The sequence below is a fragment of the Nitrospirillum goiasense genome, assembly GCF_034427435.1.
In the GTDB taxonomy this organism is placed as follows: Bacteria; Pseudomonadota; Alphaproteobacteria; order Azospirillales; family Azospirillaceae; genus Nitrospirillum.
On the sequence record NZ_JAXQNP010000001.1, the window covers coordinates 169,705 to 400,390 of the forward strand.

Genomic DNA, 230,686 nt, shown 5'->3' on the forward strand with positions numbered 1-230,686 from the left:
TGGTTGAACAGGGCCACCAAGTTCAGTTCGCTGTCGTACTGATAGCGGAAGACGGAGCCGTCGGCGGCGATGCGCTCCACGGGGTAAGGCAGGCCGTCATAGCGCCAGCGGGTGACGCGGCCCAGCGGGTCGCGGTGCAGGGTGGCGTGGTCCTCGGCATCGTAGTCCAGCGTCACCGTGCCGCCGTCGGGGCGGTGCAGGGTGGTGACGTTGCCGTTGGCGTCACGCTCCAGCCGCAGGGGCGCGTCCTCGCCCCGCCGCATTTCCACCACCCGGCCCAGGGCGTCGTGGGTGTAGCGGCGGCGGTCAGCCTTGGCCGTGCCCTCGGCCAGCAGGTCGCCCTGGGGGGACCAGCTGTAACGCGCCAGCAGGCCCAACTGGTCCTGGATGGCCAGCGGCAGGCCGCGCGTGTCACGGGTATAGCGGGTGACCTGCCCCAGCGGGTCGGTATAGGTGATGAGGTTGCCGCGCCGGTCGTAACCGAAACGCTCCACCGCGCCATCGGCCCGCGTCACCTGGACGGGGCGGCCCAGGGTGGGGTGCGAGAGGTCGCGTTGGGCGCTGTCATCACCGTAGCTCAGCCGCGTGACGGCGCCGTCCGCCGCCACCCGCTCCACCAGGCGGCCCAGATCGTCATAGGTCAGGTGCAGCGTGCGGCCGTCCGGCCCCGTCAGGGCCAGCAGGTTGCCGGCGGGGTCGTAGCGGTGACGGGTGACGCCGCCCAGCGGGTTCACCTCCTCTTCCACCAGGCCCAGCTTGTTCCAGCGATAGCGGGTGACGGCGCCGCGGCCGGTGGTGACCACCGTGGTGTGGGCCTGGGTGTCGTAAACCATGCGGGCGCGGTACAGCCCGGTCTCGCCCGACAGATGCACGCCCCAGGTGTCGACGCAGCGGGCATCGCGGCCGCGCGTCACATCGTCCCAGACGAACTGGAAGCGCAGGCCGCCGCGCCGCGTCTCCTCCACCAACAGATGGTTGTCGTAGCGGTAACGCCAGGCGTTGCCGCGGGCGTCGCGCGCCTCCACCAGGTCGCCGGCCGCGTCATAGGCGTAGCTGACCAGGCGCAGCGGCTCGTCGCCGCCGGCGGGGTCGGGGCCATCGACGGCGGTGATGCGGCCGGCCTCATCCGTGGTGACGGCGAAGGCGCGGCCGGCGCTGTCCCGGATGCCGGTCAGGCGGCCGCCGGCCCCGCGGTGCAGGACGATGGCGTTGTCGTTGGGGTCGACGACGTGCGCCAGGTGACGCAGGCCGGTCTGGCCGTCCCGGTCGCCGAAGACGTAGGCGATGCCGGTGTAGGTCGCCAGCCAGTAGCGCCGGCCGTCGGTGTGCAGCACCAGCCGCTCCACCACGTTCAGGCTGGGGCGGCCGGGGGCCGGGTCGGTGAAAAAGGCCAGGCGTCCGTCGGCCAGGCGCGCGGCCCAGCCGCCCCCGTCGATCCAGCGGTATAGCGCCATGTCCAAGGGGTGGTGCCAGCCCGAGCCCAGCTCGCCCTTGTGGGTGGAACTGGACATCCACACGCGCGACCACACCAGCGGCAGGGGGCCCGCCACCTCGAAATCCATCGCCTCGGTGAACAGCTCGCCCGTGGCCACGTCCACGGGGTGGCCAGCAGTGTAGCGGCTGGCCAGCTTGCCGCCGGCGAAGCCGCCAGCGGCACCGCCCAGGGCTTCGCCGATGATGCGCCCGCGCTCTCCGCCCACCGCCTGGCCAATGGCGCCACCCACCTTGGAGCCGGCGTAGCCGCCCGCCATGCTGATGACCGTGGTCTCGCCGAAGGTCGCCAGGCCGCACAGCCCTTCCGCCATGAAGGCGCCGGCGGCACCGGCGCCCAGCGCCAAGAGGGAGCCGCCGATCATCAGGTATTCGGCCGCCGTGTTGGCCCAGTCCGGCACTTCGCCATGGATATCCATGTAGGTGCCGGGGTCGCGGCCGATGAAGACGTCGTGCGACCCGTCCATGATGGACCCGTCGCATTCCAGCTTGTCGCCGATACGGGCGGCCGGCTTGCCGTTAATGAAGACCGTCTTGCTGCCCTGGGCGATGTGCTGGTTGGGCGGCCCGTCGCGGGAGCAGGTGGCGGCGTCCTGGATGGCGCGGGCGGCCGGCTTGTCGTTGATCAGCACATTGCTGGAGCAATCGGGCGCGATTTCCCCGGTCTGATCGGTGAAGGTGCTGCCCAGCGCCTCGCCCAGCAGGGCGCCGCCGCCGGTGGCCGCCATGGCGCCGCCCACCGCCGCGATGACGCCCAGTGCCGCCCCGCCCGTTCCCACCACGGCGATGACCGCCAGCGCCGCACCCAAGCCAATGGCCGCCCCGGCGATGAAGCCGGAGAGCGCGCTGGTATGCTGGATGGGGTCCTCCAGCCGGGCCGCCCCGTATTGCGGCGCGCCGCCGTCCATCGTCAGGCCCCGGCGGCGCCGGCACCGGCGGGTGCCGGCCAGGCGAAGCTGTTCAGGATCTGCATGAACTGCGCATCCGCGTCCGCGAATTCGGTCAGGCGCGCGGTGTTGACGATGGTGATGCAGCGGCCGTCGGGCAACAGGCTGTAGACCTGCCGCTGCTTGATCGGGCCGGCGCCGCCATCCCACTGGAAGAGCAGTTCCACCGCCGGTCGGCCGGCCAGCATGACATCCTGGCGGGTGATCAATTGGAAGCTGCGTGCCCGGGCGATCAGATCCTTCAACTGCCGGTTCACGTAGGCGCCCAGGCCTTCCTCCGCCTGCGGCCGGTCATAGGCGACCATGATGTTGGGCACCACCGGGCCGCCGCTGGGCGGGGCCGACCAGGCGATCATGGAGCGGTCGATCCAACTATCCGGCAACTGGATGCTGAAGTCGGGGGTGCGGCAGGTCTGCGGCATGGCGGGTTTCCTTTAGATCTGGCCCAGGATGCGGGCGACCGCGATGGCGCTGTCGGCATCGGCATTGCCCGTGCTAGGCAGGGCGGACGCGGTCTGGCTGAGGCCCGGCGCTTGGCTGGGCAAGGGCGCCTGGGTGGGTAGGGTGGCTTGGCTGCCCGGCAGACTGCCGGCGGGCACGCTGCTCGCCTGCCCCCAGGTGCCCGCCTGCGGCACGCTGGAATATGAAGACGGCATCAAGGACGGCGCGGCGGGGGACGGGGGCACCACCGGGGCGGCGAGGGACGGCTGCGCCAGGGAAGGCTGCGCCAACGTGGGCGCCGACAAGGAGGGTGCCGCGACCGATGGGGCCTGGGGCAGGGTCGGCAAGCCAGTGTTCATGCCGCCGCTGGCGGCCAGATTGGACAGGCCGGGGGCGGTCGACGCGTCTGGAATGCTCGGCACGCCCACGTTGGGCACGCCCATACCGGATGCGCCCGGCAGCGACGGGTTGGTCAGCGAGGGTGCGGCCAAGCCACTGCCGCCCGACATGCCTTGCCCAAGCGCGGTTTGCGCCAGGCCACCACCGGCCATCCCCCCCGCCGACCCAACCGCCGGGGTTCCGCCGCCACCCAGCAACTGGGCCGCCTGCGCCGCCGAGCCCAGGGGGCTGCCAACGGAGGAGGGCAGGGCCGGTGCTGCGGCGTTGGCCAGCGCGCCCAGGTCGCTGGCCGAACCGAAACCGGCCGGCGCCGCCGACAGGGATATCGGCGTGTAGGGCTGGATGCCGAGGCTGGCGCCAATGGCGCCGGGCTGGATCAGGGCGGGTAGGTCGACCATCCGGAACTCTCCCGGGAAATGAAGCTGATGGGAACTAGGGTTGGGGCCGGTGGCGTCAACTGCTGCAATTCAGCCAGATTTTCTGGCCGTCCTGGCTGATGCCGTCCTTGTCCAGCACCACCGTGCTGCCGTTGCTGATGAGAACGATGTGGTCGGTGGTCATCTGCAGGGCGCTCTTGCCCACCTGCAGCACCACCATCTCCCCGGCCACGTTCACCATCGCCTTGCCGACGGTTTCGAACATGTTGTTCTGGACGACCATGGAGAGGTCTTTTTGGGAGTGGAAGGCGATCTCTTCTGAGCCCGCCTTGTCCTCCAGGGTGAAGAGGTTGAAGCCGCCGCCGCCGGGGCTGCTGGCGGTGCGGAAGGTGGTCTGGGTTTGCTGGGCGGGCAGGCCCAGGGGGGCGGTGGTTTCGGAGTTGGGGACGGAGCCGAGGATGACGGGGCGGTCTGGGTTGCCCTCCATGAAAGCGACGACGACCTCCATGCCAATGCGGGGGATGGTCTGGGCGCCGAAGCCGCGGCCGGCCCACCCCTGGGCGACGCGGACCCAGCAGGAACTGGCCTCGTTGGACTGGCCGCGGCGGTCCCAGAAGAACTGGACTTTCACGCGGCCGTACTTGTCGGTGTAGATCTCCTGGCCCTTGGGCCCGACGACGACGGCGGTCTGCATGCCGGGGATGGTGGGGCGCAGGGTGGTGTGCGGGGGGACGAAGGGGGTGGCGGCCGGCATGCAGGTGAAGTGGTTGGCGTAGCCGGAATGGCTGGCGCCGCCGCCCTCATAGCTCATGTCGCTGGCGCTATGGCTGACGCTGAGGACGACATAGGCGCCGTTCTCCGCCATGACGGGATGGTCGGTGAGCTGGAAGCGGCCGCAGGGGGCGAGGGATCGGCAGTCGCTGGCGCCCCGGATGGTCTCGCGCTCCACCTCCTCGGCCTGCATGGCCAGCTTGGCGCGGCGCTCGCCATCGCCGGCGGTGTCGTGCAGTCCGGGATAGTCGAAATGCTCGTGCTGGGGGTCCTGGGCGTAGGTTGAGACGGTGGGGATGGTTTGCTTCAGGTCCAGCTTGCTGGTCTGGAAGTTGTAGTCGGACATGGCCCAGGCGCTGGCCTGGTAGGCATGGTCGCGGTTCCAGGTGTTGATGTGGTTGGAGCGGGAGGAGGTGGCGCTGAAAGGGATGAGCGCCTCCTCGCCCGTCTGGTAGGCGGAGGTCTGGGAGCCCAGGACCAGGGTGTGCTTCCCCGCCTCGTGCCGGAAGAAGTAGTAGAGCCCATCCTCCTCCAGCAGGCGGGAGACGAAGGCCAGGTCGGTCTCGCGATACTGCACGCAGTACGCGCGGGGCGGCGGGGCGCTGACACCGGAGAAGTCGTAGTGGGTGACGCCGAGTTCCCCGAAGATGGTCTCCAGGATGTCGAGCGTGGTCTTGTTCTGGAAGATACGGCAGTCGCTGGTGCGGGTGAGGAACCACAGGCGGGGGACGACGCGCAGGGTGTAGTGGCGCTGCCCGCGCGAGGCGGCGTTGCCGCCGGTGAGGGCGGCGACGACGCCGTTAAAGACGCGATAGACGCCGTCGTCGACGCGCAGCTTCAGGTCCACGCTCTGCGCCAGCAGGGCGGCCGGGTCGATGTCGTCGTCCAGGGCGCGCACGGTCGCCCGGAACTCGAAGGGCATCGAGATGCCCTCCCGCCCTTCCAGCGCCTCCAGCAAAAGCTGGTCCGGACCCAAGGGGCTCTCTATCCCCAACAGCCGTTCCGCTTGCGTGTAACCGTCCATGGAAGCCTCACAAACTTTGGGCGCCGGCGGCGCGTGTCATTCGTATTTCGGTCGGGTTACTGGTCTTCATAAGAGCCCCTTCAGCAGGAACGGGCTGGCGATGATGTAGACCAGCCAAGCAAGCACGGTCAGCCCATCGGCGAATGAGACGGCCACTACAGCCTCCAGCCAGGGGGGCGGAGTACCGTTCCGCTTCGCCGCTTCAAGAATCCTTCTGCCATTGAGGTGGAAGACGGTGCGGAAGGTCAGAGCGGCGGCGCTGAACAAGAACAGCAGGACGGAGAGCGCCAGTATGCTCAACATGATGTACCGCCCGGTACCGAGCGCCGCGAATGCCCGTGGGTCGTTATCCGTGAGGGCGATGGTAAGCCCATAGGTCACCATCAGCAGCGCCATCGCCGCGATGACGGCCAGCAAGAAAGACCGGGTGCTCGGCAAAGGTGCCGCCGTTCCTAGGTTGGAAATGCTGGTGATGAGGGCGTTCATCGTGTGGCTTTTGTTGGATGTCTGGTGGCTGATGGCTCGTCAGTTGATCAACCCGTTGGGGACGAGGCGGTCAGCAGCTTGATGTAGGCGATTTCCAAAGCACGCTTGTTGATGGCTGTGACCAGATAAGGATCAGTCGCGGCGACAGGGCTGATCAGGGTGAATATGGCCCATCCTTTCGATGTGCCGAGCACCACCTGGCGGACCAACATTGATCGGTCATCGAGCTTAGCGAAGCTGTCGGACGTCCATAGTGAGACCACCGGGTCGCCAATCGGAACCTCTGCCAAGGTGCCGCCGGTAGGATCTATTCCCAACTTCCTCACCGCATCCGTCGCGTACAGCGCGATTTCTTGAGCGTTCTTGAAACGGTTCCGCGGGGCTGTGTAGACATTGATCATCCCAACCCGGTCGGTGCCTGAGCCGTTGGACAAGCCCCAAGACTCGCAAGCGGCATCGACACTCTCGTCCGGCTTCACCGTCCAGGACGACGGTATCTTGAAGCCGACCTGGAAGACCTTGTGCAGCGGGACATCCTGCAGTTCTTCGGCATATGGCTGCTGGGGTTTTGCAGCGGTCAGGTTGAAACTTGTGGCGGCCACCAGGAAGGCATCTTCGGCAGAGGCGTAGCGCGCCTCCTCAGCGAAGCTGTGGAGTAAATAGATAAACTTACCATTCTTGAATGTGCGCAGGCGGTAGAGATAAGGACGCCCCTCAATAGTCCGAGAGGCCAAAACATCCGCGTTTCGCCCTGCGTCCGATGCAACGGTGCGGCGTGCAATGATAGTGTAGTGATTGGCCTGCATCCATTGATCAAGCCAATCTTCCGGAGCCATTTCGCGGTCAATTTTCTGCGCATAAATCTCAATTATGGAGCTTTGTTCTTTATTTCCGTAGTGCGCCAACAATTGAAGGCGGCCATTCACCTTGTTGGGCTGCCCGTCTTTCTCAAACCAGATCCAATCTTTCGGAATCATTAGATCAAATGCGAAAGCAGGCGCCGGGCTTTGAAAAGCCTGCCGCAGATAGTCTCTCAACCTCGGCGCGAGAGGCATGGATGGTGGTGCCCAGGCTGGCCATTTTTCGCTCCTCCGCACCACCTGCGCGCGGGCTACCCACGGCCAACAGGATGCCTAGTGCCAGCCTGATCATTCCGGTTCGCGGCAATGGCGCGGCACGGCCAAGGGCCAAGCGCCGCGCGAAGTGCTGTCTCTTCGTTAAGGGCGTTGCCATTTCCAGGCCGTTGGTTCGGGTGAGGGCGTTCATGATTGTCGCTCCGCGGAGGTTCCCCGTTCCTTTAACCCATTGGCGTCAGGGCACTGTGAAGGCCAATCGTCCGGCGCCGGCCGGGTTCCGGTCTCAATGCTTGCCAGGGGGCGGCCATTTGCCTTCCTCCTTCAGCTTGCGCACCTGGGACGCGGGAGGAGGAGGCCAGGCGAGCCCGGCTGCCTTAATTTTCTCAATGACTTCCGGCAAAGCCTTTCCATCAGGGTTATTGGGCAGGATACGGGAGTCTGCGGCCAAGCCTGCAACGGTGGCTCCGCCGGCTTCCGCCCATGGGGAGGCCCCATGGTCCAGCAGGAAAGCGACCATCTGCCAGTGATCGGTAGCAGCCGCGGTCAATAGCGGAGTGTCCCCAACTTCGTCAGCCGCGTTGACGTCGCCACCTGCGTTCAGCAGACTTTGCGCCACCGGGATGTCCCCCATAAGGCCGGCGACATGCAGGGGCGTTTGCCCGTCCGCCGTGGCGTTGGGATCGGCACCCGCAGCCAGAAGCAACTTGACCATCGGGAGGTCAAAAATGGCTGCGGCCTTGTTGAGGGGGGCTAGGCCTTGTGCACCATTGGGATTTGCATGGGCCTTCAGCAAGGCGTTGACCATGGCCTGATCGTGGCGTTCCACCGCCATTATCAGGCCGGTGGCGCCATCCCGACCGACAGTGTTAACGCCGCCCGGCGCGTCAGCGGCAGCGGCCAAGGCGGCATCGACCTTGCCGGCGGCCACGGCCTCGGCGAAGCGACGGGCGGCAGGGTCGCTGAAGCGGTCAGGAAAGAAAACCAGGGGATTTGTCGCCATCGTTCCACCATGAGAGGGGCGCCAGAAGAAAAGAGCGCCACGGGCCGCAAAGGCCAATACCAGAATGCAGGCCACCAGACCTGGCCATGAAGATCGTTTCATTGGCACCCACATTCCTGTCGTTTCGCGTCTATGCCCCGAATGACATAGTCCATGCCGTGAGCCGCCTTTGGGTTGTTTCGCGAAAGGAAACCTGCACCGGGTGGCGGCACCTTTGGCAGCTCGTGCCGTACGCCGTAGGCGCGGGGAAGTACGGGCGTCCCCTGGGCCTCTTGTCCCAGTACATAGCTGGCTAGCGGGATGCCCGCCGCTGGCTCGGCCACGATTAGTCCGGACGTTATTCCACTTAAAGCCGTCTCACGGTTGTCCTGAATGCCGGACAATGGATCGCCGTCGTTGTAATAGGCGTTTACGGGCGCTGCTGGTGAAGGATAACCACCCACGGTATGGGCGTTCAGGCCAGCGGCATTGAAAGTGGTGGCAGGCTTGCCGGTCACGACCGAGGCGGCGGAGGCCATGCCGCCACCTAGGGAGTGGCCGGTAAAAGATACTTTACCATCAGACGTATTATTTACTTTCTTCGCCAAACTAATCGCCTGCTGATACTCCGCCGACTGTTTACCCAAGCCCTGCTGCAAGTTGTTCTTCCAATCCTCTCCCGTCTGGGTTCCGCGATAGGCCACGGTATAATGCGTGCCATCGGCCTCTTCTTTAGCGAAGACCTGGGCGCGAAACGTCGTGTTTTCGGGAGAAAGATCGGATTTACGCACACCCAACTTTGCAAGCTCCGCTTTGCCCTCCGGCGTATCGGGGTCCAACATGCGGTAGCCCGGCGGCAGAGTCGGGTCGGTGCCATAGGTGTGGTTGGCCAGCACGGCATTGTCGCGGGCATTGGCCAGGGCGGCGCAAGCCGCCATGCGGGCCGCCACCTCCGGGTTGGACACACCGGCATCGGTATTCGCCTGCTCCTTCATGTTCAGCCAGATCTTGCCGCCGTGATAGCGGATGCCGTCCTTGTCCAGCACGGCGGTGCTGCCGTTGCTGGACAGGATGATGCTGTCCGGCGTGAACTGGATGGAGCTGTTGCCGACCTTGAAGGCCAGCAATTCCTTCGCCTGGCGGACGGACGTCTTGGTCACCGTCTCGAAGGCATTGTTCTGGACGACCATGGAGAGGTCTTTTTGGGAGTGGAAGGCGATCTCTTCTGAGCCCGCCTTGTCCTCCAGGGTGAAGAGGTTGAAGCCGCCGCCGCCGGGGCTGCTGGCGGTGCGGAAGGTGGTCTGGGTTTGCTGGGCGGGCAGGCCCAGGGGGGCGGTGGTTTCGGAGTTGGGGACGGAGCCGAGGATGACGGGGCGGTCTGGGTTGCCCTCCATGAAAGCGACGACGACCTCCATGCCAATGCGGGGGATGGTCTGGGCGCCGAAGCCGCGGCCGGCCCACCCCTGGGCGACGCGGACCCAGCAGGAACTGGCCTCGTTGGACTGGCCGCGGCGGTCCCAGAAGAACTGGACTTTCACGCGGCCGTACTTGTCGGTGTAGATCTCCTGGCCCTTGGGCCCGACGACGACGGCGGTCTGCATGCCGGGGATGGTGGGGCGCAGGGTGGTGTGCGGGGGGACGAAGGGGGTGGCGGCCGGCATGCAGGTGAAGTGGTTGGCGTAGCCGGAATGGCTGGCGCCGCCGCCCTCATAGCTCATGTCGCTGGCGCTATGGCTGACGCTGAGGACGACATAGGCGCCGTTCTCCGCCATGACGGGATGGTCGGTGAGCTGGAAGCGGCCGCAGGGGGCGAGGGATCGGCAGTCGCTGGCGCCCCGGATGGTCTCGCGCTCCGCCTCCTCGGCCTGCATGGCCAGCTTGGCGCGGCGCTCGCCATCGCCGGCGGTGTCGTGCAGTCCGGGATAGTCGAAATGCTCGTGCTGGGGGTCCTGGGCGTAGGTTGAGACGGTGGGGATGGTTTGCTTCAGGTCCAGCTTGCTGGTCTGGAAGTTGTAGTCGGACATGGCCCAGGCGCTGGCCTGGTAGGCATGGTCGCGGTTCCAGGTGTTGATGTGGTTGGAGCGGGAGGAGGTGGCGCTGAAAGGGATGAGCGCCTCCTCGCCCGTCTGGTAGGCGGAGGTCTGGGAGCCCAGGACCAGGGTGTGCTTCCCCGCCTCGTGCCGGAAGAAGTAGTAGAGCCCATCCTCCTCCAGCAGGCGGGAGACGAAGGCCAGGTCGGTCTCGCGATACTGCACGCAGTACGCGCGGGGCGGCGGGGCGCTGACACCGGAGAAGTCGTAGTGGGTGACGCCGAGTTCCCCGAAGATGGTCTCCAGGATGTCGAGCGTGGTCTTGTTCTGGAAGATACGGCAGTCGCTGGTGCGGGTGAGGAACCACAGGCGGGGGACGACGCGCAGGGTGTAGTGGCGCTGCCCGCGCGAGGCGGCGTTGCCGCCGGTGAGGGCGGCGACGACGCCGTTAAAGACGCGATAGACGCCGTCGTCGACGCGCAGCTTCAGGTCCACGCTCTGCGCCAGCAGGGCGGCCGGGTCGATGTCGTCGTCCAGGGCGCGCACGGTCGCCCGGAACTCGAAGGGCATCGAGATGCCCTCCCGCCCTTCCAGCGCCTCCAGCAAAAGCTGGTCCGGACCCAAGGGGCTCTCTATCCCCAACAGCCGTTCCGCTTGCGTGTAACCGTCCATCCGTTCCTCATGTGCCCGGCGGACGGGGCCGCCGAACGCTTCAATCCCGGCCCATCCTTGCCCCGGTCTGGTTCCTGCCCGGTGGAGCCCTGCGGGCGGGGCGCCGCTTGCTACCCTTGCTGCCTGTTAATCGACGGTTCACACGTCGTACTTTTAAAACCCAACGGCAATTTCCGACGTGGTGCCGCGACAGAAAGCTATGGGCCGACAGCGGGACGTCAAGGGCCTGCCAAATGGGCCTTCGACCTATGCCGTCATGAATCCGGCAAGAAAGTGACGCATTTAATACTTTAATCGTGGATGAATGAGGTGGTCGGGCCGTGTGATACGGCTTGGGGAACCGGCTGTTATTGGAGAATTGGCCGTTTGATCTTCAGTGTCGCTTTAATATCAGAGGGGTCATATCCCCCGAATGATTATGTCCTTCCGGCTTATCAAAAATAACCGCGCCTGTGCTGATGGCGGAAGGCCTCGGGGGAAATGAAGCGTCGCCATCACGAAAAACCCAATAAAAACCTAGGATTTCCGCGCCTTTCCCGACATGTGGCACCTTTGTATTAACGCGTTATTGAACTGGACGAAAGGATGGGAAGCTGGTTCCAAAGGCCCCCGATATGGGGTCTGGGGCGGGTCATAGGCCGCCACCTTGCTGGTATATATGCCGTTCTACCCAGTCGTTATAGAACACCGTCACCTGCGGTTGGAATTTCCAATTTATTCAGGCGAATCCAGGGGTTGCTTCGAATAATATCGATTAAAATACCGTTCAAAATATACTTTGAAGCTATGCCCTATGATTGGGGTTTCTTACGAGCTGAGCCTATATCTACCTCTATATGCATAAGCCGCCGAGAGCCGTTTCTGGGGGCTCGACGGAACTATCTTCCGAATTATATCAGCGTGCATTGCTTGGTAAATTTATCGTTAAAAGATTGGACGCATTGTCGGCTTCTCGGTGGCGTCGACAACGTCGTCCTTGCTCAGCGAGGAACAGATGGCCCTTGTCTTACGGGTTATTATGGCTGGGGACTGCTCCGTTTCCGAAGGTGAGACGCGCGTCTGTGACGGCGGCAGTTTCACCATAGGGCGCGGGGCCGAGAACGACTGGGTGGTCAGCGACCCGCAGCGGCACCTGTCCAAACAGCACTGCCGCATAGAACTGCGGGGCCAGACCTATTTCGTCATCGATACCAGCACCAACGGCGTGTACGTCGGCGGGGCTTCCTCTCCCCTGGGCCGGGGTAACGCCCAGCCGGTGAATGACGGCGACGTCATCAACCTGGGGCCCTGCAGCCTGCGGCTGGAAATCGGTGAGCAGCAAGTGGCCACGCCCCTGGGGCATTCCCTTGGCGTGGCCGCCCATCCTGGCCTGCCCCAGGGTGGGCTATCCACGACCGATCCTGACATGGACTACGGCCTTGAGGGCCTGAACGGTGCCCGTACCGGCTACGTCCCCTCCCTGACCCAGGTCCTGGCCGGCGACCGCGTTGGCGAGATGCAGTTGACCGACATCCTGGGGGAAGGGGAGGCGGAGGTGGAGGCGCCGTTCGGCGGCGCGCTGGCCCCGTCGCTGGCGGCCCATTCCGGCACCGGCGCCTATTTCGAGGCGCCGGAGGTGAAGCACCCCGTCATCCCCATGGACTGGCAGGCGGAGGGCGCCGATGGCGCCGGCATGTCAGGTGAGCTGGAGGCCGTCGGCGCCCCCGTCATCGCGGAGGCGTTCGCCGGGACGCGCGGCGGTCAGGCCGCGGCGCGCATGCCGCTGTCGTCGCCGGTCAGCCCGGCGCCGGGCAATGCGATGCCGGTCGCCCCGGCCAACGGCGCCGGCGCCACTATCCTGCCGATCAATCCGTCGGTCCCGGCGCGGCCCCATGCGGCTGCGCCCGCCCCCATTCCCGCTGCCGCCCCGGCCGCGTCGGCGCCCGGCACCATGACGCCCGCCGCTTTGGCCACGCCTGTCACGCCGCCGCCGGCTCAAACCCATCTGGCCCCAACCCCGGCGCCGTCCGGCCCCGCGCCGCAGGCGTCGGCGTCACAGAGCCCCCAACAGATCCCCAACGACCTGTTCGAGGCCTTCCTCGCCGGCGTGGGCCTGCCTCTGGACGCCGTGGACGCGGCCGACGCCCCCGCGCTGATGCACAAGATGGGCCTGGCCCTGCGCGAGGCGGTCGCCGGTTTGCGTGAACTGCTGGAGCTGCGCGCCTTCCTGAAGTCCGAGTTCCGCATCGAGCACACGCTGCTGCGCGCCAAGGAGAACAACCCGCTCAAGTTCTCCGCTAACCTGGAAGGCACGCTGGCCGTCCTGATCGGCCGGCGGGTCATGGGCTTCATGGACGCGCCCGAGGCCATCCGCGAAAGCCTGCGCGACATCAAGGCCCACGAGGTCGCGCTGATCGCCGGGATGAAGACGGTGGTGGGCGATGTGCTGGAACAGCTGTCGCCCGACGCCATCAAGAACGACGTCAGCGCCTCCATGCTGCCCCAGGTGCACAAGGCCCGCTGCTGGGAACGGTATGAGCAGGCCCACCAGCGGATGATGGGGGAACAGTCCTCCGGCCCGCCGCTCGGCAGCAAGTTCTCTTCCGCCTACACCCAGCAGTTCAGAAGCCTCTGAACCGCGGCGCCTCTCTCAATTCCCCAAAAACAGCCCAGACCAACAGGGTTCCCCAGACGATGCCTCTCGCCCAGACCACCGCCCGCCGCCCCATCCACCGCGTGGCTCTCGCCGCCGTGCTCGCCGGCGCCGTCCTGCAAGTGGCGGCGTGTTCGCACGAGCCGCCCCCGCCCCCGCCGGCGCGGACCACGGTGCCCGTGTCGATCAATGTCGGCCCCGACGCCAACCCCGACACGCTGGGCCGGCCGTCGCCGATCGTGACCCGGGTCTATCAGTTGGCGTCCAAGGACAAGTTCACGATCGCCGCCCCCATCCAGCTGATCCAGCACGATGCCCAGGCCCTGGGTGCGGACCAGTTGGGCCGGGATGAGTTCGTGCTGCAGCCGGGTGAGAAGAAGCAGATGACCCTGCCGCAGAACGACAAGGTGCATTACGTGGGCATCGTTGCCGCCTACCGCGCCATCGACCAGGCGAACTGGCGCGAGGTCGTGGCCCTGCCGGACACCGGCCCGGTGACGCTGAACGTCACCGTGGGGGCCACCGGGCTGGCGGTGAAGCGCGACACGGCGGATGCCGTCCCGCCCCCCGGTGCCGCGCCCCAGCGCACCTCCGCCAAGTGAGGCCCCGGCCATGATGTCCGCTAACCGCGTGGTCTGGACCGAAGGGATGTTCCTCCGGGTCCAGCATTTCCAGCAGGCCGACCGCCATGTGGAACGCCTGCTGCACGCGCGCACCGAACCGCTGACGCCTTTCGCCTGGGGCTTGAGCGAACTGACCATCAACCGGGAACTGCTGGGCATCGGCAAGTTCGCCATCGTGTCCGCCAAGGGCATCCTGCCGGACGGCACGCCCTTCTCCATTCCCGACGACGCCGACCATCCGCCGCCGCTGGAATTGTTCGACACCACCAAGAACTGCCTGATCTACCTGACGCTGCCGGTGCGCCAGCCGGGTGGGGCCGAGGTCGGCCTGGCCAATTCCGAGGACGCCATCACCCGCTTCGTCCCCGCCCGGTATGAGGCGGAGGACGCGAACCTGGGCAGCGACCAGGCGGCCCCCATGGACGTGGCCCGCCTGCGCCTGCGCCTGGCGCCGGAAACCCAGCCCCTGGCCGGCTATGAGAAGGTGGCCATCGCCCGGGTGGTCGAGGTGCGGTCCGACCGCGCCATCATCCTGGATGAGCAATTCATCGCCCCGGTCACCTCGGTCGCGGCGCAGGCCCCCCTGGCCGCCTTCCTGACCGAGCTGCAGGCCCTGATCCAGCACCGGGCGGAGGCCCTGGCCGGGCGCCTGTCCGGCCCTTCGGCCAAGGGGGCGGCGGAGATCGCGGATTTCCTGCTGTTGCAGACGGTGAACCGGTACGAGCCGCTGCTGCGCCACTACGCCGCCACGGCCCCCATGCTGCATCCCGAGCGGTTCTATCGTTTGTGCGTGGAAATCGCGGGGGAACTGGCCACCTTCACCACCGAGGCCAAGCGCGCCGCCGTCTTCCCGGAATACCGGCACGAGGATCTGCAGAACACCTTCCGCCCGGTGTTCTCCGACTTGCGCGCCTCGCTGAGCGCGGTGCTGGAGCAGACCGCCGTCGCCATCCCGCTGCAGGCGCGCCGCCATGGCATCAAGGTCGGCGTCATCGTCGACCGGTCGCTGCTGTTCAACGCCACCTTCGTGCTGGCGGTGAACGCCGATATGCCGGTGGAGCATCTGCGTCGCGTCTTCCCCAACCAGGTGAAGATCGGCCCGGTGGAACAGATCGCGCAGCTGGTGAACGTGGCGCTGCCCGGCATCAACGTGCGGCCCCTGCCGGTGGCGCCGCGCCAGCTGCCCTATCGCAGCGGCCAAGTCTTCTTCGAGCTGGACCGCAGCAGCCAGCATTTCAAGCAGCTTCAGAAGTCCGGCGGCATCGCCCTGCACCTGGCGGGTGATTTCGCCCAGGTCGAAATGGAGCTGTGGGCCATCAAGGGGGGTGCGTGATGTCCTATCCCAGTTACGGCCAGACGGCGCACGAACCCACCATCATCAAGCCGACGCCCGGTGGCCGGCGTCCGGCCGCGGTGCAGGTGGCGGCCCCGCCCAGCGACTACGCGCCCGAGGACACGGTCGACCTGACGCTCGGCGGTTTGAACCCACTGGTGGCGGCTGCCGGCCCCATCCTGACCCTGGCCCGCCGCCTGCGCACCTCCGCCGCCCAGTCCAACATCGAGGAACTGCGCGAGCGCGTTTCCGATGAGATCAAGACCTTCGAGAAGCGCGCGCAGGGCACAGGCGTGACCAACGAGGCCGCGCGCGCCGCCCATTACGCGCTGTGCGCCACCCTCGATGACATCGTGCTGAACACCCCCTGGGGCGCCAGCAGCAGCTGGGCCCGGGCGGGCATGGTCATCACCTTCCACATCGACGTGACGGGCGGCGAGCGGTTCTACGACCTGCTGAACCACCTGCTGAAGGATCCGGCCGCCAATTTCCAGGTGCTGGAGCTGATGTACCTCTGCCTGTCGCTGGGGTTCGAGGGCCGTCTGCGCATCCTGCCGCAAGGCTCGCTGGAGCATGCCCGCATCCGCGACAATCTCTACCGCGTGCTGACTCAGCGGCGCGGCGAGGCGGAACGCGAATTGTCGGTGCATTGGCGCGGGGTGGAAGCGCCCTTCCGCCCGCTGCTGCCCAGCATCGAGTTCTGGACCGTCATGGCGGCCACGCTGATCATCATCACCGTGATGGCCACGGGCTTCAGCTTCGCCCTGAACGGCAGCTCCGACGCCACGCTGGAAAAGATGGCCACCCTGCCGCCGGTGGGCCAGCCCAGCGTCGCCCTGGCCCAGCCGACAGCCCCCGTCCAGCCGAAGTCAAGGGACATTGACCAGTTCCGCGCCTTCCTGGCGCCGGAGATCGCGCAGGGCCTGGTCACCGTGGTGCCCCAGGGCACCGACACGGTCGTCCGCATCCGCAACGCCGGGATGTTCGCGTCGGGCAGCAGCGAGGTGAATGACAGCTACATCGCCCTGCTGCATCGCATTGGCGAGGCCCTGAACACCCGGCCCGGCAATGTGCTGATCACGGGCCACACCGACAACATTCCCATCCGCACCATCCGGTTCCCCTCCAACTGGCATCTGTCGCAGGCCCGTGCCGACGCGGTCGCCGCCGTCATCGCCACCCACCTGACCGACAAGTCCCGCCTGAAGGCGCAGGGCATGGCCGACACCCAGCCCGTCGCCAGCAATGACCAGGAAGCCGGCCGGGAAGCCAACCGCCGCATCGACGTGATCCTGAGCTCCCCCCGGCCGCCGTTCCGGCGCCGTCGGCCGCCTCAGCGACCCCCGCCGCGACGCCTGTCCCGACCCCCAACCAGGGAACGGCCCAATGAACGTCCCCAGCAGCGTCTACTTCGCGCAACCCCTGATTTCCGCCCTGGCGCAGCCCTTCCGCGCCCGCTGGGCCTGGTCCCTGGTGTGGGCCATCGGTTTCGCCCTGGTCATCTGGTTCTTCGGCGCCCTGGTGGCGGTGGGCAGCCATCGGCCGCTGGAGGGCGACCTGGTGCGGATGATCGCCTGCGGCGCCGTCTTCGCCATCTGGGCGGCCTTCAACCTTCAGGTCAACCTCAAGGCCCGCCAGACCGACCGGCGCATGGTCCACGACCTTACCGACCCCAGCGAGGAGGAGAAGCGCCGCGGCGCCGATGCCGCCTCCGCCGAGGAACTGCGCCTGCTGCGCGACCGCCTGCAGGAGGCGCTGAGCCAGCTGCGCAAGAAGGCCGGCCGCAAGGGCATGGGCCGGGGCTATCTCTACCAGCTGCCCTGGTACATCATGATCGGGCCGCCGGGCTCGGGCAAAACCTCCGCCCTGCTGACCTCGGGCCTGAACTTCCCGCTGTCCACCACCATCGGCCGCGACCCCCTGAAGGGCATCGGCGGCACCCGCAACTGCGACTGGTGGTTCACGGACGAGGCCATCCTGCTGGACACGGCGGGCCGCTACACCACCCAGGACAGCGATCCGCATCAGGACCAGGCCGCCTGGCTGGGCTTCCTGGACCTGCTGAAGAGCTACCGTCCGCGCCAGCCGGTGAACGGCGCCATCGTGGTCATGAGCCTGGCCGACCTGATGGCCCCCGACCCGACGGAGCGCCTCAACCACGCCCGTGCCATCCGCCTGCGCCTGAACGAGCTGTATGACCGCTTCGGCCTGCGCTTCCCCGTCTATGTGCTGTTCACCAAGGTCGACCTGGTGCCGGGCTTCGTCGAGTTCTTCGACAACCTGGGCAAGTCCGAGCGCGAGCAGGTCTGGGGCACCACCTTCCCCCTGGATGACGGCGCCGCCGACAGCCCGGGTGTGGTCGACCAGTTCCCGCAGGAGCTGGAGGGCCTGGTCGTCCGCCTGAATGAGCGCCTGCTGGAACGGGTGCAGCAGGAGACGGACATCGAGCGCCGCGGCCTGGTGTTCAATTTCCCCAACCAGGTGGCCAGCCTCAGCGACGCGCTGCTGGAAATCCTGACGGAGATCTTCCGCGCCAGCCCATACGAGACGCGGCCCCTGCTGCGCGGCAGCTACTTCACCAGCAGCGTGCAGGTGGGCATGCCCATCGACCGCACCATGGCCACCATCGCCGCCACCTTCGGCCTGGACCCGGTGCGCATGCCAGCCAACAACCGGCAGGGCCGCAGCTACTTCCTGACCCGGCTGTTCAACGAGGTGATCTTCGCCGAGGCGGCCGTCGTCAGCCTGAACCCCAAGGTGGAACAGCGCCGCCGCCGCCTGCGCATCGCCACCTACGCCACCGCCGCCGTCATCCTGGGCGTCCTGGCCTATGCCTGGAGCACCGGTTACCAGGAGAACAAGCGCCAGGTGGCCCTGATCGACGACGGCCTGCAAGCCTATGACAAGGCGGCGGCCGGTATCCCCAGCCAAGGCGTGACGGACGAGGATCTGGTCCGCGCCGTGAAGCCGCTGAACATCCTGCGCAACCTGCCTACGGGCCTGGAGAACAATGAGGGCGTGGCCAGCAAATGGCTGACCTTCGGCCTCTACCAGGGCGACAAGCTGAAGACGGTGCATGCCGCCGTCTATCATCGGGCGCTGAACGGCCTGATGCTGCCCCGTCTGCTGGTCCGGTTACAGGAGCAGATCCAGGCGCATGAGGACGACGACGATTTCGTGGCCGGCGCGCTGAAGATCTACCTGATGCTGGGCAGCCGCGGCCCCCTGGACGCGAACGCCGTGCGCCAATGGATGACCGCCGACTGGGCGGCCACCTGGCCGGGCGAGGCCAACAAGGGCCTGCGTGAGGATTTGGCGCGCCACCTGGACAGCCTGCTGACCCTGGGCAGCCTGACCCCCATCCCCCTGGACGCCAACCTGATCAGCCAGTCGCGCCGCAGCCTGGAAAAGCTGTCGCCGGCGGAGCGGGTCTACGCCCTGGTGCGTCAGCATGAAGGCGTCAGCCAACTGCCCCAGTGGCGGCCCATCGACCATGCCGGCGCCACCGCGGACCATGTCTTCACCCGCATCTCCGGCAAGCCGCTGACCGAAGGCATCCCGGGCCTCTACACGCCCGAAGGCTACAAGGCCTTCCTGCCGACGCTGAACGCCGTCATCACCGAGGTGCAGGGGCAGAGCTGGGTCCTGGGCGACAAGCCTGCCGGGGCGAACGCCCCGTCGCAGGCGGCCCAGGCGGAGGACCTGCGCGAGCGTGTGACGCAGCTGTACTACGCCGACTATATCCAGCAGTGGGACACCATGCTGGGCGACCTGCGCGTCGTGCCCTTGGCCGACATGCAGCAGACCATCGCGGTGCTGAACCTGGTGTCCAGTCCCGACATGCCGATGCTGAAGCTGTTGAAGGACATCGCGGCGGAGACGCAGATCGTCCCCCTGCCGGGCGGTCCCAAGCCGGTGGCCGCCGGCGGTGGTGCCGCGGCCCCGGCGGCCCTGCCGGCGCCGGACGCCCCCTCGGGCGCCGTGGCCGTGGCCCAGCACTTCCAGCCCATCGCCGACTTCGTCACGCCCAACAACGGGGCGCCGGCGCGGGCGGAGGATCTGGTGCGGCTGCTGGGTGAGGCCTATCAAGAGCTGAGCAACGTCGCCAGCGGGCCGGGCAATGGCCGCATGGCCCTCTATGCCCGCACCTCCCACGGCGGCGCCGGCGGCCCCATCCAGATGCTGAACAGCCAGGCGCCGCAGATGCCGCGCCCGGTCAACGGCTGGATCGCCACCATCACCGGCAGCGCGTCGGAACAGTCGGTGGGCGGCGCCCGCGCCCAGTTGAGCAATCTGTGGGGCGCCGAGGTCGGCGGCTTCTGTACCCGCGCGGTGAACGGCCGCTACCCCTTCGCCAAGGACAGCGCCAAGGAAATCTCGGTGGGTGATTTCACCCGGCTGTTCGCCCCCAACGGCATGCTGGACAACTTCTTCAACAACCACCTGAAGACCCTGGTCGATACCTCGGGCGCCAAGTGGCGGTGGAGCAAGGTGGGCGACACGGGCCTGGGCATTCCCGACAGCGTCCTGGCCTCCTTCCAGTACGCCGCCCAGATCCGCGACGCCTTCTTCCCCGATGGCGGTCAGCAGCCCCGCGTGGCCCTGCAGGTGACCCCGGTCACCCTGGATCCGAAGACGACCGGCGTGCTGTTCGCCAGTGGCGGCCAGCAGATCGAATACCAGCATGGTCCGCAGTGGCCGGCCTCCCTCCAGTGGCCGGACAGCGACCCCAACGGCGTCAGCCGCGTGGTGTTCGAGGTGACCGACGGCCTGCCGCAGAGCGTGATGAAGACCGGCCCGTGGTCGCTGTTCCACCTGGTTGACCAGGGCACGGTGACCACCCTGGGCAGCGACAACTTCCGCGTCAACTTCACCTCGGGCAGCCACAACGCCGGCTTCGAGGTGAAGTCCAGCACCTCGCTCAATCCCTTCATCCTCAAAGAACTGAGGGCGTTCCGTTGTCCAGTCTCTTTCTGAATGGCGCCGTCTCGGCTCACGAGCCGGGTTTCTTCGGCAAGATCCCGGCCCGGGGCGACTTCGTCTCCCGGCGGCTGGATCCCACGGTCGTCCGCCCGCTGGACGAATGGCTGCAGGCATCCCTGTCGACCAGCCAGCGGCAGATGGGCGAGGCGTGGCTGCCGAGCTACCTGGACACGCCGGTCTGGCGCTTCGTCCTGGGGCCAGGGGTCTGCGGCGACGTGGCCATGGCCGGGGTGCTGATGCCCAGTGTCGACCGGGTGGGACGCTATTTCCCCCTAGTGCTGGCCACCCCGCTGCCCGGCTGTGTCGCCCCCATCCGGCTGATCGAAAGCGGCCGGTCCTGGTTCGACAAGCTGGAGGATCTGGCGCTCAGCTCCCTGGACGACGATTTCGACTTCGACAGCTTCGACCGGGCGGCCCGCGTCTTGGGCGCCCCGCCCTATGACACGACGCGCGGCCCGGCCGAAAGCAGCGCCTTCCGCGTCGGTCTCGCCAACAATGGCGGCGGCAACGGACGGGGTGCCCTGGGCACCGCCTATGCCGAACTGCTGGACCAGGTGCTGATCGGCTTCAACAACCGCTTCAGCCTGTGGTGGACCACGGGATCGGACAAGGTGGCGTCCTCGCTGCTCATCTCCCCCGGCCTGCCGGCGCCACAGAACTATGCGGCCTTCCTGGATGGCCGATGGGAACGCTGGGGCTGGGAGCGCCCCGCGGACTCCGCGCTGCACCTGGCGGACGAGGAATTGCCCATCCTGCTGTTGCGTCCGGTGGTGGCCTTGCCCAGTCATGGGCGCACCCATGCCGGCACCCGCCGCAGCATCAACCAGGACGCCCTTCTGGTGCGCCCCGACCTGGGGCTGTGGTGCGTGGCCGATGGCCTGGGCGGCCATTCGGCCGGCGAGGTCGCCAGCGCGCTGACCGTGAAGGCGCTGGACGCGGTGATGCCGCCGCTGTCCTACGGAGGCTTCGTGGACGAGGTGCGCGAGGCCCTGGTCGAGGCCAACGACAAGCTGCGGTCGCAGGCCGCCATGCTGGGCGACCAGGCCCTGATCGCCTCCACCGCCGTGGTGCTGTTGATTTACGCCAACCGCTTCAACTGCCTGTGGGTGGGTGACAGCCGCGTCTATATGCTGCGCGAGGGTCGGCTGCGCCAGTTGACCACCGACCATGTCGCCGCCGGCATCAACCAGCAGCATCGCGCCACCATGCTGGTCACCCGCGCCGTGGGTGCCGCCGACACCCTGGAAATCGACATGGTCCAGGATGTCGTCCAGCCCGGTGACCGCTTCCTGCTGTGCAGCGACGGCGTGACCAAGGTCCTGAACGAGACGGAGATCGCCAGCATCCTGCGCGGCATGCCGCCCCGGGAAACCGTCGACGCGTTGATCGAGAACATCCTGGTCAGCGGCGCGCCCGACAACCTGACGGCCGTCGTCGTCGACGTGCCGGAAAGCGACCATCCGGTGGCGCAGGCCGCGCTGCATGCCGGTGGCGGCGCGGTGTCGGCGCAGCCGTCGCCGACCCTGGACGCGGCGTCGCAAGGGGGTGCTGAATGACCCAGGCCGTCGCCAAGACCAGTGTGCCCGGCGCCGATGCGATAGCCGACGCACCCCAGCAGCCGGACGAGATGACCTCGCTGCTGGTGAGCCCGGAGGCGCCGGATGAGCTGACCCGTTTCGCCCCGGCCGAATTGACCGAAGTGATGGTCACCCCCGATGCCGCGCCGGTGGTGCCGACGCGGGAGGTGATGGAAAGCCGGGTGGCCGGCTTCATCGCCAGCGTCCGGGCGGAGGCGCACCGCGCTGGACTGGATGAGGTGGCGTCGCTGGATCTGTTGAGCGGCGCCCGCGCCGCGCTGGACCGTCATATCCAGGCGGTGCAGCGCCCGTGGGAGGATGACCCGGCGCCGGCGGCGGGGCAGGCGGTGAAGACCGACCCCACCGGCTGGTCGGTGGCGCCCGGCAGCACCATGCTGAACACCTTCATCGTCCGCACCCTGCTGGCCCGGGGCGGCATGGGCGAGATTTACCGGGTGCGCCACCGCGACCTGAAGACCGACCAGGCGATCAAGGTCATCATTCCGGAGTATCGGGACGACGCCAAGATCGTCGGCCTGTTCCATGAGGAAGGCCGCCTGCTGCAACGCATCCGCCACGACGCGGTGGTCAGTTGCGCCGGCCTGTACCGGGATGGCGACGGCCGGTCCATGCTGGTACTGGAGTACATCGACGGCCAGTCGCTGTCTTATTTCCTGCGCCGGGGGCCCTTGGGCCTGACCGGACTGGAAGCCCTGCTGCGCCGCCTGGCGGCGGGCCTGACGGCGGTGCATGCGGCCGGCATCGTCCACCGCGACGTGTCGCCCGACAACATCCTGCTGCCGGGTGACAATCCGGCGGGGGCCAAGCTGATCGACTTCGGTGTGGCGCGGGAAATGCGCAACGGCGCCACCCCGCGTGACGGCCTGGACTTCGCCGGCAAGTTCTCCTTCGCCTCGCCCGAGCAACTGGGCATGCATGGCGGCGCCATCGGCGTGGCGTCCGACATCTACAGCCTGGGCCTGGTCATCGTCGCCGCCGCGCGGGGTGAGAAGCTGCCCATGGGCCAGACGGTGGAGGAGGCGACGGCAGCCCGCCGCCAGGTCCCGGACATCAGCGCCGTGCCGGACCGCCTGCGCGGCGTGGTCGCCACCATGTTGCAGCCCGATCCCAAGCGCCGGCCCACGGACCTGGCCGCCCTGCTGCGCGCGCTGGACGCCAGCGCCGCCGCCGGGGGCAGGGGCGGGGGCTTCTGGGGCCGGCTGTGGCCGTCACGGAAAGGTGCATGATGGATAACGGCGCGATCGTGTCATCCAGCGTGCTGGATCTGGCGGCTCTGCTGGCCCCCATCCCGGGTGAGCAGCCTTGCGGGCCGGATCTGCGCGTCCACAACGGCGGCGACGCCGCCTATTTCCAGCTCAAGGACTTGCGGGCCACCGCCCGCGCCATTGAGCGCCGGGCGGACTCCGAGGATGAGGCCCAGTCGTCGCTGGGCGAATGGCAACGTATCCAGGATTTGGCCCGCGCCGTGCTGGCCGAGCGCAGCAAGGATATCGAGATCGCCGTCTGGCTGACGGAGGCCGCCGTGCGGCTGGACGGCTTCGCCGGCCTGGCCGATGGCTTCCGCCTGCTGGCCGGCCTGGTGGACCGCTATTGGGATGGCGTCCATCCCGAGCCGGACGAGGATGGTATCGCCGTGCGCCTGGCGCCCATCGGCGGACTGAACGGCCATGGCGCCGAAGGCACGCTGATCCAGCCCATCCGCAAGGTGCCGCTGCTGCGCGAAGACCAGCCCATCGCCTATTGGCACTACGCGCTGGCTCAGCGCGCCAGCCAGACGCCGGACACCCGCAATCGCCCGGGCCGCACCCCGCCGCCCACGCTGGACGCCCTGTCGCAGCGCATGGGCCAGGTGCCGGCGGCCCGCAACCGGGCGCTGCTGGCCGACATCCGGGCCTGCCGCCAGGCCTTTCGCGACCTGGACCGGCTGCTGACCGAACGGGCGGGCGCCGATGCCCCGCCCACCTCCACCATCACCCACATCCTGGAGGAGGTGGAGGACGCGGTGGTGTTCCTGACCGGCCTGTCGGCCAAGGAAGAGGTGGAGGAGGCCGCCGTGCCCGACGTCATCCTGCAATCCGCCAGCGGCGCCCCGGTGGTCGAGGCGGTATCGGCGCCGCAGCGGCCGGCCCAGGGCATCACCACCCGGGAGGAGGCGCTGAGCCTGCTGTCGGAGATCGGCCAGTATTTCCGCCGGACCGAGCCGCATTCGCCCCTGTCCTACACCATCGAGGATCTGGTCCGGCGCGGGCGCATGAGCCTGCCCGAGCTGCTGGCCGAACTGCTGGCGGATGCCGGGGCGCGCAACACCCTCTTGACCACGGCCGGCATAAGGCCGGTTTCGAATAATGGGCAATAACCCGCTGATTAAGAATGATTTTTACCCCGGGCAAATCCCGGATGGCATGAAGAAACCCCTGGGTAGGAGAAGGTAGATGGCCAGCGTTCATGACAAGCTAGAGCGGGTTCGCAAGCCGCGCGTGCATATTAAGTACGAGGTCGAAACGGATGGCGCGATGGTCGAGAAGGAGCTGCCCTTCGTGGTGGGCGTGCTCGGCGACTTCTCCGGCGACCCGACGGACGACCTGAAGCCGCTGAAGGACCGCAAGTTCATCCAGATCGACCGGGACAACTTCAACGAAATCCTGGCCCGCATGAAGCCGTCACTGTCGTTGCGTGTGCGCAACGAGCTGCAGGATGACGGCAGCGAGATGGCCGTGGACCTGAAGTTCTCCTCGCTGGAGGACATGGAGCCCGGCCAGATCGTCCGCCAAGTGCCGGCCCTGCGCAAGCTGCTGGAGACGCGCAACCAACTGCGCGATCTGCTGACCAAGGCTGACCGCTCGACCCAGCTGGAAGACCTGCTGGAATCCATTCTTCAGGATGACGCGCAACTGCGGAAGCTGTCGCAGCAGTTGGGTGTCGCCGCCGAGGAGGTGAAGTGATGTCCGATACCCTGACCGTATCCCGCGAGGACGCCGCGGCCGGCACCGTCGAGGGCCCCTCCCTGCTGGACCAGGCCATCGGCGCCACCAAGCAGACGGAGCCGGCCCGCGTGCAGGAACTGCTCCGCACCCTGACCGAAGAGGCGCTGGGCGGCACCGTCACCTACAGCCGCAACCTGACCCAGACCCTGAACGCCGCGGTGAAGGCCATCGACGCCAAGCTGTCCAAGCAGCTGGCGGCCATCATGCACCATCCGGAATTCCTGCGGTTGGAAGGCAGCTGGCGCGGCCTGCACCACCTGGTCATGAACACCGAGACCAGCGCCAACCTGAAGATCCGCGTGCTGAACGTGCGCAAGCGCGAGCTGATGAAGGATCTGTCTAAGGCGGTGGAGTTCGACCAGAGCGAGCTGTTCAAGAAGCTTTATGAGAACGAGTTCGGCACGCCGGGCGGTGAGCCCTACGGCATGCTGATCGGTGACTATGAGTTCACCAACCACCCCGAAGACGTGCAGATGCTGGCCGGTATCTCCGGCATCGCGGCGGCGGCCTTCGCCCCCTTCGTCTCCGCCGCCAGCCCCAAGCTGTTCGGCTTCCAGGATTACCAGGAGCTGGCCAAGCCCCGGGATCTGGAGAAGATCTTCGAGACGGCGGAATACGCGCAGTGGCGCAGCTTCCGCGACAGCGAGGACAGCCGCTTCACCACCCTGACCCTGCCGCGCGTGCTGGCCCGCCTTCCGTACGGCGCCGGCACGCTCAGCGTTGACGATTTCAATTTCGAGGAGGCGCCGCTGGACCCCTCGGGCAAGTCGCTGGCGCTGGAGCACAACGAATATTGCTGGATGAACGCGGCCTACGTCCTGGGCTCGCGCGCCACCGAGGCGTTCGCCAAGTACGGCTGGTGCACGGCCATCCGCGGCGCCGAGGGCGGCGGCAAGGTGGAAACCCTGCCCACCCATGTCTTCGTCAGCGATGACGGCGATCCCGACCAGAAGTGCCCGACGGAAATCGGCATCACCGACCGCCGCGACGCCGAGCTGGGCAAGCTGGGCTTCCTGCCGCTCTGCCATTACAAGAACACCGACTACGCCGTGTTCTTCGGTGCCCAGACGGTGCAGAAGCCCAAGAAGTACGATCGCCCGGACGCCACGGCCAACGCCGCCATCTCCGCGCGCCTGCCCTACATGATGGCCACGTCCCGTTTCGCCCATTACCTGAAGGTGATGGCGCGCGACAAGATCGGCTCCTTCCTGGAGGTCGAGGACTGCGAGGCCTGGCTGAACCGCTGGATCAACAACTACGTCAACGCCAACGAGGGCGCCGGCCAGGAAATGAAGGCCGCCTATCCCTTGCGCGAGGCCAAGATCACGGTGAAGGAAATCCCGGGCAAGCCGGGCTCCTATAACGCCATCGCCTGGTTGCGGCCCTGGTTGCAGATGGAGGAGCTGACGACCTCCCTGCGCATGGTGGCACGGATACCGAGCAAACTCTGATGCAACAGACCCTTGAGGCGGCAGCCCCGGGGGTGGAACGACGCATCGACGCGATGGAAGGCCGGCAACCCCGGCCCGACGCGCCCCCGGCTTGGCGGCTGGACCTCAGCCGCCATCCGGACAAGCGCCTGGTCATCGACCAGCTGATCGCGGCGATCGACGCTCTGCTCACGGCCCAGGTCAACGCGATCCTGCACAATCCGCGCTTCCAGCAACTGGAGGCGTCTTGGCGCGGGCTGCTTCAGCTCGTGGAGGCGTCAGCCTCCACCCGCGCCATCAAGATCCGTGTGCTGGACGTGTCCTGGCGCGAGCTGTGCCGGGATTTCGAGCGCGCCATCGAGTTCGACCAGAGCCAGTTGTTCACCAAGGTGTACAGCGATGAGTTCGGTACCCCCGGTGGCGAGCCGTTCGGCCTGCTGATCGGCGACTATGCCGTGCAGCACCAGCGTGACGCCGACCACCCCACCGACGACGTGGGCACGCTGAAGGCCATCGCCGCCGTGGCGGCCGCGGCCTTCTGCCCCTTCGTCACCAGCTGTTCGCCGGCGCTGTTCGGGCTGGACAGCTTCGGCGACATGGCCAGCGATGTGGACCTCGCCCGTTCCTTCGAGGGGCATGAGTTCATCCGCTGGCGGGCCCTGCGCGAGGCGGACGACTCCCGCTTCATCGGCATCGCCCTGCCGCGGGTGATGATGCGACCGCCCTACCGCCACGATCCCAACCGCATCGACGGCTTCCGCTTCGCGGAACGGACGGGGCGGCCTGGGGCGGGCGATTACCTGTGGGGCAATGCCGCCTTCGCCTTCGCCACCGTGGTCATGCGCGCCTTCCATCAATATGGCTGGTTCGCCGACATCCGGGGCACGCCGGATGATTTGAACGGCGGCGGCCTGGTGGACCAGTTCCCTGGCCACGCCTTCCCGGCACTGGGGGGCGCCACGGCGCCCGCGGCACCCTTGGACGTCTATCTGTCCGACCGGCAGGAAAAGCAGCTCAGCGACCTGGGCATCGTGCCCCTGTCGCGGGTCAACTATCTCGACGCCTGCGTCTTCTACAGCTGCCAGTCCCTGCACGCTCCCAAGATCTACGACCGGGCGACAGCCACGTCCAACGCCCGGCTGTCGGCCATGCTGCAGTACGTGCTCTGCGCCTCGCGCTTCGCGCACTACATCAAGATGATCGGCCGGGACAAGATCGGCTCCTTCGCCACCGCGCAGGATTTCGAGGACCATCTGCGTGATTGGCTGCGGGGCTACTGCCTGGCCAATGACGACGCCAGCACCTCCTTCAAGGCCCGCTACCCCTTGCGCGAGGCCGAGGTGCAGGTGCGCGACATCGCCGGCCGGCCGGGTGCCTTCGGCTGCGTCATCCACCTGAAACCGCATTTCCAGCTCGACGATGTCCAGACCAGCTTTCGGCTGGTCACGGAACTTGTCGGCCCGCAGGCCTGACCGGAGGAACCCATGAGCCAGACCGCGATCAACCACGCCATCGAGGCCGGCGACCTGTCGGGCGCCGTGTCCGCCGCCACGGCGCACGTGCAGAAGGCCCCCACCGATAGCGGCGCGCGCTATCTGCTGGCGGAGCTGCTGTGCGTCGCGGGCCAGTTGGAACGGGCTGACACGCAGCTGTCCGTGGTGCTGAACCAGGACCCGGGCAGCATGGTTCCCGTCTCGCTGCTGCGCCAGCTCATCCGGGCGGAGACGGCCCGCCAGGACTGGCACCGCGACGGCCGCCCGCCGGAATTCCTGACGGAGATTTCCGCCGCCGCTCGCCTGCATCTGGAGGCGGGGGTGAAGGCCCGCGCGGGCGACGGGCCGGCGGCAGCCGCCACGCTGGCGGAGGCGGAGGCCCTGCGCACTCCTCATGCCGGTCGGCACAAGGGCGCGGCCTTCGATGACTTCCGTGATCTGGACGACGCCTGTGGCGGCCTGCTGGAAATGCTGAGCGCCGATGGCACGTATTTCTGGGTTGGACTGGACGATGTGCTTGGCCTGGATTTTGCCCCGGCCAAGCGCCTGTCCGACCTGATCTGGCGGCCGGTGCGCCTGACCCTGCGCGACGGCACCGCTGGCAGCCTGTATATGCCCATGATTTATGCTGGCACCGGCACCGAGGGCCTGACCGACCAGCACCGCCTGGGCCGCCTGACCGATTGGGTGGAGCGGGACGGCAGCATCCTGGGCCGGGGCCAGCGGTGCTTCCTGGTGGGGGAGGAGGCCGTGGGCGCTGCCGATCTCAGCAGCCTGCGCTTCGACGAAGCCCAGGCCGGCGTGGAGGCGGCGTAAGCCATGCCCGCCCCCCAGCCCGCCACCATCGTCCCCTCCGTCCTTGACCGGCTGATCCAGCCGGTGGAAGGGCCGACGGTGCGCAGTCCCGGCTGGAATGCCGCCCTGTCGCAACTGAAGAACGCCATCCGCCGGGATCTGGAGGCCATGCTGAATACCCGGCGGCGGCCGGGAAAGCTGGGCCCGGATATCGCCGAGGTGCAGCGCTCCCCCCTGCAGTACGGCATTCCCGACTTCACGGCCATGAGCATGGCGGCCCCCGAACGCCAGGCCGCGTTCGGCCGCGCGTTGGAGATCGCCATCCGCGAGTTCGAGCCGCGCCTGTCGGCCGTGGCGGTCACCCTGCTGAACGGCGGCCGCAATCTGGACCGCACCCTGCGTTTCCGGGTGGAGGCGGTCATCCGCCTGGACCCGTCGCCCGAGCCCATCGTCTTTGAATCCGTGCTGGACCCCGTCAGCCAGACCTTCCTGATCAAGGGGGACCCCCATGCCTGACACCTTCCTGTCCCTTTACAACCAGGAACTGGCGGCCATCCGGCGGGCGGCGACGCGCTTCGCGGCGGAACACCCCAAGGTGGCGGGCAACCTGCGGATCAGCCCCACCACGGTGGATGATCCCCATGTCGGCCGCCTGATCGAATCCTTCGCCTACCTGACCGCCCGCGTGCGGCAGAAGCTGGACGACGATTTTCCCGAGCTGACCGACGCCCTGCTGGGCGTGCTCTATCCCCATTACGTGACGCCGCTGCCGTCCATGGCCATCGTGCAAATGAAGGCGGCGCCGGAGCTGACGGGCAGCTTCACCGTGCCCCGGGGCGCCCAGGTGGAGACGGAGGCGGTGCGGGGCGAGCCCTGCCGCTTCCAGACCACCATGCCCGCCGAGATCTGGCCGGTGGAGGTGACGGCGGCCAGCCTGGCGGCCTTGCCGGCCGCGGCCCCGCTGGTGGCGGCCACCCGCCAGGCGAAGTCGGTGCTGCGCCTGAAGATCAGCTCCACCGCCCAGGGCCTGGGCCTGACGGATCTGGGGGTGGACCGCCTGCGCCTGTTCCTCTCCGGCCCGCCGGAGGTGGCGTACACCCTGCATGAGCTGTTGCTGAACAACGTCGTCGGCATGGCCGTGGTGGAGGATGTCAACGACCCCGCGCCGGTGGAACTGGGCCCCGAGTATCTGACGCCTGTCGGGTTCGAGCCCGAGGACGGCATGGTGCCCTATGGTGCCCAGTCCTTCCTGGGTTATCGCCTGCTGAGCGAGCTGTTCGCCTTTCCGGAGAAGTTCCTGTTCGTGGACCTGGCGGGCCTCAGCGCCCGCGCCCTGCGGGGCGTGGGCCAGCATATGGAGGTCTACCTCTACCTCGACCGGGTGTGGACGGAGGGGGAGCGGCTGGTGCGGCCGCAGGTGTTCGCCCTGGGCTGCGCGCCGATGGTCAACCTGTTCCGCCAGTCGGCGGAACCCATCATCCTGGGCCATGACGCCACCGAGTATCTGGTGCAACCCGACGCCCGCCGGCCTGAAGCGCGGGAAATCTATGCCATCGAGCGGGTGCGCGCCTCCTCTCCCCGCGGGGAGAAGGCGGAATTCCTGCCGCTATACGGCAATCATCACGGCACGGATCCGGGCCGGCAGCAGCACTTCTGGCATGCCATGCGCCGGCCCCGGGGCGGGCGCGACGCCAGCAGCGAGATGTACCTGTCGCTGGTGGATTTGGGGCTGAACCCCAACGCCCCGCCCGACTGGACGGTGAGCGTGGAGACGCTGTGCTTCAACCGCGACCTGCCGGCGCAATTGCCGTTCGGCGGGGGCCATCCCCGCCTGCACCTGACCGAGGGTGGCCCCATCGCCAGCGTCACCTGCCTGACCCCGCCCACGGCGGTGGTGCGGCCGCAAATCGGCAACGGCGCCCGCTGGCGCCTGATCTCCCACCTCAACCTCAACCATCTGTCGCTGATGGATGGCCAGGGCGGGGCGGCGGCCCTGCGGGAATTGCTGAAGCTGTATGACCTGAAGGACACGCCGGAAACGCGGGCCATCGTCGAGAGCGTCACCGCCATCAGCTACCGCCGCGCCACGGCGCGGGCACCGCACGCCGATTTCGCGGCCCTGTGCCGGGGTGTCGACATCGACCTGGTGATGGACCCGGAACGGGCGGGCGCCATGGGCATCTACCTGCCGTCGGCGGTGCTGGAGCGATTTTTCGCCCTGTACACCTCCATCAACTCCTTCACCCGCCTGACCGTGCGGGCCAAGGGGCGGAAGGAGGCGCTGGTGCGCTGGGGGGCCCGCATCGGGGCCAAGGTGACGGCATGAACGCCATGGCGCCTGTGCCCCCCCTGTCAGGATCGCCCGCCCTGCTGGACATGCTGAGGTATGAGCCGTTCCGGTTCGACCTGTTCCGCGCCATCCAGCTCCTGGAACGGCAGTTTGGCGCGTCGGCGGAGGAGGATGAGCTGCCCATCCGCTTCGCCGCCCATCAGTCGCTGTGCTTCCCGGCACATGAGATCCAGCGACTGCACCTGCCGGCGCCGGCCGAGGGCGGGGAAGAAGGGGAAGCGGCGGAGCCCGCCCGGCTGGACCTGAACGTCATGACCCTGACGGGGCCGGTTTCCGCGTTGCCCCAGGCCTATACCGAGACGGCCATCCGCAGCCTGCGCGACCGCACGCCCGGCTTCGCCGCCTTCCTCGACCTGTTCAACGACCGCATCGCCACGCTGCTGTTCCGTGCCTGGCGCCGCTACCGCCTCCCCGCCCTGTTCGAGCATCGCGGGCTGGAGGGCGGGGATGCCGCCACGGCTGCCCTGTTCAGCGTCGCCGGCTTTGGCACCGCCCAGTTGCGCGGCCGCCTGTCCGTGCCGGACGGGGTTCCGGTCTATTACGCCGGCCTGTTCAGCCAGCAGCCGCGCGCCGCCATTTCGCTGGAGCGCATGCTGGCCGACGCCTGCGGCCTGCCGGTGAAGGTGCGGCAGTTCGCCGGCCGCTGGATCGCCATCCCGGCGGAGGAGCAGACCTGCCTGAGGCTGGGTGGCAAGGCCCCGGCCTACAACCGCCTGGGCGTGGATGCCGTGGCGGGATCCCGCATGTGGGACGTGCAGGGGCAATTCCGTATCGTCCTGGGCCCCCTGACGCGGCGCCAGTTCATGGATCATCTGCCGGGTCGCCCCGGCCTGACCCGCCTGGTGGAACTGGCGCGGCTCTATGCCGGGCCGGAACTGAGTTTCGACGTGCAGTTGGTCCTGCATCGCGAAGAGGTGCCGCCCTGCCAGTTGGATGGCCGGAATGGGGAAGGGCCGCGCCTGGGCTACGACAGTTGGCTGGCCTCCTTGCCTATGCTGGAAGATCCGGACGATGCAATCATAAGCATAGATGATATAGACTAATTTTACTTTAAGTATATGCCGCAAGTAAGGCGACTATATTAATGTAATGTTACGTAAACGGCAGGCTAACGGCCAAAAAAATAGACTCTATAACTATTGGATAAGTTCCAAACTTCTTCCGAGTTTTATTTTGCACTGTGCTGTCGGCTGGCCTGGGTCGGACGATGGGGTAGGGGAATACGTCAACAAAAAGCGCGGGTCTTGACATGGATTCGATGGATCTAAGGACACTGGTCGATGGGCTGGACCCCACGGCCCGCCGGGCGCTTGAAGCCGCCGCCGGCGGCGCCATGGCCAAGACCCACTATGAAATCGAGATCGAGCACTGGCTGCATGCCCTGCTCGACCGGCCGGACACGGGCCTGCGCGGGGCGCTGCCCAAGATCGGGCTGTCGCCGGAGGCGCTGGAACGGGCGCTGGATCGGGGCTTGGCCCGTTGCCGCACCGGCAGCAGCCGCGCCCCGGCCTTTTCGCCGCGCGTCGTGTCGCTGATGCGGGAGGCGTGGTTCTTGGCCACCCTGCGCTTCAAGGCGGGTGCCGTGTCGCCTCTGCACCTGCTGGCGGCTCTGGTCGCCGACGACAAGGGCGCCTTGGCTTTTGGTGACTTGGCGGCGGCCTTGGAGGCCATCGACCCGCCGGCGCTGGACGCCCTGATCGAGGCGGAGACGCCGGCGGCCGGTGCTCCTGGCGCCGCCCCGGCCGCGTCCGCCAAGCCCGGCGGACGCAGCCCCAACCTGGACGCCTACACCATCGACCTGACGGCGGAGGCGACCCAGGGCCGCATCGACCCCATCACCGGCCGTGACGCCGAGGTGCGGCAGGTCATCGACATCCTGACCCGCCGCCGGCAGAACAACCCCATCCTGGTGGGCGAGGCCGGCGTGGGCAAGACCGCCGTGGTGGAAAGCCTGGCCCTGCGCATCGCCGCGGGCGAGGTGCCGGCGGCCCTGCGCGAGGTCAGCATCCGCACGCTGGATCTGGGCCTGTTGCAGGCCGGTGCCGGCGTGAAAGGCGAGTTCGAGAACCGCCTGAAAGGCGTGATCGACGAGGTCAAGGGCTCGATCAAGCCCATCATCCTGTTCGTGGACGAGGCGCACACCCTGATCGGTGCCGGTGGCCAGGCGGGGCAAGGCGACGCCGCCAACCTGCTGAAGCCGGATCTGGCCCGTGGCGCCCTGCGCATGGTGGCCGCCACCACCTGGGCGGAATACAAGCGCTATATCGAGCGCGACGCTGCCCTGGTGCGCCGCTTCCAGCCGGTCAAGGTCGATGAGCCGGACGAGGACACCGCCATCGCCATGATGCGCGGCCTGGTGCCCACGCTGGAGAAGCACCACGGCGTGCGCATCCTGGACGCGGCGGTGCGGGCGGCGGTGCACCTGTCGCATCGCTACATCACCGGGCGCCAGCTTCCCGACAAGTGCGTCAGCGTCCTGGACACGGCGGCGGCCATGGTGGCCATGAGCCAGGCCGGCCGGCCCGAGGCCCTGGACGCCGTGGCGCGCGAGACCGAGGGGCTGGAGGCGGAAAAGGTTTCCCTGCTGCGGGAGATGGCGCTGGGCGCCGATCATGGGGAGGCCGTCGCGGCCCTGGATGAGCGGCTGGCCGATGCCCAGCGGCGCCAGGCCGCCCTGCACCAGCGCTGGACGGAGGAGCGCCGTCTGGTCGATGAGATCATCGGCGTGCGCGGCGCCCTGGAAACCAAGATCGCCCAGTCCGCGCAGGACGCCCCCGCCGGTGACACCGATGTGGCGGCCCTGCGCGGCCGCCATGCCCGCCTGCACCAGGACTTGACGGATTACCAGGGCGAGCAGCCGCTGATGCACCACGACGTCACGGCCCAGGCCGTGGCCGAGGTGGTGGCGCGGTGGACCGGCATTCCCGTCGGCCGCATGCTGTCCAGCGAGATCGAGACGGTGCTGGGCCTGGAGGGGCGCCTGGGCCAGCGGGTGGTGGGCCAGGACGACGCCCTGCACCTGATCGCCGACGTGCTGCACACCGCCCGCGCCGGCATCGCCGACCCGCGCAAACCGCCGGCCATCTTCCTGCTGGCCGGTCCCAGCGGCGTGGGCAAGACGGAAACGGCCCTGGCGCTCGCCGACATGATGTATGGCGGGGAACAGAGCCTGACCGTCATCAACATGTCGGAGTTCAAGGAGGAGCATAAGGTGTCCCTCCTCATGGGATCCCCGCCCGGCTATGTCGGCTATGGCGAGGGCGGCATCCTGACGGAGGCGGTGCGCCGCCGGCCCTACGGCGTGCTGCTGCTGGATGAGATGGAAAAGGCGCACCCCGGGGTCCAGGACATCTTCTACCAGGTGTTCGACAAGGGCGTGCTGCGGGATGGCGAAGGCCGCGACATCGACTTCCGCAACACCACCATCCTGATGGCGTCCAACGCCGGCTCGGATCTGCTGACCGCCCTGGCGGCGGACCGCGAGACGCTGCCCGACCTGGCGGGCCTGTCGGCGGCGCTGCACCCGGAACTGCTGAAGCACTACAAGGCCGCCTTCCTGGGCCGCGTCACGGTGGTGCCCTACCTGCCGCTGACGGCGGAGCGCCTGCGCGACATCGTCGGCCTGCAACTGGGCCGTCTGCGCCAGCGGGTGGAGCAGACCTACGGCGCCACCCTGACGGTGTCGCCCGCGGTGGTGGAGCGGCTGGTGGCGCGCTGCGGCGAAAGCGACGTCGGCGCCCGGGCCATCGACCACGTGCTGTCACGCAGCCTGATGCCGGCGCTGTCCAAGCGCCTTCTGGAAACCCTGGCCGCCCGGCGCACCGTCGCCGCCGCGACCGTGGATTGGGATGACGAGGCCGGGGATTTCCGGATCGACATCCAGACGGTGCCACTGGCCGAAAGGCCGATGGTGGAGTCCGCGGCGGAATAAGGGCCGCCAAGGCCCAGCCCGGACCCAAGCCGCTTGGGGTCACCCGGCGCACCGTACCTACCGCACCGGCCGCTGGCCGCCCGCCAGTCCGGTGCACCGACGCAAGACCGCGTTCAACCTGTCCATGAAGTGAGGAGAACTAAAGAATGCCCATTTACCTGCAGATCGACGGCATCTCCGGCGACGCCACCCAGCAGAACCATCAGCAGTGGACCGACATCAAGACCCTGCAGTGGGGTGTGACCCGGTCCATGAACACCCTGGCCGGCGCCACCGCCAACCGTGAAGGGTCCGAGCCGTCGGTGCGCGAAGTCGTCCTGACCAAGACCAGCGACAGCTCCTCCGTGAAGCTGTTTTCCCAGGCCTGCAGCGGCCGCACGGGCGTGACCGCCAAGATCCACATCGTCACCGCCGGCAACCCGGGTGACACCTACATCGAGTTCACCCTGACCAACACCCTGATCTCGTCCTACAACATTTCCGCGTCCAGCGACCGTCCGGAAGAGCAGATCGTGCTGAACTTCACCAAGGTGGAGATGAAGTACACCCCGTACGACAGCCAGCACAACCCGCAGTCCCCGATCATCGCCTCCTACGACCTGGCCACCACCAAGTCGGCTTGATCGATCAAAGGTGTCCGGGGGGATGGCGCCTGCTGTCCCTCCGGCTTCTTGTCCGTCGGCCATATCCTAGGGACTGCCGCCGTCGCTCTATACGATTACCGCCGTAATTGATGGGAGAAGCGCCATGACCATCGCCTTGGATAGCGATTGGGGGCCCTATAAAAACGCAAACGAGGCTTCCGCCTATCTTATCCCTTACATCAATCGGGTATGTGGACCGGACGTTGGGATTACGTGGGCTACGGGTGATGCTATTTACCCATTGCGTGCACCGACTTGGGATAGTGGCGGCTTCGGTGACAATGTTGTGTTTCAGTGGAACCATATTCCTGCTGCGTTTCCTAAACATCCGCCCCCCACGGATTTTTGGCATAAGGTGAAAGCTTTCATTGATCAATGCATGGAGGCGCAGGGGCAGGCCGCCATTGCGCAGGGGCAAGCGAATCTGGCGATGGCCCAGGCCATGGCTAATATATTCAACAGTATTCCCCACAAAGATGATGCCTTTGGCGTTACATTGGACATTATTTGTTTCGCAGCGACAATCGCGTTGCTGCCTACTGGCTTAGGTGAGCTGGGTGTTTTGGCTTTTATTGGCGGTTCCTTTCTTCTGGCTGCCGATAGCACCATTTATGGGATGGAACTAGCCGGTGATGAAGAGGGCGCAAATGCCGTGCGGGAACGGACGGAAAAAATGCGTATTGTTGCTACGGTGATGACCTTACCAGATCTTTTTAAAAATGGCTGGATCGCTCTGAAAGAAATACGAGAAGCGAGTCAGCTGATACGTGCTGATATGAATACTGCGCGTGCAGCTGAGTCTTTGGGTGCACGCACTACAAGCGTCGCCCGTGCTGAAAGATATGCGCAAGTTGCAGAGCGCGCCCACCTTAGATCACAGCTCCGGGCTCAACAAATTCGCGCAGGTGTTACGCTGGATATTATGCCGCGCATAGCGGGGGCGGGATCGGCGGTGATAATAGGTCGGGAGGAGATCGAAACGGAATCATCAGTTTTGCACCAAATTGCGCATCGTCTCAAAATGCATACCGTCGCGGTGAAGAAACAATGACACTGAACTCCCCAGGCTTGGAAGTCCGTCGACCATCACCTGGATATCTTCTTAACCTGTCCCTTGCATCTGCAGGTTTGGCCGGCTTGTCGGTCAGCCTTGGGGGTTCTCTGGCTATTATAAAACACGCCGATGCCATAGCCGTTTACGGAGATGTAACGCCTTATGTTTTTGTCTTCGCCTTATCGATAGGGTACCTGTATCGGCTTATATTTTATTCACGTGTTCAGCCGGCCATTCAAAATCTGGTTCGTTGCTTCTTAACAGCAATCTTTTCGATAGAGCTAATAGGTTTCTGCGCTGCCTTAGCTGCGTTCTATCTGCAATGGTCAACATTTCCGCCTCCGGATGTAGGCGATCGGATTCTAGTAACGACATTTACTGTTTTCACTGTTGTCTGCCAGATTGGCACGGTGCTTTGGCTGCTGCGCTACCGCAAGGAATAGCGCGGCGCCAACGCCGCACACGCAGACACGTCCTCAGGTCAGGAAGAATTGGCGCTGGAAAGCGAACATGTCCTTCAGGGTGCAGTATTCCGGCGCCCCCAGCAGGATCAGGGGGCTGGCGTCCCGCAGCCGGGCCTTCCACGCCCGCAGGGCAGCGCGGAAGTCCTGGTCCTCCGCCGCCGTCAGCCAATCGACCTGATAGGCGATGGTGATGTGGAAGCGATAGCGGTCATGGCCGGGCGCGCGGATGTCCAGGCAGGTGGACAGACGGTCCCGCAGTATGCGCAGCTTGCGATCCTCGGCCGCGTCAGCCGGCAGCAGGTGCATGGTCAGCGGGCCCTCGCCGGGGGCGGGTTCCGCTGGGTCCACTTTCATGCGCAGCGGCAGGTCGCAGTCCAGCGCGAAGGCGCGCAGCCGGTCCCCCAGCAGGTGGTCGCAGTCCACCATGGGGGCGTCCAGCGGGACGGTGCTGGGCCATAGCCCAGGCTTGCGTTCCACATCGTTGGCGCCGCCGAAAACGGTCATGTGATAGCTGGAGGGCGGCAGCAAGGTGATCTTGCGACTGAAGGCGTGGGCCGGCGCCTCACGATAGATGTCCAGCAGGGCACCGAAGGCCGCGGCGTTTTCCCCCTGCTGCGGCAGATGGCAGATGATGGTGTTGCCCAGGAAGGGCTTCACCCGGCCATCGGGCCAGAACTTGCGGCCCACATCGGGCGGACGGGCGGGGCGGGCCGGCCCGTCGCCGGCCGGTTGCGCCCGCGCCGGCGCAGCCAGCAGGCTGGTGCCCAGGACGCCCAGCAGAGCGCGGCGAACGGTATCGGGCTTGGACATCGATGGCCTTGGTTCTCTGAATTGATGAGGAGTGTCAGAAGCGCAGGGCCGCGCCCAGCATGACGGTGGGGGCGAAGCCGATATATTGCCGCCCCAGTTCCAGGTCGCGGCCGTCGTTTTCCCGCACGTTCTCGCCGGTCAGGTTCTGCACGGTGACGCTGACTGACAGCATGCGGCTGACGTCATAGGACAACTGCAGGTCCAAGCGATCCGCCGGCATGTAGTCGCGATTCTGGTAATAGACGGCCGCACCGGTGAGGTTGGAGTAGCGGTCGTCCCACATCCTGCCGGTATGGTTCCAGGCGATGCGGCCGTGCAGCTTTTCGCCCTCATAGTAGAGCGAGACGTTGAAGACGCGGTTGGCCTGCTGCGGCAGCTCATGCCGGTCCACCACCGTGCCGTCACCCAGGATGATGGGGAAGCTGGTCCACGAGATCATGCCATTGGCGGCGATGCCGAAACCGGAAAAGGGCTCCGGCAGGAAATCGAAGTCGTGGATGACATTGAACTCCAGGCCCTTGACGGTGGCGTCATGCGGGGAGTTGCGCGCCTCCGAGACATTCACCGGGGCGTTCACGCCGTTCACCGGCAGCGTTTCCGTCTGGGTGAAGGTGAAGATCTCATGATGGATGGTCTTGTAGTAGCCGCCCAGCGAGACCAACCCCCGGCCGTGGTCCAGATACCATTCCTCCGCGATATCGATGTTGTCCGACAGGCGGGGCTTCAGGTCCGGGTTGCCCTGGGACAGGGTGTAAATGGCGCTGGTGGTGGAGAGTGAGCCGCCGTGGGTGGCCTGGTCGGAATAGCGGGGCCGCCCCAGGGTCCGGCTATAGGCCAGGCGCAACTGGCTGTCATCGCTCGTATGGACCATCCCCGTGACCGAGGGCAGGGGGGTGGTGTAGCTCTTGTCCGACGTCGCCGGTCCAATGACGCCATTGGTCTTCACGTAGCCGTCGGAGGTGAAGCGCGTGCCCTCCACCCGGGCGCCCGCCTGCACCCGTCCCCAATCGGCGGTATAGGCCAGCAGCCCATAGCCGGCGTAAATATCCTCGCTCACCCGGTAATCGCCGCCCAGGGCCGAGGCGGTGTCGCTGGTCTGCGCGGCGGAGCCGGCATAGGCGGCGGCCACCTTGGCATAGCTGCGCCAGAAGGCTTGGTCCGCCAAGGCTTGGCTGATCAGGGGGATGCCGCCATCGTTGCAGGTATAGCCGCAGGTGTACTGGCCGGCGAAGGCGTCGGCCAGGGTATAGCCGCCGGCGTTGTAGGTGGTCTGCGTCAGGCTGTTGTCCTGCCGTGTGCCCATCCATTTCGCGCCCACCTTGAAGCCCAGGCCCCGGTCTTCCGGTCCGACGTGGCGGGATAGGCTGGCCTGGATGTCGAAGACGTTCTCGGCCAGTTGATAGTCCTGGAACTGGCGGTAGTTCTGGTTATAGAGCGCCCAGTTGTGGGCCTTGCCGCCGTCCACGGCGGTAAACAGCGGCGCGTCGCCGCTGGTGTCGTAGGTGAAGGCCAAATTGCTCTGCGTGAAGCGATCGAAGATCTGCGGGTTGTCCAGCAGGGCGCGGGACCAGCTGCCGCCCAGATCGGCGACCAGGTCGCCGGCGAAGGTGTAGCTGGCGCCGCTGTTCACGCCCCAAAGCTTACGCGTGAAGTTGAGGTTGGCCCTCTGGGCGTACTGGTTGACCGACGACAGAGTGCCGCTGGTTTCCGTCTGGCCGCTGTCGGTGGCGCCGGTGTTGACCGCGGCGTTCAGGTCGTTCCGCACCGCCGTCTCATGCTGGTAGTAATAGAAGGATGATAGGTGGGTGCTCAGTTGCGGGTTGGGCTTCCAATCCAGGCGGGCGCTGGTGCCCAGGCGCCGGCGGTCATCCTGGTAGTTGTACCAGAGGCGCCCGGCCGGTACGGCGATGCCATTGCCGCCATAGGCCGTCGTCGCCGGCTTGCCGTTGGCTTGGTACCAGTTGGTGGCTGCCGCCGTCTCCTCCTGGGGAACGAAGATATCCCGCTCCCAATAGCTGGCCGATACCAGCAGGCCGAACTGGTCATCGCGGCCGAACTGCCAGGAGGAGCGCACCTGCCCCTCGCCCGCCGGGGTACGCCCGCCAGCATCGTCGCGCTGCAGGTTGTAGCCGCCCTTGGCCGAAACCACCGTGGTGCCGTCGGGGAAGTCGAAGGCGCTGGGCGTCACCAGGTTGACGACGCCGCCGACCGCATGCCCATCCAGGTCGGGGGAGCCGGACTTGTACACCTCCATCCGTTGCGCCAGGTTGGACGGCAGGGTTTCCATGTAGACCTGCCGGCCGCCGCTGTCCGGGGTGGCGAAGGTGAAGCCGTCGATGGTCACGGTGTCGTAGTTGGCGTCGAACCCCCGGATGGTGACGAAGCGCGGCTCCCCCTGATAAATCAGCACGTTGATGCCGGCCACGCGCTTCAGGGCGTCGGCCACGTTGAAATCGGGCAGGGTCCCCGTCTCATCCGCCGAGACCGCGTCCAACACCTGCACCGCGTCGCGCTTGACCGCCGTGGCGCGCAGGTTGGACGTGCGCTGGCCGGTGACGGTGATCTCCTGCAAGTCGTCATCCCCGCCGGCCGTCTGGGCAAGCGCAGGCGCCGGGCGCAGCGCCACCAGGGCGCACCCGGTCAGCAAAGCAAGACGGCAGACGGTCGAAAAGCGGTGTGTGGTCATGATGGTGCTCCCCCGATGGCTCGGATGGATAAATAACTCACTGTGAGTTACTATTGCTCTGAGGATTTATGATGTTTTCATGACGTGCCTTCTGGCGCGGACCTCAAAAGAAGTGATGCAGGAACGGCAGGGTGGCGGCCCCCAGCGCCGCGCCGTCGCCTCCCGTGCGCGAGGCCACCAGGGTGGGAAAGCGGCGGTCCTGGTCCCGCACCGGCACGGAATAGAAGCGGGCGCGCTCGATCAGGCGTAGGGTCAAGGCGGCGGGAATGCGACCGCCGATAACGATGGCATCGGGATCAAGGACGGCGGCGGCGGCGGAAAGGATGGCGGACACACCCTCCCCGGTGCGGGCCAGCCACGTCTCCACGGCCGGCCATTCCAGATCGAAGGCCTGGACCAAGGCACCGACGGAGGGGAAGGGGCGGCCAGCACCCGGCTGGGCATTCACCAGGTCCAGCAGCAGACGCAGGGTAGGACGGTCGGGCCGGCTCGAGGGCGGCAGGGTGCCGGTGAATTCCCCGGCGTTGCCGTTGCGCCCCCGCCAGGGCCTGCCGTCCAGCACAATGCCGCCGCCCAGGCCGGAGGCGATGTGGATGTAGGCGAAGCTGCGGTGATGCTGGCCGGCGCCGTAGACGCTTTCGCCTGCGGCGGCGGCGCTGCCGTCATTCTCGATCCACACCGGCAGTCCCAGGGCCGCGCCCAGATGGGCCTCAAGGTCGGTCAGCGCCCAGTCGTTCATGACCAGGGGCGCGTTCACCGCCCCCCGGCTGTCGACGAAAAAGCCGGGAATGGCCACGCCCACGCCTACCAGCCGGGAGCGGTCGAACCCCCCGGCGCCGGACAGATCTTTCAGGATGCTGCCCAGATGGCTGGTGACGCGGCCGCGGTCGGTGGTGTCGAACAATTCCTCGTGCGTGGCCCTGACGCGGCCCGACAGGTCGATCACCACCGCGGACAGGGCGTCGTCCATGATGGAGACGCCGACGGAAAAGGCGGCGTCGCGGGCGATTTCTATGGGCAGGCTGGGCTGTCCTGGTCCCGATGGCACCTTGGGACCGCCCACCACCAGGTCGCGCTCCATCAGGGCCGCGACCAGCCGCACGATGGATTGCAGGGTAAGGCCGGTTTCCCGGGCCAGGTCGGCCCGGGAGATGGGCCCCTTTTCGCGGATGAGACGAAGCAGGCGCCGCTCATTGGCGGAACAGAAGCCCTCCGGGGCGCCGGTGGCGGGGGCGCCCCGTCCGGCGGCGGCCGGCGTCGACACATTATCCATGAAACTGCTCATTCACGCGGGGGTAACCTCGCGCTCTTATCTCAGGATGACGCGCAGGACGCACCCCTCTTTCAGCTAAAGGCCCCCCAAGCCGGATCGGACCGGCTGATGCCACCGGTTTCGATATGGCCGGCCAGGCGCCAGCGCAGTTCCCCTCCCGTCCCCGTGAGGCCCAGCGTGGCGTCGTACCAGCCATCGCTGGCGGCTGTGCGCCAGGACAGCGGGTGCCGTTCCCCCGCCGCCACCGTCGCCGTCACGCTGGTCGCGCCATAGGCGCCGTCGTCAAGGCGCAGACGCAAGACCTCGCCGCCCTGGTTTTCCACCGCCAAGGCCAAGGTCTGGTCCGCGCCTTCGGCCGTCGCCGACAGTGCCAGCCGGCCGATCAGGTCGGCGCTGGCCATCAGGTGGCGCAGGAAGCCGTTCGGCCCCAGCACCAGGACATCGCACCCCTGGATATCGTGTAGCGGTAGGGGTGCTGACAGGCTGGTGCCGGCGGCCAGGGTGTGGCGCGCCGGGTTGATGCCGGGCGCCAGCCGGTCGAATACATGGAAGACCGCGCCCGTCCGGCCGCGGTTGTGGAAGGCCAGGGCCGGCCGGCCATCCGCGCCCGTCACCAGGTCCACCGCCAGGTCATAGGGGGTGGGACGCGCTAGGCGCTGCCCGGGTTCCTGGGGCAGGGGGGCGTCATGACGCACGGGGGTGGGGTCCGGCTTGTGCGCCTGGGCCTCGACCATGGCGCGATAGCCGCGCGTGTCGGGCAGCGCCGTCACCGGGGCCTGGGGCGGCCGCGCGAAGTCGAAGGCGCTGGTCAGGTCACCGCAGACCGCCCGGCGCCACGGGCTGATGTTGGGCTCCGCCACCCCGAACCGCGCTTCCAAGAAGCGCAGGACGGAGGTGTGGTCGAACACCTCGGAACAGACGGCACCGCCGGTCGTCCAGGGCGAGACGACGATCATGGGTACGCGGGCGCCCAGGCCGAAGGGCTGTCCGTCGCCGGCGTTGATCGCGCCGGTCAAGTCCACGTTGGACAGGCCGCCGGCCGGCGCCGTCGGCGGGGCCGGTGGCAGCACATGGTCGAAAAAGCCGTCGTTCTCGTCATACAGAACGAACAGGGCGGTATGGCGCCAGGTCTCCGGATTGGCGGTCAGCGCCTCCAACACCGTGGCGATGTAGGCGGCGCCGTCCAGCGGGGCGTAGCGCGGATGTTCGGAATGGTTGTGTGGCGGCATCAGCCAGGAGACGGCGGGCAGGCGGCCCGCCTTGGCATCGGCGGCGAAGACGCTGGGCGGGCGGCGGGTCATCGCCTTGGCGTGCAGCGGCGACCCCACCGGGGCATGGGCGAACTGCGTGAAGAAACGCAGGGAATTGAAGCAACTGACACCATCATTCTCATCCACCGCCGGACGATGACGCGGCCGGATCATGTCCTGGACGTCGATGGTGAAGGGGCCGTCCGCGTCCACCCCCTGATAGACGCACCAGGAGATCCCGGCCTGTTCCAGGCGCTCCGGGTACGTGGTCCAGGAAAAGGCCGGGCCGTTCAACGGCTGGAAATCGGGCCCCTCCGCCGGCTGCTTCAGCACCGGGCCGCCCGCCAAGCCCAAGGGATCGGTGGTGCCGGTCATGAGGTGGATGCGGTTGGGATTGGTGGCGCTGGGGGTGGAGCAGAAGAAGGCGTCGCAGATGGTGAAGGCGTCGGCTAGCGCGCAGTGGAAGGGGATGTCGGCGCGGGTGTAATGCGCCATGGTCAACGCGCCCTTGGCTGGCACCCAATTGTCGTTGCGCCCGCCATTCCAGGCGGCGTGCCCGTCCACCCAGGAATGGGGCAGCGAGGCGATGTTCTGGGCAGCGGTTGACGCGCCGTCCAGGGGGAAGGGGCGCACATGGCCGCCCTTGCCGTCCGCCTGGCGCCAGATGTCGCCATTGCTGCCGGGCGCCGTCGCCCGGTCGTGAAAGCCGCGCACGCCGCGCAGCGTGCCGAAGTAATGGTCGAACGACCGGTTTTCCTGCATCAGGATGACGACATGGCGGATGTCCGCCAGGCTGCCGCTTCCAGCCGGTGGCGATAGGGCCAGGGCGCGGCGGATGGGGGCCAGCAGGGCGGCGGCGCCAGCGGCGGAGAGGAGTTGGCGTCGGGTGGGCCGCACGGGGAATCTCGCGTCGAAGAGGGAAAGAAGCCCCGGGGGTGGTCGCCCCCGGGGATGACGGACGGTCACAGGTCGGGCGTGAAACGCACCCCCACCCAGAACACCGTGGGGACGGAATAGCTGTCCTTCAGCAGGTTCTGGTTGGGGCCCACCAGGCTGGTCAGGCGGCTGTGGGTCAGGTTGCTGGCCTCGCCGAACACGGTGACGCTGTCGCGCACCTTGTAGCTGGCCTGCAAGTCCAACTGCTCACGCGGGGCCCAGTACAGGTCCTGCCAGGCGATGTCGGGCACGATGGAGCGCAGGGCCTTGCCCTGGCGGTTATAGGCCAGTCGGACCTCGAAATCGCTGTCGCTATAGAACACCTGGACGTTGCGCGTCTGGTTGGGCTGGCCCACCAGGCGGCTCAAGGTGCGGGTGGCGCCGCTGGACTGCACCACCGACAGCTCGCCTTGCATGAACGACCAGTTGCCGCTGACGCCGAAGTCGCGCAGCCACGGATGGATCCATTCCAGTGAGTTGACGATGGCGTTCAGCTCCACACCCCGGATGGAGGCGTTGCTGGCGTTCTGCGGGGTGGAGACCACGGCGTTGCTGTAGGTCACACCCTGATAGGTGTAGCCGATGGAGCTGGCCGTGAAAATCTCGTCCTTGATGTCCTTGTTGAACAAGGCCAGCGACAACAGGCCGCCGCCCTCGTTGGGCAGCTTGTAGTCGAAGGCCAGGTCGACGTTGGTGGACAGGCGCGGCTTGATGTTCGGATTGCCGATGGTGACGGACACGCCGGTGGCGTTGGGATTGCCCAGGTCCGAGGCGTTGGTGAAGCTGATCGAGGTGCGGGCGGCATAGCTGTCATAGCTGGGACGGCCGATGGTCTGGCTGGCGCCCACGCGGACGTCCATGTCACGGCTGATGTCGTAGCTGGCCAGGGCCGAGGGCAGCAGGTAGTCGTAGCTGGAGCTGGTCTTCAGATTCGTCCACGCGCCGGAAACCTTGGCCCGGCTGATGGTGTCCTGGTCGGTGCTGTCGTTATGCAGCCCCACCTGGGCATGGAAATCGTCCAGGGCGTAGGCGACGGTGGCATAGGCGCCCACCGTCTGTTCCGTGTGCTTGAAGTTGTCCTGGTTGTTGAAGGACGACTGGTCCGTCAGGTTGAACCAGGACGGGTTGGCGTTGAACGCGGCCCAGGCCTTGGTCGGGTCGATGGTCAGCAGGTTCAGGCCCTGGGAGTATTTCATGGGCGCGCCGGCCGGGCCGGCGGCGTTGATCAGCAGCAGGCTGCCGGCGGTGTTGTTCGGCTCCCAATCATTGCGCCAGACGTTGTAGTCGGGGCGGTCGTCGGTGAAGCTGGCGCCCACGGCGAAGCCCAGGCCCTGGTCCTTGGGGCCCATGTTGTAGCGATAGTCGGCCCGAGTGTTCTTGATGTCGTCATCGGCCGAGCGCTTGGCGTCGCGCCAGTACAGCCCGCTGTAGTTCGACAGGTTGTAGTAGGCGCTGGGCGCCATGGCGAACTGCTGGTTCAACTGGCTGGTGTCGTAGGTGAAGCCATAGGCGGGCTTGGCCGCGTTGGCGCTGATCGCCCCGGCGGAACCGGGGGCGGGATAGCTCAACCCCGTCATATACTTCACCATGTCGAACGGCTCGCGGTAGGTCGACCGCGAAATGTCGCCGCGCACCGACAGCACCTGGTTGTTGGCCGGCCGCCAATCCAGCCCCGCTTGCGCCAGGTTGGTGGTGGTGATGATGTTGGAATGCTCGAAGCCCACCTCGACATCGCCGCCGGGATAGCTGCCCGAGGTGGGGGTCTGGTTGTAGACGGTGCCGGTGTTGCGGGGATCGAGGATGACCTCGTTCCGCTCCATGGTGTCGACGAAGCGATAGTGGCCCAGCGTCAGGAAGCCATAAAGCGAGTCCGTGGGTTGTGCTTCCAGCTTGGTGGTCGCGCCCACGCGCTGGCGGCTGTCTTCCACGTACCAGTACTTGTCCTGCTGCGGTACGGCGATGCCGTTGCCCAGGTTGTTGTTTTTCTGCAGGACGCCGGCGCTGTTGTAGAAGTTGTAGTGGACGGTGTCCGTCGTCATGTGGGTGTCGGTGAAGCTGTCCAGCTTCTGGTAATTGGCCGACACCACCACGCCGAACATGTGGTCGGGGCCGAAGGTCATGCTGCCCGTGCCGCTGATGCGCCGACCCAGCGGGTCCTGGCTGCGTGGCTGGCCATGGTCGTTGGCCATGCCCAGCGCGCCCTCCGCCGTGAAGAAGGGGCGGCCGCCATTGTCGAAGGCGCTGCGCGTCTTCAGGTTGATGGCGCCGCCGACGGCGTTGGGGTCGAGATCGGCGGTGAAGGTCTTGGTGACCTGCAGTTCGCTGATCATGGAGGTGGGCAGGATGTCCAGGCGCACGCCGCGCCCCATGGAGCCCAGGTTGCCGTTGGGCGTGCCGGGGCTGGCGATGGGCACACCGTCGATGGTCACGTTGTTGTAGGCGGGGCCCAGGCCGCGGATGACGGGCGTCGCCGCCTCGTCGCGCGGGTGTTCGTTGTCGGTGGCCGGCAGGACGGACAGGCCGGGCACGCGGCGCAGCGCCTCGACGATGGTGCGGTCCGGCAGGGCCTGGGCATCGTCGGCGCTGATGACGTCGGTGACGCCGGGGGTGTTCAGCTTGGCGTCGATCGCCTTGGCGTTCGACCGCCGAACGCCGGTGACGATGATCTCCTCCATACCCCCGGCTTCGGTGTTAGCCGGCGCGGCGGTGGTTGAGTCGGCCGCCGTTGGCGCATCCGCCGGCTGCGCCCAGACCGTCACCGCCTGCAACAGCCCCCAGGACACCGCGGTACCCATCAAGGCGCGCTTACGCCGCCCCTCACAGAGCATGATCCCCAACTTCATTTTCTCCCCCGGCCTTTGCGGCCCTTGAACCGTGGAGGTGGCTAGCCACGGGCGCCCTTAGCGCAGTTGAATTATGCAACATGCATACTATACGGAACGTATGAAATCTATACGGAATGTATGACGCCTTGATGACGGGGGCCGCTTATGTCTCTATGGCGATGTCATCCCTTGCCGCTGGTTGTTTGTTTCCATGCAGACTTTGTCCGACCTTGATCCCGCCCTGCCCGTTGTCTCCGTCGCCCGCCCGGTCAGCGACGGCGGGCGGCGCCTGCTCGACCTCGTGTTCAAAAGCGGCGGGCTGAGCCAGGCGGAACTGACGCGATCGCTGGACTTGTCGCAGCCCACGGTGACGCGGCTGCTGCAGGGTTTTCACCAGGATGGCTTGGTGCGTCTGTCCGCCCGGCAGGCGGACCGGCCCGGTCATCCCAGCGTCCATGTCAGCCTGAATCCGGATTTCGCCTATGCCCTGGGCGTCTCCATGCTGGGCGACGCCCTGTCCATGACCCTCATGGACTTTGCCGGAACGGTACGGGGCCAGCGGCGGGCCGCCATGCCCACCATGACGCGGCCGGTGGTGCTGGAGAAACTGCGCACTTTCATGCGCGAGCTGACGGATGAGGCCGGCATCGATTCCCGGCGCGTGGTCGGCATGGGGGTGGGCATCTCCGGCTTCTATGTCGGGCAGGGCCAGCTGTTCAATCCGCCCGTCTATCTGGACGATTGGGCCTTGGTGGAGATCGAACCCATCCTGGAGGAGGCGCTGCGCCTGCCGGTGCGGGTGGACAACGACGGCACGGTGGCCGCCATAGGCGAGAACCTGTTCGGTGTCGGCCGCCGCTGCCGGAATTTCGCCTATCTGCACCTGACCAACGGTTTCGGCGGCGGCATCATCGCCGATGGCAAGCCCTTCCGCGGGCAACACGGCAACGCTGGCGAGTTCGGCGGCGTGTGGACCCTGGCGGGCGTCACCTACACCAATCTCGATCTGCTGCAGACCTGCCTGAGGGAGCATGGCCATGCCTTCGCCACGGTGGAGGACATGGTGCAGGCCATCGACATCAGTTGGCCCGGCGTTTCGCAATGGCTGGACCATGCCAAGCATTCCTTCGGCGTGCTGTGCGGCCTGCTGGCCTACAGCATCGATCCCGGCATGATCGTCATCGGCGGCCGGCTGCCGCCCTCCATCGCCCAGGCCCTGGTCGAGCAGATCGTCGTGCCGCAGCAGAACCACCGCCGCGACCGGCCGCCGCCCTCGCCCAAGGTGGTCGTGGCGGAGGCGCCCGGGGATCCGGTGGCCTTGGGGGCCGCCGTCACGCCGCTGCGCAACGCCTTTTTTGTGTAAGCAGCCCCCAGGCCACCGGCAGGGGCCCGACACATCCCTGTAACCTGGCGGGGATAGTGTGCCGGCGGAACGATGCTGGGGGCATGGCCGATGGCCAGCGGGGCGATAGCCTGGAACGGGGGATGGGCGGCGCTATGGCGGACGCCCCTGTGGCGGGCCTATGGCGTCGGCCATTACGGCAAAAGCCTGGTCTGGTACAGCAGCGAATTGCTGTTCGCCTACTTCCTGACCGAGGCGTGCGGCTTGCCGCCGCGCGCCATGGGCATGGTCCTGGCCGTGTCACTGGTGATCAACGGCGCCACCGACATGGCGATGGGCCACCTGCTGCGGCGGCTGGCGGGGACCATCTCCACCGCCGCCCGTCTGCATTTCATGGGCAGCGTCCTGGCGGGGGCGGCCCTGCTGCTGTTCCTGGCCACGGGCCTGGTGCCGGAGGCCTGGCGCCTGGGCTACGCCCTGGTGACGGGGCTGGTGTTCCGCCTGGCCTACGCGCTGTACGACGTGCCGCAGAACGCCGTCCTGGGCATGATCGCCAGCGACAGGGTCCGCACCACCGTTTCAGCCTTACGCTTCGTCGGTGCCGGCTTGGCCACCCTGTCCATCGCGGTCACCGCGCCTGTCCTTCTGACTGGCGGCGCGACGGACAAGGCGCGGGCCTTCACCCTCTACGCCTTGGTGTTGTGGAGCCTTGGCATGGTGAGCGCCGGCTGGTTCTGGCGCGCGGCGCGGGGGGGCACGGCGCCCGAGGGGACGCCCCGGTCCCCCGAGGGGGCGACGCGGCGCCCGTCATTGCCCCTGCGCCTGCCTATGGGTTTGATCAGTGTCCTGGCCGCCGAGTGCGGCCTGGCGGCCTGCGCCTCGGTGTTCACCCGGCTGGAGCCTTATTTCGCCGCCACCGTCCTGACCTCCTCCCTGGCGCGGGGAACGGTCATGGCCTGTGTCGCCCTGGGCGGCCTGGCGGGCCAGCCGCTCTGGACCACGGTGGTGGAGCGCACCACGCCGTCGGCGGCCTTCCGTGCCTCCGGCGCCATGGCCATCACCGGGGCCCTGACCTTCCTGCTGTTCGGCGCGCACAGCCTGGTCCTGACGGCCGCCGCCGCCCTTCTCCTGGGGGCGGGCCTGGGGGGCTTGAGCATGCTGCTCTGGGCCGCCGCCGGGGCCTGCGCCGCTGCCCCCACGATGTCCGGCCGGCATTTGGCGCCTACGCAGGTTTTCGGGCTGCTGACCTTGTGCATCAAGGCGGGATGCGCCGTCGCCATCCTGGTGGTCAGCGAGATCCTGGTGTGGCGGGCGGGTGACCGTCAGGCCGTCGTTTCCGCCCTGGGCCTGATCGTGCCGATGGCTGTCATGCCGTCGCTGGGGGCGGTCCTCTGCCTCATGCTGACGCCCCGCCTGCGGCTATCCTGATCCGGTCATCTGTGGAACGCAAATTCCAAAAACATAAAATATGGAATTGACGTTGCGAGGCTGGAGATCCCCCGTTAGCATCCCGTCCTGGCGGTGCTGAACACCGCTTGCGGAACGGTGGGGGAGGGGGCTTTGGCGGGACGGGGTGTCAGTCGGCGTCAAATGCTGAAGGCGGGCGCCGCCGCGGTCGTCTCCACGGTGACCCCTGTTCCTGTCATGGGGGCTGGCCTGTCACCGTTGCCGCGCCCTGGGGCGACAGCCCCGGCTTCTGCGCGCCAGGTGCTGCTGCTGGACCAGGGCTGGCGCTTTTTCGAGGGCGACATTCCGTTCCCGGACATCCTGGGCCAGGATGAGTCCTACGACAACGCCAAGGCGGGCAAGGCCTGGGGGGCGGCGGCCCCCGAGTTCGATGATTCCGACTGGGCCGCTGTCCAGGTGCCCCATGACTTCGTCAGCTTCCAGCCCATCCAGCCGGACGCCAACCGGGCCCAGGGCTACCGCCGGCGGGGCATCGCCTGGTACCGCACCGCCCTGCGCTTAGACCCGGCCGACCAGGGCCGCCATATCGAATTGCAGATCGACGGCATCGCCACCCACGCCACCCTCTGGTTCAACGGCACCGTGGTCGAGCGGAACTGGAGCGGTTACAACGGCATCACCATCGACCTGACGCCCTTCGCCACCTTCGGCGACGACCTGAACACCCTGGCCATCCGGGTGGACGCCCACGCCATGGAAGGGTGGTGGTATGAGGGCGGCGGCCTCTATCGCCCCGTCCGCATTGTAAAGCGCGACCCGGTCCACATCGTGACCGACGGCGTCTACGCCCACCCGGTGCCGCAGGGGGACGGCTGGGTGCTGCCGGTGGAGGTTACCGCCTACAACGCCGGCAAGACCGCCGCCGCCATGACCGTGGTCAGCACGCTGGAGGATGCGGAGGGCCGGGTGGTGGCCAGCGGCCAGGCGCCCGTGTCCGTGCCCGCCCTGGACCAGGGCGTCGCCCGCCTGGACTTGGCCGTGGCCAGCCCCCGGCTATGGAGCGTGGAGGCGCCCACCCTTTACCGCGTCCAGACCCGCCTGATGGCGGGGGACCGGTGCGTGGACGCGGTCACCACCCGGTGCGGGTTCCGCACCACGCGCTTCGACAAGGACAAAGGTTTCTTCCTCAACGGCCGGCCGCTGAAGATCAAGGGCGTGTGCGTACACCAGGACCATGCGGGCGTGGGCACCGCCATCCCGGATGGGGTGTGGGACTATCGCATCCGTCGGCTGAAGGATCTGGGCTGCAACGCCATCCGCTGCACCCACAACGCCCCCTCCGCCGTGGTGCTGGATCTGTGCGACCGGTACGGCCTGCTGGTGATGGATGAGAACCGGCAGTTCAACCCGTCGCCCGACACGCTGGCCCAACTGCAATGGATGGTGCGGCGGGATCGCAACCACCCATCGGTCATCCTGTGGTCGGTGTTCAATGAGGAGCCGATGCAGGGTTCCGCCGCCGGTTATGAGATGGTGCGGCGCATGGCCCACGCGGTGAAGGCGCTGGACGCCACCCGCCCGGTGACAGCGGCCATGAACGGCGGCCTGTTCACCCCCGTCAACGTGTCCCAGGCGGTGGACGTGGTAGGCTTCAACTACCAGCAGGACAAGTACGACGCCTTCCACGCCGCCCATCCCGACCTGGCGCTGATGTCCTCCGAAGACACCAGCGCGTTCAGCACCCGCGGCGCCTATGAGACGGACAAGGACAGCCGCACCATCGCCGCCTACGACGACCCGGTGACAGGCTGGAACACCCATCGCGCCGCCTGGAAGGCCATCGCGACACGCGACTTCATCGCCGGCGGCTTCGTCTGGACGGGCTTCGATTATCACGGGGAGCCATCGCCCTGGGGCTGGCCGTCCAACTCCTCCTTCTATGGCATCATGGACCTGTGCGGCTTCGCCAAGGCGGCCTTCCCCATCCACCAGGCCCAATGGGTGACGGACCGGCCCGTGCTGGCGCTGGTGCCCCACTGGACCTGGCCTGGGCGGGAGGGGCAGCCCATCAAGGTGATGGCCTGCGCCAACATGGCGGAGGTGGAGCTGTTCCTGAACGGCCGCTCCCTGGGCCGCCAAGCGGTCGATCCCTATGAGATGAACCACTGGATGGTCCCCTACGCCCCCGGCCGGCTCGAGGCGGTGGGCTATGCCGGGGGCACGGTCACGGCCCGGACCCAGGTGGAGACGACCGGGCCCGCCGTGGCCCTGCGGCTGACGCCGGACCGCGACCGGATGTGGGGCGATGGCCTGGACGCGCAGCCGTTCTCGGTCGAGGCCATCGACGCCCAGGGACGGCCGGTGCCCGTGGCCCAGGATCTCATCACCTTCGCGGTCGAGGGCGGCGACATCATCGGCCTGGGCAATGGTGATCCCAACAGCGCCGCACCGGAGAAGGGGAACCGCCGCGCCCTCTTCAACGGTCTGGCGCAGCTGATCGTGCAGGCGCGGACCGGTGCGCCCGCCCTGACGCTGACCGCCACGGCCGCCGGCCTGAAGCCCGCCCGCGCCCGTGTCGCGGTTGATGCCGCCCCTCCGCCGGCACGGCAGGCGACAACGGGGTCCGACCTGATCCTGGACACTTGGTATGCCGCACCCGTGGCGGCGACCCTGGACGCGGCGTTGGCGTATCGGCAGGCGGATCCCACGGCCTGGGACGATTTCGGCACGCGATGGGCCCACGACCCCCAGGCGACCGACGGCTACACCCTATGCTCCGTGCGCTTCACGCCCCACGCCAAGGTCGGGCGCCAGGGCGGGCGCGTGGTGTTTATCAGCCTGGTCGGCGTTTGCGACATTTACGAAGGCGGCCGCCTGCTGGGCCGCAAGACCACGCCCGCCCCGGGCCGGGTGGAGGTCGCGCTGACCCCCGGCGCCGGCCAGCGGCGCCTGGATGTCCTGTTCCAGACCCCCGCCGGTGCCGCGTTCGGCTTCGACCACAACGTCGTCGTGCGCCAGGCCTGAGCGACGTCGAGTTCGGATTTGTCGGCCGGTGGAGCCTGAGTTTTGCGTATATTGGGGTGACGACATAGACCGGGCAGAAATATGCGCCAAGCGGACGAACCGAGAACATCACGCCGCAACGGCCATAAGGGGCCCTTTGAGCAGGCGGAACCCATCGCCATCAAGCTGGGGTGTCTCAGTCCCGACGCATTGCCCCGGGTTGCTTAAAAAGTTCGCATTAGCGGCTAAAATGCGACCCTAAGGGTGAACCGGGCGGAGCGCGGCTCCACCGGGTGGAAGTGGATGTCATTGACCGGCGCCGCTTCCCCCGGCAGCTGCGAGGGGTAGTAGTAGTCAATCTGGTGGGCGTGACGGTCCAGCAGGTTGAACACGTCCACCTGCAGACTGACGGCGTCGGTCAGTTTGTAGCCCACGCGGGCGTTCACCAGGCTCGTGGCGGGCGACCAGACGCTGCCATCCTCCAGCAACGGCCGGGGTCCGAAATAGCGGAACTGCAACCCCGCCTCCAGACCCGAGGCCCACGGCCCCAGGGCCCCCAGGTCGGTGATGGTGACACCCACCGATGCGTTGATCTTGGAAGCGCCGGGGATGAAGTCGCCCGGGTGGCCATCGATCACGTCGGCCTCGCCCGTGTCGCGGCTGGTGAACCGTGCCCGCGACAGGGCGAAGTCGGCATCGATGATCAGCCAGGGGAATGGGGTGTAGAAGGTACCGATCTCCATCCCCTGCCGCCGGCTGGGCCGGCCGGCGGAGGTTTGGCCGGCGTCGCCGCTGAAGGTCAGCTCGGAATCGATGTCCAGCACGAACAGGCTGAGCGTGGCCTGGAGATGAGGTATCAGGCCGGTGCGCAGGCCCACCTCATACCCAGTGGCGGGGGTCATCAGCGGCGTCTTGTTCTGCGTGGTGATGGCGCCGGACAGGATGGTGCCCAGCGCGTCCACCTTGGTGACGGCCCCCCGCACGTCGTTGCTGTGAAAGCCCCGACCGATGCTGCCGTAGAACTCCGTTTCATCCCAGGGCCCCAGGATAACGTTCAGCTTGGGGCTCAGCAGCCCCTTGGACGCCGTGCCGGAGTTGGCCGTATCGCTGCTGCTGTCGTCGCCATAGAACACATCCTGCCGCAACCCGGCCACAGTGCGCAGCTTGTCCGCCCACTGGGTACGGTTCTCGAGGTAGAGGCCGCCGCTGGCCTCCACCACGTCATCGGCTCGCACCAGGAAGCGTTCCACCCGCTCCGTCGTGCGGGCCAGCACCAGGTTGATGTCGTCCACCCGGGTCTGGAAGCCCACCGTGTTCTGTCCATCCAGGCCGAACCAGTTGGCATAGCGGGTGTAGCCGACCTCCCCGCCATAGATGTGGCGGTGGTCCTTCTGTTCGAACTGGTCGTTGACGGGTGCGGGGAAGTCGATGGAATAGTCGAAGTCATTGAACAGCGTCATGTCATAGCCGATGACATAGGCGCTGGCCTTGATCTGCCGGTCGCCGTCAGTGTCGGCGTAGCGGCCGGATACGCTCCAGCGTGAGGAGCTGCCCCCATCGGTGGGGTCGATGGCGTCGTAGAGGCCGATCAGCCCCTCCTCCACGGCGCGTTCGGGGATCTGGTTGGTGGCGTGGAAATGGTCGCTCATGCCCATGGCGGTGACGGCCCAGCCGTTATCGGCGCTGCCCTGGCTGTAGCGCAGGACGCCGTTCACCTTGTGGAAGTTGTCGGGGATGGTCCACGGCCCATCGACATGGGTGTATTCCCCCGCCACCAGCAGGGTGCCGCCGGCCACCTGCCGGGATGCTGCGGCCATGGCGCGCTGGTCGCCCAGCGTGCCGGCACTGACGCTGGCCAGGTCATGGTCCAGACTGTCCAGATAGTCGATATGCACTGTACCGGCGGTGGCGAAGTCTCCGTCCGCCGCCGTGTAGGTGCCCTTGCCGTAGCGCAGGTCGGCCGCCAGCTCCGGGATGAAGAAATTGAGGTCGGCATAGCCCTGGCCGTGGGCGTGGGTGCGCATGTTGACCGGCATGCCATCCACGCTGATAGCGATGTCTGTGCCGTGGTCCAGGTTGAAGCCGCGCAGGAAGTATTGGTTGGCCTTCCCCTCGCCGCTGTGCTGGGTGACGATCAGGCTTGGCACCGTTTCCAGCAGTTCGCCCACGCGATAGGCGGGCCGCAGATCCAACTGTTCCTTCAGCACCGTGCCCTGGCTGGCTGTGTCGGCGCTGCCGATCAGGCCCTGGGGGCGCAGGCCGATGACGTCGATGACCGAGGTGCCGGCGTCCTGCGTGGGCACACCAGCCCCGGCCGCACCTGAAAAAAACAGTCCCGTCAGTGCCGTGCCGGCCAGCAGCCGGCGCCGCGCCCTTGCCCCATACCCCATTTGCCAATACCCCCCGTTCCCGCCATCATCCCGGCTGTAGCCGGCGGTTAGGCTTATGGACCCTAGCTTAGGCGTGTATGCTGTTTCTTGAGATACGTCATACATACACCAAAAGCTGGGTTGGCGCATGTTTGGGGGACTTCATGCAACGTGTGACGATCAGCGTTTCCGATGAGTTCGCGGCGGAACTGGAGGCTTTCATGGCCCGCTACGGTTATGACAACCGGTCGGAGGCGTTGCGCGACCTGGCACGGACAGGCCTGGGCCAGACAGCGGTGGCGGCCAGCGAGGACGCCAGCGGCCATTGCTATGCCACACTGGCCTATGTCTACGACCACCACACCCGTGATATCCCCCGGCGCCTGACAGAGACGTACCATGGCCGCCACGACCTGACGGTCGCCAACCTGCATGTGCACCTGGACCACGACCATTGCCTGGAGGTAGCCGTACTACGCGGTGCCACGGCGGAGGTCCGCGGCTTCGCCCAGGCCATCATCGCGGAACGCGGCGTGCGCCACGGCCACGTCACTTATGTGCCGGTAGATATCGGCAACGAAACTCACGTTCATGGCCTATCGGGCGCTCAACCGCATACGCATGTTCGCCCAAGAGGTTGAAGGCTTCTTGAAGAGGAGCCTCACCGCGTTTATGCAGAAACGAATTGCCTTTCAGTGTCATTCCGCAATACGATTTTGAATTATTTCCCAAGCGGGCCTGTGTTGTACGGCGGCCTTTCAAAAACGGTCGTTATGTAATCGAGGAGAACACCATGAACCTCGCGGTGGATGCGGACACGGAGCGTTTTGCCCTCCGGCTGGCCAGGCTGCGCGGGGTTTCGGTGGAGCAGGCGGTGGGCGCCGCGGTGCGAGCCGAGTTGGCCCGTGCCGAACGGGCGACCAACGATACGCTGACTTCGGAGCAACGGGCCAAGGTGGAACAGACGATGGCGATGGTCGCGGGTCTACCGCGTCTGTCGGACGCCGGTGAGGACCCGTCTTCATTCTTATATGATGAACACGGCTTGCCCCGCTGAGCCCCCGCCGAGCCATGGTCATCGACACCTCGGCGATTATCGCCATCCTGAATGCCGAGCCCGAAGCGCGGACCTTCGTCACCAAGATGGCGGCGGCGAGTGTCTGCCGGCTTTCCGCCGCCACCTTCATCGAAGCCGGCCTGATCACGCGCCGCGACCCTACCGGCGCGTGCCGGCGAGCACTGGACCAGTTGATCCTGGACTACGCGATCCGGATCGAGCCTGTCAGCGAACGACAGGCCCGGATGGCGCTTGAAGCCCTCGACCGGTTTGGCAAGGGAACCGGCCACCCCGCCAGCCTGAACTATGGCGACGGGTTTTCCTATGCCTTGGCGATGGATACCGGCGAACCTTTGCTGTTCAAGGGTGAGGACTTTCCCGCGACGGACGTGGTGCCGGCATGCTGATCGGCTACGCCCGGGTTTCCAAGGGCGACGACCAGGGCGACGCCCTGCAACTGCGGGCGCTCAAGGAAGCCGGCTGCGGCCGGATCTTCACCGAGGCGATATCCAGCGGCCGTTGGGACCGCCCTGAGCTTCACCGGCTCATCGACCAATTGCGTCCCGGCGATGTGGTGGTGGTGTGGAAACTCGACCGCCTATCCCGATCATTGAAGGACCTTTTGCACCTGATCGACCGGATCACCCGGGCCGACGCGGGATTCCGCAGCTTGACCGAGGCGATCGAGACGACCAGCCCCGCCGGCCGAATGCTGATGCGCATGGTCACCTCCTTCGCGGATTTCGAGCGCGCCATGATTCAGGAACGCACCAGCGCCGGTCTGGCCACGGCCCGGGCGGAAGGACGTGTTGGCGGCCGGCGTAAGAAGCTCGATGCCGCCAAGCGGCGTGAGATCGCCGAGAGCGTGCTATCCGGCCGGAAGACCGGCGCCGAGATGGCCAGGCTCCATCACGTCAGCCAGCCGACGGTGTCGCGCATCGTCGCGGAATACCAGACGGCGTTAACAGCGGGCGGGGCATAGCGGACCATTCCGGCCGCCTTCCGCGACCAGGTGAGATGGTGCCGCGAGAGGTTCTGGCCTTCGCCGCCGACCAACTCGACCTTTCGCCTGACGTCCGTGAGCCGGCCCCCCGGTTCCGATGGGGAACGCGGGGAGCCGGGGATGGACGCGGATCAGCAATGGATGCAGCGGTCCAGCAGCTCATGCAGCAGCGGATCCGACGGCTCCCACTCGCCGATGGCGGGGTGAATCAGGAAGGCCATGCGCGCCGTCAGCCTGTCGGTGTTCATGGCCGACCGGATGGCCGCGCGCTCATAGGACTTCACCGACTGCACCAGGCCGTGGACTTCGTCCGGCAGGGGTTCCAGCGGTTCGGGGATGATGGCGTCGCGGCTGATCTGGCAGGGCGTCTCGATGATATCCCCGTCCGGCAGGTTGGGGATGGCGCCGTCGTTGCGGGTGTTGACGATGATGCGCGCCGGCTTATCGCCGCACAGCGCCGTCATGACGTCCAGCGCGATGCGGTGATAGCCGCTGGCCACGCGGAAGGGATCCTCATCGAACGCCGCGTCCTTATCGAAGGCGGACCCCGCCGACGCCTCCAGCTTCATATAGGAACCGGAGCGGCGGTTGAGGTAGGCGGCATAGGCGGCGACCGCGCCCTCGCCGTCATCGGCGCCCAGCCGGTCCCTCAGGGTGGCGAACAGCTCGTGGTTCAACTGCTCCACCTCCGTGCCCCGGCTGCTGCCCTGGCGCTTCTGGTTTTCCAGCGCGCGGCGGCGGCTGTAGTAGAAGAACAGGTATTCCGTCGGGATCAGCCGCAGGGTGCGGATCATGGCGAAGTCGAACAGCGGGGCGGTGTAGAGCTGTGACAGGATGCTGTCGTCATCCAGAACCCTGTCGGTCACGTCCTCGCCGCGCAGCCGGATGCGGCGGACCCAGCCCAGATGGTTCAGGCCGACATAGTCGCACACCACCTCGTCATGCCGCGCGCCCAGCGCCAGGGTGATGCGGTGCAGCAGTTCGGTGGGCGTGTCGCAGATGCCCACCACCCGCGCGCTGGTGTGGGTGCTGATGGCCTGGGTGATCAGGCCGGCGGGGTTGGTGAAGTTGACGATCCAGCCGTTGGGCGCCAGCCGCTCCACCACCCGCGCCTGCTCCAGCGCCACGGGCACGGTGCGCAGCGCCATGGCGGCCCCAGCCGGTCCCGTCGTTTCCTGGCCGGGATAGCCGTGCTTGATGGCCGCCAGCTCATCCGCCGCGCGCGAAGCGATGCCGCCGACGCGCACGCTGTTCAGGATGAAGTCCGCGCCCTCCACCGCGTCCTCAATGGAGGCGGTCTCGCGGATCTTCAGGCTGCCGCCTTCCTTGGCGACGACGGCGCGGCCCAGGGCGGCGATGACCTTCAGCCGCTCCTGGTCCGGGTCGTACAGCACCATTTCGCGGGCGCCCAGCGCCTCCGCCGCCTCGTTGATGCCGAAGATGACCAGCGGCGTGCGCACGCCGCCGCCGCCGATCATCGCGATCTTACGATCGGTAGGTCTGCTCATAGGTGCTCCATAGTTCCGTTCGGTCGGGGATGCCCCCAGGGCGCCCGCCACACGCGTGGACAGGGCGCCGCAAATACAGGCGCGGCGCAGGCGTTCCAGCAGCGGCGCGCCATCCAGCAGCGCGTCGATGTAGCCCGCGTCAAAGGCGTCGCCGGCACCGGTGGTGTCAACCGTGTCCACGGGCGGCGGGGTCGCGGCGCACAGATCCTCCCCCGCCAAGCCCACGGCGCCCCGCTGCCCCAGCTTCAGCACCGGGTGGGGCAGGGCCAGGCGCTGGGCCAGCGTCAGATAGTCCACCGTCCCATCGCTGCCGGAAAACAGCGACGCCTCTTTTTCGTTCGGCAGGAAGTGGTCGATGGCCTGGCAGGTGGCATGGTTCGCCGGGTCCGGCAGCCAAACCGGCTGGAACCCCACGTCCAACGAGGTGGTGCAGCCGGCGGCCCGCAGGGCGGGCAGCAAGGCCTCGGCCACCGCGCGCTCCAGCGGCAGGGCGAAGTGGACATGGCGGGCGCGGGTCAGGTCCGCCACCGTCGCCGGATCCGCCAGCAGGGCGGCCAAGGCCTTGTTGACGCCGATGTGGGTGAAGAAGGACCGGTCCTCACGGGTGGAGACGCTGATGCTGATCCCGGTATGGCCGGCACCGATGCGCAGGCCATCAGTGCCCAGGCCATAGGGTGCCAGGCGTTGCCGGAACCAGTGGGCGTCCGCCTCACCGATGATGCCGACCAGCTGGACCCTGCGGCCCAGCCGCGCCAGGCCGCATGCGGTGTTGGCGGCACCCCCGCCCACCTCGCGGGTGTAGGCGTCGGTCACCACCTCCTCCCCCGGCTGGGGCCAGGTAGTGAAGCCGCTCAGCACATGGTCGATGTACAGTTCACCGACCACCGCCACGTCATGGGTCTTGGGCATGGTCATGGCGCCCGCCAGGCCGGCAGGCGGAAGGGCCAGGCCCCCTCCCGCCGGGATTGGGCCAGATAGACGGCGACACCCAGGGCCAGCATGGCCACGCCGATGGCGATGTGCCGGGGCTGGCTGGTGGCGACGATGTACAGCCACCCGGCGATGGTGACGATGACGGGCAGGGGGTACAGCGGCATGCGGAACTGCCCCGGCTGGGCCGGCCCCTGGCGGCGCAGCATGACCACCGCCACGCACTGGGCGGTGAATTGGAACAGCGTCTGGATGACGATCAGCACCGCGATCAGGTCGGCCAGGGAGAAGAAGCAGGCCACGGCCGAGGCCCCGCCCATGAACAGCAGCGACACGGTGGGGAACCGGCCCTTGGGATGCAGGCTGGCGAAGGGCTTGAAGAAGCGGCCATCCACCGCCGCCGTGTAGGGCACGCGGGAAAAGCCCAGCAGCACCACCAGGGCCGACCCCCAGCTGGCGATCAGGATCAGGATGGATACCAGGACGCCGCCCCAGCGGCCGTAGATCACCTGCATGAACTCCGCCACCACCGCGTCGGACTTCTGCGCCGTCTGCCAGGGCAGGGTGCCCAGGATGGACAGGTTCAGGCCCAGGTACAGCACCGCCACGATGGCGATGGACAGCAGCACGGCGCGGGGGATGGTGCGGCTGGGGTTCTTGATCTCCTCACCGATCATGCAGACGTTATTGTATCCGCCGTAATCGTAGACGGCGATCAGGGTGGCCGACCCCATGCCCATCCAGAAGGCGCCCGTGGGCTTGAACGCGCCCTCGGGAAAGTCGAAGGCCAGCTTGGCGTCGAAGTGCCAGGCGCCGCTGAGGACGATCCAGACGCAGGCGGCCACCACCACCACGGTGATGCCGATGGACAGGCGCTGGATGGACCGGATGTCGCGGTACAGCAGGGCGGTGTTCAGCAGGCAGACGGCCGCCGCCACCACCATCATGTGCCAGGGCTTCATGTCCGGGGCCAGGAAGCTGGCGTACTGCGCCAGGCCCACCGTGCCGGAGGCGATGGACAGCGGGCCGATGAGCAGCGACTGCCACAAGTAGAGGAAGCTGAACAGCCGGCCCAGACGGGCAGGGCCGAAGGCGTGCAGCAGATAGTGATACGGGCCGCCCGAGCGTGGGAAGGCCGACCCCAGCTCCGCCCACACCAGCCCGTCATAGGCGCACAGCACGGCCCCCACCAGCCAGCCCAGCATGGCCTGCGGGCCGCCCATGGCGGAAATGGCCAGGGGGATGGTGATGAAGGGGCCGATGCCCACCATGTTCAGGACGTTGGCGGCTAGGCCACCGCCCAGCCCGATGCCGCGAACCGGCTTCAACGCGGTGGGAGTGGCAGGCTCGGTGGCCGGGGTCATAGACGGACCGCCTGGCCAGTGGCGGCCGACCGGGCCGCGGCCTCGGCCAAGGCCAGGGCGGCGACGCCATCGGCATAGCCCACACCGGGCTTGGCCGTTCCGGCCAGGATATCGGCGAAGTGGGCGACCTCGCGCCGGTAGGCCTCCGCGTACCGGTCCAGGAAAAAGTTCTGGAAGGCGTCGCTGGCCATGCCGGGGTTGCCCCCAGCCCCGCCCCAGGTGGTGACGCTGCTTTCCAGGATGTTGTCGGCGCGCAGCAGGCCGCGCGATCCGAACGCCTCGATGCGCTGGTCATAGCCATAGCCGGAGCGGCGGCTGTTGCTGATGACGCACAGCTTGCCGGAAGCGGTGCGCAGGATGGTCTTGGCGGTGTCGACATCGCCGGCCGCGCCGATGGCGGGATCGACCAGGCAACTGGCGGCGGCATAGACCTCCACGACCGGCTCTGCCAGCAGCCAGCGCGCCATGTCGAAATCATGGATGGCCATATCCTTGAACAGGCCGCCTGACACCGTGATGTAGCTCACCGGCGGGGGCGCCGGGTCGTGGCTGGTGATCTGCAGGGTTTCCAAGGGGCCCACGGCGCCGGCGTCGAGTCGCGCCTTCAGGGTGGCGAAATGGGGATCGAAGCGGCGGTTGAAGCCCAGCAGCAGGGGGGCGTCGCCGCCCAGGGTGGGGGCGGCGGCCTGGGCGCGGGCCAGGTCCATGTCCAGAGGCTTCTCACACAGCACCACGGCACCGGCGGCGATGGCGCGGGCCGCCTGGTCCAGGTGAAGGTCGGTAGAACTGGCGATGATCACGCCCTTGACGGCGCCATCGGACAGGGCCGTGTCCATGTCGGCCACCGTCGCCCCGGTTTCGGCGGCCACGGCGTCGGCCGCGGCGGCGTTGGGGTCGGTGACGTACTTCAGGCGCAGGGCCGGATGGGCCGCGACGTTACGGGCATGAATACGGCCGATGCGGCCGGCGCCCAGGATGGCGATGTCGAACATGCAGGCTCCCTGTCAAGGCCTGGCCGCCCGGCGTGTCCGGAGGGTCGCCGTCCGGCGGGCGGTCATGATCATATTATGGAATGAAAATATCATACCATGGGGTATGATGGAATATCCATAACGCCGGGTGGCGTTGCCTTCGCCCGGTGACCGTTTATTCTTAGGGGCATGTCGAATTCTGGAGGGACGATGACGGAGAGTGCCACCGCGCCGCGCACGGCGGAAGAGCTGCGCGCGGCCATATTGGAACGCTACGACACCTTCAGCAAGCGGCTGCAGCAGATCGCGCGTTTTGTCCTGGACCATCCGGACGATCTGGCGCTGGAAACCCTGGCGGTGGTGGCGGAACGCTCGGGCGTCCAGCCGTCCGCCATCGTCCGCTTCGCCAAGGCGCTCGGCTATTCCGGCGCCATGCCCATGCAGCGCCTGCTGCGGGATGGCCTGCTGGCCAACCACACCGCCCTGGGCTATGGCGAGCGGGTGCGCCAGTTCAACGCCGCCTTGGACAGCCAGGCCGGCGCGGGCGACGACGGGGAATTGCTGGCCGAGTTCGTGGACCGGGACACGCTGGCGCTGGAAAACCTGCGCCAGACCATGACCAAGGCCGAACTGGCCCGCGCCGTCAAACTGATCGATCAGGCCCAGACCCTGTACATCATGGGCTTCCGGCGCGCGTTCCCGGTGGCCTCCTACTTGGCATATTCGTTCCAGCAGGTGGGCAAGCGCACGGTGTTCGTCGACGGCGTGGGCGGATTGACTCGTCAGCAGATCGGCGCCATCGGCGAGTCCGACCTGCTGATCGCCGTCAGCTACCACCCCTATGCCGAGGAAACCGTCCACGCGGTGGAGGGGGCGGTGTCGGCCGGTGCCAAGGTCCTGACCATCACCGACAGCCTGGTCAGCCCCATGGCCAAGATGGCGGCGCACGTCCTGCAGGTGCGCGAGTCCGAGGTGCGCGGCTTCCGCTCGCTGGCCGCGTCCCTCTGCCTGGCGCAAACCCTGGTCATCGGCCTGGCCTTCGAGCGGGAACGGGCGGGGGCCCGCACCACCCCGCGCGCCCGGCGGCGGCGATCATGAAATCCATTTCCGATATTTTATTTACAAAAACATAGAACGTGGAATATACGTTCCATTCTATCGGGTGCTGATCCGGCACCCCCAAGGCTGGAACCGGCATGGCGTCTTCTGCGCAATCCCCCGTCCAAACCCTTCCCAAGTCGCTGGATCTGATCGCCATCGGCCGGTCCAGCGTCGACCTCTACGGCCAGCAGGTGGGCGGCCGGCTGGAGGACATGGCCTCCTTCGCCAAGTACCTGGGCGGCAGCCCCACCAACACGGCGGCCGGCGGCGCGCGCCTGGGCCTGCGCACCGGGCTGGTCACCCGGGTGGGGGCCGACCACATGGGGCGCTTCATCCGGGAGGAACTGGAACGCGAGGGTGTGGACGTCACCGGCGTGGTGTCCGATCCGGACCGCCTGACCGCCCTGGTTGTCCTGGGCATCCGCGACCGGGACAATTTCCCCCTGATCTTCTATCGCGAGAACTGCGCCGACATGGCGCTGGACGCCACGGACCTCAATCCCGACTGGCTGCGCGGCACCGGCGCCGTCCTGATCAACGGCACCCACCTGTCGCAGCCGGGCGCCTTCGCCGCCAGCGTGGCGGCGGCCCGCCTGGTGAAGGAGACCGGCGGCCGCGTTGTGTTCGACATCGACTACCGGCCGGTGCTGTGGGGCCTAGCCGGCCGCGACCGGGGCGAGGACCGCTTCGTCGCCCACGCCGGGGTCACCGATCGCCTGCGCGAGGTGCTGCCCCTATGCGACCTGGTCGTCGGCACGGAGGAGGAAATCCACATCCTGGGCGGCGTGACCGATACGGTGGCGGCCCTGGCCGCCATCCGCGGCCTGACCAACGCCGTCATCGTCTGCAAGCGCGGGGCGGACGGCTGTGTGGCCTTCCCCGGGGCCATCCCGGCCGCCGTCACCGACGGGCTGGTGGTCCCCGGCTACCCGGTCGAGGTCTTCAACGTCCTGGGCGCGGGCGACGCCTTCATGGCGGGCTTCCTGCGCGGTTGGCTGCGCGATGAACCCTTGGAACGGTGCTGCGCCTGGGGCAACGCCTGCGGCGCCATCGTCGTGTCCCGCCACGGCTGCGCCCCGGCCATGCCGACCTGGCCGGAACTGGAATGGTTCCTGGCCCAGCCCAGCCTGCCCCGCCGACTGCGCGACAGCGCCGAGCTGGAGCACATCCACTGGGCCACCACCCGTCGGCATCGCTATGACGAACTGACCGTCCTGGCTGTGGACCACCGCAGCCAGTTCGAGGATCTGGCGCGGGAACTGGATGCCGATCCCGCCCGTATTCCTCAGTTCAAGGCCCTGGCCCTGAAAGCGGTGGAGCGGGTGGCCGGTGGTGATGACCGCTTCGGCCTGCTGCTGGACGGCCGGTACGGCTTCGACGCGCTGGCCAGCGCCGCCGACGCCCCTTATTGGATCGGTCGCCCCATCGAGGAACCGAAGTCCCGCCCGCTGGTGTTCGAAAGCTCCGCCGACGTGGCCACCGAATTGACGGAGTGGCCGTTGGCCCATGTCGTCAAATGCCTGGTCTTCTACCACCCGGATGATCCTGAGGATTTGCGGGAGCGGCAGGAGCGGCAGTTGCTGCGCCTGTTCGACGCCTGCCGCAAAACGCGGCATGAGATGCTGGCCGAGGTGATCATTCCGGCCGGGCTGCCGGTCGACGCCACGACGGTGGCCCGCGCCATCCGCCGCTTCTACGCCATCGGGGTCAAGCCCGACTGGTGGAAGCTGGAACCGGCGGCGGATCCCGTGGCCTGGCGCAACATCGAGGCCGCGGTGCTGGAGAACGACCCCTATTGCCGTGGCGTGGTCCTGCTGGGCCTGTCCGCGCCGGAGGAGGAGCTTCTGGCCTCCTTCCTGGCCGCCGCGCCCGCCGGCATCGTGAAGGGCTTCGCCGTCGGGCGCACCATCTTCTATGATGCGGCGCGCGGCTGGCTCGCCAACCGGCTGGATGATGACGAGGTGGTGGCCATGATGGCGGGCAAGCTGAAGACCCTGGTCGACGCATGGCGTCAGGCCCGCGCCGACGCCATGGGCGGGCGGGCGGCGTGACCGGCGCACGGCAGCGCCTGACGGCCGCCCAGGCGACCGTCCGCTATCTGGCGGCGCAGCAGGTGGAGGGGCCGGGCGGGCCGGTGCCCTATTTCGCCGGCTGCTGGGCCATCTTCGGCCACGGCAACGTCGCCGGCCTGGGAGAAGCGCTGCAGGCCAGCCAGGATGGGCTGCCCACCTACCGCGCCCATAATGAGCAGGGCATGGCCCATGCCGCCATCGCCTTCGCCAAGCAAGCGCGGCGGCGGCGCGCCATGGTCTGCACCACCTCCATCGGCCCCGGCGCCACCAACATGGTGACGGCGGCGGCCCTGGCACATGTCAACCGCTTGCCGGTGCTGTTCCTGCCCGGCGACGTCTATGCCAGCCGCCGGCCGGACCCGGTGCTGCAGCAGATCGAGGATTTCGGCGACGGCACCGTGTCGGCCAATGATTGCTTCCGGCCGGTGTCCCGCTATTTCGACCGGCTGACGCGGCCGGAACAGATCCTGGACGCGCTGCCCAAGGCCATGGCCGTGCTGACCGATCCAGCGGCCTGCGGCCCCGTCACCCTGGCCTTCTGCCAGGATGTCCAGGCGGAGGCCTGGGACTATCCCGAGGATTTCTTCGCCCCCCGCCTGTGGCGCATCCGCCGCGCGCCGGCCGATCCCTATGACTTGGCCGACCTGGTGGTGCGTATCCGCGCCGCGCGCCGGCCGCTGGTCATCGCCGGCGGCGGCGTGCTGTATGCCGGGGCCGAAACCCTGCTGGCCGGCCTGACGGCGGCCACCGGCATCCCGGTGGCGGAGACGCAGTCGGGCAAGGGCGCGCTGCCCTGGGACCATCCGTGCAACCTGGGCGCCATCGGCGTGACCGGCACCGGGGTGGCGAACGCGGCGGCGGCCGAGGCGGACCTGGTCATCGGCATCGGCACCCGCCTGCAGGATTTCACCACCGGGTCCCGCGCCTTGTTCCAGGGGGCGGCGCGCACCTTGGTCCAGGTCAATGTGTCGGCCCACGACGCGGCCAAGCAGGGGGCCGTGGGCGTGGTGGGCGACGCCGCCGCCGTGCTGGCCGGACTGGCGCCGCTGTTGGCCGGATGGCGGGTGCCGGCCGATTGGGCGCGCTCTCTGGCGGCGCCGGCCTTGGCCTGGGATGAGGCTTGGCAGGCGGCGACGGCGGCGCCCAAAGAGCGCGATACGGCCCTGCCCACGGATGCCCAGGTGCTGGGCGCGGTTTGGCGCCAGGCGGCGCCCGACGCGGTCGTGGTCTGTGCCGCCGGCGGCCTGCCCGGGGAACTGCACAAGCTGTGGCGGGTGCGGCGGCCCGGCGGCTATCACGTGGAATACGGCTATTCCTGCATGGGGTATGAGATCGCCGGCGGCCTGGGCGTCAAGCTGGCGGAGCCGGAGCGCGAGGTCCACGTCCTGGTGGGCGACGGCAGCTATCTCATGATGAATTCCGAGATCGCCACGGCGGTCATGCTGGGCCTGTCGCTGACCATCACCGTGCTGGACAACCGGGGCTTCGGCTGCATCAACCGGCTGCAACGCGCCACCGGCGGCGCGCCCTTCAACAACCTGCTGGCCGACACCCGCCACACGGCCCTGCCGGCCATCGACTTCGCCGCCCACGCCGCCAGCCTGGGCGCGCGGGCCACCAAGGTGGCGGACATCGCGGGGCTGGAGACGGCCCTGGCCCAAGCGCGGGCGGACGGGGGCGTGCACGTCATCGTCATCGACACCGACCCGGCCGTGTCCACCCCCGCCGGCGGCGCCTGGTGGGATGTGGCCGTGCCCGAAGTGTCCGACCGGCCGTCCGTGCGCGCGGCCCGCGCCGCCTATGACGAGAAAACAAAAGACCAACGCTAGGGAGAGCAGCCCCCATGTCCATCCGCCCCGGGTCCATCCGCTTCGGTGTCAGCCCCATCGCCTGGATCAACGACGACATGCCCGAACTGGGCGGGGCGACGCCGGTGGAAGCGGTGCTGGCCGATGCCCAAGCCATCGGGTTCAGCGGGATCGAGCTGGGGGGCAAGTTCCCCCGTGATCCCGGGGCGCTGAAGCCGTTGCTGACCCGCCATGGCCTGGATCTGGTGGGCGGTTGGTACAGCGGCGGCCTGCTGGCCCACGACGCCGATGCGGAGATCGCCGCCTTGCAGGGGCACTTGGCCCTGCTGAAGGCCATGGGCAGCACCGTCTTCGTCCATGCCGAGACCAGCAACGCCATCCATGGTGACCGTGCCCGGCCGCTGGCGCAGACGCCCCGGCTGGATGAGGCCGGGTGGGCCGCCTTCGGCCGGCGGCTGACCGATGTCGCCGATTACATCGCCGGACAGGGGCTGCGCTTCGCCTACCACCATCACCTGGGCACGGTGGTGGAGGGGCCGGGGGACCTGGCCCACTTCCTGGCCCACACGGGTTCATCTGTGGGCCTGACGGTGGACACCGGCCACGCCGCCCTGGGCGGCATCGACGCGGTGGAGGTCATCCGCACCCATTCGGCCCGCGTGGCCCATGTCCATTGCAAGGATGTGCGCCAGCCAGTGTTCCAGGCCCTGATGGATCGGGGCGGCAGCTTCCTGGACGGGGTGCTGGACGGCATGTTCACGGTGCCCGGCGACGGGCGCCTGGACTATGGCGCCGTCATGCGCGCCTTGGCCGATATCGGCTATGCCGGCTGGGTCATCATCGAGGCGGAGCAGGACCCGGCCAAGGCCGACCCGCGCCGCTATGGCGAGATGGGCTTGCGCCACTTGCGAGAGGCGGCGGCCGGTGCCGGCCTGGCGGTGGTGTCATGAGCGCGTCCCCCCTGCTGGTGCGGCCCCAGGCGCCGGGCGCCGATGGCCGTGTGCTGGAGGTGACGCCGCGGAGCGCCGGCTGGACCCACGTTGGCTTTCGCCTGCATCGGCTGGGCCCCGGCCAAGCCCTGGATGGGGCGGAGCCGGGGCGCGAGGCCTGCCTGGTGGTGCTGTCGGGAACCGCCCGGGTGGCGGCGGCGGGGCTGGATCTGGGCGCCGTTGGCGGCCGCGCCAGCGTGTTTGAGGATAGGGCGCCGGGTGCCGTGTATGTGCCGGCGGGCCAGCCCTACCGCGTCGTGGCGACCAACGCCGTGGAGTTGGCCGTCTGCACCGCGCCGGGGCGGGCCGGTGCCGAGGCGCGCCTAATCCCACCGGATGACATGCCGCGCGAGGTGCGCGGCCAGGGCACCAACACCCGGCACGTGCGCAACATCCTGCCGGAGGGCAAACCGGCGGACAGCCTGCTGGTGGTGGAGGTCATCACCCCCGGCGGCCACTGGTCCAGCTATCCCCCGCACAAGCACGACACGGCCGAGGCTGGGCATGAGACGGCGCTGGAGGAAACCTATTACCACCGCCTGAACCCGCCGCAGGGCTTCGCCTTCCAGCGCGTCTACACCGACGACCGCAGCCTGGATGAAACCATCTGCGTGCAGGACGGCGACCTGGTCATGGTGCCGCGCGGTTACCACCCCGTGGGCGCCCCACACGGCTATGACCTGTATTACCTCAACGTCATGGCGGGACCGGAGCGCCGGTGGATTTTCCGCAACGATCCGGCGCACGACTGGATCATGCGGCGGTAGCCCATCACCCTGCCGTCCTATCGGGTGTCACTGACGGGCATGCCGGGCCGATCTCGGACTATATCGATCCGCAAGCGGGATTCGAGGTTCCGGGAGAGCCCGTCTTCGGACCTTGCCGGAACGCTATGGTGGTTGCTAGAGCGGGCGGTAACCTATCCCTCTGCGTTCAACAACCGGTGTCCGATGCGCCTACGTTCCATCCGCCCACGCCGGGGCGGCCATTTCTGGAAAGTCAGCGATTCCAGGGCCTTCGCCAATGCTCTCGTACCATCGCCGACCTCCAATTCCAAAAGGACGCGGGACTGAAATAGAATTTTCAAATCAAAAATAGTTAAAATAGAAAAAATGAATTGACTTGAGCCCCCGCCGGGCGTTCCTTGGTGGCTAGAACGGTGCGCTGAATCCGTGTTCCCCGGGGCGGGTGCCCAGGGAGCCAGCCGCCGCTCCACAAAAATCGGGGAGCAAGACATGGGCCTGGGCAAATTCAGGGCTGGCCTTCTGGCGGGATCGACGCTGATGGCGTTCTCGCTGCCGGCCATGGCGGGTAGCATCACGGGCACGATCGTGGACCCGGCCACGGGCAAGCCCCTGCCGGCCACGGCCATCACCATTCCCGGCACCTCCTACACGACCGCCTCGGGTGAGGATGGGACCTTCACCTTGGCCAACGTGCCGGAAGGGACCTACATGGTGACGGCCGCGCGCGCCGGCCTGCACACCAGTTCGACCCGCGTGACCGTGCCCAAGGACGGGTCTGTCACGGTCAGTTTCGAGGCGTACACCGCCGCACTTGAGGAAATCGTGGTGGCGGCCAACCGCTACCAGGCCTCCAGCCTGCAGATGAACGCCAGCAACACGGTCGACGTCATGTCGGCGGCGGACCTGGAACACACGGCGGTGCACAACGTGGCGGAGGCCTTGGGCCTGCTGCCGGGTGTCAACGTCATGAACACGGGGCAGTCCTTCGTGGGCGGCATCGACGGCGCGTCGCGCGGCGAGGGCATGTTCACCTCCATCCGCGGCCTGAACGGCGAGTACAACGTCAACCTGATCAACGGCGTCAACGTGGCCCAGGGCATGCCCTACAGCCGCGAGGTGCAGTTGAGCCTGCTGCCCCCCTCGGGCCTGAGCACCATCGTCGTCAACAAGACCTCCAAGGCCGACATGGATGGCGACGCCATCGGCGGCACGGTGGATTTCCGCACGCCCACGGCCTTCGACTACAACCAGCCGCTGATGTTCAGCTTCACCGCCAGCGGTCGGCTGGAGACGCGGGCGCAGGACTACAACAAGAGCAGCCTGGGCTACGGCCTGGCGGGCGAGGCGGCGGGTAAGTTCGGCCGCGACAACCAGTTCGGCGTCTATGTCAGCGCCTATTACGACATCCGCCATTACGCCAACAGCGAAATGGGCGCGGTGATGGAGTCCACCTGCTGCGACAACGCCTGGGCCTTCGCCGTGGCCAACGCCGACGGCAGCAATCCCAGCAACCTGGACCCGTCCAAGAACCTGGAGACCACGGGCTTCAACGCCGGCGTCTCCTCCGGCTATACGGAGCGCTATGGCGGCAACGTCTCGCTGGACTGGCGGCCGGACGACACCACCAGCGCCTTCTTCCGCCTGGGTTACGCCGTGGCGCAGACGGAACAGAACAGCACGCTGAGCCAGCTGGTCGGCATGAACGTGACCTATGACCAGATCGGCAGCACCAGCCTGTACCGGCCCAACATCCAATACCTGTCCACCCGCCTGTGGTACGAGACCAACCCGGAATATTCCGACCTGGCGACGGCGCAGTTGGGTGGGGAGAAGAAGTGGGGCAACTGGACCATCAGCCCCAGCGCGTTCATCAGCTGGGGCGACAATGACCGCCCTAACCACATCGAAATCTCCACACGCTCCACCCAGAACAACGGCAACGGCTTCGCCTACGGCAACAGCACCCTGGCGACGTATGTGAACGATCTGCCCTATCCGCTGGTGGGGTCGGACATCATCGCGCAGTTGGGCAACGTGGCCAGCCTGCCGGCGCGCGACCGGGGCGAACTGACGGAGCAGTACAGCGGCCAGGTGCGCGGCGGCGGCAAGATGGACGTCCGGTACGACGTGAACGCCGGCCCGCTGGACTTCATCAAGTTCGGTGTGAAGTACCAGGACAGCGAACGCCAGGTGACCAACCGCGACTGGTACAACGGCAACTTCACCGACGGCCGCACCTTCGGCTCGCTGGGCATCATCAGCGGCAATTATTCATCGGTCTATCCGGGCCTCTACAACTGGTCCGTGCCGGTGATCGACCAGGCCGCCCTGTTCCGCCTGTACAACACCTATTCCAGCCCTGGCAACCTGGACAGCTGCAGCAGCCTGTACGTCAACAACTGGAACTGCAACACCCAGAAGGGGACGGAGGCGGTGTCCGCCGCCTATGTCCTGGCCAACCTGAAGTTCAATGACCTGGAGGTCATCCCCGGCTTCCGGTTCGAGCACACGGCCATCCACAACACCTTCTGGGTCACGCCGCATGACTCCGACGGCAACGAGCTGGCGGGGCACTGGGGCTACAACTCCACCCACTATAACGAGCCGCTGCCCAGCATCTTCGCCAACTACCGGCCCAACGACAACTCCGTCTACCGCGCGGCCATCTGGACCAGTTACACCCGCCCGCCCTTCGTGCAGTTGGGCGGCGGCTCACAGACCAGCATTTCCAACGGCGTCACCACCATCACCGAAGGCAACCCCAACCTGAAGGCCATCACCGCCGTCAACTATGACGTCTCCGGCCAGTGGGACACGGGCCACGGCGGCAACCTGATGGTGGCCGGCTATGCCAAACAGCTGTCGAACTACATCTACGATAACGGCAGCACCTATACGAACTCGGCAGTCACCAACAGCAGCTCTGTGATCTTCCACCACCCCACCAACGGCGGGGATGGTCAGGTCTATGGCATCGAACTGTCCGCCCGGCAGAAGTTCCAGGACATGCCGGCGCCCTTCGATGGCTTCGGCCTCGGCGCCAACCTCACGCGGCAGTGGACCTCGGTCAACACCAAGGCGGCGGGGCTGGATCCGAACGAGCGCATCCAGAACGCCCCGGAATGGATGGCCAACATCGAGGCCTTCTATGAGAAGGACGGCTTCACCCTGGACCTGATCTATCACTACACCGGTGCCTATGTGGCCCAGTACGATTACCTGGGCCTGGGCAGCAGCTGGGATGACCTGTGGGTCCGGTCGTCCCAGCGGGTGGATCTGCATGCCGGCTACGACTTCGGCTATGGCGTCCGGGCCGACCTCTCGGTGGCCAACCTGTTCGACGACGTGTCCTACTGGTCGCACATCGGCAAGTCCAGCCTGGCCATCTCCGACGTGGTGGAGACGGGCCGGACCATCCTGGTCAGCATGAAGTACAGCTACTGATCCGGCTTGAAACGAAAGGTCCCGGTGGTGATCACCGGGACCTTTTTCTATTCTGCGCGGGTGATAACGGAGGCCTTTCCCATGATGACACGGCGTGACCTGCTGGGCGGCGTCGCCGCGGCGGCCCTGGTGCCGCTGGCGGCCGGTGTGTCGGGCGCCGTCGCCGCCGCCAAGGCGGCCGGGGGCTTTTGCCGGCATGTCGACCCCTTCATCGGCACCGGTGGCCATGGCCACACCTTCCCCGGCGCCACCGTCCCCTTCGGCATGGTGCAACTGAGCCCCGACACCAACACCGCCGGCTGGGACGCCTGCTCCGGTTATCACATCCAGGACAGCACCATCCTGGGCTTCTCCCACACCCACCTCAGCGGCACGGGCGTGGGCGACATGATGGACGTGCTGGTGGTGCCCCGGGTGGGGCCGGTGCGCCTGGACCCGGGCACGCCCGACACGCCGGGTGAGGGCTATCGCGCGCCCTTCGACCATGCCGATGAACAGGCCTCGCCCGGCTATTACCGGGTGCGTCTGAAGGACAGCGGCATCGAGGCGGAGCTGACCGCCACGGCGCGGGCGGGCCTGCACCGCTATCGTTTTCCCCAGGGTAAGGCGGGCGCGCATCTGCTCATCGACCTGGCGCATGGTTTCCAGGACCCCGCCGGATCGGTCACCCGCATCACCGGCGCCACGCTGCGCCTGGTGGGCAACGACACGCTGGTCGGTGGCCGCCAGGTCCACCAGTGGGGGCAGGGGCGCGTCATCCACTTCGCCATGAAGCTGTCCCGGCCCTTCGCAGGGGCGCGGCTCTACACCAACGATCACGCCCTGCCCGAGGGCGCCCAGGAGGTGCAGGGCGCCGCGCTGAAATGCGTGCTGGACCTGCCCGACGCCGCGTCCGCGCCGCTGCTGGTCAAGGTGGGGCTGTCGGCCGTCGACGTGGACGGCGCCCTGCGCAACCTTGACGCTGAAATCCCCGGCTGGGATTTCGACGGCGTGCGCGCGGCGGCCGTCGCGGCGTGGGAGGCAGAGCTGGGCCGCCTGGCAATCACCAAGGGCGGCGACGCCGCCGACCTCAAGATCTTCTACACCGCCCTCTACCACGCCCTGCTGGCGCCCACCCTGTTCAGTGATGTGGACGGCCGCTACCGCGCCATGGACAGCACCGTGCGCCAGTTGCCGGCCGGGGCCAATAACTACTCCACCTATTCGCTGTGGGACACCTACCGCGCCCTGCATCCGCTGTTCACCCTGGCGCAGCCGCCCCGGCGGGTGGGCGACATCGTCGGCGGCCTGGTGCGCATGGCGGAGGAAAGCCCCGCCGGGCCGCCCGTCTGGCCGTTGCAGGGCACCGAGACGGGCTGCATGATCGGGTGGCATTCCGCCGTGGTGCTGGCCGAGGCGGCGGCAAAGGATATTCCCGGTGTCGATTACGCCCGCGCCTGGCCGGTCTTCCGCAAACAGGCGTTCCAGGGCCAGACCAGCGGCCTGCCGGAATACCGGCGCCTGGGCTACATCCCCAGCGACACGGTGGAGGAGGCGGTCAGCAAGACCCTGGAATACGCCTACGACGACTGGGCCATCGCCCGGCTGGCCGAGGCGGCGGGCGCGCCGGACGACGCCCGGATCTTGCGCCAGCGTTCCCTGAACTATCGCGCCCTGTTCGACCGCGACGTCACCTTCATGCGCCCGCGTTTCACCGACGGCAGCTGGGCGCAGCCCTTCGACCCGCGCGGCATGGGCCATAGCCGCAAGTGGCGCGATTTCACGGAGAGCAATGCCTGGCAGGCCACCTTCCTGAACCAGCATGACATCTATGGCTACATGGCGATGTTCGGTGGACCGGCGGCGTTCGAGGCCAAGCTGGATGAGCTGTTCACCACCAGTTCCGACCTGCCGGACGACGCGCCGCCCGACATCGCCGGTCTGGTGGGCCAGTACGCCCATGGCAACGAGCCCAGCCACCACATCGCCTACCTCTACGCCTACACCGGCGCGCACCATAAGACCCAGGCGCGGGTGCGCAGCCTGCTGAAGACCATGTACAGGGCGGATCCAGATGGGCTGGCCGGCAACGAGGATTGCGGCCAGATGAGCGCGTGGTACCTCATGAGCGCGCTGGGCCTGTACGCCGTGGACCCCGTCACGCCGATCTATGTCTTCGGCTCCCCCTTGTTCGACCAGGTGGAGGTGACGGTGGGGGAGGGGCGGACCTTGACCATCGAGGCCGCCGGCAACGGGCCCGACAGCCCCTATATCCAGTCCGTGACCTGGCAGGGGAAACCCTATGCCCGCAGCTGGATCCGGCATGCGGACCTGATGCAGGGCGGACGCCTGGTGTTCACCCTGGGGCCTAAGCCCAACCCCGCTTTCGGCGCCGGCAAGGACAACCAGCCGCCCTCCTTCACGGGCTCAAGCGCCTGAGACGCTTTTGCCGTTCCGTCAGCCCTCTGGACATGGCATGATTTATTTAATTCATTTTCATTAAAATAAGCCTGTCCAGGGGGCGTCCATGTCACGCAGTTTCTTGCCGTCACGCCGTGCCCTTCTGGCCAGCGGGGCGGCCACCGGCGTCCTGTCGCTGGCGGCGCCGGGCGCTTTGGCCGCGCAGCCGGTACCGGCGCCCCGGCCGTGGGGGACGGTGCCCACGGCGCGGCAACTGGCGTGGCATGAAATGGCGGCCTACGCCTTCGTCCATTTCAGCATCAACACCTTCACCGACCGGGAATGGGGCTATGGTGATGAGTCGCCGTCCCTGTTCAACCCCACCGACTTCAGCGCGGACCAGATCGTCGGTTCCGCCAAGGCCGCCGGCCTGACCGGACTGATCCTGACCGCCAAGCATCATGACGGCTTTTGCCTGTGGCCCAGCCGGTATACCGAGCACTGCATCCGCAACAGCCCCTATAAGGACGGGCGGGGCGACATCGTCGGTGAAATGGCGGCGGCCTGCCAGCGGGCGGGGCTGCGCTTCGGGCTCTACCTGTCGCCGTGGGACCGCAATCACGCGGAATACGGCCGGCCGGCCTACATCACCTATTACCGCAACCAGTTGCGTGAGTTGCTGACCAGCTACGGCCCCCTGTTCGAGATGTGGTTCGACGGCGCCAACGGCGGCGATGGCTATTACGGCGGCGCGCGGGAGAAGCGCTCCATCGACGCCGAAAGCTATTACGACTGGACCAACACCTGGGCCCTGGTGCGGCAGTACCAGCCCGATGCCGTCGTCTGGGGTAATTGGGGCCGGGATTCCCATGGCCCCTGGGGGGCCGACGCCCGCTGGGTGGGAAATGAGGAAGGCTACGCCGGCGATCCCTGCTGGGCGACCGTGGGCGATGCCCCCTACACCCAGGAGATAGGGGAGCATGGCGTGCGGGGCGGGGCGCACTGGCGCCCGGCCGAGGTCGACGTGTCCTTGCGCCCCGGCTGGTTCTGGCACGCGCGGGAGGATGCCGACGTGAAGTCGGTGGGGCGGCTCGTGCGCTTGTATTTCGAATCCGTGGGCCGGGGCGCCAACCTCATCCTGAACCTGCCGCCCGACCGGCGCGGCCGCATCCCCGACCATGACGCCGCGATGCTGAAGGGCTGGGGCGATACCCTGCGCGCCACCTTCGGCACGGATCTGGCCAAGGGGGCCGTGCCGAAGGCCAGCGCCACGCGCGGCCCCGGCTTCGGTCCGGACACCGTCCTGGATGGGCGGCCAGATACCTACTGGTGCCCACCCGACGCCACCACGGCCGCCGACTTGGTGCTGGAGTGGGCCACACCCCGCGCCTTCGACGTCATCCGCCTGCGCGAATACCTGCCGCTGGGTCAGCGGATCGGCACCTTCACCCTGGAGATCTGGGAGGGTAACCGGGCGGCCTGGGTCGAGGTCGCGCGCCACACCGCCATCGGCAGTCAGCGCCTGGTGCGCCTGGCGGCACCGGTGACCACGACGCGCCTGCGCCTGCGCATCCTGGACGCCGACGCCTGCCCGGCCATCCGCGAGGTCGGGCTGTTCCGCCTGCCCGACCTGGTGGAGGAACCCGCCATCCACCGGGACCGTCGCGGCATGGTCACGCTGTCCAGCGACCTGCCGGGCGCCGCCCTGCATTACACCACCGATGGCACCAGTCCGACCCTACGCTCCCCCCTGTACCAGGAGCCGTTTCCCTTGCCGGACGGCGGCATCGTCCAGGCCCTTTGCCAGTTGCCACGGACGGGGGCCAGCAGCGCCGTGGCCAGCCGGACCTTCGACGTGTCCAAGGCCGACTGGCGGATCGTGTCGGCCACAGCGCCCGGCGCCGATGCGATCATTGATGACGACTCTGGCAGCCTTTGGGTCACCAGCGGTGCCGCCTTGCCCCACGCCGTCGTCGTGGATTTGGGCGCGCGGCGCTCGTTGAAGGGCGTCACGCTGTTGCCGGCCGGCCAGCGGCCGCCGGGCGTGGGGGCGCCCGCCGGCTATCGCATCCAGGTCAGCGAGGATGGCAAGGCCTGGGGGCCTGCGGCGGTGGGCGAGTTCGCCAACATCGCGGCCAATGCCAGTGAGCAACGGGTGATGTTCCCGGAGGTGCGGCCGGGCCGTTTCGTCCGGCTGGAAATCACCCGCGCCGCCGGCGGCGAAGGCCAGGTGGCCTTCGCGGAGCTGGGCGTGGTGACGCGCTGAACGTCAGGGCCGGGGGATCAGCCAGGTTTCCGCCACCTGGTGTCCCCGGCCGCTGCCACCCATGCCGGGTGGACGTGTCCATTCCAGGTCCAGTGTCCCACCACGGGTCGCCGCCTGCGGAATGTCGAACTCCAGCGTCGACGGGTTGCGCGGGCGGGCCAGGGGCGGATGGACCTCGATATGGCCGTTAGCGACCAGGCGCATGGGCAGGGCGTAGTCCTCGCCCGCGTAGGTCACGCGCAAGGTGTAGTGGCGCGCGGGATCCAGATGCCCGTAGCGCAGATGGATCGGCCGTTCGTACAGCGTCTCTGCATAGGTGATCCAGGACAGGCGCCAGCCGTCGTCCGGGATCTTGTCGGCGATACCGTCAATGGCGCTGTCGTAGAGTTCCGGGTCCTGGGCATAGTCCTGCCCCCGCACCAGGTGCGGCTCGCGCTGGGGATCACCCAAATCGTCGTACAGGGTATCGGGCGTCGGCTGCGCCCAGGCGACGATCTCCGCCAGTTGCTTCCGCCGGGTGGCCTCGTCCGGCAGGTGGGCGATGTCCTCGAACCGCCGCGTCAGCCAAACGCGGTCGTTCAGGCTGGTATCCACCCGGTCCAGGTTGGCCCCGCGCTCGATTCCCGACGCGCCATAGCGGCTGACGCTCAGTTGCAGGCCGACATGGGCGTAGAGGCGCTCCGCCAGATCGAACAGCTTGTCGCGCAGGTGGCCGGTTTCCGCCGCGTCCGGCTGTGCCAGCGTGGCCGAGGCCGCCGCCATCGCGTCCATGCTGCCCCGGGCGGGCGCCTGGGCCAGCAGGGCCATGGCCTGCGCCTCGCGACTGCCTTCGGCCGTGGCACGGGCCCGGGCGTAGGCATCGTAATAGGCGCGATAGAGCAGGGACTCGAAGCGCCAATTATCCGTCAGCGCGGGCAGGCCCGCCAGGGCCTGGAAGCCCTGCAAGGTGGCGTCGATGCCGCCGTTGTCCTTGATGGGGCCCGCCCAGGCGCGTTCCAGCCCCTGGATCAGGGCGGCCAGCCGGTCGCCCGCGCCGGCATCGAGGAAATAGCGAGCATAGTCGCGCAGGATATCCTCGGGCCGGGTGGCCGGATCCCAGCCCAGACGGGTCCACAGCGCCTTGTTGACGTCGTCGTTCACCCCTTCCGAATAGGTGACGAAGCCGGCGGTAAGCCCGGCGAAGTGCCGGAAGATAAGGGTCTGGGCCTCCGGGCGCGGATTGATCGGCTCCCGCCCCTCCAGCAGGGCGAAGGCGGGATCCCACTGCGGCACCGGGAACTGGGCGTGCAGGGTGTGGCCGATGTCGGGATAGAATTGGATGGGGTAGGCGCGGGGCACCCGGGCGCGCTGCACCGGCAGGGAATCGCGCGATTGGGGGCCGAAGAAAACCCCGGTCAGCCAATCCGGGCGCTGGTCCAGAAGGCGATAGAAGTCCTCATAGTGCGCCTGGTCGAACCCCTGGGCCGACACCCACAGCTGGGCGCCCGGATGATAGCGCCGCAGGATGCGCGCCTCACGCTCCAGCAAGGGAAACAGCAGGGCGGGGGGCGTGTGCCCCGGATCACCGCCCGGCACGTACAGGGCATGGATGTGCGGAAAGCGCCGCACCAGATCCTCGAACGCGGCCAACTCCTGGTCCACCGTCGCCGGATCGGCATAGTTGTCGCGCATCTCCGGGTAATAGAGGTCGCAATCCAGGCCGTACTTGTCCAGCAGGCGGGCGATGCCCAGGGTCGTCTCCAGGGCCGGGGCGGGGAACAGGGGGCTGGTCGGCTCATCGTCCGAGGCCGGGGCGATCAACTGGATGGCGTTCGTGCCGAACACCGCCAGGTCGCGGATGTGCTGTTCGAATTGCGCCAGCGTCCAGGCATCGTAGGTGTTGTTCTTGAAGCGATAGCCGATCTGATGGCCGCGCACCGGCTGGGCTGGGCTGGTGGACAGGTTCAGCGGATGATCCAGGACGATGTGCCCCGGCGTCATGCTCAGCGTGCGCAAGACATGGCCAATGCCGTACAGAACGCCCCGGCTGTCATTGCCGGCGATCACCAGGGTGGTTTGCCGCCCCTGGCTTTCGGTCCGCAGGCTGTAGCCTTCGGGCTTGGTCGCGCCGGCGGCATGGGTGATGACGATGCGGACGGGGGCGTCACCTATCGGCCCCGATACCTGGGATGGCGCCAACCGGGACCAGGCGATGCCGGTGCGCTTGCGCACCTCATCCACCAGCATGTCAACGGCGGCGGCCTCCGGCCCCTGGACCTGCGGCGCCACGACAACGGCCGCCGACAGATCCAAGGGAGACGCGACCTGCGCGCTGACCGGAATGGGGTAGGACACGGCGGCGGCCGCAGCGGCCAGCACCACCGCGGCCCAGTGCCGAAGGGACAGCATTACAGCGTGCGTTCCCACAGGCGGGCGGCGCCGCGCACGCCGGAAGAATCACCCCAGCGGGCCGGCACCAGCTTCGCTTCCCAGACGTCGGTGAAGAGATAGGGCCGGATGGCGCCGGCCAGCCGGTCATAGATTTCGGTGACGTTGGACAGGCCGCCGCCGAAGACGAAGACGTCCGGATCGACGATGTTGCTGACCAGGGCCAAGCCGCGGCCCAGCCGGTCGATGAAGCGGTCGAAGGCCGCGACGGCGTCCGGCTCGTGGCGGCGCATGCTTTGGATGATGGTCTCGGCATCCATCTTGCGGCCGGTGACCGCCTTGAACTCCCGGCTCAAGCCGGTGCCCGACACCCAGGTCTCCAGGCACCCCTTGTTGCCGCACCAGCAGTCGGGCGCCGGCACTTCGTCGGCCTTGGGCCAGGGCAGGGAGACGTGGCCCAATTCACCGGCCAGACCGTTGGCGCCCTCGATCAGGCGGCCGTCGATCACCAGGCCGCTGCCGCACCCGGTGCCCAGGATGACGGCGAAGGCGATGCGGGCGCCGGCGGCGGCGCCATCGACCGCCTCGGACAGGGCCAGGCAGTTGGCGTCGTTGGCCACCCGGACCTCACGGCCCAGGGCGGCGGCCATGTCGCTGTGGAAGACGCGACCGTTCAGCCAAACCGAATTGGCGTTGCGCATGAGCCCGGTCTGCGGGGAAATCGACCCCGGAACGCCGATGCCCACGGTGCCCTGGGCGCCCGCCTCCGCCTCAACCCGGCTGACCAGGCGGCAGATGGTGGCGATGGCCGCGTCGTAGCTGCCGGGATTGGGCTCGCGCAGCCGCGACAGGAAACGGCCGTTGAGATCCAGGGCGGCGGCCTCGATCTTCGTGCCGCCAAAATCGACCCCGATTTGAATCATGCGTAAGCCCTCATGCAGGCTGCTGGGAAATGACAGAGGTGAGGCTGTGCCCGTTGGCCCTGTTCGGCGCCTTTGCTCCGGCCCCGTTGAAAGAACCATACCCATTAGAAAGGCAAAATTAAATAATTAATGCCGTCATTCGGTCGCCGTTTTCATAAGAGTTGTCCGACTGGGCAAAAGGCGGTCGTTGAAGGGCAGCAAGGCCGCCCCCACGGCGGGGGCGTCGGTGGCCGTGGCGGCCCGATGGACGGGAACGATGACGGGGATGACACCGGAATGCGCCCGCAACCGATCGTTGATCATCGCCGCCAGGCGGTCGATCAGGGGGGCCGGCAGGCGTCCGCCGAAAAACACCGCCTCCGGGTTCACCAGGCAACTGACGGCAACGATGGGCGTCGTCAGCAACTCGGCTGCCAAATCCAACCAGTCGGCCAGCAGCTGTTGGCCGACATCGTCCAATTCCAATAATTGTTCCGGCCGGCTGACGATGCTGCCCCGGGCGGCGAGGAAGGCGAACAGCGCCGACAGCGAAACCGCCTCTTCCAGGGTGCGGGCCTGGGTCCGGGGGGAGACGATGGGCAGAAAGCCCAATTCGCCGCTGCGCCCCTGGGCGCCCCGGAAGTAATGGCCATCGATGACCATGCCGCCACCCAGGCCCTGGTTGATCAGGACATAGAAAAAGCTGGGATCGCGCAGGCCATAGCCGAACTGCAACTCGCCCAAGGCGGCGGCGGCGGCATCGTTTTCCACGAAAACCGGCAGCGGCGTGACCGCTGTGAACAGGCCGGCGATGTCCGTCGTGCTCCAGGCCTCGAAACTCTTGGGCCGATTGGGCAGGTTCACCCGGCCCAAGTCATCGGGTAGGGCCACGCCAATGCCGATGATGCGGCTGAGGGGGAAAGCCTGGGTCCGCGTCAACGTCTCCATCTGCGCCCTGAAGAAGGCGCTGACCGCCTCCGGCAGGGGGAAGCACGCTTCCAGGACGGCCCGGTGGCGCACCTGGCCCAGCAGGTCCAGGACCACCAGGGTGACGTTGTCGCGGTCCACGTTCACGCCGATGGCGAAGCAGCCGTCCGGATTGATCGCCAGGCGCATGGCCGGCTGCCCCCGGGTGCCCTGCATGCGGCCCACTTCCAGGATCAGGCCGTCATTCAGCAACCGTCGGGTGATGTTCGCGATGGCCGGTGGGGTCAGCCCCGTCAGCCGGCCAAGGTCAGCCCGCGTGAGCGGCCCGCTGACGCGAATCGCCTGCAGCATCACCCTCTGGTTGTGGTCGCCGGCCCGTTCCAGATTCGTGCCGGAAAGGCTCGCGCCCAGGGTGGGGTGAAGGTCTGGAGATGGGGGGCTGAGGGGCGGCTGCATCCGGCCGTGTTCCCTTTTTCAAATTAATTGTTTATTCGTTCCTATGATGAGACACCGCTGTCATAGACACAATGACGCATTTGCGGGCGGGCAAAGAAAATTGGCCAGACAGTTGCATCAGGCCGAAGTCATGCCTCCATCGCGCTGGCCCGCCACCCAGGTGTCCAAGACCTGCTGGTCCGCGTCCAACAGCACCAGGTCGGCCTGGAAACCAGCGGCCAGCTGACCCAAGCGACCGTCCAGCCCAAGGAAGCGCGCCGGGTACAGCGAGGCCATGCGCAAGGCCTCTTCCAGATCCAGACCCAGCAGGCTCATGGCGTTGCGCACCGCCTGGGCCATGTCGATATCGGCCCCGGCCAGCACGCCGTCATCCGTGACCAGGCGGCCGTCGCGGCGGTGGATGCGGTCGCCGTACAGGGTGAAGCTGCTGGCGTCCGTGCCGGTCGGCGGCATGGCATCGGTGACCAGCATCATCTTGCCCCGCGGCTTGACGGCCAGGGCCAGGGCCAGCAGGTCGGGATGGACATGGATGCCATCGACGATCAGGCCGCACCAGGCGTCCTTGGCCGTCATCGCCGCCAGGGCGATGCCGGGCGACCGATTGTTGATGGGCGGCATGGCGTTGAACAGGTGCGTGAAGCCGCGCAGGCCGGCCCGCAGCGCCGCCTGCGTCCGCTCATGGCTGGCGGCCGAATGCCCGCCGGCCACCACCACGCCCGCCCGCACCAGGCGGGCGATGTCCGCATCCTCCACCTGTTCCGGCGCCAAGGTCAGCAGCACCCGGCCCAGGTCCCCGAATTGCCGGGGCAGGGCGCACAGCCGGTCCAGATCCACCCCGTTCGGGCGGCGGATATGGCTTTCCTTATGAACACCGCGCCGGGCCGCACTCAGGAAAGGACCTTCCAGGTGAACGCCGATGATGCCGCTACCGGGCACGGTGGCCGCTTCGGCGGCGGCCTCCGCGGCGGCCATCATGGTGTTGAGGTCGTCGGTGATGACGGTCGGCAGCAGCGCCGTGGTGCCAAAGCGCCGGTGCGCCGTGGCGATGGCCAGGGCGCCGGCGACGGTGGGCGTGTCATTGAACAGCACGCCGCCGCCGCCGTTGACCTGCGTGTCGATGAAGCCCGGGGCCAGCAGGCTGCCTTCCGGCAGGGTGACCCGGGCGGCCCCCGCCACGGTGGCGACGGCGGGCACGATGTCCAGGATGTCGGGGCCGTCCAGCAGCAGGGCGTGACCGTCCAGCAGCACGTCCCCGGTGAACAGGCGGGCCCCCGTCAGAAGTTGGCGCATGTCAGACGGTCTCCGTCACCTTGGCCAGATTGGGCGGCACATCGGGGTTTAGGCCGCGCCCGGTGGCGATGCGGTGGATGCCCATGTAGAAGCTCTGCACCGAGGCCAGCGGGGCCAGTTCCGCCGGGATGCCGGGCACCGTCGGCAGCGGCACCACGCCGGGAACGTCGGTGGCGGTCGAGAGCACGGTGGCGCCCAGGCCCACCATGCGGCGGATGGCGTCCAGCGTCGGCGGCAGGGTGGCGTCATCCTGCGTCAGCGCCAGCACCGGGAAGTCCGGCCCCACCAGGGCCAGGGGACCGTGGATGACCTCCGCAGCGCTGAACGCGTCAGCGTGCAGACGGCTGGTCTCCTTGCATTTCAGGGCCATTTCCTGGGCCGCCGCAGCGCCCAGGCCACGGCCGATGATGTACAGGCCGCGCACCGCCGCCAGGTGCGACAGCCCGGGATACCAGTCCAGCGCCGCCGCCTTTTCCATCCATTCGGGCGCGCTAGCCACCGCGGCCAGCAGGGCCGGATCCGCCTGCCAATGGGCCACCATCTGCAGGAAGGCGAACAGCGAGGTCAGATAGGACTTGGTGGCCGCGACGCTTTTTTCCGGACCCGCGCACAGCGGGATGGCCACGTCCGCCATCTGGAACAGCGGCGACGTCTCATCGTTCACGAAGGCGACCGTCAGCGCCCCGCCGGCTTTCGCCGTTTCGGTCAGGCGCAGCAGGTCGGGGCTGCGCCCCGACTGCGACACCGCGACGTACAGCGAGTCCTTCAGGTGCAGGGGGGTCTGGTACAGCGACACCACCGACGGACCGATGGAGGCGACGGGCAGACCCAGCCGGGTTTCGATCAGATATTTGCCATAGGTGGCGGCGTGATCGCTGCTGCCCCGCGCGCCGGTGACGACGAAGCGCGGCGCCAGGCGGCGCAGGCGGTCGCCCAGTTCCTGGAACAGGGGCGCGCAGCGCTCAATCTGACGGCGCATCGCATCGGGGGTTTCCGCGGCCTCACGGGCCATCAGGGGGGTGGTCGTGCTCATGGCAGGGCGCTCTTGGCGATTGGGCGTTGGGTTATGTCGCGGGGGGCGATTTGGCGGGCCATCAGCAGGGCGCCCTCCAACGCGTCGCCCTCCGGCTCGACCAGCAGGGACCGGGCCCAGGGGCTGAGCCACGGGGTGAGGGGGGCGGACAGCCCGCCCATCAGGCACAGATTGGGCGCACCCAGGGCGTGCAGGTGGCGGATGTAGGTCTCCAGCTCCTTGGCAGCACCCGAGATGATGGAGCAGGCGACGGCGTCGCCCTTGGCGGCATGGGCCAGGACGTCGGGCGCCAGGCGACCATAGTCGGCGGGGCCCGCGTCGTTCACCCAGCCCACGACGGCGGCCGGCGTGCCGCCCAGGCGGTCGCGGATTTGCCGGGTAAGGCCGGTTTCCGGTGCCAGATTGTCATGCGCCCGCAGGGCCAGGCGGATGGCCTCCCGCCCGATGCTGGCGCCGCTGCCCTCATCGGACACCTCGAAGCCCCAGCCACCGACGGCATGGCCGCGGCCGCCGATCAGGGCATAGCCGGCGCTGCCGGTGCCGGCGATCAGAATGGCGCCGTCCCGGCCGGAGAAGGCGCCCAAGCAGGCGGCATGGGCATCGGTCTCGGCGGCAAGGCTGGCGAACGCCGGGCCGGCGGTCCGGGTCCGGATGCTGTCCGTCGGCGTCACGATGCCGGCCAACCCCAGGCCGACATGCAGCCGGGGGAAGATGCTGGCGTTCAGCCCGGCCTGGGCCAGGGCCGCGTGTGTGGCCTCGAGGATGCTGGACCAGGCGCGGTCCAGCCCCAGCCGGATGTTCGCGGGGCCGCCCAGGCCCTCGCCCAGCAAGGTGCCGTCGGCGGCGCGCAGGCGGGCGCGGCACTTGGTGCCGCCGCCATCGACGCCTAGAAAGTAGCGATCGGGTGTCATGAGCATTTTCAGAAATGAGCGAGGGATCAGGCGAGGGAAGGGACCTCGGCGACGGCCTTGCGGCCGACGCGGTGGCCGTAAAGCGCGTAGAACAGGATGTAGAGGTAGGCCGGCGCCATCAGCGCCAGGAACACGGCCTGGAAGGGATAGTGCTGCTTCAGTTGCACGAACAGCTGGGGCAGGACGGCGCCGCCGGCGATACCCATGATCATCAAGGCCGACCCGACCTCGGTCCGCCCACCCAGGCCGCGGATGCCCAGGGGGAAGATGGCGGGCCACATCATGGCGTTGGCGAAGCCCAACGCCGCCACGCACCCGACCGAGACATACCCGCTGGTGGCGAAGGCGGCGACGGTCAGGATCACGCCCAGGATGGCCGACAGGGCCAGATAGCGCTCCTGCGACAGAACCTTGGGAATGAGCAGCAAGCCCCCCAGGTATCCCGCCAGCATGGCCGCCAGGGTGAAGGAGGTGAAGAACTTGGTCTCATCCAGCGGCAGGTCGAAGCCATGACCGTAGGTGCCGATGGCGTCACCGGCCATAACCTCGACGCCGACATAAAGGAAAAGGCAAAGAACACCCAGCCAGAGGTGCGGCGCGCGGGAGAGGGCGGGGGCGGCATCGCCGGCCGAGTCGTCGGCGCTGACATTGGCCTCCGCCGAAACCTCGGGCAGGGACGAGCGGATGACCCAGACCGCCAGCAGGGCCAGCAGCGCCGCCATGACCAAGTAGGGCATGTGTATCTTCGCGGCGAAGGCGGACAGCAGCACTTCCCGCGCTTCCGGCGTGGGCGCCGCCTTGACCTGCTGGTCCAGGGTGTCGATGCCGCTCAGCACCAGCGCGCCGATGACGATCGGCGCCAGCATGCCGGCGACCTTGTTGCAGATGCCCATGACGGCGATGCGCTGGGCGGCGCTGTCGATGGGGCCCAGGATGCTGATGTAGGGATTGGCGGCCGTCTGCAGCAGCGACAAGCCGGCGCCGATGACGAACAGCCCCGTCAACGCCCCCGGATAGACCCGAATCGTCGCGCACTCGCCAAAAATGACGGCGCCGATGGCCATGACGAACAAGCCGAAGCCCATGCCCTTCTTCATGCCCGTCCGCCGCAAGACCCAGGAGGAGGGCAGGGACAGGAAGAAGTAGGACAGATAGAACACCATGGGGATCAGGAAGGCGTTCACGTCATCCAGATTGAACGCCAGCTTCACAAAGGTGATCAGCGGTCCATTCAGCCAAGTGACGAAACCGAAAATGAAGAACAGGACGCCGATAACCACCATGGAGGCGCGATTCTGGTTCGGTGAGGGGGGCGGTTTCACAAAGGCCATGGGCGCCATCCTTAATCGGTGATCAGGGTCTGGGATCGTGAAGGAACATCTTGGGGCAGAGCCGCGGCGGAATTGGGTGGAAATGGCCATCCGCCAGCCCTGGGCAGGTTCAGCGGTCCCGTCCGCATCCTGCCGGATTTCCTCGCTTCCGCCATCACCCGTTGCCTTATAATCACGCCAAAAGGCGATTTATGAAAGCAAATTAAAAAAAAATTGACGACGGGGAGGCTGTGCGGCACTTTGGTTACGGTAACAACGCCTCCAGTATTGCCGATACGGAGCGAAGCGATATTCAAGAGATCGGCAGGATCTACAAGAATAAAGCACAGCAGGGGAAACCATATCATGGGAATTAAGAAATACGCCTTGGTGACCACCATGCTGATGAGCATGGGGACGGGATCGTTCATAGCAGCGCAGGCCTATGCGGCCGACGCCAATCCTGACGATGAGCTGCAAGAGATCGTCGTCACCAGTATTCGCAAGAGTCTTGAGCGCTCCATCGAGGTGAAGCGCCAGGCGAATGCTATCGTCGACGTCATCTCCGCTGAAGGCGTGGGCAAGTTCCCCGACACCAACGTCGCGGAATCGCTGTCCCACCTGCCCGGCATCAGTGTTGACCATCAGTTTGGCGAAGGTGAAAAGATCAGCATCCTGGGCACCGACCCGGCGCTGAACCGCATCCTGGTCGACGGCCAGACCATCGCTTCGGCCGACTGGGGTGGGAACCCCAACGACCCGAACAGCCGCACGTTCAACTACAGCCTGCTGTCGCCCGAAATCATCGACCAGGCCGAGGTGCATAAGTCGACGGAGGCCTACCTCGACGAAGGCAGCCTGGGCGGCACCGTCATCATCCGCACGCGCAAGCCGCTGGACCTGGATGCCAACACCCTGCGCGCCTCGGTTGGCTACTCGTACAACACGCGGTCTGAGCAGGGAAACCCGCGCGGTTCCCTGCTGTATAGCTGGAAGAACCCGGCCAATAACTTCGGTGTGATGGTCGCTGGCACGTACGACAAGGAAGACTTGTCGCGCGCCGGTATCGAATTCTTCGGCTACCAGAAAGGTAGCACCATCACCTCCAACCCGACGGTGACGGGCAACGGCAGCTTGGCCACCGCGACCTTCCCGGCCGGCATCAACGCAGCCTATTTCAAGCAGACCCGTGAACGCGAGGGCCTGCAGGGCGCGATCCAGTATCAGCCGACCGACACCATAGACCTGAACCTGTCGGGTCTGTTCATTCACGGCAACTATAACAACTTTAGTCAGTCACGGTTCATCTTCCCGGCGGCGAGCACCGGCCTGTTCCAGTCCGCCACGGTGAACAACAGCTTGATCACCAGCGCTACTCTGGGCAATGGCGCCTACACCGAGCTGGACACAAACTACCGTGAGACCTCGGTGCAGACAGCCCGTGTCAACTTGGCCGGCACCTGGACGCCGACCAAGGACTGGAAGGTTTATACCGACGTCGGCTACACTCGTGCCTTCGGTGGTAAGGACCCGGAATACCTGCTGTCGTTCTATTCGTCCACGCCGTACAGCTTCTCTTACGATGGTACGCACACCAGTGTGACCTCCGCGGACGGAACGGCGTCCATGGACAACATGGCGACCAAAGGAACTGGCCAGGTCGGCGGCATTGGCGCCCAGTTGAATGCCGACTCCGAGGCTTACGGCCAGATGGACGTGACCCACGACATCAACTGGGGCCCCATCACCACCGTCCAGGCTGGTGTCAAGTACACCGACCACATGAACACGGTCCGCGCCTACAGCAGCAAAACCTTCTCCAATGGCAGCACGACCTTGGCCCAGTTGGGTGGTTCCCAGGTCCCGAGCAACCTGTTTGATGGCCTGAACGCTTCCGGTGACTGGCTGCACTTCTACACCATTAGCCAGGACGCGGTGATCAAATACCTGGATGGGCTGAATACCGTCTACGCTCCGGACTATAGTTCCGAGTACAAGGTGACGGAAAAGAACAGTGCGGCCTATACGCAGGTTAATTTCGCTGGCGACAAGTATCGGGGCAATGTTGGTGTCCGTTACGTCCACACCGCTGACGACATCAAGTATTGGAACTCGCCCGATAACGGCGCCACATATGACGGTGTGACCCAGACCAGCCGGTATGGCCGGTTCCTGCCCAGCTTTAACTTCGCCTACGACGTGTCTGACGACGTCATCGTGCGCGCTGGTGCGGCCAAGGTGATCGCCCGTCCCCGCTATGCCGATATGGCCGGCGCCTTCTCCAAGGACGATACCCAGCATAACGCCAGTGGCGGCAACCCCAACCTGAAGCCCTACGAGTCCAATAACTACGACGTTTCGGCCGAGTGGTACTTCAACAAGGACTCGCTGGTTTCGGGTGAGTTCTTCTTCCGGCAGATTTCGTCCTACATCGTTAACACGGCGGTCGACATGGTGTTGCCGGACACCACTCATGGTGGCACGGCGGTTTACAGCGTCTCGACGCCAGTAAACTACTCCGATGCCAACGTGAAGGGCTTCTCGGCGATGTATCAGACGAACATCGCCTACGGCTTCGGCGTGCAGACCAACTACACCTACTCGATCGCCGACACCGGCACTGCCAACATCAACATGCCGTACCTGTCGCGGCACACCATCAACTTCATCCCGTACTACGAAGAGGGTCCGATCCAGGCTCGCGTCAGCCTGGGCTGGCGTTCGCCGTACTTCACCAGCATCGGCCGCCTGGACTCGCGCAACATGGTTGACTCCTACCTTCAGTTGGATTTCTCAACCACGTACAGCATCAATGAGCAGATGCAGGTCACCTTTAACGCCAGCAACCTGCTCGATGAGATGTACTACTCGTACAACAACACCAAGTCGGCGCCGATCGGCTACTACCGTAACGGCAGCGTTTACTCGATCAACATGTCCTACAAGATGTAAGCCTTCCTCCCCCTGGGCCGCCGCCCGTGCTTTGGTGGCGGCCCATTCTTTTTTAAATTAAAGAAAATACCTGGCAGAATAGCCTGTGGACGGTTGTCCACGACAGGCATGGGTCCGTCTCTATCCCCGCACTCTGGCGGGGCCAACGGCAGGGGAGCCTGAGGTCATGGGATTAGGAACAAGGGCTGGCATGACCGACGGCCGTCCATTCCCCTCCTTCCCCTTGATGGTCTACAGTGGCCCGGCGGCCGGGGCGCAAGGCCGGCGGCCGTGCACCCTGGACCGCGCCCGCCCCTGTGGCTGAGCGGCGTGCCGCTTTCATCCGACAAAATTCAAAACCGGAGGCAAAACATGACCCGCCCCTCTTCCCGACGCCTGATCCATACGCGGATCAGGGCCGGCCTGCTGGCGGCGGCGTTGGCCCTGCCACCGGTCACCGCGGCCCTCGCGGCGGCGCCGCAGCCGGCGACTGCCCCCACCGCCTCCCTGTCCCCGGCGCAGATCGACGCGCAGTGGGAAAAGCGCGGCGCCAAGCATGTGTCGGATATCGCCGCGGAACTGAAGCAGGTGGACGAGGGCGACGCGCAGGGGCCCTTCCGTCCCGACTGGGCCTCGCTGAAGGCCTATCAGGTGCCGCAATGGTATGCCGACGCCAAGTTCGGCATCTTCATCCATTGGGGGCTCTATTCCGTTCCCGCCTTTGGCAGCGAGTGGTATTCGCGCCTCATGTACACCAAGGGCACCAAGGAATACGAACACCACATCAAGACGTTCGGGCCCCAGGACAAGTTCGGCTACAAGGACTTCATCCCCCTGTTCAAGGCGGAGAAATACGATCCCCGCGCCTGGGCCAGCCTGTTCCGCGCGGCGGGTGCCCAATATGTGGTGCCGGTGGCGGAGCATCACGACGGCTTCGCCCTGTACGATACCAAGCTGTCGGACTGGTCGTCCGTGCGCATGGGACCCAAGCGCGACCTGATCGGCGAACTGGCGCGGGCGGTGCGGGCCCAGGGCCTGCACCTGGGCCTGTCGTCCCACCGGGCGGAGCATGACTGGTTCTTCGACGAGGGGCGCAAGATCCCGTCGGACGTCAACGATCCGCGCTACGCTGACTTCTACGGCCCGGCCCAACTGCGCGTGAAGGAGAAGGGCACGGACGATGCCGATGTGTTCGGTGACTTCACCCCGGTATCGCAGGCCTGGCTCAGCAATTGGCTGGCCCGATCGGCGGAGTTGGTGGACCTCTATCACCCCGACCTGATCTACTTCGACTGGTGGATCAGCCACCCGGCGTTCCGCAGCACATTGCCGAAATTCCTGGCCTATTACTACAACGCCCAGGCCAAGCTGGGCGGCTCCGCCATCGTCAATTACAAGATCGGCGCCTTCCCCGAGGGCGCCGGCGTGCTGGACATTGAGCGCGGGCAGTTGCCCGGCATCCAGCCGCGCGTGTGGCAGACCTGCACGTCCATCAGCAACGACAGCTGGGGCTATGTCGAGAACGACACCTACAAGTCGCCGCAGGCGCTGATCCACCTGCTGGCCGACGTCGTGTCCAAGAACGGCAACCTGCTGCTGAACATCGGGCCCCGGGCCGACGGCAGCATCCCCCAGGGGGCGCAGGACACGCTGATGGCCATGGGCGCCTGGCTGAAGGTGAACGGGGAGGCCATCTATGGCACCCGTCCGTGGCGCCAGTTCGGTGAAGGCCCCACCGAGGTGGCCAGCGGCTCTTTCCAGGAAACCAAGACCAAGCCCTACACGGCGCAGGACTTCCGCTTCACCACCAAGGGCGGGACGCTCTACGCCATCGAGCTGGGCTGGCCGGCGGAGGGCGAGGTGGTGATCCACAGCCTGAAGGCGGAGGACGCGGTGAAAGCCGTGACCCTGCTGGGCGCCCAGGGCGGCACCCCCGTGAACGTCCGCCAGGAGGCCGACGGCCTGCACCTGACGCTGCCCAAGCGCCCCGACGAGGGCGGGGAGGGCGCCGTCGCCGCCTACGTTTACCGCATCGAGATGCACTGAGCGGGTTCGGCCAAAGGCCGCCCTCAAGCCGATCAAGGAGATTTCATGAAACGTCTGTTGGGAACGCTGGCCGTCGGCCTATCCATGATGGCCATGGCCTGCACGTCTTCCGTCGCGCTCGCCGCCGGGGCCAAGGCGCCCACGGCGCTGTTCTATATGATGGAAACCCAGAAATCGATTAACTCGTTCGAGCAGCACATCGACAAGATCGACCTGCTGGTTCCCACCTGGTACGGCGTCGACCAGAACGGCCTGGTGTATGGCCAGCCCAACCCCTATGTGCTGAAGCTGGCGCACGAGAACAAGGTGCCGGTGATGCCCATCATTTCGCCGGTGGACAAGCAGAAGTTCCATGAGCTGATCACCAGCGAACCGGCCAAGAAGGCCATGATCGCCTCGCTGTTGCAGCAGGCCAAGGAACACGGCCTGATCGGCTATCAGTTCGACTTCGAGAATATCGCCTGGACCGACCGCGACGCCTTCACCCTGCTGATCAAGCAGACGGCGACCGCCCTGCACGGCGCCGGCCTGAAGCTGTCCATCGCCGTGGTGCCCAACGCGCCGGGCCACGCCGGCCGCGGCCCCTTCTCCAAGTGGATGTGGGAATTCTGGCGCGGCGCCTTCGACTACAAGGCCATCGGCGACGCCGTCGACCTGTTCTGCCTGATGACCTATGACGAGCACACCCGTTGGACCGTGCCCGGCCCGGTCGCCGGCATGCCCTGGGTGATGGAGCACCTGAAGTACGCCCTACAGTTCATTCCCAAGGAAAAACTGTCGCTGGGCATCCCGCTCTATGGCTACCGCTGGTACACCGACAATCCGGTGAAGCCGGACGGGACCGAGGCCTCCAACATCGCCGGTGCCTATTTCGATGCCGACGAGTCCATCCCGCAGGCCAAGCAGTACGGCGCGCAGATCCAGTGGGATCCGGTGGAGCACGAGGCGTTCTACTACTTCTACCGCGACCAGATGCGGGAATGGGTGTTCATGCCCGAAGCCCGCAGCTTCCACGATCGCTACGCCCTGGTGAAGGAATACGGCCTGGAAGGCTTCTGCTCCTGGGTCCTGGGGTCGGAAGATCCCAAGGTCTGGGACGAGTTGCCCAAGTCGCAGCGCTGACGCACGAAAGGGGATGGGTGTGAGGGGACTGGGGAAGCGGACCGCGACGGCGGTCCTGGCCATGGCCTTGGGTGTCGCTGTGGGCGCCCAAGGGCGCGCGCCCTTGGCGGCATCCGCCGCGGAGGCGGCACCGCCGCCCTTGATCCCCCTCGCGGCCCAGGTCACGCCGGGCCAGGGCATCTTCACCTTGTCGGCGGGAGCGGTCATCGCCGTGCCCACCGGCGACGCCCAGGCCCGGTTCGCTGCCACCCAACTGGCCGATCAGGTCCGCCGCGTCCGCGGGCTGGACCTTATGGTGCGCGAGGGCCGGCAGGGGGCCGCCATCACCCTGGCCCTTCAGGCCGACGCGCCGGTGCCCCAGGCGGAAGGTTACGCCCTGGAGGTGACGCCCGGCGGCGCCCATGTCGTCGCCCGGGATGAGGCCGGCCTCTATTACGGTGCCATGTCCCTGGCCCAACTGTTGACGCCGGAGGCCGCCCCGGGGTCGGACCAGGGGCCGGTGACCATACCGGCGCAGGAAATCCGCGACTGGCCGCGCTTTCCCTGGCGCGGCATGATGCTGGACGTGGCCCGCCACTTCCAGCCGCTGGACAGCGTCAAGGCCTTGGTCGACCAGATGGCGGCGCACAAGCTGAACCGCCTGCATCTCCATCTCACCGACGATCAGGGCTGGCGGCTGGAAATCAGGCATTACCCGGAACTGACCAAGGTCGGCGCCTGGCGCACTCCTCCTAGTGTCGTCCCAGGACCGGTGGCCGCCCCCTATGGCGGGTTCTATACCCAGGACCAGATCCGCGACCTGGTCGCCTACGCCGCCGCCCGGCACGTCACCATCGTGCCCGAGATCGATATGCCCGGCCACGCCCAGGCGGTGATGGCCTCCTACCCCAAGATCGGCGTCACCGGCGTCCGGCCCGCCGTCGCGGTGGACTGGGGGGTGAACCCCTACCTGTTCAACGTCGATGAGCCCAGCTTCACCTTCATCCAGACCGTGCTGGACGAGGTGATGGCCCTGTTCCCGTCCACCTACGTCCATGTCGGCGGCGATGAGGCGCTGAAGGATGAGTGGAAGGCATCGCCCAAGGTCCAGGCGCGCATGCGCGCCTTGGGCCTGAAGGATGAGAACGCCCTGCAGACCTGGTTCATCGAACGGGTCGGCCAATATCTGGCGGCCCACGGCCGGCGCATGATCGGCTGGGACGAGATCCTGGAGGGCGGCATCCCCCCCACGGCCACCATCATGTCGTGGCGGGGCATCAAGGGGGCGGTGGACGCCGCGCGCATGGACCACGACGTGATCCTGTCGCCGGCCCCCACGCTATACCTGGACAGCCTGCAAAGCCGCCGCGATGACGAACCGGCGGGGCGCCTGGCCATCGTCACCCTGGCCGACATCTACGCATACGACGCCATGCCGGCGGAACTGAGCGCCGAGCAGGCCCATCATGTGCTGGGCGGCCAGGCCAACGTCTGGACCGAATATATGATGTCGCCGTGGCATGTGACCCACGCCGTCTATCCCCGCATGGACGCCCTGGCCGAAGGCCTGTGGTCCCCGAAGGACAAGCGCGACTGGCGGGGTTTCCTGGACCGGCTGCCGGCGCAGCTCGCCCGCTATCGCCATCTGGGCGTGGACGCCGCCGACAGCGCCTTCGCCGTCGACTTCACCGTGGAGGGCGGCGCCAACGCGGCGCTCGCCGCCGGCACGGCCACGGTGGCCCTGTCCAACCAGGCGGGTGTGGGCACCATCCGCTACACCACGGACGGCAGCACGCCGACCAGCGCCTCGACGCGCTACGAGGCGCCGCTGCACCTGACGCTGCCGGCCACCCTGAACGCCATGGTGTTCAGCGAGGCCGGCCAAGTACTGGCCGCCCCCCGCCGCTATGAGCTGACGGCCGAGGCGCTGCGCACCCGGCAAAGCGGCGAGCTTCAGGCCTGCCCGCAGGGGGAAATGGGCCTGCGCGTTCCGTTGACGCCGGACGCCACCACCAAGGGCCCCGTGTTCAACGTCAACCTGTTCGACGCCTGCTGGGTCTATCCCAAGGCCCGCCTGGACGGTGTCACCACCCTGACGGTGAACGCCGCCCGCCTGGCGCGCAACTATGGCCTGGCCCACGACGCGGTAAAGGTGCGCAGCCATCCCGCCACCACCCCCAACGGGGAACTGGTGGTCCACATGGACGGCTGCGACGGACCGGCCGCCGCGACGGTGCCGCTGCCGTCCCCGGCGACGGCCCCGCAACAGTTCCCCCTGACCGCCCACCTTCCCGCCACCACGGGAGAGCGTGACCTATGCCTGATGTACACGGCCCCTATCCAAGGTCCGCTATATGCCATAGGAAGCGTCAGCCTGCGGGCCGCCCCATGATTAAGCTGATGCCGTATCAGAGGAAATTCCCCATGTCCCGCGCCCTTCACCGCCCGCAGTCCCTGGCATTGGTCCTGGCATTGGCCCTGGCGGCGCCCGGCCTGGCGTCAGCGGCGGTGGTGACGCGCGACCTGGACCAGGGCTGGACCTTCCGTCTGGCGCCCCAGGATCCGGCGGCCAAGGCGCATGGGGGAAAACGCAGTGGCGGGCCGCCACCGTGCCAGGCGCGGTGCAGACCGACCTGCTGGCCCTGGGCCGTATCGGCGACCCGTTTTATCGCGACGCCGAGGCCGGCCTGCAATGGATCGGCTTGGCCGACTGGGACTATCGCACCACCCTGTCGGTGGATGAGGCGACGCTGCGCCACGACCACGTGGATCTGGTGTTCGAAGGGCTGGACACCTTCGCCGACGTCAGCCTGAACGGCAAACCGCTGTTGTCGGCCGACAACATGTTCCGCCGCTGGCGCATCCCGGTGAAGCAAGCCCTGCAACCCGGCGCCAACACCCTGTCGGTGGCGCTGCATTCCCCCATCGCCAAGCTGCAACCCTGGCTGCTGAAGCAGCCCTACGCCCTGCCGGGTGAGTTCGACAGCGCCTTTGGCGATGAACCTGCGGGCAAGCAGACGTCGAATTACGTCCGCAAGGCCAATTACCAGTACGGCTGGGACTGGGGCCCGCGCTACGTCACCCTGGGCATCTGGCGGCCGGTGCGGCTGGAGGCCTGGAACGGCCCCCGCCTGGCGGACTTCCACATCGCCCAGCAGCGGGTGGACTCCAGCGCCGCCACGGTGCGGGCGGAGTTCGAGATCACCGCCGATCACGCCGGCAGCGTACGCATCACCGTGACGCCCACGGCACCCGATGGCACGGCCCTTGCCGCCGTCACGCAGGACGTGACGCTGGACGCCGGGACCAACCAGGTCAGCCTGCCGCTGCGCATCGACCACCCGCACCTGTGGTATCCCGTGGGCTACGGCGCGCCCGACCTCTACACTTTCAAGGCGACCATCAGCGATGGCGCGGAGGTGGTGGCGACCACGGCGCGCCGCACCGGCCTGCGCCAGGTGGAACTGCGCCGCACGCCGGACCAGTGGGGCAAGAGCTTCGAGTTCGTGGTGAACGGCATCCCCGTTTTCGCCAAGGGCGCCAACCTCATCCCCATGGACAGCTTCCCCAGCCGGGTGCCGACGGAAACCGCCCGTGCCTTGCTGCAATCCGCCCGCGACGCCAACATGAACATGCTGCGCATGTGGGGCGGCGGCCACTACCAGGACGACGCCTTCTACGACCTGGCGGACGAGATGGGCATCATGGTGTGGCAGGACTTCATGTTCGGCGGCGCCATCACCCCCTATGACGTGGCCTTCCGCGAAAGCAGCCGGGCCGAGGCCGTGGACCAGGTGAAGCGCCTGCGTGACCACCCCAGCATCGTCCTGTGGTGCGGCAACAACGAGGTGCAGACCGGCTGGGAATCCTGGCCCGACCGCCAGACCTTCAAGGACAGCATCGCGCCGGCGGAGCGGGAACGCATCGTCACCGGCATGACCGTGCTGTTCGGCGACGTGCTGCGCGGCGTGGTCACCAAATATGCTGGCGGCGTGCCCTATTGGGCCAGCACCCCCAGCACCGACTTCGACGGCCCCGCCGATGTCATGGACGACGGTGACAAGCATTACTGGAAGGTTTGGTCCGGTTCCGCCCCGCTGGAGGATTACCTGGACACCACGCCGCGCTTCCAGTCCGAGTACGGCCTGCAATCCTTCCCCGTGATGCAGACCGTCCGGGCCTTCGCCAATGCCGAGGATCTGGCCAGCCCGAACTCGCCGGTCATGCGGGCGCACCAGAAGTTCGCCAATGGCAACGGCAATGACCGCCTGCTGTTCTACATCCGCAAATATTATGGCGAGCCCAAGGACTTCGCCGCCTTCGTCTACCTCAGCCAGGTGATGCAGGCGGAGGGTATCCAGATGGCGGCGGAGCACCTGCGCGCCTCCCGCCCGCACAGCATGGGCTCCCTTTACTGGCAGTTGAACGACGTCTGGCCGGGCGCCTCCTGGTCCAGCATCGATTATTTCGGCCGTTGGAAGGCGCTGCAGTTCCATGCCCGCCGCTTCTACGCCCCGCTGCTGGCAGCGGCCCAGCGTCACAACGGCAAGACCGAGATCCACCTGGTGTCGGATCTGACCGCGCCGCTGGCGGCGCAGTGGCGCCTGCGGGTCATGGACCTGGACGGCACCGTGCGGCAGGAGCGGACCACGCCGGTCACCCTGGCGCCGCTGTCCAGCACGGACGCCGGCACCTTCGAGGATGCCGCGCTGCTGAAGGGGGCCGATCCCGCCCGTACCGTCGCGGTGGTGGAACTGCTGCAGGGTAGCCAGCCGGTGTCGCGCGAGATCGTCTATTTCGCCGACGCCATCGACCTGGCCCTGACGGATCCGGGGCTGACCGCCGACCTGCAGCCCGCCGCCGACGGCTATACCCTGACGATCAAGGCGCAGCGCCTGGCCCGTGGCGTCTGGGTGGAATTCGGCGACCGGGACGCCAGCCTGTCGGACAACGCCTTCGACCTGTTGCCGGGGCAGACGGTGACGCTGGCCGTGCGCAGCACCGCCGACATCGCGGCCCTGCGCCAGGCGCTGTCCGTGCGCTCGCTGGCCGGCGCCACCAAGGGCCCCCGGTCGTGAGGGCGCGGTTCGCGCGCGGCCGCGCGGCCGCGTGGGGGCTGTTGCTGGCCTTGGCCCTGCCCACCGGCGCCTGGTCCCAAACCGGGCCCGGCCCATCCGATGCCGACGCCCTGGTCAACCACATGACCCTGGCGGAGAAGATCGGCCAGATCCAAAGTGCCGCCCCCGCCATACCGCGCCTGGGCGTGCCCGCCTATGAATGGTGGAACGAGGGGCTGCATGGCGTCGCCCGCGCCGGCTACGCCACCGTCTTCCCCCAGGCCATCGGCCTGGCCGCCACCTGGGATACCGACCTGCTGCGCCGGGTGGGCGACACCGTCTCCACCGAGGCGCGGGCCAAGTACAACGCCGCCGGCGCCAAGGCGGACCACGACCGGTACCAGGGCCTGACCATCTGGTCGCCCAACATCAACATCTTCCGCGATCCGCGCTGGGGCCGGGGGCAGGAGACGTACGGCGAAGACCCCTACCTGACGGGGCGCCTGGGCGTCGCCTTCATCCAGGGCATCCAGGGCCCGGATCCGGCCCATCCCAAGGCCATCGCCACCGCCAAGCATTTCGTCGTACACAGCGGGCCGGAAGCGGGCCGGCATTCCTTCGACATCGACGTGGCGCCCCATGATTTGGAGGCGACCTACCTGCCGGCCTTCCGCGCCGCGGTGACGGAAGGGCAGGTGGGCTCCGTCATGTGCGCCTACAACGCCCTGCATGGCACCCCCGTCTGCGCGGATCCGGAATTGCTGAACGGCCGGCTGCGCCGGGACTGGGGCTTCAAGGGCTATGTCGTGTCGGACTGCGACGCCGTGGACGACATGACGCGCTTCCACCATTACCGCGCCGACAATGCCGCGTCGGCGGCCGCCGCCGTGCTGGCGGGTACCGATCTCAACTGCGGCGGCGGCGGGCGTTACGCCTATGCCGACCTGGGCGCCGCCGTCAGCCAGGGCCTGGTGACGGAAGGGACGGTGGACCAGGCGGCCCGCCGCGTCATCGCCGCCCGCGCCCGGCTGGGCGCCTTCGCCGCCACCGATCCTTACGCCGACATCGGGGCGGAGCGCATCGACGACGTCAACGCCCGCGCCCTGGCGCTGGAGGCGGCGCGCAAATCCATTGTGCTGCTGAAGAACCGCAACAACGCCCTGCCATTGGCCCCCGGGACCAACCTGGCCGTGGTGGGCCCCAACGCCGACGCGTTGGGCGTGCTGGAGGCCAACTACCACGGCACCGCGGTGCAGGCCTACACGCCCCTGGCGGCGCTGCGCATGGCGCCCGGCCTCGGCACCATCCGCTACGCCCAGGGTTCCGCCCTGGCGGAAGGCGTGCCCGTGCTGGTGCCGGAAACGGCGCTGCGCACCGGGGCGGGCAGCGGGGCGGAAGCCGGCCTGACCGGTGACTACTTCGACAGCCTGGACTTCAGCGGCGAACCGCAGGTGACCCGCACCGACCGCACCATCGACTTTGACTGGGACAAGGTGCCGCCGGTGCCGGGGATGGACGCGCGGCGCTACGCCGTGCGCTGGACCGGTCTTTTGGTGCCGCCGGGCCCCGGCGACTACACCCTGGCTGTGCGCGTTGATCGCTGCTTCGATTGCCGGGGGCATGATCCCATCCGCCTGTACCTGGACGGCCGGCTGGTGCTGGACGACCCCGGCACCGGCAAGGACAGCGATCTGATGGTGCCCCTGCACGTCGAGGGCACCAGCCCCCATCGCCTGCGCCTGGAACTGGTGCATAGCGGCCAGGACCAGGGCGTGCGCCTGATGTGGCTGGCCCCGGCGGAGGTGCAGCGGGCGGAAGCCGTGGCCGCGACCAAGGGCGCCGGCGCCATCATCGCCTTCGTCGGCCTGTCGCCGGACGTGGAGGGCGAGGAACTGGGCATCGCCGTGCCAGGCTTCGACGGCGGCGACCGCACCGATATCGGCCTGCCCCTGCCGCAGCGCCAGTTGCTGGAGGCCTTGGCCGCGACGGGCAAGCCCGTGGTCGTGGTGCTGATGTCGGGCAGCGCCGTGGCGCTGACCTGGGCGCAGGAGCACGCCGACGCCATCCTGGCCGCCTGGTATCCGGGGGAGCGGGGTGGCCGCGCCATCGCCGAGACGCTGACGGGCAGCAACAACCCCTCCGGCCGCCTGCCGGTGACCTTCTACCGCTCCGTCCGCGACCTGCCGGCGTTCGTGGATTACGCCATGACAGGCCGCACCTATCGCTATTTCGAGGGGACGCCGCTGTATCCCTTCGGCTTTGGCCTCAGCTATACCCGCTTCGCCTACGACGATCTGGCCCTGTCCACGGCCGAGCTGACCGCCGGGCAGCCCTTGGCGGCCAGTGCGACGGTCAGGAACGTGGGCGATCATCCAGGCGACGAGGTGGTGCAGCTCTACATCACCCCACCGGCCGGGGCCCTGGCGCCGCGCCGCATGCTGGCCGGCTTCCAGCGCATCCATCTGGAACCGGGGGAAAGCAAGCGGGTGACGTTCGCGGTGCAGCCGCGCGACCTGAGCGGCGTGGACGCCGCCGGCAACCGCGCGGTGGAGGCGGGCCGCTATCAGGTCTTCGTCGGTGGCGGCCAGCCCGACTTCACCACCGGGCTGGAGAAATCGGTCGACATCCAGGGCCGCCAAGCCCTGCCCCAATAACGGGGCCAAAATGAACCGGGCGGAAATGAGGGAAGCGCGATGATCAGCCGTCGTGACACGATGTTGGGCCTGGCCGGCGGGATGCTGGCCGGCGGGCTGGCGGCGAAGCCCGCCTGGGCGGAAAACCGGCCCAGCCGCCGCCCCCCGCCCGCCCAGCGCAAGGTGTCCAGCCCGGCGGTGGAGCGGGAGCTGGCGCGGGTGAAGGCGGCCATCGGCGACCCGGAACTGGCCTGGCTGTTCGAGAACTGCTTCCCCAACACCCTGGACACGACGGTGGAACTGGGGCGGCTGGACGGCAAGGCCGACAGCTTCGTCATCACCGGCGACATCGAATGCCTGTGGCTGCGCGACAGCTCCGCCCAGGTGTGGCCCTACCTGCCGCTGGCCAAGAACGACGCCGTGTTGCGCCAGGTGTTCCAGGGCCTGATCCATCGCCAGGCACGCTGCATCCTGATCGACCCCTACGCCAACGCCTTCCTGCCGGATCCCAAGGGCACCACCCCCAACAAATGGGCGGTGGACGACATGACGGAGATGAAGCCCGGCGTGGCGGAGCGGAAGTGGGAGATCGACAGCCTGTGCTATCCCATCCGCTTGGCCCACGGCTATTGGCGGGCCACCGGGGATGTGGCGCCGTTCGATGAGGAATGGCGGGCGGCGATGCGCCTGGTGGTGGCCACCTTCCGCCAGCAGCAGCGCAAGAACGGCCCCGGCCCCTATCGCTTCCAGCGCAAGGCGGAGACGCCGACCGAAACCTTGGCGCTGGACGGCTACGGCTTCCCCACGCGCAAGGTGGGCATGATCCACGCCATGTTCCGTCCCTCGGACGACGCCTGCCTCTACGCCTTCAACATCCCTGGCAACCTGTTCGCGGTCACCGCCCTCCGGCTTCTGGCGCCCCTGTGGCGGGCCGTGGGCGGGGAGGAGGCCTTGGCCCAGGACGCGCTGGCCCTGGCGGCGGAGGTGGCGACGGCGGTGCGGGCCCATGGCCGCATGACCGACGCGGCCGGCCAGGAAATCTGGGCCTACGAGGTCGACGGCTTCGGCAACCGCCTGTTCATGGACGATGCCAACGTGCCCAGCCTGCTGGGCCTGCCCTATCTCGGCTGCTGCGCTGCCGACGATCCCCTGTACCGCCGCACCCGGGCGCGGGTGTGGAGCGGCGACAACCCCTATTTCTTCCAGGGCACCGCCGGGGAAGGCGTGGGCGGCCCGCATGAGGGCCTGCGCATGATCTGGCCCATGGCCATCATCGTGCGCGCCCTGACCAGCGACGACGACGCCGAAATCCGCCAGTGCCTGGGCTGGCTGAAGACGACGCACGCCGGCACCGGCTTCATGCACGAGGCGTTCGACCAGGACGACCCCAGCCACTTCACCCGGTCCTGGTTCGCCTGGGCCAACACGCTGTTCGGCGAACTGATGATCGATCTGCTGGCCCGCAAGCCGGCGTTGCTCCGCGCGCCTGTGCGCTGAGCGGGCGGGACACATGCCGAAGCCTGACCCGGCCCCGCCCCAGGATCTCACGAACCGGCCCTCCATAAACGGGACTGCCATGATCCCCCGCAGAACCTTTCTGGCCGGCGCCGCCGGTCTCACCGCCGGCGCCATGGCGCCCTTCACCGCCGCGCGGGCGGGTACCAGCCGTTTCACCACCGATGGCGATCACTTCCTGCTGGACGGCCAGCCCCTGCAAATCCTGGCCGGCGAGCTGCACTACCCCCGCATCGCCCGCGCGGACTGGCGCGACCGCCTGCGCAAGCTGAAGAGCCTGGGGCTGAACACGCTCAGCGCCTATGTCTTCTGGAACGCCCATGAGAAGGCGCCGGGACGGTACGACTTCACCGGCAACCTGGATCTGTCCGCCTGGCTGGCCCTGGCGCAGGAGGAGGGGCTGCACGTCCTGCTGCGCGTCGGGCCCTACGCCTGCGCGGAATGGGACGGCGGCGCGCTGCCGGCCTGGGTTTTCGCGGACGAAAGCGTCAAGGCGCGATCGCTGGACCCCACCTACATGCAGCTTTCCGGCCGCTGGCTGAAGCGGCTGGGGCAAGAGGTCGCCCACCTGGAGATCGACAAGGGCGGACCGGTCCTGATGACCCAGGTGGAGAATGAATACGGCTCCTTCGGCCAGGACCACCGCTATATGGAGGCGGTGCGCGACCAGATCCGGTCGGCGGGCTTCGACGGCGCGCTATACACCGTGGACGGCGCGTCGGTCATAGAGAAGGGCGCCCTACCGTCGCTGATCAACGGCATCAATTTCGGCACCACGGACAAGGCGGAGGAAGAGTTCAAGCGCTACGCCGCGTTCAAGCCGTCCGGTCCACGCATCTGCACGGAACTCTGGGGCGGCTGGTTCGATCATTTCGGCGAGGTGCATTCCGCGATGCCGGCGCCGCCCTTGCTCGACAGCCTCAAATGGATGCTGGACCGCCAGATCTCGGTCAGCTTCTACATGGCGCATGGCGGCACCTCGTTCGGGTTCGATGCCGGCGCCAACTTCGACCGCAAGACCGAAACCTATCAGCCCGACATCTCCAGCTACGACTACGACGCCCTGTTCGATGAGGCCGGGCGCCCCACGCCGAAGTTCAGCGCGGTGCTGGAGGTGATGCAGCGCTACCTGCCGGCGGAGCGGTTCGCCCCCCTGCCGGCGCCGCAGAAGGCCCTGGAAATTCCCCGCTTCCGGCTGACCGAGACGGTGGCGGTCACGCCCCTGTTCGGCAAGCCGGTGGCGGCGCCGGCCCCCCGGACGCTGGAATCGCTGGGCCAAAGCCATGGCCTCATGCGCTATGGCCACCGCTTCACCAAGGCCGCCAAGGGCACGCTGCGCATTGGCGAGGTTCGCGATTATGCCGTGGTGTCGGTCAATGGGCGCCGCGTGGGCGTGCTGGACCGGCGCCTGAACGAACGGGAGATCGCCCTGTCCGTCCAGGCGGGGGATAGCCTGGAGATCCTGGTCGACACCATGGGGCACGTCAATTATGGCGAGCGCATCGGCCGGGACCAGAAGGGCCTCATCGGCGGGGTGACCCTGGACGGCCAGCCCTTGCAGGGCTGGACCCATGAGGGGCTGCCGCTGGATGACCTGGCCGGCCTAACGTTCCAGGCCGGCATCGCCGATGGCCCCGCGTTCCATCGGGGCACGTTCGAGCTCAAGGACGCCGGCTACACCTTCCTGGACATGCGCGGCTGGGGCAAAGGCTACGCCTGGGTGAACGGCCACAATCTCGGCCGCCACTGGTCGGTCGGGCCGCAGCGCACCCTGTTCGTGCCGGAAAGCTTCCTCAGGGTCGGGGTGAACGAGGTCATCGTTTTCGACCTGCATCCGGTCCTGGACACCAGCCTGGCCGGCGGACGGGCGCAGATTTGGGACCTGCCGGGTCAGGTCAAGGACTAGGTATCCACATAATCAGCCCGCCGGTTCCCGCGAGGGATGGCGGCACTGTGGGCGCCACGCCAGGAGGCGAGGACGCGATGGGAAGGAGAAGATCATGCTGACACGTCGGACGTTGCTGGGGGGCACCGCCGGCCTGGCCTTGCTGGGCGGAAGTGGGCTGCCGGTGGCGGCGGCCTGGGCCAGGGAAGGGGCGGGGGAGGGCGAGGACCTTACCCGCTGGGTCGATCCCTTCATCGGGACGGGCGGGCATGGCCACACCTACCCCGGCGCCACCGTGCCCTTCGGCATGGTGCAGTTGAGCCCGGACACGGACAATGGCCGCTGGGATTCCTGCTCCGGCTATCACCAGGACGACCGCACCCTGATGGGCTTTTCCCATACCCATCTCAGCGGCACCGGCGTGGGCGACATGCTGGACGTGCTGGTGGTGCCCCGGGTCGGCCCGGTGGTGCTGCAACCCGGCAGCCTTGAAGCGCCCGAGGGCGGCTATCGCGCCCGCTTCGACCATGCCGACGAACAGGCCACCCCCGGCTATTACCGCGTGCGGCTGAAGGACAGCGGTATCGCGGCCGAACTGACGGCCACGGCCCGCGCCGGCCTGCACCGCTACACCTTCCCGGCGGGGGCCACCGGCGACAGCGCGCATCTGCTGATCGACTTCCACCACGGCATGCAGGACAAGCACGGCGTGCCCACCCGGGTGACCGACGCCACCCTGCGGCTGGTGGGCAACGACACCCTGGTCGGCGGCCGGCGGGTGCATCAGTGGGCGGACGGGCGCCACATCTACTTCGCCTTGAAGCTGTCGCGCCCCTTCACCACGGCGCAGCTCTATTCCGACGACCAGCCGGTGGCGGGCGACCAGACCGCCGGCACCAACCTCAAGTGCGCGCTGCATCTTGCCGACGCCGCCAAGGGCCCCCTGCTGGTCAAGGTCGGTCTGTCGGCGGTGGATGTGGACGGCGCGCTGCGCAACCTGCAGGCCGATCTCCCCGGTTGGGACTTCGACCGCGTGCGCGGTGCCGCCCGTGACGCCTGGCAGGCGGAACTGTCCCGCATCCGCATCGATGCCGACAGCGATGTCGACCGCCGCATCTTCTATTCCGCCCTGTATCACGCCCTGCTGGCGCCCACCCTGTTCAGCGATGTGGACGGGCGCTATCGCGGCATGGATGACGCCGTGCATCAGATGCCGGCGGGGCGCCACACCTATTCCACCTATTCGCTGTGGGACACCTATCGAGCCCTGCACCCCCTGTTCACCCTGGTGCAGCCGGAGCGCGTGCCCGACCTGGTGGACGGGCTGGTGCGCATGGCGGTGGAAAGCCCGGCCGGCCCGCCCGTCTGGCCGCTGCAGGGGCGCGAGACGGGCTGCATGATCGGCTGGCACTCCGCCGTCGTGCTGGCGGAAGCGCAGGCCAAGGGCTTCAAGGGCATCGACTACAAGGCCGCCTGGCCGGTGTTCCGCAAGCGGGCCTTCGAGGATACGACCCTGGGCATGGGCGAGTATCGGCGCCTGGGCTACATCCCCAGCGACACGGTGGATGAGGCGGTCAGCCGCACGCTGGAATACGCCTATGACGACTGGGCCATGGCCCACCTGGCGGCGGGTGCCGGCGCCCGCGACGACGCCCGTGCGCTGGTCGACCGCTCCCGCAACTACCGTCATGTCTTCGACCCGGCGCTGACCTTCGTCCGCGCCCGCGACAGCGCCGGCAAGTGGATCGAACCCTTCGATCCCCGCGCCATGGGCCATATGAAGAAGTGGCGGGATTTCACGGAAAGCAACGCCTGGCAGGCCACCTTCCTGAACCAGCATGACCTTTACGGTTACATGGGCCTGTTCGGCGGGCCGGAGGCGTTCGAGCGCAAGCTGGATGAGCTGTTCACCACCAGTTCCGAGATGCCGGCAGACGCCCCGCCCGACATCGCCGGCCTGGTGGGCCAGTACGCCCACGGCAACGAGCCCAGCCACCACGTGGCCTATCTCTACGCCTATGCCGGCGCGCATCATAAGACCCAGGCGCGCGTCCGCATGCTGTTGCGCACCATGCACCAGGACCAGCCGGACGGCCTGGCCGGCAATGAGGACTGCGGCCAGATGAGCGCCTGGTACCTCATGAGTGCCTTGGGCCTGTACGCCGTCGATCCCGTCACCCCCATCTATGTCTTCGGCTCCCCCCTGTTCCGCCGGGCGGAGGTGGTGGTGGGGCCAGGGCGCCGGCTGGTGGTGGAGGCGCCGGGCAACGGCGCGGACAGTCCCTATATCCAGTCGGTCTCCTGGAACGGTGCTGCCTACACCAAGAGCTGGATCAGCCATGCCAGCCTGGCCGCCGGCGGGCGCCTGACCTTCCAGATGGGCCCCAAGCCCAACCCCCGGTTCGGCGCCGACCCCGCCGACCGGCCGCCGTCCTTCACGCCCGTGAAGCTGTGACCTCTTGCAGGGAAGACCGCGATGCGACGCCATGTCCTGATGCTGGATCTGAAGTCCGACCCGGCCTTGATCGAGCGCTATCGCCAATGGCACGCGCCGGGCAAGGTGCCGCCAGCGGTGGTGCGCTCCATACGCCAGGCGGGCATCCTGGACATGGAAATCCATCTCTGCGGCGACCGCCTGGCCATGATCGTGGAGGTATCGGACGACTATGACCCCGAGGCCAAGGCGGCGGCGGACGCCGCCGATCCGGACGTGCAGGCCTGGGAAACCCTGATGAACACCTTCCAGCGCCCCTTGCCCTGGGCGCGGCCCGGGGAGAAGTGGGTGCCGGCGGAGAAGATCTTCAGCCTGGGTGACCAGACGACGGGGGAGAAGGCCGGGCTCTGACGGCTCCGTTGGGGGCATCGCGCTGAATGTCCGTTTTCGTGGCATATATGACATTCAGGCCATGATGGCCGAGGGGTAAAAAGGGACCTGTCACGCCAACCGGCGCAAGGCGGGGCAGGCCCCGTCACCACCCCTCGGGAGTTTCCCATCATGCAGATGACCGGCAATACCATCTTCATCACCGGCGCCACCTCTGGCATCGGCCGCGGCTTGGCCGAGCGCTTCCACGCCCTGGGCAACACGGTGATCATCGCCGGGCGCCGGCAGGCCCTGCTGGACGCGGTCGTGGCGGCCAACCCGGGCATGGCGGCGATCCAGATGGACATCACCGACCCGGCCAGCATCGCCCAGGCCGCCGAAACCCTGATCCGCGATTATCCCGCCCTGAACGTCCTGGTGAACAACGCCGGCATCATGCCGTTCGACGACGCCAGCGGGGTGGTGGACGACACCGTCAGCCAGGCCATCCTGACCACCAACCTCTTGGGCCCGATCCGCATGACCTCGGCCCTGATCGAGCATCTGAAGCGCCAGCCGCAGGCCACCATCATCAACAACACGTCGGTCCTGGCCTATGTGCCGCTGGCGGTGACCGCCGTCTATTCCGCCAGCAAGGCGGCGCTGCATTCCTACACCCTGTCGCAGCGTTTCATGCTGCGCGAAACCTCCGTGCGGGTGCAGGAAATCGCGCCGCCCTGGGTCAACACAGACCTGATCAAGAAGAGCGACGACCCGCGCGCCATGCCGCTGGACGCCTTCATCGACCAGACCATGGCAGGCCTCGCGAGCGACGCGGAAGAGGTGGTGGTGGAGGCGGCCCGCGGCTTCCGCAACAACCCGGGCGCGGGTGAGCACAAGCTGGTGACCGATTTCAACGCTGCACTGATCGCCAATCCCATCCCGGTCTGACCCGCTCCTTGGGCGCGCGCCCTGGCGGGCCCGCGCCTTCAGGCCCCCACCTGCTGGACAGGGCGCCGCACCGCCTGCGGCCCATGGCCAAAGCGGCGCAGGAAAGCGCGGCGCATCCGTTCCCGGTCGGCGAAGCCCGTCTGATGGGCCACGTCGTCCAGGGTGCGCCGCCCGTCCGCCAGCAGGGCGCGGGCGGCATCCAGCCGCAGGCCTTCCACCGCCTTGCCGGGGGACAGGCCGGTTTCCCGATGGAACAGCCGGCTGAACTGCCGGGGGCTCAAGCGGGCGATGTCGGCCAAGGCCTCGACGGACAGCTCGCGGGCCAGGTTACCCCGGGCATAGGCCAGCACCCGCTGGATCCGGTCGGTGGTCGCGGGCAGATCCAGCAGGGCGGACAGTTGCGGCTGCCCGCCGGGCCGGCGGTGGTACAGGACCAGATGCCGCGCCACCGCCTGGCAAATGTCGGGCCCCAAGTCCTGTTCGATCAGGGCCAGGGCAAGGTCCACGGTGGCGCTCATGCCCGCCGAGGTCCAGATGTTGTCATCGCTGACGAAGATACGGTCGGCCTGCACCCGGACCTTGGGATAGCGGTGTTGCAGATCGGCGGCGTGGGCCCAATGGGTGGTCGCGCGCCGGCCATCCAGCACCCCGGCCTCCGCCAGCAGAAAGGCCCCGGTGCAGGGGGCCACCAGCCGCCGGGCGCCGGCGGCGGCCTGGCGCAGGAAGGATCGCATACCCCGCGACGGCGTGGGCGACGTGGCCGGGTGGACGAACGCCCCGATGGAAAAGATGGTGTCGAAGGACGGGTCGCCGATGGCGGCCGTGCGCACGGCCAGGCCGACGGAACTGGGGATCTCGCCCCCCGCCTCCGACAGGAAAGAGACGCTGTAGGCCGGCTTCGGCAACGCCGTGTTGGCCTGTTCGAAAGCGGCAGCGACCGCCAGGTTCATGACCTGGAAGCCGGGTGCCAGAATTAAGCCCACCGTGTGCATCAGGCGTCCATCCCGTTCCATGTGCCGCCGCGGTGTCTTCCGCAGCATGGAACCAGGGTGATCGCCGACCATCGCGTTTTAAATCCTACCGCCATCTTGGCAGCCCCATACCGAGGTATGAGGTCACGCACCGCGCCGGCTGGGGCATCTTGAGCGCCCTGCCTATTGGTTGATGCGCCGCCCATCGGTCGAGACGTGGAGTATCGTCACATGCCTCATGATTCCGACCCGGAAGATCCCCGGCATTCAAAGCCCCTGGTCGTGGTGATCGACGATGACGCGCTTTTGCGCGACGCCCTCGTCGACCTGTTCCTGTCGGTCGGCACCGATGTGACCAGCTACGATTCCGCCACCGCCTTTCTCAACGATGGCATTCCCGACCGTCCTTGCTGCCTGGTGTTGGATGTCCGCATGCCGGAGCAAAGCGGACTGGAGCTTCAGGCGCGGCTGAAGGCGGAAGACAGGCAAGCGCCCATCGTCTTCATCACCGCCCACGCCGACGTGCGCATGTCCGTCCGCGCGATGAAACAGGGGGCGGTCAATTTCCTGCCCAAGCCGTTCCGCGAACAGGATCTGCTGGACGCGGTGTGGGAGGCCATCCGGTGCGACCGGGAGCGATGGATACAGCGGCGGCATCTGGCGGATTTGCGGCGCCTGGCCCAGGACCTCACCCCCCGCGAGGTGGAGGTGCTGAAAGCCATGGGCCGTGGCCTTCTGAACAAGCAGATCGCCCATGAGCTGGGGATCGCCGAGATCACGGTGAAGATGCATCGCAGCAGCGCCTTCCGCAAATTGGGCGCGTCGACGTCCTCGGACTTCATCCAGAAGGTCAGCATGCTGGAACTGGGCTGACGCGCCTGACCGGAGGCATCAGCGGAACATCTGCCGGTCATACGGCAGAATGAAGCGGAAGATGGTCCCCAGTTTCTCGACACTCACCACGGACAGGTCGCCGCCGTGGCTGTTGATGATTGATTTGCAGATGACCAGGCCCAGCCCCATGCCATCCTCCTTGGTGGAGAAGAAGGGCTCAAAGATGCGGCCCAGGGTTTCCTGGGTCATACCCGGACCGTTGTCGCGGATTTGAACCTCCACCCCGCCGGACCGCTCCTTGTCGCACAGGGCCACGGTGATCACGCGCTCGGGCATCTGCGCCTGCGCCATAGCCTGCATGGCGTTGAGCGCCAGGTTGATGATCACCTGCTTTATCTCCACCTCGTCGACCCGCACGGCGGGAAGATCGGGTTCGATCAGCGTCCGGATGGTCACGTCATAGAGATGCGCTTCGCTATCGATCAGCGCCAGGGCGTCCTTGACCAGGGCGTCGGCACTGGTGGTCGTGCGTTTGGGCGCCTTGCGCAGGAAGGTCTTGATGCGGCCCACGACATCGCTGGCCCGCTGGGCGTCGCGGCGGATCTGGTACAGGGCGTTCAGCGCCCTGTCGGTCGAGGGCTCCGCCCGCAGCAACCACTGTTCCGCCGCGACGGCGGAGGCCGCGATGGCCGCGATGGGCTGCGCCACATCATGGGCGATGGAGGCGCTCAACTCGCCAACCGTGGAAACGCGTGCGGCATGCGCCAGGTCACCCCGCGCGTTCAGAACCATCTCCTGCGCGCGCTTCTGGTCGCTGACATCGAAGGCGTAGAACAGGATGCGCCGCGCATCGCCGGAGGATGGCAAGGTGGCGCGCCAAATGATCGGCACCACGCGGCCGTCGATGGTATGCAGCACCCGCTCCCCCTGGGCCGACACCTTGCCATCCAGCAAGGCCTGGTAGACACGGGTTGTGATCTCCTGGTTGGCGGGCAGCAATTGGGGCGCGATCTCCTGGAAATGGGCCTTGTCGCGCGCGCCCAGCAACCGCAGCATGGCGTCGTTGGCATCCACGAACCGATGGTGCCTGCGGTGGTCCCGCACCAGGTCGGGATGGGCCTGCAGGTGGGCAACGACATCGGTGACCCCCTTCGCCCTCAAGGCCGCCAGGAAGGGGCGCATGCCGGACCAATCCTCGATCAGCATGGGGATGGGCGCGTCATCGAAATAAGCCCGCCGGAAGGCCCGGTAGCGCTGGAAGCAGCTGACCAGCAGCCCGACGACTACGCAGAGCGACACCCCCGCTGCGAGGATAAGGGGCGGCAAATCCTGGATCATTGTCGTCGCGTCTGAGGGATGGCCGGATAGGGGGAAGCGACATCGCTTCATTCCGGCGAACCCCCTGGGCTGTCGCCGTCGTCTCAAGACGTAATTTATCGGTTTCAGGCGGACTTGGACCTTAAACCGGGGGAGGGTCGTTGGCGCCCCCACCCTAGACCACGGTATAGGGTATCACCTACCCGGTAGGGGTTGGCACCAGCATGCGTACGATTCCATAACTTCACCCACCAAATCACGATGCTCCCGCCTTGTTTGATGGGGAGTGGACGATGGACCAGTATGCGCAAGAACCCGCCGCGTACGCGGCGGAACAGATCGGTGCGAAGCATGGCGGGGCCGACGGCGGCCAGGCGGAACGGCTGATGTCCCTGGCGATCAACGCCAGGGATGCGCTGGATTTCGATCTATCAGCCGTTCGGGAGTATCTTGAGGAAATAACCAGCGTTCTTGGAATCATGGACCCCGGACGCGAGGGGGTGGAGCTGGTTTCCGTGACGCCTGTCGCCCGGGGATGTCCGGGCAAGGGAGGTCTGACACCGTGGCAGCTGAAGCAGGTCATGGACCATATCGAGAAGGGGCTGGCCCTGCCCATCCTGCTGAAGGAACTCGCGGAGGTCAGCCGCCTCAGCTATTCCTATTTCGCCCGCGCCTTCAAGGTGACGGTGGGGGAGACGCCCCGGGATTTCGTCGCCAAGAAGCGCATACGCCGGGCACAGATGCTGATGCTGTCTACCAACGACACCTTGAGCGAGGTCGCCTGCGCCTGCGGCTTCTGCGACCAGGCCCATTTCTCCCGTATCTTTCGCCGGCTGGTGGGCGAAACGCCGCTCCGGTGGCGCCGGACCTGGAAACGGAATTGGCATCCGGCGCCGCAGGACGCCCTCACCGCTCGGCTGGCCCAATGATACCTCTGGTCGCGGCAACGCACCCATGTCGGCTAAGGTCGCGCCCTGGCTCGCCAGCGTCTGTGCCCGGTGATAAAAACCTTCAGCGATTCATAGTAGTTTAAATGTCTTGGTTGTCTTTGGGTGCCGGGGTTTGCGATCGGACACGGCCAGGGCGACGCGTGGTCGGCGGTGGCGGGACCGGAACCAGGATGAGTGAAGGCGACCGGGATGACGTCTGAGAAGGCCGTTGCTGTGATTGACGATGACGCGTCCGTCCGGACAAGTCTGGAGGACTTGTTGCAGTCCTTCGGCTACGCCACCATGGCGTTCGCGTCAGCGGAAGAGTTCCTGGCGTCGAACCTGGGCCTGGTTGACTGTGTCATATCCGACATCCAGATGCCGGGAATGTCCGGCCTGGAAATCCAGCCGCTGCTGCGCAAGCGGGGCGTGATGTGCGCCGTCATTCTGCTGACGGCGTTTCCCAGCGAACAGGTCCGCACCCGCGCACGCAAACTGAACGTCCATGATTTCTTTGAAAAGCCCTGCAATCCCGAGGCGCTGATCGCCAGCGTCGAACGGGCCTTGGCGCCCACGGCCTGACCGTGCGGGCGCCCGACGTGACAACGGCCGGCAGCGGCAAAAACAAACAAAGCACCCCGCGTGTCGCCTGGTCGGTCAGTTGGTGAAATAAGTTACCGCCTTCTGCCATTATATCGAACGGGTGGATCACACTTCGTTACCTAGTCTGCCGGCATGTGCATTAGCAGACCTCAGGATATGTCTGAGTTTTTTGCGGTTGCGGACGACTTGTGTTACGGTGTTAGTCGATTTTTAAGGAACGGTCATGGCTGCGGGCCGCACACGCCCGTGTCATTCGCCCCCTATTTACCCTCGACGCGACGCACCACCCCCATGACCAAGACCGAGCTCGTTGAGGACGCCCCCTTCGTCTACGTCGTCGATGATGATGAAGATGTGCGTGGCGGCGTGACCGACCTGTTCCGGTCCGTCGGCCTCAATGTGAAAAACTATCCCTCAACCCGGGACTTTCTCGCCGACACCTTGCCGGACCGCCCCAGCTGCCTGGTCCTGGACGTGCGCTTGCCGGGGGAAAGCGGATTGGAATTCCAGAACCGCCTGAACGCGACCGGAACCCGGCTGCCCATCATCTTCATCTCCGGCCATGCCGACGTCCCCATGTCGGTGCAGGCCATGAAGTCGGGCGCCGTGGACTTCCTGCCCAAGCCATTCCGGGAACAGGAGCTGCTGGACGCCGTGTCCGGCGCCTTGCGCGTGGACGCCCAGCGGCGACGGGAAGAGCGGGACCTGGATGAGCTGCGCCAACTGGCAGCCCAACTCACCCCCCGTGAGGTGGAGGTGCTGAAGGCGGTGGATCGCGGCCTGCTCAACAAGCAGATCGCGTTTGAAATGGGCATCGCCGAAATCACCGTGAAAATGCACCGCAGCAGCGCCTTCCGCAAACTGAAGGCCCGCAGCGTCGCCGACATGATCCAAAAGGTGCGCCGCCTAGCCCTGCGGTAGGGGCCCGTCCGGGTTGGGGTGCGATCGCTTCAGGGGCACTCACCTGAAGCGATCGCACGACGGAACGCCCACGACCTGTGAGGAAGCAGGGTCAGTCCGCCCGCAGGCGGGCGACGTCCTGGGCGGTGATCCTCGACGCCTCGGCGCCGAACCGGCCGGTGACGTAATTGGCGACGGCGGCGATTTCCTCGTCCGAGTAGGCGCCGGCGAAGCCGGGCATGTAGGGGCGCCCCGCCACTTGCGGGCCGGAGCCTTTCAGGATCATGAGGGCGACGTTGGCGGCGCTGGGGTCATTCACCGCCCGCTTGGCCGTCAATTGCGCCTCGGCCGAATTGACGCCGGCACCGTTCCAGGCATGGCAGCTGGCGCAGGCCCCTTCGAACATGCGCTTGCCGTCGATGGCGCCCGCCACGGCGGTGGCATGGTCGCGCGGGGCGGGACCGGCCGGGGCCGGCAGGGCGGTATGGATCGCCGGCACACTTTGCAGGTAGGTCCGGATGGCCGCGATGTCGGACGGGACCAGCTTGGAGAAGCTCAGCTCGACCGCCTCGCGCATGGGGCCGGAGGCCACGCTGCGGCCCTTGGCATGGCCATGCGCCAGATAGGCCTCGATCTCCGGTGCCGACCACGTGCCGATGCCGCTGGTTGGGTCCGGGGTGATGTTATAGGCGTTCCAGCCCTCCGCCTGTCCGCCGGCGAACTTGCGCCGGGTATCCATCGCCTGGAACAGGGTACGGGGCGTGTGGCATTCGCCGCAGTGGGCGGCGCCCTCGACCAGATAGGCGCCACGGTTCCACTCGGGGCTGCGGTCAGCCACGGGCTCGAACCGCTGGCCGGGGTTGAAGAACGCCCCCCAGACCGCCATCAACCAACGCTGGTTGAAGGGGAAGGAGAAGGTGTCGGGCCGGTTCGCCTGACGCACCGGCGCCAGGGAGAAGAGATAGGCCTTGATGGCCAGCACGTCCTTATCCGTCATCAGGCTGTACGAGGCGTAGGGGAAGGCCGGATAAAGATGCCGTCCACCCGGCGCCAGGCCCTTATGCACCGCCGCCAGGAAGTCCGCGTCCGTCCAGCGGCCGATGCCGGTTTCGGCGTCCGGCGTGATGTTGGGGGTGTACAGCGTGCCAAAGGGCAGCTTGAACGGCCGGCCGCCGGCATAGGGCGTGCCGCCCTCCGCCGTATGGCAGGCCTGGCAGTCGGCCGCCGCCGTCAGGTAGGCGCCCCGTTCCAGCACGGCGGCGGTCGCCAGTTCCTGGGGCACACCGGTGGGCGAGGGGCCCTTGTAGTCCGCCAGGGAAACCCGCGTCCCCTTGGCGAAATCCAGGGGGCCGGGCAGGAAAACGGCATGGGCCAGCACGGCGGCGCCGGCGACGGCGATGATGCCGACGGCGACCAGCGCCCTTCTTTTCGTGGTTCCGCGCATCAGGTCCGCCCCACCTTGGCAAGCAACGTCTGGTCGATGGGCATGCGGGTCAGCTGCACCCCCGTCGCGGCATAGATGGCATTGGCCACGGCGGGCTGAACCGTCGTGGTTCCAGGCTCGCCGATACCGCCGGGTGCTTCGGTGGACGGGACCAGATGCACCTCGACCGCCGGCATCTCATCGATGCGGACGACGCGGTAGTCATGGAAATTGCTCTGCTGCACCCGGCCCTTCTCGAACGTGATGCGGCCGTGCAGCGCCGCCGACAGGCCGAAGACCAGCCCACCCTGGATTTGGGAAATCACGCCATCCGGGTTCACCACCATGCCGCAATCGACGGCGGTGACCAGGCGGCGCACCCGCACCGTGCCATCGTCATCCACCGCCACCTCGGCGATGGTGGAGAGGAAGCTGCCGAAGACCGTTTGCAGGCATATGCCCCGGCCCACCCGCTCGCCCGCCTTGGCGGCCAGGGGCGTGCCCCAGCCGGCCTGCGTCGCCGCCGTGTTCAGCACCTGCAGGGCCCGCGGGTTGGCCGTCAGCAGGGCGCGGCGGAAGTCCAGCGGGTCGCTCTTGGCTTCACGCGCCAGCCGGTCGATGAAGCTTTCGACGCTGAAGATATTGTTGTTGGGGCCCACGCCGCGCCAGAAGCAGGTGGGCACGCCTTGCGGCTCGTGGCGCACATAGTCGACATGAAAGCCGCCGACGGCGTAGGGCTGGTCGGCGGCGCCATCAATGGCGTCGATGTCGACGCCGCCGCTGAACGCCGGGGGCAGCCAGCGGGCGATGACGGCAGGCCCGACGACCTTGTGGCGCCAGGCGACGGGCTTACCGTTTTCCAGCCGGGCGGACAGCCAGCTCCCGTAGGTGGAGCGGTACATCGCCTTCTGGATGTCCTCTTCCCGCGTCCACACCACCTTGACCGGGCCATCGACATGGGCGGCGATGCGCACCGCCTTGTCCACCATGTCCACCTCCAGCCGGCGGCCGAAGCCGCCGCCCAGCAGGTGGTTGTGGATGATGATCTGGTCGGGCTTCAGGCCAGAGGCCTGGGCCGCCTTGGCCTGGGCCATGGTCATCACCTGCGTGCCGATCCAGATCTCGCAGGCGCCCGGCCGCAGGTGCACGGTGCAGTTCATCGGCTCCATGGGGGCGTGCGCCAGGAAGGGCAGCTCATAGCTGGCGCTGATCACCCCGGCGTCGCCTGGGCGGGCGTCCGCGCCCTCGCTTTTGACCGGCACGCCCGGCTGCTTCGCCGCCTCGTGCATCGCCGCACGCAGGCTTTCGGTCGACAGTGTGGCGTTGGGGCCCTCATCCCACTCGATGACCAGCTTGTCCAGGCCCTTCTTCGCGGCCCACGTGTGGTCCCCGACCACGGCCACCAGGTCCTCCAGCACCACCACCTGGCGCACCCCGGCCACGGCCCGCGCCTGGGTATCGTCAACGCGCCGGATCTTGCCACCGGGCACGGGGCAGCTGGACAGGGTGGCGACCTTCACGCCCGGCGGCATGGCGTCGATGCCATACTTGGCCGTGCCGTTGCCCTTGGCCTCGATATCCAGGCGCGTCTGGGTCTTGCCCAGCAGGCGGAAGGTCTTGGGATCCTTCAGCGGCGGATCCGAGGGCGGTGTCATGCGGGATGCCGCCGCCGCCAGCTCACCATAGGGCAGCGATCGGCCGCTGGCCGCGTGCCGGACCATGCCGTCCTGGGTTTCGCAGGCTGTGGAAGCCACCTGCCAGCGCTGGGCCGCCGCCTGCACCAGCATGGCCCGCGCCGCCGCCCCGGCCTTGCGCATGGGCGTCCAATAGGCGCGAACGGAGGTGGAGCCGCCGGTGGCCTGGACCTTGAAGATCGGATTGCCGTAGAGCGCGTCGCTGGGCGGCGCCGCCTCCAGCCGGACGGCGGCCAAGGGCAAATCCAGCTCCTCCGCGATCAGCATGGTCAGGGCGGTGTAGATACCCTGGCCCATTTCCACCTGGGGCATGATCAGGGTCGCGGCGCCGTCGCCGGCGATGCGGATGAAGGCGTCGGGCGCGAAAACGGCGGGGGCATCCTCACGCGCCACGGCCAAACGCCCCAGGGGCAGGTCAACGGCCAGCAGGAGGCCGCCATAGGCCAGGCCGCGCAGCAGGTCGCGGCGCGAGGCGCCAGAGGGCGAGGGGTGCGTATCCATCAACTCACCTCAGGCTTGAGAGGCGGCGCGCTTCACGCCATCACGGATGCGGACATAGGTGCCGCAGCGGCAAATGTTTCCCGCCATGGCGGCGTCGATGTCGGCGTCGGTGGGCGCCGGCGTCTGCGCCAGCAGGGCCGCGGCGGCCATGATCTGGCCCGACTGGCAGTAGCCGCACTGCGCCACCTGAAGGTCCATCCAGGCCTTCTGCACCTTGGCGCCGGCGGGGGTGGCGCCGATGCCTTCGATGGTGACGACGGGCATGTCGCCCACATCGCCCACGGCCAGCTGGCAGGACCGCACGGGCGTGCCGTCCACATGCACGGTGCAGGCGCCGCACTGGGCGACGCCGCAGCCGAACTTGGTGCCGGTCATGCCCAAGACATCCCGCAATACCCACAGCAGGGGCGTGTCCTGCTCCACCTCCACATCGTGGACGGTGCCGTTGATGGAAATCTTGATCATGGAATTCCCCGTTCTGGCGGCAGCCGATGCCGCTGCGCGCCTCGCATGGCGCACATCGCTTCACAGGCTCAACTGTTACCGTAGGCATTGAACTTGGGCATTCATACCGCGGTATGGGTGCCACCGGGGGTGCGATGTCGTTGCGTAAAAGGCGGCGCGTATCAGTCCGCCGCCACGGGCAAGCGGATTTGGAAACGCGCCCCGCCACCCGGCAGGTTGCTGGCCGACAACTGGCCGCCATGCCGCTGGACGATGGAGCGGCAGACGGAAAGGCCGATCCCCATGCCATAGCTCTTGGTGGAGCGGAAACTCTCGAACACGCGCTCCACGTCACCGGATGGTATGCCGGGTCCGTTGTCGTCGATGGTGGCGACGGCCCAGTCACCATCGGCCCTTAGGGTGACGGTGATGGCGCGTTCCTCGACATCGCTCTGGGCCAAGGCCTGTTGCGCGTTCAACAAGATATTGAACACCACCTGCTGCAACTGGACCCTGTCCCCCTCCACCACGCACGGGGCCTTGCCGGCATCGATGCACACGGTCACCCGGGCATGCTCCAGCTCATGGGAGAGGAAGGCCACGGTGTCCCGCGCCAGTTTGGCGATGTCGACCGGCTCGCTCTGGTAAGGGGCCCTCACGGCCATGTCACGGATGCGACTGACGATTGCCGTGGCCCGGTCCACGCTGTCCATGATCTTGGCGACCAGTTCCCGCACCACCGGAACGTCCACCACGTCGCGCGACAGCCAGCGCCGGACCGCCTCCCCCGGGAGGAGATGGCGCTAAGAGGCTGCGCCACCTCGTGGGCCAGCGACGCCGTCAGCTCCCCCAGGATAGCCACCCGTGCCGCATGGGCCAATTCCGCCTGCATGGCCTGCACCGCGGCGCGGGCCGCCTCCTGCCGCGAAATGTCGATCAGGCCGACATAGGCGATGTTCTGGCTGCGCAATTCTGGTGGCACGACATTGAACCAAAGGCAGGGCACCAGGCTGCCGTCCAGACGGCCGATCAGGTGCTCTCCCTGATAGGTGCAGTGGCCGCCAAAGCTGGCGGTCATGGACTCACGCAGGCCGCGCATATGATGCGGCGTGGTAACCCAGCGGATGGGGCCCAGCAACGCGTCCTTGGATGCGGCGCGCATCAGGGTCAGCGCGCTGGCGTTCGCGTCGACGCAAAGGATTTCCGCCTTGGCCTGTTCCAGGAAGTCGGGATTCTGGTCAATATAAGCGCCAAGATCGACGACGCCTTGCTCGCGCAAGGCCGCGTACGTGCGGTTTATGGCGGTGGTGTCGAAGCGGAAGAAGGCGACACCGCTCGCCTCGAACAAAGTCCGCAACCGGTTCTCGCTGCGCGCCAACTCGGCCAGCGCCTTCTTCTGATCATCAATGTCGATCACGCCGACGATGACCCGGCCCGAGGGGACCGTTTCGGACGGGAAGGCGGTGGTGAACAGGCACTCGAACGTGGTGCCGTCGGCACGGGCCAGCCTGACTTCGGCAACGTAGCTGGGGTCACGCCGCATGCCCCTGAGCAAGCCGGTGGTGAAATGAACCAGGCTGTCGTCCGGCCAATAGGGCCGGATGTCGGCGAAGTCACTTTGTTGCCTCCCGCCGAACAGCTCCATGGTGCGCTGGTTGACGGCGATCACCTTCACCTGCTGTTGCAGCCAGCGGACATAGTCCGGGTTCGCCGCGAAATAAGCGGCCATGTCGGTGACGCCCTCGGCCATCTTCTGGCGCACGGCCATGGCCGCCACGTGGAAGTCCATGTCCCAGAAGGAAACGGCCAGGGCGTGGAACAGGTTGGTGTTGCGGACGGTCAGGTCCTCCAAGGTCGCCTGCGTCGCCCGGGCCGCCGTGATGTCGCGGGCCGCGTCCATGAAGAGTCCGCCGTCCGGCGTGATGCGGCTGATGCTGACCTCAAGGGTCAGGATGGTGTCTCCGGCGCCGCGCCGGTGCAGTTCACCCCGCCACACACCGCCGCCGGCCAGGGCGCCGTCGATCTCCTGCCGCGCCGCCTCATCCTGCGGTCCCAGCACATCCGTGGCCATCCGGCCCTGGGCCGCCTCCGCCGCGATGCCGTAGAGCCGCTCCGCCACCGGGTTCAGGGCCAGCAACCGCCCCGCTTCATCGTACAGCACAACGGCGTCGTTCAGACCCTGCAGCAGGGAGGCGAGCAAGGGCGGGAGGGGCGTCGGGTCGGGCAAGGCGGCCAATCATGGGGCAGGGTCGGTATGCCCGCAGCCAATGCGCGACGGCCGTGATTGTCAAGCGCGCACCGTCCTTTCAACCACCGCCTGCCAGTTCCAGCACGGCCGCCGCAGGCGACACTCGGCGGCGGGGCAGCCGTTCCTCGATGCGCCGGAATGTGGCCAGCGCCTGGGCCACCACCTGGTCCATGTTGTAATAGCGGTATGTCGCCAGGCGGCCGACGAACCAGGTATCGGACGTCGCGTCGGCCATGGCCTCGTACCGTTTGTACAGCGCCTGGTTCTCCGGCCTGGGAACGGGATAGTAGGGGTCGCCGACATCGCTGGGGTACTCATAGGTCAGGGCCGTCTTGGGATGGTCCTGGCCGGTCAGGTGCTTGTACTCCGTCACCCGGGTATAGGCCTGGTCCTGGGGATGGTTCACCACCGCCACCGGCTGGTGCCAGGGCCGGTCCAGGGTCACGAGATCGAATCTCAGCGACCGATAGGGCAGGGGGCCGTGGCGATAGCCGAAGAACTCATCAACCTGCCCGGTGTAGATCAGGCGCTTGTGCGGGACCACGCCTTGGATGTCGGCGTAATCGGTCTGCAGCATGATCTTGATGTTGGGGTGACGCAGCATGCGTTCGAACAGGCGCGTGTATCCATCGCGCGGCATGGCCTGAAAGCTGTCGGTGAAATAGCGGTCGTCGGTATTGGTGCGGGTGGGCACACGGGCGGTGACGGATCTGTCCAGCTGGCTGGGTCCAGGCCCCATTGCTTGCGGGTGTAGCCGCGGAAGAACTTCTCATACAGTTCCCGACCCACGGCGCTGACCACAACATCCTCCGATGTCTGGATGGGCGCCACCGGTTCCGCCCGGGCGCGCAGGAAGGCGGCGGCCTCCTCATCGCTGGTAAGGGACAGGCCATAGAGGACGTTGAGGGTGGTGCGGTTGATGGGAATGGGCACCAGCTTGCCATCCACCGATGCCAGGACACGGTGGCTGTAGTCGCGCCAATCGGTGAAGGCGGAAAGGTAGTCGACGACCTGCGCGTTGTTGGTGTGGAAGATGTGTGGCCCATATTCGTGGATCAACAGGCCATCGGTGGTGTGGCGGTCATAGGCGTTGCCCGCGACATGCGGCCGCCGGTCGATCAACAGGACACGCTCATCGCGCTGGCTCGCCAGACGCTCAGCCAGCACGCTGCCGGCAAAGCCGGCGCCAACGATCAGCCAATCAAACATGGGCGGGCTCCGCCAAGGCGCTGATGGCCGCCTCGCGCCGCGACGGCTGGACGGGGGAGATAGCCCGGCCCCGTGCCTTGGCGGAGGCGATACCCTGGATCAAGCCGTGCATGCCGGCCCAGGTCTTGTCCCAGGATGACAAGGACAGTTGACGTTTCACCGCCGCCCGCCAGAGATCCCGGGGTTGCCTCAGCAATCCATCCAGGTGACGCGCCATGTCCTGGGCGTTATCCGCGATCTTGACCAAATCCTTGGCGCCGTAGGGCGTCACCACGTCGGTGATGGGCGTGGAAACCACCGGCACCCCGGCCGCCAGGAACTCCGGCGTCTTGGTCGGGCTGATGAAGCGTGTCGCCTCATTCAGGGCGAAGGGCATGAAGCCCGCATCCCAGCCGGCCAGATAATGGGGTAGCGCTTCATAGCTCTTCGGCCCCAGCCAGTGCAGGTTGGGCCGCCGGGGCAGGGCGGCCGGGTCGATCTTGACCACGGGCCCCAGGATGACGAACTGCCAGTCGGGGCGCTGGTCGGCCAATTGGGCCACCAGGTCGCGGTCCATGCGTTCATCGATCACGCCGAAAAAGCCGACGCGCGGATGGGGAATTTCCAACTGGTCGGCCGGCTCGGCCCCGTCATGGCTCAGCGCCTGGGCGAAGTGCGCCACATCGATGCTGGACGGGAAGGGATGAACGCTGTGATGGCGATGGCGCTTGGCGGCATATAGGCTCATGCCCCCCGTGAAGACCAGATCCGCCTTGGCGAACAGGGCGCTCTCCTGCGCCAGCAACCGGGGTGAAGCGCCCAGGAAGGCGGACAGCTCATCCATATTGTCGTAGACCGTGACAGCGGCCGGAAGATCGGCGCTGAAGTCCACGGCGGCCGGCGTGTAGTACCACAGCACGCGGGACGATGGGTCCCGGCCGGCCAGCAGCGCATAGATCAACTGGCTGAGATGGAAGCTGAGGGCATCGCCCTCCAAGCCCTGCGGCAGCAACGGCACCACCACCGAAACGCCGTCCGGCCGCAACGTGATGTCCAGCCGGGGCGAAGCGACCGCGTCGCCATCCGGCGCGACGAAAACTGGTTCCTCGATGAACAGCACCCGATACTGCTTGGCCGCCCGGCTCAGCAGGTGCTGCGGCCGCTGGCGCACGAAATCCCACCGCAAATGAGAAAAACAGACCAGGTCGGCCGGATGCGCCGGGTCAGGCATGATCGAGTCAAGGCGTGGGCCAAGTGCCCGTGCGTCTTGCATGGCATTACTCCTGCCGCCGGATGTCGGGGGCTGCGCTGGTGGGGAGGGTCGATCCGGGCGCGGGGGGCGCCATCGGGGGCTCTCGGTTGTAAGCACAGACGGGAACGAAAGTTCCGGGGCGCCCCACCGATACTCAGGCCCTCAAAAATGCCCTCTAGAAAATGCCGGCGGGCATCGAACTTAACGGCCCCTCGGGGATTACCCCGGCTCAACCGCGGCAACCTTGGGGCTGACATGGACGTGCTGGATGACGTGCAGGATGGGGATCTGTTCCGAAGTTTCTTTTGGGGCGGCTTCGAATGTTCGACCCATCGCCGCGCGGACGGGCGCCGCCTGGACCTGCTTTCCGCCACCGGCCACGACCGGCACGCCGACGCGGACTATCAATTGCTGGCCGCGGCCGGCATCCACACCGTGCGGGAAGGGGTGCGCTGGCATCGGATAGAAGCCATTCCCGGCCGGTTCGACTGGTCCAGCCTGCTGCCGCTAGTCCAGGCGGCGCGGGCGACCGACATGCAGGTGGTCTGGGACCTGTGCCACTACGGCTGGCCCGATGGGCTGGACATCTGGTCGCCGGAGTTTGTCGGCCGCTTCGCCCGCTTCGCCGCCGCCACCGCCCGTTTCATCGGCGCAGAAAGCGACACGGCGCCGGTCTTCTGCCCGATGAACGAGATCTCCTTCCTGGCGTGGGCCGGGGGGGACATGGGCTATATGAACCCGTTTGGCCATGGCGAGGGCGATCGCCTGAAGTGCCTGCTGGTGCGGGCCGCCATCGCGGCGGTGGATGCGGTGCGGACGGCCATCCCCCGGGCCCGGTTCGTCTACGCCGAACCGGCCATCAACGTCGCCGCGGGGGCGCCAGTGGCCGAGGAACAGGCGGCCGCGCGCAGCTATCACCTGTCGCAGTTCGAGGCGTACGATATGCTGAGCGGACGGCTGCGGCCGGAACTGGGCGGGGCCCCCGGTTATCTGGATATCGTCGGTGTGAACTTCTATCCCTATAACCAATGGCATCTGGGCGGCGCCACCATTCCCTTCGGCCGGCACGATTACCGCCCGTTGCATGAATTACTGGTCGAATTCCATGACCGCTACGGCCGGCCCATGGTGATCTCGGAGACCGGGGCGGAGGGCAGCGCCCGGGCGGCCTGGCTTCACTACGTGGCTGCGGAGGTACGCCAGGCACAGGCCCTGGGTGTTCCCGTTCACGGCGTCTGTCTTTATCCCGTGCTGGATTATCCGGGGTGGGACAACGACCGGCCCTGCGATGTGGGGCTGTTGACCGCGCGCGATGCCGACGGCCGCTGCGGCCTTCACCGTCCCCTGGTCGAGGAGCTTCTGGCGCAACGGGCGCGCCTGCCCCCGGCGAGGCCGAAGCCCCGGGTCTATGCCGCCACGGGAGTGGCCAAGGGGATCGCGAGCCATGGCTAAGCCGCCGGCCGAGACCGACGCCGATTTGCCACCGCACCTGACGGCGCCCTGGCGTTTCATCCGCCATTACCTGCGGGCGTGGGAGGGGCACTTCCTGGGCCTGGCCCTGCTGGTGACAGCCGCCGCGTCCTGTGCCGTGGCGGTGCAATACGCCATGAAGCTGTTGATCGACACGATGGCCGCCGGCCAGCCGGAGGGCGGCGGCGTCACGGTCGGTGTCTGGCGGTCCCTGGCCCTGTTCATTGGCCTGATCGGGGCCGAGAGCGTGCTGTGGCGCCTGACCGGCTGGCTGGGCTGCCGCACCACCATCGGGGTCGGCGTCCACATGCGCCTGGACCTGTTCGCCCATCTCAGCAGCCTGCCCATGCGCTATTTCACGGAAAACCTGGCGGGCTCGCTGGGTCAGCGCATCACCGCGACCGCCGGCAATTTCGGCGCGCTGTGCAACACCGTCATCTGGCGGGTGGCGCCGCCCTGCGTGGATTTCCTGGGCGCGGTGGTGGTGTTCTCCACCATCGACTGGCGCATGGCGGCGGCCTTGGCCCTGTTCGTCGTGGCCGTCACCACCGGCCTGATCCTGTTCGGACAGGGGGGCAGCCGCTACACCGCGCCTATGCCGCCCGTGCCGGCGAGGTGGCGGGCGCTTTGACCGACGTCATCTCCAACATGTGGGCGGTGAAGGCGTTTTCCGCCCGCCGACGGGAATATGATCGACTGGCTGCCAGTTTCCGGGACGAAGCGGGGATGCAGCGGGCCAGCTGGATGCACATGGAAAAGACCCGGCTGCTGTATGACGTGGTCTTATGGCTCATGGCCGGCGCCATGCTGTGCTGGGTGCTGTTCCGCTGGGGCCAGAAGGGCGTGACCACGGGCGACGTGGTGATCGTCAGCGCCCTGACCTTCCGCATCCTGCACGGCGCGCGCGATCTGGCCCTGGCCCTGGTCGACGTGGTCCAGCATGTCGGCCATATCGAGGATACCCTGCGCGTCATCGGTCTGCGGCCCACCGTCGCCGACGATCCCGCCAGCGCCGCCTTCGACCCCTGGGCCGATCCCGGTTCGGTGGAACTGCGCCGCGTCGGCTTCGCCTACGGCATCTCGCGGACGCCGTCGGAGGGGGACAGGGAGGGCGCGCCCCGGCCGCCCTTCCGGGCGGAGACGTTGCAGGACCTGACGGTGCGCATCCCGGCCGGGCAGAAGGTCGCGGTGGTGGGCCCATCGGGTGCGGGCAAGTCCACGCTCGTGGCCCTGTTGCAACGCCTCTACGACGTGCAGGACGGCGAACTGCTGATCAGCAACCACGCCGTGGCCGCCATCCGGCAGGACGACCTGCGCGCGGCACTCGCCGTGGTGCCGCAAGAAATCACGCTGTTCCATCGCACGATCCTGGAGAACATCCGCTTCGGCCGGCCCGACGCGACGGAGGAGGAGGTTCATACCGCCGCCCGCGCCGCCAACTGCCACGACTTCATCCTGTCCCTGCCGGAAGGGTACGGGACGCTGGTCGGCGAACGCGGCACCAAGCTGTCGGGCGGACAGCGCCAACGCATCGGCATCGCCCGCGCCTTTCTGAAGGACTCCCCCATCCTGATCCTGGATGAGGCGACATCGGCCCTGGACACGGAATCCGAATTGAAAATCCAGCGCTCCCTGGTGGAACGCATGGCGGACCGCACGGTCATCGCCGTGGCGCATCGCCTGTCCACCGTCGCCGCCTTCGACCGCATCCTGGTCATGCAGGACGGCCGCATCGTGGAGGATGGAACGGCGCCGGATCTGCGCCGCCAGGGCGGCCTGTTCGCGCGCATGTGGCGCCTGCAGGCTGAGGGGCTGTCCGCCGCCGAGTAGGGCCCGGCGGCGATCAAGATTGCGCGGGGGGCGTCATGGCCTCCTTGATGGCGCGGGTCAAATCCTCGATGCGGTAGGGCTTGGCGAGGATGGGGAAGCCCTGGCGCACGGCGGGTTCCTCGCTATAGCCGGTGGACAGGATCACCGGCAGGTCCGGATGACGCCGCCGAATTTCACGGGCCAATGTCAGGCCGTTCACCGCGCCCGGCATCACGATATCGCTGAACACCAGGTCGAAGGCGCCGCCGCGGTCGATCAGGTCCAGGGCCTCCTGCCCGCTGCCCACATGGGTGACGCGGTAGCCCAGCTCCTCCAGCGCCGTGGTGATCACGGGCCCCAGGACGGCGTCGTCTTCCGCCATCAGGATGCGCGCGCTGCCGCCTTGCGGTTCGGTTCGCGCCACCCCAGCGGATCGCTGCGGCGGCCGGGCGGTGCGGGGCAGCGACAACGATACCGTGGTGCCCCCGCCTGGACGGCTGTACAGTCGGGCATCCCCCCCGGATTGGCGGGCGAAGCCATAGACCTGCGAGAGGCCCAAACCCGTACCCTTGCCCAAAGGCTTCGTCGTGAAAAAGGGATCGAAGGCCCGGCTGGCCACCTCGGGCGCCATGCCGACGCCCGTGTCGCTCACCTCTATCTCCACCATATCCCGCTGACCGCCGGCATCCCGGACGTTGCGGGCGCCCAAGGTCAAGGTGCCGCCGTTCGGCATGGCGTCCCGGGCGTTGGCCGCCAGATTCAGCAACGCGACCTCCAACTGCACCGGATCGGTCTCCACGGGCCACAGCTCGGCGGGCAGCGTGGCCTTCACCTCGATATCGCCGCGCACCACCTGCCGGATCAGGTCGAGGCATCCGGGCAGGACGTCGCGCAGGTCGACCGCCTCCAGGTCCACGGGCCGCTGGCGGGAAAAGGTCATGAGTTGCTGGATCAGGGTGCGGCCCCGATCCACCGCCTGCAATCCCCCCTCCAGCAGGCGATGGCGCCGCGCCGGGTCCACCGGATTGCGGGCCAGCATTTCCAGGCAGCCGGATATGGCCTGAAGCAGGTTGTTGAAGTCATGGGCCAAGCCCCCGGTCAGTTGGCCGATGGCCTCCATCTTCTGGGAATGGCGCAGCCGTTCCTCCCATTGCCGGCGCTCGGTGATGTCGCGGGTGATCTTGGCGAACCCGATCAGCTTGCCCGCCGGGTCGCGGATGGGGTCGATGATGACATGGGCCCAGAAGCGGGATCCGTCCTTGCGTAGGCGCCATCCCTCGCGCTCAAAGCGGCCCTCCGCCTCGGCGATGGCCAGCGCGCGGCCGGGCAGGTTTTCGGCGCGGTCCTCCTCGGTATAAAAGCGCGAGAAGTGTTCGCCGATGATTTCCTCACGGCTGTAGCCCTTGATGCGCTGCGCGCCGGCGTTCCAACTGCTCACGAAGCCATTCGGGTCCAACATGTAGATGGCATAATCACTGATGCCATCCACGAGAAGCTGGAAGCGCCGCTCCGCGCCAACCAGGTTTCCGGGAACCGGATCTTGAGTACTCACCGATGTCCTCACAGTGCGAAAACATATGCCCCATCCTGCTCATCCTCATCGCCTGTCATGGTTTGGGCGAAGGGGCAGGGGTTCGTGGCACCCATTGGCAGGTGCGGGATGGCCCAAAGCCGGGGATAAGGGGCCGATTTATTGAACGCGCCGGCTCATAAAGATGCATTTAATATGCGTTAAATAAAATAAAACCCGGCACTTTGCTTTATTCCGGCATGCGTACCCCAAAAGGGGCGCCTGCCGGCTGGCGGCGGCCACGTCGCCAGCCCATGCGCCAGCCCATGCTCTTTCGTCGCTGGACGGCCGCCGCACACCCCGTGACCCGCGCGTGGGCGGTCGCGTTACCGTTTCCCGCCTTCCTCCAACACCTCGTCCCGCGCCAGGAACTTCTTGGTCAGGGCGGGCAGATGCTCCACCAGCCAGGCAGCCATGGCCTTTTCCTCCTGCAGGCTCTGGTCGCACAGGTCGCGGGTTTCGGTATCACCCACCGCCTCGGCGGCGGCGATGAGGATGGTGTAGGAGGCGATCTCCATATTCTCGAAGGCGTAGCTGGCCAACGCCCCCTTGACGATCTCGTCATCCACGAACATGCCGCTCAACCCCTGGCCGAAGGCGGTGGCCCGGCCAGCGAGGTCCTTGATGGCCGAGGTGTCGCCCCCGATGCGCTCCAGGCACCGCTCCAGGCGCTGGGCCTGGGTGCGGGTTTCGGCGATGTGCTGCTGCAATCTGTCCCGCACGGGCGGATAGTTCTCAATGCGCTCACACAGCGCGGTCATCATCGTTTCCGCCTGCTGCTCCATGGCATGGGCATCGCGCAGCCAGTCAACCAGATGTTCCTCGTTCGTGGCCATGGCCAGTGCTCCTTGCTTGAGGGTTGGCGCCCACCCCCGCTGAAAACCACTTCAGGGAAACCGCGTCGGGGTGCCGCGCGCAAACAAGCCGTCGCGTCTGCAACGGTTCCCTGAAAGCCCGCCAAAAATGCGGACATCTTAAATTTTATTTGTAATTCAACCGGGCTGCACAAGTCAAAGCGAGACTTAAGCTTCGCAGATGCTTCAAATACCTGGAACAATTCCAGATACACCCCCTTTATATTGGCAAGAGCGACAGGACGTTCATTTGGCGACACCATCAGGAGGACGACGATGTTCATGCATAACAAGCGCCTGCAATACACGGTCCGCGTGTCGGAGCCCAACCCCGTCCTGGCCAGCTTCATGCTGGAGCAGTTCGGCGGCCCGCAGGGTGAACTGGCTGCGGCCATGCGCTATTTCACCCAGGCGCTGAGCGAGACCGACCCGGGTCGCAAGGACATGCTGTTCGATATCGCGACCGAGGAACTGAGCCACCTGGAAATCATCGGCAGCATCGTCGCCATGCTCAACAAAGGCATCAAGGGCGACTTGGCTGAAGCCAGCATGGCGGAGGCGGATCTCTACACCGCCCTTAACCAGGGCGGTGACAGCCATACCCAATCGCTGCTCTATGGCGGCGGCCCGTCGCTGACCAATTCCTCCGGCGTTCCGTGGACGGCTGCCTATATCGACAGCATCGGCGATCCCACATGCGACCTGCGGTCCAACATCGCGGCGGAAAGCCGGGCCAAGATCGTCTATGAGCGCCTGATCAACATCACCGATGACCCCGGCATCAAGGACGCCCTGACCTTCCTGATGACCCGCGAGATCGCGCACCAGAAATCGTTTGAGAAGGCGCTGTACGCCATCGAGCCGAATTTTCCACCCGGCAAACTGCCCGGCAAGCCGGAGTTCGCGGACCTCTACGTCAACACCTCGCAAGGCGAGGGCGATGCGGAGGGCCCGTGGAACGCGGGCGGACGGTGGCAACGGCTGGATGACGTGGCCGGCAATCTTCCCCTGGATGGCGGCGCCGGACTTCCCTCCGTCACCCTGACCGAGGCGCAGCAGCAGGCGGCCGAGGCTCTGATGGCGCGGACCATGTCCAATCCGGAGAGCGATCCCATCACCGGCGCCGAGCTGGGCTCCGGCCAGGTCCTTGAGGATCTGGCAGACGCCTGATGTCGCTGGGGCGGGAACCCCGATGACACCCCTCCCGCCCACCTTTGCCACGCCGGCCTCCCGCGCCGGCGTGGTCTTTTTCGTCCCGATGGTGGGCCCGATGGTGGGAAAGACATGGTGGATACGACTGTTCTTGTCCTGGGTGGCGGCAACGCGCTGGGCGCGTACCACGGCGGAGTTTACGAAGCCCTGTGCGAGGCTGATATCCAGCCGGACTGGATCGTCGGCGCCTCCATCGGCGCCGTTACCGGCGCCCTGATCGCTGGGAACGCGCCGGAGGAGCGCCTGCCGCGGCTACGGCGTTATTGGGAACTGGCCTGCGACCGCGCCGATTGGCCCTTGGGTCCCCTGCCATGGCGGCGCGACCATGAAAACGAGGCGCACGCGATGCGCGCGCTGCTGGCCGGCAAGCCGGGCTTTTTCACGCCACGCTTTCCCGGCGTGCTGACCATGCTGCCCGGCCTGCCGGACGACATGGCCTTGCTGGACCACCGTCCCATGGCCGCGACGCTGCGGGATCTTGTGGAGATGGACCGGCTTAATGGGGCGATATCCGGCTGACGGTGGGGTGCCTGGACGTCACGACGGGGGAGGAGGTGTATGTCGACAGTGCCACGACGCCCCTGACCTGGGACCATTTGCTGGCCAGCACGGCGGCCATGCCCCTGTTCCCGCCCGTCGAGGTGGGCGGCCGTCTGCTGTGCGACCTTGTCCATCGCAACAACATGCCTTTGGACCGGCCCATGGTGGAGAAAGGGGAGGACGATGTGCTGTGCTTCGCCAGCGAGTTGTTCGCAATCGATGGCCCCCAGCCCTCGGACATGGCGGGGGCCCTGGCGCGGTGCCAGGACCTGCAATGCGCCAGCCATGCCCGGCGATCACTGGCCGGCCTGCGCCGTGAGTATGATTTGCGCGACCGAGCCGGTCTTCCCGGCAGCTTGGCCCTGGTCCACGTCGCCCACCGCGCGCCCGCCCACGAGAAAGCCGGCAAAAGCTTGAATTTCTCCGCGCGCTCCATCGCGGAACGCTGGCAAGCCGGCCGCGACGACATGCGCGCCGCGTTGGCGGGGTGGCGGGAGCGGCCGCCAACGGGGCGTTTCACTTACGTGACGGCGCCGGCGCCGCAGTAAACGGACATCCTTTCGACGATCGGCCGGCGGGGCGGATCAGGACCGGCAGGGCCTGGTCTCAGGGGCCCTCACGATGACCGGCAACACCAGAAGCGCGACCAGGGCGATGAGGGCACCGGGCACCAGTGGCCATCCGGTGCTGGCCAACAGGGCCTGGGCCAGGAACGGGGTGACCCCGCCGAAAAGGGCGGTGGCCCCGGTGGCCCCCAGCGCCAGGCCCGTCAGCCGCCCTTCGCCGGGAAACTGCTCCGCCGTCGCCACCGCGCCAACCGCGCTTACTCCCCCGGCGACCGCTGCCAGCAGCACCGCCCCGCATAAGGCTTGGACAGCGGAATTGCCCGCCATCAGCCAAAAAAGCGGCAGGGGCAGCAGGGCGCTGCCAATAGCGAGGGTGATCAGGACGGGTTTGCGCCCCACACGGTCTGACAACGCCCCGACCAAAGGCGTGACCGCGATTACCACCCCGGCCGCGATGGTGGACAGCCAGAGCGACGCGCCATCACTCAACGATCCCGCCGAGGTCAGGTAGACCGGCACATAGGTGATGCCGACGTAATAGGTGATGGAGCCCAGCGCCGAAATGGCGAAGGAGCGGAAAATCCCCGCCCGGTGATGCGCCAAGGCGTAGCGCAAGGGCTGGGCCGGCACGGCACCCGAGGCCAGTTGCCGCTCGAAATCAGGGGACTCCCGCATGGTGGAACGCGCGACCCAGACCAGTCCGGCCAAGGCCGCGCCGACAAGGAAGGGAATGCGCCAGCCCCAGGACGTCAACGCCGCCGGGGTAAGCCCCTGCACGGTCAAGGCGGAGACGCCCACCGCCAACAGTCCGCCAACCTCGCTGGCCGCCGAGGCGCAGGACGTGACCAGCCCCCGCCGACGCAGGTCGGCCCCCTCCATCAGATAGGCGACCACGCCGGTATATTCCCCGCCGACGGAAAAGCTCATGACGCAGCGGAGCAGCAACAGCAGCCCTCCCGCCGCGATGCCGATGCGGTCAAAGGTCGGCAACAGAGCGGTGGCCAGCATGGCGAGGCTCATCAGCGCCATGGACAGCAGCATCATGGGGCGGCGCCCGACGCGGTCCCCGACATGCCCGAAAACCACGGCACCCAGCGGCCGCAGCAGGTAAGCGACGGCAAACCCGGCCAGGGCGGTGATCAGCGATGCCGGCTGCCCCCCGAAAAAGAGGCGGGCCAACACCGGAGCGAAGTAAAGGTAAAGGGTGAAGTCATACCATTCCACCACCGTGGACAGCGCGGCGATCCCCATCGACCGGCGATAGGCGCCGGTGGGAACCGGAAGGGCGGACTGTCGAGGAACCACCAATGCTACTCCCACCGCCCACAACATCGGCACCACCCCATGCGGCACTGCCTCCAACAATGCGGAAGACCATCCGAAACGGGGAAGCTATTTAGCGCTAAGGGGCCGACATTCCGGCCGGCCTGGCATAAGCCGGAGACTAAAAAGCGCAAGGGAGTCGCACTTCGGGATTGAATTCACCCCCGGGACTTGAAAAAGACCGATAAGCATAATTATGGAAATAGATGTTTGGCTGTGCGATATCCTGCGGTTCCAGCATAGCCGACGTTGATGGGCTTGCGACAACTCAAGTCGGGAATCGCGGCGATTGCGCTATGTTGTGGAGGAATTGTTAATTCGAGTTAGTCGCAGACAACGGCAGAGGAAGGCATGGATCGACTCTTTTCCTATGGTCTCGACGCGCCGCCTGTGGTCCGCAATTTATTGCTAGGCTCGTTTTTCTGCGGGGCTCTTTTCGTGCTGGACCTCGTCGGGATTCTGCCGATCCACGTCAATGGCCTCATCTGGCCCACGTTGTCGATGGGCGCCGGCGCGATCGCCATGATCTGGTCGAGCGCCCGCGGCAAGATCCGGGAGCGTGAGATCATCCTCGACCGCATCGATTGGCGCGGTGACGAGCGGGTCATTGATATCGGCTGCGGACGCGGCCTGTTCACCGTCGCGGCGGCCCGCCGCGTGCCGCGGGGCCATGTGGTCGGTATCGATATCTGGCAGGCGGAGGATCTTTCCGGCAATGGCCCCGGCGCGGTCATCGCGAATGCCGCGCGCGAAGGCGTTTCCGGCCGCGTCGAATGCCGCAGCGCCGACATGCGGGAGATCCCCTTCCCGGACAACAGCTTCGATGTCGCGCTCTCATCAGCGGCCATCCACAATCTCTATGATGCTGCCGACCGCGCCCGCGCGATCCGCGAAATCGCCCGCGTTCTCGCGCCCGACGGCCGTCTGGTGATCAGCGATATCCGCCATTTGTCCGATTACGCACGGTGGGCGCGCGAAGCCGGTATCGCAACCGTGATTTCGCGCAGCATCGGGGATCAAATCTGGCGCCTCGGCAGCTTCGGCTTTCTGGCGCCGGGGCTCGTGTTAGGCCGTAAAGGACCCGAATGAGGCGGCCGCACCCGAAGCCGGCCCCATCACTCCCGGTATTGGATGCGGATGTCCGCCGACATCAGAAATCGGCGGACATCCACACGCTGATTCATCCCCTTGCTTGGGCCGCGTTCAGGCGGGCGATGGTTTCATCCGTGGTCCATAAGCCGCTGGCCAGCCACCGGAAGTTAGTCAGGGCCGCCAGATAGCCGTCGCCTTCCGGCACCTTGCTGGCGGCCGTCGCGTCCCGCACCACCACGACCTCGAAGCCATGCTCCACGAAGTCGCGCAAATGGGATTCCACGCAGAAGTTCGCGGCCATGCCCGCCAGGATGACTTGGTCCACCCGGTGCTTGCGTAACTGGAACAGCACGTCGTTGGTCTGCGGCCCGGCGATCTTGTGCGGGGAACAGACGATGGTCCGCCCATCCTCGATCAGGGCTTTGTATTCCGGCATCCAGTCGGCGCCGGAGCCAGCGAAGCCGTCCAGTGACAGGGGATCGCGCCGGTCGAACATGCGCATCTTGTGCATCAGCGCCTCGCCCGGTGCCGCGAAGTCCCAGTGGTGGTCGTGCGGGTAATAATAATGGGGAGAAATCACGACGGGCAGGTCCACCGCCTTGGCGGCGGCCATCAGTCGGCCCAGGTTGGGCACGGTGCCGATCTCGGTGATGTTCTGGCCGAAGGCGCCCCAGGCGGCACCGTGCGGGCTCAGGAAATCGATCTGCGGGTCGGTGACGACCAGCGCCGCCCGGCGCAGGTCCAAGGTCACCGGGGTGGACGGCAGAACCGGATTTTCCGGGTCGGCGTACAGCGGGTTCGGCTTGGGGCTGGTGGCGTCGGACATGTCTATGGCTCCGGATCGAAATGAGGTGGCCGCACTCTCCACCCGGTCCTGTCCCGCGGCTTGTTCCGGATGGCAGGATTTGCATGAAACGGCACATATATCGCCCGCGCGGGCGGGATGCGCTTGCCAAACGTCCGGTCCCACGGCTTCATCCTTGGCGCGCCGCTCAAGGTCGAGGGCGGCTTTTCCATCGAGGGGCAGGACGGTCGGCACAGCCAAATGAGTGATTTGACCGGGGCGCCATCTGTCCTCACCATATTGATGCTGTTCGCCGCCGTTGGCGCCGCGCTGCTGGTCAGCCGGCGGACGTTAAACGCCACCCGCGCGGCGCTGAGGGAAAGCGATCAGGAGCGGGAAAGCCTCCGCCAGTGCAATACCACGCTGGAACAGCGGCTGGACACCCAAGCCCGCGACTTGGCGCTCAGCGAAGCCCGATACCGTCGCCTGTTCGAAGTCAGCACTATCAGCTTCTGCGAACAGGACATCGGCGACGCCAAGACCTTGCTGGACGGCTTGAAGGCCCAGGGCATCACCGACTTCCGGGGCTATGTCGCCGCGCATCCCGAGTTTCTGGAGCGGTGCGTCAACGCCATCAGAACGGTCGAAGTTAACGATGCTCTGGCGCAGTTGCTGGGATATGAGGACAGGGCGGAGCTGGCCGCCAAGCCACCGAGACAGAACGCCGAAAACGCGCTGCAGGTGCTGACCCACCAGTTGGAAGCCGCCTTCAATGGCTGGAGGAACATCGCGGGCAGCACGGTGCTGATCGGCAAGGATGGCCGGCGCATCCCCGTGCTGTACCGCGTGCGCCTTGTATCGGAAACCGTGCAAGTATCCAGCCATGTCGATTTGACGGAGCGGGAGCGGATCGAGGCCATGCGCCTGGCGGCCCAGGCTGAACTCGCCAGGTCCAACCGCATCGCCACGGTGGATGCGCTATCCACCTCGCTGGCGCATGAACTGAACCAGCCCATCGCCGCCATCCTGACCGATGCCGGGACCGGGGTGCGCCGGTTGCAGGCCATCCCGCCCGATACCGACGCCGCGCTGCGCGTGTTGCAACGAATGCAGACCAATGGTCAGCGTCTGGCCGACATCGTACGGCGGACGCGCGACCAGCTGGTGAAAGGCAGACGGGAGATCGCACCGCTGCATTTGGCGAAGCTCGTGTCTGAAACCCGCACCCTGCTGGAACGCGACCTGATCTCTCATGAAACGCTCATGGCCATCACCTGCCCGCCGGACCTGCCACCGGTGGTCGCTGATCGCGTCGAACTACAGCAGGTTCTGGTGAACCTGGTCATGAACAGCCTGGACGCCATGGCCGACACAGCGCCACCGGCGAGAAGCGTCATGGTGACGGCGCAAGCGGCGGACGGGGGATTTGTCCGGGTATCGGTGGCCGATACGGGGCCCGGGATCGGCGACGAAACGCTGTCGAAAATATTCAAGCCCTTCTTTACCACCAAGGTGGGGGGCATGGGCATGGGATTGCAGATATGCCAGTCCGCCATCGAGGCCCTGGGCGGCACCCTCACAGCGCGCAACACGCCGCAAGGGGGCGCCATCTTCGAGTTCACCCTGCCCATCGCGGACCCTGCCCGTCACAGACATGGAAACGACGCGGGGACGGACCTGGGCCCCCTGCCCAAGTAAGGCGCCCCCAATAACCCCGCCCCGGCACCGGATCAGGCTCGGCTGAGGTCAGTGCAGCCAGCCCGCATCATGACCGTGGCGGATCTCGGCAGGACGGACGAGCGCGGCGGAAACCACCTGGACGCGATGGATGCGACCGTCCAGCCGGGTCTCCCAGAAATCGAGGAAGCGGCGCAGTTGGGGAAAGCGCGGGGCCATGTCCAGCTCTTGCCAAACATAGGCCTGCAACAGGCCCGGATGGTCGGGCATGCGATACACGATCTCGGCCGTGGTCAGCCGCCAGCCCAGAAGTTGCTTTTCCAAGTCAGTCATCATGGTGTCCTCCAACCCCTGTGATGAAGGAAGATAATTGTGACACCACACAACCGACACAGGTCAATATTTAAGTTATAAATCAAAACACTAGCAGCAGGTTGTCGAGACTGCTGCCAACCGTCACGCCGGTTCCATCCCCCGCCGTGGATCATACCCCGCCGGCTGCCAGCTCCGCAGGAAGGCCTCCAGCGCCGGATCAATCTTGGGAGGCAGGGTTAAACGCACGGTCACATGCTGATCCCCGCGACCGCCCCCGGCGGGAATCCCGCGTCCCTTCAGCCGCAGGCGGGTGCCATCGTTCGCCCCCTTGGGGATGGTCAATAAAACGGGACCGTCGATGGTGGGCACCCGCACCTTGGCACCGAAGACCGCTTCGTGCAAGGTAACGGGCAGATCGATGTGGACGTCATCCCCGTGGCGCCGGAACCAAGGGTGGGGCCTAACCGATACCGTCACCAGGGCATCCCCCGGCGGGCCACCGGCCATCCCGGCCAAGCCCTTGCCGCGCAGGCGGACCTTGGCGCCGTCCTCCAGGCCCGGCGGCAGGTCGACATCCAGCGCGGCCCCATCGGGCAAGGTGATGCGCCGGCGGCCCCCCAGCGCAGCCTCGGCGAAATCCAGCGTCACACGGGCCGCCACGTCCTGGCCTTTGCGTGGGGCGCCGCCGGGCCGGGAACCGGCACGGCCGGTGAACATGCCAGCGAAGAGATCCTCGAAACCATTCATGCCACCAAAGCCGTTGGGGCCGCCGAAACCGGCGGTGAACGAGAACGCCTCGCCCGGTGCCGCGGCATGGTCGCGATGCCGGCGGGCACGCGCCTGTTCCTGACCATCAGCATCGATTTCACCCCGATCATAGCGGGCGCGCTTGAGCGGATCGGATAACAGATCGTAGGCGGCATTCAATTCCTTGAACCGGCGCTCCGCCTCGGGCCGGTTCTGGTTCAGGTCGGGATGGTGGATTTTGGCGAGCGCCCGATACGCGCGGCGGATTTCATCCGCCGAAGCGCCGCGCGCAACGCCCAATGTCTGATAGGGATCCCGCATCGCGCACCCATGTCAGGAACAAGGAATGCCAGCCGGAGCGCCGGGCGTTCTCGTTGGATAAACGCCCGGCCCCCTTCCCTCCCACCGTCCTTCCGTCACGGTGCGGCCCGCACCGCTTCAGTCGTTCCAGCCGGAACCCACCGGCGCCAAAGACTGGACAGGCTCACACGCACACGACGGCGAAGCCTCCCGCCAGACCGTTGGATACGGCTGGCGAAGTGGACAAGATTGGCTTTGCGGCTCATGAAGCAACCTCCTGGCGCCAGGATCAGACGGGCATGCTGAGGGAATGAGCCGCCAACCCTGATGGGTGTCCCAGCGGGACCGGCGGCGGCTCCCTTCATCGTTCGCCTCAGGCGGCCTTCTTTTCCTTTTCATCGGCCGGCCGCTGCTCCAGGCGCGGCCCCGCACCGGCCGCGGCGATCTCGATGCGGCGCGGCTTCATGGCCTCCGGCAACTCGCGCTTCAGGTCGATGGTGAGCAGGCCGTTTTCCAGCGAAGCCCGGTCGACGAACACGAAATCCGCCAACTCGAACCGGCGCTCGAAAGAGCGGGATGACAAACCGTGGTGCAGGTAGTGTGCCGTTTCCTCCCCGGCCTTGCGGCCCTGCACGATCAGCAGGTTGGGATGGGCGGTCAGGGCCAGCTCCTCATTGGACCAGCCCGCCAGGGCGATGACGATGCGATAGGCGTTCTCGCCGGTCTTCAGGATGTCATAGGGCGGGTAGCTGTCCGCCGGGGTGGTGGTGGACAGATGCTCCAGCACCGTGGCCAGCCGGTCGAAGCCGACGCCGGAACGAAACAGGGGCGAAAAATCAAAAGCGCTCATAGCCATGTCCTCCAGTGAGCAACGAGGTACGAGCGGCCCCGGGACCCACCCGGGAGCCGGTTCAGGCCGGATCCGCCATCGGCATCCGGCACACAAACACTAGAATATAACCACAAATAAATCAAGGAAATATTTTGTCATGTCGTGGTATATTGAAGTATATATGGCAGTATTGAGCGACCACGGCGGACCAGTCCGCCGTGGCGCAATGGAAATCCCGCAGCTTTTATTAGACTCACGCAGCCCTTCAGTCGAAGTCAGCCGGGGACGGAGCGGTGGCGGGCTTCTTCTCCGGGATCTGCGCCACCATGGCCTCGGTGGTGATCAGCAGGCCGGCGACGGAGGCCGCGTCCTGCAGGGCGGTGCGGACCACCTTGGCGGGGTCGATGATGCCGGCCGCCACCAGATCGCGGTACTGACCCGCCTGGGCGTCGAAGCCCCAGGTGTAGTCGCCGTTCTCGGCGACCTTGCCGACAACGACCGAACCGTCATATCCGGCGTTGGCCGCGATCTGCCGCACCGGCGCCTGCAGCGCCTTGCGGATGATGTCCACGCCCATGCGCTGGTCGTCGTTGGCCGGCTTCAGGCCCTCCAGGGCTTTGGCCGCGCGGGCCAGGGCCACGCCGCCGCCGGGCAGGATCCCTTCCTCCACCGCGGCGCGGGTGGCGTGCATGGCGTCGTCGACGCGGTCCTTGCGTTCCTTCACGTCGACCTCGGTGGCGCCGCCCACGCGGATTACGGCGACGCCGCCCGCCAGCTTCGCCAGGCGCTCCTGCAGCTTCTCGCGGTCATAGTCCGAGGTGGTTTCCTCGATCTGCGCCCGGATCTGCGCGCACCGCGCCTGGATGGTGTCCTTGGCGCCCGCGCCTTCGACGATGGTGGTGTTGTCCTTGCCGATGACCACTTTCTTGGCCCGGCCCAGCATGTCGATAGTGACGGTGTCGAGCTTGATGCCCAGGTCTTCGGAGATGACCTGGCCGTTGGTGAGGATGGCGATGTCCTCCAGCATGGCTTTGCGGCGATCACCGAAGCCCGGCGCCTTCACAGCCGCCACCCGCAGGCCACCGCGCAGCTTGTTCACCACCAGCGTGGCCAGGGCCTCGCCCTCCACATCCTCGGAGATGATCAGCAGCGGCCGGCCGCTCTGCACCACGCGCTCCAGCACCGGCAGCAGGGCCTGCAGGCCGGACAGCTTCTTCTCGTGGATGAGGATGTAGGGATCCTCCAGTTCCACGGTCATCTTGTCGGCGTTGGTGACGAAATAGGGCGAGACATAGCCCCGGTCGAACTGCATGCCCTCGACGATGTCCAGTTCGGTGTCGAAGCTCTTCGCCTCCTCCACCGTGATCACGCCCTCGTGGCCCACCTTCTCCATGGCCTTGGCGATCATCTCGCCGATCTCGGCCTCGCCGTTGGCGGAAATGGTGCCGACCTGGGCGATCTCGGCATTGGTGGTGATCTTCTTGGCCTTGCCCTTCAGCTCCGTCACCACGGCGTCCACGGCCAGGTCGATGCCCCGCCGCAGATCCATGGGGTTCATGCCGGCCGCCACGGCCTTGGCGCCCTCGCGCACGATGGCCTGGGCCAACACCGTGGCGGTGGTGGTGCCATCACCGGCCAGATCGTTCTGCTTGGCCGCCACTTCGCGCAGCATCTGCGCGCCCATGTTCTCGAACTTGTCGGCCAGCTCGATTTCCTTGGCGACGGTCACGCCGTCCTTGGTGATGCGGGGCGCGCCGAAGCTCTTCTCGATGACGACGTTGCGACCCTTGGGACCCAGCGTGACCTTGACAGCGTCCGCCAGGATGTCGACGCCCCGCAGCAGGCGCGCGCGGGCATCGGCCGAGAACTTCACGTCCTTGGCTGCCATTTCCTTACTCCCGTGATGATATGCTGACTCAGGCGGCTTTCCGGGCCGCGCTGGTATCGATGACGCCGAGGATGTCGCTCTCCTTCATGATCAGGAGATCCTCGCCGTCGATCTTGATTTCGGTGCCGGACCATTTGCCGAACAGCACCCGGTCGCCGACCCGGACGTTCAGGTCGATGACATGACCCTTTTCATTGCGAGTGCCGGGACCAACCGCGAGCACCACGCCCTCCTGGGGCTTTTCCTTGGCGGTATCGGGAATGATGATGCCGCCGGCGGTCTTCTGCTCGCCGTCAACGCGGCGCACGACCACACGGTCGTGCAACGGGCGGAATCGCATGGGTGTCACTCCTCATTACAAGCGAATGCCATGGATCTGTATGCAGCGGTCCTCCCTTTGGGCCGAACCGCGGGGAAAAATTTATTCAGCGCGAAATCCCTGTCAAGAGGGGGCTGCACCGCCGTCGTTGCCGCCCGGCCGCAGCAGCGTCACACTGGCTGACAACCTGATACCGCGAAGAGAATCTCCCTGATGGACATGCCCGGCAACCTGCTGACCGCCCTGCCCCCGGCCCTGGACGCGGAATGCTTCACCGACATCCTACGCCAACCCGGCTGCCGCATTGAGCGTATCGTGTCCCAGGGGCAGGTGACGCCGATCGACCGGCCTTACGTTCAGGCGCATGACGAATGGGTGCTGGTCCTGGCCGGTGCCGCGCGGGTGGAGGTGGAGGGTGCGGAAACGGCCCTGGCGCCCGGCGACCACCTGTTCATCCCGGCCAACGCCAGCCACCGGGTGACCTTCACCGACCCGGACCAGCCCACCGTCTGGCTGGCCATCCATATCGGCGAGGCGGGGGCCTGAGCCTCACACCACCAATGAGGACAGGGCCGGTGGTTGCCCCAACAGGTCGGCCACGATGCGCAGGCTTTGCGCCAGCTCGGCCCGCGATGGCGACGCGCCAAGGCCGAGGCGCACGGCCTCCGGCGGGGTGCCCAGGGCGAAGGCGTCACTGGCCACCACACCGATGCCCACGGTACGCAAGCGGGCGGTGAACTCGCCCCGCGTCCAGGGCGGCGACAGGCGCAGCCAAAGATGGAAGCCTTCCGGATCGGCGCCGATGGCGTCACGCGGCAGGATCTCGGCGGCTAAGGCCTGGCGCGCCGCCGCCTCCTGCCGGATGGCCTCCAGCACCCGGTCGGCGATTCCGCTTTCGATCCACCGTGTGGCCAAGGCCGCGGTCAATGGCGACGCCATGGAGGCGGTGGCGCGCAACGCCCCCGCCAAGCGCACCGCCGCCCGCGCGTCCGGCGCCACCAGATAGGCGATGCGCAAGGCAGGCGCCAGGCACTTGGCCAAGCCGGCCACATGGTAGGTGACGTCGGGGGCCAGCGCGGCGAACGGCGGCACCGGCGCCCGCGGCAGGGCACCATAGGCGTCATCCTCCACGATGGCGACGCCATGGGCGCGGGCGATGTCGGCCAGGGCGGCGCGGCGCGCGGCCGGTATGGTCAGGGTGGTGGGGTTCTGGATGGTGGGGCTGGTGTAGAAGGCGCGCGGCCGGTGGGCGGCGCATAGGGCCTCGAACACATCGGGCAGCGGCCCCTGCGCGTCCCCCGGCACGGCCAAGGCCCGCAGGCGCAGGTGGGCGGCCAGCGACAGGAACCCCGGATAGCTCAGGGATTCCGCCAGCACCACCTCCCCCGGCGCCGCCAAAACCCCCAGGGTCGCCAGCAGGGCGCCCTGCGCCCCGGGGCAAACCAGGGTTCGGTCCAAGGCGGCGCCCGGCAAACGGGGCGACAGCCAAGCGACGCCCGCAGCCCGATCCCGCGCGCTGCCGCCCGGCTCCTGATAGCGCATCAGCAGGTCCAGCCCCCGCGCCTCATGGCCGAGTGCCTCTTGACCGTGTGTCTCCTCCAGCTCCGCCAGGGCCGACCACATGGCGGCGGCCAAGGCCGGATCATCGAAGCGGGGCGGCAGGTTCATGCTCATGTCCACCAGGCCGCCGGTGAGCGCGGAGCCTGCCGGACGCGCCGGCGCCGAGACTGGAACCGGCGCGGCCGTCGAACCACGGACATATGTCCCCTGGCCCACCCGCCCCTCCACCAGACCGCGGCGGCGCGCCTCGCTGTACGCGCGGCTGACGGTGGTGAAATCCAGGCCCAGCAGATCGGCCAGGGCGCGCTGCGGCGGCAGCCGCGTTCCCTCGGGCAATCGGCCGGCGGCGATGTCGGCGGCGATGGCATCGGCGATGGCCAGGTAAACCGGCCCGGCCGCCTTGCTGACAACAGGCCTCCACTGAGCGCTCGTCATGTCTCCATCCCTTGCAGGTCTCATTGTGTCCATATATATGGACATTGCATGTTTCTGCCGCCGGGCAGGCGCCCATATCCTCAGTTTATAGGGACGCCCGCCGAGAAATGGATGGAAAAATGGATCTGAACACCAGATTCCAGGCGCTGCTGGCCGATATGAAGCTGGAGGGCCGCTATCGCACCTTCATTGAGCTTGAGCGCATCGCCGGCGCCTTCCCCACCGCCCTTTGGCATGCGCCGGATGGCGGCAAGCGCCGCGTGACCGTGTGGTGCAGCAACGACTATCTGGGCATGGGGCAGAACCCCGACGTCCTGGCGGCCATGCACCAGAGCCTTGACCTGTCGGGCGCCGGCACCGGCGGCACCCGCAACATTTCCGGCACCAACCGCCAGCATGTGGCCCTGGAGGCGGCGCTGGCGGACCTGCATGACAAGGAATTGGCGCTGATCTTCACATCCGGCTGGATATCCAACCTGGCGGCGCTGGGCACGCTGGGCCGCGCCCTGCCCGGCTGCGCCATCTTTTCCGACGCGCTCAACCACAACTCCATGATCGAGGGCATCCGGCGTTCCGGTGCCGAGCGCTTCATCTTCCGTCACAACGACGTGGCGCATCTGGATGAATTAATGAGCCAAGTGGCGGCTGACCGCCCGAAGATCGTGGCCTTCGAAAGCGTCTACAGCATGGACGGCGACATCGCCCCCATCGCGGCGATCTGCGATGTCGCCGAAAAACACGGCGCCATCACCTACCTGGACGAGGTGCACGCCGTCGGACTGTACGGTGCCCGTGGCGGCGGCGTGGCGGAACGGGATGGCGTCGCCCACCGGGTGACCTTGATCGAAGGCACGCTGGCGAAGGCCTTCGGCGTCATGGGCGGCTATGTCGCCGGCCCGGCGCTGATGATGGATGTCATCCGCAGCATGGCCGACAGCTTCATCTTCACCACCTCGCTCTGCCCCCACCTCGCCGCCGGCGCGCTGGCCGCGGTGAACCATGTGGCCACCCACCCGGAGGAACGCGCGGCGCAGGCCCGCAACGTGGCAACGCTGCGCGCCATGCTGCACGCGGCGGGCATCCCGGTGCTGGACAGCGCCAGCCATATCCTGCCGGTGATGGTGGGCGACCCCCATCTGTGCAAGCGCACCAGCGACCTGCTGCTGTCCCAGCATGGGCTCTACGTCCAGCCCGTCAACTATCCCACGGTGCCCCGGGGGACGGAGCGGCTGCGCATCACCGCCACCCCGTTCCACACCCAGGCGCATATGCAGGCGCTGGTGGACGCCTTGAGCACCGTCGGACGCCAGTTGGGCTGGGTAAAAGCGCGCGCCGCCTGATCCTGCCGGGAAAGATAGGACGCTTTATACAAAATTGTATGGAATTTTCCATCTGCGGCGGCGGCGAAGTCGCGGCCGTTTGTGGCCAGCACGACGCTCCCGCCCTGGAATAGGAACGGAAACCCGGGGGATGATGGGCCGGACGTGTTTTCCATCAACACAGCCAACTGTTTTCGCGGCTTGCCAAGTCCGCCCACGGAGCCATACAAAACATACATACAAATACCGCCTTCCCGCCCCCCCCGTATGGGTGTATGGGCCGGAGATTGTATGGAGAGGATTGCGGTGTGCTAACGAATCAGATCAAGACCGCCGCGCGCCGCGCCGGCGGCATCGCGTCCCGGGCTTGGCACTGGCCGGCCCAGGCGCTCGCGCCTTTGGCCCTGCTGGCCCTGTCGGGTTGCGGCGATATCGAGCTGCTGAACCCCAAGGGCGCCATCGGTGAACAGGAAAAGACCCTGATCCTGCTGGCCCTGGGGCTGATGCTGCTGGTGGTCATCCCGGTGATGGTGCTGAGCGTGGTGTTCGCCTGGCGGTATCGCGAGACGAACACCAAGGCGACCTATGCGCCGAAATGGTCCCATTCCAACCGGATCGAGGTTGTGGTGTGGTCCATTCCCTGCTGCATCATCATCTTCCTGGCCCTGCTGATCTGGCGCACGACGCACGAGTTGGATCCCTACCGCCCGCTGGTGGCCAAAGCCGAACCGGTGCGGGTGGAGGTGGTCGCCCTGAACTGGAAGTGGCTGTTCATCTATCCCGACTTCGGCATCGCCTCGGTCAACCGGCTGGAACTGCCGGTGGACACGCCCGTCAACTTCACGCTGACAGCGCAGTCGATGATGAACTCCTTCTTCATCCCGCAGTTGGGTAGCCAGATCTACGCCATGGCCGGGATGCGCACCCAGTTGCACCTGATCGCCAACCAGCCGGGCACTTACGCCGGCCTGTCCTCGGCCTTCAGCGGCGAGGGTTTCTCCGACATGCATTTCGATGCCGTGGCCGTGGACCGCGCCGGCTTCGACGCCTGGGTCGCGGAGGCCAAGGCCGCCCCGGCCACCCTGGACGCCGACGTCTACAAGGCGCTGTCGGCCCCCAGCGTAAAGCATCCGGTGACCCTGTACGGCACCGTCGAATCCGGCCTGTTCGACCACATCGTCGACCAGTTCATGCCGGCCATGGCCTTCAACGACAAGCTGGCGCTGTGCACCGCCCCCCGGGCCCCAGCCCAGGCTCAGGCTCAGGCCCGGGCCCTGTCCACGCCCAAACCTGCATCCGTCACGGAGTAACGCCGCGATGTTCGGAAAACTGACCCTGGCGGCCATCCCCTGGGATGAGCCCATCATTATGGGAACGGGCGCCGTCGTCGCCCTGGGCGGCCTGGCCCTGCTGGGCCTGATCACCTATTTCGGCAAGTGGCGCTATCTGTGGGATGAGTGGATCACCAGCGTCGATCACAAGAAGATCGGCGCCATGTACTTCATCCTGGGCCTGGTCATGCTGCTGCGCGGCTTCGCCGACGCCATCATGATGCGGGCGCAGCAGGCCATCGCCAACAACGACGCGGCGGGCTACCTGCCGCCGCACCATTACGACCAGATCTTCACCGCCCACGGCGTGATCATGATCTTCTTCGTGGCGACACCCTTCATCCTGGGACTGATGAACGTGGTGGTGCCGCTGCAGCTGGGTGCCCGGGACGTCGCCTTCCCCTTCGTCAATTCGCTGGGCTTCTGGCTGTCGGTGGCCGGCGCGGTGCTGGTCATGCTGTCCATGTTCGTCGGCGACTTCGCCGCCACCGGCTGGGTGGCCTATCCGCCCCTGTCGGAACTGGGCTACAGCCCCTCCGTCGGGGTCGACTATTACATCTGGTCGCTACAGATCTCAGGGTTGGGCACCACGCTGGCGGGGGTGAACTTCATCGTCACCATCCTGCGCATGCGGGCACCCGGCATGAACCTGATGAAGATGCCCGTCTTCGTCTGGACCTCGCTGATCACCAATATCCTGATCGTCGCCGTCTTCCCCGTGCTGACCGCCACCCTGGCGCTGCTGACGGCCGACCGCTACCTCGGCATGCACTTCTTCACCAATGAGCTGGGCGGCAACGCGATGATGTACATCAACCTCATCTGGGTGTGGGGTCACCCGGAGGTGTACATCCTGATCCTGCCGGCCTTCGGCGCCTTTTCCGAAATCATCGCCACATTCTCGCGCAAGCCGCTGTTCGGCTACACATCGATGGTCTACGCCACGTCGTCCATCGGCATCCTGTCCTTCTTCGTCTGGCTGCATCACTTCTTCACCATGGGGTCGGGCGCCAACGTGAATGCCTTCTTCGGCATCATGACCTCCATCATCTCCATCCCCACGGGCGTGAAGCTGTTCAACTGGCTGTTCACCATGTATCGGGGGCGGGTGCGCTTTCATTCGGCCACGCTGTGGACCATCGGCTTCATGGTCACTTTCGCCGTGGGCGGCATGACCGGCGTGCTGCTGGCCGTGCCCGGCGCCGACTTCGTGCTGCACAACAGCCTGTTCCTGGTCGCCCACTTCCACAACGTCATCATCGGCGGCGTGGTCTTCGGCTGCCTGGCCGGCATGACCTTCTGGTTCCCCAAGGTCTTCGGCTTCACCCTGGATGAGTTTTGGGGGAAGGTCGCGTTCTGGTGCTGGCTCATCGGCTATTGGCTGGCCTTCACGCCCCTGTACATCCTGGGCTTCAAGGGCATGACCCGGCGCATGAACCACTATGACGTGCCCGGCTGGCACCCCTATCTGGTGGTGGCCCTGGTGGGGGCCTGCATCATCGGTGCCGGCATCCTGGCCCTGCTCATCCAACTGGTGGTCAGCATCCGCGACCGGGAGAAGAACCGCGACTTGACCGGCGACCCGTGGAACGCCCGCAGCCTGGAATGGTCCACCGCCTCGCCGGCGCCGTTCTACAACTTCGCCCATCTGCCCAACATCACCTCGCTGGAACAGCATTGGGAAGACAAGGAGCAGGGCCGGGCGGGCGTGCAGGTGACGGGGTATGAGGACATCCATATGCCGCGCAACACCGCCGCCGGCGCCGTCATCGCCGCCTTCGGGCTGGTGATGTCCTTCGCGCTCATCTGGCACATGTGGGGCATCGCGCTGTTCGGCCTGGCCGCCATGGTGGCGACCTTCATCCAGCGCAGCTACGACCGCGACATCGACTATTACGTCCCGGCATCCGAGGTCGCCCGCATCGAGAACGCGCGCTACGCGCTGCTGAAGCAATCGGAAAAGGTGGCTTGATCATGAGCACCGCCTTGGCAACCAACACCCATGCGGCCGCCCACGCGGCCCATGATCATAGCCACAGCCACGACGACGGCAGCAAGACCGTCCTGGGCTTCTGGCTGTACCTGATGAGCGATTGCCTCATCTTCTCCTGCCTGTTCGCCACCTTCGCCGTGCTGGCGGGCAACGTGGCCGACGCGCCCACGGGCAAGCAGCTGTTCGACCTGCCCTATGTGGCGGGGGAAACGGTGCTGCTGCTGGTCAGCAGCTTCACCTTCGGCTTGGCCATGCTCAACATGCATGCGGGCCGCCAGGCCCAGGTCATCGCCTGGCTGGGCGTCACCTTCCTGGTGGGCGCCGGTTTCATCGGCATGGAGGTGCATGAGTTCGCCGCCCTGATCGGCGAGGGCGCCGGCCCCGGGCGCAGCGCCTTCCTCTCCGCCTACTTCACCCTGGTCGGCACGCACGGTCTGCATGTCACCGCCGGCCTGCTCTGGCTGGCGGTCATGATGCACCAGACGGCCAAGTTCGGGCTGGACGGCATCGTGCGCCGCCGCCTGTCCTGCCTCAGCCTGTTCTGGCATTTCCTGGATCTGATCTGGATCTGCGTCTTCACCTTCGTCTATCTGCGGGGGGCCCTCTGATGTCCGCGACCACGCATACCAACACCGCCAGCGCAGCCCACGGCACGCTGGCCTCCTACGTCACCGGCTTCATCCTCTGCCTCATTCTCACGGGCCTGTCCTTCGGCGCCGTCATGGGCGGGGTGCTGCCGCCAGAGAAGATTCTGGGCGCCATCAGCGGCCTGGCGGTGGTGCAGTTGCTGGTGCAGTTGATCGTCTTCCTGCATCTGGGCCTGGCGCCGGAACAGCGCAACTACACCGTCATCGGTGCGTTGACCGTGCTGTTGATCGCCACCATCGTCATCGGATCGCTTTGGGTGATGCACAACGCCAACGTGAACATGATGCCGACCCAGATGTCCGTGGAACGGGCCCTGTCCAAGGACTGACCTTGTCGTTGGGGCGGTCGTTCACGGCCGCCCCAACCCCTGTTACGCTCCCCCTCTCCCCCGCCCCGCTGGAAAGGCCCCGTCCCATGGTCAATCCCATCGTGCGCGCTGCCGTGGTGCAGGCCGCCCCCGTGATGTTCGACACGCCCGCCACCATCGCCAAGCTGGTTGAACTGGCGGAGCATGCGGCGGCGCAAGGGGCGGAAATTGTCGTCTTCCCCGAGGCCTTCGTCGGCGGCTATCCCAAGGGCCTGAACTTCGGCGCCCACCTGGGCATGCGCAGCCCCGAGGGACGGGAGGATTTCCGCCGCTATTACGAATCCGCCATCACCATCCCGGGGCCGGAGTTCCAGGAAATCAGCGAGGTGGCGCGGCGCGACCGCCTGCACCTGGTGGTGGGCGTCATCGAGCGCGAGGGCGGCACCCTCTATTGCACCGCCCTGATGGTCGGCCCCGATGGCCGCCTGCTGGGCAAGCACCGCAAGCTGATGCCCACGGCGCTGGAACGCCTGGTGTGGGGCTTCGGCGACGGCTCCACCATCACGGTGGTGGACAGCGCCATCGGCCGCTTCGGCAGCGTCATCTGCTGGGAAAACTATATGCCCCTGTTGCGCATGGCCATGTATGCCAAGGGCATCGAGTTCTACTGCGCCCCCACCGTCGATGATCGTGAGACCTGGCTGCCCACCATGCGCACCATCGCGTTGGAGGGGCGCTGCTTCGTGCTGTCGTCCTGCCAGTACCTGACCCGGGCCGACTGCCCCGCCGACTATGCCGCCGTGCAGGGCGACGACCCGTCCACCGTGCTGATCCGCGGCGGGTCCTGCATCATTGACCCACTGGGCAACGTGCTGGTCCCGCCCTGTTTCGATGGCGAAATGACCCACCTTGCCGACCTGGATCGTCGCCTGATCGCCCGTGGCAAGTACGACCTGGACGTGGCCGGCCACTACGCCCGTCCCGACGTCTTCAGCCTGACGGTGGACGCGCGCCCCAAAAGCCCCGTCACCTTCATGACGCCCCCGCCGCCGGGTGTCGACCCCCTGGGCGTCGATCCGGCAGCGGGGGAGCAGATGGTGATCGGGGTGAGACGGGACTGAAGCGACGCTCAGTTCCCAGCCGGCCGGCAACCGGGGGCCAGTAGGGGGTTGCAACGCGCCGGGCCGCCGCCAGGCAGACGCACCACGTAGTCGGTGCCATAGGCGTTGCCGGGGTGTTCGAAGTCGGTGGAAACGATTTGGGCGCCGCTGGCGAAGGCCGCCTTGGCCCGCCCCAGGTCGTTCACCTTGGCCTCATAGGTCTCGATGTCGGACCGGGTGCGGATGATGTAGCCCTCCCGGACATAGCGCCGGATGTCCTCCCCGCGCACCAGGGCGTTGTCCATCAGCAGCACCGCGGCGTGGTCCTCCCCCGGCTGCGCCCGCAGGAAGGCGACGCGGCCTTTCAGCGACGGGTGGCCATCAAGATAGGCCAGCGTGCCGTCCGGCCCGGACGCCGTGATCATGAAGAACAGGATCTTGCCGCGCGCCGCCGCCAAGGTGGGCCAATTCCCCGCCTTCACCGCCTGGTTCAGGGTGGGATAAGCACCGCGCACGTCATCCGGCATGATCAGCCGCTCCCGCCCCAGCGCGGACAGGATTTCCGCGTCCAGGTCATCGAACAGCTTGGCGTCGAAGGGAACGGTGCGCGTGGGGTTCGGCAGGGGGGAGGCGTCGTCGACCTTGGCCTCCAGCATGATGAACAGCGGCACATGCCTTGGGTGGGCGTCGGACCAGTCGCGGATTTGCCGCAGGCACAGCGCCAGCGTGGGGCAATGGCTGCGGAAGTCGACATCCGGGATGTGCAGTACCTTATAGCCGGGCTTGTCCAGGTCGGTGCTGTCGAAGGGCAGCAGGTCCTTCACCCCCTGGGCCCGCAGCATGCGATAGGCCACCGGGTCGCTGAACGTGCCGCCCTTGGGATCCGGGTTGACGTCGATTTCCAGGCTGCGCACCCCGCTGTCGAGCTGGGTCTTGAGGTCGGGGTGGTCGTAGTTCAGCGCCTCCTGGATGTTGACGCCGTTGGGGTGCTCCTCCTCGAACAGCGCGCGGCGGGCCGGCGGCATCTGCTGGAGACGGCTCATCATCCGCTCGAAGCCGGGTGCTGCGAGCGCCAGGACCCGGGGATCGGCCGGCATGGCATAGCTGTTGTGGGTGCCCAGGACCTGAATCTGGTTGATCTTCAGGGTGTCGGGGACGCCCGCCATCTCATCGGCGGCAGGTGCCGCCTGGGCGGCCGCCATCATCGCCAGCCCGGCCAGGGCGGCGGCCATCACGGTGTGCTTCATCATCACGGCTCCGGTCGGCGGATCAGAAGGAGTATTGGGCGTAAACGCCGACGGTGCGGTAGGCGTCCAGCGAGGTGTAGTGCAGCAGCCCCAAGGCGCCGTACTGCTGCCAGCCGGTGGAGAAGTAGGTGTTGAACAGGTTCTTGGCATAGACGCCCAACTGCAGGGCGTCGCCATCCGTGCTGATCCCGGCCCGCAGGTTGACCAGGCCATAGCCCGGCGTGCGGGAGTATTCCGGCTCCCCCACCACGGTGAACATGGTGGAGCGGTAGCTGTAGCTGACCGTGCCGTGGAAGGTCACGTCATTGGCGATGGGCTGGTCATAAGCGGCGCTGAGCGTGGTCATCCAGCGCGGGGAGTTCGTCAGCTTCGTGCCCGTGTAGTCCGTGGTGACGTTGTAGACATAGTCGGTGAACGCCGCGTCCGTGTAGGTGACCGAACCGTTCAGCGTCAGGGCGTCGGTGGCGCGCCACGCCAGGTTCAGCTCCGCGCCCTTGCTGGTCAGGCCGCCGGCGTTGCCGATCACCACCTGCGACACGACGGCGCCGGGAACGGTGGTCAGGATGGACGCCTGGAAGTCGGTGAACTTCTCCTCGAACAGGTCGAAGTTGACGCGGACGCGGCGATCCAGCAACTCCGACTTCACGCCGACTTCGTAGCTTTGCACCGTCTCCGCCTTGTAGGGGTCGTAAAGACTGCCGACGAAGGCGACGCCGCCCGGCTTGTAGCCGGTGGAGTAGGTGCCATACACCATGACGTCGTCGGTGATCTTGTACTGCGGGGAAATGCGGTAGGAGAAATTCTGCCCGGAAACCGATCCATAGGTCTGGTAGGGCACCTTGCTGGTGCCGATGACCGTGGCCTTGTAGCCGACGATGGGGGTGATATCGGCGGTGGGGAAGGTCAGCCCCTGCCCGTTGTGGTCATCGCTGAAGCGGCCGCCGAAGGCGATGCTGGCCTTGTCGGTCAGGTTCAGCTTGATCTGGCCGAAGGCGGCGGCGGTACGGTTGCGCGCCTTGAATCGGGCCTCATTGCCGCTGCCGTAGGGCGAGGTGGTGCTGTAGAAGGTGGTGAGGGGCTGGCCACTGGCGTTCACCAGCGGCTGGCCGGCCGTGTAAAGCTGCAACTGTGTCTGGTCGGCGGTCAGGACGTTGAAGTAGGCGCCCCCCAGGTACTCCAGGAATTGGCCGGTGGGCGAGGCCCAGCGCACCTCCTGGCTGAACTTGGTCGTGTCCAGGCGGCCCTGGTTGTAGGGGATGTAGGCGTAGATATTCCCCGGCACCAGGTCGGCCGGCGTGTCGTTGTCATAGGTGGTGTAGCGCAGGGCGGTGATGGCCGTCAGGGTGTCGCTGCCGATGTCAGCCTTGACCCGCAGAGATCCACCGTATTCATCGGTGCGGATGCCGCCTTCGGACCCGTCGGCGCTGTCCACGTTTTCCGTGCCCGGCGTAACGCCCAGGGAGATTTCCGCCGCCGTGACCTTGGCCGGCGCGCCGGACACGGCCGTCCGCACCGTGGTGTCCCAGTGGTGGGCGTAGTCGCCGGAGGCCAGGATCTCGATGGTGTCCGTCGGCTGGATCAGCAGCTTGGCGCGGGTGCCGTAATCCTCGAAGGATCCCAGCGTCTTGTGCAGCACCGTGTACTCACCGTGCCCGTCCTGGCCCTGGTAAAAGGCCGACATGCGCAGGGCCGCCTGGTCGCCCAGCGGCACGTTGACCCGGGCGCTGTCGATCTTGTCGTTGTTCTCGCCGTAGCTGGCGGCCACCTTGCCCGAGAAGCGGCCCAATTCGGGATCGTTGGTGGTGATGGCGATGACGCCGGAGGTGGCGTTCTTGCCAAACAGGGTGCCCTGGGGGCCCATCAGCACGTCCACGCGCTTGATGTCATCCAGGCCGGTGAGGCCATTGTCCCGCTGGCCGTCCATGACCACGTCGTCAACCACGATGCTGACCGACTTCTCATTGGAAAAGTCGAAGGACTCGCTGCCAACGCCGCGGATCTGGAAGGCCGCGCCCTGGGTGGGGTCGTATTGCAGACCGGGGACCATGTATTGCAGGTCGGTCACTGACTGGTAGCCCGACTCTTCGATCGCCTTGCCGCTGAGGGAGGTGATGGAGATGGGAACGTCCTGCACGCTTTCGGCCCGGCGTTGCGCCGTCACCACCACCTCTTCCAGGGCCTGCGGGGCGTCGGACTCAAGTGCCGCGGCGCTGGCGCCGCCCGTGGCCAGCATGGTCGCGCCCATGAGGACGGTGATCCGATTTTTCCACATCGATGTCTTCCCTGGATTGGCGGAAACGGGATGGACAGGCGGTCCGCAGCGGGACGGCCGTCCAAAGTCCCGCGACTTTTAACCCAGGACGGGTCGTGCGCCGAATGAAGAGATTATGACGGTTGTACGGATTTTAAGCGCCCACACGAACCAGGCGGCACGAGAGGGTGGCGTCGGTTTGCTGCGTCCGCCACCTTACAGTGAAGGGCAATAATGCTATTATTTCCAATCTAAACATGGAAATCCGCGCCATCCAATGGCACCATGCCCCCAATCGAAGCCCCACCTGTCGCCCGCTGTCCTATCCCATGACCGACGATCAACAGAACAACTGTACGGACTTGCTGCCCGCCAGCCTCAGGCTGGTCGCCCAGGAGGGCTTGGGGGCGTTGAGCCTGCGGCGCCTGGCGGCCGCGGCGGAAACCAGCCTGTCGGCCCTGTCCTATCGCTTCGGAAAGAAGGAGCGCCTGATCGCCCAGGTGATCGCCGCCGCCCATGAGCAGGACCGGGACTTCTGGTGCGAATGGGCCCGTCGGGTGGATGCGATGTCGGGCCTGTCCGGCCTTGCCATCGCGGATATCGCCGAGGCGGTGTTGGTGGCGCTGACGGCCCAGCATCCGGAGCGCAGCCTGTTTTTTTGCGAACTGGTCCAGGCCAGCGCTTGGGATGAAACGGTGCGTGCGGCGCTGGGGCCTTGGCTGGCGACCCGTCTGGCGTTCTGGCGACGGCTGTGCGCCAAGGCGGCGCCGGGGACCGCCCCCCAGGTCGACCTTGCCGTCCTGCTGCACGCCTACAGCATCGACGAAACCGCCTTCAGCCTGAGCCTGAGGGACCACGCTCCCTATGCCTGGCTGCGCAAGCTGGGCTTGCGGCGCCTCTGCACGCCTCACGCCCCGCCGGGAAACAGGGCGGCGGATGAGCGGCTGTTCCAGGTGTTTTACGATGAATCCGCGACGGTTCCCGACACCGTCGCGCTGGACCGGGAGGATATCGTGCGCACGCCCCTGGAAACCCAGGCCATGGCGCATGCGGCTGCCCTGATCGTGCGCGAGGGGGCGGAGGCTGTCACCCATCGCGCCGTGGCCAAGGCGGCCAATGTGCCGGCCTCCACCCTGGCCTATCGCTTCCGGCGCCAGGAAGACCTGCTGAAAGCCGGCCTGGAAGGCATCATCCGGCAGATGTGGCAGGAGGTGGAGGCACCGCCGGCCGGCGCCCCGGAGGGCGGCAACGCCCCCATCGCGCGCGGCACCTACGCCATCGCCCTGGCGGCGACGCGGCGGCCGGAACTGGTCGCCTGCGCCGCCGCGATGCGGCGCCGGCGGGGGGAGAACATCAACCGCTACCTGACCGTCCGGACCGGGACGCCCCATCATTATGATCCGCTGACGACCCAAGCCTTGGCGGTCACACGGCTGGGACAGCGCATGCTGGAGGGCCGCCATCCCGACCAGATCACGGCCACGGCCGCCGTCGTGCAGGCGTTGGAGACCTGGCTGGGCGCAAAAATTTAACACTGGACGCACCCCCGGCCGGGTGATGATCCCCGCCCCTCACCAGGTGGGTCCAGGAACGTGCGGTCACCCCGGGCATTTACCGTCCTTGATTGGCCAAGACTGATGGTCTTGTCGGCCCCGGGCATCCCGTTCGTCGGCTTCTACGGGTCGATCACCCTGGTTTTCCCAACCTACCTCACCCAGCATTTCGGCTTGTCCCTGGGCGCGGCCGCCACGTTGTTGGCGGCGGTCCGCCTTTGGGAAACGGCGATCGCCCCGCTGGTGGGGGCGCTATCCGACGCGACCGCCAGCCGCTTCGGCCGCCGTATCGTCTGGATGGCGGCAGCGACCCCCGTTGTCCTGGCGGCCACCACCCTCCTCTATTTCGCGCCGCCGGACTTGCCGGCCGTTACCATCACGGCGGCGCTGCTGGCCTTGGGCACCGGCTGGACCATGATCAACGTGCCCCACGGCGCCTGGGCCCTGGAAATCAGCAATCGCACGGAAGACCGCGCCCGCATCTTCGGCATGCGGCAGTTCGTGGGCTACGGCGCCATGGTCCTGTTCCTGATGGGGCCGGCGGTAACGGAGCGCCTGTGGCCGGACACGGGTGTGGCGGCGCAGATGGCCTTGGTCGGCGGCCTCATCCTGGCGTCCTTGCCGGCCAGCATCGCCTTGCTGGGCCGCCTGGTGCCGGAACGGCCGGCGGCGCCCAGCCCGCTGGTGGCCCGCCAAGTCTGGCGGGTCTATGTCCTGCCGCTGTGCAAGCCGGCGTTCGCGCCCGTGGCGGCGCTGTTCATCGCCATGGGCATCTATACCGCCGTCGAATCCGCGCTGTACCTGTTTTTGGTGCGCGCGGGCCTGGGGCTGGTGGGATGGGGCATGAGCCTGATGCTGCTGCAATTCACCTGCGGGCTGGCGTCCATCCCCCTCTGGCTGGGTGTCCGCCGCCGCTGGGGCACGGTGCCCACCCTGCGCCTCGTGGCGATGGTGCAGGGGCTGTCATCCCTGGCATTGTCCTTCCTGCCCCACGGCCAATTGGCACCGTTCCTCGGGCTCGCGATCCTGCGCGGCATGGTCAATGGCACGGAGTTCATCCTGATCCGCACCCTGCTGGGCGGACTGTTGGAAGACCACACCGCCAAGCACGCCGACGTGCCGGCGGCCAGCTATTACGCCTCGTTCCACTTCCTGTTCGATGTCGCCGCCGCCCTTACCACCTTCGTCGTGTTGCACGCCCTGGCCGGAACCGGCTTCGACCCGCGCGCGGCGGGCGCCACCGGCCCCGATCAGGCGGAACGCATCAAATGGCTGGCGACCATCGCCTTGAGCCTGCCCCCGCTTCTGACGCTGGGCTTGCTTTGCCGCATGCCGCCACGGCTGGGGGCGCGGATGCCGGCGCCCGCCTCCCCCCTGCCAAGCTGAGCCCGGTGCTCACTTCCCCGACCAAACGTCGGGATGGGCATCCATATAGTCACCCAGCGCCTTGGCGATCTTGGCATCGTCCACCAGGCTGGGATGGGCGTGGCAGCCGGTGAAGGCGATGTCATGCATGGGCAGGAAGGCCACGCGCCGCTCACCCGCCGCCTGCAACTTCTCCGCCACCTTCGCCACCTCCGCCTTGATCTCGCCCTCGGCCATGTCGGTCGCCCACAGCAGGAAATAGGCCTGCGGGTTGCGGGCGCGCAGGCCCTGGACGAAGCGGACATACGTCGCCTCGTAGTCCGCATGCAGGGCGTCGCGCGTCGCCCACTTCTCGCCGGCGTGCAGCGGCGTGGTGAAATCGTTGGTGCCCAAGGCGATGACGATGACCTGCGGATGCCAGGCCGGGTCCTCATAGCGGACGGCATGGTCGAACAGGATATAGGGGTAGGCCTCCGGCAGGGTGTCGGCGGCGAAGCCGTTGTAATTACGCACGATACCCCGGCCCGAAATGGCGTTCACCTGATAGTCGGCACCGTAGCGGCCGGCCAGGCGCGGCGCGATCCCCTGCGAGGTGTCGGTGGTGCTCCACACCTCCGACACCGTGCACGTCGCCTGGAAGGCCGTCTGGTCCGCCGTGTTGCCATAGCCCACGGTGTGGCTGTCGCCGACGAACTCGATCTGCCGGGTGGGGACCGGCAGGGGCAGCGCGGCAACACCCGCCGGGGCATAAAAGCCGCCGAAGGTGCTGGGACCGGCCTGGGTCTCGCTGGCCGTATCCACGCGCAGGGTGTGCGCGCCGGGCCGCAGCCCGGCGACACGGTAGACGCCCGGCGCGGGCTTCACCAGCGCGACCGGCGCGCCGCCGTCGACGCTGACACGCAGGCTGACATCCCCGGGGCCGACCCGGAACAGCGCCACAGCGCCGCGAAACCGGGTCTCCACATAGGTGCCTGGCCACTGGCGGCGGAAGCCGCCATCGGCACCCTCCGCCAGCACCCGGCCGCCAATATGGCTGGGCAGCGGGGCGGCACCCGCCGGCAGATCGGCGACCGGCTCGACCTTCGGAACGGCTTCACCAGCCAGGACCGGCCCCGCCGCCAAGGCGGCCACCATCGTCAAAACGAACAGAGATTTCACCGCTGATCCTCCCAACCGCCCTTCCTTGGGCGCCCCCACCGGGCAAAGCCGCCGGAGAGTAACGATACCGCCGGCCGGCTTCCAGCCCGGAACGGCGGATGACGCCGCGCGGTCGTGGGGACCTGCCGGGAGCCGGTCAAAAAACGCCTGAGTCTCGTCTCCTGGCCCGGCTTGCGACAGCTAAGGACACCCCCGAAACCGCCGCCACCGACCCATTGGCGCCCGGAATGATGGTGCAAATGACACACTTACGCCCCCAAATTCGCAATGTTCAGATTTTTGTCGCCCCTACCCACACCCTGTGGTAGCGTTACCATTGCATAGGGTTGGGGCTTACCACGACAGTGGTAGTTTTAGAATTACTCTAGCGAATGGGAGGAAGGGCGCAGGTCGGCAAGTGATGCCGCCTGCCTGCATGACATAAGCCTTACGCGGTATTTTGCATATAAATATGATAGCGCTAACAGAAACTGTTGGCGTGCCCGTATTTATCTGCCCCCGTGTCGGCATATCACAAACAAAACCGTCTTTTTAAGACTAGGGAGGGATAATATGGTAAAGCTACAAAGAAAAATGGGAGCGTCCAAGTCAACGGCACTGACTGTTCGCAAGGCGGTCTTGGCCGGCGTTTCGCTGGTGACGCTTGCGGGCCTTACAGCGCCCGCTTACGCGCAGACGACACAGACCAGCCCGGCGCAGGGCGGCGCCAATTCCGATACGATGGAAGACATCATCGTCACCGGCATCATCGGCTCGCTGCAACGTAACCTTGATATCAAGCGTGAGGCGAACGGCATCGTCGACGCCATTTCGGCGGAGGATATCGGCAAGTTCCCCGATTCCAACGTCGCGGCCTCGATGCAGCGCATTCCCGGCGTGTCCATCAGCCGCGGCACCAGCAGCATGGGCGGCGTGCCAACCTCCACCGGTGACGCCACCGCCATCACGGTGCGCGGTTTCGGCCCCAGCTTCAACGAAACGCTGTTCGATGGCCGCGTTTCCGCCTCCGCCGCCAGTTCCGGCCGTGGTTTCGACTTCAGCTCCGTCAGTTCCGACTTCATCGGTCAGATCGATGTGCTGAAGTCGCCGGACGCCTCGCTGTCGGCCGGCGCCATCGGCGCCACGGTCAACATCAAGTTCCCCAAGCCGCTGGATCACTCCGGGTTCCGGGCCGCCGGCTCCGTCTCGGGCTCCTACGCCTCCGACGCGGATGGCGCCTCGCCCAACGGCGCCCTGATGGTCAGCGACACCTTCGCCCACGACACCTTCGGCATCTTGCTGGCCGGCGGCTTCAACGAAACCCAGACCCGTGGCAACCATGTGAACAACCAGGGCTGGATCGGCACCACGGCCACCTCCCCGGCCACAGATCCTGTCAATTATCATTTCGCCAGCTTGGCGCCCGGCGTCAAAGAAGGCACCCCCGCCTGGTTCATCCAGGACTACGGCCTCTACCAGGAACACAGCGACACGATCCGCAAGTCCGCTCGCCTGGCCTTGCAATGGCAGCCGTCGGATCAGATCGAAGTCACCTTGAACGACGATTTCCAGCGTGAGGACGCGCACCAGAACCAGTATGGTTACAGCATCTGGTTCAATTCCCGTAGCATGCAGAATGTGAAGCTGAACAGCAACGGGTCGGTGATCGACTTCGTTCAGCCCAACACGCCTACCGACTTCCAGGCGCAGTACAACAGCCAGGTTCTGCAGAACAACCTGTACGGCCTGAACGTCAAGTGGACGCCAACCAACAACTGGACCGTCACGGTTGACGCCGCTCGGTCCGAATCCTGGCAGAACCCGGGCGATCAGCTGACCAGCCTGGACGCAGACGTGGGCTATGGTTCCTGCGCCAGTGGCACCTGCATCAACACCAACAACGTGGGCATCACCGGCGTCGCGGCCGGCGCCCTGCCCTATCCCACCGTCTACGGCCCGAACGGCAACGCGGCGCAGTTCACCAACGGCTTCATCGGGTCGCACGTCTTCCCGATGACGTCGACGCGCAACTACAACGTCATCGACCAGGGCAAGGTCGAAGGCCAGTGGAAAAGCGGCGATACCACCATCCGCTTCGGCATGCAGTACATCGACAACAAGGAAGACCTGGCCAGCTACGACACCTTCACCAACAGCGATTGGCAGGCGTACAGCGGGTATGGTCCGGCGTCGGGTTCACCCACCGGCGTGGCGCTGCCGCAGAGCTGGTTCACCCAGACCTTCAGCACCGCCAACTTCATCCCCGGCTTCGCCAACAACGGCAACCTGCCCTCGCAGATCCTGATGGCCAACCCGGGCCAGATCCTCAATTACCTGCAATCGCTGGGCAATCCCCAGACCAAGAGCATCCCGGGCTTCAACTACGGCTGCTGCACCCCGCCCTTCGACGGCACCTACCGTTTGATCCTGTCGCCTGGGTCCAAGCGCGACATCGAAGAAGAAACCTACGCTCCCTATGTCTCGGCGACGTTCAAGACCGACGTGGCCAACATGCCGCTGAAGGTCAATCTGGGCGTTCGTGAGGAAATCACTCATGTGACGTCCGCCGGTCTGGGTCAGACCCCAACCGCCTTCACCGTGACCCCGGGCGACAAGACCGCGTTCACGGTGGCGTATGGCCCTGTCAGCACCGTCGAGGGCACCAACAATTACCAGTACATGCTGCCCAACCTGGATCTGACCTTGGGTGTCACCGACGACCTGCAGGTGCGCTTCAACGCGTCGCGCACCCTAACCCGTCCGCCGCTCAACAATATGACACCGGTGTACAGCATCAGCACGCAGCGCGTCGGCACGGTATCAGCCTCGGGTGGCAATCCCAACCTGATGCCCTACCTGTCGGATAACCTGGATATCGGTGCCGAGTATTATTACCAGCGCAATTCCTATGTCGCCCTGGACGGTTTCATGAAGAGCGTCAGCAACTTCGTGATCGGCGGCACCTCGCAGAAGACCTTCGCCGGCGTCATCGACCCGACCACGGGCAAGGATATGCAGTACAGCTACAGCACGTACGTCAACGGGCCGACGGCCGAGGTCTACGGCCTGGAAATGTCCGTTCAGCATGTGTTTGATGACACCGGCTTCGGCTTCCAGGCCAACGCCACCGTTGTGGGCACCAACAAACCTTACGATCCGCTGAACCTGGCGGTCAGCAACTTCGCGGTCACGGGCCTGGCCAACTCCGCCAACTTCGTCGGCTTCTTTGACAAGTACGGCTTCCAGGCCCGTATCGCCGTCAACTGGCGCGACGAGTACCTGGACCATTTCGGCCAGGCGCAGGGCGGATCCATCTACGGGTCCGAGCCGACCTTCGTCGATCCAGCCTGGGAAGTGGATTTCAGCACCAGCTACGACATCAATCAGTATGTGAGCGTCTACTTCGAAGCCTTGAACCTGACCAACGAGACCTACTCGACCCATGGCCGGTTCAAGGAACAGCTGCTGGATGCCGTCGCCTATGGGCAGCGGTACACCATCGGCGCCCACTTCAAGTACTGAGTTTGTTTGTGAGCGTACCTTCCTCCTGAACTCCGGGGGGCCGCCGTGGCACGCGGCGGCCCCTTTTTCCCCCTGGAGCGATCGGGGAAAAGCCCTACACTGGCGCAAAATTGGTTGCCGATACCCCCGTCAGGGAGGCGGGACGGCACCCCAGACCCAGGATGCCTTCATGGACCGTCCCATCCAGCATATCGTCATCGTCGGCGGCGGCACCGCCGGCTGGCTGACCGCCGGCATCGTCGCCGCCCGGCACAAGGCGCGCATGGCCGCCGGCTTCAAGGTGACCTTGGTGGAATCGCCCAACGTCGCCATCATCGGCGTGGGCGAGGGCACGTGGCCCACCATGCGCACCACGCTGGAAAAGATGGGTGTGTCGGAGACGGAGTTCTTCCGCCACTGCGACACCGCCTTCAAGCAAGGCGGCAAGTTCGTGGGCTGGACCACCGGCGCCGCGGACGACGCCTATTACCATCCCCTGATGCTGCCTCACGGCTGGTCGCAGGTGAACCTGGCGCCCCATTGGCTGCAGGACGCGCGCGGCCGCACCTTTTCCGACGCCGTCTGCCCGCAGGAGGCCATCTGCGAGGACGGGCTGGCGCCCAAGACCATCTCCACCCCCGAATACCGGGGCGTGGCCAACTACGCCTATCATCTGGACGCCGGCAAGTTCGCCGGCTTCATGCAGCGGCATTGCACGGAGAAGCTGGGGGTACAGCACATCCTGGCCGATGTGACCGAGGTCCGGCAGGATGAGAACGGCGACATCACCAGCCTGGTGACCGCGCAGGCGGGTGAGATCGCCGGTGACCTGTTCGTGGATTGCACCGGGTTCCACGCCCTGCTGATCGGCAAGACCCTGGGCGTGGGGTTCAAGGAATGCCGCGACGTGCTGTTCTGCGACACGGCCCTGGCCGTGCAGGTCCCCTATGAGACCGCGGACGCCCCCATGGCGTCGCAGACCATCGCCACCGCCCAGTCGTCCGGCTGGATCTGGGACATCGCCCTGCCCACCCGGCGCGGTCTGGGCTACGTCTATTCCAGCGACCATATCGATGAGGAAGCGGCGCGGGCCGAACTGGCGCGCTATGCCGGGACGCAAGCGGAGGCGCGCAAGATCCCCATCCGCGGCGGCCATCGCGAGACGTTCTGGAAAAACAATTGCGTGGCCGTGGGGTTGGCCGCCGGGTTCCTGGAACCGCTGGAAGCCTCCGCCATCATGCTGATCGAACTGTCGGCCAAGATCATCGCCGAACAACTGCCCGCCCGCCGCAGCGTCATGGACATCGTGGCCCGCCGCTTCAACGAGGTGACGCGCTATCGCTGGGGCCGCATCATCGACTTCCTGAAGCTGCATTACGTCCTGACCCAGCGGACCGACACGGCCTTCTGGCGGGACAATGTCGACCCCGCCTCCGTGCCTGAGCGCTTGCGGGACCTGTTGCGCCTGTGGAAATACCGTGCGCCCTGGTTCCTGGATGAGTTCGACCGGCTGGAGGAGGTGTTCCCCGCCGCCAGCTATCAATATGTGCTGTATGGCATGGGGTTCCGCACCGAGGTGGACCCGGCCGAGAACGGCGCCGATGCCACCCTGGCCAGCCGCATCCTGGAAGAGAACGCGGCCATGGCCCGGAAGATGCGCGCCAACCTGCCCAAGAACCGCGACCTGGTGCGCAAGATCCGCGACCACGGCATGCAATCGATCTGAGCCTGACGGGACCCATGACCAACATCGCCATCGTCAACGCCCACACCCACCGCGACCTGCACGTGAAGGCCAAGGCCAGCCCCGCCTTCGACGCCAAGCATTTCGTCGCCGTCATCGTGGCCGAGTTCCCGCTGCTGGCCGTCCAGTGCCCCATCCTGTTTTCCAAGGATGCGGAAACCGGCGCCTTCCTGTGCGGCGCGGTGCTGGGCTTCCAGCAGAACGAGAACCTGTTCCTGACCCAGGAGGGCTGGCAGGGCTACCGCCCCCTGACCCTGCAACGCGGCCCCTTCTACACCGTGGGCGACGACCTGGGCATCGACCTGGACGACGCCCGGGTCGGTCGGGACGTGGGCGAACCGCTGTTCGGCGCCAATGGTGAGATGACGCCCTATCTGAAGGGCATCATCGCCGCGATGCAGGAGCTGCGTCCGGGGCTGGAGCGGACCAAGCGCTTCATCGACACGCTGCTCGGCCTGAAGCTGATCGAGCCCATCGATATCAGCCTCAGCTTCGACGATGGCAGCCAGTTGCAGCTTGACGGCCTGTACACCATCGACCGCGACGCCCTGCGCGCCCTGCCCGACGCGGCGGTGCTGGATCTGTTCCGCCGGGGCTATATGCAGTTGATCTATCTGATGATCGCGTCGCTGAAGCACATCCCCCTGATGGCGGAGCGCAAGAACAAGCGGCTGACGGCGGCGCCATGACGGCCACCGTCGGCGAACGCGACGGCCGCACCCTCGCCTCCGCGGACCAGTTCCGGGATGAGGTGGTGGCCGCCGGCAGGCCCCTGGTGCTGCGGGGCCTGGTGGCCCACTGGCCGGCGGTGGACCAGGGAACCCCCGGCGCCTTGCGCGATTACCTTGCCCGTTTCGGGGCCGGCGTCACGATGGAAACGTTCGTCGGCCCGCCGGGCATCTGGGGCCGGTATTTCTACGCCGATGGCCTCAAAGGCTTCAATTTCGAGCGCCGGCCCCTGAGCCTGGCCGAGGCGCTGGAGCAGATGGTGCAGGCGCTGGACGACCCGGACGCCCCCACGCTGTACGCCGGCTCCCTGGCGCTGGACGACCATTTGCCGGGCTTCACGACGGAAAACGTCATGCCCCTGCTGCCGCCAGGCGTGGCCGGGCGCATTTGGCTGGGCCATGCCTCCCGCGTCGCCACCCATTACGACGCCTTTGAGAACCTGGCGTGCGTGGTGGCGGGAACGCGGCGCTTCACCCTGTACCCGCCTGCGGCGATCAGCGATCTCTATGTCGGGCCCATCGACAACACCCTGTCCGGCCAGCCCGTCAGCCTGGCGGCATCCGATCCGGACAACCCAGCCTATCCCCGATTCCAGGCCATTCGCGACCAGGCGCTGGTGGCGGACCTCAACCCGGGCGACGCCCTGTTCCTGCCCAAGCTGTGGTGGCACCAGGTGGAGGCGACGGCCCCCTTCAACGGCATGGTCAACTACTGGTGGGACGCCTTCGCCGCCGGGCCGGACGCGCCCTTCACCAGCCTGCTGCTGGCCATGATCACCCTGGCCGAACGACCGGAGGTGGAGCGCCAAGCCTGGCGCGCCTTCTTCGACCATTACGTCTTCCGCCCCCAAGGCCATCCCCTGGCCCACCTGCCGGCGGAACAGCACGGCGTGCTGGGCCCCCTGAAGGCCGGCAACTACGGCCGCCTCCGCGCCCGGGTGATGCAGCTTTTGCGCGGGGGGTGAGCTAACCCGCCGCCGCGCAGTGCCGGTCGATGAAGGCCTGGTGGTGGGGCATGGTTTGCACCACGCGGCCGATGACATCGTGGATGTTGGCCAAGGCCCCCCGGATCTTGTCGGGGTCGAGAAGGTCGGTCATGGGGTCGGGACGGCGGGGACGGATATCCTGGCCGGTGAAGACATAGAGCCAGCTTTGCTCCGGGAACAGCTCGGTATCCTCGCGCTGGATACGGCCGTAGCCCTGGAACAACTCGATCTTGGCCCGCAGGCTGTCGGGCCAGTCGATGTCGGCGCAATGGCGCCAGAAATCGCTGTCCCGCCGCTGGCCGGTGGCGTAGTGCAGCACCAGGAAGTCCCGGATCCGCTCATACTCGAAGGCGAGCATGCGGTTATAGCGGGCGATGTCCGCCGGTTCGCAATGCCGGTCGGGCAGCATCTGGATGAACAGCGCCAGGCCGCGATGGACCATGTGGATGCTGGTGGATTCCAGCGGCTCCAGGAAACCGCTGGCCAGGCCCAGGGACAGGCAGTTGCGCTTCCAGCTTTCCCGCCGCCGGCCGGTGACGAAGCGCAGCACGCGCGGATCCGCCAGGGGCTTGCCCGCCAGGTTGGACAACAGCGTCTCCCGCGCCGCCTCGTCGCTCAGGAAATCGCGGGCGTAGACCACGCCGTTGCCCTCGCGGTGCTGCAAGGGGATGCGCCATTGCCAGCCGGCCGACCGCGCCGCCGCCAGGGTGTAGGAGGGCGGCGGCCCCGCCCGTTCGCTGGGGACGGCGACGGCGCTGTCGCAGGGCAGGAATCGCTGCCAGTTCTCATAGCCGGCCTGCAGGGCCTCCTCGATCAGCAGGCCACGGAACCCGCTGCAATCAATGAAGAAATCACCGTCGACGCGGCGGCCGTCCTCCAGGCGCAGGGCCTCGATGAAGCCATCCTCGGGGCGCAGGTCCACCCGCACCACCTTGCCCTCCACCCGGGTGACGCCGCGCGCCTCGGAATAGCCGCGCAGATAGCGCGCGAACAGCGCCGCGTCGAAATGCAGGGCATAGGTGATGCCCTCCAGGGGGGAGCCGGGCGCCTGCACCGGGCGCATAAACCGATTGTGCGCCGCCGCCATGGCCTGCAGCGAATATTCCTCCAGCGGGGCGCCGCCACCGGCCAGGCGCTGGCGCATCCAATAGGCGGGGAAGCCTATCCCCTCCATCTCGAAGCCGGTGCGGCCGAAGGGATGGAAATAGGAATGGCCCACGCGGGTCCAATCCTGGAAACGGATGCCCAGCTTGAAGGTGGCGTTGGTCTGGCGGATCAGGTCGTCCTCATCGATCCCCAGCACGCGGATGAAGTTCATGATAGGGGGGATGGTCGCCTCCCCCACGCCGATGGTGCCGATCTGTTCGGATTCCACCAGTTGGATATCGCACTTCAGGTTGCGCAGGAACCGGGCCAGGCTGGCCGCCGCCATCCACCCGGCGGTGCCGCCGCCCACAATGACGATGCGCCGCAATGGTGCGTTGGTAGCGGTATCATTCGAAGCGTGCGACGGGACCATGCGTTGGGTTCCTACGGTTTCTCTCCCTGTTGCCTTCCTTTTAGCGCGGCCCGCCGCCCCGCGTCACAACTTTCTGTGGCAGCCCATCAGCCTTCTTGGGACTTGAAGCCGGCGGCCGACATCGCCAGATTGGCGACCATGCGCTGGTTGCTCGCCCTTCTGCTGCTGTTCACGGCGGTGTTCGACGGCCCGTCCCTGACCGAAATGGCAGGCGGCGCGCCGACGTGCGGCATCACGCAGGAGCATGTGGCGGTGGAGGGCGCGCCCGACCCCACCGACGGCCTGCGCCACAGCGCGGTTCATTTCCATGCCGGCCAGGGCCCCTGCGGCCATGTCCATGTGGCCGATGCGGTCGGTCCCGCCTTCATGCCGGGGCCGGGCGTCCGCATCCGGTTGGCGGTCCTGCCACCACTGGATCAACCCTACACCACCCGCGCCATCGCCCCACCGGACCGGCCCCCGACCGCTTGATCGAGTCCGCTCCACGCCGCGGCCCCTGACGCCCTTTCCGCCAGGAAGGGCCCGGGTCACGGCGTCATCGATCCTGCTTGTCCGGAGCCTTTCATGCGCATCCCGATCATCGGGCTGGCCGCGGCCTTTGCCGTCGCCTGGCCCGCCTGGGCCGTGGCCGAACCGCCACCGGCCCCGTCCCTGGGCGCCCCAGTGTCCGCGAACGACACGGCCCTCACCGCCCTCATCACCCAGGCGCTCGCCACCAATCCCCGCCTGAAGGCGGCCCAGGCCCGCGCCGGGGCCGCCCAAGGGGACGTCACCCAGGCCGGCGTCCTGCCCAACCCGCAACTGTCCTTGCAGACGGAGAACCTGGCCGGGTCCGGCCCCTATCGCGGCACCCGGGCCATGGAAACCACCGTCGGCCTGAACCAGCTGATCGAACTGGGCGGCAAGCGCGGCAGCCGCCAAGCCGTGGCGACGGCGGCGGAAAGCCGCGCCCGCCTGGACGCCGACATCGTGCGCCTGGACCTGATCCGGGACGTGCGGGTCGCACATGCCGCCCTGCTCGCCGCCACGGCCCGGCGCGCCATTGTCGAGGAACAGCGCGGCCTGGCGGCGGAAACCGCCCGCGCCGTGGCCGCGCGTGTCCAGTCCGGCCATGACAGCGCCATTCAAGAAGACCGTGCCGCGACCGATCTGCGCCAAGCGGAGATCGAGGCCGCCCGTGCGGCACGGGAAGAGGCGGCCGCCCGCCGCAGCCTGGAGCTGCTGGTGGGCGGGCCCGTCCCCGCCCTGGACCCCGCAGCACTGCGGGATCTGGGGCCGCCCCTGGCCGCCCCGGCAGCCGGGAACAATCCGGACGTCGCCCGGTGGCGGGCGGAGGTGGGCCGTAGCCGCGCCGCCATCGCGGTGGAACGCGCCCGCGCCGTGCCCGATGTGACCGTCGGCGCCGGGGTGCGCCGTTTCAATGACGGGCGCGACACCGCCCTGGTGCTGGGCGTCACCATTCCCATCCCCGCCTTCGACACCAACCGGGGTGGCATCCACCGCGCCTATCAGGAAAGCGTGGAGGCGGAGATGGAGCTGGACCGCGCCACCCGGGACCAGGACACCGCCCTGGCCATCGCCCGTGACCGCGTGGCCGTGGCGCGCCAGGAGGCGGAGACCCTGGCCCGCCAGGTCGTGCCCGTGGCCGAGCAAGCCGCCGCCGCCACGCGGGAAGGCTATCGCCAGGGCAAGTTCCCTTACCTCGACGTGCTGGATGCCCAGCGCACCCTGCTGGCCGCCCGCCTGACCTTGGTCGCGGCCTATCAAGACTATCACCAGAGCCGGGCCGATCTGGACCGGCTGACCGGCGCCGGGGAGGCCCAGCCATGACCACCATCCGCACCAAAGCCCTGCTGCGCCTGGGCGCCGGGGCCCTGACCCTGGCCGCCCTGGCCACCTGGATCGCCACCGGCCAGGCACCCAAGGGGGAACCGGCCGAGCAAAAGACAGAGGCGCACGATGACAGCCTGGTGCGCCTGACGCCGGAACAGGCACAGGCCGCTGGCATCACCACGGCGACGGCGGGCCCCGGGCGCCTGGTCCGCCGGGTGCGCGTCACCGCCACGGTGACGGCCGACCAGGACCACATCGTCCATATCGCCCCGCGCATCGCCGGCGTGGTGGCGGACGCGCGCAAACGGCTGGGCGACGCGGTGACCGCCGGTGAGGTGCTGGCCCTGATCGATAGCACCGAGGTGGCGGATGCCCGCGCCGAATATCTGGCGGCGCGGGAGAACGAGCATCTGGCCCGCACCACCGCCGACCGGGAGGAGGCGCTGTGGCGCCAGCGTATTTCCCCGGAACGCGACTATCTCCAGGCCAAGGCGGCGGCGATGGAGGCCGCCATCCGCACCGGCCGCGCGCATCACAGCCTGCAGGCGCTGGGATTGGATGAAACCAGCGCCAAGTCCACGGGCGCCAAGTCCACGGGCGCCGGCCTGCAACGGCTGGAACTGCGCAGCCCCATCGCGGGCCAAGTCATCGCCCGCACCGCCACGCGGGGCGACCGGCTGGCCGCCGATGCCGACGCCTATGTCGTCGCCGACCTGTCGCAACTGTCGCTGACCTTTCCCGTCTATGCCCGCGATCTGCCGTTCGTCGCCGTTGGCAAAGCGCTGCAGGTGAGTGGTGCCGACGGGCGCGCCACCACAGCCCGCGTGACCCATGTCGGCCCGGTGTTGGATCCGGCCACCGGCTCCGCCCCCGTGGTGGCGACGCTGGATAACCCGGACGGGTCGTGGCGACCCGGCGACTTCGCCACCGGCACGCTGGAGGCGGACGCGCAGGAGGCCGCAGTGCTGCTGCCGGAAAGCGCCGTGGTGACCCTGGACGGCCAAACCCAGGTGTTCGCGCCCGTGCCCGGCGGCTATGCCCGCCGGCCGGTCACCCTGGGCCGTGGCGACGGCACCCAGGTCGAGGTGCTGGCCGGGCTGAAGCCCGGCGACACCGTCGCCGCCGGCAATGCCTTCATCCTGAAGGCGGAGGCCGGCAAGGGCGACGCCGGCCACGACGAGTGAGGAGACGAGCCATGCTTGAGCGCATCCTCACCCTATCCGTGCGCCACCGCTGGATGGTGGTGGCCCTGGCCGTGCTGGCCGCCGCCGCCGGCGGCTGGGCGGCCCTGCGTCTGCCCATCGACGCCGTGCCCGACATCACCAACAAACAGGTGCAGATCAACACCACCGCCCCGGCCCTATCGCCGGTGGAGGTGGAAAAGCAGGTGACCTTCCCCATCGAAACGGCCTTGGCCGGCATTCCCGGGCTGGAAGGCACGCGATCGCTGTCGCGCAACGGCTTTTCCCAGGTCACGGCGCTGTTCGCGGAAAACGTCGACATCTATTTCGCCCGCCAGCAGGTGGCGGAGCGCCTGAACGAGGCCAAGGCCGCCCTGCCGGACGGCACGGAACCGCACATGGGCGCCCTGTCCACCGGCCTGGGCGAGGTCGCCATGTGGACCGTGGCCCTGGCGCCGTTCGACGCCGCCCGCGTGAAGCCGGGGGCCGCCGGCTGGCAGGCCGACGGCAGCTATCGCACGCCGGAGGGCCAGGTGCTGACGACGGAGGCGCAGCGGGCGACCTACCTGCGCACCGTGCAGGATTGGATCATCCGGCCGCAGCTGAAATCCGTGCCCGGCATCGCCGGGGTGGATGCCATCGGCGGCTATGTGAAGCAGTACCAGGTGGCGCCCGATCCGCTGCGCCTGGCGGCGCGGGGCCTGACCCTGGCCGATGTCGTCCAGGCGCTGGAGCGCAACAACACCAGCGCCGGTGCCGGCTACCTGGAGCGCCGGGGCGAGGCCTATGTCGTGCGGGCCGACGGCCGGCTGCGCGACATGGGGGAGATCGGCGCCGTGCCCATCGCCAGCCGGGACGGCACCCCCGTCTTCCTGCGCGACGTGGCCACCGTGACCCTGGGCCATGAACTGCGCACCGGCAGCGCCAGCGAGAATGGCCGTGAAGTGGTGGTGGGCACCGCCCTGATGCTGGTGGGCGGCAACAGCCGCACGGCCGCCGCCGCCGTGACCGCCAAGCTGGCCGAGGTGGCCCGCACCCTGCCGCCCGACGTGGTGGCCCAGGTGGTGCTGGACCGCACCAAGCTGGTGGACGCCACCATCCACACGGTGTCCAAGAACCTGGCGGAGGGCGCGCTGCTGGTGGTGGCGGTTTTGTTCGCCCTGCTGGGCAACATCCGCGCCGCGCTGATCACCGCCGCCGTCATCCCCGTGACCATGCTGCTGACAGCCATGGGGATGGTGGAGGCCGGCGTCAGCGCCAACCTCATGAGCCTGGGCGCCCTGGACTTCGGCCTGATCGTCGACGGCGCCGTCATCATCGCGGAGAACTGCCTGCGCCGGCTGGGCCACCGGCAACAGGCGGCTGGCCGGCCGCTGACGACATCCGAACGGATGGCGGAGGTAGTGGCCGCGACGAAGGAGATGATCCGCCCCTCCGTCTACGGCCAGGCCATCATCATCCTGGTCTATGTGCCGCTGCTGACCTTCACCGGGGTGGAGGGCAAGATGTTCCGGCCCATGGCCCTGACCGTCATCACCGCCCTGGTGGCCGCCTTCGCCCTATCGTTGACCCTGGTGCCGGCGCTGATCGCCCTGGTCATTACGGGGCCGGTGAATGAACGGGAGAACCGCGTGGTGGCGCTGGCCAAGGGTTGGTACGCGCCCCTGCTGGACCGGGCCCTGGCGGCACCGGCACCCTGGATCTTCGGGGCGGCCTGCCTGTTCCTGGCCAGCCTGGGCCTGTTCACCCGCATGGGGCAGGAGTTCATCCCCACGCTGGACGAACAGGACATCGCCGTGCAGGCGGTGCGCATCCCCAGCACCTCGCTGACCCAATCCACCACCATGCAGAAGGACGTGGAACGGGTGGTCAGCGGCCTGCCGGAGGTCGCCTTCGTCTTCTCCAAGACGGGGACGGCGGAGATGGCGGCCGACCCTATGCCGCCCAACGCCTCGGACACCTTCATCATCCTGAAGCCGCGGTCGCAATGGCCGGATCCGGCCTTGCCCAAGGCCGATCTGGTGGCGAGGGTCGAGGCGGCGCTGGGCCGGTTGCCCGGCAACGCCTATGAATTCACCCAACCCATCCAGATGCGCTTCAACGAGTTGATCTCCGGCGTGCGCAGCGACGTGGCGGTGAAGCTGTACGGTGACGACTTCGACACCCTGCAGGCGTCGGCCAACCGCATCGCCGGCGTGCTGCAAGGCACCGCCGGGGCGGCCGACGTGCGGGTGGACCAGGCGGCAGGCCTGCCCACCCTGGACATCCGCGTGGATCGCCAGACCGCCGCCCGCTTCGGCCTCAGCGCCCAGGAGGTGCAGGACGTCGTGGCCATGGCCGTGGGCGGTCGTGCCGCCGGCCAGGTGTTCGAGGGCGACCGCCGCTTCGACATCACCGTGCGGCTGGCCGACCCCTTGCGCAACGACCTGGACACCTTGCGCGCCCTGCCGGTGCCCCTGCCCGCCGGCAGCCAGACCGGCGGTAGCGGGGATGCCGCGCGCTTCGTGCCGCTGGGCACGGTCGCCAGCTTCACCCTGGCGGAAGGGCCCAACCAGATCGGGCGGGAGGACGGCAAGCGGCGCATTGTCATCCAGGCCAACGTGCGCGGCCGCGACATCGGGTCCTTCGTGGCGGAGGCGCAGGGACGGCTAGCCGCCGTCCCCCTGCCCTCCGGCTACTGGGTCACATGGGGCGGGCAGTTCGAGAATCTGGCGGCGGCGCGGGCGCGGCTGGCGGTGGTGGTGCCGGCCTGCTTCATCGCCATTTTCCTGCTGCTGTACGGCGCCTTGGGCTCCCTCCGCGACGCCGCGCTGGTGTTCAGCGGGGTGCCCTTGGCCCTGACGGGCGGGATCGCCGCCCTGTGGTTGCGCGGTATGCCCTTCTCCATCTCCGCCGCCGTGGGGTTCATCGCCCTATCCGGCATCGCCGTGCTGAACGGCCTGGTCATGGTGTCCTTCATCCGCCAGGCCATCACCGACGGCGGCGAGCCCTTGGCCGCCATCCGCGACGGGGCGCTCACCCGCCTGCGGCCGGTGTTGATGACGGCCCTGGTGGCCTCGCTGGGCTTCGTGCCCATGGCGCTGGCCACCGGCCCGGGGGCGGAGGTGCAGCGGCCGCTGGCCACGGTGGTCATCGGCGGCCTGATCAGCGCCACGGCGCTGACCCTGGTCGTCTTGCCAGCCCTCTACCGCCGCTTCGCGGTGCCGGGGACGGCGCGGGCGGGCGCCGCGATACCCTCGCTGGCCGAATAGCACGGAACCGGCCATCCCTTCCGGCGGTTTCCCCGGGGCACCACCCTTGGGGAGATCGCCGGTATGGCCGCGCGTTCGTTCTGGAAAGGCTATCTCAAGCTGTCCCTGGTCACCTGCCAGGTGGCGATGACGCCCGCCACGTCGGAGAATGAGAAGGTCCGCTTCCACACCCTGAACCGCGCGACCGGCAACCGCGTGGTCAGCCATTACGTCGACGCCGTCACCGGTGATCCGGTGGATGAGGAGGACGAGGCCAAGGCCTATCCCAGGGGCGAGGACGATTACCTGATCCTGGAGGATGACGAGCTGGACGCGGTGGCGCTGGAAAGCACCCGCACCATCGACATCGAGATGTTCGTGCCCCGCGATAGCATCGAGTGGATCTGGTACGACACCCCCCATTATCTCACCCCCAGCGACCCGGTGGGGGAGGAGGCGTTCTCCGTCATCCGCGAGGCCATGGCCGCCACCGGCCGGGTCGGCATCTCCCGCCTGGTGATGTACCGGCGGGAGCGGGCGGTGATGCTGGAGCCGCAGAGCAAGGGCATCATCGTCTGGACCCTGCGCTACGGCGATGAGGTGCGCGACGCGGACGCCTATTTCGGCGACATCCGCGAGGAAAAGCCCGAGCCCAAGCTCCTGTCCCTGGTAAAGACCCTGATCGAGGAGCGCACCCGGCCCTGGGATCCCTCCCTGGTGGACGACCCGGTGCAGGACCGCCTGCTGGACCTGATCGCCGCCAAGAAGAAGGGCCGCAAGCGCCCCGCCAAGGCCAAGGCGCCCGAGGCGGACACGCCCAGCAACGTCATCAACATCATGGACGCGCTGAAGAAAAGCCTGGCCGCGGAGGGCAAGGGCGGGCAGAAGCGGCGATAGGCATCAATGGCACAGGAAAACCTCGCGCCTTTTTAGGACGCGACCGCGTCCGCCGCAGCATTCCGGGAAGCGTCAGCGGACTGGAATGCGAGGAAGCCGAGCCCGCGGATGCGGGCGGCCGGCGTCTAATACCAGAGGCACGAGATAGAGACTCGTGCCTCTGTAGCCCGCGACTGCGGGCGCCGCAGCGAGCACCGCAGGTCGCAGCGAGGAAGCCAAAGGGCGCGGATGCGCCCGCCGGCGCTTGAGGTGGCATTTGAGAGGTCACGATCAAATGCCGCGCGTATAATACCAAGTAGCGATGATCCTGACCTATGGCCAGGCCCATCGCCCTCAATCGCCGGCGCCGCCATCCAGCGGCTTGGCTTCCGCGCCTTGGCGCGCGGGGGCAGTCGCCGCCGATACCAAGGAGCGATCAATGGAAATCATCGCTCCTTGGTATGAGGCATAAAGCTCAGGAATACGGCACCGCCTGGAACTCGGGCAGCGCCTCCGCCCGCTCCGACAGGCGAACCAGGCCGGGGTGCGGCGCCCGGTCGATCAGGCCCGGGACCATGTTCTGGGCGAAGTACCAGGCGACGGCGGTGGTGATGTCGGCCTGGTTGAGCCGGTCGCCGCCGAGCCAGGTGGTGCCGTCGCCAACCTCCCGCTCCAGCAGGTCGAAGGCGGTGACGGCCTGGGCGCGGACACGGTCCAGCCAGGGCTGGTGCTGCTTGTCCTCCGGGCGCAGGTTCACCTCATAGGCCACCTGCACCGCTTTCTCACACGCCACCAGGGCCAGGCCGATGACGCGCTGGGCACGGACAAACGCGGCAGGGTCGGTGGGCATCAGGTGCCGGTCCGCTGGAACCAGGCGTTCCAGGGCCTGCAGGATCAGGGTGCTGTCCATCAGCACCGTTCCGTCGTCCAGCACCAAGGTCGGCGCCTTCACCACCGGGTTGATGGCGGCGAAAGCGTCGTAGTGGCGGAAGACGGACAGGCGCTCATGCTCAAAGGCCAGGCCCATGGCCACCAGCGATATTCCCACGCGGCGGACGTAGGGTGAATCCGGCATTCCGATCAAGCGCATGACGGGGCTCCTGATGAAGGGAGGCGCATTGTGCCTGAAACCGGGCGGGGCGCCAGCCCTTTAACCCGTCCGCCCGCCGCCGGTCCGCCTGCGCGCCGGCCTTGTCGCCTGCTCCAACGGGTGGGCGGCGGCGCGGAAGTCCGCCCACGGGTCGGCGGATAGCGCGGCCAGCCGGGTGGGCGTCGTCATGACGGTGAAATAGGCCGGGCCGATGGCGGGGCTCAGCTCTTCCCAGGCCAGGGGCATGGAGACGGCGGCACCGGGACGCGCCCGGGTGGAATAGGCCGCGACGGCCGTCGCCCCCCGTTGGTTGCGCAAATAGTCCACCAGGATCTTGCCGCCCCGCTTGGCCTTGGTGATGGTGGCCACGAAGCGATCCGGGCTGTCGGCGGCCATGGCGTCGGCGATGCCCTTGGTGAAGGCCTTCACCGCCGCCCAGTCGGCCTTGGGCGTCAACGGCGCCACCACGTGCAGTCCCTTGCCGCCCGTCGTCTTGATGAAAGCGGCCAGACCGGCCTGCTCCAGCCTGTCCTTCACCTCGTGCGCGGCGTCGATGACAGCCTGCCATGGCACGCCCTCCCCCGGGTCCAGGTCCAGGGTGAGGGTATCGGGCCGTTCCCAATCCTTGAGGGTGGCGCCCCAGGGATGGATTTCCAGGACCGCCGCCTGCACCAGCCCCAGCAGCCCGTCCAGGTCATTGATCGCGATCAGCGGCCCCTCCGCCGGCTCCGTCGGGTCGGGCACCTGGATGATGGCCTTGCTCAGCCCCTTCCAGGCATGCTTCTGGAAGAATGACTCGCCGGTGATACCACTGGGGCAGCGCAGCAGGGCCAGTGGCCGCCCCACGATGAAGGGCGCGATGGACCTCCAGATTTCCGTGTAGTAGTCGGCCAGGCCGGCCTTGGTGACCCCCGCGTCCGGCCAATAGAGGCGGTCCGGATGGCTCAGTTTCAGCAGGGGCTTGGGCTCCGCGCGGCCTCCCTCGCGCGCGGTTCCCGCCGGCGCCTTCGCGGCCGCTTCGCGCACGACTTCCTTCGGGTCCTTGTCTTCCCGCAGCCCCCGGAAGGCGGCATGGCGGATGTTGCCGTCGCCCGTCCAGGTGCGGAAATCCACCTCCGCCACCAAGTCGGGCCGGACATAGCGAACCTGGCGACGCTCCTCCGCCGTCAGGATGTCGTCGAAGGGACTGTCCTCCACCCGCATGCGCTCCAGCCGGCGGAACAACTCTTCCGCTACCGAAACGGTATAGCCGGTGCCGACGCGACCCACATGGCGCAGCTTGCCCTGGTCATAGACGCCCAAGACCAGGGACCCGATGGCGCGGCGCGCGGTAGTGGACGGAACATAGCCCGCCACCACGAACTCCTGGCGGTTGCCGCACTTGGACTTGATCCAGCCCTTGCCCCGGCCCGGCTTGTACGGGGCGTCGCGCACCTTGGAGACGATGCCTTCCAGGCTCAGGCGGCACGCGTGGTTCAACACCAGGCCGCCGGACTCGTCGAAATGCTCGCTGTAGCGCAACGGTCCGCCGGCCTCACCCAGCAGGCTCTTCAGCGCCGCCTTGCGCTGCTCCAACCCCACGCCGCGCAAATCCTGGTCCTCCAGGTGCAGCAGGTCGAAGGCGTAGAAGACGAAGCGGTCGCTGCGCCCCTCGCTGAGATCGGCCTGCAAGGCGGAAAAGTCGGAGGCGCCGGCCGCGTTCTCCACCACCAGTTCGCCATCGATCAGGGCCTTGCCGATGGGCAGATCGGCCAGGGCCTCCGGCACCACCGTGCCGAACCGCTTGGTCCAGTCCAGGCCGCTGCGGGTCAGCAGCGTCACCCGCCCCGCTTCGACGCGCGCCTGCAGGCGATAGCCGTCGAACTTGATCTCATGAATCCACCGCGCCCCCACGGGCGGCTTGGCCTGCAGGGTGGCCAGGGCCGGCTCTACGAAGTCGGGCAGCGGCGCGGTCTTGGCCCCTTTCAGCCCATGTGTTCCGGCTGCCTTGGTGCCCTCAGGCGCGGCCTTGGAAGACGCGCGCGCCTTCTTCTCGATCTTGCCGGTCTTGGAGGACCAGCCGGGCTCCTCCCCCGCCACATCGTCGATGACCCGGCCTGTCTTCACCGATTCCGGCCGTTCCTCCAGGATGTCGGGATCACCCTCGCCGCGCGCGGCCTCATCCTCGCCCTTGATCAGCAGCCAGTTCTCGCGCTTCTCGCCCGGCCGGCCACGCATGCGCACCAGATGCCAGTGGCCCCCCAGCTTTTCGCCATGCAGCTCGAAATCCAGGTGGCCCTTGGCATAGCCCTTGTGCACATCGCCCACCGGCGTCCACTCACCCCGGTCCCAGACGATGACCGTGCCCCCGCCATATTCGCCCTGGGGGATGGTGCCCTCGAAGTCGCCATAGTCCAGCGGGTGGTCCTCGACATGCACCGCCAGGCGCTTTTCCCCCGGGATCAGGCTGGGCCCCCGGGTGACGGCCCAGCTTTTCAGCACGCCCTCCATTTCCAACCGGAAATCATAGTGCAGACGGGTGGCGTCATGTTTCTGGATGACGAAGCGATGGCCTTCCGCCCGCCCCTTCCGCCCCCGCGGCTCCGGCGTGGCGGTGAAGTCGCGCTTCTTGTGATAGGTTTCCAGGGCCATGGCTCAGCCCGCCTTGCGCCGGGCGGGGGTGGAGGCCTTGGCAGCAGCGCGCGGCTTGGCACGGCTGGGGACCGCCTTGCTGGGGGGCGGCTTCTTGACCGGCGGCTTGGCGCCGAATCCGGCGCTTTCCCTCAGCGCCGCCATCAGGTCGGTGGTCTTTCTCGGCGGGGGGCGCTTGGCCGCCGGCAGGGCCTTGCCCTCCAGCTTGGCCTTCACCAGGTCGGCCAGCGCCGCTTCGTAGCGGTCGTCGAAGTCCTCCGGCTTGAAGGTCCCCTTCTTGGTCTCGATGATGTGCTTGGCGAGGGCCAGCATCTCGCCCTCGATCTTGATGTCCGCGATGTCATCGAAGGCCTGGGCGGCGGGGCGGACCTCGTAATCGAAATTGAGTGTGGTGGCGATCAGGCCGGCGCCGTGGGCGCGGACCAGGACGGTGCGGGCACGGCGGAACAGCACCGTCTGGGCCAACGCCGCCACCTTCTTGGCGCGCAGTCCCTCGCGGATCAGCGCGAAAGCCTCATCCGCGTGGCGGTCGCTGGGGGCCAGGTAATAGGGCTTGTCGAAATAGACGTCGTCGATCTCGCCACAGGGGATGAAGGCCAGGACGGACAGGGTCTTGTCGCTCTCCGGCACCGCCGCGGCGACCTCATCCGGTTCCAGGATGACATAATCACCGCGCGCGACCTCATAGCCTTTCACCTGGTCCTCCCGCTCCACCGGCTTGCCGGTTTCGCTGTCCACGAACTGGCGGTGGACCCGGTGACCAGTGGCCCGGTTCACGGTATGAAAGGCGATGCGCTCGGACGAGGAAGCGGCGGTGTAGAGCGCCACCGGGCAACTGACCTCCCCGATCTTCAGAAACCCCTTCCAATTCGCCCTGGGTGCCATGGCAGCCGCCGTCAGTGGGGAAAACCGGGACTTAACATCCCGGGCGACGCGAGGGTTCCGGGAACTGGTCGCGGGAACTGGTAATGTCCTGCATCGTTTAACGAACACGGGGTTTAGTGGAAACGCGGTTTGGCGAAACGGGCCACCGATGGGGGAGATGAAGCGTGAAGCTGTTCAATTGCCAGGCCTGCGGCCAGATGCTGTATTTCGAGAACAGGCTTTGCGAACGCTGTTCCCATCGCCTGGGCTATCTGCCTGACGGCGACACCCTGCATGCGTTGGAGGCGGAGGGGGACGCCTGGCACGCCCTGGGGGCGCCCGACGCCCTTTACAGCTTGTGCGCCAACGCCGGGCAGGACGCCTGCAACTGGCTGGTGCCCGCCGACGCGGCCGAGCCCCTGTGCGCCGCCTGCCGCCACAACCGCACCATCCCCGACGTATCCTGCCCGACCGCGCTGGCGCAATGGCGCAAGATCGAGCTGGCCAAGCACCGGCTGTTCTACACCCTGATCAAGCTGGGCCTGCCCCTGGCCAACCGGACAGACGACCCGGACGGCGGCCTGGCCTTTGACTTCCTGGACGACCCGCCGGAGGGCGCCGTCATGACAGGACATGACAACGGACTGATAACATTGGCTTTGAAGGAAGCCGACGATGCGGAGCGGGAGACGCGCCGCACCCAGTTGCATGAGCCCTACCGCACCTTGCTGGGCCATTTCCGGCATGAGGTCGGCCATTATTACTGGGACCGGCTGGTGCGCGACGAGGGCCGCGTGGAGGACTGCCGCGCCCTGTTCGGCGACGAGCGCCAGGACTATGCCGCCGCCCTTCAGCGCCATTATGACCAGGGCGCCCCGGCGGACTGGCAGCAGGGCTTCATCAGCGCCTATGCCACCAGCCACCCGTGGGAGGACTTCGCCGAAACCTGGGCGCACTACCTGCACATCGTCGACACGCTGGAAACGGCCCACGCCTTCGGCATAAGGGTGCGCCCTATGGTCGATCACACCGGCGACCTGTCCACCCAGGCGGACTTCAACCCCTATCGGCGCGGCACCATCGCGGACATGGTGGATGCCTGGCTGCCTATCGCGTTCGCCGTCAACAGCATCAACCGTAGCATGGGCCAGGCGGATTTCTATCCCTTCATCCTGACGCCGGCCGTCATCGCCAAGCTGGGATTCATCCACGGCTTGATCATCGCCGATCGGGGGGCGAAAGCCCCCGTGCAGCCGCCGGCTCTGTCCTGACAAGACAGGAAAAACTTTTTCTGTGACTTATAGGCCCTATCGGGCCAGACTGGAGCGCAACTGGATAACGATGTCACCCGCAGGACAAGGGCACGCCCATGCTCGACGGCCACAGCCACGTTGCGCCCCTACACTCCCTGGCGGCGAGCCTGTCGGGCACCAACCTGGAACGGGCCGGCGACCACAATCAGCGCGTGACCCTGCAGGCCATCCGGGTCGGTGGCCAGATCACCCGCGCCGAATTGGTGGAACTGACGGGCCTGACCCTGCCGGCCATCGCCAACATCACCAAGCGCCTGCTGACCGAAGGCCTGATCGTGGAGGCGGGGCGCCAGCACGGCGGCCGGGGCCAGCCGGCCATCCTGTTGCAGATGAACCCGGACGGCTGCTTTTCCATCGGCGTCAACATCGACCGCGACCATGTCACCGTGGTGGTGCTGGACCTGTTGGGCAAGGTGCGCGCCCGCGCCTCGCGCGAGATCGACTTCGCGCCGCCGGAAGTCGTCGCTCAATTCTTCCGGACGGAAATCACCGCCATCCTTCAACGCACGGGCCTGCCGCTGTCCCGCTTCATCGGCATCGGCGTCGCCATGCCGGATGACATCGGCCGCGTTCCCCTGCCAGGCTGCCCGGACGTCTACGCCGCCTGGCATGACGTGGATGTGCCCGGCCTGTTCGCCGATATCCTGCCGCTGCCCGTGTTCGTGGAGAACGACGCCACGGCCGCGGCGCTGGGGGAACTGCAATTCGGCCACGGCCTGCGCCATCGCAGTTTCTTCTACATCCTGATCAGCGGCGGCCTGGGGGGCGGCATCGTCGTGGACGGTATCCAGTTCCGGGGCGCCCGGGGACGCAGCGGGGAAATCGGCTTCCTGCCCGTCCGGTCCGCCCGCACCCGCGCCCGCACGCTTCAGGAGGCCGTGTCCCTGTCCGCCCTTTATGACCGCTTGGCCGCCGCCGGCTGCCCCGTCGAGGAGCCGGAACAGCTATGCCACCTGGCCGGCACCCCCGGAGAAGCGGTGATGGAGGAGTGGATCGAGCTGGCCGCCGACCTGATGACCGACCCGCTGGTGGCCACCAACTGCCTGGTCAACCCCGAAGCCATTTTCCTGGGTGGCCGCCTGCCGGCCCCCCTGGTGGACAGGCTGGCCACCGCCCTGAACCACCGCCTGAGCGACCTTGCCATCCCGCAGGTGGCCCCGGTGCTGCGGGCCGCCATGGCCGCCGACGCGCCGGCCGTGGGCGCCGGCATGCTGCCCTTCACCGACCGCCTGCTGCCCAGCCGGGCCGCCCTGATGAAAACGGCGGAGACCTGACGCCGGCTTCTGTCCTACAGGACAGAAAAACGCGCTTGATCAATTAAAACAATTTCCTTTAGTTGGATCACAACAACGGCGCCAGGGAGGGCGGCCCCGGTGGTCCAACGGAAAATCCTTGCGCTTCTGGCGCTGGCCCTATTGCTCATCGGCGCGACGCCGGCTTACGCCGCCACGGTGGAAGTCTTCACCAGCATCGGCGCCCTGCTCGGCACGGACGATGGCAAAGGCGGCGCCCTGTTCCAGGGCATCCCTTACGCCCAGCCGCCCGTGGGTCCGCTGCGCTGGCGGCCACCACAGCCCGTCGGTTGGGTGCAGCAAACACGCGACGCCACCCATCCCGCGCCCCCCTGCCTGCAACGCGGCTATGGCTGGAACGATGCCCTGGCGGCCCGCAGCCAGGAGGATTGCCTGTACCTGGACATTCGCACCCCGGCCCTTATGCCGCGCGCCGCCCTGCCGGTGATGGTCTGGATTCACGGCGGCGCCAACCGGGCCGGCGGAGCGGACGGCACGGTTCTGTCCAGCCTCGCCGATCGGGGAGTGGTTCTGGTGGCCATCCAGTACCGGCTGGGCACCTTCGGCTTCCTGTCCTTGCCGGCGCTGACGGCGGAATCCCCTCACCAGGCGTCGGGCAATTACGGGCTCATGGACCAGATCGCCGCCCTGTCCTGGATACGGGCCAACATCGGCCGGTTCGGCGGCGATCCCGACAACATCACCATCTTCGGTGAGTCCGCCGGTGGCCAGGATGTGGGTCAGTTGATGCTGGCGCCGCAAGCGCGCGGCCTTTTCGCCAAGGCCATCGAGCAAAGCGGAACCGCCGGCTTCGGCGTTCCGCCCCGCACCCTGGCGGAGAATGAGGCGCTGGGCCGGCAATTGCTGGACAAGGCGGGCGTGAAGGATCTGGCGCAGTTGCGCGCCCTGTCGGGGCCGGCCATTCTGGCGGCCACGGATGCGCTGAAGCCCGCCACCATCGCCGATGACAGCTTCATCTGGCTACAGGCCGTCATTGACGGCTGGGTGCTGCCCAAGGCGCCGGAAGCACTGTTGGCGGATGCCGCCCCCGTCCCCCTGATGATCGGCAGTAACGCGCGTGAGCTGACCCTCTACGGTGGGGCGGATGCCGTGGTCCCCACCATCCATCATGCCTTCGGCGCCAACGCGGCGGCGGCGCTGGCCTTTTACGGCATCAAGGATGGCGTCCTGCCCCCGCCCGATCCGCGACTGGGCGACGTGGCGACGCAACTCGCCGACGACCTGACCTTCCGCTGCCCCTCCCTGCACGTGGCGGCAACGCATGCCGCCCACGGCCACCCCACTTGGGTGTATCACTTCGACCGCAGCCCGGCACAAGGGCCGGTCAGCCACGGCAGCGACCTGCCCTTCCTGTTCAGCGGGTTGCCTGCGGGGACACCGGGCGACGACACCCCCACCCTGCAACGCTATTGGGTCAACTTCGCCCGCAACGGCGATCCGAACGGCCAGGGCCAAGCCCGGTGGCCCGCCTATAGCCCACAAAACGGGGCCTACCTGGCCTTCACCGACGCGGGCCCGCAAGCGAAGGCCGGGCTGCGCGGCCCCCTGTGTGGACTACGCCCACCAACGCCCTGAGGCGATGGTGCCCGGCTATGCCGCCGTAGGATTATAGGCGACCTGAAAGGGGGCAATGTCCGGCACTGCATCGCCCTCTCCTTCTCTCTCGCGTCAATGGCTGCTATATATAAACGGAACAATGTTCCGACCTTATATACGGAACGTTGTTCCGTTTTTTAAGCGAGGACAGCGTGAGCGACAAGACGGGAGAGATCCGTCCGGAAAATGAGGGGAAGCGACGGGTTCGGGCCGACGCGCAACGCAACCTGGACGCCCTGCTGCAAGCGGCCATGGCGGTGTTCGCGACCGCCGGCGTCGACGCCCCGGTGCGGGAGATCGCGGAAAAGGCCGGCGTGGGCATCGGCACCGTCTACCGACACTTCCCCCAGCGCTCGGATCTGATCGTCGCCGTCTTTCGCCAGGAAGTGGACGCCTGCGCCGATGCCGCGCCCGCGCTGGCGGCGGCCCATGACCCGGGGGAGGCGCTGACGCGCTGGATGCGGCGCTACGTCGATTTCATCGCGGCGAAACGGGGCCTTGGAGCGGCCTTGCACTCGGGCGACCCGGCCTATGAAGCGCTGCCCGGCTACTTCAAGGACAGGCTGGTTCCGGCGCTGCAGTCCTTGCTGGACGCGGCCGTGACGGCCGGCGTTGTGCGTGCCGGCTTCGACCCCGTCGATCTGTTGCGGGCCGCTGCGGTTCTGGCATCCCCGTCCCAGGACATGGGGCCGGAGCATGGACGACGCATGGTGGATTTGCTGGTGGATGGGCTGCGCTATGGCGCGCGCCTGTCCCCACCGCCCCCAGCCTGACCAGCGTCAGGTTTCCAGCCGCTCGGCCATTTCCTCCAGCGACACGCGCTTGGTTTCGGGGAAGAACAGCAGCACCACCACGAACTGCACGGCCATCATGGCGGCGAACAGATAGAAGGGCGCGCCCTTGGAGTAGGTCGCCACCAGGGGAAAGACGCCGGACAGGAAAGCGTTGGCCAGCCAGTGGGTGGCGCTGCCCAGGCTTTGCCCCCGCGCCCGCACCGCCGTGGGAAAGATCTCCGCGATATAGACCCAGATGACCGCTCCCTGGCTGAACGCGAACGAGGCGATGAAGCCCAGGAGCGCCCAGATGAGATAGGTGGGGCTGCCCACGCCCGACAGGATAAGGGCGGCGGCCGCCAGGCTGAGGGTCATGCCAACGGCACCCGTCAGCAGCAGCGTCCGGCGCCCCGCCCGGTCGATGACCGTCATGGCGATGCCGGTGAACGCCAGGTTGGTCGCCCCCACCGCCACGGATTGCAGGTCCGCGGACACCTTGCCGAAGCCGGCGGCGGCGAAAATATCGTTGAGGTAATACAGGATGGCGTTGATGCCGCTGAACTGGTTGAACAGCGCCAAGCCCACGGCCAGCAGAATGGGCCGGCGATGGCGCCGCCAGGACAGGCGCCCCGCCTCCTGCGCCACCCCCGCTGCCCCCACCCCCGCCGTCAGCGCCCGCACGGCCATGTCACCCGCAGGCGCCCCCATACGGCGCAGCACGGTGGCGGCCTCGGCCACCCTGCCCTTCACCGCCAGCCAGCGCGGGCTGTTGGGGATGAAGGCCAGCAAGACCAGGAACACGGCGGACGGTACGGCCGTGACCGCCAGCTTCCACCGCCATTCGGCGTCGCCCAAGTCCAGGCCGCCAACCAGGTAGTTGCTGAGGTAGGCCACCAGGATGCCCAGGACGATGTTCATCTGGAACAGGCCCACCAGGGCGCCGCGACGCTGCGGCGGCGCGATCTCCGCGATGTACACCGGGGCCAGGACGGAAGACCCGCCGATGCCCAGGCCACCGATAAAGCGGAAGAAAACGAGGGAGGGCCAGTCCCACGCCAGGGCGGACCCCACACCGGAAATGAGGTAGAGCAACGCCATGACGCGCAGGCAATCGCGGCTGCCGTACCGGTCCCCCGGCCCGCCCGCGCCCAAGGCGCCGATGCAGGTGCCGACCAGGGCGCTGGACACGGTGACGCCCACCGCCCCCGGCGACAGGTTCATGACCGTCCGCAGGTCGCCGGTCACGCCAGCGATCACCGCCGTGTCGAAACCGAACAGCAGGCCGGCCAACGCGGCGGTCGCGATGCTGAGGAACAAAAATGCCATAGGTCGCCCCCTCCCCCTTTTTTATTTAACTAAGTTGTTTTATTAAATTGCCAATGCTGGTTTGTCGATAGCCTGTACTAGGATCGTCAACCGGCTTGATCGGGAAAGGGTGCCCTTCCGCACCCGCGCCCGAGCTGAAGAATAATGGGTGGCCCAGCGGGCCAACAAGGGAGGGTATCCTTGATGCACGGGATCGATAAGCCGAATGCCGTCCGGCGCCTGCTGTGGGCCTCGCTGATGGTGTCGTCCGCCTGGGCCGCGCCGTTGAGCGCCTTTGCGTCTGACAACGCTGTCAGCGCGGGCCCTTACAACGCCGCCTTCCTGGCCGGCGGCGACGGGCTGACCAAATCCCTGGGCGGTGTCACCCTGCCCGCCGACGGTCCCTGGACCCTGTCCACCTGGTTCCAGGCCGATGAGGTCGGCACCGGCACCGTGCTGCTGGCCGGCGTGGGCGACCCGGCCCAGGGCCGCTACCTGGCGCTGAAGGACGGCCGGCTGGCCCTGCACACCGGGACCGGTGAGGGCATCAGCGGCGGGGCGGCGGTCAAGGCCGGCGCTTGGCACCATGCCCTGGCCAGTTCGGACGGCAAGACCACCCACCTTTACCTGGATGGCGCCGAGGTGGCCCACGGCACGACGGCGCCGAATACCCCCACCCCCGTGGTGGGCCTGGCGCCCCGCATCGGGAATGGCGCCTTCGCCGGCCGCATCGCCGGCTTCGCCGTCAGCGCCAAGGCGATGAGCGCGGGCGAGGCCAAGGCGGCGGCCCAACGGACACCCGCCGCCGACCTGATCAATTTCGAGGCCGCCAGCCCGACTTGGCCGGTGCAGGTCAAGCAGATGATGGGCCAGGTGACGCCGCAGGATGCCTGGACCCTGCCCAAGAGCGCCGCCCCGTTCACCAAGCCCGTGGCCAAGCCCCTGCCCGACGGCCCGGCGCTGAAGGCCGATGGTGCCCCCGGGAGTGATAACCACTGGACCGTCGGCGGCTGGCGCCTGGCGGAGGCGCCCAAGGTGCAGGGTGACGGCGCCCGCATCTCCCAGCCCGGCTTCGATACCGCGTCCTGGTACGTGGCGACCGTGCCCGGCACCGTGCTGACCACCCTGGTCGATCGGGGCGTCTATCCCGACCCGGATTACGGCCTGGACAACCTGGCCATCCCGGAGAGCCTGAACAAGCAGGATTACTGGTACCGCACGGAATTCGATGCCCCTGCCGACCTGCGGGACCGCCATCCGCTGCTGACCTTCAAGGGCATCAACTACGCCGCCGAGGTGTGGCTGAATGGCGAGCGGCTGGGCGGCATGCGCGGCGCCTTCATCCGGGGGCAGTTCGACATCACCGGGCATCTGCGCCCGGGGCAGAAGAACGTGCTGGCGGTCAAGATCAGCCCCCCGCCCCATCCCGGCCTGCCACATGAGCAGTCGATCGCCGCCGGCGTGGGCGAGAACGGCGGCATGCAGGCCCTGGACGGCCCCACCTTCATCGCCAGCGAAGGCTGGGACTGGATCCCCGCCGTGCGCGACCGCAACACCGGCCTGTGGCAGGACGTGACCCTGACGGCCACGGGCCCGGTGCGCATCGGCGACAGCCAGGTGGTCACCAAGCTGCCCCTGCCCGACACGTCCAAGGCCGACATCACCATCACCGTGCCGGTGGAAAACCTGACCGGCCAGCCGGTGCAGGCCGAGATCCGCGCCGCCTTCGACGACGTGACGGTCGCCAAGACCGTGACCCTGGCGCCGGGTGCCGGCAGCGTCACCCTGTCCCCCGCAGAGTTCCCGCAACTGAGCGTGAAGAACCCCACGCTATGGTGGCCCAACGGCCTGGGCGATCCCGCCCTGCACAGCCTGACCCTGACGGCCATCGCCGGGGGGCCCCAGGGGAGTATGAAATCGGATGAGAAGCACACCCGCTTCGGCATCCGCGAGGTCAGCTATGAGCTGTCGCTGATGGATGCCACGGGGCATGTCCGGCGGGTGGAGGTCGACCCCACCCTGGCGCAGGGCCAGCAGGTGGTGGACGGCAGCCACACCGGCATCCACAAGATCGCCGGCGGCTGGGTGTCGTCCCTGACGCCGGGGGCCGAGAAATCGCCGGCGGTGAAGCCGTTGCCGGACTCCAGCCTGGCCCCCTATCTGATCCTGAAGGTCAACGGCGTGCGCGTGCCGGCGCGCGGCGGCAGCTGGGGCACCGACGACTGGCGCAAGCGCGTGTCGCGCGACCGGCTGGAACCGTTCTTCCGCCTGCACCGCGAAGCCCACGTCAACATCATCCGCAACTGGGTGGGCCAGAACACCGAGGACGTGTTCTTCGACCTGGCCGACGAGTATGGCCTGATGGTGCTGAACGACTTCTGGGAAAGCACGCAGGACTACAACATCGAGGCCCAGGACGTGCCGCTGTTCCTGGACAACGCCGCCGATGTCATCCGCCGCTATCGCAACCACCCCTCCATCGTGCTGTGGTTCGGCCGCAACGAGGGCGTGCCGCAGCCGGTGCTGAACGAGGGGCTGGAAAAGCTGGTCACCAGCCTGGACGGCACCCGCTATTACAGCGGTAGTTCCAACCGCGTGAACCTGCAGGACAGCGGGCCATACGACTACCGCGACCCGTCGCAGTACTTCACCAAGCTGTCCCGCGGCTTCGCGGTGGAGGTGGGCACGCCCAGCTTCCCCACGCTGGAGGCGTTCGAGGCCGCGGTGCCCGAGGCCGACCGCTGGCCGGTCAGCGACAACTGGGCCTATCACGACTGGCACCAGTCCGGGAACGGCGACACCCACGGCTTCATGGCGGCCATGGACCGCAAGCTGGGGGCCGCCACCAGCCTGGCCGACTTCGAGCGCAAGGCCCAGCTGATGAACTATGAAACCCACCGGGCCATCTTCGAGGGCATGAACGCCGGCCTGTGGACGGTGAACAGTGGCCGCCTGCTGTGGATGACCCAGCCGGCCTGGCCCAGCACCAACTGGCAGATCATGAGCCACGACTACGACACCCATGGCGCCTTCTACGGCGTGCAGAAGGCGGCGGAGCCCCTGCACGTGCAGTTGGACGCGCCGGACGACGGGATCAGCGTGGTCAACAACACCCGTGAGGCGAAAAAGGGCCTGACCATCCGGGCCCGCGTCCTGACCGTGGCCGGCCAGGTCATCAGCGACCAGACGCAGAAGGTCGACGCCCCGGCCGACGCCACCACCCACGCGCGCAAACTGGACCTGGCCGCCGCCATCCAGGCCAACGGCCTGGTGCTGGTGGAATTGGAGCTGTCGGACGCCGCCGGCACGCTGTCGCAGAACGTCTACTGGCGCGTGACCGACGATGCCGCCACCCGCCACCTGAACGACTTGGCGCCGCAGCCCGTCACCCTCTCCACCCGGACGGAACGGGCCGGCGATGAGGTCAAGGTGCATGTGACCTTGACCAACACCGGCAGCGCCGCGTCGCTGATGAACAAGCTGACCCTGCAGAACGCCGACGGCAGCCGCCTGCTGCCGGCCTATGCCAGCGACAACTACGTCTCCCTCCTGCCGGGGGACCGGCGCGAGGTCACCATCGCCTACCCCGCCGCCCTGGCGCAGGGCCAGCCCAAGGTGGCGTTGCGCGGCTGGAACACCCAGCCGGCCACGGTGGCGGTGACGGCCCCCTGAACGCGATCCGGAGGCCCCCGGTTCCGCCCGGGGGCCATCCGGGCACGGATTCAGCCGCCGATGTCCTCGATCTTCAGCACCGCGGCCGTCGCCGCCCGCGTGGCGCGGCAGGCGGCCGCGTCATGGGTCAGGTCGATGCCGTAGCTGGGAAAGATCGCCTTCAGCGCCGGCAGCCAGCCGCTCTCGGTCAGGCGTTCCGCGAAGGAGGTTTGCAAAACCTCCACCGCGATGGCGGCGGCGGTCGACGCGCCGGGCGACGCGCCCAGCAAGGCGACCAGCGACTTGTCGGCGGCGGCGACCAGTTCCGTCCCAAACTCCAGAACGCCGCCATGCCCCTCGGCGACCGGCTTGATGATCTGGACGCGCTGCCCGGCCACCGCCTCCCGCCACTGGCCGCGCTGGGCGGTGGGGAAGAACTGGCGCAGCATCTCGAACTGATGATGCCGGCTTTGGAACACCTGGCCGATCAGATATTCCTCCAGCGCCGCGTTGTCCTTGGCGACGTCGAGCAAGGGCAGGATGTTGCTGGCGGTGATCGACCCGAACAGGTCCGTGATGGAGCCATGCTTCAGGAATTTGGTCGAGAAGCCGGCATAGGGCCCGAACAGCAGCGAGGTCTTGCCGTCGATCACCCGCGTGTCCAGGTGCGGCACGGACATGGGCGGTGATCCCGTGGCGGCCTTGCCATAGACCTTGGCATGGTGGCGCGCCGTCACCGCGTCCACGTCGCAGCGCAGCCAGATGCCGCTGACCGGGAAGCCACCATACCCTGTGGCTTCCGGAATGCCCGACTTCTGCAGCAGGTCGATCGACGCCCCGCCCGCGCCGATGAAGACGAAGCCAGCGGACAGGGTTTGGCGGGTGCCGTCCGTCAGATCCTCAATGGTAACCGTCCACCGGCCATCCGCCGCCCGGTCGATGGCGACAACCTCGCCATGATAGCGCAGGTCCACGCCCGCCTCGCCCAGATGACGGACCAGCAGATGGGTCAGCGCGCCGTAATCGACGTCGGTGCCGGTGACGATGCGGGTGGCGGCGACCTTCTGCGCCGGATCGCGCCCTTCCATGACCAGGGGCGCCCATTCCGCGATTTGCGCGGGATCCTCGCTATACTCCATGCCGTGATAGCAATGATGCCCGCTCATGGCGGCGTGGCGGGCCTTGAGGAAGGCGACGTTCTCCTCCCCCCAGACGAAGCTCATGTGCGGACAGGGATGCAGGAAGGCGCGCGGGTCCGGGATGGCGCCGGACGACACCAGATGGGCCCAGAACTCCCGCGACACGTCGAACTCGGTATTCACCTTCAGCGCCTTGGAAATGTCGATACCACCATCAGGGCGCTGCGGCGTGTAGTTCAGCTCACAATTGGCCGCATGGCCGGTGCCGGCGTTGTTCCACGCCATGGAGCTTTCCTGGCCGCAATCGCCCAGGCGCTCGACCACGGCGATGCGCAGCGACGGGTCCAGCGCCTGCAGCAGCGTTCCCACGGTGGCGCTCATGATGCCGGCGCCGATCAACAGCGCGTCGACAGGCGGGGTGTCTAAAGCCGTCATGCCTGGCCTCCCGCGGGTTTGAAGTGCAGGGTGGCCCCCGGGTCATAGACGACGTAGGCGCGGCGCCAGGGTTCCGTGCCGATCAGGCGCCAGCGATGGCCGCTGCCGGTGTCATCCTGGGCGATCAGCACGTCGCCGGGGCGGATGGTGAAGGTGGCGCCGGACTTCACCTCGAACTCGATGGTGCCCGACAGGGTGATGACGAACTGCGGCTGCGGGTCCTGGTGCCATTCGAACGAACCGCCGGTGGCGGTCTCCTGGAAGGACAGCTCATGCACGGCGATGGGCAGGCCAGAAGCCCGGCCATGCAGGCCGACGCCGATTTCCAGCGCCCCTTCTTCAAAAAGGGAGTCACCGTCCGGGCCGGTCCATAGTCGGATACAGCGGATCATTTACGTCTCCGGTTCGAGGGTCGCGCGTTGACGTTCATGGGGGCGGCCGCGCCGCAACCACCGCGCCAGGATGGCAGCGGCCGTCGCCAAGCGATTGACGATAAAACCGATATTTGAAGACCGCTGCGGTTCCCTACACCGTCTTCGGCGGTAGGCCGTCCCGGTCGCGCCCCTGCTCCATCAGCCAATCGCGGAAGACCATGAGGGGGCGGTAGGTTTTGCGGTTGGCGGGATAGACCAGGTAATAGCTCGTCTCGGCCGGCGACGCCCGGCCCGGGAGGATGACCAGCTCGCCGGACGCGAGTTCCTCCCGCACCAGGAAACGGGGCACCAGGGCACAGCCCAGGCCGGCGACAGCGGCACGGATGACCAGCAGGAATTGCTCGAACACCAGGGCGGGCTGTCCCGTCGGGCGTTTCAGGCCCTGGGCCTCGAACCACAGCGTCCAGCTGTCGAGGCGGGTTTCCTGTAACAACAGGGGCAGCCGCGCCAGGTCGGCGGGACGCGGCGGGCCCTCGGGGCCGATCAGGGCCGGGGCGGCGACCGGCACCAGCTCCTCCCCCATGAAACGCTGGCAGATGAGATCGGGCGAGGGTGGCAGGGCGCTCATGATGGCGGCGTCCAGCCCTTCGGCGCGCGGGTCGATGGGCCGCACGCGGGTGGAGAAATTGATGCTGATGTCGCGGTGGCGGGCGAAGAAATCCGGCATGCGCGGGATCAGCCAGCGGGCGCCGAAGGATGGCAGGATGGCCAGGCCCAGGCTGCCGCTGCCGCTTTCAAAAGCGATGGCCTGGGCGCCGGCCTGACCCAGCCGGGTCAGGATGTCCCGCACCTGCTCCGCATAGAACTGGCCGGCCAGCGTCGGCACCACCCGCTGGCGCACCCGCTGGAACAGCGGCACGCCCAACTGCGCCTCCAGCTGGGCCACCTGCCGGCTGACCGCCCCTTGCGTCAGGTTCAATTCATCCGCCGCCAGGGTGAAGCTGGCATGGCGGGCCGCCGCCTCGAACGCGACCAAGGCCGCCGTGCTGGGAATAAGGCGACGAGAAAGCATGCGGGATCCCCACATTATCATGATGTGCAAGACGATAGTGGAACAGGAATAAGGCGTTGAGGTCCACAGATCATGAGTAAACCGCATGACCTCATGACGGGACATGGCTTGCCCCGCCCCGGTCCGGCGGCTTAAATCCAGGGGGTGGGCGCCCCGTCGAACCGGCGCCGTCGAGAGGGATCGCACAAGATGGCCAAAGGTGACGCCGCCTCGTTCCAGTGGGACGACGCCTTCCTGCTGAACGCGCAATTGAGCGAAGAGGAGCGGCTGATCCGCGACACCGCCCGCGCCTACGCCCAGGACAAGCTGGCGCCCCGTGTGGTGGAGGCCTTCGCCACGGAGCATACCGACAGGGCCATCTTCCAGGAGATGGGCGCGCTGGGCCTGCTGGGCCTCACCCTGCCGGAGGAGTACGGCGGCGCCAACGCCAGCTATGTCTCCTACGGGCTGGTGGCCCGGGAGGTGGAGGGGGTGGACAGCGGCTATCGCTCGATGATGAGCGTGCAATCCTCCCTGGTCATGCACCCCCTGTACGCCTATGGCAGCGAGGAGCAGCGCCGCCGCTACCTGCCCCGCTTGGCATCGGGGGAATGGGTGGGCTGCTTCGGCCTGACGGAACCGGACTCCGGCTCCGACCCCGCCTCCATGCGCACCCGGGCGGAGAAGGTGGCCGACGGCTATCGCCTCACCGGCAGCAAAATGTGGATCACCAACGCGCCCCTGGCCGATGTCTTCGTCGTCTGGGCCAAATCCGACGCGCACGGCGGGGCCATCCGCGGCTTCGTGCTGGAAAAGGGCATGGCCGGCCTGTCCGCGCCCAAGATCGCCAACAAGCTGAGCCTGCGCGCCTCCATCACCGGCGAGATCGTGATGGATGGCGTGGTGGTGGGGGAGGAACACCTGCTGCCCGGCGTCTCCGGCTTGAAGGGTCCCTTTGGCTGCCTGAACCGGGCGCGCTACGGCATCGCCTGGGGCGCCATGGGTGCGGCGGAAACCTGCTTCCATGCCGCCCGGACCTACACCCTGGACCGCCAGCAGTTCGGCCGGCCCCTGGCCGCCAACCAGCTGGTGCAGAAGAAGCTGGCCGACATGCAGACGGAGATCACGCTGGGCCTGCAAGCGGCGCTGCGCGTCGGCCGCCTGTTCGACGAGGGCACGGCGGCGCCGGAGATGATCAGCCTGATCAAGCGCAACAACTGCGGCAAGGCGCTGGACATCGCCCGCGCCGCCCGCGACATGCACGGCGGCAACGGCATTTCCGGCGAATTCCCCGTGATGCGCCACATGATCAACCTGGAAACCGTGAACACCTATGAAGGCACGCACGATGTCCACGCCCTGATCCTGGGCCGCGCCATCACCGGCATCGCCGCGTTCTGACCCCCAGACTGGAACGGATCATGACGGGCGCGCTGACGGGCATCCAGGTCCTGGATCTGAGCCGCATCCTGGCCGGACCCTGGGCGACCCAGCTGCTGGGCGATTTCGGGGCCACCATCATCAAGGTGGAAAAGCCGGGTGAAGGCGACGACACCCGGCGCTGGGGGCCCCCTTTCGTCGGCGGGGCGGACACGGCGGATGGCGGCACCGCGGCCTATTTCCTGGCAGCCAACCGCAACAAGCGCTCCATCGCCGTGGACTTCACCACCGCGGAGGGCCAGGCGCTGCTGATCGATTTGGCCGCCCGCTCTGACGTGGTGGTGGAAAACTACAAGGTCGGCGGACTGGCCAAGTACGGCCTGGATTATCCCAGCTTGCGGGCCATCAATCCGCGCCTGATCTACTGTTCCATATCGGGGTTCGGGCAGGACGGGCCCTACGCCCATCGCCTGGGCTATGACTTCCTGGTCCAAGGCATGTCCGGGCTGATGAGCGTCACCGGCACGGCGGAGGGGGGGCCGCAGAAGGCGGGCGTGGCCCTGGCCGACATCATCACCGGGCTGTACGCCGGCAACGCCATCCTGGCGGCCCTGCACCACCGGGAAAAGACGGGCGAGGGCCAGCACATCGACGTGGCGCTGCTGGACTGCATGGTGGCGGCCATGGCCAACCAGGCGCTGAACCACCTGGCCAGCGGCCGTGACCCGCAGCCCCTGGGCAACGGCCATCCCAGCATCGTCCCCTACGACACCTTCCCCACCGGCGATGGCCACATCAACCTGGCGGTGGGCAACGACGGGCAGTTCGGGCGGCTGTGCGCCGTGCTGGGGGTGCCGGACCTGAGCGCCGATCCCCGCTTCGCCACCAACAGCCAGCGCGTCACCCATCGCGCGGCGTTGACGGACCTGCTGACGGCCCGCCTGACGACGGCCCCGTCGGCGCATTGGCTGGCGCGGCTGGAGGCGGCGGCGGTTCCCGCCGGGCCCATCAACACCCTGGGCCAGGTCTTCGCCGACCCGCAGGTCAAGCATCGCCGGCTGGCCCTGACCCTGCCCGACCCCGTGCTGGGGTCGGTGCCCGGCGTCGCCTGCCCGGTCAAGCTGTCGGCAACGCCCCTCACGGAGGGAATGGCGCCGCCCGCCCTGGGCGCCGATACGGTCACGGTGCTGCGCGACATCCTGGGCCTGGACCATGCGCGCCTGGCGGCGCTGGCGGCGTCCGGGGTGATCGGCACGCCCGCCGAGGGGGCCACCGACAGGTAGATCGCCGGCTATTCCGCCAGTGACAGGGCGCGGAACACATAGCCCTGACCATAGACCATGGCCACGGGCAGCTCGATACCGCAAGCCTGCACCACCTTGCGGCGCAAGCGGCTGATAACCGCGTCCAGGTTGCGGTCGTTATGCACCATGGACGGCCGCTCCAGCGACGCGATCAAGTCGGCCCGCGACACGATCTCCCCGCGCGTTTCCATCAAACGCGCCATGAAGGCGAATTCGGTGGCGGTCAGCGCCGTCTTGTCCCCCGTCGGCGCGACCAACCGCCAGTCCGCCGTTTCCAGCCACCAATCCCCCGTCGGCGCGGGAACCGGAGGCTTCGCCATCGGGGCGCGAGGCCCGCCCAAGCGGCGGATCAAGCTGCGCAGATTGGCTTCCACTTCCCGCATGCTGGTATGTTTGACCAGATAGGTGTCGGCGCCGCTGGCGAGACCCTCGACCTTGTCATCGAGGCTGCTGTGCCCGGTGAGCATGATGATGCCGCAAGCCAGGCCATGGCGCCGTCGGACCTCGCGGGCCAAATCAAAGCCGAGGCAGTCGGGCAACCCGACATCCAGGATGAAGACTGTGGGCTGGCGGCTCTCCGCGATCCGCAGCGCCTCCGCCCCCGTGCCGGCGCCAGCGGCCTGGAACCCTTTCAGGAGCAGGTAATCAACCAGATCCGCGCGCGGGCCATCCGCATCCTCGACAACCAGCACGTCCAGCATGCGGCCCCCTCGCCTTCTACCGTCCACCCCCGCCCGCCAGCGGGCGACACGCCTGTCGGACTAGGCCTCTGCCCCACGGCCTAAAGAACCCGCAGGCCACGCTGAAGTCCATCAGGGACTGAACAGGTATTATCTAGTGCGATCCACGCCCATATTTCCAAGTTTTATTGGAATACCGTCGCTAGATTCCAGTTTAAGGGCGGCAGCGTGACAGAATGGCCATCATATTTGATAGATTCTCACACATTTACGGAGAGTCCATAGAATTAATCAGAATTGATCCATGTACTTTCCTACCTCCACCGTGCCCAGAAGCATTAATCCTAAACATGACGCCACCGATGTCGGCCCCATCGCCGGCACGGCATGCCACGCGCCGGCTGGGACTTCTGATACGGCGGTCCCTCGAAGCGCCCATAGGCCAAGGATCGGCTCCGCCGCAAAACGGCGCCGCCTTGTTAGAGCGAGATGCGATCATGTCTGATCGCATCTCGCTCTTAACCTGTTCATGATAGAGCGGATTTACACGATCAGGTGACTACACCTGATCGCGTTCCGCTCTAATTCCAATGGCATTTGATCGCCGGGCGGACGCCGTCGCGTCCTACAGCGGCATGAACGCCCCTCATGCCGCTGGTGCAATTCCGATAATGGACGGCGTGGGGAGGACGGTCAGCCCACCGCCACGCCTTTCAGCTCAAGGAATTCACCCAGTCCGAACTCGGCATACTCCCGGCCGTTGCCGGACTGCTTGTATCCGCCGAACGGCACGGCCGGGCTCCAGGCCGGATCGTTGACATAGATGGTGCCGGCGCGCAGTTGCCGGGCCACCGCCTGGGCACGGCCGGCATCGCCCGATTGGACGTAGGCCGCCAGGCCGTAGACGGTGTCGTTGGCCAGGGCCACCGCCTCCTCCACCGTGCGATAGGTCAGGATGGACAGGACAGGGCCGAAGATCTCCTCCCGCGCCACCGTCATCGACGGGGTGACGCGGCCGAAAACCGTGGGCCGGACATAATAACCCCGCGTCAGCCCCGCCGGACGGCCGGGACCGCCCGCGATCAGTTCCGCCCCCTCGGCGATACCCCTCTCGATAAGCTGCTGCACCTTGGCGAACTGATTGGCGTTGGACACCGGTCCCATCGTGGTGGCGTCGTCCAGGGGATCGCCGGCCACGACGGTTTCAGTCACCGCGCGCGCGATCGCCGCGACCTCGGCATACCGGTCCTCGGGCACCAGCATGCGCGTCGGGGCGTTGCACGACTGGCCGGAATTGTTGAAGCAGCGCAGCACTCCCTGCCGTACGGCCCGGGGGAAATCGGCATCCGGCAGGAGGATGTTCGCCGACTTGCCGCCCAATTCCTGGCTGACCCGCTTGACCGTGTCGGCCGCCAGCTTCGCCACCTGCACGCCCGCGCGGGTCGACCCGGTGAACGACACCACGTCGATGTCGGGATGGGCGACGATGGCCTGCCCCACGCCGGCACCATCGCCATGCACCAGATTGAAGACGCCGGCGGGCACCCCGGCGGCGTGCATCACCTCCGCGAACAGATTGGCGCTGAGCGGCGCCAGCTCGCTGGGCTTCAGCACCATGGTGCAGCCCGCCGCCAGCGCCGGCGCCACCTTGCAGACGATCTGGTTCATGGGCCAGTTCCATGGGGTGATCAGCCCGGCGACGCCAACGGGCTCCCGCCACAGGCGCAGGGGGCCCCGATCCTCGTCGAACACGAAGTCCCGCAACGTCTCCAGCATCTGCGCCAGATGGGCGGCGCCGATGCCGGCCTGGGCCTGGCGGGCGAAGCCCAGCGGCGCGCCCATCTCCTGCCGGATGGCATCGCCGATGTCCGCCATGCGCGCGCCATAGGCCTCCAGGATGGCGGCCAGCAGGTCCAGGCGCTGCTGTCGGCTGGCCTGGGAGTAAGTGGCGAAGGCGCGCCGGGCCGCCGCCACGGCCACGTCCACCTCGGCCGGGCCGGCCAGGGCCACCTGGGCGCAAGGCGCCTCGGTCGCCGGGTTGATGACATCCAGCAGGCGCCCCCCTTCAGGCATGCGCCATTGGCCATCGATGTAGCAGGAGAGAAGCGGAAGCGAAGACATGGGGCTCAATCCAAACAGTGAAACCGGGGGAAGTGGAAAGCCGGGGCGCCGCAGGTTAGATCCGGCGGCGCGCGGCGATGAAGGCGGCAGCCGAGAGCGCCAGCAGCAGCGCCCCCTGTGCCGCCACCGCGACATAGCTGCCGGCAAAATCCAGCGCGTAGCCAGCCAGCAGCGGGCCCAAGGCGGCGCCGCCGCCGATGATCATGTTGGACAGGATCACCAGCCCGCCGCCGTCATCGGCATCGGCCAGCGCCGCCAACAGCATGGGCACCAGGAAGGACCAGCAGACCTGGAGCAACACCACCGCGGCGATGAAGCCGCCCCGCCCCGCTGGGAACGCCAACGCCACCAGGCAGGCCAGCAAGAGGCCGAAGACGCCCACCGTGTAGGCGTCCCGGCGACGGGCATGCCCGGACAGGGTGGCCAGGACGGACCCGAGGATGGCGGTGAACATGGCGACCGCCGTCAACGTGCCCACCCCCTCCTCCGTCAGGCCCAAGGCCAGACCGGGCACGCCGACGAAGGCCCAGGCGCCGCTGATGGCCAGGTAGTAGCAAAAGATCGCGAGAAAATTCAGGCGGGCGGCTGTTGAGCCGCCCCGCTGGCCACCATCGCCACGCTGGACACCCGCCGCCTCCGGCCAGCCGCCGGGTAACCCCGCCACCATCGTCAAGGCCAGCAGCGCCGCCACGGCCAACAGCGCGTAAAGCCCGGCGAGGCCGACATGCCCGAACAGCCGCGGCAGGTAGAGCAGGCCCAGGGCCGCCGACACCGTCTGCCCCCCTGTCCAGCAGGCGAACGCCCGATGGGGATCGGCGGAGCGCCCCGCCGCCAGCAGGCAGACGACCGACAGCGCGCCGCCCCCGGCCCCGCCGATGAAGCGCAACGGGATGAGCCACGCGGCGTCACCCCCCGCGCGGGCAACGACGCCCGACCCCACCGCGGCACCGACGAACACCAGGCTGGCCGCCACGGTCAGCGGCCGCCAGGAAAAGCGGCGCAACAGGAAGGCCGCCGGAAAGGAAACCAGGGCGGCCCCCCCAACTCCGCCGACATGAGCAAGCCGATGTCGCCGGGGGACCAGTGCCATTCAAGGGCCAGTTGGCCGGCGATGACCGGCGATACCAGGAAGACGAAGGGCCCGATCAGGCCAAAGGCGGTGATGGCCGCCAGTGACAGGAGCGGCGGGACCCGTTGGTCCGTGGACGTGGTGACGGAAGCCATGAAGCCCTCCCCAGGGGTAAGCGGCGGCGCGTGGTGGGCCATGGCGCCTTACCAGGTCTTCGTCAAATTGAGGCCATAGCTGAGCGGCCGGCCGTATACCGAGTAATAGCTGCCCAGGCCGTCATTGCTGCGGTCAGTGAAGTAATGCCGGTTCAGCAGGTTCTTGCCCCACAGCGACACGCTCCACCCGTCATGGTCGGACGCCAGCGTCAGCCGCCCGTTCAGCAGACCGTAACCGCCGATGTTGCGCAAGGCGCTGTCGACCAAGGTGCTGCCGATGACCTGCGCGCTGCGCACGTCGAAATCGAGCTGCGCCGTGCCCACCAGATCCGCCGTGACCGCATGGTCGTAGCGGACGCTGAAGGAGCCGGTCCACCGCGGCGAATAGTCGATGCGGCGTCCCTGCCAGGGCAGCACGCGGTTGTCGAAGGAATAGAGGACGTCGTTGCTCTGCGTCACCTCGGCGTCGACATAGGCGCCCGAGGCCTGCAACGTCAGGCCCGGCAGGGGCTTCAGCGTCGTTTCCAGTTCGACGCCGTCGTGCGTGGCCTTGCCCACATTGGTCAGGCGGAAAATGAACTGGCCTGGCGTCAGCACGCTGGGCAGGGTGGTCAACGCCTGCAGATTATTGTGGTCATAATGGAAGCCGGCCAGGTTGACCTGCAGCCGGTGGTCCAGCCAGGTGCTCTTCACCCCCGTCTCATAGGCCCAGACGATTTCCTCCTTATACGGGGTCACGTCGCCCGGTTCCTGGGGGAAGCCGCCGAAGACGCCGCCCGACTTGTAGCCCCGCGCCGCCGAGGCGTAGAGCAGAACGGTATCGGTCAGGTGGTAATCGGCCGACACCTTGCCCGACACATGGTCATGCAGGCGGTAGGTGGAGTTCAGATTGTTCAGCAGGGTGATGCCGGCCAGGGGGAAGAAGTCCTTGCCGTTGCGGAAGTCCGTCTCCTCCGTCGCGTAGCGCAGCGAGGCCGAGAGGTTCAGGCGGTCGGTCAAGGCGTAGTCGGCCTGACCATAGACCGAGGCGTGGCGGGTCTGCTGCCGGTACTGCACCGCCAGCACGCCATCCTGCTGCGGCACGCCCAACGGCGTGAAGGAGGCGGAGACGACGGCCACGTTGTCGCGCATGTCGAACGTCCGGTACTCCTGGAATCCGGTCTGGGCGTAGACGGCACCGGCCAGCCACTTGAACCGGGTGTCGCCGGTGGAGGTCAGGCGCAGTTCCTGGGACAGGTTGCGGATGGTGGCCTGTTCCGCCTGATCACCCAGCCGGAGGTTGGTGGCGTCGTAGTCGTAAACCTGGCCGTAGTGGAAATAATCCGCGGCGCTGATGGACGTGAGGCGGGCGGCGTCGAAGTCATAGTCCAGCGTCAGCGTGGCGCCCCACTCATGATTGTCCAGCCGGTTGATGGGGCTGGAGATGACGGCGCGGCCGTCGTTGGACTGGCTGGCCGAGGACAAGGCGCCGGTGGTGCCGGTGATCAGGTTGTTGAACTGGGCGAAGTTGAGGCAGGAGGCGTTACCGTTGCCCCCACCGGCCACGGCGCCGCAGAAGCCGCCGTTGGCGTCATAGGCGGCGTTGCTGGTGGCCAGCGTGGTCTGTGACTGGTCCCGGCTGCCGAACAACTTCAGCTGGGCGGTGAAGCGCTCCGACGGCTGCAACAGGGCCTGAAGGCGGGCCGAGGTCCGGTCGGGCGCGCCCCACCGGGTATTGCCGGCCAGGGTCTTCTGCCAGCCGTCGCCGCCCTCCTGCACCGCGGCGATGCGCAGCGCCAGGGTATCGGTGACGGGGATGGATTGCGCCCCCTCCACCCGGTATTCGTTCCACTTGCCATAATCTACGGAGGCATAGCCGTCCGTGGCGCCCAGCTTGGCCGGCTTGGACAGCACCTGGACGGCGCCGCCGGTGGTGTTGCGGCCGTACAGCCCGCCCTGCGGGCCCTTCAGCACCTCCACCCGCTCCAGGTCATAGAGCGCGCCGCCGCCCATGACGGCGGAACTTTGGTAGACGTCGTCGATGTAGATGGCGGTGGCGGGGTTATTGTTGGCGTTGAAGTCGAACAGCGCCACGCCGCGGATGACCCAGGTGGGGGCGCCGCCGCCCTTGTCGTTATGGATCTGGACGTTGGGGATCATGCCGCCGATCTGGTCGATGGAGGTGACACCCCGACTTTTCAGGTCGTCGCCGGCGAAGGCGCTGACCGATACCGGAACGTCCTGCAAGCTTTGGGCGCGCCGTTGCGCCGTCACCACGATGTCTTGAAGCACGTCGTCAGAGGCGCCAGCCCCAGGGGCGGTCCCAGGGGCGGTGGCGGGTTCCGCGGCGCGCGATGGCGCCGACGCCCCCAACACCAGGGAGCAAGACAGGCCGAGGGCCGCATAGGCATACCGTTTCCGCTTCATTTCCGTCTCCCGAATCTTCCCGTTCATTTGATCGCGGCACGCCTTTGCGGCGGCCATTGTCCGGCAAGCCATCCCCGTCCGGGGCCACTGTCGCGCCCCGCCAAAAGGACCCGCGCCCCGAAGGACGCCAGCCTGCATCGGAAATCACCGGACGGTCGTCCCGCACCGGAGCATCAAAGCCATTTCCAGCCAGAGCCGGCCGGATACCCTGTTCACGTCAATGTTTGATCATTTGACCAATTTGTGCCCCAAGTGCGACGCATTTCGGAAAGGTTGTCAAGGATAAAGATTTTGGGTTTGGCCAATCACGGACGACGACAGCTCGCAGACTGTTCCATAATAACATATTGTTATATAATACTTTTAGTCGTTATCCCCGTACGCAGTCATTCCCCCGCCCGGAAAAAGCGCGACAAAAAAACCGATGGAATAGGCTGAACCCCTGGCCAGGATCGTCCCAAAAATAAATTGATCATATGACCAAATATGATTGACAGCGCCATTTGCGGCCTGTACCCAGGAAAGCATGACAAACGTCGATCCGGCCCCGGACGCCCCGTAAAGCGTCCCGGAACCGGTCCGCGGCCTGGCAACGACCCGCCGCACGACGCCGACGCCTTCTTAAAAAAAATGTCTTTCAGGAACAGGGACAGGACATGGGCGGCACCGCGCTTTGGCAATGGGATGCCACGGATCTGGCATCCGCGATCCGGGAACGACGGGTTTCAGCCCGGGAGGCGACGACCGCCTGCCTGGATCGCATCATGGCCGTCAACCCGGCGGTGAACGCCCTGACCGAAATAAGCCGCGACGCGGCCCTGGCCGCCGCTGACCAGGCCGACGCCCGCGCGGCCACCGGCGCGCCCCTGCCCCCACTGCACGGCCTGCCCGTGACGACCAAGATCAATGTCGACCAGGCCGGCAGCGCCACCACCAACGGCGTCGCCGCCTTCACCAGCCTGGTGGCGGCGGAGGACAGCCCTCAGGTGGCGAACTGGCGCAAGGCCGGGGCCATCCTGCTGGGCCGCAGCAACGCCCCCGCCTTCTCCTGCCGCTGGTTCACCGATAACGAGCCGCACGGCCTGACCCTGAATCCCTGGAACCCCGCCCTGAACGTGGGCGGGTCCAGCGGCGGGGCGGCAGCGGCTGTGGCCACCGGCATGGTGCCCCTGGCCCACGGCAACGATCTGGCGGGATCCGCCCGCCTGCCGGCCAGCGCCTGCGGTGTCTTCGGCCTGCGCCCCACCACGGGCCGGGTCCCCGCCTACAACCCCACGGGCAAGGCCGAGCGGTCACTGTGCCTGCAGACGGGGTCCACACAGGGCGTTTTGGCGCGTTCGGTCCGCGATATCCGCCTGGGGCTGGAAACCATGGCGGGGCGCGATGCGCGCGACCCGGCCTGGGTGCCGGCGCCCCTGGATTTCCCCGATGACACGGCCCGGCACCGGGTCGCCCTGTTCACCGGCACCCCGGACCACGCCGCCGACGCCCCCGTCCTGGCCGCCCTGCGCCGCGCCGCCGATGCGCTGGCCAACGCCGGCTATGAGGTGGTGGAGGCCGCCCCGCCCCGCTTCGAGGAAGCGGCGGAGTTGTGGATGACCCTGCTGTCCAACGACTGCCGCAGCCCCAGCGCGCGGGCCGCCTTCGCCCTGGGCGGCGAGGTGTTCCTCCGCTCCCTGGACCTGACGGCGGCCTGCGTCCCCACCCTGACGGCGGAGGAGATGCTGGCGGGCCTGGGCAGCCGCACGACCTTCCAGCGCGACTGGCAAATGTTCTTCGAGGACTTCCCCCTGCTGCTGATGCCCACCGCTTGGTCGGTGCCCTTCCCCGTCGGCTACGATGTGCGCGGCGTGGAGGAGGCCCGGCGGCTGCTGACGGCGCACAGCCCCTGCACCGCGACGGCCTTCCTAGGCGTGCCCGCCCTGTCGGTGCCGGTGCACCGGGGAACGGACGGCCCGTTGGGCGTCCAGTTGGTGGCCGGCCGGTTCCGCGACGGCCTGGTGCTGGCCGCCGCCGCCACGCTGGAGGAACGGCTGGGCGCCGTCACTCCCATTGATCCGCAGCCATCATCGACCCCTGTTGACCCCCGCTAGCACCCCGATCAGCATGCCGTCCCCGCCAACCGCCCGCCCAAAGGGCCGGCAGCCCGCGAGACCAGAGGAAACGCCCGTGTCCAAGCCCCCGAAGACCAAAAGCGAGGAGAAGCGCGAGGAAAAGCGGGAGGCCATCATGGCCGCCGCCGTCACCGTCATCGCCCGCGAAGGTGTGCACGGGACCACGACGCGCAAGATCGCGGGCGAGGCCAGCGTGAACCTGGGCACCCTGCACTATTATTTCGACGGCAAGGACGCCGTGCTGATGAACGTGCTGACCCACCTGGTGGCCCAGTCACGCGCCAGCCTGTCCGCCTATTTCTCGGCGCCCGAACGGCTGCACGACCGCATCGACCACCTGCTGACCTTCATCCGGGGCGAGGTGGAACGCAGCCCCGATGAGCAACTGGCCCTGTTCAACCTGACCCTCTACGCGCTGAGCACGCCGGGGTCCGAATGGCTGGCCAAGCGCAAGTACGAGGAATATCTGGACCTGTACCGGTCCGTCCTGGCCGACGCCAGCGATGTCCGTGATGGCAGCATCAAGCCGGACATCGACGGCCTGGCCAATTTCATCTTCACCGGCTTCGTCGGCATTCTTCTGCAATGGCTGGCGACCGCCAACAGCTTCCGCTCACGCCAAGCGGTGCAGTCCCTGATCATCGCCGCGCAGCGCACCTACCTCTAAGAACCGGAGAGCGTTATGGGCCAGCCTATCGAGTCCGCCTACCGCCCGGAATCCGCCTGCGCGGAGCCGGTTGATGTCGCCATCATCGGGGCCGGTTTCGCCGGCCTGACCGCCGCCCGCGCCCTGGTGGACGCCGGCCTGCGCGTCACCGTGCTGGAGGCGCGCGACCGCGTCGGCGGCCGCATCCATACCCGCCGCGCCCAGGACGGCACCCCCATCGACGTCGGCGGCCAATGGGTGGGGCCGGGCCAGGATAAGGTGCTGGCCCTGGCCGAGGAACTGGGGGTGGAAACCTTCCCCTCCTTCGAGGAGGGGGAAAACCTCTGCCTCCACAACGGCCGCCTGATGCGCTTCACCGGCCTGCTGCCGCCCCATGAGCCCGACGCCCTGGCGGAAGTGGAGGCCACCTTCCAGGCGCTGGACATCCTGGCGGCGACGGTGGACGCCGAGGCCCCATGGACCAGCCCCAATGCCGCCGCCCTGGACAGTGAGAGCTTCGACGCCTGGATCCTCCGCACCGCCGCCGGGGACGAGGCGCGGTTCTGGATGCGCTTCCTGGCCCGGTCCGTCCTGGCGTCGGAGGCGCGGGAACTGTCGCTGCTGCACGTTCTGTTCTACATCAAGGCGGCCGGCGGCCTGGACGCTCTGATCAGCATGGGCGGCGGTGCCCAGGAACGGCGTTTCAGCCTGGGCGCCCAGCACCTGGCGGAGCGTCTGGCGGACACGGTCCGCCCCCAACTGCGTCTCAACACCCCGGTGGCCGCCCTGGCCCAAGACGGGGACGGCGTGACCATCACCACCGTGACGGGCGAAACGGTGCGGGCCGGCCATGTCATCATGACCCTGCCCCCGGCGCTCGCCGCGCGCCTGCGCTACAGCCCGCCCCTGCCGGGAGCGCGGGACCACCTGGCCCAGCGCATGCCCATGGGCGCCTGCATCAAGGTGCAGTGCCTCTACCCCGTCCCCTTCTGGCGGGAGGAAGGCCTGTCGGGCATGGCCATCACCGAAGACGGCCCGGTCAGCCTGATCTACGACAACTCCCCCGCCGCCGGCACGCCCGGCATCCTGGTCGCCTTCATCGAGGGGGACGAGGCCAAGGAATGGACCGCCCGCACGCCGGCCGAGCGCCAAGCCGCCGTCACCCGCTCCCTGGTGCGCCTATTCGGTCCCCGGGCCGCCGACATGCGGGAGTATATCGAGCTGTCCTGGCTGGAGGAGGAGTACGCCCGGGGCGGCTACGCCGGTGTCATGGTGCCGGGGGCCTGGACCAGCCTGGGCGCGACCTTGCGCCAGCCTACGGGACGCATCCATTGGGCCGGCACGGAAACGGCCAGCCGCTGGCCCGGCTATATGGATGGCGCTATCCGGTCCGGCGAGCGGGCCGCCGCCGAAATCCTCGCGGCGCGCTGAAACGGGGACCGACCGTGGATCAGTCCAAGCTGGCCCGCCTGCGGCAGCGCTATGGCGCCGCCTCGCCGGCCGATTTCTTCGACCCGCATTTCCGCGAGGTGGCGGAGGCGGTGTTCCGGGGCGCGGAGGCGCCGCGCCAGCCCTTCGCCGACGCCGGCACCCTGTTGGACGCGCCCTTGCGTCCCGATCTGGCGGCGCTGGATGACTTCGGCGGCCTGGACATCGCCCTGATCGGCGTGCCCATGGATCTCGGGGTCACCAACCGGGCGGGGTCGCGCTTCGGTCCCCGTGCCGTGCGCGGCATGGACCGCATCGGCCCGTACGAGCACGTGCTGCGCCTGGTTCCCTCGGCCCAGGCTAGTATCGCCGACATCGGTGACGTGCCCTTCAGCAACTATCTCAGCCTGGGGGCCTGCCACCACGACATCCAGGCCTTTTACGGGCGGCTGGCGGCGGCGGGGGTGGTGCCGCTGAGCGTGGGCGGCGACCATTCCGTCAGCTATTCCATCCTGAAGGCGCTGGGCCGGGAGCGTCCGGTGGGCCTGATCCATTTCGACGCCCATTGCGACACCAGCGGCAGCGACGACAGTGCCCGTTTCCATCACAGCGGCCCCTTCCGCCTGGCCGTGCTGGACGGCGTATTGGACCCGGACCGCACCATCCAGATCGGCATCCGCGGCAGCGCGGAGTTCTTCTGGGAGTTCTCCTACGACGCCGGCATGACCGTGCTGCACGCCGAGGATGTGGCGGAGATGGGCGCCAAGGCGGTGATCGCCAAGGCGCGGGAGGTGGTGGGCGACGGGCCGGTCTACATCTCCTTCGATGTCGATTGCCTGGACCCGGTCTATGCCCCCGGCACCGGCACGCCGGAGGTGGGCGGCCTGACCTCGCGGGAGGCGCTGGCCATCCTGCGCGGGCTGGCCGGCCTGGATGTCATCGGCGCGGATGTGGTGGAAATCGCCCCGCAGTACGATCCCACCAGCAACACCGCCCAGGTCGGCGCCCAGATCCTGTTCGAACAGCTGTGCTTGGCCACCCTGGCGCTGGACCGGCGACGACAACGCGGCTGACGCCCCGCCACCGTCATCGGCCTGACCTTCCATTCGGCCCGCCGGCCCACCGGCGGGATCGCCGCCCCCTACCCTCGCCCCAGAGGATGCCCCCCCATGTCCCGTAACGCCGACCTTCTCGCCCGCCGCACCGCCGCCGTGCCGCGCGGCGTCGCCCATGCCACCGCGATCTATGCCGAGCGCGCCGACAATTCCCTGCTGTGGGATGTCGACGGGCGGCGTTACATCGACTTCGCGGGCGGCATCGCCGTGCTGAACACCGGCCACCGGCATCCCCGGGTCATGGCCGCCGCCGCCGCGCAGATGGAGCGGTTCACCCACAGCGCCTTCCAGGTGGCGGCCTACGAGCCTTACGTCGCCTTGGCGGAGCGCCTGAACGCCCTGGCCCCGTTCAGCGGCGCGGCCAAGACCGTGTTCTTCACCACGGGCGCCGAGGCCGTGGAGAACGCCGTGAAGATCGCCCGCGTCGCCACCGGCCGCAGCGGGATCATCGCCTTCACCGGCGCCTTCCACGGCCGCACGCTCATGACCTCCGCCCTGACCGGCAAGGTCAATCCCTACAAGAAGGACGCAGGGCCGATGCCGCCGGAGGTGTGGCACCTGCCCTTCCCCATACCGCACCACGGCACCACGGTCGCCGACAGCCTGAAGGCGCTGGATTTCCTGTTCCGGTCGGACATCGAGCCGGAGCGCGTCGCCGCCTTCATCCTGGAGCCGGTGCAGGGCGAGGGCGGCTTCAACCCTGCGCCCCCGGAACTGCTGCGTGAGCTGCGCCGCCTGTGCGACGCCCACGGCATCCTGTTGATCGCCGATGAGGTGCAGGCGGGATTCGGGCGCACCGGGCGCATGTTCGGCATCGAACATACCGGCGTGGAACCGGACCTGGTCACGATCGCCAAATCGCTGGCCGGTGGCTTCCCCCTGTCCGGCGTCATCGGCCGGGCCGCGATCATGGACAAGGTGGGACCCGGCGGCCTGGGCGGCACCTACGCCGGCAATCCTGTGGCCTGTGCCGCCGCCCTGGCGGTGCTGGACGTCATCGAGGAGGAGGGCCTGCTGGCGCGCGCCGACGCCATCGGCCAGCGCATCAAGGCCACGCTGGAAACGGTCCGGGAGCGTAACGACATCCTGCCCATCGGCGCCATCCGCGGCCCCGGCGCCATGGTCGCCTTCGAGATTTTCAAGGAGCGTGGCGGCGTCGACCCGGACCCCGACGCCACCCGCCAAGTGACGGCACGGGCGCTGGAGTTGGGCCTGATCCTGCTGACCTGCGGTGTTCACGGCAACGTCATCCGCCTCCTGGCGCCCCTGACCATTCCGGACGCGCAGCTGGATGCCGGCCTGGATATCCTGGTGCAAGCCCTGACGGTGACGCGATGAGCGCCGCCATGGACCTGCGCCGCCTGGCGCTGACCCGCCCGGACCTGCTGCGCGAGGCGGCCTATATCGGCGGCCGCTGGCTGACCGCCGATGGCGAGACGGTGGCGGTCACCAACCCGGCCACCGGCCAAGTGCTGGGCCACGTCCCCCGCATGGGCGGGGCCGAGGCGCGGATGGCGACCGACGCCGCCCACGCGGCCCAGCCCGGCTGGCGCAAGCGGACAGCGAAGGACCGCGCGGCCGTCCTGTGCCGGTGGTTCGACCTCATGACGGCCCACAGCGACGACCTGGCCCGGCTATTAACGGCGGAACAGGGCAAACCCTTGGCCGAGGCGAAGGGGGAGATGGCCTATGCCGCCAGCTTCCTGGAGTGGTTCGGGGAGGAGGCGAAGCGCGTCTATGGCGAGACCATCCCCGCCCCCCGGGCCGACGCCCGCATCCTGGTGACCCGCCAGCCGGTGGGGGTGGTGGCGGCCATCACCCCCTGGAACTTCCCAGCGGCCATGATCACCCGCAAGGTGGGCGCGGCGCTGGCCGCCGGCTGCACCGTGGTGCTCAAGCCATCAGAGTTGACGCCCTTGAGCGCGCTGGCCCTGGCCGTTCTGGCGGAAGAAGCCGGCGTGCCGGCGGGCGTTCTGAACATCCTGTGCGGCGACGCGCCGGCCATCGGCGATGCCTGGATGGCCGATGGCCGGGTGCGCAAGCTGACCTTCACCGGGTCCACCGCCGTGGGTAAGCGGCTGACGGCGGCGGCGGCCGGCACCATGAAGCGCGTGTCCATGGAACTGGGCGGCAACGCCCCCTTCATCGTCTTCGACGACGCCGACCTGGACGTGGCGGTGGAGGGGGCCATGCTGGCCAAGTTCCGCAACACCGGCCAAACCTGCGTCTGCGCCAACCGCCTTCTGGTCCAGGATGGCATCCACGACGCCTTCGCCCAGCGCTTGGCGGCGCGCGTGGCAGGGCTGGTGGTGGGCGATGGTCTGGCGGGCCCGACCGACCAGGGGCCCCTGATCAACGCCCACGCGCTGGCCAAGGTGGCGAGCCATGTGGACGACGCCGTGTCACAAGGGGCCACAGTGCTGACCGGCGGCCATCGCCTGGGTGACAGCGGCACCTTCTACAGCCCAACGGTGCTGACGGGCCTGACGCGGACGATGCGGATCACCCGGGAGGAGACGTTCGGACCGGTGGCGGCGCTGCACCGTTTCACCACGGAGGCGGAAGCGGTGGCGCTGGCCAACGATACCACCTCGGGCCTTGCGGCCTATGCCTTCACCCGTGACCTCAACCGCTTCGTCCGGGTATCCGAGGCGCTGGACTTCGGCATGGTCGGCATCAACACCGCCGCCATCTCAACCGAAGTGGCGCCGTTCGGCGGAATGAAGGAGTCCGGCCTGGGCCGGGAAGGCTCCCGCCACGGCATCGAGGAGTATCTGGACCTGAAATATCTGTGCCTGGGCATGGAGCCCTGACCGTAAGATCAGGGCGTCCGTCATCGGCCTCCGAGCCCAATCCGGACTTCCCCTCCTGCCCCCCGGGACGGCCCGGCATCGCGGATACCGATGCCGGGCCTTGGCATCCCAGTTGCCCTATGAATCAATCAAGCGACTGACCGCGAAGTCGATGGTGCCCGGACAACAATGGCAACCGCCATTGGAAAACAGCACACTCTAGGAATACCACCCAAGTATGTTCATAGTCATAAATGGTTATACCACTCAGATACAATGGAATGCGACAAGTTGTCACTGGGTCACTATCTAACAAAGTTACGCATTTTCGTAAAAAATGCCCCTTCCCGCCCACGACAAATTAAATCAATACGGAATAAAGGATTCCGGCGGACGGTCGCTTATCATGGGCACAATCCGCAACAGCACGATACACCCGGAAGGGTTGTCCACTAGTTGATCACGCAGCACTCAACCGACCACAGGATGCAAATCTTTTCCAGAAGATTACAAAATATCATCCGGCATCCCCGTGAGACGACCAGAAGCAGCCGTCCTATTTTCCTTAAATCTTGAAATTCTCGATAGAATTCTGGCCGGTCCGCTGGAGAAATAACTCTGGAATGGTTGATATACCCGCCCACGGGACGTTGACATGGTAAATGTCCCATGTTACCCAAAAAAAACATCACAAGATTGCATCATTATACAGGCGCCGAAGTGTTCACATAAACGCAATAATGGCGTTTCCCGTAACGCGACTTTAAATGGTGTCCCAATTTGAACTACATGAACCCAAATTCCGATAGAGATAAAGTTGATCTTTATAGAAAAGAGGCCGTAGACGCAGCAACATTAAAGCTCGGCTCGCCCTTTAAAAACATAGGCATTAACGCTCTTATATTTACATGGTTTATCACAGCATCCGTAATAGTCATTATAGCATTTTTGATTCTTGGGCAATTCACAAGAAAAGAGACGGTTCAAGGCATCATGCAGCCGATCGGCGGCGCCCTGAAAATAACGATGCCGCGCGACGCAGTCGTTTCCGAAATTTATGCGAAAGAGGGGGATTTCATAGAAGAGAATTCACCTATACTTGATATTAATTCGGACCAGACAATTAACGGCGGCGACCAGTTAAGCGAGGTTCTCAACGCATCAGCCGATGCCCAAAAAGAGGCCCTGGAAAGACAACTGGAGACCCGCAGCGCCTCTCTCAAAGACCAGAAGGACACAGAAATAGTAAAGTTAAAAACCATACAGTCTCAACAATTACGATATAAAAGTGACAGACAACTTCAGATAAAGCTCATTGAGCTACGAGAAAAGTCTTTCAAATCAGCCCTGCTGCTGAGCGAAAAAGGATATTTCTCTGAGGTGCAACTGAGGGAGAGGGAAGGCCAGCTTATAGAGGCACAGCAAGGCTTATCAAGAATTGATAATCAAATTGAAGAAAATGAATCCAATATAAAACAGATAAAGCTTCAAATTAAGAAACTTGAAGACGACTATGAAGACATGACATCGCAACTATCTATATCAAAAGCTGAGATAACTCAGAAACAAGCGAATAACCAAGCCCAGGGCAGCGGAACAATCACATCACCAGTAAAAGGAAAAATTGTTTATTTACATGCGAAATCTGGGGACTCCATCCACCAGGGTGCGATTGTCGCAATTATCATGCCCAATAACTCTGAATTGGAAGCTGAGTTGTGGGCCCCGTCAAAGGCGATTGGCTTCATTAAAGTAAACGATGAGGTCAGGGTCATGTACGACCCATTTCCATACCAGCGTTTCGGCGTCGGTCATGGGAAAGTATCGGCGCTGTCCACCGCTCCAGTGCCCCCCAACGAGATTCCGATCCCTTTAGACACCAAGGAGTCAATGTACAAGATCGAAGTAAAAATAGATAAGCAATACATAGAAGCCTACCAGAAGCGATGGGACATCAGCCCAGGAACAAAAGTAACAGCCGATATAACCACCGGCTCCCAGTCCTTTATCGAATGGATCCTTGACCCCATCCTAGCGGTAAGGCGCAGATCGGAATGATATCGGATATTCGTAATCGCCAAACGGAAGCTGCAGAGTGCGGTTTGGCCTGCGTCGCGATGGCGGCTGCGCTGGCTGGCTCCAATATCGATTTGAATTGGCTGCGTCAGCGGTATCCCGTTTCCGCCCGCGGTTCCAGCCTGAAGGACATCATAACCATCTCCAATTCCGTAGGCATGTCAGGTCGCGCCGTGCGGTGCGAGTTGGATGAAATCGGCGATTTGAAAATACCCTCCATCCTTCATTGGGGGCTGAAGCATTTCGTCGTCTTCAGCGGGCGAAAAGGCAAGAAATACAAATTATTTGACCCGGCGAAAGGCTACATTTTCCTGAGTATTCAGGAGATATCCCGCAAATTCACCGGCGTCGCCCTGGAACTTTCGCCATCACCCGGGTTTCAGAAACGGGTGGAGCGCTCTCCTCTGGGCCTCGGCGGCATCATCCGCCTGTCCCCCGAGGTGAAGCGCGGATTGCTGCACGCCCTCGTCCTGTCGATCGTCGCCCAAATTTACGTATCGGTTTCACCATTCTATTTGCAGATGGCGATCGACAACGCCGCCATGAAAGGGGATGAAGACCTGCTACGAACGCTGGCGTTGGGCTTCGCGGGCTTCGCCGTCATCAATGCCGGGGCGGAAGCGTTCCGGGCCGTGATATTCCAGAAGGTGGCGGCGCTGCTGAATTGGGACATGACTGTCCGGCTGTTCCACCACATGGTGAGGCTGCCCCTACCCTGGTTTCAACGGCGGCGTCTGGCCGACACCAACAGCCGCTTCCAGTCCATCGACCCCATCCGCAACCTGATCTCCAACGGTGTCGTTGGCGCCGTAATCGATGGTGCCCTGTCCATCGTCACGGTCGTGATGATGTTCGTGTTCTCCCCGGCGCTCTCCATCGTGACCTTGGCGGGTTTGGCCGTGTACGTCCTGATCCGGTTGGCGTGGCTGCCCCTCAGCCGCAAGTATGCCGCCAACGCCTTGCAGGCCACCATCGTCGAACAGGGCAAGCGACTGGAAACCTTGCGTGCAATCCAGACCATCAAGGCCATGGGCGGCGAGGCGGAGCGGGAAGGAAACTGGGCCAACAAATTCGCGGACACAATCCGCACCGGCCAGGAAAATGCCCTGATCGCCAATGGCTTTCAGATCTGCCAGCGCACGATCGACGTTCTCATAACCATCATCGTGATTTATCTGGGCGTGCTGGCCATCATCAAGAACACGATGTCGATCGGCATCCTGTATGCCTTCATCAGCTACAGGGCCCAGTTCAACGCCCGCGTCACCAATCTGGTCGACCAAGTCATCAGTGCCCGCATGTTGAGCCTGTACACCTTCAGGCTCGCCGACATCGTGTTGACACCCGCCGAAGACGATGCGGAGCGCAGCAGGCCGGACCTCGGGGACATCCAAGGACTTGTGGAGGCGGAGAACATCTACTTCCAATACGGCCCCACGGATCGCCTGGTCCTGCGCAATGTGAATCTGCGGGTGGAACCGGGGGAATTCGTCGCCATCGTCGGCCCATCGGGCGCGGGCAAGTCGACCTTGATGAAGGTTCTCAGCGGTCTCTACCCCCCCACGGCGGGAGAGGTACGCCTGGACGGCTTGCCCTTGGCGACCTGGGGCGTGAAGCTGATGCGCCGAAACTTCGGCATCGTCATGCAGGATGACGAACTGCTGCCGGGCTCGATCGCCGAGAACGTCTCCTTCTTCGATGAAAAGCTGGACATGGACAAGGTCTGGCGTTGCCTATCCATGGTCTGCATCGACAAGGAAGTCAACAGGATGCCTATGAAGGCGGAGACCTTCGTCGGCGACATGGGCTCCACCCTGTCCGGCGGTCAGAAGCAACGCATTCTTCTGGCCCGCGCCCTATACAAAGACCCAAAAATACTTCTCCTCGATGAAGCGACATCTCACCTGGATGTCGAAACAGAGAGAAATATCAATAAAACCCTCTCCTCACTTAATATAACGAGAATCGTGATTGCACATCGCAAGGAAACGATTCAGGTCGCGGATCGCCTTATCAGGCTGGAACGCTGCTGATCGCCCACCGCCACCGCCCCATGTCATGACCAATGGAGGATGAATTGCATCCGGTTGCCAGGTTGTATGAGCGTGAGAACGACTTTCCCCCTTATCGGGGAGAGCCCAAGAAAACCTACATGATCGCCGCCATTCCACGGACTGGCAGCACCCACTTGAGTATCCAGTTGTGGAACACCGGGGCCATGGGCGCCCCCATGGAATATACGAACCTGAGCAACCGGGATCGCATGATCCAGCGCCTGGGGCGAGGCGACAGCCTTACCTATTGGAAACGCCTCAAGGCGGTGAGGACGTCACCCAACGGGGTCTTCGGGTTCAAGGCCTTCGTTTCGGATTATCGAAACATCGCAGCCAATCACGAAGCCCTGTTGCCGATGATCGAATCCGACAAGGTTATTTACCTGGTCCGCAGGGACCGGGTCGCACAGGCGGTTTCCTATGCAAAGGCGGTCCAGACAGCCGCATGGTTCTCAGGCGTCGAATACAAAAAAGACCCAGAGTATGACCTGAAGGCAATGCTCAGTGCCGAACAGTGGATTAACCACCAGGAGAACGCCTGGGAAGAAATATTTAAAATGACCGGAACGTCACCATTCCGGATATATTATGAGGATTTTTTGGCGGACACTGAAGGATCTATTCACGAGATAGCCAAATTCCTCGAGATAGACCCCACGGAATTTCGGCCACTCGGCCTCCAGGATATCGAGAAACAGTCCGACCAGACTAGCCAGGAATGGGTCAGGAAATTCACCGACTATAAAAACACGGTCGGACGATCCGGTGATGTCGCAGCCTGACCCGCAATAAAACCGTTCACCAACACCTCAATCGGAGACTGACATGCGCGCTTTGAAGAAAGCCGAACTGGATCTCGTCGCCGGCGGCTATGACACGGGCGGACAAACAATAACGACGATCACGGTGACGGGGCACCCGTCCCCGTCTCCGTCGCCTTCTCCCCTGCCCTCTCCATCTCCCTTCCCATCTCCCATTCCCAGCCCGACGCCCAACGACCCGCCGGACCCGGGCAATGGCCAGGTCCACACCACGCCCAGCGGCAATCATTACACCACCAACATCCCCCTGACCGACGCTCAGACGAAGGTTGTCGACAAGATCGTCGATTTCGGTCAGCAGCATGGCTTCACGTCGGACCAGATCAAGACCGCAGTGGATCAGGCCTATTACGAGTCCAGTTTCAACCAGCAAGCCCAGAACGGCAACTTCACCGGCCTGTTCCAGTACAACCAGCAGAGCTGGGATGCTCTGGGGCATAGCAATATGGACATCCATAACGAGGATGACCAGATCAAGGCCATTTATTCAGATATCAATCGCTATACCGACCGTTACAGCAGTGGCGAGTCGTCCGGCGCCATTCCCAGCAGCGAGAGCTTCGAGAATTACTTCGAAGTGAAGCACCACCTCGGGAATAACTCGACGGACTGGAACAGTCCGACCGTGGCCGATTATCCGGGCAAGGTTTCGACGCTGGGCTTCACCAAGGGCTGATGCCATGCTCTATCGAGTCAAAGCTTGGCTTTGTGCCGCGGCGATCGGGTTGACGCCCGCCATAGCCGCCGCCAAGAGCCCCTGCACCATAGATCGCGCAACCTATCAACTGCACGGGAACCCGCAGTTCATCGCGGGCTTCCGGGATGTCGGCCACCACGAAAACTGGCAAAGTACGCTGGCCTTTTTCGTGCGCTCCAATTCGACGGGCAAGACCTATTGGTTCCTCTTCGATGCCGGAACGGCCCGTTACATCAACCTTATATCCACCACCGACGTAACGGCGCCGGGTTGGCATCCCCCGGATCCCGATGGGGGCACAAGGCCCCTGGGGGAATTGCATTACTTCGCCGCCAACGCCGACCTGGCGTTCAATGAAAGCCTGCCGAAGGCCGGCGATGCGGCGCCTGAGCATATCCTCCTGCCTGATCTTTCCGAGGTGATGGCCTACAAGGCCACACCGCGGGAAACGGTTCAGACGGCATTCTTCGACAATACCGGCTGTTCACCCTCCGGCAAGTAAACCAACTGGATGGCGGCGCTCGTCATCAATGGCGCCGCCATTCTTTGCATTTTGATCGAAACCACGGGGGAGGAGGGGAGCATTGGGTCAAACCCAGCCGCCATCACGCCTGTTCCATGTCCCGCTGATGCCTATACCCTATTTCGATGCCCTGCCCCAGGAATGCCGGCAGGCCTACATCGCCCTGGACCGGCGTCTGGACGGCATCTCGGCCAAGGGGCGCGCACGCCTGCTGATGCAGGCGCGGGACCCGCTTCTTCGCGACCGCCTGCACAACGCCGATGCGACCCACTTGCGCCACAAGCTTTCGGAACATTTCACGGCTCTCAACGCCGATCACTATGAAGCTTCCCGGATTGATCAGGAAATCAATGCCTTGACCCGCCTGTGGCCGGGTGGTGGCACGGCGGACCAATCCTTTGCCTCCGGCGTAACCGGGATCCGGGAGGCGCTGAGGTTGCGGACGACCTACCGCGACGGGCCTTGCCATTCCAGGAAGGACCTCGGGGGCTATCAGGTGCTGTTCCCCGGTGTGGCTCATATTCCTGAACGCCTGCGGGCCATGGACGATTTCGTCGCGGCGAACCTGGGCCGTAGCCGGTCGTTCACCGCCACCGTGGCCATGAACGCCATCTGCAACCTGCATCCTTTCCAGAATGGGAATGGCCGGACATCGCGGGTCTTGTTCAACCTGCTGATTGGCAATCCGCAGTTGCCCCCTCTTTACGTCCCGCTCTACGCCCTTTCCAAGATTTCCCACGGCGGGTTCCTGATCAGGTTACGGCAGGCCCAGTATCACAACGATTGGCACCCGCTGGCCGATTTCATCGCCAGTGGTCTGGACCTGCTCTGCTCGGTACAGACGTCGGAATTGGCCTTATGAACGCGGCACCAGGCCGGCACCGTTTCGCGACGGTGCCGGCCCTTGGTTTTATGGGCGCTTGGTTCATCGTGGCTTCGTGGGGGCGCCGGGTCAGAAGTCCCAGCTGGCGCGCAGCATGCCGCCGTGGCTCTGGTAATCGCGGCGAAGCTCGCCGTTGTACTCCAGCCGCAGCTTGAAGCCGTCCGACTTCTCCAGGGTGGCGCCCAGCGCCAGGCCCAGTCCGTCCGCCTGCGGGCGGCCGGTGGTGCTGGCGAAGCTGACGCCCGCCAGCGCGCCCGTGGTGGCGATGGGACCGTTCAGGTAGTCGTGCACCCAGAACACCCGCAGGTCCGGCAACAGTCGGCCGATGCCCGTGTCGAAGCGGGTGTCCACCTTCATCCCCACTTCCTGGGTGATGGCGTTGGTCACCAGGGAGTCCACCGCCATGTTGGCCGCCCCGGCGTCCCGCTCCTGATAACCATGGTTGGTCAGCCGCACGGCCCGCACGCTCACCTGCGGCGTCAGGGTGAAGTCCGCCGCCGACGGCAGGTCATAGCCGACGGTGACCTTGCCCAGGTACTGCTCGCCACCGTAGTTGGCGTTGGCGCGGGCGCCCAGGAACTGGATAACGCGGCGCTGGTCGAAGTGGTTGTAGCCGAAGCCCACCTGGCCCTCGACCGACAGCTTCTGGTCGGCGAAGTCCGGACGCCAGACGCTGTAGGCGGTCAGCTGGTAGCTGCCCACGCGGGTGGTGCTGCCGGACATGACGCCCTGGCCGACCGAGGCGCTGTTGATCCAGCTGAAGGCCAGGCCGGCCATGACCTCGTCGCTGGCGAACCAGTCGGCGCCCAGCACCACGCCGGAGCTGCTGGCGCGGTAGCCCGCGGCCTCCGTCGTCGTGCCGCGCAGCACGCCGGCGCCCACGACCTCGCCCCAGATCACGCCCTCGCGCCCGTTGGAGCCGGCGGCGGCACCCTTCTCGCTGCCGTCCATCAGGCTGGCCACCGTCTCCTGGTGCTGGCTGATGGCCGTGGTGGTGGGCGTGACCGAGGTCGCCGTCAGCTGCGGCGTCAGCTGGCTGGGCGACAGCTGCGCCACCGCCACCTGCTTGGCCGCCGGCGTCAGGGTGGCCAAGGGCGCCAGCACCTGCTGCTGGAAGGCCGCCACCTGGGCGTTGGTGGTGATGCTGCTGCTGGCCAGCGCCGCGATCTGGTCCAGGGCCGAGCCCGTGCCCACCGCGGCACCACCCTGGGCGGTGCCCACCGCCGTGTAGTTGGTGGCGGTGCCCGCCACCTTCACCACCAGGTCCGTGTTGCTCCCCACCGTCACCACGTCGCTGGTCACGGTGTAGCCGGTGGCGCTGAAGCTGACCCCGCTGAGGCTCAGCCCGTTGCCCGCCGCCGCGATGGTGTAGGTGCCGGCCTGCAGGGCGTTGCCGCCCGCCCCCTGCAGCGTCACCGACCCGCCCGTCAGGCTGGCGCCGCCGCTGATCACCAGGTTGCCGTAGCTGGTCTGCGACGTGGCCCCGATCACCAGGCCGCCGGCCGTCTGGCTGTAGCCGCCGGTGATGTTCACAGCGCTGGTCACCAGCAGGGTGGCCCCGCTGTTGACCACGCTGTGGCCGCTCACGTTGACCGCGTCGGCCAGCCGCACCGCGCCGCTGGTGAAGCGCAGGTTGGACAGGCGGTTGTCGATGGTGCCGCCGGTGAACACGCCCGGCGCCGTGGTCGTGGCAGCGCCCGTGACCACCAGGTCGTTGGCGCTGAGGTTCACCACATTGCCGCTGATGGTGCCGCTGTTGGCCAAGGCGCCCAGCGTGCCGGTCGAGGCGATGTACAGCGCCGTGGCGCCGCCGGTGGTGTTGGCCAGCGTGCCGGTGACCGCCAGGCTGGCCAGGCTGCCGCCGATGTAGTCGTTGCCCGCCGCCGCCAGCAGGTTGCTGCCGCTGGTCAGCGCGGTGGCCGACAGGCCGGTGATGCCGCTGGTGACCGTGGCGCCGGTGTAGGTGGAGCCGGTGCCGCCCTGGATCAGGGTGACGCTGTCGCCCACCAGATAGTTGGCGGTGCCCGTCAGGCCGGCGTCGACCACGCCGCCCGTCACATTGGCAGCATTGCTGACGGTCAGGACATGGCCGCCCGTGGCCAGCGTGCCGCCGCTCTGGGCGAAGTTGCCCGTGATGCCGACATTGCTGGCCAGGGTCAGGCTGGCGCCGGCGTTGCTGACCGTGTGCGTCGCCACATTGAGGGCATCGCCCAGGCTGATGGCGCCGCTGGCGAACACCACGTTGCTGGCGGTGTTGGTGATGGTGCCGCCGGTGAAGCGGCCTACCGTGCCGTTGCCACCGGTAATCGTCAGATCCCGTGCCGACTGGTTGACCACGTTGCCGATGAGGACACCGCTGTTGGCCAGGCTGCCCAGGGTGCCGGTGGAGGCGATGTACAGCGCCGTGGCGCCGCCGGCGGTGTTGGCCAGCGTGCCGGTAACGTTCAGCGTGTTCAGGCTGGCGCCGATGTAGTCGTTGCCCGCGACCGCCAGCAGGCTGGTGCCGCTGGTGGCCCCGGTGGCGTCCAGGCCCGTCAGGCCGCTGGTCACGGTGGCGCCGGTGTAGGTCGACCCCGCCCCACCCTGGATCAGGGTCACGCTGTCGCCCACAAAATAGTTGCCGGCGCCGCCGATCCCGGCATTGACCGTGCCGCCGCTGACCAGCGCCGGGCCGCTGACCGTCAGCACATGGCCGCCCACGGCCAGGCTGCCCGCGCTCTGGGCGTAGGTGCCGTTGACACCCACATCCGTGGTCAGGGCCAGGGCCGCCCCGATGTTGCTGACCGTGTGCGTGCCGCCCACGTCGATCTGGTCGCCCAGGGCGACCGCACCCGAGGCGAACACCACGTTGGCGCCGGTGTTGCGGATGGTGCCGCCGCTGAAGCTGCCCACCACCGTGCCGCTGCCACCGGTAATCGTCAGATCCCGCGCCGACTGGTTGACCACGTTGCCGCTGATGGTGCCGCTGTTGGCCAGGCTGCCCAGGGTGCCCGTGCTGGCGATGTACAGCGCCGTGGCGCCGCCCGCCGTGTTAACGAGCGTGCCGGTGACGGCGAGGCTGGCCAGGCTGGCGCCGATGTAGTCGTTACCGGCCACGGCCAGCAGGTTGCTGCCGCTGGTGGCACCCGTGGCGTCCAGGCCGGTCAGGCCGCTGACCACCGTGGACCCGGTGTAGGTCGAGCCGTTGCCGCCCCGGATCAGGGTGACGCTGTCACCCACCAGGTAGTTGGCCGTGCCCGCCAGGCCGGCGTTGACCACGCCGCCCGTCACCTGTGCCGCCCCGCTGACGCTCAGGACATGGCCGGCCACGGCCAGGATGCCGGCCGTCTGGCTGTAGGCGCCGGTGATGCTGACGTCGCTGGCCAGGGTCAGGCTGGCGCCGCTGTTGCTGACGGTGTGGCCGGTGGCGTCGATGGCGTCGGCCAGGCTGATGGCCCCCGCCGCGAAGGCCAGGTTGCTCAGGCTGTTGCGGATGGTGCCGCCCGAGAAGCTGCCCACCGTGCCGTTGCTGCCGCCCACGATCACCAGGTCATGGGCGCTGGCGTTGACCACGTTGCCGATGATCGCGCCGCTGTTGGCCAGGGTGCCCAGGCTGCCGGCGCTGGTGATCAGCACCGCCGTGGCGGCGTTGATGGTGCCGGTGTTGCTGAGCGTGCCCAGGGTGCCGCCGACATAGTCGCTGAGCAGGGTCAGCAGCAGGTCGGTGGCGGCACCGTTGGATCCTGAGCCCAGGGTGGCGCTGAAGCCGCTGGCGGCGGCGGTCAGGCCGCTGGTGCTCAGGGCGCCGCCCACCTCGGCGATGGTGTAGCTCTGGCCGGCGATGAGGTTGCTGCCCGACAGCGCCGTGACCGCCACGGTGCCGCCGGTGAAGGCGGCGTCGCCGCTTACCAGCAGCTCACCCGCCGTGCCGCTGCCAATGCCCATGGCCAGGGTGCCGGCCGACTGGCTGTAGTTGCCCGTCACGCTGATAACGTTGGTCAGCAGCACGTTGGCGCCGCTGTTGACCAGCGTGCCCGTGCCGACATTGACCTGGTCGTTCAGCAGCAGATTGCCGCTGGCCAGCGTGACGTTGGCACCGGTGCTGGTGAGGGTGCCGATGCCGGTCTGGCCGGTCAGGGTGCCGACCACCGTGCCGCTGCCGCCGGTGAAGACCAGGGCGTTGGCGCCGCTGTTGACCACGTTGCCGGCGATGACGCCGCTGTTGGCGATGGTGCCGATGCTGCCCTGGTTGTACAGGGCGGTGACGCCGGCGATGGTGCCGCTGTTGCTGAACGCCCCAATGCTGCCGCTGTTGAACAAGCCATAGGCCGCACCGCTGATGGTGCCGCTGTTGGCCACGGCACCGATGCTGCCGGCGTTGTTCAGGCCGGCGGCCGCCGGCGCCGGGGCGTCCAGCAGGGCGCCGGTGTTGACCACCGTGCCGATGGTGCCCTGGTTGTACAGGCCGATCAGGCCCGTGGCCGTGCCGCTGTTGCTGACCAGGCCCACCGTGCCGCGGTTGCGGATGCCGTACTGGGCGCCATTCAGCAAACCGCTGTTGGCCAGGGTGCCCAGGCTGCCACCAGTGGCGATGTAGGCCGCCGTCACCACGCCGGCGACGGTGCCGGTGTTGTTCAGGGTGCCCAGGCTGCCGCCGACATAGTCGTTCACCGCCGCCAGCACCAGGTCGACGGTGAACCCGATGGTGGTGACGCCGGTGCCGATGGTCAGGCCAGTGATGCCGGAGGCGACGGTGACGCCGGTGTAGCTGGAGCCCGCCCCGCCCTGCACCAGGATGACACCGGTGGAGGCGCCCACGACGTAGTTGCCCAGGGTGTCGAGGGTGGTGCTGACCACGCCGCCGCTGATGCTGGCCACCCCGCTGACCGTGGCCGAGAGGGTGCCCAGGGCCAGCGTGCCGCTGGCCTGGCTGTAGTTGCCGGTGATGACCAGGGTGTTGGCCAGGCTCAGGGTGGCGCCGCTGTTGACCACCGTGTGGCTGCCGACATTCATCGCGTCGGCCAGCACCTGGCTGCCGCCGGAGAACAAGACGTCGCTGGCGGTGTTGGTGATGGTGCCGCCGGTCAGGGTGCCGCCGGCACCGCCGATGACCAGGTTGGCCGCCGACAGGTTGACGATGTTGCCGCTGATGGTGCCGCTGTTGGCCAGCAGGCCCAGGGTGGCGCCGGCGCCGTTGTACAGGGCCGTGGCCCCCGACAGCAGGCCGGAGTTGGCCAGTAGGGCGATGGTGCCCGTGTTGCGGATGCCGATGGCGCTGCCGGCGATGGTGCCGGCCTGGGCGAACACTGTGCCCATGACGCCGCTGTTGTCGATGCCGATGCTGCCGGAGACCTGGCCGATATTGACGAACAGGCCGACCGCCCCGGCGTTGTTCACGCCGCTGGTGGCGCCCGTCATGGCGCCGGCGTTGCCCAGCGCCAGGATGGTCCCCTGGTTGTCGATGGCCGCCCCGGTGGTGCCGGTGATGGCACCGTAGCTGACCAGCGTGCCGATGCCGCCCGTGTTGGCCACGCCCACGCCGCCCGTCATGACCCCCAGGGAGCCGACTGTGCCGTTTAGGATGGAGCCGATGGTGCCCAGGTTGTTCAACGCCGCCGTCGCGCCCTGCAGCGTGCCGCTGTTGGTGAGGCTGCCCAGGCTGCCCGTCGCCGCCACGTAGACGGCGTTGCTGGCGCTGATGGTCCCGGTGTTGTTGAGGGTGCCCAGCGTGGCGCCGATGTAGTCGTTCAGCCCGGCGACGACCAGGTTGGTGCCGCTGGTGGTGCCGGTCACGGCCAGGCCGGTCACGCCACCGGCCGCCACGCTGGCGCCGGTGTAGTTGGAGCCGACGCCACCCGCCACCAGGGTGGTGGCGCTGATCTGCCCCGCCAGATAGTTGGCGGTGCCGGACAGGGTGGCCACCACCGTGCCGCCGGTGATGCTGGCCGACCCGCTGACCGCCAGGCGGCCCGTTCCGACATCCAGGGTGCCGGCCGTCTGGCTGTACTGGCCGGTGACGCTGATCAGCGTGCCCAGGCGCACCGAGGCGCCCGTGTTGGACAGGGTGTTGCCACCCACGACGACCTGGTCGTTCAGCAGCAGGCTGCCCGAGGCCAGGACGACGTCGGCGTTGCTGGCCAGGACGCCGACGGCGCCGGATTGGCCGGTCAGGGTGCCGACCGTGCCGCCCGTCCCACCGACGATGGTCAGCGGGCTGCCGCCGGCGTTGTTGATGGTGCCGGCGATGGTGCCGGTGTTCACCAGCGTGCCGATGTGCCCCTGGTTGACCAGCACGGTGCTGCCGTTCAGCACACCGCTGTTGCTGACGGTGCCGACCGAGCCGCCGCTGGCGACATAGATCGCGTTGTCGGCGTTGATGGTGCCGGTGTTGCTGAGCGAGGCCAGCGTGCCGCCGACATAGTCGTTGTTGACGGCCAGCAGCAGGTCGACGTTGCCACCGATGGTGGCAATGGACGTGCCGGTGCTGAGGCCGGCGACACTGGTGACGCTTAAGCCCGCGCCGGCATAGCTGGAGCCGTCGGCGCCCTGCACCAGGGTATAGTTGCCGCCCGCCAGGTAGTTGCCCGTGCTGGACAGGTTGATGCTGACCTGACCGCCGCTGATGCTGGCGACCCCGCTGACCACCAGTTGCCCGGTGCCGGGGGTGACCGCCAGTGTGCCGGCCGACTGGCTGTAATTGCCCGTGATGCTGATCGCGCTGGCCAAGGCCAGCGTGGCGCCGGTGTTGGACACCATGTTGGTGCCAACGTCGATGGCATCGCCCAGCGCCAGGGCGCCGCCGCTGAACACCACATTGTGCGACGTGCTGCTGATCAGGCCGCCGGTCAGCGTGCCCACCGTGCCGCCACTGCCGCCGCCGATGGTGAGGTCGCCGCCGCCGTTGTTGGTGATGGTGCCGTTGATGACGCCGCTGTTGACCAGCGTGCCGATGGTGGCCGTGCCCGACAGCATCAGGGCGCCGGTGCCGTTGAGGGTGCCCAGCAGCGTTCCGCTGTTGATGAAGGTGTCGATGTTGGAACTGGCGAAGACGCCGCCGTTACCGCCCAGCACGCCACTGTTCACCACGGTGCTGATGACGGCGCCGTGCTGGTAGAGGCCGAGGTTGCTGCCGATGCGGCCGCTGTTGACCAGGGTGCCGATGGTGCCGGCGTTGTTGATGGCGGTGTTGCCGCTGAGCACGCCGCTGTTGTTCAACGTGGCGATGGTGCCGATGTTCTCCAGGCCATAGCTGGCGGCGATGATGGTGCCGCTGTTGCCCAGGGTGCCGATCAGCCCGGTGTTCTCCACCCCGGCGCCGCTGACGGTGGCGGCGATGGTGCCGCCGGCGTTCAGCAGCGTGCCGATGGTGCCGGTGTTGTACAGGGCGTCGCTGAAATGCGCGCCGCTGACACGGATGACGCCGCTGTTGGACAGCGTGCCGATGCTGCCGGCGTTGCGCACGCCCGCCGCCGTGGTGCTGACCCCCACGCCGGCCAGGGTGCCGCTGTTGTTCAGCGTGCCCACGGTGCCATTGAAGGTGACATAGGCCGCGTAGAGCACGCCGCCGATGCTACCGGTGTTGCCCAGGCTGGCCAGGCTGCCGCCGATGTAATCGTTCTGCGCCATGACCACCAGGTTGGTGCCGCTGGTGGCGCCGCCCACGGCCAGGCCGAAGATGGTGCCGGCGGCAACGTTGACGCCGGTGTAGTTCGACCCGACGCCGCCCGTCACCAGGGTGCTGCCCGCCTGGCCCGCGATGTAGTTGGCCGCGCTGGACAGAGTGGTCACCACCGTGCCGCCGGTGATGCTGGCCACCCCACTGACCGCCAGCTGGGCGCCGCTGGCCAGCACCAGGGTGCCCGCGTTCTGGCTGTAATTGCCCGTCACGCTGATGATGGTGTTCAGCTGCACCGACGCGCCAGCGTTGGACAGCACGCCGCCGGTGGTGCCGACATTGACCATGTCGTTCAGCAGCAGGTTGCCGGACGCCAGGGTCACATTGCCCAGCGTGCTGCTGATCGTGCCCACCGTGCCCGTCAGCCCGGTGAAGGTGCCGACCAGGCTGCCGGAACCGCCGACCAGGGTGAGCTCCTGGCCGCTCAGGTTCGTGACGCTGCCCGCCACGATGCCGCTGTTCACCACCAGGCCCAGGCTGCCGCTGTTGACCAGCGCCGCCTGGCCACCGGTCAGCAGCCCGCTGTTGACCAGCGTGCCGATGGTGCCGGCGTTGGCCACGCCGGCGACGGCACCGGCCAGGGCGCCGCTGTTGCCCAGGGTGCCGAGGCTGCCGCTGGCCGCCACATAAAGGGCCGAACCGCCGCCGATGCTGCCGGTGCTGGTCAGCGTGGCCAAGGTGCCGCCGACATAGTCGTTGCCGATGGTGGCCACCAGGGCGTTGCCGAGGACGCTGCCGCCCAGCTCAAGGCCGGTGATCCCGGCGCCGACCAGGGCGGGCGCGTAGCTGGAGCCCGCCCCGCCACTGATCAGGGTGGACAGGCCGCCCGCGAGGTAGTTGCCGGTGACGCTGTAACCGCCGACCTGGATGCCACCGGCGGTGACGTTGGCGGTGCCGGTGACGACCAGCCCGCCACCGGCGCCAATGCTGAGCGTCCCGCTGTTGCCAAGGGTGCCCTGGTTGTAGTTGCCGGCGATGGTGATGAGGGTGCCCACCTGCACGGTGCCGCCACCGATGTTCAGGACGGTGCCGTTGGAGACATTGATCCCGTCGTCCAGGCGGGTAGTGCCGCCAGCGAAGACGATGCCGGCGCCCGCGCTGGTGATGGTGCCGATGCTGCCGCCAGCCCCGATCAGCGTTCCGGCCAGGGTGCCGGCGCCACCAACGATGGTGAGCGCGTTGGCCGAGGCGTTGACGATGTCGCCCTGGATGACGCCGCTGTTGGCCAGCGTGCCCAGGCTGCCGGTGCTCGCGATATACACCGCCGTGCGAGCCGTCAGCAGGCCGCTGTTGGTGAGGGTCGCGAGGGTGCCGCCGATGTAGTCGTTGGCGATGGCCAGCACCAGGTTGTCACCCAGGATGGTGGTGGCCAGGCCCAGGCCATCGATGGTGCCCGCCGCCGTGATGGTGGCGCCGGCATAGCTGGAACCGGCACCGCCGGCCACCAGCGTGGTCAGGCCGTTGGCCAGGTAGTTGGCGGCGCTGGACAGGCTGACCTGGACCAGGCCGCCGCTGATGCTGGCGGCACCGCTGACCGCCAGTTCACCCAGCGTCCCCAGGGCCAGCGTGCCAGCCGCCTGGGAATAGGCGCCGGTGATGCCGACCACGGTGTCGAGGCGCAGCGAGGCGCCGCTGTTGACGACGGTATGGCTGCCGACGTCGATGGCGTCGGCCAGCAGCAATTGTCCCCCGGCGAACACCAGGTTGGACGCGGTGTTGTTGATGCTGCCGCCCGTCAGGGTGCCGGCGGCGGCGATGCCGCCCGTCAGCACCAGATCCCGCGCCGACAGGTTCACGATGTTGCCGCTGATGGTGCCGCTGTTGGCCAGCGTGCCCAGGGTGGCGCCGGCCGCGTTGTAGACGGCCGTGGCGCCGGCGAGCAGCCCCTGGTTCTGCAGGGTACCGATGGTCCCCAGGTTGTTGACCGCCGCGATGCCGCCCTGCACGGTGCCGGTGTTGGACAAGGTGCCGACACTGCCGGTGGCGGCCACGTACACGGCGTTGCCCGCGATCAGGCTGCCGCTGTTGAGCAAGGTGCCCTGGGCGCCCCCGATGTAGTCATTGGCGACGGCCAGGTAGAGGCTGTCGCCGCCGGCGCTGCCCGTCACCTCCAGGCCCGTGACGCCCGAGGTGTAAGAGAGTCCGGTGAAGGTGGAGCCTATGCTGCCGGCCACCACGGTGGCGCCGGTGCCGGCCATGATGTTGGCGGTGCTGGAAAGGCCGGCGAGCACGACCGTGCCGCCGGTCAGGCTGGCGGCGCCACTCACCGCCAGTTGGCCACCGCCGTAAGCCACGGCCAGCGTGCCCGCAGCCTGGCTGTAATTGCCGGTGACGCTGACCACCGTGTCGATCCGGACCGAGGCGCCGCTGTTGACCAGCGTGCCGGTGCCCACATCCACCTGGTCGTTCAGCAGCAGGTTGCCGCCCCCGAGCACCACGTCGGCGCCGGAGCTGGTCAAGGTGCCGACGCCGGCATACCCGGTGAGGGTACCCACCGTGCCGGCGCCGCCGCCGGTGATGGTCAGGGGGGTGACGCCGTCATTCTGGATATCGCCGGCGATGGTGCCGCTGTTGATGACCAAGCCGATGGTGCCGCTGTTGGCCAGGGCGACGGGTCCGCTGATCAAACCGCTGTTGGACAGCACGCCGATGGTGCCCTGGTTCAGCACCGCCGCGGCCGTGCCCGACCCGGCGTTGATCTGCGTACTGATCAGGCGGCCGGTGTTGACCAGCGTGCCAATGCTGCCCTGCTGGTTGGCGATGCCATTGGTGCCATCCGCCAGCAGCGTGCCGCTGTTGGACAACAGGCCGATGGTGCCGTTGTTGATGACACCGGTGCCAGCCACGCTGATCAGCGCGGTGTTGAGCAGCGTACCCACGCCGCCCAGGTTCTTGACGCCCCAGGTGCCGTTGAGCGTGCCGTGGTTGGACAGGGTGCCGACGCTGCCCGTGCCGGCCACGAACACGCCGGTGGCCGCACTGATGACGCCGCTGTTGCTGAGGCTGGACAGCGTGCCGCCGACATAGTCGTTGGCGATGGTCATCAGCAGGTTCTGGCCGGCGGTGGCGCCGCCGCCAATCAGGCCCGTCACCCCACTGGTGACCGTGGCGCCGGCATAGCTGGACCCGGCGCCGCCCTGGACCAGGGTGTAGGCGGCCGACCCCACCGTGTAATTGCCGCCGGCGTCCAGGCTGCCCACGACCGTGCCGCCGATGATGCTGGCCGCCCCGCTGACGGACAGCGGGCTGGTGGCGGCGTTCAGCGCCAGGGTGCCGTTCGTCTGGCGATAGGCGCCGGCAATGGTCACGATGCTGGGCAGCGTCAGGCTGGCGCCAGCGTTCAGCACCGTGTTGGACCCGGCATTGATGCTGTCGTTCAGCAGCAGGTTGCCCGACGCGAACACCAGGTCGCCGCTGGTGGTGATGGTGCCCTGGCCGGTCCCGGCGGACAGGCCGGTCAGGGTGCCCACAGTGCCGAAGCCGCCGCCGGTGATGGTCAGCGTGCCGCCGGCGTTGGCGATATCGCCCTGGATCAGGCCGGTGTTGGCCACCTGGCCCACGGTGCCGGCGATATAGAGGGCCGCGGCGCTGCCGCTGAGCGTGCCACTGTTGAGCAGGGTGCCGATGCTGCCCCCCGCCGCGACATGCAGGGCATGGGTCACACCGCTGACGCTGATGGTATTGGCCAGGGTGACCATGCCGGCGCCGACATAGTCGTTGGCGAAGCCCAGCACCAGGTTGCTGCCGCTGACGGCGCTGGCGCTGGTGAGACCGATGGCGCCGGTGGTGATAACCGTGGCGCCGGCGTAGCCGGAACCGGTGGTTCCCGTGACCAGCGTGGCGCCGGCGCCGGCGAGATAGATGCCGGTGTCGGACAGGTTGGCCAGGACGGTGCCGCCGCTGATGCTGGCGACACCGCTGACCGCCAGCTGCGCGCCGGCACCCAGCACCAGCGTGCCCGCGCTTTGGCTGTAGGCGCCGGTGACGCCGATGACCGTGCCCAAGGTCAGCGCGGCCCCGCTGTTCACCAGGGTATGGCCGGTGACGGTGACGACGTCGTTCAGGGCCAACGCGCCGGAGGCGAACACGACGTTGCCGGCCGTGTTGCTGAGGGTGCCCAGGGTGCCCTGGGTGGTGCCGGCCAAGGTGCCGACCGTACCGCCCGTGCCCCCGGTGAAGACCAGGTCCTGTGCCGCCTGGTTGACGATGTTGCCCGCGATCAGCCCGCTGTTGCTGATGGTGCCCAGGGTTCCGGTGCTGCGATTGAACAGGGCGGTACGGCCGCTGATCGTGCCGCTGTTGGACAGCGCGCCGATGGTGCGGGAATTGTAGATGCCGTAATGGGTGCCGCTGATGATGCCCTGGTTGACCAGGGCGGCGATGGTGCCGCCATTGTTCACCCCCGCAGCCAGCGGCGCGGGGGCGTCCACCAGGGCGCCGGTGTTCAGCACCGTGCCGATGCTGCCCAGATTATAAAGGCCGATGCTGCCGGTGGCCGTGCCGGTGTTCTCAAGCTGGCCGATGGTGCCCTGGTTCAGAATGCCGTAGAGCGAGCCCGACAGCAGGGCGCTGTTGGTCAACGTGCCGATGCTGCCGCTGCTGGCGACCCTGATGGGAATGGTGACGCCGCTGATGGTGCCGCTGTTGTTCAGCGTGGCCAGGGTGCCGCCGATATAGTCGCTGAGCGGGTTCAGCAGCAGGTCGACAGCGCCGCCGATGGTCGCCGTGGCGCCGGCCAGGACCAGATTGCCGATGGTGGAGGCGACGGTGACGCCGGTGTAATCGGACCCCGCACCGCCCTGCACCAGGGTGCCGGCGATGGTGTTGACGATATAGTTGGCATGGTCGTCCAGCAGGGCCACCACGCCGCCGCCGCTGATGCTGGCGGCGCCGCTGACCGACAGCAGGCCGGTACCCGGCGTCAAGACGATGCCGCCGTCCGTCTGGCTGTAATTGCCGGCGATGCTGATGGGCGAGGTCAAGCTGAGCACGGCGCCGCTGTTGACCACCGTCTGGCTGCCGACGGTGATATCGTCGTTCAGCGACAGGTAGCCGCCGGCGAACACCAGGTTGGCGCCGGTGTTGGTGATGGTGCCCACGTTGGTGAGCGTGGCCCCCGTCAGCAGGCCCGACAGCCCGGTGTTGGTGCCACCGATGATGGTCAGCGGCCGGCTGCCGGCGTTGACGATGTTGCCCAGCACCGTGCCGTTGTTGAACAGGGTGCCGAGCGTGCCCCCGCTGCCGATGGACAGGGCGGTGGAACCGCCGGACAGCTGCCCGCTGTTGCTGAGCAGGACCAGCGTGCCGCTGACCTGCACGCCCCCGCCGCCGGTGATGGTGCCGGTGTTGGCCAGCGTGCCGATGCGGCCGCTGTCGCTGATCCCGCCCTGGATCAGGGCGCTGTTGGTCAGGAAGCTGATGACACCGCTGCTGCTGATGCCGTGCTGGATGGTGCCGAAGTTGGTGAGATTGGCGATGCTGCCATAGTTCGTCAGGGCCGGCAGGCTGGTCGAGCTGATGAGACCGACATTGTTCAGGTTGCCGATGGTGCCGTTGTTGACCACGCCCAGGAAATTGCCGGCGATAGTGCCAGGACCCGCGTTGAGGAGCGTGTCGATGACCCCCTCGTTGTCCAGCGGGTTGCCGCCGCTCAGGGTGCCGCTGTTGACCAAGGTGCCGACGCGGCCACTGGACGCGACATAGATGGGAACGCCGGCGCCCAGGCTGCCCGAGTTGGTCAGCGTGGCCAGGGTGCCGCCGACATAGTCGCTGATGGCCGTGGCCCGCAGGCTGATGGTGCCGCCGCCACTGACCGTTCCCGTCTGCAGGCTGAGGGGCAGGCCGCCGCCCGCCATCGCCTGGACACCGGTGTAGTCGGAACTGCCATTGCCGGTCACCAGGGTGCCGATGACGGACCCGGCCAGATAGTTCCCGGTGCTGGACAGGTTGGTGACGACGGAACCGCCGGTCAGGCTGGCCGCACCGGTCACCACCAGCCGGCCGCTGCCCGGGGTGACCGTCAGGCCGCCGGCGGCCTGGCTGTAGTTGCCGACGACGGTCATGGGCGTGTTCAGCCCCAGGGATGCGCCGCTGTTCACCAGCGTATGACCGGTGACGACAACCCTGTCGTTCAGCAGCAGGTTGCCCGAGGCCAGGGTGATGTCGGCACCGGTGTTGTTGAGGGTGCCGACCATGCCCTCCATGCCGGTGAAGGTACCAACCGTGGTGCCCGTGCCCCCCTGGAGGACCAGGGCATGGGTGCTTTGGTTGTTGATGTCGCCGGCGATGGTGCCGCTGTTGACCAGTGTGCCCAGGCTGCCGGCACTGCCGATATTGATGACGGCTTGCGTGCTTTCGGACATCAAGCGGCCGCTGTTGGACAGCGTGCCCAGGGTGCCGTCGATCTGCACCACGCCTTGGGCCTGAGACTGCGACGACAGCAGGCCCGTGTTCACCAACGCGTCCATGCGGTTGGCCACGGAAACGGCCATCACGCCGGCATTGATGGTGCCGGTGTTGGTCAGGGTGCCGTAGACGCCCGTACCGCTCACGGCCGTTTGGTCGCTGGCGATGGTGCCGTCGTTCTGGATGGAGCCGATGGTGCCCAGGTTGACGATGCCCATCGTGGCGCCGATGGTGCCGGTGTTGCTGAGCGTGCCCAGGCTGCCCAGCGTGTTGACATAAACGCCGGTGTTGAAGCCGATGCTGCCGGCATTGCCGATCGACGCGAGGACGGTGCCGATGTAGTCGTTGGAGCTGACCAGCGCCAGGTCGACCCGCTGGGTCAGGGATGGCGTGGCCCAGCTGACGATGGTGGTGGACAGGGCCGCGCCCTGCGTCAGCCCCGCCGGCGTCCATGAGAAGCCGCCGTTGCTGGTGTAATCGGACCCCAGGCCGCCCTGGACCAGCGTCAACTGCTGACCCACCGTGAAGTTGGAGGTGGGGTCCAGGACCACGCGGACGTTGGCGTGGTTGGTAAGGGTGGCGGCACCAGAGATCGACAGCGCGCTGACGCGGGGGTCGTTCAGGGTCAGGGTGCCGCCCGACTGGCGGTAATTGCCAGTGATGCCGACCACGCTGCCCACCACCAGGGTGGCGCCGCTGTTGATCACCGTCTGGCTGCCGGCGTTGATGCTGTCGTTCAGCAGCACGGCGCCGGAGGCGAACACCACGTTGGACAGGGTGTTGGTGATGCCGCCCATGCCGGTCAGGCCGGTCAGCGTGCCCACGCTGCCGCCGGTGCCGCCCAGGATGCTGAGATCGCGTGTCGAGTTGTTGGTGATGGCACCGGCGATGACGCCGCTGTTGACCAGGGTGCCAAGCTGGGCGGAAGCCCCGATGACCAGGGCGCCGCTGCCCCCACGGATGGTCCCGCTGTTGACCAGGGTGCCGATGGTGCCCGCGTCGAAAACGCCATACCCCGTGGCGTTGCCACCGCCCGCCAGCGTGCCGCTGTTGGTGAAGGACCCCAGGCTGCCGGTGGCGCCGACGTACAGAGCGGTCTGCGCGGTGATGGTGCCGCTGTTGCCGGCGCTGCTCAGCAGGGTGCCGACGTAGTCGTTGGCATAGGCGGCCAGCAGATTGTTGCCGCTGGAGGAACCGGCCAGCGCCAAGCCCGGAACGGCCCCGGCGGAGAGGATCACGCCGGTGTAGTCAGAGCCGCCACCGCCCACGACCACCGTGGTCGCGGCCTGCGTAGCCAGATAATTGGCCGTGGCCGACTGAGGCGTCACTATCGTGCCGCCGGACAGCAGCGCGGCGCCCGTGACCGACAGTTGCGCCCCGCTGGCCAATTGCAGGGTGCCGGCGCTCTGGCTGTAGGCGCCCGTGACCGTGACGATGGTGGCCAGCGTCAGGCTGGCGCCCAGGTTGGCCAGGGTATTGCCGGTGACGTCCACGCTGTCGTTCAACAGCAGGTTGCCACTGGCGAACACCAGGCCATCCGTGCCGGTCAGCTGACCCTGACTGGTCAGGTCGCGCCCCGTCAGTGTTCCGACCGTGCCCCCGGTGCCGCCGGTGATGGTCAGGACGCTGCCGCTGCCCACGAATATGCTGCCGGCGATGGTGCCGCTGTTGGCCAGCGCCCCCAGCGTGCCATAGTCATTCAGCGCCCTGTCCGCCTGGATCAGGCCACTGTTGATCAGCGTTCCCACACTGCCGGCGAGATAAACACCCGAACTGCCGCTGCCCGACGTGCCGAGCATGACACCGCTGTTGGTCAGCGTGGCGACGGCGCCGCCATAGTCCAAGAGGAAGGCGACGTTGCGGCCCTGGATGGTGCCGCTGTTGCTCAGCAGGCCGATGCTGCCGCCATTGCGCACGGCGAAGTAACTGCTGGCGATGAGCCCGCTGTTGCTCAGCGTCCCGATGGTGCCGCTAGAAAGGTTCTGAACGGCGCTGCCGCCCGTGATCGTTCCCGTGCCCGTGTTGGCCAGCAACCCGATGGTGCCCAGGTTGGCAACGGCGCCGCCAAAACCGGCCCCAAGGCTGCCGCTGTTGGTCAGGGTGCCGATGGTGCCGGACGCCTCGACATGGACGCCGTTGGACGAACCGGTGATGACGCCCGAGGTATCATTGACCAGCGTCCCGATCATGCCTGTGACGTAGACGCCACCGCCGGAATTGCCCCCCCTCAGGGTTCCGCTGTTGTTAAAGCTTCCCAGGCTGCCCGCGCTGGCCACATACAGGCCATAGGTGACGCCCCCGATGCTGCCGGTGTTGGCCAGGCTGCCCAGCGTACCGCCGACGTAGTCGTTGCCGATGGTCAGCAGCAGGTTATTGCCGCTGCCCACCGCACTAGCGGCCAGGCCAGCAATCGCATCGCCCAGCGTCGCGGTGTAGCTGGAACCGCTGGAGCCGGCCACCAAGGTGCGGCCGCCCGCGGTGTAGTTGCCGCCGGCGGACAGGCCGGCCAGCACCGTGCCCCCGACGGTGGCGACGTCGCTCACCACCAGTTCGCCGCTTTGCCCCAGGCTCAAGGTGCCGGAGGCGCCCTGGCTGAACGCGCCGGTGACGGCGACGACAGTGGACAGCGTGAGGCTGGCGCCCGTGTTGGCCAAGGTATGGCCGGTGACATCCACGGTGTCATTCAGCAGCAGATTGCCGCTGGCCAGGACCACGTCGGCATTGGACGTCAGCATTCCTTGGCTGGTCAGGTCACCGCCCGTCAGCGTGCCGATGGTCGCGCCGGTGCCACCAAGGATGGTCAGGACACGGCCGGAACTGTTGATGATCGAGCCGGCGATGATCCCGCTGTTGATCAGCGTGCCCAGGGTGCCGCTCAGATTCAGCGCGTAGTTACTTCCCTGGATAAGCCCACTGTTGGCGATCTGGCCGATCGTGCCGCTGGCCGCGATAGCCCAGTTGCCGCTGATGGTGCCGCTGTTGGCCAGCGTGCCGATGCTGCCAGCGGCGTTTATGGCGACGTTGCTGCCTTGGATGGTGCCACTGTTATCGAGGCTGCCGATGCCACCGCTGTTGAAGATGGCGAAGAAGCCGGTGATGCTGCCGCTGTTGATCAGCGTGCCGATGCTGCCGCCGGTATTGTTGCCCAGGCCGCTGTTGTTGCTGAGAATGCCACCGCTGTTGTTCAGCGTGCCGATGGACCCATAGTTGCGCAGGTTCAAAAACGCGCTGATGGTGCCGCTGTTGTCCAGCGTGCCGATGACACCGCCGATCGTGTTCAGGAAGCCATAGGACATCCCGGTGATGCTGCCGCTGTTGCTCAGCGACCCGATGGTGCCCGCGTTGAAAACGCCCTCGCCCACCTGATCGCCATTCAGCACACCGCTGTTGACGAAGGTGCCCAGGCTGCCGCTGGCGGCGACATACAGGCCAGCCTGCACACCGTTGATGGTGCCGGTGTTGGCCAAGCTGCCCAGCGTGCCGCCGACATAGTCGTTGCCGATGGCCAGCAGCAGGTTGTTGCCGCTGCCCACGGCGCTGGCGGCCAGGCCGGCAACCGCCCCATCGCCCAGCGTCACGGTGTAGCTGGAACCGCTGGAACCGGCCACCAACGTGCGGCCACTCACGGTGTAGTTGGCATCGGCGGACAGGCCGGCCAGCACCGTGCCCCCGACGGTGGCGACGCCGCTCGCCACCAGTTCGCCGCTTTGTCCCAGGCTCAAGGTGCCGGAGGCGCCCTGGCTGAACGCGCCGGTAACGGCGACGACGGTGGACAGCGTCAGGCTGGCGCCGGTGTTGGCCAGGGTATTGCCGGTGACGTCGACAGCGTCATTCAGCAACAGGTTGCCATTGGCGAACACCAGGCCATTCGTGCCGGTCAGTTGGCCCTGGCTGGTCAGGTCACGCCCCGTCAGTGTTCCGACCGTGCCCCCGCTGCCGCCGGTGATGGTCAGGACGCTGCCGGCCACAAATATGCTGCCGGCGATGGTGCCGCTGTTGGCCAGTCCCCCCAGCGTGCCATAGTCATTCAGCGCCCTGTCCGCCTGGATCAGGCCACTGTTGATCAGCGTTCCCACACTGCCGGCGAGATAAACACCCGAACTGCCGCTGCCCGACGTGCCGAGCATGACACCGCTGTTGATCAGCGTGGCGACGACGCCGCCATAGTCCAAGAGGAAGGCGACGTTGCGGCCCTGGATGGTGCCGCTGTTGCTCAGCAGGCCGATGCTACCGCCATTGCGCACGGCGAAGTAACTGCTGGCGATGAGCCCGCTGTTGCTCAGCGTCCCGATGGTGCCGCTAGAAAGGTTCTGAACGGCGCTGCCGCCCGTGATCGTTCCCGTGCCGGTGTTCTCCAGCAACCCGATGGTGCCCAGGTTGGCAACGGCGCCGCCAAAACCGGCCCCAAGGTTGCCGCTGTTGGTCAGGGTCCCGATGGTGCCGGACGCCTCGACATGGACGCCATTGGACGAACCGGTGATGACGCCCGAGGTGTCATTGAACAGCGTCCCGATGCCGCCCGTGACATAGACGCCCCCGCCCCCAACGCCGCCGGTCAATGCGCCGGTGTTGCTGAAACTGCCCAGCGTCCCCGCCACAAACAGGGCCTTCTGGGCCTGGATGACATCGCTGTTGTCCAGGCTGCCCAGCGTGCCGCCAATGTAATCGTTGCCGATGGTCAACAGCAGGTTGTTGGCGCCATCCGCCGCGATGCTGGC

154 protein-coding genes and 2 pseudogenes (2 of these 156 running past the window's edge) are annotated in these 230,686 nt (G+C 67.1%); 94 read left to right on the forward strand and 62 right to left on the reverse strand.

Going from position 1 to position 230,686, the window contains the following annotated elements; genetic code table 11:
* The 8 genes from ULB03_RS00790 to tssI (ULB03_RS00825) all read right to left on the reverse strand — a co-directional run.
* Positions 1-2,399: the 5' portion of an RHS repeat-associated core domain-containing protein gene (locus ULB03_RS00790; protein WP_322481416.1), read on the reverse strand. 1,873 nt of this gene lie to the left of the window's left edge; only the first 2,399 of its 4,272 coding nucleotides appear in the window; its start codon is at positions 2,397-2,399; its stop codon lies beyond the left edge, outside the window.
* Positions 2,400-2,401: 2 nt separating this feature from the next.
* Positions 2,402-2,860 carry a DcrB-related protein gene (locus ULB03_RS00795; RefSeq protein ID WP_322481417.1) on the reverse strand — a complete coding sequence of 153 codons (459 nt, stop codon included), beginning with the start codon at positions 2,858-2,860 and terminating at the stop codon, positions 2,402-2,404.
* A gap of 12 nt (positions 2,861-2,872) precedes the next feature.
* A complete protein-coding gene (locus ULB03_RS00800; protein WP_322481418.1) occupies positions 2,873-3,676 on the reverse strand; it encodes a hypothetical protein in 804 nt (267 codons plus the stop codon).
* A 55-nt stretch (positions 3,677-3,731) separates the two neighbouring features.
* Positions 3,732-5,450, reverse strand: a complete 1,719-nt coding sequence (gene tssI, locus ULB03_RS00805; protein ID WP_322481419.1) for a type VI secretion system tip protein TssI/VgrG — start codon at positions 5,448-5,450, stop codon at positions 3,732-3,734.
* Positions 5,451-5,516: 66 nt separating this feature from the next.
* Positions 5,517-5,936, reverse strand: coding sequence for a hypothetical protein (locus tag ULB03_RS00810; RefSeq protein ID WP_322481420.1), 420 nt, complete (start codon positions 5,934-5,936; stop codon positions 5,517-5,519).
* 47 nt (positions 5,937-5,983) lie between these two features.
* Positions 5,984-6,991 (reverse strand): hypothetical protein, encoded by a 1,008-nt coding sequence (locus ULB03_RS00815; RefSeq protein WP_322481421.1) that lies wholly within the window; start codon positions 6,989-6,991, stop codon positions 5,984-5,986.
* Positions 6,992-7,295: 304 nt separating this feature from the next.
* Positions 7,296-8,114 (reverse strand): ankyrin repeat domain-containing protein, encoded by an 819-nt coding sequence (locus ULB03_RS00820; RefSeq protein WP_322481422.1) that lies wholly within the window; start codon positions 8,112-8,114, stop codon positions 7,296-7,298.
* Positions 8,111-10,693: a type VI secretion system tip protein TssI/VgrG gene (tssI, locus tag ULB03_RS00825; RefSeq protein ID WP_322481423.1), complete on the reverse strand. Its 2,583-nt coding sequence runs from the start codon at positions 10,691-10,693 to the stop codon at positions 8,111-8,113. Before tssI (ULB03_RS00825) ends, ULB03_RS00820 begins: the two co-directional genes overlap by 4 nt.
* Positions 10,694-11,711: 1,018 nt before the next feature.
* Between tssI (ULB03_RS00825) and tagH the strand changes: the two genes are divergently transcribed.
* The 19 genes and pseudogenes from tagH (at position 11,712) to ULB03_RS00925 (ending at position 36,986) form a co-directional block, all read left to right on the forward strand.
* Positions 11,712-13,307: a type VI secretion system-associated FHA domain protein TagH gene (tagH, locus tag ULB03_RS00830; protein WP_322481424.1), complete on the forward strand. Its 1,596-nt coding sequence runs from the start codon at positions 11,712-11,714 to the stop codon at positions 13,305-13,307.
* Positions 13,308-13,366: 59 nt separating this feature from the next.
* The gene (gene tssJ, locus ULB03_RS00835; RefSeq protein WP_322481425.1) at positions 13,367-13,927 is read left to right on the forward strand and encodes a type VI secretion system lipoprotein TssJ; all 561 of its coding nucleotides are present in this window, start codon (positions 13,367-13,369) and stop codon (positions 13,925-13,927) included.
* A gap of 10 nt (positions 13,928-13,937) precedes the next feature.
* Positions 13,938-15,281, forward strand: a complete 1,344-nt coding sequence (gene tssK, locus ULB03_RS00840; RefSeq protein WP_322481426.1) for a type VI secretion system baseplate subunit TssK — start codon at positions 13,938-13,940, stop codon at positions 15,279-15,281.
* Positions 15,281-16,513 (forward strand): annotated as a pseudogene (gene icmH / locus ULB03_RS27350) (type IVB secretion system protein IcmH/DotU); the annotation flags it as partial. The gene tssK and the pseudogene icmH, both read left to right, overlap by 1 nt.
* 154 nt (positions 16,514-16,667) lie before the next feature.
* Positions 16,668-20,258 (forward strand): type VI secretion system membrane subunit TssM, encoded by a 3,591-nt coding sequence (gene tssM, locus ULB03_RS00855; protein ID WP_322481429.1) that lies wholly within the window; start codon positions 16,668-16,670, stop codon positions 20,256-20,258.
* On the forward strand, positions 20,240-21,820 hold the full coding sequence (gene tagF / locus ULB03_RS00860) for a type VI secretion system-associated protein TagF (protein ID WP_322481430.1): 1,581 nt from the start codon (positions 20,240-20,242) through the stop codon (positions 21,818-21,820). The genes tssM and tagF overlap by 19 nt, the downstream gene beginning before the upstream one ends.
* The gene (locus ULB03_RS00865) at positions 21,817-23,088 is read left to right on the forward strand and encodes a serine/threonine-protein kinase (protein WP_322481431.1); all 1,272 of its coding nucleotides are present in this window, start codon (positions 21,817-21,819) and stop codon (positions 23,086-23,088) included. Before tagF ends, ULB03_RS00865 begins: the two co-directional genes overlap by 4 nt.
* On the forward strand, positions 23,085-24,218 hold the full coding sequence (gene tssA / locus ULB03_RS00870; protein ID WP_322481432.1) for a type VI secretion system protein TssA: 1,134 nt from the start codon (positions 23,085-23,087) through the stop codon (positions 24,216-24,218). Before ULB03_RS00865 ends, tssA begins: the two co-directional genes overlap by 4 nt.
* 76 nt (positions 24,219-24,294) lie before the next feature.
* Complete coding sequence (tssB, locus tag ULB03_RS00875) at positions 24,295-24,804, forward strand: type VI secretion system contractile sheath small subunit (RefSeq protein ID WP_145733445.1); 510 nt, start codon at positions 24,295-24,297, stop codon at positions 24,802-24,804.
* Entirely contained in the window at positions 24,804-26,297 is a 1,494-nt protein-coding gene (gene tssC, locus ULB03_RS00880; RefSeq protein WP_322481433.1) for a type VI secretion system contractile sheath large subunit, read from the forward strand. Before tssB ends, tssC (ULB03_RS00880) begins: the two co-directional genes overlap by 1 nt.
* A complete protein-coding gene (gene tssC / locus ULB03_RS00885; protein WP_322481434.1) occupies positions 26,297-27,748 on the forward strand; it encodes a type VI secretion system contractile sheath large subunit in 1,452 nt (483 codons plus the stop codon). The genes tssC (ULB03_RS00880) and tssC (ULB03_RS00885) overlap by 1 nt, the downstream gene beginning before the upstream one ends.
* A gap of 12 nt (positions 27,749-27,760) precedes the next feature.
* Positions 27,761-28,585: a type VI secretion system accessory protein TagJ gene (locus ULB03_RS00890; protein WP_322481435.1), complete on the forward strand. Its 825-nt coding sequence runs from the start codon at positions 27,761-27,763 to the stop codon at positions 28,583-28,585.
* A 3-nt stretch (positions 28,586-28,588) separates the two neighbouring features.
* A complete protein-coding gene (tssE, locus tag ULB03_RS00895) occupies positions 28,589-29,080 on the forward strand; it encodes a type VI secretion system baseplate subunit TssE (protein WP_322481436.1) in 492 nt (163 codons plus the stop codon).
* A complete protein-coding gene (tssF, locus tag ULB03_RS00900) occupies positions 29,073-30,890 on the forward strand; it encodes a type VI secretion system baseplate subunit TssF (protein ID WP_322481437.1) in 1,818 nt (605 codons plus the stop codon). The genes tssE and tssF overlap by 8 nt, the downstream gene beginning before the upstream one ends.
* Entirely contained in the window at positions 30,887-31,957 is a 1,071-nt protein-coding gene (gene tssG, locus ULB03_RS00905) for a type VI secretion system baseplate subunit TssG (protein WP_322481438.1), read from the forward strand. The genes tssF and tssG overlap by 4 nt, the downstream gene beginning before the upstream one ends.
* A 215-nt stretch (positions 31,958-32,172) precedes the next feature.
* Positions 32,173-34,845 (forward strand): type VI secretion system ATPase TssH, encoded by a 2,673-nt coding sequence (tssH, locus tag ULB03_RS00910; RefSeq protein ID WP_322481439.1) that lies wholly within the window; start codon positions 32,173-32,175, stop codon positions 34,843-34,845.
* A gap of 146 nt (positions 34,846-34,991) precedes the next feature.
* The gene (locus ULB03_RS00915; RefSeq protein WP_145733436.1) at positions 34,992-35,468 is read left to right on the forward strand and encodes an Hcp family type VI secretion system effector; all 477 of its coding nucleotides are present in this window, start codon (positions 34,992-34,994) and stop codon (positions 35,466-35,468) included.
* 124 nt (positions 35,469-35,592) lie between these two features.
* A complete protein-coding gene (locus tag ULB03_RS00920) occupies positions 35,593-36,540 on the forward strand; it encodes a hypothetical protein (RefSeq protein WP_322481440.1) in 948 nt (315 codons plus the stop codon).
* Positions 36,537-36,986, forward strand: a complete 450-nt coding sequence (locus tag ULB03_RS00925) for a hypothetical protein (RefSeq protein WP_322481441.1) — start codon at positions 36,537-36,539, stop codon at positions 36,984-36,986. The genes ULB03_RS00920 and ULB03_RS00925 overlap by 4 nt, the downstream gene beginning before the upstream one ends.
* Positions 36,987-37,019: 33 nt before the next feature.
* Here the strand turns inward: ULB03_RS00925 and ULB03_RS00930 are convergent, their stop codons facing one another.
* From ULB03_RS00930 to ULB03_RS00950, 5 genes are all read right to left on the reverse strand, one after another.
* Positions 37,020-37,817 (reverse strand): DUF1868 domain-containing protein, encoded by a 798-nt coding sequence (locus tag ULB03_RS00930; protein WP_322481442.1) that lies wholly within the window; start codon positions 37,815-37,817, stop codon positions 37,020-37,022.
* A 34-nt stretch (positions 37,818-37,851) separates the two neighbouring features.
* Positions 37,852-40,503, reverse strand: a complete 2,652-nt coding sequence (locus tag ULB03_RS00935) for a TonB-dependent receptor (RefSeq protein ID WP_322481443.1) — start codon at positions 40,501-40,503, stop codon at positions 37,852-37,854.
* A 103-nt stretch (positions 40,504-40,606) separates the two neighbouring features.
* Positions 40,607-41,776: an ROK family transcriptional regulator gene (locus ULB03_RS00940; protein ID WP_322481444.1), complete on the reverse strand. Its 1,170-nt coding sequence runs from the start codon at positions 41,774-41,776 to the stop codon at positions 40,607-40,609.
* A 71-nt stretch (positions 41,777-41,847) separates the two neighbouring features.
* The gene (locus ULB03_RS00945; RefSeq protein ID WP_322481445.1) at positions 41,848-43,923 is read right to left on the reverse strand and encodes a phosphocholine-specific phospholipase C; all 2,076 of its coding nucleotides are present in this window, start codon (positions 43,921-43,923) and stop codon (positions 41,848-41,850) included.
* A 65-nt stretch (positions 43,924-43,988) separates the two neighbouring features.
* Entirely contained in the window at positions 43,989-46,757 is a 2,769-nt protein-coding gene (locus tag ULB03_RS00950) for a TonB-dependent receptor (RefSeq protein WP_322481446.1), read from the reverse strand.
* 241 nt (positions 46,758-46,998) lie between these two features.
* On the opposite strand from ULB03_RS00950, the gene ULB03_RS00955 reads away from it, so the two are divergent.
* From ULB03_RS00955 to galA, 3 genes are all read left to right on the forward strand, one after another.
* A complete protein-coding gene (locus tag ULB03_RS00955) occupies positions 46,999-48,150 on the forward strand; it encodes an ROK family transcriptional regulator (RefSeq protein ID WP_322481447.1) in 1,152 nt (383 codons plus the stop codon).
* Between the two features lie 90 nt (positions 48,151-48,240).
* Entirely contained in the window at positions 48,241-49,557 is a 1,317-nt protein-coding gene (locus ULB03_RS00960) for an MFS transporter (RefSeq protein ID WP_322481448.1), read from the forward strand.
* A gap of 162 nt (positions 49,558-49,719) precedes the next feature.
* Complete coding sequence (gene galA, locus ULB03_RS00965) at positions 49,720-52,560, forward strand: beta-galactosidase GalA (protein ID WP_322481449.1); 2,841 nt, start codon at positions 49,720-49,722, stop codon at positions 52,558-52,560.
* 224 nt (positions 52,561-52,784) lie between these two features.
* Here galA and ULB03_RS00970 read toward each other — a convergent pair whose 3' ends face one another.
* Positions 52,785-54,842 carry a TonB-dependent receptor gene (locus ULB03_RS00970; protein ID WP_322481450.1) on the reverse strand — a complete coding sequence of 686 codons (2,058 nt, stop codon included), beginning with the start codon at positions 54,840-54,842 and terminating at the stop codon, positions 52,785-52,787.
* Positions 54,843-55,072: 230 nt separating this feature from the next.
* Here ULB03_RS00970 and nikR point away from each other — a divergent pair, with 230 nt between their 5' ends.
* The 4 genes from nikR to ULB03_RS00990 are packed head-to-tail and all read left to right on the forward strand — an operon-like array spanning position 55,073 to position 56,947.
* Positions 55,073-55,549, forward strand: coding sequence for a nickel-responsive transcriptional regulator NikR (nikR, locus tag ULB03_RS00975; protein WP_322481451.1), 477 nt, complete (start codon positions 55,073-55,075; stop codon positions 55,547-55,549).
* A gap of 44 nt (positions 55,550-55,593) precedes the next feature.
* The gene (locus tag ULB03_RS00980) at positions 55,594-55,965 is read left to right on the forward strand and encodes a type II toxin-antitoxin system VapB family antitoxin (protein WP_322481452.1); all 372 of its coding nucleotides are present in this window, start codon (positions 55,594-55,596) and stop codon (positions 55,963-55,965) included.
* Positions 55,966-55,979: 14 nt separating this feature from the next.
* Complete coding sequence (locus tag ULB03_RS00985) at positions 55,980-56,372, forward strand: type II toxin-antitoxin system VapC family toxin (protein WP_322481453.1); 393 nt, start codon at positions 55,980-55,982, stop codon at positions 56,370-56,372.
* The gene (locus tag ULB03_RS00990) at positions 56,366-56,947 is read left to right on the forward strand and encodes a recombinase family protein (RefSeq protein WP_322481454.1); all 582 of its coding nucleotides are present in this window, start codon (positions 56,366-56,368) and stop codon (positions 56,945-56,947) included. The genes ULB03_RS00985 and ULB03_RS00990 overlap by 7 nt, the downstream gene beginning before the upstream one ends.
* A gap of 152 nt (positions 56,948-57,099) precedes the next feature.
* On the opposite strand, the gene ULB03_RS00995 is transcribed toward ULB03_RS00990, so the two are convergent.
* Genes ULB03_RS00995 through iolG form a run of 3 tightly spaced genes read right to left on the reverse strand, consistent with a single transcriptional unit; the run spans position 57,100 to position 61,762 of the window.
* On the reverse strand, positions 57,100-59,391 hold the full coding sequence (locus ULB03_RS00995) for a PfkB family carbohydrate kinase (RefSeq protein ID WP_322481455.1): 2,292 nt from the start codon (positions 59,389-59,391) through the stop codon (positions 57,100-57,102).
* Complete coding sequence (locus tag ULB03_RS01000; RefSeq protein ID WP_322481456.1) at positions 59,388-60,770, reverse strand: APC family permease; 1,383 nt, start codon at positions 60,768-60,770, stop codon at positions 59,388-59,390. The genes ULB03_RS00995 and ULB03_RS01000 overlap by 4 nt, the downstream gene beginning before the upstream one ends.
* Positions 60,767-61,762, reverse strand: coding sequence for an inositol 2-dehydrogenase (iolG, locus tag ULB03_RS01005; protein ID WP_322481457.1), 996 nt, complete (start codon positions 61,760-61,762; stop codon positions 60,767-60,769). The genes ULB03_RS01000 and iolG overlap by 4 nt, the downstream gene beginning before the upstream one ends.
* A 189-nt stretch (positions 61,763-61,951) precedes the next feature.
* Between iolG and ULB03_RS01010 the strand changes: the two genes are divergently transcribed.
* From ULB03_RS01010 to ULB03_RS01045, 8 genes are all read left to right on the forward strand, one after another.
* Positions 61,952-62,839 (forward strand): MurR/RpiR family transcriptional regulator, encoded by an 888-nt coding sequence (locus ULB03_RS01010; RefSeq protein ID WP_322481458.1) that lies wholly within the window; start codon positions 61,952-61,954, stop codon positions 62,837-62,839.
* Between the two features lie 98 nt (positions 62,840-62,937).
* Positions 62,938-64,893, forward strand: coding sequence for a bifunctional 5-dehydro-2-deoxygluconokinase/5-dehydro-2-deoxyphosphogluconate aldolase (locus ULB03_RS01015; RefSeq protein ID WP_322481459.1), 1,956 nt, complete (start codon positions 62,938-62,940; stop codon positions 64,891-64,893).
* A complete protein-coding gene (iolD, locus tag ULB03_RS01020; protein ID WP_322481460.1) occupies positions 64,890-66,743 on the forward strand; it encodes a 3D-(3,5/4)-trihydroxycyclohexane-1,2-dione acylhydrolase (decyclizing) in 1,854 nt (617 codons plus the stop codon). The genes ULB03_RS01015 and iolD overlap by 4 nt, the downstream gene beginning before the upstream one ends.
* Before the next feature lie 14 nt (positions 66,744-66,757).
* Positions 66,758-67,672, forward strand: a complete 915-nt coding sequence (gene iolE / locus ULB03_RS01025; protein ID WP_322481461.1) for a myo-inosose-2 dehydratase — start codon at positions 66,758-66,760, stop codon at positions 67,670-67,672.
* Positions 67,669-68,478 (forward strand): 5-deoxy-glucuronate isomerase, encoded by an 810-nt coding sequence (gene iolB, locus ULB03_RS01030; RefSeq protein ID WP_322481462.1) that lies wholly within the window; start codon positions 67,669-67,671, stop codon positions 68,476-68,478. The genes iolE and iolB overlap by 4 nt, the downstream gene beginning before the upstream one ends.
* A gap of 468 nt (positions 68,479-68,946) precedes the next feature.
* Positions 68,947-71,901, forward strand: coding sequence for a TonB-dependent receptor (locus ULB03_RS01035; protein WP_322481463.1), 2,955 nt, complete (start codon positions 68,947-68,949; stop codon positions 71,899-71,901).
* Positions 71,902-71,982: 81 nt separating this feature from the next.
* Complete coding sequence (locus ULB03_RS01040; protein ID WP_322481464.1) at positions 71,983-74,319, forward strand: GH92 family glycosyl hydrolase; 2,337 nt, start codon at positions 71,983-71,985, stop codon at positions 74,317-74,319.
* An 88-nt stretch (positions 74,320-74,407) separates the two neighbouring features.
* Positions 74,408-76,546 (forward strand): alpha-L-fucosidase, encoded by a 2,139-nt coding sequence (locus ULB03_RS01045; protein ID WP_322481465.1) that lies wholly within the window; start codon positions 74,408-74,410, stop codon positions 76,544-76,546.
* Positions 76,547-76,549: 3 nt separating this feature from the next.
* Here ULB03_RS01045 and ULB03_RS01050 read toward each other — a convergent pair whose 3' ends face one another.
* The 8 genes from ULB03_RS01050 to ULB03_RS01085 all read right to left on the reverse strand — a co-directional run bounded on the left by ULB03_RS01050 (position 76,550) and on the right by ULB03_RS01085 (position 86,155).
* Positions 76,550-78,934, reverse strand: a complete 2,385-nt coding sequence (locus ULB03_RS01050) for a beta-N-acetylhexosaminidase family protein (RefSeq protein ID WP_322481466.1) — start codon at positions 78,932-78,934, stop codon at positions 76,550-76,552.
* Complete coding sequence (locus ULB03_RS01055; RefSeq protein ID WP_322481467.1) at positions 78,934-79,836, reverse strand: ROK family protein; 903 nt, start codon at positions 79,834-79,836, stop codon at positions 78,934-78,936. Before ULB03_RS01055 ends, ULB03_RS01050 begins: the two co-directional genes overlap by 1 nt.
* A 135-nt stretch (positions 79,837-79,971) precedes the next feature.
* Positions 79,972-81,198 (reverse strand): ROK family transcriptional regulator, encoded by a 1,227-nt coding sequence (locus tag ULB03_RS01060; RefSeq protein ID WP_322481468.1) that lies wholly within the window; start codon positions 81,196-81,198, stop codon positions 79,972-79,974.
* Between the two features lie 117 nt (positions 81,199-81,315).
* Positions 81,316-82,488 (reverse strand): N-acetylglucosamine-6-phosphate deacetylase, encoded by a 1,173-nt coding sequence (gene nagA, locus ULB03_RS01065; RefSeq protein ID WP_322481469.1) that lies wholly within the window; start codon positions 82,486-82,488, stop codon positions 81,316-81,318.
* A gap of 1 nt (position 82,489) precedes the next feature.
* Complete coding sequence (locus ULB03_RS01070) at positions 82,490-83,521, reverse strand: SIS domain-containing protein (RefSeq protein ID WP_322481470.1); 1,032 nt, start codon at positions 83,519-83,521, stop codon at positions 82,490-82,492.
* Positions 83,518-84,432, reverse strand: a complete 915-nt coding sequence (locus ULB03_RS01075) for a glucosamine kinase nucleotide-binding domain-containing protein (RefSeq protein WP_322481471.1) — start codon at positions 84,430-84,432, stop codon at positions 83,518-83,520. The genes ULB03_RS01070 and ULB03_RS01075 overlap by 4 nt, the downstream gene beginning before the upstream one ends.
* A gap of 26 nt (positions 84,433-84,458) precedes the next feature.
* Positions 84,459-85,763 (reverse strand): sugar MFS transporter, encoded by a 1,305-nt coding sequence (locus tag ULB03_RS01080; RefSeq protein ID WP_322481472.1) that lies wholly within the window; start codon positions 85,761-85,763, stop codon positions 84,459-84,461.
* A gap of 11 nt (positions 85,764-85,774) precedes the next feature.
* Positions 85,775-86,155, reverse strand: coding sequence for a hypothetical protein (locus ULB03_RS01085; protein ID WP_322481473.1), 381 nt, complete (start codon positions 86,153-86,155; stop codon positions 85,775-85,777).
* Here ULB03_RS01085 and ULB03_RS01090 point away from each other — a divergent pair.
* The 11 genes from ULB03_RS01090 (at position 86,142) to ULB03_RS01140 (ending at position 106,664) form a co-directional block, all read left to right on the forward strand.
* Positions 86,142-88,694 carry a TonB-dependent receptor gene (locus ULB03_RS01090; RefSeq protein ID WP_322481721.1) on the forward strand — a complete coding sequence of 851 codons (2,553 nt, stop codon included), beginning with the start codon at positions 86,142-86,144 and terminating at the stop codon, positions 88,692-88,694. The two genes, ULB03_RS01085 and ULB03_RS01090, sit on opposite strands and share 14 nt — an antisense overlap.
* A 351-nt stretch (positions 88,695-89,045) precedes the next feature.
* The gene (locus tag ULB03_RS01095) at positions 89,046-90,719 is read left to right on the forward strand and encodes an alpha-L-fucosidase (protein WP_322481474.1); all 1,674 of its coding nucleotides are present in this window, start codon (positions 89,046-89,048) and stop codon (positions 90,717-90,719) included.
* A gap of 45 nt (positions 90,720-90,764) precedes the next feature.
* Positions 90,765-91,841 carry a glycosyl hydrolase family 18 protein gene (locus tag ULB03_RS01100; RefSeq protein WP_322481475.1) on the forward strand — a complete coding sequence of 359 codons (1,077 nt, stop codon included), beginning with the start codon at positions 90,765-90,767 and terminating at the stop codon, positions 91,839-91,841.
* Between the two features lie 13 nt (positions 91,842-91,854).
* Complete coding sequence (locus ULB03_RS01105) at positions 91,855-94,212, forward strand: beta-N-acetylhexosaminidase (protein ID WP_416210974.1); 2,358 nt, start codon at positions 91,855-91,857, stop codon at positions 94,210-94,212.
* 217 nt (positions 94,213-94,429) lie between these two features.
* The gene (locus ULB03_RS01110) at positions 94,430-96,898 is read left to right on the forward strand and encodes a beta-mannosidase (RefSeq protein ID WP_322481477.1); all 2,469 of its coding nucleotides are present in this window, start codon (positions 94,430-94,432) and stop codon (positions 96,896-96,898) included.
* Complete coding sequence (locus ULB03_RS01115; RefSeq protein WP_322481478.1) at positions 96,895-99,531, forward strand: glycoside hydrolase family 3 protein; 2,637 nt, start codon at positions 96,895-96,897, stop codon at positions 99,529-99,531. The genes ULB03_RS01110 and ULB03_RS01115 overlap by 4 nt, the downstream gene beginning before the upstream one ends.
* A gap of 39 nt (positions 99,532-99,570) precedes the next feature.
* Positions 99,571-101,007 (forward strand): glycoside hydrolase family 125 protein, encoded by a 1,437-nt coding sequence (locus tag ULB03_RS01120; protein ID WP_322481479.1) that lies wholly within the window; start codon positions 99,571-99,573, stop codon positions 101,005-101,007.
* 79 nt (positions 101,008-101,086) lie between these two features.
* Positions 101,087-102,931 (forward strand): glycoside hydrolase family 35 protein, encoded by a 1,845-nt coding sequence (locus ULB03_RS01125; RefSeq protein ID WP_322481480.1) that lies wholly within the window; start codon positions 101,087-101,089, stop codon positions 102,929-102,931.
* Between the two features lie 94 nt (positions 102,932-103,025).
* The gene (locus ULB03_RS01130; protein ID WP_322481481.1) at positions 103,026-105,365 is read left to right on the forward strand and encodes a GH92 family glycosyl hydrolase; all 2,340 of its coding nucleotides are present in this window, start codon (positions 103,026-103,028) and stop codon (positions 105,363-105,365) included.
* 21 nt (positions 105,366-105,386) lie between these two features.
* On the forward strand, positions 105,387-105,755 hold the full coding sequence (locus ULB03_RS01135; protein ID WP_322481482.1) for an L-rhamnose mutarotase: 369 nt from the start codon (positions 105,387-105,389) through the stop codon (positions 105,753-105,755).
* A gap of 150 nt (positions 105,756-105,905) precedes the next feature.
* Entirely contained in the window at positions 105,906-106,664 is a 759-nt protein-coding gene (locus ULB03_RS01140) for an SDR family oxidoreductase (RefSeq protein WP_322481483.1), read from the forward strand.
* A 38-nt stretch (positions 106,665-106,702) separates the two neighbouring features.
* Here ULB03_RS01140 and ULB03_RS01145 read toward each other — a convergent pair whose 3' ends face one another.
* On the reverse strand, positions 106,703-107,728 hold the full coding sequence (locus tag ULB03_RS01145) for a GlxA family transcriptional regulator (RefSeq protein WP_322481484.1): 1,026 nt from the start codon (positions 107,726-107,728) through the stop codon (positions 106,703-106,705).
* A gap of 138 nt (positions 107,729-107,866) precedes the next feature.
* Here ULB03_RS01145 and ULB03_RS01150 point away from each other — a divergent pair, with 138 nt between their 5' ends.
* Positions 107,867-108,508: a response regulator transcription factor gene (locus ULB03_RS01150; RefSeq protein ID WP_322481485.1), complete on the forward strand. Its 642-nt coding sequence runs from the start codon at positions 107,867-107,869 to the stop codon at positions 108,506-108,508.
* Between the two features lie 18 nt (positions 108,509-108,526).
* On the opposite strand, the gene ULB03_RS01155 is transcribed toward ULB03_RS01150, so the two are convergent.
* Complete coding sequence (locus ULB03_RS01155; RefSeq protein WP_322481486.1) at positions 108,527-109,795, reverse strand: two-component system sensor histidine kinase NtrB; 1,269 nt, start codon at positions 109,793-109,795, stop codon at positions 108,527-108,529.
* Between the two features lie 284 nt (positions 109,796-110,079).
* On the opposite strand from ULB03_RS01155, the gene ULB03_RS01160 reads away from it, so the two are divergent.
* The 3 genes from ULB03_RS01160 (at position 110,080) to ULB03_RS01170 (ending at position 112,239) form a co-directional block, all read left to right on the forward strand.
* Positions 110,080-110,715 (forward strand): helix-turn-helix domain-containing protein, encoded by a 636-nt coding sequence (locus ULB03_RS01160; protein ID WP_322481487.1) that lies wholly within the window; start codon positions 110,080-110,082, stop codon positions 110,713-110,715.
* Positions 110,716-110,910: 195 nt separating this feature from the next.
* Positions 110,911-111,297: a response regulator transcription factor gene (locus ULB03_RS01165; protein WP_322481488.1), complete on the forward strand. Its 387-nt coding sequence runs from the start codon at positions 110,911-110,913 to the stop codon at positions 111,295-111,297.
* Positions 111,298-111,609: 312 nt separating this feature from the next.
* Entirely contained in the window at positions 111,610-112,239 is a 630-nt protein-coding gene (locus tag ULB03_RS01170) for a response regulator transcription factor (protein WP_322481489.1), read from the forward strand.
* A 91-nt stretch (positions 112,240-112,330) separates the two neighbouring features.
* Here ULB03_RS01170 and ULB03_RS01175 read toward each other — a convergent pair whose 3' ends face one another.
* The 8 genes and pseudogenes from ULB03_RS01175 to ULB03_RS01210 all read right to left on the reverse strand — a co-directional run bounded on the left by ULB03_RS01175 (position 112,331) and on the right by ULB03_RS01210 (position 120,947).
* Positions 112,331-113,662, reverse strand: coding sequence for a cytochrome c (locus ULB03_RS01175; protein ID WP_322481490.1), 1,332 nt, complete (start codon positions 113,660-113,662; stop codon positions 112,331-112,333).
* Complete coding sequence (locus ULB03_RS01180) at positions 113,662-115,836, reverse strand: xanthine dehydrogenase family protein molybdopterin-binding subunit (RefSeq protein ID WP_322481491.1); 2,175 nt, start codon at positions 115,834-115,836, stop codon at positions 113,662-113,664. Before ULB03_RS01180 ends, ULB03_RS01175 begins: the two co-directional genes overlap by 1 nt.
* Positions 115,837-115,845: 9 nt before the next feature.
* Positions 115,846-116,301 carry a (2Fe-2S)-binding protein gene (locus tag ULB03_RS01185; protein ID WP_322481492.1) on the reverse strand — a complete coding sequence of 152 codons (456 nt, stop codon included), beginning with the start codon at positions 116,299-116,301 and terminating at the stop codon, positions 115,846-115,848.
* A gap of 161 nt (positions 116,302-116,462) precedes the next feature.
* A complete protein-coding gene (locus ULB03_RS01190) occupies positions 116,463-116,939 on the reverse strand; it encodes a sensor histidine kinase (protein ID WP_322481493.1) in 477 nt (158 codons plus the stop codon).
* Positions 116,936-118,507 carry a PAS domain-containing protein gene (locus tag ULB03_RS01195; RefSeq protein ID WP_322481494.1) on the reverse strand — a complete coding sequence of 524 codons (1,572 nt, stop codon included), beginning with the start codon at positions 118,505-118,507 and terminating at the stop codon, positions 116,936-116,938. The genes ULB03_RS01190 and ULB03_RS01195 overlap by 4 nt, the downstream gene beginning before the upstream one ends.
* 79 nt (positions 118,508-118,586) lie before the next feature.
* Positions 118,587-119,267 carry a UDP-galactopyranose mutase gene (locus ULB03_RS01200; protein WP_322481495.1) on the reverse strand — a complete coding sequence of 227 codons (681 nt, stop codon included), beginning with the start codon at positions 119,265-119,267 and terminating at the stop codon, positions 118,587-118,589.
* Positions 119,268-119,581: 314 nt separating this feature from the next.
* A pseudogene (locus tag ULB03_RS27355) lies at positions 119,582-119,737 on the reverse strand (NAD(P)-binding protein); the annotation flags it as partial.
* Positions 119,730-120,947, reverse strand: a complete 1,218-nt coding sequence (locus ULB03_RS01210; protein ID WP_322481496.1) for a glycosyltransferase family 1 protein — start codon at positions 120,945-120,947, stop codon at positions 119,730-119,732. The pseudogene ULB03_RS27355 and the gene ULB03_RS01210, both read right to left, overlap by 8 nt.
* A gap of 276 nt (positions 120,948-121,223) precedes the next feature.
* Here ULB03_RS01210 and ULB03_RS01215 point away from each other — a divergent pair, with 276 nt between their 5' ends.
* From ULB03_RS01215 to ULB03_RS01225, 3 genes are read left to right on the forward strand one after another with little or no spacing between them, the layout of a single operon-like run.
* The gene (locus ULB03_RS01215) at positions 121,224-122,420 is read left to right on the forward strand and encodes a beta-glucosidase (protein ID WP_322481497.1); all 1,197 of its coding nucleotides are present in this window, start codon (positions 121,224-121,226) and stop codon (positions 122,418-122,420) included.
* Positions 122,413-123,069, forward strand: coding sequence for an ABC transporter transmembrane domain-containing protein (locus ULB03_RS01220; RefSeq protein ID WP_322481498.1), 657 nt, complete (start codon positions 122,413-122,415; stop codon positions 123,067-123,069). The genes ULB03_RS01215 and ULB03_RS01220 overlap by 8 nt, the downstream gene beginning before the upstream one ends.
* The gene (locus ULB03_RS01225) at positions 123,066-124,268 is read left to right on the forward strand and encodes an ABC transporter ATP-binding protein (protein WP_322481499.1); all 1,203 of its coding nucleotides are present in this window, start codon (positions 123,066-123,068) and stop codon (positions 124,266-124,268) included. The genes ULB03_RS01220 and ULB03_RS01225 overlap by 4 nt, the downstream gene beginning before the upstream one ends.
* A 13-nt stretch (positions 124,269-124,281) precedes the next feature.
* Here the strand turns inward: ULB03_RS01225 and ULB03_RS01230 are convergent, their stop codons facing one another.
* Together ULB03_RS01230 and ULB03_RS01235 are read right to left on the reverse strand one after the other, a co-directional pair.
* Positions 124,282-125,799: a PAS domain-containing sensor histidine kinase gene (locus ULB03_RS01230; protein WP_322481500.1), complete on the reverse strand. Its 1,518-nt coding sequence runs from the start codon at positions 125,797-125,799 to the stop codon at positions 124,282-124,284.
* 344 nt (positions 125,800-126,143) lie between these two features.
* Complete coding sequence (locus ULB03_RS01235) at positions 126,144-126,653, reverse strand: ferritin-like domain-containing protein (protein WP_322481501.1); 510 nt, start codon at positions 126,651-126,653, stop codon at positions 126,144-126,146.
* Between the two features lie 294 nt (positions 126,654-126,947).
* Between ULB03_RS01235 and ULB03_RS01240 the strand changes: the two genes are divergently transcribed.
* The 3 genes from ULB03_RS01240 to ULB03_RS01250 all read left to right on the forward strand — a co-directional run bounded on the left by ULB03_RS01240 (position 126,948) and on the right by ULB03_RS01250 (position 128,971).
* Positions 126,948-127,841 carry a manganese catalase family protein gene (locus tag ULB03_RS01240; RefSeq protein ID WP_322481502.1) on the forward strand — a complete coding sequence of 298 codons (894 nt, stop codon included), beginning with the start codon at positions 126,948-126,950 and terminating at the stop codon, positions 127,839-127,841.
* A gap of 114 nt (positions 127,842-127,955) precedes the next feature.
* Positions 127,956-128,402 (forward strand): patatin-like phospholipase family protein, encoded by a 447-nt coding sequence (locus ULB03_RS01245; RefSeq protein WP_322481503.1) that lies wholly within the window; start codon positions 127,956-127,958, stop codon positions 128,400-128,402.
* Between the two features lie 2 nt (positions 128,403-128,404).
* Complete coding sequence (locus tag ULB03_RS01250) at positions 128,405-128,971, forward strand: patatin-like phospholipase family protein (RefSeq protein ID WP_322481504.1); 567 nt, start codon at positions 128,405-128,407, stop codon at positions 128,969-128,971.
* Between the two features lie 36 nt (positions 128,972-129,007).
* Here the strand turns inward: ULB03_RS01250 and ULB03_RS01255 are convergent, their stop codons facing one another.
* Positions 129,008-130,294 (reverse strand): MFS transporter, encoded by a 1,287-nt coding sequence (locus ULB03_RS01255; protein WP_322481505.1) that lies wholly within the window; start codon positions 130,292-130,294, stop codon positions 129,008-129,010.
* 369 nt (positions 130,295-130,663) lie between these two features.
* Between ULB03_RS01255 and ULB03_RS01260 the strand changes: the two genes are divergently transcribed.
* Positions 130,664-131,401: a class I SAM-dependent methyltransferase gene (locus ULB03_RS01260; RefSeq protein ID WP_322481506.1), complete on the forward strand. Its 738-nt coding sequence runs from the start codon at positions 130,664-130,666 to the stop codon at positions 131,399-131,401.
* A gap of 91 nt (positions 131,402-131,492) precedes the next feature.
* Here ULB03_RS01260 and ULB03_RS01265 read toward each other — a convergent pair whose 3' ends face one another.
* Positions 131,493-132,230, reverse strand: coding sequence for a cysteine hydrolase family protein (locus ULB03_RS01265; protein ID WP_322481507.1), 738 nt, complete (start codon positions 132,228-132,230; stop codon positions 131,493-131,495).
* A gap of 123 nt (positions 132,231-132,353) precedes the next feature.
* Between ULB03_RS01265 and ULB03_RS01270 the strand changes: the two genes are divergently transcribed.
* Complete coding sequence (locus ULB03_RS01270; protein WP_322481508.1) at positions 132,354-133,886, forward strand: sensor histidine kinase; 1,533 nt, start codon at positions 132,354-132,356, stop codon at positions 133,884-133,886.
* Positions 133,887-133,934: 48 nt separating this feature from the next.
* Here the strand turns inward: ULB03_RS01270 and ULB03_RS01275 are convergent, their stop codons facing one another.
* The 5 genes from ULB03_RS01275 to groES all read right to left on the reverse strand — a co-directional run bounded on the left by ULB03_RS01275 (position 133,935) and on the right by groES (position 138,287).
* A complete protein-coding gene (locus ULB03_RS01275) occupies positions 133,935-134,201 on the reverse strand; it encodes a Usg family protein (RefSeq protein ID WP_322481509.1) in 267 nt (88 codons plus the stop codon).
* Positions 134,202-134,321: 120 nt separating this feature from the next.
* Positions 134,322-135,248, reverse strand: a complete 927-nt coding sequence (locus ULB03_RS01280) for a J domain-containing protein (RefSeq protein ID WP_322481510.1) — start codon at positions 135,246-135,248, stop codon at positions 134,322-134,324.
* 352 nt (positions 135,249-135,600) lie between these two features.
* Positions 135,601-136,077, reverse strand: coding sequence for an Hsp20 family protein (locus ULB03_RS01285; protein WP_322481511.1), 477 nt, complete (start codon positions 136,075-136,077; stop codon positions 135,601-135,603).
* 247 nt (positions 136,078-136,324) lie between these two features.
* Complete coding sequence (gene groL, locus ULB03_RS01290; RefSeq protein ID WP_322481512.1) at positions 136,325-137,947, reverse strand: chaperonin GroEL; 1,623 nt, start codon at positions 137,945-137,947, stop codon at positions 136,325-136,327.
* Positions 137,948-137,975: 28 nt separating this feature from the next.
* Positions 137,976-138,287, reverse strand: coding sequence for a co-chaperone GroES (gene groES / locus ULB03_RS01295; RefSeq protein WP_322481513.1), 312 nt, complete (start codon positions 138,285-138,287; stop codon positions 137,976-137,978).
* A gap of 192 nt (positions 138,288-138,479) precedes the next feature.
* On the opposite strand from groES, the gene ULB03_RS01300 reads away from it, so the two are divergent.
* Complete coding sequence (locus ULB03_RS01300) at positions 138,480-138,812, forward strand: cupin domain-containing protein (RefSeq protein ID WP_322481514.1); 333 nt, start codon at positions 138,480-138,482, stop codon at positions 138,810-138,812.
* Between the two features lie 3 nt (positions 138,813-138,815).
* Here the strand turns inward: ULB03_RS01300 and ULB03_RS01305 are convergent, their stop codons facing one another.
* On the reverse strand, positions 138,816-140,261 hold the full coding sequence (locus ULB03_RS01305; protein ID WP_322481515.1) for an aminotransferase-like domain-containing protein: 1,446 nt from the start codon (positions 140,259-140,261) through the stop codon (positions 138,816-138,818).
* Between the two features lie 119 nt (positions 140,262-140,380).
* Here ULB03_RS01305 and hemA point away from each other — a divergent pair, with 119 nt between their 5' ends.
* The 6 genes from hemA (at position 140,381) to ULB03_RS01335 (ending at position 146,980) form a co-directional block, all read left to right on the forward strand.
* Positions 140,381-141,601, forward strand: coding sequence for a 5-aminolevulinate synthase (gene hemA, locus ULB03_RS01310; protein ID WP_322481516.1), 1,221 nt, complete (start codon positions 140,381-140,383; stop codon positions 141,599-141,601).
* A 287-nt stretch (positions 141,602-141,888) separates the two neighbouring features.
* Positions 141,889-142,890, forward strand: a complete 1,002-nt coding sequence (gene cyoA, locus ULB03_RS01315) for a ubiquinol oxidase subunit II (RefSeq protein WP_322481517.1) — start codon at positions 141,889-141,891, stop codon at positions 142,888-142,890.
* A 7-nt stretch (positions 142,891-142,897) separates the two neighbouring features.
* Positions 142,898-144,883, forward strand: coding sequence for a cytochrome o ubiquinol oxidase subunit I (cyoB, locus tag ULB03_RS01320; protein ID WP_322481518.1), 1,986 nt, complete (start codon positions 142,898-142,900; stop codon positions 144,881-144,883).
* A gap of 2 nt (positions 144,884-144,885) precedes the next feature.
* Positions 144,886-145,512 carry a cytochrome o ubiquinol oxidase subunit III gene (gene cyoC / locus ULB03_RS01325; RefSeq protein ID WP_322481519.1) on the forward strand — a complete coding sequence of 209 codons (627 nt, stop codon included), beginning with the start codon at positions 144,886-144,888 and terminating at the stop codon, positions 145,510-145,512.
* The gene (cyoD, locus tag ULB03_RS01330; RefSeq protein WP_322481520.1) at positions 145,512-145,880 is read left to right on the forward strand and encodes a cytochrome o ubiquinol oxidase subunit IV; all 369 of its coding nucleotides are present in this window, start codon (positions 145,512-145,514) and stop codon (positions 145,878-145,880) included. The genes cyoC and cyoD overlap by 1 nt, the downstream gene beginning before the upstream one ends.
* An 86-nt stretch (positions 145,881-145,966) precedes the next feature.
* Entirely contained in the window at positions 145,967-146,980 is a 1,014-nt protein-coding gene (locus ULB03_RS01335; RefSeq protein WP_322481521.1) for a carbon-nitrogen hydrolase family protein, read from the forward strand.
* Between the two features lie 8 nt (positions 146,981-146,988).
* On the opposite strand, the gene ULB03_RS01340 is transcribed toward ULB03_RS01335, so the two are convergent.
* Together ULB03_RS01340 and ULB03_RS01345 are read right to left on the reverse strand one after the other, a co-directional pair.
* Positions 146,989-148,209 carry a phosphatidylinositol-specific phospholipase C1-like protein gene (locus ULB03_RS01340; RefSeq protein WP_322481522.1) on the reverse strand — a complete coding sequence of 407 codons (1,221 nt, stop codon included), beginning with the start codon at positions 148,207-148,209 and terminating at the stop codon, positions 146,989-146,991.
* A 19-nt stretch (positions 148,210-148,228) separates the two neighbouring features.
* Positions 148,229-150,478, reverse strand: coding sequence for a TonB-dependent receptor (locus tag ULB03_RS01345; RefSeq protein WP_322481523.1), 2,250 nt, complete (start codon positions 150,476-150,478; stop codon positions 148,229-148,231).
* A gap of 308 nt (positions 150,479-150,786) precedes the next feature.
* On the opposite strand from ULB03_RS01345, the gene ULB03_RS01350 reads away from it, so the two are divergent.
* Positions 150,787-151,989, forward strand: coding sequence for a TetR family transcriptional regulator (locus ULB03_RS01350; RefSeq protein WP_322481524.1), 1,203 nt, complete (start codon positions 150,787-150,789; stop codon positions 151,987-151,989).
* A gap of 105 nt (positions 151,990-152,094) precedes the next feature.
* Complete coding sequence (locus ULB03_RS01355) at positions 152,095-153,396, forward strand: MFS transporter (RefSeq protein ID WP_322481525.1); 1,302 nt, start codon at positions 152,095-152,097, stop codon at positions 153,394-153,396.
* Positions 153,397-153,405: 9 nt separating this feature from the next.
* Here ULB03_RS01355 and ULB03_RS01360 read toward each other — a convergent pair whose 3' ends face one another.
* Positions 153,406-154,533 (reverse strand): SGNH/GDSL hydrolase family protein, encoded by a 1,128-nt coding sequence (locus ULB03_RS01360; RefSeq protein ID WP_322481526.1) that lies wholly within the window; start codon positions 154,531-154,533, stop codon positions 153,406-153,408.
* A gap of 618 nt (positions 154,534-155,151) precedes the next feature.
* On the opposite strand from ULB03_RS01360, the gene ULB03_RS01365 reads away from it, so the two are divergent.
* From ULB03_RS01365 to ULB03_RS01380, 4 genes are all read left to right on the forward strand, one after another.
* Positions 155,152-158,034 (forward strand): TonB-dependent receptor, encoded by a 2,883-nt coding sequence (locus tag ULB03_RS01365; RefSeq protein WP_322481527.1) that lies wholly within the window; start codon positions 155,152-155,154, stop codon positions 158,032-158,034.
* A gap of 169 nt (positions 158,035-158,203) precedes the next feature.
* On the forward strand, positions 158,204-159,739 hold the full coding sequence (locus ULB03_RS01370) for a tryptophan halogenase family protein (protein ID WP_322481528.1): 1,536 nt from the start codon (positions 158,204-158,206) through the stop codon (positions 159,737-159,739).
* 14 nt (positions 159,740-159,753) lie between these two features.
* Positions 159,754-160,446: a SapC family protein gene (locus tag ULB03_RS01375; protein WP_322481529.1), complete on the forward strand. Its 693-nt coding sequence runs from the start codon at positions 159,754-159,756 to the stop codon at positions 160,444-160,446.
* Positions 160,443-161,450, forward strand: a complete 1,008-nt coding sequence (locus ULB03_RS01380; RefSeq protein WP_322481530.1) for a cupin-like domain-containing protein — start codon at positions 160,443-160,445, stop codon at positions 161,448-161,450. Before ULB03_RS01375 ends, ULB03_RS01380 begins: the two co-directional genes overlap by 4 nt.
* Position 161,451: 1 nt before the next feature.
* Here the strand turns inward: ULB03_RS01380 and ULB03_RS01385 are convergent, their stop codons facing one another.
* On the reverse strand, positions 161,452-162,990 hold the full coding sequence (locus ULB03_RS01385) for a tryptophan halogenase family protein (RefSeq protein WP_322481531.1): 1,539 nt from the start codon (positions 162,988-162,990) through the stop codon (positions 161,452-161,454).
* A gap of 138 nt (positions 162,991-163,128) precedes the next feature.
* On the opposite strand from ULB03_RS01385, the gene ULB03_RS01390 reads away from it, so the two are divergent.
* The 5 genes from ULB03_RS01390 to ku (ULB03_RS01410) all read left to right on the forward strand — a co-directional run bounded on the left by ULB03_RS01390 (position 163,129) and on the right by ku (ULB03_RS01410) (position 170,131).
* Entirely contained in the window at positions 163,129-163,461 is a 333-nt protein-coding gene (locus ULB03_RS01390; RefSeq protein WP_322481532.1) for a hypothetical protein, read from the forward strand.
* 93 nt (positions 163,462-163,554) lie between these two features.
* A complete protein-coding gene (locus ULB03_RS01395; protein WP_322481533.1) occupies positions 163,555-164,820 on the forward strand; it encodes a TolC family protein in 1,266 nt (421 codons plus the stop codon).
* Complete coding sequence (locus ULB03_RS01400; protein ID WP_322481534.1) at positions 164,817-166,007, forward strand: efflux RND transporter periplasmic adaptor subunit; 1,191 nt, start codon at positions 164,817-164,819, stop codon at positions 166,005-166,007. Before ULB03_RS01395 ends, ULB03_RS01400 begins: the two co-directional genes overlap by 4 nt.
* An 11-nt stretch (positions 166,008-166,018) precedes the next feature.
* Positions 166,019-169,255 carry an efflux RND transporter permease subunit gene (locus ULB03_RS01405; protein WP_322481535.1) on the forward strand — a complete coding sequence of 1,079 codons (3,237 nt, stop codon included), beginning with the start codon at positions 166,019-166,021 and terminating at the stop codon, positions 169,253-169,255.
* Between the two features lie 63 nt (positions 169,256-169,318).
* Positions 169,319-170,131: a non-homologous end joining protein Ku gene (gene ku / locus ULB03_RS01410; RefSeq protein ID WP_322481536.1), complete on the forward strand. Its 813-nt coding sequence runs from the start codon at positions 169,319-169,321 to the stop codon at positions 170,129-170,131.
* Between the two features lie 454 nt (positions 170,132-170,585).
* Here the strand turns inward: ku (ULB03_RS01410) and ULB03_RS01415 are convergent, their stop codons facing one another.
* The 3 genes from ULB03_RS01415 to ku (ULB03_RS01425) are packed head-to-tail and all read right to left on the reverse strand — an operon-like array spanning position 170,586 to position 174,716.
* Positions 170,586-171,200, reverse strand: a complete 615-nt coding sequence (locus tag ULB03_RS01415; RefSeq protein WP_322481537.1) for a glutathione S-transferase family protein — start codon at positions 171,198-171,200, stop codon at positions 170,586-170,588.
* Between the two features lie 60 nt (positions 171,201-171,260).
* Positions 171,261-173,831 carry a DNA ligase D gene (gene ligD / locus ULB03_RS01420; protein WP_322481538.1) on the reverse strand — a complete coding sequence of 857 codons (2,571 nt, stop codon included), beginning with the start codon at positions 173,829-173,831 and terminating at the stop codon, positions 171,261-171,263.
* A gap of 3 nt (positions 173,832-173,834) precedes the next feature.
* A complete protein-coding gene (gene ku, locus ULB03_RS01425; protein ID WP_322481539.1) occupies positions 173,835-174,716 on the reverse strand; it encodes a non-homologous end joining protein Ku in 882 nt (293 codons plus the stop codon).
* Positions 174,717-174,880: 164 nt separating this feature from the next.
* On the opposite strand from ku (ULB03_RS01425), the gene ULB03_RS01430 reads away from it, so the two are divergent.
* The 4 genes from ULB03_RS01430 (at position 174,881) to ULB03_RS01445 (ending at position 179,690) form a co-directional block, all read left to right on the forward strand.
* Positions 174,881-175,966: a zinc-binding metallopeptidase family protein gene (locus tag ULB03_RS01430; protein WP_322481540.1), complete on the forward strand. Its 1,086-nt coding sequence runs from the start codon at positions 174,881-174,883 to the stop codon at positions 175,964-175,966.
* Positions 175,967-176,064: 98 nt separating this feature from the next.
* Positions 176,065-177,282: an ROK family transcriptional regulator gene (locus tag ULB03_RS01435; protein WP_322481541.1), complete on the forward strand. Its 1,218-nt coding sequence runs from the start codon at positions 176,065-176,067 to the stop codon at positions 177,280-177,282.
* Positions 177,283-177,381: 99 nt separating this feature from the next.
* Positions 177,382-178,896 carry a carboxylesterase/lipase family protein gene (locus tag ULB03_RS01440; protein ID WP_322481542.1) on the forward strand — a complete coding sequence of 505 codons (1,515 nt, stop codon included), beginning with the start codon at positions 177,382-177,384 and terminating at the stop codon, positions 178,894-178,896.
* Positions 178,897-179,069: 173 nt separating this feature from the next.
* Positions 179,070-179,690 carry a TetR/AcrR family transcriptional regulator gene (locus ULB03_RS01445; RefSeq protein WP_322481543.1) on the forward strand — a complete coding sequence of 207 codons (621 nt, stop codon included), beginning with the start codon at positions 179,070-179,072 and terminating at the stop codon, positions 179,688-179,690.
* 6 nt (positions 179,691-179,696) lie between these two features.
* Here the strand turns inward: ULB03_RS01445 and ULB03_RS01450 are convergent, their stop codons facing one another.
* The gene (locus ULB03_RS01450; RefSeq protein WP_322481544.1) at positions 179,697-181,016 is read right to left on the reverse strand and encodes a sugar porter family MFS transporter; all 1,320 of its coding nucleotides are present in this window, start codon (positions 181,014-181,016) and stop codon (positions 179,697-179,699) included.
* A 183-nt stretch (positions 181,017-181,199) separates the two neighbouring features.
* Between ULB03_RS01450 and ULB03_RS01455 the strand changes: the two genes are divergently transcribed.
* Entirely contained in the window at positions 181,200-184,667 is a 3,468-nt protein-coding gene (locus ULB03_RS01455; RefSeq protein WP_322481545.1) for a glycosyl hydrolase 2 galactose-binding domain-containing protein, read from the forward strand.
* Positions 184,668-184,717: 50 nt separating this feature from the next.
* Here the strand turns inward: ULB03_RS01455 and mqo are convergent, their stop codons facing one another.
* The 3 genes from mqo to ULB03_RS01470 all read right to left on the reverse strand — a co-directional run bounded on the left by mqo (position 184,718) and on the right by ULB03_RS01470 (position 187,666).
* Entirely contained in the window at positions 184,718-186,220 is a 1,503-nt protein-coding gene (mqo, locus tag ULB03_RS01460; RefSeq protein ID WP_322481546.1) for a malate dehydrogenase (quinone), read from the reverse strand.
* Positions 186,217-186,612 (reverse strand): cupin domain-containing protein, encoded by a 396-nt coding sequence (locus tag ULB03_RS01465; protein ID WP_322481547.1) that lies wholly within the window; start codon positions 186,610-186,612, stop codon positions 186,217-186,219. Before ULB03_RS01465 ends, mqo begins: the two co-directional genes overlap by 4 nt.
* A 133-nt stretch (positions 186,613-186,745) precedes the next feature.
* Positions 186,746-187,666: a LysR family transcriptional regulator gene (locus tag ULB03_RS01470; RefSeq protein ID WP_322481548.1), complete on the reverse strand. Its 921-nt coding sequence runs from the start codon at positions 187,664-187,666 to the stop codon at positions 186,746-186,748.
* A 189-nt stretch (positions 187,667-187,855) separates the two neighbouring features.
* Between ULB03_RS01470 and ULB03_RS01475 the strand changes: the two genes are divergently transcribed.
* Both ULB03_RS01475 and ULB03_RS01480 read left to right on the forward strand, forming a co-directional pair.
* Positions 187,856-189,046 carry an acyl-CoA dehydrogenase gene (locus ULB03_RS01475; protein ID WP_322481549.1) on the forward strand — a complete coding sequence of 397 codons (1,191 nt, stop codon included), beginning with the start codon at positions 187,856-187,858 and terminating at the stop codon, positions 189,044-189,046.
* A 20-nt stretch (positions 189,047-189,066) separates the two neighbouring features.
* Positions 189,067-190,308 (forward strand): CaiB/BaiF CoA transferase family protein, encoded by a 1,242-nt coding sequence (locus tag ULB03_RS01480; RefSeq protein ID WP_322481550.1) that lies wholly within the window; start codon positions 189,067-189,069, stop codon positions 190,306-190,308.
* Positions 190,309-190,316: 8 nt separating this feature from the next.
* Here ULB03_RS01480 and ULB03_RS01485 read toward each other — a convergent pair whose 3' ends face one another.
* From ULB03_RS01485 to ULB03_RS01505, 5 genes are all read right to left on the reverse strand, one after another.
* Positions 190,317-191,030, reverse strand: coding sequence for a response regulator transcription factor (locus ULB03_RS01485; RefSeq protein WP_322481551.1), 714 nt, complete (start codon positions 191,028-191,030; stop codon positions 190,317-190,319).
* 672 nt (positions 191,031-191,702) lie between these two features.
* On the reverse strand, positions 191,703-193,130 hold the full coding sequence (locus tag ULB03_RS01490) for an aldehyde dehydrogenase family protein (protein ID WP_322481552.1): 1,428 nt from the start codon (positions 193,128-193,130) through the stop codon (positions 191,703-191,705).
* A gap of 55 nt (positions 193,131-193,185) precedes the next feature.
* The gene (locus tag ULB03_RS01495; RefSeq protein WP_322481553.1) at positions 193,186-194,133 is read right to left on the reverse strand and encodes an MFS transporter; all 948 of its coding nucleotides are present in this window, start codon (positions 194,131-194,133) and stop codon (positions 193,186-193,188) included.
* On the reverse strand, positions 194,106-194,354 hold the full coding sequence (locus ULB03_RS01500; protein ID WP_322481554.1) for a hypothetical protein: 249 nt from the start codon (positions 194,352-194,354) through the stop codon (positions 194,106-194,108). Before ULB03_RS01500 ends, ULB03_RS01495 begins: the two co-directional genes overlap by 28 nt.
* 48 nt (positions 194,355-194,402) lie before the next feature.
* Positions 194,403-196,760 (reverse strand): TonB-dependent receptor, encoded by a 2,358-nt coding sequence (locus tag ULB03_RS01505; RefSeq protein ID WP_322481555.1) that lies wholly within the window; start codon positions 196,758-196,760, stop codon positions 194,403-194,405.
* Positions 196,761-197,416: 656 nt separating this feature from the next.
* Here ULB03_RS01505 and ULB03_RS01510 point away from each other — a divergent pair.
* From ULB03_RS01510 to ULB03_RS01565, 12 genes are all read left to right on the forward strand, one after another.
* Entirely contained in the window at positions 197,417-198,853 is a 1,437-nt protein-coding gene (locus ULB03_RS01510) for an amidase (protein WP_322481556.1), read from the forward strand.
* 76 nt (positions 198,854-198,929) lie between these two features.
* Complete coding sequence (locus tag ULB03_RS01515) at positions 198,930-199,541, forward strand: TetR/AcrR family transcriptional regulator (protein WP_322481557.1); 612 nt, start codon at positions 198,930-198,932, stop codon at positions 199,539-199,541.
* 15 nt (positions 199,542-199,556) lie between these two features.
* On the forward strand, positions 199,557-200,951 hold the full coding sequence (locus tag ULB03_RS01520; RefSeq protein WP_322481558.1) for a flavin monoamine oxidase family protein: 1,395 nt from the start codon (positions 199,557-199,559) through the stop codon (positions 200,949-200,951).
* A gap of 14 nt (positions 200,952-200,965) precedes the next feature.
* The gene (gene speB / locus ULB03_RS01525; RefSeq protein ID WP_322481559.1) at positions 200,966-202,021 is read left to right on the forward strand and encodes an agmatinase; all 1,056 of its coding nucleotides are present in this window, start codon (positions 200,966-200,968) and stop codon (positions 202,019-202,021) included.
* A gap of 96 nt (positions 202,022-202,117) precedes the next feature.
* The gene (gene gabT / locus ULB03_RS01530) at positions 202,118-203,401 is read left to right on the forward strand and encodes a 4-aminobutyrate--2-oxoglutarate transaminase (protein ID WP_322481560.1); all 1,284 of its coding nucleotides are present in this window, start codon (positions 202,118-202,120) and stop codon (positions 203,399-203,401) included.
* Complete coding sequence (locus ULB03_RS01535) at positions 203,398-204,876, forward strand: NAD-dependent succinate-semialdehyde dehydrogenase (protein WP_322481561.1); 1,479 nt, start codon at positions 203,398-203,400, stop codon at positions 204,874-204,876. The genes gabT and ULB03_RS01535 overlap by 4 nt, the downstream gene beginning before the upstream one ends.
* A gap of 768 nt (positions 204,877-205,644) precedes the next feature.
* Positions 205,645-206,913, forward strand: a complete 1,269-nt coding sequence (locus ULB03_RS01540) for an HlyD family efflux transporter periplasmic adaptor subunit (RefSeq protein WP_322481722.1) — start codon at positions 205,645-205,647, stop codon at positions 206,911-206,913.
* Positions 206,910-208,964, forward strand: a complete 2,055-nt coding sequence (locus ULB03_RS01545; RefSeq protein WP_322481562.1) for a peptidase domain-containing ABC transporter — start codon at positions 206,910-206,912, stop codon at positions 208,962-208,964. Before ULB03_RS01540 ends, ULB03_RS01545 begins: the two co-directional genes overlap by 4 nt.
* A 119-nt stretch (positions 208,965-209,083) precedes the next feature.
* Positions 209,084-209,767 carry a Stf0 family sulfotransferase gene (locus ULB03_RS01550; protein ID WP_322481563.1) on the forward strand — a complete coding sequence of 228 codons (684 nt, stop codon included), beginning with the start codon at positions 209,084-209,086 and terminating at the stop codon, positions 209,765-209,767.
* 43 nt (positions 209,768-209,810) lie between these two features.
* Entirely contained in the window at positions 209,811-210,482 is a 672-nt protein-coding gene (locus tag ULB03_RS01555) for a hypothetical protein (RefSeq protein ID WP_322481564.1), read from the forward strand.
* Between the two features lie 4 nt (positions 210,483-210,486).
* Positions 210,487-211,005 carry a hypothetical protein gene (locus ULB03_RS01560; protein WP_322481565.1) on the forward strand — a complete coding sequence of 173 codons (519 nt, stop codon included), beginning with the start codon at positions 210,487-210,489 and terminating at the stop codon, positions 211,003-211,005.
* A gap of 82 nt (positions 211,006-211,087) precedes the next feature.
* Positions 211,088-211,888 (forward strand): Fic family protein, encoded by an 801-nt coding sequence (locus tag ULB03_RS01565; protein ID WP_322481566.1) that lies wholly within the window; start codon positions 211,088-211,090, stop codon positions 211,886-211,888.
* 90 nt (positions 211,889-211,978) lie between these two features.
* On the opposite strand, the gene ULB03_RS01570 is transcribed toward ULB03_RS01565, so the two are convergent.
* Positions 211,979-230,686: the 3' portion of a hypothetical protein gene (locus tag ULB03_RS01570; protein ID WP_322481567.1), read on the reverse strand. The gene runs 6,681 nt beyond the window's last position; the window shows 18,708 of its 25,389 coding nt (coding positions 6,682-25,389); the start codon falls outside the window, past its right edge; its stop codon occupies positions 211,979-211,981.

Bases quoted from the DNA above. Each gene is read 5' to 3' on its own strand.
- ULB03_RS01345 (WP_322481523.1), bottom strand. From the start codon at position 150,478: ATGTGGAAAAATCGGATCACCGTCCTCATGGGCGCGACCATGCTGGCC.
- ULB03_RS01010 (WP_322481458.1), top strand. From the start codon at position 61,952: ATGACGGAGAGTGCCACCGCGCCGCGCACGGCGGAAGAGCTGCGCGCG.
- ULB03_RS01405 (WP_322481535.1), top strand. From the start codon at position 166,019: ATGCTTGAGCGCATCCTCACCCTATCCGTGCGCCACCGCTGGATGGTG.
- ULB03_RS01355 (WP_322481525.1), top strand. From the start codon at position 152,095: ATGGTCTTGTCGGCCCCGGGCATCCCGTTCGTCGGCTTCTACGGGTCG.
- cyoD (WP_322481520.1), top strand. From the start codon at position 145,512: ATGTCCGCGACCACGCATACCAACACCGCCAGCGCAGCCCACGGCACG.
- ku (WP_322481539.1), bottom strand. From the start codon at position 174,716: ATGGCACCCAGGGCGAATTGGAAGGGGTTTCTGAAGATCGGGGAGGTC.
- ULB03_RS01380 (WP_322481530.1), top strand. From the start codon at position 160,443: ATGACGGCCACCGTCGGCGAACGCGACGGCCGCACCCTCGCCTCCGCG.
- nagA (WP_322481469.1), bottom strand. From the start codon at position 82,488: ATGCGCCAACTTCTGACGGGGGCCCGCCTGTTCACCGGGGACGTGCTG.
- ULB03_RS01090 (WP_322481721.1), top strand. From the start codon at position 86,142: ATGCTGATGAGCATGGGGACGGGATCGTTCATAGCAGCGCAGGCCTAT.
- ULB03_RS01015 (WP_322481459.1), top strand. From the start codon at position 62,938: ATGGCGTCTTCTGCGCAATCCCCCGTCCAAACCCTTCCCAAGTCGCTG.
- hemA (WP_322481516.1), top strand. From the start codon at position 140,381: ATGGATCTGAACACCAGATTCCAGGCGCTGCTGGCCGATATGAAGCTG.
- ULB03_RS01415 (WP_322481537.1), bottom strand. From the start codon at position 171,200: ATGCGCTTGATCGGAATGCCGGATTCACCCTACGTCCGCCGCGTGGGA.
- ULB03_RS01540 (WP_322481722.1), top strand. From the start codon at position 205,645: ATGAACCCAAATTCCGATAGAGATAAAGTTGATCTTTATAGAAAAGAG.
- ULB03_RS01450 (WP_322481544.1), bottom strand. From the start codon at position 181,016: ATGGCATTTTTGTTCCTCAGCATCGCGACCGCCGCGTTGGCCGGCCTG.
- ULB03_RS01050 (WP_322481466.1), bottom strand. From the start codon at position 78,934: ATGCTGTCCCTTCGGCACTGGGCCGCGGTGGTGCTGGCCGCTGCGGCC.
- ULB03_RS01300 (WP_322481514.1), top strand. From the start codon at position 138,480: ATGGACATGCCCGGCAACCTGCTGACCGCCCTGCCCCCGGCCCTGGAC.
- ULB03_RS00890 (WP_322481435.1), top strand. From the start codon at position 27,761: ATGAGCCAGACCGCGATCAACCACGCCATCGAGGCCGGCGACCTGTCG.
- ULB03_RS00985 (WP_322481453.1), top strand. From the start codon at position 55,980: ATGGTCATCGACACCTCGGCGATTATCGCCATCCTGAATGCCGAGCCC.
- cyoC (WP_322481519.1), top strand. From the start codon at position 144,886: ATGAGCACCGCCTTGGCAACCAACACCCATGCGGCCGCCCACGCGGCC.
- ULB03_RS01335 (WP_322481521.1), top strand. From the start codon at position 145,967: ATGGTCAATCCCATCGTGCGCGCTGCCGTGGTGCAGGCCGCCCCCGTG.
- ULB03_RS01375 (WP_322481529.1), top strand. From the start codon at position 159,754: ATGACCAACATCGCCATCGTCAACGCCCACACCCACCGCGACCTGCAC.
- ULB03_RS00920 (WP_322481440.1), top strand. From the start codon at position 35,593: ATGACCATCGCCTTGGATAGCGATTGGGGGCCCTATAAAAACGCAAAC.
- ULB03_RS01215 (WP_322481497.1), top strand. From the start codon at position 121,224: ATGGACGTGCTGGATGACGTGCAGGATGGGGATCTGTTCCGAAGTTTC.
- tssJ (WP_322481425.1), top strand. From the start codon at position 13,367: ATGCCTCTCGCCCAGACCACCGCCCGCCGCCCCATCCACCGCGTGGCT.
- ULB03_RS01400 (WP_322481534.1), top strand. From the start codon at position 164,817: ATGACCACCATCCGCACCAAAGCCCTGCTGCGCCTGGGCGCCGGGGCC.
- ULB03_RS01260 (WP_322481506.1), top strand. From the start codon at position 130,664: ATGGATCGACTCTTTTCCTATGGTCTCGACGCGCCGCCTGTGGTCCGC.
- ULB03_RS00915 (WP_145733436.1), top strand. From the start codon at position 34,992: ATGCCCATTTACCTGCAGATCGACGGCATCTCCGGCGACGCCACCCAG.
- tssA (WP_322481432.1), top strand. From the start codon at position 23,085: ATGATGGATAACGGCGCGATCGTGTCATCCAGCGTGCTGGATCTGGCG.
- ULB03_RS01105 (WP_416210974.1), top strand. From the start codon at position 91,855: ATGGGTGTGAGGGGACTGGGGAAGCGGACCGCGACGGCGGTCCTGGCC.
- iolG (WP_322481457.1), bottom strand. From the start codon at position 61,762: ATGTTCGACATCGCCATCCTGGGCGCCGGCCGCATCGGCCGTATTCAT.
- ULB03_RS01100 (WP_322481475.1), top strand. From the start codon at position 90,765: ATGAAACGTCTGTTGGGAACGCTGGCCGTCGGCCTATCCATGATGGCC.
- ULB03_RS01185 (WP_322481492.1), bottom strand. From the start codon at position 116,301: ATGATCAAGATTTCCATCAACGGCACCGTCCACGATGTGGAGGTGGAG.
- ULB03_RS01555 (WP_322481564.1), top strand. From the start codon at position 209,811: ATGCGCGCTTTGAAGAAAGCCGAACTGGATCTCGTCGCCGGCGGCTAT.
- ULB03_RS01490 (WP_322481552.1), bottom strand. From the start codon at position 193,130: ATGTCTTCGCTTCCGCTTCTCTCCTGCTACATCGATGGCCAATGGCGC.
- tssC (WP_322481433.1), top strand. From the start codon at position 24,804: ATGTCCGATACCCTGACCGTATCCCGCGAGGACGCCGCGGCCGGCACC.
- ULB03_RS00960 (WP_322481448.1), top strand. From the start codon at position 48,241: ATGGCCAGCGGGGCGATAGCCTGGAACGGGGGATGGGCGGCGCTATGG.
- iolB (WP_322481462.1), top strand. From the start codon at position 67,669: ATGAGCGCGTCCCCCCTGCTGGTGCGGCCCCAGGCGCCGGGCGCCGAT.
- ULB03_RS01145 (WP_322481484.1), bottom strand. From the start codon at position 107,728: ATGGTCGGCGATCACCCTGGTTCCATGCTGCGGAAGACACCGCGGCGG.
- ULB03_RS00935 (WP_322481443.1), bottom strand. From the start codon at position 40,503: ATGACCACACACCGCTTTTCGACCGTCTGCCGTCTTGCTTTGCTGACC.
- ULB03_RS01455 (WP_322481545.1), top strand. From the start codon at position 181,200: ATGCACGGGATCGATAAGCCGAATGCCGTCCGGCGCCTGCTGTGGGCC.
- ULB03_RS01060 (WP_322481468.1), bottom strand. From the start codon at position 81,198: ATGCAGCCGCCCCTCAGCCCCCCATCTCCAGACCTTCACCCCACCCTG.
- ULB03_RS01045 (WP_322481465.1), top strand. From the start codon at position 74,408: ATGTCACGCAGTTTCTTGCCGTCACGCCGTGCCCTTCTGGCCAGCGGG.
- ULB03_RS01080 (WP_322481472.1), bottom strand. From the start codon at position 85,763: ATGGCCTTTGTGAAACCGCCCCCCTCACCGAACCAGAATCGCGCCTCC.
- tssM (WP_322481429.1), top strand. From the start codon at position 16,668: ATGAACGTCCCCAGCAGCGTCTACTTCGCGCAACCCCTGATTTCCGCC.
- ULB03_RS00865 (WP_322481431.1), top strand. From the start codon at position 21,817: ATGACCCAGGCCGTCGCCAAGACCAGTGTGCCCGGCGCCGATGCGATA.
- ULB03_RS01170 (WP_322481489.1), top strand. From the start codon at position 111,610: ATGACCAAGACCGAGCTCGTTGAGGACGCCCCCTTCGTCTACGTCGTC.
- ULB03_RS00995 (WP_322481455.1), bottom strand. From the start codon at position 59,391: ATGACCATGCCCAAGACCCATGACGTGGCGGTGGTCGGTGAACTGTAC.
- tagH (WP_322481424.1), top strand. From the start codon at position 11,712: ATGGCTGGGGACTGCTCCGTTTCCGAAGGTGAGACGCGCGTCTGTGAC.
- ligD (WP_322481538.1), bottom strand. From the start codon at position 173,831: ATGGCCCTGGAAACCTATCACAAGAAGCGCGACTTCACCGCCACGCCG.
- ULB03_RS00930 (WP_322481442.1), bottom strand. From the start codon at position 37,817: ATGTCCAAGCCCGATACCGTTCGCCGCGCTCTGCTGGGCGTCCTGGGC.
- ULB03_RS00810 (WP_322481420.1), bottom strand. From the start codon at position 5,936: ATGAACGCCCTCATCACCAGCATTTCCAACCTAGGAACGGCGGCACCT.
- iolE (WP_322481461.1), top strand. From the start codon at position 66,758: ATGTCCATCCGCCCCGGGTCCATCCGCTTCGGTGTCAGCCCCATCGCC.
- tssK (WP_322481426.1), top strand. From the start codon at position 13,938: ATGATGTCCGCTAACCGCGTGGTCTGGACCGAAGGGATGTTCCTCCGG.
- ULB03_RS01550 (WP_322481563.1), top strand. From the start codon at position 209,084: ATGATCGCCGCCATTCCACGGACTGGCAGCACCCACTTGAGTATCCAG.
- ULB03_RS01305 (WP_322481515.1), bottom strand. From the start codon at position 140,261: ATGACGAGCGCTCAGTGGAGGCCTGTTGTCAGCAAGGCGGCCGGGCCG.
- ULB03_RS01370 (WP_322481528.1), top strand. From the start codon at position 158,204: ATGGACCGTCCCATCCAGCATATCGTCATCGTCGGCGGCGGCACCGCC.
- ULB03_RS01140 (WP_322481483.1), top strand. From the start codon at position 105,906: ATGCAGATGACCGGCAATACCATCTTCATCACCGGCGCCACCTCTGGC.
- ULB03_RS01135 (WP_322481482.1), top strand. From the start codon at position 105,387: ATGCGACGCCATGTCCTGATGCTGGATCTGAAGTCCGACCCGGCCTTG.
- tssF (WP_322481437.1), top strand. From the start codon at position 29,073: ATGCCTGACACCTTCCTGTCCCTTTACAACCAGGAACTGGCGGCCATC.
- ULB03_RS01390 (WP_322481532.1), top strand. From the start codon at position 163,129: ATGCGCTGGTTGCTCGCCCTTCTGCTGCTGTTCACGGCGGTGTTCGAC.
- ULB03_RS01480 (WP_322481550.1), top strand. From the start codon at position 189,067: ATGACGGGCGCGCTGACGGGCATCCAGGTCCTGGATCTGAGCCGCATC.
- ULB03_RS00940 (WP_322481444.1), bottom strand. From the start codon at position 41,776: ATGGATAATGTGTCGACGCCGGCCGCCGCCGGACGGGGCGCCCCCGCC.
- tssG (WP_322481438.1), top strand. From the start codon at position 30,887: ATGAACGCCATGGCGCCTGTGCCCCCCCTGTCAGGATCGCCCGCCCTG.
- ULB03_RS01385 (WP_322481531.1), bottom strand. From the start codon at position 162,990: ATGGTCCCGTCGCACGCTTCGAATGATACCGCTACCAACGCACCATTG.
- ULB03_RS00800 (WP_322481418.1), bottom strand. From the start codon at position 3,676: ATGGTCGACCTACCCGCCCTGATCCAGCCCGGCGCCATTGGCGCCAGC.
- tssI (WP_322481423.1), bottom strand. From the start codon at position 10,693: ATGGACGGTTACACGCAAGCGGAACGGCTGTTGGGGATAGAGAGCCCC.
- ULB03_RS00950 (WP_322481446.1), bottom strand. From the start codon at position 46,757: ATGGGTACCGCGGTGTCCTGGGGGCTGTTGCAGGCGGTGACGGTCTGG.
- ULB03_RS00990 (WP_322481454.1), top strand. From the start codon at position 56,366: ATGCTGATCGGCTACGCCCGGGTTTCCAAGGGCGACGACCAGGGCGAC.
- ULB03_RS01180 (WP_322481491.1), bottom strand. From the start codon at position 115,836: ATGGATACGCACCCCTCGCCCTCTGGCGCCTCGCGCCGCGACCTGCTG.
- gabT (WP_322481560.1), top strand. From the start codon at position 202,118: ATGTCCCGTAACGCCGACCTTCTCGCCCGCCGCACCGCCGCCGTGCCG.
- ULB03_RS01075 (WP_322481471.1), bottom strand. From the start codon at position 84,432: ATGACACCCGATCGCTACTTTCTAGGCGTCGATGGCGGCGGCACCAAG.
- ULB03_RS01500 (WP_322481554.1), bottom strand. From the start codon at position 194,354: ATGGCTTCCGTCACCACGTCCACGGACCAACGGGTCCCGCCGCTCCTG.
- ULB03_RS01130 (WP_322481481.1), top strand. From the start codon at position 103,026: ATGCTGACACGTCGGACGTTGCTGGGGGGCACCGCCGGCCTGGCCTTG.
- ULB03_RS01285 (WP_322481511.1), bottom strand. From the start codon at position 136,077: ATGAGCGCTTTTGATTTTTCGCCCCTGTTTCGTTCCGGCGTCGGCTTC.
- ULB03_RS01235 (WP_322481501.1), bottom strand. From the start codon at position 126,653: ATGGCCACGAACGAGGAACATCTGGTTGACTGGCTGCGCGATGCCCAT.
- ULB03_RS01510 (WP_322481556.1), top strand. From the start codon at position 197,417: ATGGGCGGCACCGCGCTTTGGCAATGGGATGCCACGGATCTGGCATCC.
- ULB03_RS01535 (WP_322481561.1), top strand. From the start codon at position 203,398: ATGAGCGCCGCCATGGACCTGCGCCGCCTGGCGCTGACCCGCCCGGAC.
- ULB03_RS01000 (WP_322481456.1), bottom strand. From the start codon at position 60,770: ATGACCCCGGCCACCGAGCCTGCCACTCCCACCGCGTTGAAGCCGGTT.
- nikR (WP_322481451.1), top strand. From the start codon at position 55,073: ATGCAACGTGTGACGATCAGCGTTTCCGATGAGTTCGCGGCGGAACTG.
- ULB03_RS01435 (WP_322481541.1), top strand. From the start codon at position 176,065: ATGCTCGACGGCCACAGCCACGTTGCGCCCCTACACTCCCTGGCGGCG.
- ULB03_RS01465 (WP_322481547.1), bottom strand. From the start codon at position 186,612: ATGATCCGCTGTATCCGACTATGGACCGGCCCGGACGGTGACTCCCTT.
- ULB03_RS01350 (WP_322481524.1), top strand. From the start codon at position 150,787: ATGACCGACGATCAACAGAACAACTGTACGGACTTGCTGCCCGCCAGC.
- ULB03_RS01085 (WP_322481473.1), bottom strand. From the start codon at position 86,155: ATGCTCATCAGCATGGTGGTCACCAAGGCGTATTTCTTAATTCCCATG.
- ULB03_RS01245 (WP_322481503.1), top strand. From the start codon at position 127,956: ATGGTGGATACGACTGTTCTTGTCCTGGGTGGCGGCAACGCGCTGGGC.
- ULB03_RS01200 (WP_322481495.1), bottom strand. From the start codon at position 119,267: ATGGGGCCTGGACCCAGCCAGCTGGACAGATCCGTCACCGCCCGTGTG.
- groL (WP_322481512.1), bottom strand. From the start codon at position 137,947: ATGGCAGCCAAGGACGTGAAGTTCTCGGCCGATGCCCGCGCGCGCCTG.
- ULB03_RS01125 (WP_322481480.1), top strand. From the start codon at position 101,087: ATGATCCCCCGCAGAACCTTTCTGGCCGGCGCCGCCGGTCTCACCGCC.
- tssE (WP_322481436.1), top strand. From the start codon at position 28,589: ATGCCCGCCCCCCAGCCCGCCACCATCGTCCCCTCCGTCCTTGACCGG.
- ULB03_RS00795 (WP_322481417.1), bottom strand. From the start codon at position 2,860: ATGCCGCAGACCTGCCGCACCCCCGACTTCAGCATCCAGTTGCCGGAT.
- ULB03_RS01280 (WP_322481510.1), bottom strand. From the start codon at position 135,248: ATGCGGGATCCCTATCAGACATTGGGCGTTGCGCGCGGCGCTTCGGCG.
- ULB03_RS01560 (WP_322481565.1), top strand. From the start codon at position 210,487: ATGCTCTATCGAGTCAAAGCTTGGCTTTGTGCCGCGGCGATCGGGTTG.
- ULB03_RS01545 (WP_322481562.1), top strand. From the start codon at position 206,910: ATGATATCGGATATTCGTAATCGCCAAACGGAAGCTGCAGAGTGCGGT.
- ULB03_RS01505 (WP_322481555.1), bottom strand. From the start codon at position 196,760: ATGAAGCGGAAACGGTATGCCTATGCGGCCCTCGGCCTGTCTTGCTCC.
- tssI (WP_322481419.1), bottom strand. From the start codon at position 5,450: ATGGACGGTTACACGCAAGCGGAACGGCTGTTGGGGATAGAGAGCCCC.
- ULB03_RS01040 (WP_322481464.1), top strand. From the start codon at position 71,983: ATGATGACACGGCGTGACCTGCTGGGCGGCGTCGCCGCGGCGGCCCTG.
- ULB03_RS01265 (WP_322481507.1), bottom strand. From the start codon at position 132,230: ATGTCCGACGCCACCAGCCCCAAGCCGAACCCGCTGTACGCCGACCCG.
- ULB03_RS01210 (WP_322481496.1), bottom strand. From the start codon at position 120,947: ATGCCTGACCCGGCGCATCCGGCCGACCTGGTCTGTTTTTCTCATTTG.
- tssB (WP_145733445.1), top strand. From the start codon at position 24,295: ATGGCCAGCGTTCATGACAAGCTAGAGCGGGTTCGCAAGCCGCGCGTG.
- ULB03_RS01485 (WP_322481551.1), bottom strand. From the start codon at position 191,030: ATGCTGGACGTGCTGGTTGTCGAGGATGCGGATGGCCCGCGCGCGGAT.
- ULB03_RS01175 (WP_322481490.1), bottom strand. From the start codon at position 113,662: ATGCGCGGAACCACGAAAAGAAGGGCGCTGGTCGCCGTCGGCATCATC.
- ULB03_RS01120 (WP_322481479.1), top strand. From the start codon at position 99,571: ATGATCAGCCGTCGTGACACGATGTTGGGCCTGGCCGGCGGGATGCTG.
- ULB03_RS01160 (WP_322481487.1), top strand. From the start codon at position 110,080: ATGGACCAGTATGCGCAAGAACCCGCCGCGTACGCGGCGGAACAGATC.
- ULB03_RS01520 (WP_322481558.1), top strand. From the start codon at position 199,557: ATGGGCCAGCCTATCGAGTCCGCCTACCGCCCGGAATCCGCCTGCGCG.
- ULB03_RS01475 (WP_322481549.1), top strand. From the start codon at position 187,856: ATGGCCAAAGGTGACGCCGCCTCGTTCCAGTGGGACGACGCCTTCCTG.
- tssH (WP_322481439.1), top strand. From the start codon at position 32,173: ATGGATCTAAGGACACTGGTCGATGGGCTGGACCCCACGGCCCGCCGG.
- galA (WP_322481449.1), top strand. From the start codon at position 49,720: ATGCTGAAGGCGGGCGCCGCCGCGGTCGTCTCCACGGTGACCCCTGTT.
- ULB03_RS01035 (WP_322481463.1), top strand. From the start codon at position 68,947: ATGGGCCTGGGCAAATTCAGGGCTGGCCTTCTGGCGGGATCGACGCTG.
- cyoB (WP_322481518.1), top strand. From the start codon at position 142,898: ATGTTCGGAAAACTGACCCTGGCGGCCATCCCCTGGGATGAGCCCATC.
- ULB03_RS01070 (WP_322481470.1), bottom strand. From the start codon at position 83,521: ATGAGCACGACCACCCCCCTGATGGCCCGTGAGGCCGCGGAAACCCCC.
- ULB03_RS01220 (WP_322481498.1), top strand. From the start codon at position 122,413: ATGGCTAAGCCGCCGGCCGAGACCGACGCCGATTTGCCACCGCACCTG.
- ku (WP_322481536.1), top strand. From the start codon at position 169,319: ATGGCCGCGCGTTCGTTCTGGAAAGGCTATCTCAAGCTGTCCCTGGTC.
- ULB03_RS01340 (WP_322481522.1), bottom strand. From the start codon at position 148,209: ATGATGAAGCACACCGTGATGGCCGCCGCCCTGGCCGGGCTGGCGATG.
- ULB03_RS00925 (WP_322481441.1), top strand. From the start codon at position 36,537: ATGACACTGAACTCCCCAGGCTTGGAAGTCCGTCGACCATCACCTGGA.
- ULB03_RS01470 (WP_322481548.1), bottom strand. From the start codon at position 187,666: ATGCTTTCTCGTCGCCTTATTCCCAGCACGGCGGCCTTGGTCGCGTTC.
- ULB03_RS01095 (WP_322481474.1), top strand. From the start codon at position 89,046: ATGACCCGCCCCTCTTCCCGACGCCTGATCCATACGCGGATCAGGGCC.
- tssC (WP_322481434.1), top strand. From the start codon at position 26,297: ATGCAACAGACCCTTGAGGCGGCAGCCCCGGGGGTGGAACGACGCATC.
- ULB03_RS01395 (WP_322481533.1), top strand. From the start codon at position 163,555: ATGCGCATCCCGATCATCGGGCTGGCCGCGGCCTTTGCCGTCGCCTGG.
- ULB03_RS00815 (WP_322481421.1), bottom strand. From the start codon at position 6,991: ATGCCTCTCGCGCCGAGGTTGAGAGACTATCTGCGGCAGGCTTTTCAA.
- ULB03_RS01275 (WP_322481509.1), bottom strand. From the start codon at position 134,201: ATGATGACTGACTTGGAAAAGCAACTTCTGGGCTGGCGGCTGACCACG.
- ULB03_RS00820 (WP_322481422.1), bottom strand. From the start codon at position 8,114: ATGAAACGATCTTCATGGCCAGGTCTGGTGGCCTGCATTCTGGTATTG.
- ULB03_RS01150 (WP_322481485.1), top strand. From the start codon at position 107,867: ATGCCTCATGATTCCGACCCGGAAGATCCCCGGCATTCAAAGCCCCTG.
- ULB03_RS00955 (WP_322481447.1), top strand. From the start codon at position 46,999: ATGCAGACTTTGTCCGACCTTGATCCCGCCCTGCCCGTTGTCTCCGTC.
- groES (WP_322481513.1), bottom strand. From the start codon at position 138,287: ATGCGATTCCGCCCGTTGCACGACCGTGTGGTCGTGCGCCGCGTTGAC.
- ULB03_RS01055 (WP_322481467.1), bottom strand. From the start codon at position 79,836: ATGATTCAAATCGGGGTCGATTTTGGCGGCACGAAGATCGAGGCCGCC.
- ULB03_RS01240 (WP_322481502.1), top strand. From the start codon at position 126,948: ATGTTCATGCATAACAAGCGCCTGCAATACACGGTCCGCGTGTCGGAG.
- mqo (WP_322481546.1), bottom strand. From the start codon at position 186,220: ATGACGGCTTTAGACACCCCGCCTGTCGACGCGCTGTTGATCGGCGCC.